Genomic DNA, 230686 nt, shown 5'->3' with positions numbered 1-230686 from the left:
CGGTCGAGAAGGCCAGGCCGCCGATGACTGCCCGGGCCATCGGGAAATACGGCGGACCGCCGCCGCCAATGCGCGTCTGGCCGAGCGCGAGCGGAATCATGGCCAGGATCGTGGTGGCGGCGGTCATCAGGATCGGGCGCAGGCGATCGCGGCCGGCTTGGATGACCGCGTCGTCGCGGGCCATGCCGCGGCGCCTGAGGTTGTTGACATGGTCGATGAGCACGATGCCGTTGTTGACGACGATACCCATCAGCACCAGCATGCCGATCATGGCCATCAGCGACATCTCGGTGCCGGTGATGAGGAAGAACCAGAACACGCCGACAAAGGAGAACACAATCGAGGTGATGATCGAGGCCGGGAACAACGTCGACTCGAACAGTGCCGCCATAACGATGAAGATCAGCGCGACGGCCAGCAGCATGTTGAACACCATCTGGGTCATGGCCTGGTCTTCCTGCTGAAAGGCCTGGCCGAAACTCCAGCCGTAGCCAGGCGGCAGGGCAACTTGCGCCATCATGGCGCTGATGGCCTGGCGCGCCTCGCCCGCCGAGAGCGCGTCGAGGTTCATGTTGACGTTGACGCTGGTGCGCCGGTTGAGCCGGAAGACATTGGTCGGCGCGGAAACCGTCCTGAACTCGGCCAGCGACGCCAATCGGATGCGCTCGCCTTGCGCGTTGACCAGCGGCAGGTTGGCCAGCTGCGCGGCGCTCTGTCGGTCGCCGCCGTGGAAGGCCAGGCGCAGGCTCATTTCGCCGTCGGGACCGCGAAATTCGTTGAGCCGCTCGCCGCGCATGGCCACGGCAACGGCCTGCGCGACCTGCTCACTCGACAGCCCGTGGCGAATGGCGCGCAGGCGATCAATCCGCACCTGCACCTCCTCGGCACCGGCGCTTGCCTCCGAGCGCACATCGACCAGACCCTCGACACTCGCCAGCACGCGTGCGACCTCCTCGGACAGCTCGAACAGGCGCTCGCTGGACTCGCCGTGCACGGTCACGCTGAGCGATTCGCCGCCGCTGCCGCGCTGGGGCTCGAAGCTCGGCCGGCCGATGGCGATCGCCGGCAGGTTCTCGCGAATGCGCTCACGAATGCGCTCGTTGGATACGTCGCGTTCGGGATCGAGGATCAGCGTGGTCTCCGCGCGGTCTTCGCTGTAGTAGCTGTAGAGCGATTCGAAGCCGAAGCGTGCCTGGTTCTCGCGCAGGTAGTCTTCGATGCGATCGACGTCGCGCCGAACCCGCTCGAGCGAGTAGCTGCCAACCACGTTGTAGTGCAGCATCATCCGCTCGCCTTCGGCCTGCTGAAACATGTTGGTCTTGATCTGCCCGATCGGCACCACGGCACTGGCCAGCAGCGCGACCACGGCCAGGGCCGTGATCCAGCGATGGCGCAGGCTGATGTCGAGCAATCCGGCATAGGCATCGGTCAGACGATTGAGCCAGCCGCCGGCCTTTGGCGGCGGTGGCGCAGGCACCTTGAGGGTGAGCAGGGGGATGATGGTCTGCGAGATCAGCAGCGAGGCCAGCAACGCCACCGTGATGGCGTAGGCCACGAAGGACAGGAAGGCCGTGATCTCGTTCTGGGCGCCAAAGATATTGGGCAGGAAGACGATGATGGTCGTCAGCGTGCCGGCGGTCACGGCCATGGCCACTTCGCGCACGCCGATGAGCGTGGCCCGGGCGGGCTGATCGGGAAAGCGCTGCCGGCAGCGGTAGATGCTTTCGGTCACCACGACCGAGTTGTCGACCAGCATGCCGATGGCCAGCATCAGCCCCATCATGGTCAGTATGTTGAGCGTCAGACCCAGGAAGTACATGGCGCCAAGGGTGATCAGAATGGCCGCCGGCACCGACAGCATCACGATCAGCGTGGTGGCCCACTGGCGCAGAAACACGTAGAGCACCACCATCGACATCAGCGCGCCGAGCAGGCCGGCCAGGGCGAGATCCCTGAGCGACTGCACCACACCCTCGGCCTGGCTGAACATCACGAACAGGTTGATGCCTTCCATCTCGGACAGTTCATTGATGGCCTCGACCTCGGCCAGCACGGCGCGGCTGACCGCCACCAGGTTGGCGCCGCTCTCGGAGAACACGCTCACGCCGACCGCGAAGCGGCCATCAAGCAGCCGCTCGTAGCGGCGCGGCGGCGACTCGATGCTGACTTCGGCAACATCGCCGAGCCGCAGGCCACGGTCGTTGATCGGCAGCCGACGGATCTCGTCGATTCCGGAGAAGGTGCCCAGCGGCGTCACGCGAAGCCGTCGGCCGGCGGCGAGGTCGTCGACGTAGCCGGCCGAGACCGAAAAGTTGGCCGCGCGCAGGTGCGCTCGCAGCGCGTTGATGTCCACGCCGTGCGCGGCCACCCGATCGGCGTGCAGCAGGATGCGCAGCTCGCGCGGCTCGACACCGTCGATCACGACGCTGGCCACGCCCTCGATGCGCTCCAGGCGCCGGCGCACGTTGCGGTCGAGCAATTCCCAGGCGTCGCTGAGATCGCTGCTGGCGCTGATCCGCAGGCCCAGGATGGGATCATTGGTGCTGGTGAACCGCCGCACGAAGACGTGATCGACGTCGTCGGGCAGGCGATGGCGAATGCCGTCGACCTTGTCCTTGGCCTCGACGCCGCGCGCGTCCATGTCGGCGTCCCAGTCGAAAAACACGGTCACCACGACACTGTCCGGACCGACGTTGGTCATCATCCGCTGGATGCCGGCCATGGTTGCCAGGGCTTCCTCAACCGGGCGGGCGATCAGCTGCTCGACCTCCTCGGGCGAGCTGCCGGGATAGGGAATCTCGATCATCATGCCGGGAAAATCGACCTCCGGGAAGAACTCCAGCGGCAGCAGCCGCGTGGCCAACAGGCCGAACACGGCCAGGCTGACAAAGACCATGCAGGTGGTCACCGGGCGCCGGATGGCCAGGCGCGGCAGCCGGTTCATGGCGCGCTCGTTGCGACTTCGGTCGCGTGGTCGTCGGCGGCCGTGCGCCGCCGGTCGAGCAGGCTGTAGACGACCGGAATGACAACCAGGGTGAGCGCCGTTGACAGCAGCAGGCCGCCGATGACCGCCACCGCCATCGGCGCGCGCATTTCCGACCCCTCACCCAAGCCAAGCGCCAGGGGCAGCAGCCCGAGCACGGTGGTCAATGTCGTCATCACGATCGGCCGCAGGCGCGCCTGGCCGGCCTCGACGATGGCGCTCTCGCGCACCATGCCTGCCTCGCGCAGCTGGTTGATGCGCGTGACCAGCACGATGGCGTTGTTCACGACGATGCCGGCGAGCATGATCACGCCGATGAAGACCACCACCGAAAGGGTCGTGCCGGTCAGCCACAGCGCGAACACCGCACCGGTCAGCGCCAGCGGAATCGTCAGCAGGATCACGAAGGGGTGCAGCAGCGATTCGAATTGCGAGGCCATGACCAGGTAGACCAGGAACACCGCCAGGGCCAGGGCGAGGACGAGCGAGCCAAAGGCGCGCTGCATCTCATCGCTCTGACCAGCCACGCGCGCGCTGACGCCGCGCGGCATGGGAATGGCGTCAATGATCGCGCGCGCCTCGGCGGCGGCCGAGCCCAGATCGCCGAAGCCGGCCTCGGCCGAAACCACGACCACGCGCTGCTGCCCGACACGGCGAATCTCGCCAGGGCCGATTGCGATGTCGATGTCGGCCACGGCAGCCAGCGTGACGGGGCGCTCGGCGTCGGGATTGACCACCAGCCGGCCGATCGACTCCGGCGAGGCCCGCTGCTCGTCGAGCGCGCGCACCCGCACGTCGATTTCGCGCTCGCGGAAGCTGAAGCGGGTGGGCACGTCGCCGCGCACCTGCCGCACCACCGTGTCGGCGATCTGGTCGGCTCTCAAACCGAGTCGCGCGGCACGCTCGTGATCAAAGCGGATGCGGATTTCCGGGTAACCTTGCTCGGCCGAGGAGCGCACGTCGACAAAGCGCGGCGACTCGTTCATGCTCCGGGCAATGCGGGCAGCCACGCCGGTGAGCTGCTCGAGTTCGTAGCCGGCCACTTCGACTTCCAGCGGCGTGGCCAGGGTAAACAGTTCGGGCTGGCCGATGGTGTAGTCTACGTCTGCTCGCTGGTCCAGGTAGTCGCGCAGGGCGGCCTGGACGGCCGCGCCGTCGGCGCCCGGTTGCAGCACCACGTTGAGCGTGGCGCGGTGCTCGCCGGCTTCCTCCGGGTTGGCGTCCATGCGGTCTCCGGCGCCCACCAGCGCGTCGGTGCGCTCGACCTGCGGCCAGCCGCGGGCCACCTGTGCCAGCCCGGCAACGAGCTCGTCGGTCTGCTCCAGCGGCGTGCCGGGGCCAAGCGAGATCTCCACCCGGAATTCACCCTGCTCAAGCGCCGGTACGAGCTCCATGCCCAGCCTCGGCAACAGGGCCATGGCCAGCGCAAAGAGACCGAGCGCCAGCAGCACCGTGCGGCCGCGGCGCCTCATCGAGGCCTCGAGCACGGCCGGATAGGCCCTCGCAAGCGCATCGTAGCCCCGGTTGAACACGGCCACCACAGGCTTGAGCAACAGCCCGGTCAGCTTGCCGGCACCCCGCAGCAAACTGGCGACCAATCGCACGATCAGAACAGACAGTCCGGTCAGGGCGCCGTGCAGGCGGGCACGCAGACGCGCCATCCAGCCGCCGGGCCGGACAGCATCGTTGACCTCCGGCGGCAGCTGTCCGCCGACGCGATTGCGCGGCGCCTCGCCCAGTGAGGCCAGCATGGGAATCAGCGTCAGCGCCACGGCCAGGGAGACCAGCAGCGCGAAGGTCACCGTCAGGGCCTGGTCGCGGAACAGCTGTCCGGCGATGCCGTCGACAAAGGCCAGCGGCAGGAACACGGCGATGGTGGTCAGGGTGGCGGCCACGACTGCGCCGGAGACTTCCCCCGCCCCTTCCCGGGCGGCCTCGATCAGGCCCTGGCCCTGTTCGCGCTTGGCCGCGATGTTCTCGAGCACGACGATGGCGTTGTCGACCAGCAGGCCGACGGCCAGGGCGATGCCGCCCAGCGACATGATGTTGAGCGTAACGTCTGCACCATACATGGCGGCGAAAGTGGCGACGACCGAGATCGGAATCGCCAGGCCGATGACAATGGTGGCCCGCGCGCTTCTGAGAAACAGATAGAGCACGCCGATGGCCAGCAGACCGCCAATCAGGGCAGCCTGAACGACTTCGTTGATGGCGCTGCGGATGAACACGGACTGGTCGTAGACGCGGGTCAGCGCCAGGTCGGCAGGCAGCTCGGCGCGGATGCGTTCCAGTCGCTGCTCGACCGCTCGAGCCACCGACACGACGTTGGCATCGCCTTCCCGGTACAGCGCCAGCTCGACCATCTCCTGACCGTCCACGCGGGTGATGGCGTCACGCTCGCGCCAGCCCTCGCGAACTTCGGCAATGTCGCGCAGGCGGATCGGTTCGCCATTGCGCGTGGTCACGATCAGGCCCGAAATTTCGTCAACGGTCTGGAATTCGTTGATGGTTCGCACCAGGAACTGCCGGGTGCCCTCTTCCAGCCGGCCGCCGGACAGGTTGACGTTCTCGGCGCGGAGCCGCCCGGCGACTTCGGCCGGGGCGAGATCGAGCTGGGCCAGGCGGTACTGGTCAAGCAGCACCTGGATTTCGTCTTCCAGGCCGCCGGAGACCGTGATCGCAGCCACGCCCTCGATCGACTCCATGGCCTTCTTGAGCCGCTCCTCGGCGTGGCGTCTGATGATGCGCAGCGTCGCGAACTCGTCGGTCTCGTCAGCCGGCAAAATCCGGCTGGCGGCGTCGGCCTCGCGGGCAGCCTCCGAGCTGTCGCGCGAGAGCGCGAAGCGCATCACCGGTTCTGTGGAGGGATCGAAGCGCAGCAGCAGCGGGCGATCGGACTGCAGTGGCAGGGTCAGCCGCTCGATCCGCTCGCGCACGTCGATCGCGGCGCGGTCCATGTCGCTGCCCCAGGCGAATTGCAGGGTCACGTCCGACTGGCCTGTGCGCGAAATCGAATGCACGTGGCGCACGCCCTGGACGACGCCAACGATTTCCTCGATCGGCCGGGTAATCAGATTCTCGATCTCACCCGGGGCTGCGCCGGCAAACTCGGTGCGAACCGTCAGCGTGGGATAGGCCAGATCCGGCAGCAGGCTGACATCGAGCCTGGACAGCGACACCAGCCCGAACAGCAGCACCGCCAGGGTGAACATAGCGATGGTCACCCGCCGGCGCGTGGCGAGACGGATTACTGAGGCATTCATAGGCAGGGACTCATTCAGCGCGCCTTGTGAGCGCACACGTGCGAAGCCCTGAATGCGCCCTTGCTAGTGAATGTCTCAGTGCGTTCATGACGAGGCATCCACCGATTCCATGTGCTCGGCGATCGCTTCGGCGCGAATCGCCTGCGGCGGCTCGCGATGAAGCACCTGTACCCGCGCGCCGCTTCGGAGGCTGGCCTGGCCGGTCACCACAACCGACTCACCCGGCTCAATACCGGCCTCGATCTCGTAGTCGCCGTTGTTGCGATAGCCGACTTCCACGCTGCGGCGTTCGGCGGTGTCGTTGGCGACGACGAACACGGTCGCCTCACCATCTTCCATCAGCACCGACTCGACCGGCACCAGGACCGCCTGTTCGCGCCGGTCGTAGACGATATCGAAACGGCCGAACATGCCGGGACGCAGTCGGCCGGAGTCATCGCGCAACTTCACGGTGACGCGGAAGGTGCCCGAGTCGGCGTCAATCACAGGGCTGATGCGATCAATCACGCCCGTGAAGCGCTCGCCTGGAATGGCGTCGGCGCCAAGCGTCGCCAGCTGGCCGGCGGCCAGTCGGGTCAGCTCCCGCTCGGGCACGTGCAGCGTGGCGATCAGCGGATCGAGCGCGGTGACCCGGAAGACGGGTTCGGTGGTCGAGACCATGTTGCCCACTTTGACCATGCGCTCCGAGACCACTCCGTCGATGGGCGCTGTGATCGTCGTGTAGGAGAGCTCCAAACGGGCCAGCTCGAACGCGGCCTGCTGGGCTTCGAACTCATACTGCAAGCGTTCGAACGCCTCGGTGCTGATCATGTTGCGCTGGTGCATTTCGCGCTGGCGCTCCAAATCCTGGCGCAGCCGCCTGAGATCGGCCTCGGCGCGGGCCAGCTCCAGCTTGAGCCGTTCGTCGTCGATGCGGGCGAGCGCATCGCCGGCACTGACCCGGTCGCCCTCTTCGGCTTCGATGGCGGTAATGCGGCCGCTGACGCGCGGAACCACCGCCGCCTCGCGATCGGCCTCGAGTGTCGCCGTGGCCGAGTAGTAGGCCTCGATCACATCCTGGCGGGCGGCGACCGCCTCGACCGGGACGGTCGTTTCATCCTCCGTGCCCTCATTCGGGGCAGGTGCCTCGTTCGAACCGCACGCCGTCGCAAAGCCCAGACTCGCGACCAGCAACAGTGCCAGCGTCTTGTTCATGATGCGCCTTGCCTTTGGGGAGAGCCAATTAAGTGTGTTGGTGAACTATAACACCAGGATGGTAGGTCGTCATGGGCCAGAAGTCATGGTTGCCGGAGCAGGTCGCCGACCACCCGTCCAAAGCGCGCGATCCATGTCGGGCTCGATAGCGAGATCTCAACCGGCAAGCCGCGCGGCCCGGCAGCAAGCGGCCCGCGTGATGTCCCGCCAGGATCTATAATGAAGCGGTCTGCACTCCCGAATTCCCGGCACCTGCATGGCCCGGCCGGGCCACCCGTGGTTGCCTGAAGCAATTGGCCGCCAGCGCATTGAACACGACACAACGCAAGGCTCTGCTCGACCGGGCTTACGCCGCGCTCGGCCGCGGCGAGATTCGCCATGCCGGCCCCGCGGCCGAGCGCCTGGTGCAGCAGTTCCCCGACTATGCGCCGGGCTGGGGTGTGTTCAGCGAGGTGTGGTTGCGCTGCGGCGAGGCCGCTCGCGCCCTCGATGCGGCGGAAACCGCCCGCCGACTGGCACCCGATTCGGCAGCCCTGTCGGCTCAGCATGCCAAGTGTCTCGTGTTTGACGGTCGCTACCGCGAAGCCGGGGACGCTGCCCGGTCCGCGCTGTCGCTGCAGCCGACCGATCATGCAACGCTCGACACGATCGGCAACGTCTTCAGCCGTCTGGGCGAGCACGAGCGTGCTCTGGAGGTGTTCCAGAGGGCTCTGGAGCGGGCGCCCGACGATCCCGCGGCTCTGTACAACCTGGCCACTTCGCTGATGTTCTTCGGGCGGATCGACGAAGCCGGGCAGCTGATCGAGCGCACACTGGCACTCGACCCCGACGACTGCCTGGCCCTGCACAGCCGCAGTGTGCTGCGCCGGCAGACCGAGACGGACAACCACGTCGACGAACTTCGGGCGAGGCTGGGGGGCAATCTGTCGTGGGTTGCAGCCAGTCATGTGCATTACGCGCTGGGCAAGGAACTCGACGATCTGCGTCGACCGATGGAGGCCTTTGACTCCTATCGGCAAGGCGCCGCGATCATGCGGGAACACATGCCCGACCGAACGCCCGGTGAGTTCGACGACCTGAATACCGTGGCAGACGCGCTAGCAGACGGCCTGCTCGATCGAATCGCGGCCTCCGGGCATGACAGCCAGGAACCGATCTTCATCATCGGCCTGCCGCGGACCGGCTCGACGCTGGTCGAGCGAATCCTCGGTGGTCATCCTGGGGTCTTCGCCGCCGGTGAACTGCACAACTTCCGGTCCGAGGCGCAGCGACTTCTGGGGGTCAAGTCTGCCGCACAGGCCTACCGGCGCCTGATGACGCATTCCACGGCGTTCGATCCCGCCCTGCTCGGGCAGGCCTATATTGAAAGCACGCGTCCGCGCACCGGAAAAACGGAGAGATTCGTCGACAAGATGCCGCGCAACGACCTGTGGGCAGCACTCATTCACCGGTCGCTGCCCGGGGCGCGCTTGATTCTGACGCGCCGCAACCCCATGGATACCGGATATGCACTGTTCCGGACCCGGTTCAATACCGGATACAGCTTCAGCTACGATCTCGAGCAGATCGGTCGTTATCTGGTGGCGCACCGCCGCCTGACGAGGGCGCTGGAGGACCGGCTGCCGCGTGAGTCACTGTTGACGCTCGACTACGAGGCGCTGGTTCGCTCCCCTGAAGCGCAAAGCCGTCGCCTCCTGCAGCATTGCGGCCTGGAATGGCGGCAGGACGTCCTCGATATTCACCGGCTGGACACCGCGGCCGCCACCGCCAGCGCAGTCCAGGTGCGCCAGCCTTTCCACACCGGTTCGATCGGCCGGTGGCGGGCCGTCGCCGAACGGCTCGAGCCGCTTCGGCGCGTGCTCGTCGAGGCAGGCATTGATCCGGAAGGAAACGACCAGGCTTGATCGGCTTGCTCGGCACCGACGGCTGCAACGTATCGGCTCGTGTCGCTGCGCGCCGAATGGCCGGATCGGTTCATTCCCGCTGCTGGCGATCCAGATGCAGCACCATCACCACAGCATCTTCGCGACCATTGCGGGCCGGATAGTAGCCCGGTCGACGACCGATGACGCGAAATCCCCTGCTGCGATACAGCGCGACGGCCGCGGCGTTGCTCGGTCGGACTTCCAGAAACAGGCGACTGGCCCGGTGCAGGAGGGCCTCGTTGATCAGGTGTTCGAGCAGGGTTGCCGCCAGACCTTCGCGGCGGCGATCAGGATGAATGCACAGATTGAGCAAATGTGCCTCTTCAAGGGCAATCGAGACGATGCCGTAACCGCAGCGAGCCTCTCCGTCCAGCAGCACACGGCAGGTATAGCCCACGCGCAGGCAGTCCTGGAAAATCCCGCGACTCCAGGGAAACGGATAGGATGCCGTCTCGATGGCTTCCACGTGGGCCAGATCATCACGCTTCATCGCGCGCACGGTCAGTCGAGGCGACAGAACGGCAACCATCAGTGATCCAGCAAGGAGGACAGAACCTGCCAAAGCCGTTTGCGCGCGCGGCCGCTGCGCGCAAGCTCGTCAAGCGTCGGGACACTGGGAAACGCGCGCTCGCTGCAGCCGCCGGGGAGCGGACCGAACGCCAGCACGTGCCGAATGCCCTGGTCAGGCAGCTCTCCGAGCGCCAGACCGGCTGACGCCGAGCGTGCCCACTGGCCGAAGCGGCAGCGTTCGGTGCCAATCACGGACGTGATGTCGGCCAGCAGCGTGGCGTGACTCCCGTCCCAGGGACGCGACTGGACCAGCAACCATTCACCCGACGCTGAAGCCAGCCGGATACGCAGACCCTGATCGTCGCTCTGGGCGATGCCGTCGGAACCGGCAAGCCGCGATCCGCGCGTTTGATCCCGGCGCACCCAGACCTCGATTCCGAGTGCGTTGAGCCGCTGCAGGGAATCCCCGTCAGTGATCGCCATCGCGCTGCTCCCGGCGCCGTCTGCGACGCTGATGGTAGCGACCGCGCCCGGTCATGACCGGGCCGGACAGTACGTACAACAGCCCGACGGTCAGCAGGACCGCCGGCAGGTCAACGGCCAGCAGAACCAGCAGAACCAGCAGCAAGAAGATCCACGCGAAAGGCACCCGGTCTCCGCGCGGTCCGGCCTTGAAACTGTAATAGCGCACGCGCGAGACCATCAGAGTGCCAAGCAAAATGGTCATGACCAGCAGTGGCCAGGCCAGCAGCGTCGGTGGGATATTGCGGTCAACGGCAAACCAGACCAGAGCCACCAGGGTGCCGGCAGCAGCCGGACTGGCCAGACCCTGAAAATAGCGTTTGTCGGCGACTCCAGCCTGGGTATTGAACCGGGCCAGGCGCAGGGCAGCGCAGGCGCAGTAGAAAAACGCTCCGAGCCAGCCGATCTTGGCGGCCACGGTTTGCGGCTCGCCCAGCGAGTCCAGGGCCCAGGTAAACACCAGCACCGCCGGTGCCATACCGAAGGAAATCATGTCGGAGAGCGAATCGTACTGAACGCCGAACTGCGACTGGGTGCCCGTCAGCCTGGCGACCCGACCGTCGAGTCCGTCGAGCAGGCCGGCAATCATGACCGCGATGCAGGCGGCCACCGGTTGGTCCCCGATCGCCGAAACCACCGCGAAGAATCCGGCCATCAGGGCACCGGTGGTCAGCGCGTTGGGCAGCAGAAATGCCCCGCGCACCGGAATCTGTTCGGATCGATCGTCGTCAGCCATCGAAATGCAGCCGAAAAATGGGAAGGGACAAGAATAGCATCCCGCCCATGACTTGCGCTGGGCGCCCGAGTGGGGCAAAGTCGGTTGCTGACACCCCTGACAAGGACGGTTGAGGATCATGAAAGCGACTACACCCGTGCTGATCGCTGCCTTGCTGCTGGGCCTGCTGACGGCGGCCGCGGCAAGCGCAACCGCAGAAACCATTTACAAGTGGGTGGACGAGGAAGGGGTCGTCCATTACTCGGCGCGTCCGCCTGAGGGGGTGGAATTCGTCGAAATGGGCATCGAACTCGAAGAAGAACAGGCGCCGGCGCCCGCGCCGGACACGCAGGAGGCAGCAGACGCAAACCGTCCAGGCGAGCCGCCCGAGCAGCCCGAAATGACCGAAACCGAGCCGGATCCCGAAATGGTCGCCGAGCGCTGTCGTCAGGCCCGCAGCAACCTGGAGAACCTGCTGCGTCGACCCAACATCACCATTCGCGGCGAGGACGGCGAGCAACGCATCATCGACGATGAAGAACGCGAGCGCATCATCGAGGAGACGCAGGCGTTTATCGACGAGTGGTGCTGAATCGGTACAGGGTTCAAGGGCTCCGGGTTCCGAGAATCGCGCGAGGACCGCACCTGGTGTGCCCTTCGTCCGGTGCCAATCCGGACGCCCGGCTGCTAGAATTCCGCGTTTAGCCACAAGCCGATTGTCATGAAAACCTCCCGTTTCCACCTCGTCACCCAGCGCGAAGTGCCGGCCGACGCAGAGATCGTCAGTCACCAGCTGATGCTGCGCGCGGGCATGATCCGCAAACTGACCTCCGGCATCTACGACTGGACGCCGCTGGGTCTGAAGGTTCTGCGCCAGGTCGAGCAGGTGGTACGCGAGGAAATGGACCGCGCCGGCGCGCTGGAGATGCTGATGCCCGCCATTCAGCCGGCCGAGCTGTGGCAGGAAACCGGCCGCTGGTCTGACTTTGGCCCGCTGCTTTTGAAGATCACCGACCGGGCCGGGCGCGAGTTCGCCTTCGGCCCGACCCACGAGGAAGTCATCACCGAGTTTGCTCGTGCCGAGGTCCGCTCCTACAAGCAGCTGCCGGTGTGCTTCTACCAGATCCAGTGGAAGTTCCGCGACGAGATCCGCCCGCGCTTTGGCGTAATGCGGGCCCGCGAGTTTCTGATGAAGGACGGCTACTCCTTCCATATCAGCGACGAGAGCCTGGCCGAGTACTACCAGGTGATGTTCGACACCTACTCGCGGATCTTCGAGCGTCTGCAGCTGGAGTTCAAGCCCGTCAAAGCCGACTCCGGCGCCATCGGCGGCGCGATCAGTCACGAGTTCCACGTCCTTGCCGACTCCGGCGAGGACGCCATCGCCCATGTGCCGGGCGGAAACTATGCAGCCAACGTGGAGCTGGCCGAGGCGGTGGCGGTGGGCGAGCGCGCCGCACCGACCGTGGACATGCGCCTGGTCGACACGCCCGACGCCAAGACCATTGCCGAGCTGGTCGAGCAGTTCGGCCTGCCGGTACAAAAGACTGTCAAGACACTGGTGGTCGAGGCCAGCGAAGCCTGCGAGGCCGACTTCCTGGCCCTGCTGGTGCGCGGTGATCACGAGCTCAACGCAGTCAAAGCCGAAAAGCATCCGCTGGTGGCCGCGCCGCTGCGCATGGCCACCGAAGCCGAGATCCGCGAGGTTATCGGCGCCGGCCCGGGCAGTCTCGGCCCGGTCGACCTGCCGATCCCCTGCGTGGTCGACCGCCAGGTGGCCGTGATGAGCGATTTCGGCGCCGGCGCCAATATCGACGACAAGCATTATTTCGGCATCAACTGGCAGCGCGATGTGGCCCTGCCCGAGGTGGCCGACCTGCGCAAGGTCGTCGCCGGCGACCCCAGCCCGGAAGGCGACGGTACGCTCGAGATCATCCGCGGCATCGAGGTCGGCCATATCTTCCAGCTCGGCCGCAAGTACTCCGAATCAATGAACGCCGTGGTGATGGACGAGGGCGGCCGCGGCGTGCACCCGACCATGGGCTGTTACGGTATTGGCGTGTCGCGCATCGTCGCCGCCGCCATCGAGCAGAACCACGACGAGGCGGGCATCATCTGGCCTGAACCCATGGCGCCTTTCCAGGTCATCCTGCTGCCGATCAACGGTCACAAGTCGCACCGCGTGCGCGAGCAGGCCGAAGAATACTACGAGGCACTCACCGCCGCCGGCATCGAAGTGCTCTGCGACGACCGCACGCTCAGGCCCGGCGTGATGTTCGCCGATGCCGAACTGATCGGCATCCCGCATCAGATCATCATCGGCGACCGGGGGCTGGACCAGGGCGTAGTGGAATACCGTCGGCGCGGCGGCGCCAAGGATGAGTGGCCTGCGGAGTCAGTTGTCGCCAGTCTGATTGAGCGTCTGCGCGGCAACTGAATCATCCGCTCCGCCACCGCGCATCCACACATCGCGCTGCGGAAACGGAATCTCGATACCGGCCTCGTTGAGTGCCTTGTAGACGGTCATGTAGAGCTCGTGGCTGACCATCCCGCGCTCGGACGGATGACTGACCCAGCACAGCAGCTCGAAGTCCAGACTGGAGTCGCCGAACCCGCGCATGCGCACCCTCGGCGTGGGATCCTTGCACACGGTATCGTGATCGCTGGCGACTCGCTCAAGCAACTCGACGACCGCGTCGACGTCGCTGCCGTAAGCCACGCCCACCTTGATGCGGATTCGGAACTTGACCCACTTTCCTCCCGACTCGTTGTAGATCTGCGAGTTGGCCATCATCGAATTGGGCACCGTGATTTCGACATCGTCGCGCGTAAGGATGCGCGTCGAACGGATGCCGACCTTGGTGATCTCGCCGCGCTCACCGGTATCGAGCACCACATAGTCGCCCAGCTTGTAGGGCGCGTCAGCGATGATGAAGAACCCGGCAAACAGATTGGCCAGGGTGTCGCGCGCGGCGAAGCCCACGGCGATGCCTACCACACCGGCCGAGGCCAGCCAGGCGGCCGGGTTGATGTTCCAGACCAGCAGCAGCGCGTAGGCGGCGGCGCCGATGACCAGCACCGTCATGGCCAGGTCGAACAACGGGATGGTGCGCTCCTCGATGATGGCAAAGCGCTGACGCAGGCGCCCGAGGATTTCCAACCCGACATGGCCGGCGCGCAGGGCCGACATCATCAGGCGCAACGTCAGCAGGCTGAGCAGGATGCGGATGATGATCTGTTCGACGCGATCATTCAGGCCGAGCACCTGCACCGCCAGCGCCACGGCCAGATAGGACAGCACCAGAGCGGCGACATTGGCTATGATGCGCAGCAGGCGCTCATCGAGATCACCCTGGATGCGGGAGGTCAGCTTGCCACCCCAGAACAGCACCAGTCCGCGGCCGACCAGCGCCAGACCGACCCCGGCCACGGCAACCGCCAGCGCCAGCACGGGTGGATAGGCGGCCAGAAAGGCCCAAACGGCTTGCAGAAACTGCGGCAGCCAGTCCGGCGCCTCGGCCAGAGAAATCGCCCGTTCTTCGTCCATAATCGCTCCCTCGTTCCGCACGGCAGGTTGCGGGAATGGTTGCAGGATCCCGCCATCAGCATAGCGCACCCGGCGACGACTGACCCCTGAACCCCTTGATCCCCGGATAAGGATCTCCCTGTAAACGAAGAAGCGCACCAGTTGGAGTGATTACGGCACAATGCCGGGTGACAAAACCACTCACTCCAAAGGTGCGCTTGATGGACAGGATAGCGGGAATGCCGGCCAAGGTCGATGTGGATTTCACGGATGCGCGTTTGACGCATCGAGGGGGCTGGGTTTTTCTGGGGCAGATTTTCAGGCGGCTTGGGCTAGGCCGGCGTTTATCCCGGGCGCTGTCGCTCAAGCGTCGTCGTCGCGGAGCTTCGGATGCGGAGATGGTGTTGAGTCTTGTGGCGTCGCAGGTGGCCGGTGGCGGTGCGCTGTCGGACGTGGACGCGCTGCGCTGTGATGACACCTCGCGGCGCCTGCTGGGCTTGAGTGAGGTGCCTGACAGTCGACGTCTGGGTGAGTATCTGAGCCGGTTTGGCGTGGCCGATGTGGCTTCGCTCGAGCGCCTGGTGGGATCGGTTGCCGCCGAGCTGGGGCCTGAGGTGGTGGCCCATGAGCAGGCCAGTCGGGGTTATGTGCCGGTGTTTGTCGATGGTTCGGCCATCGAGGTCGAAGGCCGGCTGTTCGAGCGTTCAGGCAAAGGCTACGACGGCACCCAGCAGTACTGGCTGCACGGGGTGTTCGTGGGTGGTCTGTGGGCGGCAGGCCGGCTGCATCCCGGCGGTGTGTCGGTCACCGCCGGCTGGCGCGAGCAGCTCGAATCGATCCGTGACTGGTTCGGTCCGGACGAAGCGGTCTGGGTGCATGTCGACAATGCTTACTACGACCGGGCATTCGTGGACTTCTGCCATCAGCAGGGCTGGGACTACTCGGTCAGTGTCACCCACGATGGGTTCCGTGCTCCGGTGCTGCGCATGCTCACCGGCCTGTCGGAGTCGGCCTGGACCGATATCGGCATGGGTGAGCAGGCCACGGTGGTCCATCACCGCCCACAGGGCTGGCGTGAGCACGCCTATGTCGTCATCCGCCGCACCCACGATGGCGCCCAGCAACGCCTGAAACCGGCCTACACCATCATTCTCGTCTCGCGCGATGACTTGCCCGTGGGGGAGCTGGTCGCCCGTCATCGCCAGAAACAGGGTCAGGAGAATGCCTTCAAGGGCCCGCTGATCGACTTGGACCTGCATCATCCCCCTTGCCGGGACTTCCATGCCAATCAGGCCTATTATCTGTGCGGACAACTCGCCCAGATCCTGCTCAGGATGCTGCAGTACACCTTCCTGCCCGCCGATAATCGCAAGCACTCGATCCGGCCCATCATCCGCTACTTGATCCATGCGGCAGCCCGGCTGGTCAGGCGGGCTCGCCAGTGGCGGTTGGACTTCGCCAAGACCGCCTTACGCCTCGACTGGCTCTATCACGCCGCCTGTCAGCTCGAGTAGCCGCCTTCGATCCAAGTGAGCCCGCTGACATTGACCGGTTAGCACCGGTCACGGGCAGGTGTTGTCTGCGCGCCGTACAACGCCAGTGATGCATCCCTCAACCACGCCAGCCAGTCGCTCTACAGCAATCATGTCGCGCTCATTGGGCCCTAAAACAAGCTTCAGGACGCTGACGGCCAACTTCCGAAACACTCGAAGCGCTTATCCGGGGATCGAGGCCCTGAACCCCGAAGCCGTAACCGGAGTTTGCCCTTCTCCCCAACAATCCGCTACAATAGTCCGGATTTGCCAGCCAACCGGCTCGGCAGTCAATAAAACACACGCTGGTCGACACATGCGTCGGGGTTGTCCCGGCCTTCGGGGCCGAGGATCGGCGCATGGGATCAGCGGAGGCCCAAACCCCGGACAAGCCGCTGCCGAGCAACCCCGTCACGGGCTGGTCGCGGCTGTCCAGCGACAAATGGAGTTTTGTCATGCCAAACGTCACGATGCGCCAGATGCTGGAAGCCGGCGTGCATTTCGGTCACCAGACCCGCTACTGGAACCCGAAGATGGAACCCTACATCTTCGGCGCCCGGGGCAAGATCCACATTATCAACCTGGAAGAATCCCTGCCCCTGCTCAAGGAGTCGCTGGACTTCCTCAGCCGGCTGGCCAGCAAGCGCGGTACCATTCTGTTCGTTGGCACCAAGCGCGCCGCCAGCCAGGCCATCGAGGAAGAGGCGCAGCGCTGCGGCATGCCGTATGTCTCGCACCGCTGGCTCGGTGGCATGCTGACCAATTTCCGCACAGTGCGTGGCTCCATCAATCGGCTCAAGGAGCTCGAGGAGATGGAAAACGACGGCACGTTTGCAAAGCTGGTCAAAAAGGAAGTGCTTGAGCTGACCCGCGAGCGCGACAAGCTCCAACGCAGCCTGGGGGGCATCAAGAACATGAATGCCCTGCCCGATGCGCTTTTCGTAATCGACGTCGGACACGAGGATATCGCCGTGGCCGAAGCCCGCAAGCTGCGTATCCCGGTCGTCGCCGTGGTTGACACGAACCACTCGCCCGATCGCATCGACTACGTGATCCCGGGCAACGACGATGCCATTCGCGCCATTCGGCTGTACGCTCAGCTGGCCGCTGACGCCATCCTCGAAGGGCGGGCGTCTGCACCGCTGCCCGAAGACGGCAATGCCGACGAGTTCGTCGAGCTTGATGAGGACGGCAATCCGGTCCAGTCAAGCGGCAAGCCGGCCCGCAAGAAGACCACGCGCAAGGGCGCGCACAAGAAGGTCGCCAGAAAGGCGCCCACCGCTGCGCCAAAGACGCCGGCCAGTGCCGCTGAACCCTCTGTCGAAGCCGGCAAGGCAGACGAGGGCGGTGGCGCAGCCACCACCGAAGCCGCCGAGGCACCGGCCAGTGCCGCTGCACCCTCCGCCGAAGCCGGCAAGGTAGACGAGGGCGACGACGCAGCCACCACCGAAGCCGCCGAGGCACCGGCCAGTGCCGCTGCACCCTCCGCCGAAGCCGGCAAGGTAGACGAGGGCGACGACGCAGCCACCACCGAAGCCGCCGAGAAAGGCGAAGACGAGGCTAGCGCACCCAAGACCGCCAAGAAAAAGGCCAGCAAGAAAACGGCGAAGAAGAAAGCCAGCAAGAAGACCGCCAAGAAAAAGGCGGCCAAGAAGGCCGCCAGCAAGAAGACTGCGGCCAAGGCCGCAGACGACAGCGACGCGTAAGGCAGGCATTTCCCAAGGAGTGACAGGCAATGAGCATTTCTGCAGCACAGGTCAAGGAACTGCGCGACCGCACCGGCGCCGGCATGATGGAATGCAAGAAGGCGCTGGTCGAAACCGGTGGTGACATCGACGCCGCAATTGAGCATTTGCGCAAGAGCGGCCTGGCCAAGGCCGACAAGAAAGCCGGCCGCGTGGCGGCCGAAGGTGCGGTGGTCATGGCCGAGTCGGACCGCGGGGCCGTACTTGTAGAGATCAACTGTGAAACCGACTTCGTGGCCAAGGACGAACACTTTCGCCAGTTTGCCGAGCGGGTCGCCGCAGTGGCGCTGAGCGCCGACAGCGTCGAGGCGCTCAGCGCCGCGCCGCTGGACGATGACCGGAGTGTCGATGATGCACGCCAGCACCTGGTCGCAAAGCTGGGCGAGAACATTCAGGTCCGGCGGATGGCGCGGCTGAGCGTGGACGATGACGGCATTCTCGGTGGCTATATCCACGGTGGCCGCATTGGCGTCCTGGTCGGCGTGGTCGGCGGTGACGAGGCGCTGGCACGAGATATCGCCATGCATATTGCGGCGCTCAACCCGGCCTGGCGCGATGCCGAAGACGTGCCCGAAGCAGTCATAGAGCAGGAAAAGCAGATCCTCGTCGCCCAGGCCGAAGACAGCGGCAAGCCGCCGGAAATCGTCGAGAAGATGGTGAGCGGCCGGCTGCGCAAGCGGTTGTCGGAGCTGACGTTGACCGGTCAGCCGTTCGTCAAGGACAGCGACATGACGGTCGGCCAGCTGCTCAAGTCGCGCGGCGCCAGCGTGAGCCGGTTCGTGCGTCTGGAAGTTGGCGAAGGCATTGAGAAGGATGAGGTGGACTTCGCCACTGAAGTGATGCAGCAGGCGCGCGGCAGCTAGGCCCGGTGCGCACGACCACCTACCAGCGCGTACTGCTCAAGATCAGCGGCGAGGCGCTGCTCGGTGAGCTTGACTATGGTATCGACCCCAAGGTCAGCTCGCGCATTGCCGCAGAAGTGGCGGCTGTCGTCAGCAAGCGGATCCAGATCGGTATCGTGATCGGTGGCGGCAACATCTTTCGCGGCAAGGGGCTGGCGGCATCGGGCATCGACCGGATTACCGGCGATCACATGGGCATGCTGGCCACGGTCATGAATGCGCTCGGGCTGCAGGATGCGCTCGAAGGCAAGGGCGTGACCACCCGGGTGATGTCGGCAATCTCCGTTCGCGAGGTCTGCGAGGACTACATCCGCCGGCGCGCCGTACGTCATCTGGAAAAGGGCCGTGCCGTGATCTTCGCGGCCGGTACAGGCAATCCCTTTTTCACCACCGACACGGCAGCCAGCCTGCGCGCGATCGAAATCGGTGCCGATCTGATGATCAAGGCAACCAAGGTCGACGGCATCTACTCGGCCGACCCGCTAACCGACAGCCAGGCAACGCGCTACAGCCGCATCAGCTATGATGAAGTCATCGAGCGCAAGCTGCAGGTCATGGACACCAACGCCATTGTCCTGTGTCGGGACCAGTCGATGCCCATTCGCATCGTCAACCTCAGCCGACCCGGGGAGCTGGGTCGCGTCATCGACGGTGAGGATGTCGGCACGCTGGTTAGCTGAGGGCTTCGGCAAGGCGTTAGAATCTGCGGTCGATTGCAACACGATCACGGCGTTGAACAACGAGGTGAACCATGCTCAATGAAATCCGTAAAGAGACCGAACAGCGCATGGCAAAAAGCATCGCCGCGCTCAAGGCGGAACTGGCCAAGATCCGCACCGGACGTGCCCACCCCAGCCTGCTCGAACACGTCACGGTCGACTACTACGGTTCGGAAGTGCCGCTGAACCAGGCGGCGAGCATCAGTGCAGAGGACGCCCGGACGCTGAGCGTCGTGCCGTTTGACAAATCGATGGTCGGCAAGATCGAAAAGGCCATCATGACCTCCGACCTCGGACTCAACCCGGCGACCGCCGGAGTGAACATTCGTGTTCCGCTGCCGGCGCTGACCGAAGAGCGACGCGCAGAACTGGCCAAGGTCGTGCATGCCGAAGGCGAGCAGGCCAAGATCGCCATCCGTAATATCCGGCGCGACGCCAATCATCAGCTCAAGGACCTGCTCAAGGACAAGGACCTGACCGAAGATGACGCCCACCGGGGCGAGACGATCATTCAGGAGCTGACCGATCAGTACGTCACCAGGGTCGATGAACTGGTTGCCGTCAAGGAACGGGAGCTGATGGAAATCTGACCTTGGCCGACGCGTTCTCCCTACCACAGCATATCGCCATCGTGATGGATGGCAACGGGCGCTGGGCACGCGGACGCGGCAAGCCCAGAACCCAGGGCCACCAGGCGGGAAGCGAAGCACTCAAGCGCACGATCGAGGCGGTCATGAAACGCGACATCCCGGCGCTGACCGTCTATGCCTTTTCGAGCGAGAACTGGAACCGCCCGCGCAGCGAAGTACGACAGCTGCTCGAACTGTTTTTCAAGGCGCTCAACCGCGAGGTCCGGAAGCTCGACGAGCACGGCGTCAGACTGCGTTTCATCGGTGATCGCAGCGCCTTCAGCAAGCCCCTTCAGGACGGCATGAAGCGCGCCGAAAAGCGCACGGCCGGCAACCAGCGTCTGTTGCTCAACGTGGCCGTGAACTACGGTGGTCAGGCTGATATCACCGCGGCGGCGCGGCGACTGGCCGAACAGGTCCGCGTTGGACGGCTCGCGCCCGGGGACATCACAACCGAGCGTTTTACCCGCACCCTGGCCCTCGGTGATCTGCCGCCGCCGGATTTGCTCATCCGCACCGGCGGCGAGATGCGCCTGTCCAACTTTCTGCTGTGGCAGCTGGCCTACACCGAGCTCTATTTTACTGGCGTGCTGTGGCCCGACTTTGACGATAGCCACCTCGAGGCCGCCCTGGACGCCTTCTCGGCTCGCGAGCGCCGCTTCGGCGGACTCGGCCGGGCCAGACGTGCTTAGAACCCGGATACGCACAGCCGCGATCATGGCCGCTGTCGGCCTGTGCGCCGTTTTCCTGCTGCCGCCGACTGCGTTCGCGCTGCTGGCCGGGCTGCTGCTGGCCGGCCTCGGCGGCTGGGAAGCGGCGCGCCTGGCCGGCCTGGATCGGGCAGCAACGCGCGGCCTCTATGCCGCGCTCCTGCTGGCGGCGGCGTTTGCATTGATGCGCTGGCCGCAGTGGAGCGATCCGGTCTGGCCGATGCTGTCTGCCGCTCTGGTCTGGCTGTTCTGCCTGGCCTGGCTGGCACGGCCTGCCATGGGCGGCTTGGGACGGCCGGCTGCAGTGATCGTCAAATCACTCACCCTGGCCGTCATACTGCTGACCGCATGGCTGGCCCTGAGCTGGCTTCAGGCACGCTCGCCCTGGCTGGTGGTGCTGCTCATCGTCATCATTGCCGCCGCTGATATCGGCGCCTACTTCTTCGGTCGCCACTTCGGCCGAACGCGTCTGGCGCCTCGCATCAGCCCGGGCAAGACCCGAGCCGGCGCATTCGGCGGGCTGGCCAGCGCCGGAGTGCTCACGCCGCCGATCCTCGTGCTGCTGCCGATCGAACCGTTCGGTGTCCTGGCTGCGGCGCCACTGGCCGTGCTGCTGGCGCTGATCTCGATCGGCGGGGATCTGTTTATCAGCCTGCTCAAGCGGCAGCGCAATCTAAAGGACACGTCCGCCTTGCTGCCCGGCCATGGCGGTGTACTGGACCGCTTCGACAGCCTGTCGGCTGCGCTGCCCTTCTACGTGCTCGCCATCATCAGCCTCGGCCCGGCGGTCTGACAACAGCCGGCAGTCACAATCGATACAATAGCGGCTTTGAGCGCCCGGCCGGAACCGGTCAGGCACAACAGGATCGCAAGGAACTTAAGGCGTGGATTTTTTTGGACCGGTCATTTGGCTCATCGTGGCGCTGGGCGTGCTGATCACGTTCCACGAGTTCGGGCATTTCTGGGTGGCCCGGCGCTGCGGCGTGCGCGTCCTGCGCTTTTCCATTGGTTTTGGCCCCCCACTTTACTCGCGTACCGGGCGCAGCGGCACCGAATTCCGGATCGCGGCATTCCCGCTGGGTGGCTACGTCAAGATGCTCGACGAGCACGAGGGTCCGGTGCCGGCCGCCGAGCAGCACGCGGCCTTCAATCGAAAACCGGTCGGCCAGCGTATGGCCATTGTGGCCGCCGGACCGGCCTTCAACCTGATCTTCGCGGTCCTTGCCTTCTGGCTGATGTTCGTTATCGGCGTGCCTGAAACCCGCCCCGTAATCGGCACGACCGAGGGCCTGGCCGCCGAGGCCGGATTGTCACGCGACGACCTGATCGTTCGGATCGGCGAGCGGCGAACGCAGACGTGGACGCATGCGCTTCTCGGCCTGATCCCCCCGGCACTGGATCGCGAACCGGTCGACATTGTGGTCGAGCAGCTCGACGGCCGGCGCCGAACGGTCACGCTCGAGCTTGATCGGTTGGGACCGACGTTCAGCGAGGAACGCGCCCTGTCCGCCATTGGCCTGCAGCCCTGGCGGCCGGAGCTGCCGCCGGAGATCGGCGAGATTACGACCGGGTCGGCGGCCGAGGTCGCCGGTTTGCGCCCGGGTGATCGTATCGTGTCTATCGCCGGCCAGGCCGTTACTGATTGGGATGATGTCGCCGACCTGATCCCCCAATACGGCCTGTCCGAGGACGGTTCGCTGCGGCCGCTTGAGTTGCGCCTGGTGCGCGACGGCGCAGAGCGCATCGTCGAGATCACGCCGCGCCTTGACGAGGGCCGTCCGATTATTGGCATCCGTCCACCGCCACCCGACCCGGCATTGCAGGAGCAGATGGCCCGGGCCTTCACCGTACTCAGGCACGACCCCGCTACGGCGCTCGGCGAAGCCGTCTCCGAGACCGGGCGTCTGACCGCAGCGACTTTCGGCATTCTTGGCCGGATGCTCACCGGCAAGGCGAGTCTGAACAATCTGTCGGGGCCGATCACGATTGCACAGATGGCCCACTCATCAGCAGTGCTGGGTTTTTCCCGCTTCCTGTTCTTTCTGGGCCTGATCAGTCTGTCCCTGGCCATCATCAACCTGCTGCCGATCCCCTTGCTCGATGGTGGTCACCTGATGTATTACCTGGTCGAGATCATCAAGGGATCGCCGGTTTCCGAGCGTACGCTGATGGCCGGCCAGTATGTCGGCATCCTGCTGGTTGCCGGACTGATGGGGCTCGCCCTGTTTAACGATCTCTTACGTCTTTTTACCTAAACTGCGGCAGCGCCAAGACGATTGCCGCAACAAATCCAAAGTGATTCCGAGTTGAAATGAAACGATTGTGCCTGTTGCTCATCCTGCTTGCCGTCGCCGCTCCGGTCCTGGCCAGCGAATTTCGCATCGAAGACATGCGCGTCGATGGCCTGCAAAGAATATCGGAGGGGAACGTCTTCAGCTTCATCCCGGTGGAGGTCGGCGACGTGCTGACGCCGGGCCTGGCGCGAAGCACGATTCGCGACCTGTACCGCACCGGCTTTTTCGATGATGTCCGTCTGGCCCGGGAAGGCAACGTTCTGGTCATCGTGGTCGAGGAGCGGCCGGCGATTGCGTCAATCAGCATTGCCGGCAACCGTCAGATCCAGACCGAGGATCTGATGCCGGCGCTGGCCGATATCGGCATCGCCGAAGGCGAGATCTTCAATCAGCTGGAACTGGACCGGGTTCGCCAGGAACTGATTCGTCAGTACTACAGCCGCGGCTACTACGGCGTCGACGTACAGAGCGGCGTCAACCGACTTGAGCGCAACCGGGTCGGCCTGACCCTGCTGGTCAAGGAAGGGAAGCAGGCACGCATCCGCCACATCAATATCGTCGGCAACGAAAGCTTCAGCGAGAAAGAGCTGCGCTCGGATTTCGAGTCCGATACCAAGCGCGGTCTGTTCTTCTGGCGTGGTCACACCCAGTACACCCGCGAAAAGCTCTCAGGCGACCTCGAAAAGCTGCGTTCGTACTACCTCGACCGCGGCTATCTCGATTTCGCCATCGAATCCACGCAGGTGTCGATCAGCACGGACCGGCGCGATATCTTCATCACCGCCAACATTCGTGAGGGCGAGGTCTATACCGTCAGCGAGGTGCAGCTGACCGGCGAGCTGATTCTGCCCGAGGAATCCATGCGCCAGCTGATCATGGTGGAGCCGAACGACACCTTCTCGCGCAAGGACCTGGAGCAAAGCGTCGACAATATCACCGCGGTACTGGCCAATATCGGCTATGCATTCGCCAACGTCAACCCGGTGCCGCGGATCGACCGCGACAACCTGGAAACGGAGATCAATTTCTTTGTCGACCCCGGAAAAAGGGTCTACGTCAGACGCATCGAGTTCCGGGGCAACACCCAGACCAAAGACGAGGTCCTGCGCCGCGAGATGCGCCAGTTCGAGGGCGCCTGGTTTTCACAGTCGGCCATTGACCGATCGCGACTGCGCATTCAGCGCCTGGGCTACTTTGACAACGTCAATATCGAGACCCCGCAGGTCGAGGGCCGGGATGACCAGGTCGACATTATCGTCAGCGTCGAGGAGCAGCCCTCGGGCAGCTTTCAGATCGGATTCGGCTTTTCCCAGATCCAGGGCCTGATCGCCTCGATTTCGGTGCAGCAGGACAACTTCCTCGGCTCCGGTCGCCGGGTGGGCTTTTCGGTCAGCCACAGCGACATCATCACACAGGCCGCGATCAACTACACCAACCCCTACTACACCGACAATGGCGTCTCGCGCGGTTTCTTCCTGCGCTATACCGAGTTCGACCAGGCCCGCGCCAACATCTCGTCGTTCTCGACCAGCCAGGCCGCCGCCGGCGTCAACTACGGCTTCCCGGTTTCCGAGATCGACTTCATCGGCTTCGGCGTGTCGGCCCAGCAGGTCGACATCAACCTGCCCGCCTCTCTGGTACCGATCGATCCCGATGATCCCGACAGCGAGCTGGTCATCCGGATTCCGGCCTCGCGTCCGCTGGGCATTACCCTGGATGAAAGCGGCGACGGTTTTCTGTCCTCGAGCGAGCGACGCCTGACCACGTTCCAGGTCGACGGCACCTGGTCGCGCGACAGCCGCAATCATTTTCTCAACCCCACTCGTGGCTCTCTGCATCGTCTGCGCGCCGACGTCACCGTGCCGGGCAGCTCGCGCGAGTACTACCGGCTCAACTACCGCTTTCGCAAGTACTGGCCGATTGGTCAGCGCATGGCCTTCAGCCTGCGCGGTGATGTGGCCTACGGCGATGCCTATGACAACTACGATGACGAGATCGCAATCGAGGAAATCGAGCCGGAGCGCATTCGCGGCGACTGTCAGGTCGACGAGATCGTGACCAGCGATACCGGCCTGCCGTTCTATGAGCACTTCTTCGGCGGCGGCGTGCGCGATATTCGCGGATTCGACGACAACACGCTGGGTCCCAAGGACCAGTTCTGTCGTTCCGTGGGCGGGGATTTCAAGGTCATCGGTGGCGTCGAACTGGCCTTCCCGCTGCCGTTTGTCGAAGCAAGTGGCACGCGTCTGGCCTGGTTTCTCGACGTCGGCAACGTCTTCCGCGACTATGACGATTTCGAGACCGACCGGCTGCGCGCCTCGACCGGCCTGTCGCTGACCTGGCAAGCCCCGGTCGGGCCGATTATCATCAACATCGCAGCACCGATCAAGAAACGCGACGGCGACGACACGCAGTCGCTGCAGTTCTCGTTCGGGCAGACATTCTAGGATTGCCGCCGAGTTGGATAGAACATGCCGCTGCCGCAATGCCGACGTATCAAGCTGCCGGTGACCGCCAGCAGGCTTCGATGCGCGCTGGCCATCGTGCTCGCGGCCCTCGTGGCCGTTGCGCCGGCACTGGCCGACGAGATTCGCATCGGCTATGTCGACTGGAAGCGCCTGCTTGAAAGCGCGCCACAGATCACGCGCACGCGCGAAACGCTCGACCGCGAGTTCCGGCCACGCAATGAAGCGCTGATTGCCGATGAGGCCCGGCTGCAGCGCATGGAGGCAGACCTGGCCGAGGCCGGCAGCATCGATTCCGAACAACGATTCGAGATGGAACGCGAGATTCGCAATCTGCGACGCTCCATCGAACGCCGCCGCGAGGATCTCAGGGAGGAACTGCGTTTCCGGACCAACGCCGAGAAGAAGGCGGTCGAGGAAACCATCGAGGTTGCCGTCAGACAGGTTGCCGAGGCCGGTGACTACGACCTGATTCTCAACAGTCCGGTGGCCTATGCCTCCGATTCGATTGACATCACCGACCGGGTCCTTGCATGGCTGGAAGCCGACTTCCAGCAGCAATCCGCCGACGATGAACCGTCAGAGCCCTGAACGAGCGACGCCGCCCATGCAGACCATGACACTGAAGGAACTGGCCGAGCGGGTCTCGCTGTCCTGGCGCGGGGATCCGGATCACCGTATTGGCGGGCTGGCCACAATCAGCAGCGCCGGTCCGGACGACATCAGCTTTCTGGCCAATCCAGCCTATGCCGGCGAGCTCGGGAACTGCCGGGCCGGAGCGATCGTAATCGGCAAGGACATGGCCGAGCGCTGGCCGGGCAACGCCGTGCTGGCCGACAATCCCTACGCCGCCTGGGCACGCATTGCGGGCCTTTTGCACCCATCAAGCCGGCCGGATGCAGGCATTCACCCGTCAGCGGCGATCGATCCGCAGGCCGATGTCGATCCGGGCGCAGCCATCGGCCCGCTGACCAGCGTGGCCGCAGGTTGCCGGATCGGAGCGGGCGCCGTCATCGGTCCCGGATGCGCCATCGAGGCGGGCGTTGTCATCGGGGCCGACACCACCCTGGTCGGCCGCTGTTACATCGGCCGCGACTGTCGCCTGGGCCAGCGCGTGCTGGTTCACCCCGGCGCAGTCATCGGTGCTGACGGCTTCGGCTTGGCCATGGATGCCGGCCGCTGGATCAAGGTGCCGCAGATCGGTCGCGTCGTTATCGGCGATGACTGCGAAATCGGCGCCAACACCACCATCGACCGGGGCGCGATCGACGATACCGTGCTCGAGGACGATGTGCGGCTCGACAACCAGGTTCAGGTCGCACATAACGTGCAAATCGGCGCCCACACCGCCATCGCCGGCTGTGTCGGCATTGCCGGGTCGACACGGATCGGGCGCTACTGCATGATCGCCGGGGCCTGCGGTATCGGCGGGCACCTGACGATCTGTGACCACGTCATTGTGACCGCCATGAGTACGGTACTCGACTCGATTGACCGGCCCGGCGAATACGGGTCCGGCATTCCCGCCCGGCCGCACGCGCGCTGGAAGCGGATTCTGGTCAGGCTGGGACAGCTCGATGAATGGGTCCGACGCCTGCGTCGGCTGGAAAAAAACCAATCAGAATGAACGGACCGAAACCCTGACATGACCACTGCCGATCACATTGATATCGAACGCATTCTCGATCTTCTGCCCCACCGCTACCCGTTCTTGCTGGTCGATCGGGTCCTCGAGTACTCGCTCGACAATCCACCGAGCATTCGTGCGCTCAAGAACGTTACTATCAATGAGCCGTTTTTCCAGGGCCATTTTCCGGGTCACCCGGTCATGCCCGGTGTGCTGCTGCTCGAAGCGATGGCCCAGGCGGCCGGCTGCCTGGCGCACCTGGCCGGTCGGGCCAGCAACGAGCCCAACCGGCTCTACTACCTGGTCAAGATCGACAAGGCGCGCTTCAACCGCGTGGTCGTGCCCGGCGACCAGTTGGTCTTCGAAGTCACACAGAAACGCCTGATGCGCAACATGGGGCTGTACGAGGCGACCGCACGGGTCGACAATCAGGTCGTCGCCAGCGCCGAGCTGTTGTGTGCCGCGCGGCCTGACCCGACCTCATGATTCACCCTACGGCCATCGTCGAGTCCGGCGCTGAACTGGGCCAGGGCGTCAGCATCGGCGCCTACAGCCTGATCGGCCCGGAAGTGAGCATTGCCAATGACTGCTGGATCGGTCCGCATGTGGTCATCAGTGGCCGCACCCGCATCGGAGAGGGATGCCGGATCTACCAGTTCGCCTCGATCGGCGAGGCGCCCCAGGACAAGAAATACACCGGTGAACCCACGGCGCTTGACATCGGCCGCAACAACACCATCCGGGAATACGTCACGATCAACCGCGGCACCCCCGACGGCGGTGGCGTCACCCGACTGGGCAACGACAACTGGCTGATGGCCTACTGCCACGTCGCCCACGACTGCCAGGTCGGCTCACACGTTGTCTTCGCCAACGGCGCGACGCTGGCCGGCCACGTCATTGTCGGTGACTGGGTCGTGTTTGCCGGTTTTTCCGGCGCACATCAGTTCTGCCGAATCGGCGCCCATGCCTTCCTGGGCATGTACGGCGGCGTCAACCAGGACGTTCCGGCCTACGTGATGGTGTCGGGACAGCCGCCGCGCCCGCGCGGCATCAATGCCGAAGGGCTCAAGCGACGCGGCTTTTCCAGTCAACAGATCCGCAATATCCGGGAAGCCTATCGCACGCTGTATCGGCTGGGACTGAGCCGCGATGATGCCATTGACCGTCTGCGCCAGCGCCAGGCCGAGCAGCCCGAGATTGCTCCGATGATCGAATCGGCACTGGCCAGCGAGCGCGGCCTGCTGCGCTGATGCCGTGACTGAGCGCGGCATACGGCTGGTACTGAGTGCCGGTGAGGCGTCCGGGGACCAGCTCGGAGCCGACCTGGCACGTGCCTTGCGCCTGCTCGATCCCGAGATCCGGCTGGCCGGCATTGCCGGGCCCGAAATGCAGGCAGCCGGCGTTGAGGCCTGGTTCGACCTCGATGCCCTCAACGTCATGGGCCTGGCCGAAGTCGTCCGTCACCTGCCCAGGCTGATGCGCCTGAGACGATCGTTTGCGGCGCGAATCGCCGCCTGGCAACCCGACGCCTTTGTCGGCATCGATGCCCCGGACTTCAATCTGCGCCTGGCACGTCAACTGCGCCGCAAGGGGTTGAAAACGGCCCACTACGTCGCCCCGACGGTATGGGCATGGCGGCCCGGGCGCGCAGCCAGAACCGCCCGCGCCGTCGATCTGCTGCTGGCGCTGTTTCCGTTCGAACCGGCGCTGTTCATGCCGCACGGTCTGCCGACCCGATTCGTCGGTCATCCGCTGGCCGACCGTATCGTCGATGCAGAGCTGTCGCCGGGCCGCCGCCAGCGCGACCGGATCGTGCTGCTGCCCGGCAGCCGCCGCGGCGAGATCGACCGTCACCTCGAACTGCTCACCGAAACCGCCGAGTGGCTGCACCGGCGGCAGCCTCAACTGACCATGACCATGCTGCTTGCCCGCCCGGAGCACGCCGATCTGGTCAGCCAGCATGCAGGAGAACGATTGCAGGCTGCAAATGTCGGGCTGGTCGTCGGCGAAACGCGCGACGGCCTGAGTCGCGCGGCAGTCGCCGTCAGCGCGTCGGGAACGGCCACCCTGGAGGCCTTCCTGCTCGAGTGCCCGCTGGTGGTCTTCTATCGGCTGGCGCCGCTCACCTACGGTCTGCTCAAGACGCTGCGATTGGTCCGGTCACGCCATATCGCGCTGCCCAATATCCTGGTCGGAACCGGACTGGTGCCCGAGTTCGTGCAGCGTGAGGCGCGAGCCGACCGTCTTGGCTCCGAGGCGCTGGCCTGGCTCGAGAATCCGGCACGTGTCGAGCACTACCGATCGGCAGCCGCCGAATGCCGCGACCGGCTGGCCGCCGGCGCCGGCGAAAATGCGGCGCGCGCGGTACTCGAGCTGGTCGGGCATGTTGCGGATCGTCCCTGATCCAACGCGCGGCCCGGTGGCCGGCGTTGACGAAGCCGGCCGGGGGCCATTGGCCGGACCGGTCGTGGCCGCCGCTGTCGTGCTCGACCCGGCCCGTCCGGTGGCCGGGCTGGCCGACTCCAAACAGCTGTCCGCGGTGCGACGTGAACAACTGGCCGGACAGATCCGCGCGCGCGCCCTTGCCGTTGGCGTCGCCCGCGTGGAAGCCGACGAAATCGATCGCATCAACATCCTCCAGGCCAGCCTGAAAGCCATGTGCCTGGCCGTGGGCGCGCTCGGGCTCGATCCGGTGCTGGTGCGCGTCGACGGCAATCAGGCCCCGTCAATGCCGTGGCCGGTGCAGACCGTCGTCGGCGGCGATCGCAGTGATCGGAGCATTGCCGCGGCGAGCATCGTGGCCAAGGTTGAACGCGACCGGATCATGGTCGCATTGCACGAGCAGTACCCGGACTACGGTTTCGATCGCCACAAGGGCTACCCGACCCGCGCGCACCGCTCGGCGATCGAACGGCTGGGGCCCTGCCCGGCGCATCGCCGCAGTTTTCGCCCGCTGCGGCAATACCGGCTGTTCTGATGACCGGCTTCAATGCCGCACAATCCACAATCCCGCACGCCAGGTTTGAATCCCGTCACATTTTCTGCTAATTTCAAAAAAGAGGGATCAGACCACCACACACAAAGAGGAGAACCCCGCATGTATCGAACCCTTCGGGCGGCAGTGGCCTTGGTCATGCTGACAACATTCGCGACCGTATGGGGCGCGACCGGCGTGGCGTTTGTCCACGGCACCGGCAAGCAGACCAACGCACTCAACGATTACTGGACCACCGACATGGTCAACTCGGTCCGTCAGGGGCTGGGCAACAGCAGCAACTATGCGGTCATCAACTGTGACTTCGAGCAGTACATGTGGCACAGCGACGCAGCCGGCTGTCTGGCCGGGCAGCTGCACAGCTTCATCACCAGCCGGGGCATCACCGACCTGGTGGTGCTGACCCACTCCAACGGCGGCAACGTGATGCGCTGGATCATGTCCAATCCGACCTGGGACAGCCGTTATCCGCTGATCATTGAACGCATTCGCTGGGTCAATGCCCTGGCGCCGTCAAGCCTTGGAACACCGCTGGCTGACGCAGTCATGCAGGGCAACGTATTCGAAGCATCACTCGGCTGGCTGCTGGGCTACCAGAACGACGCCGTTCGCATGCAGCAAACCAGCTGGATGCAGTACTACAACAGCAACTGGCTGCTTGGCACGGCTGGCCGGCCGGCGCTGCCGAAGGGCTTCTGGAATGTCGTCGGTACCGATGTGCACGCCGCGGTGTGGAAGGCCGCTTCCTACTGCGGCGGTTATCACTACCAGGTCGGCCTGGCGGTCACGCAGTGGTGGCTGGGCAGCTGCTCGGACGGCTTTCTCGAGTGCAGCAGTCAAAACGGGGCGGGTACGCTGTGGTTCAACGACTACCAGCAGACCTACAAGGGCCGCAAGCTCTCGCATCATCAAAGCCGGCGCGACTGCCACAATCTCGACATCATTCTGCGCAACGACCTGTAATCCGGAGGCCGCATGAAACGTTTCTACTGTATTCCAGCACTGATGATGGTCTCGGCCGGCGCCATTGCGGGCAATGCCCAGTGGTATAGCCCGTCGGCTGGCGACCTGCACACCGCCGAGCTGGCCACCGGCCAGGCCGTGCCGCCCAGCCGGCACACCGAATCGACAGCACTCAACTATGCCTGGCCGCTGTCTCGCATGCCGGGCGATGCGGCCATTGCCGACGCCCGCGTCGAGAGCCGGCAATACTGGGTTGACACCACCGGCGAGGCCCTGGCGCGCGGCATCAAGCTGCCACTGAGCGCACCCGGCGCAGTAATCCGCGTATCGGCGCTCGAGCATGGGTCGGCGCTGACGCTCAACCCGCAGGCGCTCGAACTGTCAATCAACGGGCAGTCGGTCGCTGCCACCGAACACAGCGGCGACACTTCGCAGACCGAGCTGGTCACCGGCAGCGAACTGCAGGCACAGGGCATGCCCGTGCCACAGGACAGCCTGGCATTCCGCCTGCCCGAGACCGGCGCGGCCGGAACCTTGCACATGAGGCTCGCCGGCGCACCCGAGCATCTGCCGCTGGTCGTGCACGTGTATGAACCGCTCAGCCCCTGGACGGCGTCTCTTTCTGCACCGCGCCATAATTACCTGTCCGGGCAGTCACTGAACCTGGAACTGGCGCTCAGCGATGGCCAGAACCGCTTGCCCGGAGGCTCGATGCAGGCGCTGCTGGTCAGCCCAGATGCCGATCAGGCATGGCCGCTGGAAGTCGGTCAAGACGGCTTCACCCTGCACGGCCCGATTCCGGCCGAGATTCCTGACGGACCGGGGCTGTTCGAGGTTCATGCCTACGTCAACACGACCTATGGCGATACCGTGATCCGACGCGACCTCAAGCTGGCCCTGGGCATTTCCACCAGCCATGCCCGCTTCAGCGAAAGCGCCGAGGTCAATGACCGTGGCGGGCTGACGATCTCTCTGGGCGTTGAAGCAGCGGTCGCGGGTCGTTATCAGGTCAACGCTGAGGTGCACGGCACCGATGCGCTTGGCCATCTGCAGGGTCTGGCCATGGTTCAGTCTGCCGCGGTACTGAGTGCCGGCGAAGGTCGAATCCGACTCGATGTCCCGGCCGACCTGCTGATCGAATCGGGTCTGCAGCCGCCCTATGAGATCCGCAACCTTGAACTGCTCGACCAGGGGCGCATGCAGGTGCTCGAATCTCGCCAGCGTGCGATGAAGATCGACACTGCCCGAACCATCACCAACCCGCCGTCGGGCAGCGAGCGCTGACGGCACCGCAATAGCCTGTTCCCGGCCGGCAGCAAGCAGCCGGCCGGGACTAACCCGTCACGAATCGGTCGCCGTTGACCTCAGGCGGGGCATCGACTCGCACGACCTGCTCGACCCGCGCCATTCCGGGCCCCTGCGACAGCCAGGCTTCCAGACGATCCAGCGCCAGGCCCTCGCCCCGGGCAGCCACCTCGACGCGTCCGTCAGGCAGATTGACAGCATGCCCGGTCAGGCCCAGCGACTCGGCCTCGCGGCGGGTCGACTCGCGAAAGAACACGCCCTGCACGCGCCCGGATATCAGCCAGCAACGCTGCTCAGTCATGTTGATCGATCGCCGCTTCGATCATGGCACCGGTCACCGGCCCCAGCCAGGTTTCGGCATGAGTGCCTGATGGGTCAACCAGAAAGGTCGTCGGCAGCGCACGCGGCGCGCCCAGCGCTTCCGGCGGTTCATAGACATCGACCGTCAGGATTGGATAGCTTGCCGGATACGCCTCGAGGAACTGCCTGAGTTCGGCCGGATCGGTGTCTTCGAACGCCAGGCCGAGGACCTGCACATCCTCGCGCCGCTGGTCCAGTGCCGATAGATCGGGAATCTCCTTGCGGCAGGGCTTGCACCAGGTCGCCCAGTAGTTGACGACCACCCACTGTCCGCGATAGTCAGACAGCCGAACGGTATCGCCCCCGAGATCCGGCAGGGCGAAGTCGATCTCGGCATGAACGGCCGACCCGGCCAGGAGCAGCCCCAACATGACACCTTTCATGCAGCATCTCCGATATCGTATCTGAGCAGCGCCTTGACCGACTGATCCATCACGCCCCGGCCGCGCTGCTCGAGCGGTCGCAGTGATTCACGCAACGCGCGGTCCCAGTGACTGTCGCAAGGCAGCTCGTCAAGTTCACCGATAGGAAGTATGAACGAGCCGGCACGGTAGAGTTCCCCCAGAGTCAGCGCGTCCAGGTCGGCCGACAGCAGCCAGTTTCCGTGCTCGTCGGCGTGGATGTAGCCGCCACCCTCGAATACGCCGAGCAGGCGATCGAGCTGGCTGCTGGCCGCGGCCGGCTCGCGCGTCATCAGTTCGGCGGTCGACAGCGGCTGACCGCGGCGCTGGGCCTGCCAGAAATGGCCCAGCAGGCGAACCGCAAGCGCCAGCTCATGGCGAGGCGACCACTGCCACTTGCTGCTGCGGTAGCTGAAAGTCGTCAGGGCGGCTGCGACGCTTGCGCCCAGCAGAACGACGACCCAGGAGACGTAGATCCAGACCAGAAAGATCGGCACGGCCGCCAGCGCACCATACAGCCGCTCATAGGTCGGAAAATGGGTCACGTAGAGCACGAAGCCGCGCTTGGCCAGCTCGAACAGCAGTGCCGAGAGCAGCGCGCCGGCCAAGGCGTGACGCAGCAGCACGCGCCGATTCGGCACAACCAGGAACAGGATCGCGAATCCCATCAGGGCGACCACGAACGGCGTCAGGTTGAGTGAGATCTGCTGCAGCGCACCGCGCACCGCTTCGGGTGCCAGCAGCGGAAGTGCGGCAAGGTAGGACGTCAACGCAAGGCTGCCGCCCATCAGCAGCGGTCCGAGCGTCAGCACCGCCCAGTAGGTCACCAGCCGCCCGGACCAACCGCGTGCGCTGCTGACGCGCCAAATCCGGTTGAGGCTGCGCTCGATGGTCGACATCAGTAATATGGCAGTAATGATCAGAAACAGGGTGCCGGCGCCGGTCAGTCCGGCGGTTCGTTCGACAAACTCGTTGAGATGCTGCTGAACGGCATCGCCCGCTGCGGGCACGAAATTTGAGAAAATATAGCTCTCGAGTTCGCCGGCCCAGCGGTCGAATACGGGAAACGCGGAAATGACACCCAGCATTACTGCCATCAGCGGCACCAGCGCCAGCAGGCTGGTATAGCTCAACGCGGCAGCCGCTTCGAAATTGCGATCCTCACGAAAATGGCGCCAAAGATGGCGGCCGAAAGCGCGCAGACGCCCGGGGTCTCGCCAGGTTGGCGCGTCTGTTGACATACCGGCAGCGCTATCTGCGGTACGCTTCGTGTCTTGATTTTTCGGAATATCGGCCATGTCTGTCAAGATTTACCATAATCCACGCTGTTCCAAGAGCCGCGCCGCGCTGGCGATGATCCGTGAACGCGGCATCGAACCCGAAATCATCGACTATTTGCAAGAGCCGCCTTCGGTCGAACAGCTCGAGCATATCACCCAGGCACTGGGCGTCGAGCCGCAGGCGCTGCTTCGGCGCAGCGAACCGGACTTTAGTGAACTCGGCCTCGACCCGCATCTGGACGACGGCCAGCACATTCTGGCCGCAATTCATGACCATCCCAGGCTGCTGCAGCGGCCGATCGTGATGGTCGATGGGCGGGGCCGAATTGGTCGTCCGCCGGAAGTCATTGCCGAGATTCTGCCGTGATCGAGGTGCTCGTTCTCTGCCATTCGGTGCACGGCAACACCCTGGCCATGGCCCGGGAGGTCGCGCGTGGCGTCGAGAGCCAGACCGATTGTGTGGCGCGCCTGCGCAGCGTGGCCCCGATCACCTCGGCCCTGGCACCGAAGCCTGCCGGCCCGCCCGACCGTGGTCCGGCGTTGGTCGAAGCGGACGATCTGCGCGCCTGTCACGGACTGGTGCTCGGCAGTCCAACCCGGTTCGGCAACATGGCCGCAGCGGTCAAGTACTTCCTCGACGGCACCAGCGCCGAGTGGTTTTCCGGGACCCTGGCCGGCAAGCCGGCCGGCGTGTTCACCTCCACCGCCACGCTGCACGGTGGGCAGGAGTCAACCCTGTTGAGCATGATGGTGCCGCTGCTGCACCACGGCATGCTGATCGTCGGCCTGCCCTACACGCTGCCAGAGCTGAGCAGCACCGAAAGCGGCGGCACACCTTACGGCGCGAGCCATCTGGCCGGCAGCGACAGCGCGCGTGAACTCGATTCGACCGAGCGACGACTATGCCGGGCGCTGGGCGTGCGAGTCGCCCGGTTTGCCCGGCAGCTGGCCCCGTTATGACGGCCGCACGCGTTCGCCTGCTCGCCGTTGCCGGTCTGTTGCTGCTCCAGCCGCTCTGGTTTGCGTGGCTGGCGCCGCCGACGGTACTGCCACCAGGGATCGTGACAACAGTCACCGCCACCCCGCTGGCCATCTTGCTGATCGGCCTCTGGCGTGGCGGCCGGTTCGAGACCGTGCTGACCGGCTGCGTGCTCCTGATCTATTTCTGCTACGCGGTCATGGAAGCCTGGGTGGGCGGCCCGGCGCAAGTGCCCGCCATGATCCAGATCGCGCTTGTGGTCGTATTCTTCTCGGCCTTGCCCTGGCGCAGACCACCACCGGCAGGATCGACCCCGGGCCCGTCCTGAGGCCGGATCGTCAGAACGCGTCCAGAAAGACGGATCGAAACCAGTTCAGCCGCTCGATGCCGAAATCGAGTTCCGGTGCGCGCTGTCCCTGTTCACGCAGCAGCGGGGAAAGTGACAGCCAGGCCGACTCCATCTGCCCGGAGCGGTCAAGCCCGATCTGGGGCATCTGGCTGGCCGCCACCCCGCTGTCGCGCAGCGCCCGCACCCGATCCCGGGTCATCAGCCCGGCCTCGCCGGCCACCATGGCGCGAACCGGAGCATGGTGGCGAATGACGCGCGGGTAATGCAGTTCCAGCATCCGCTTGATCAAGGCGGCGCTGTCGGCCACCCGGTCCATCGCAAGGGCCAGCGGGTCATCGTTATCGACGCGCGACGGGTTGATCAGCGGTGCGGTCATCTGGCGTTCGCGGCGCGCCGCCAGCGCAGTCAGTTCGGCCTGCACGATGACTTCCATCTGCGCACCATCGCTGGCCTCGATTTGCTTGACGCGGTCACCGGTAATGAACCAGTCGCGCCATTCCGCAGCCTGGTCCCAGTTGGCCGCCAGTTCGGCCTCGGGCGTCGTCGGCGCACTGGCGAAATAGGTCAGCCGCCGCGGCACCAGGCCCGGATGCTCATCGGGCAGTCGGCTCGACACCGCCGATCCGACCTGATCAAGCGGACAGTCCAGGGCCAGGATTGCCGGATCGGCGGCGGCGAACAGATAGTGTCGCTGAACGTGATCAACAAAGCGATGGCGAAACACGGTTTCGACGCCATCCCGGCCGGCAAAGGTGCCGACCAGGTCAAAGCCCAGTCGGCCACGGTAATTGGCCACCTCGGGATCGTCACCTCGGGCCGGCGCCATGGACCGGTCGCGCCAGCGCACCCGTTCATAGCACAGGTCGATATCACCCAGACCGATCTGGTCGGCCAGCAGATAGGCATTTGGAAACAGGCCAAGCAGCGCGCGACTGACCGGCAGCTGGATCCGGCTTGCGCAGGTATCGGCCTGTGGACATGGACCGATGGCGATGTTCTCCGGGCGGTAGGCCGTGGCCTGACTGGCCGGCCCGTCCAGATCGATATCACCGCCCGGCCGCACGACGGACTGGTAAAACTCTGCCTGCGCCTCGCCGAGCAGATCCGCAACCTCGCGCAGGGCCGTGCGGTGCAACTCAAGCAAGCGCCGGATCGGATCCCGCCGCTGGCTGCCGTGACCGGTCACGCAGTCGACCCACTCGATCCGCTGGCGGGACTGGCGACCGATCTCCTCGAGCATATCGCCCAGTGCGTTCTGCCACCGACCGCCAGAGAAAAACACCGGGCGCTGCGGCACCCAGCGCACCAGGTTCTCCACGGCCAGCGACCATTCCAGTACGTTGGCGCGCGCGGCCGGCGGGCAGGGTGCATCCAGCAGCCAGTTGAGATGCCCGTCCAGGTAAGCTGCCCGCTGCCAGCTGACCAGCCCCATTTCCCGCCGCAGAAAATGCGGTGCAAACGGGCCGTTGACGCCGCCGACCAGTTCCTCACTGTCCAGCCCCTGACCGATCACATCGAGAAGGTGCTTAACACAGCGTTCGAACACTTCGCGCGGCAACGGCCCGACCAGCAGGGGATCCGGGTCACAGTCCGCACTCACGCGACGCATCGCCTGGCGGACCGGCTGATCCAGATAAAACGCCATATCCGGCATGAACAGCGCCAGGCGCGCGTAGGCGTCGGCCAGTTCCGCAATGGCCGGCTGCACGGCCGGTTCCGGCCCGTCAAGGTAGCTGGCCGCGTCAGCAAGCAGTGCCACGGTCACCGGCAGGTCCAGGTCGACGGTCCGCAACTCCCCGATATGGTTGGCATGGAGCCGATCGAGCAGATCCATCCAGCCCCCCGGATCGGCGACTTCGCGGGTTGCGGTCAGTCGGATCAAACCCTCGAACGCGACCCATACCGCGTGCAGCCAGTCGCCGCTGACCATCGCCATTTCCGCCTCGTCCTGCAGCATTTCGTCACGGATCCGGGCGCGCTCGATCAGCTCATCGGTCTGGCTGAAGCGCGTTGAGCGCCCGGCCTGCCTTCGCGCGTAGCTCAGCCAGTCGATACCGTTTTCGGACGACGCCCCGATCATGCGTGTGATCACGGGCTGCCACAGCTGCGCCGGCGTGGTCGCTGTGGCCGGCTCATCGTCTTCAGCCGGATCAAACTCGGCCAGCCGCTCGACGACCCGCGCCCAGACCTGGCTTGCCTCCAGGCCGGACTGTCGGCCGAGCCGGGCCAGGCGACCGGCGGAGCCCGCCCGCCGCAGCATTGGCTCGAGTCGTGCGGCATAGGGTGAGGGAAACCGCGCGGCAGCGGCATCCAGGCTGCCGAGATTGTGCTCGCGTGACTGTGCCAGCCAGGCAAACACACCGTCAGCAGCCAGTGCGCCGTCCCATGCCACTTGCTGACGCGACTCTGCCACCGTCAGCCCCAGTGCGCCAAGCGTTTGAGGCCAGTCCGGACTCAGCGTTTCCTGCTCCAGCCACAGGCGGGCCGCCAGGGTGAGCTCTCGCGCCTCGTCCGCGGTCAGCGGGTGCCAGTGGGCGGCCAGCGCATCATCAGACAGCGCACTGGCGGCAAGTGCCTGCGCGCATGAGCCGGCCACACAGGCAGCGGCGAGCAGCAGCCGGTAAACGCCAATACGTATCATGCCCGCTATACTACCCGCTGCCCGCACCCAATTCACCGGGGAAATCGCCTTGAACAAGCTCAAGATCCTCACCACAGGCGGCACGATTGACAAGATCTACTATGACGACAAGTCCGATTATCAGATCGGGGAACCGGAGATCGGACGCATCCTCAAGGTCATGAACGTCGCCTTTGAATGGGAGATTCATGCACTGCTCAGAAAGGACTCGCTCGATCTGGGCGACGACGACCGGGCACTCATCCGTCAGGCCGTGATGAACAGCGAGGACAAATACTTCCTGATCACCCACGGAACCGACACCATGGTGGAGACGGCCAGAGCCCTGGGCGAAGCCGGCGATCGCGTCATCGTCATGACCGGCGCGCTCAACCCGGCCCGCTTCATCGACTCCGACGCAGTGTTCAACATCGGTTGTGCCGTAGGCGCAGTCCAGGCCATGCCGCCGGGCGTTTGGATCGCCATGAATGGTCGCATCTGGAATCCGGGCACGGTGCGCAAGAATCGCGCTGCCAACCGCTTCGAGGCGGCTGGATAGGCCCGAGACGAGAATCGAAACCCGTGTCGGTCGGCGTTACATCGCCGACGGACGACCTGGCGGACCAGAACACGCGTCGCCATGTGTGTTCAGGGTTTAACTGCTGTCCGTCGGGGATGCGACCCCGACCTACGCGCGCCTCGAAAGACGGTTCAGATCCGCACCTTGCCCTGTCTCACAAAAGGCGGCTTGACCACGCGGGCGGTGAGCTTGCGGCCGCGCAGTTCGACCGCCACCTCGTCGAACTCGCCGGCCGGGATGCGTGCCAGGGCGACCGGACACTGTGTACTCGGCCCGAACACACCGCTGGTCACCTGCCCTTCGCCGGCCGGCGTGAGGACCACGGCGCCGGTTCGCGGAATGCCGCCGTGGCCGAGCACCAGCCCGACGAGCTGACGGGGAACACCGTTTTCTTTCTGCCGCTCGAGCGCCTCGCGGCCGATGAACTCACGCTCTGACGGCTCGAAGGCCACCGTCCAGCCCAGATTGGACTCCAGCGGCGTCGTGGTGGTATCCATGTCCTGCCCGTAGAGATTCAGGCCGGCCTCAAGACGCAGGCTGTCGCGGGCACCCAGTCCACAGGGCTGTACACCGGCCCGCGACAGTGCCCGCCAGAACCCTGCAGCCTCCCCGGCCGGCATCAGCAGCTCGAAACCGTCCTCGCCGGTGTAGCCGGTGCGGGCGATGAAATAGTCGCCGTGGGTCGTGGCGCGGAAGGGCTGGAGTGATGCGGACTCGCGCGCGCCCAGCACCGCAATGACCCTGTCTCGTGCTGCCGGCCCCTGAACAGCCACCATCGCCAGGTCCTCGCGCTCGCTGATCTCGACGTCAGAACCCGCCGCCACGCGGTGCATCCAGTCCAGGTCGTCTTTGCGCGTGGCGGCGTTGACCACCGTGCGATAGAAGTCGTCCTCGATCCAGTAGGTGATCAGGTCGTCGATCACCCCGCCCTGCTCATTGAGCATGCAGCCATAGAGCGCCTGCCCTCTCTCACCCAGCCGGGCCACGTCGTTGGCCAGCAGCCGACGCAGAAACGATCGGGCCTGAGCACCGCGAATGTCGACAACCGTCATGTGCGAAACGTCGAACATGCCGGCCGCCGCGCGCACGACGCGATGCTCGTCGATCTGGGATCCGTAGTGAATGGGCAGCGCCCAGCCAGCAAACTCGACCATCTTGCCGCCGGCTTCGAGGTGCGCGTCATAGAGCGGGGTTCGGGCTGTCATGCTGATCGCCTTTCGGTTGGTGCGACGTCAATCGGTGATTATATCGCCCGAACGCGCCCGGACCGGATCAGTACCGCCACCGGGATCGCGCCCAGCACGACCAGGATCAGCGCCGGCACCGCTGCCATTTCCCACTGACCCTCTGCGGTGAGCTCGTAAATCCGCACCGCCAGCGTTTCCCAGCCAAACGGACGCAGCATCAGGGTGGCCGGCATCTCCTTGGCCACCTCGACCAGGGCGAGCAGGAACGCCGTGACCAGGCCCGGCCACAGCAGCGGCAGATTGACCCGCCACAGGCGATACCAGCGCGACACGCCCAGGCTGCGTGCAACCTCGACATACTCTGGACGTATCCGGCCGGCGACGCTGTCGAGCGGACCCCAGGCCACGCGCACAAAGCGGATCAGATAGGCGATGACCAGAGCCGTCAGGCCGCCGGCCAGCGCCGTGCCGGCCAGCTGATCGAAGCGCAGAAACGCAAACATGATCGCCACTGCCAGCACCGTACCGGGAATGGCATAGCCCAGCGCGGCGATCTCGCCGAGCATCACCTGGCGGGCGGACGTGTGATGGGTGGCCGCCAGCAACATCAGGCCGCCGCAAACCACGGCCACGGCACCGAACAGACCCAGCACCATGCTGTTGCCGACAACTTCGGCCAGGCGCTCGTCAATCGCCACGGACAGATCCGGCCAGGCCCAGACGAGCAGCTGGACGAGAGGCAATAGTACCGCCAGCGCGATGACAGCAAGCTGCAGGGCGGCAGCGGCCCAGCCGCGCGGGCCGTCCAGACGAATGCGGTGGCCACTCGGGCGGCGCGCTGCCCGACCGGCGTGTCGTGCCCGGCTGAAACGCTCTGCGATCAGCAGCAGCAGCACGAAGAGCATCAGGATCGAAGCCAGCTGCACGGCTGCGGTGAGGTTGAACAGGCCCAGCCAGGTCCGGTAGATCGCGGTGGTAAAGGTATCAAAACCGTAAATCGAGACGGCTCCGAAATCGGCCAGGGCTTCCATCAGTGCCAGCGCCAGCCCGGCGACCACGGCCGGTCGTGCCATTGGGAGACTGGTGCGCAGAAAGGTCCGGTACGGGCCTTCTCCGAGGCTGCGTGAAGCCTCGAAGGCGGCCAGCCCGCCGCCGATGAACGCCGCCCGTGCCAGCAGATAGACGTATGGATAGAAAGCCAGCACCAGGATCAGCAGCACGCCCGAGGGCCGGCTGAGCGCCTCGAACAGCCAGGGCGTGGCGCCGCCGAACCAGTCGCGCCAGGATGTCTGCACCGGGCCGGCGTAATCGAGCATGCCGAGATAGATAAACGCCAGCACATAGGTCGGGAAGGCCAGCGGCAGCACCAGCAGCGGATCCAGCCACCGCCGCAGGGGGTAATCGCAGCAGGCCGACAGCCAGGCCAGCCCGATGCCCAGCACGCTCACGCCCACGCCGACCACGGCAAGCATCAGCAAGGTGTGACCAATCAGGCGCGGCAGCAGAAACTGCGACAGATGCGCCCAGATTTCGGCTTGTGGCTGGCTCCAGCTGGCCGCCAGCATCACCAGCGGCACGCCAACCAGAACCAGCAGCGGGCCGATCAGCCAGCGACGATCGGCCCGCACGCGACCGCCAGCGACGGCTACTTCAGCGGTAGCCGGCACGATCCATCAGGCGCACGGCTTCGGCCTGCCGCTGACCGGCGACCGGCAACGGGGTGTCGTCGGCACGAAACTCGCCCCAGTCCCGCACCAGCCCGCGCGGCTCGACCGCAGGATTGGCCGGAAACTCGAGGTTGCTCTCGGCGAATTCGGCCTGCGCTTCACTGGACGCCAGCCACTCAAGCAGCGCAATCGCCGCATCCGGATTCGGCGCATGGCGCGTCACACCGGCTCCGGAGATATTGACATGAACGCCGCTGGTTTCCTGGTTGGCCCAGAACAGCGCGACCGGGTAGTCGGGGTCGTCGGCAATCTTGCGGCCGAGATAGTAGGTGTTGACGATACCCACATCACACTGGCCGGCTTCAACCGCCTCGATCAGGCGCGTATCCGAAGAGAATGGGTCGGTGGCCAGATTGGCGACCCAGCCCGATACGATGGATTCGGTCTTCTGCTCGCCGTGGTGCTCGATCATCATCGCCACCAGCGACTGGTTATAGACCTTCTGCGAGGTCCGCAGGCACAGCCGCCCGGCCCAGCGCTCATCGGCCAGGTCCTCGTAGGTCGACAGCTCGGCCGGATCGACTCGTTCGGGGTGATAGACAATGGTGCGGGCACGCACCGACAGGCCAAACCAGCGATCCCGGGAATCGCGCAGGGCGTCGGGGATCGACTGCTCAAGCTGCGATGAGCGAACCGGGCGCAGCAGCCCCCGCTCGGCGGCGTGCCACAGATTGCCGGCATCGACCGTCATGAAGACATCAGCGCGGGTCGTGGCACCCTCGGTGGCCAGGCGCTCGATCAGCGCCGCCTCACTGTCGTTGATGTAGTCGATATCGATGCCGGTCTTTTCCGAGTAGCGATCAAACAACGGCTCGATCAGATGCGGCTGGCGCGAAGTATAGACAACCAGACGCTCGGGCCCTGATTCCGCCGTATCGGTCTGCGGCTGCGGTTCGGGCTGGTTGCCGCAGGCCGACAGCAACAGGGCAACGGCCATCAGGCCGGCCAGGCTGGAGTGCGTTCGTGACATGGTGACAGCTCTCATGGAGTATGGTGAATGCAACATTCTAACGATAACGATTTGCATTCACAAGAATAGCATGTGCCCGCGTGAGCCAACCGGTCCGGGTCACCTGCCATTCTGATCGAGCACCGCCGGTCCGCGATATTGCGCGCGATCGCCCAGCTGCGCGTGAATGCGCAGCAGCTGATTGTATTTGGCCACGCGGTCGGAGCGACACAGCGAGCCGGTCTTGATCTGACCGGCATCGGTGGCCACGGCCAGGTCGGCGATGGTCACATCCTCGGTTTCGCCCGAGCGATGCGAGATGATGGTGCCGAAGGCGGCATTGCGCGCCATGGCGATGGCATCGAGCGTTTCCGACAGCGTGCCGATCTGATTGGGCTTGATCAGGATGGCGTTGCCGATGCGCTCATCGATGCCGCGCCTGAGGATCTGCGTATTGGTCACGAACAGGTCGTCGCCAACCAGCTGCACGCGTGATCCAATGCGTTCGGTCAGCACCGCCCAGCCTTCCCAGTCGTCCTCGCTCATGCCGTCTTCGATCGATACCACCGGATAGCGTACGACGATGTCCTCAAGATAGTCGACGAAAGCAGCGCTGTCGAAGGCTCGACCTTCGGCATCAAGCACGTATTGACCATCGCGATAGAACTCGCTGGAGGCCACGTCGAGGGCCAGCACGATGTCCCGGCCCGCCGTGTAGCCGGCCTCGGCGATCGCGGTCATCAGCAATTCAAGCGCGGCCTCGTTCGAGGACAGGTCCGGGGCAAACCCGCCCTCATCGCCGACGGCGGTATTCAGGCCGCGCTGGCGCAAAATGGCCCGGAGCGCATGAAACACCTCGACGCCGGCCTGAAGCGCGGTCGGAAAATCCGGCAACCCGACCGGCATGATCATGAACTCCTGGATATCGACCCGGTTATCGGCATGAGCGCCGCCGTTGAGAATGTTCATCATCGGAACCGGCAGGCTCGGCTGCCGTCCGGAGGTCTCCAGCAGATGCTGCCACAGTGCGCGACCTTCGGCGTGCGCGGCGGCGTGGGCTGCGGCCAGCGACACCCCGAGCAGCGCGTTGGCACCCAGCCGCGACTTGTTTTCGGTGCCGTCGAGCTCGATCAGACGCTTGTCAATGGCCGCCTGATCCCTGACCGGCATGCCCCGGAGCGCATCGGCAATTTCGCCGTTGACCGCGGCCACGGCATCGGCAACGCCCCTGCCACCGTAGCGAGGACCGCCGTCGCGCCGCTCGACGGCCTCCCGGGTTCCGGTCGAGGCACCGGACGGGACCGCCGCGCGGCCCAGGCAACCCCCGTCGGTATGAACCTCGGCTTCCAGCGTGGGGTTGCCGCGGGAATCGAGAATTTCGAGCGCTCTGATTTGAGTGATTTTCATCGGGCGTTCCAGTCAGTTCCTTGAATGTGATGCCGATCGATGGATGATTCGGTGTACGGGTTACGGGTTACGGGCGGACTTAGGCGCTTGTTTTCCGTAAACCGTTACCCGTAAACCGTAAACCGCAACCTAAAGGTCCTTGACCACCCGGTCGATGGCGATGAGTTGCTCGAGTAGCCCTTCCATGTCGGACAGCCGCATCGAGTTGGGACCGTCGCACAGTGCCTGGTCAGGCCTGGGGTGTGTCTCGCAGAACACGCCGGCCACTCCAACACCCGCCGCCGCACGGGCCAGCACGGGGATGTGCTCGCGCATGCCGCCGGAAGACTCACCCTGTCCGCCGGGCAGCTGCACCGAGTGGCTGGCGTCAAAGACAACCGGGCAGCCGGTCTCGCGCATGATCGCCAGCGAGCGCATGTCGACAACCAGGTTGTTGTAGCCGAACATGTAGCCGCGCTCACAGACCATGAGCTGGTCGTTGCCGGCCTCGCGGGCCTTGTCGACGACCTGCCTCATTTCCCAGGGCGAGAGAAACTGTCCCTTCTTGATATTGACCGGCTTGCCGCAGCGCGCCACGTTCTGGATGAAATTGGTCTGCCGGCACAGAAAGGCCGGCGTCTGCAGCACATCGACGACCGCGGCAACCGCCTCCAGCGGTGTATCCTCGTGCACGTCGGTGAGCACCGGAACGCCGATCTGCGACCTGACGGCCTCGAGTATTTTCAGGCCCTCGTCGAGCCCCGGTCCGCGGTAGCTCTTGATCGAGGTCCGGTTGGCCTTGTCGAATGATCCCTTGAAGACATAGGGCACGCCGAACCGATCGGTGACGGCCCTGAGGTAACCGGCTACCTCCACACACAGCGCCTCGGATTCCAGCGTATCCGGTCCGGCAATCAGCAGCAGCGGTTGGTCGAGTCCAACCTCGAACCCGGCAATCTTCATGCTTCCGCCACTCGAGCCACCTTGCCGCCACCGGTCTGATGGCGCTCGAGTGCCGCGCGCACGAAACCGGTAAACAGCGGATGCCCCTCGCGCGGCGTCGAAGTAAACTCGGGGTGAAACTGGCAGGCCACGAACCACGGATGATCCGGCAGCTCGATCATCTCGACCAGGGTGCCGTCGCCCGACAAGCCGGCCAGCACCATGCCGTGCCCGGTCAGCACATCACGGTAGGTGTTGTTGAACTCGTAGCGATGGCGATGTCGCTCGAGCACCTCATCACGGCCATAGAGCTTGCGCGACAGCGTCCTGGGCTGCAGCTGACAGCGCTGCGCTCCCAGTCGCATGGTCCCGCCCAGATCGACTTTTTCGTCACGCAGCTCACGCCGCCCCTTCTCGTCAAGCCATTCGGTGATCAGGCCGATGACCGGATGCGGCGTTTCCGGATCGATTTCGGTTGAATTGGCGTTTTCCAGCCCGCAAACGTTGCGCGCGAATTCGACCACCGCCGCCTGCAGCCCGAGGCAGATTCCCAGGTACGGTATGCCGTTGAGGCGCGCATGCCGAATGGCCATGATCTTGCCTTCGAACCCGCGCTCGCCGAATCCACCTGGCACCAGGATGGCATCGACGCCGTCGAGCACGGCCACCCCGTTCGCCTCGATCTCCTCAGATTCAACCGGCCGGATACGGACCCGAACACGGTCAGCCAGACCACCGGAGATCAGCGCCTCGTTCAGCGACTTGTAGGCATCGGCATGCTCGACATACTTGCCCACCATCGCCACGGTGATCTCGTGGGCCGGACGGGTCAGGGCTTCGACAACGTTTTCCCAGTCGCTCAGGTCGGGCACGACAGCCTTGATGCCGAGTCGATCGAGCACGAAACGGTCAAGCCCCTGGCGGTGGTAGAACAGCGGTATCTTGTAGATCGAGTCAACGTCAACCGCCGAGATCACCGCCTCGTGCAGGACGTTGGTAAACAACGCGATCTTGCGTCGCTCATCGTCGGACAGCATCCGCTCACAGCGGCACAGCAGCACGTCGGGCTGAATACCGATGGACCGCAGCTCCTTGACCGAGTGCTGGGTCGGCTTGGTCTTGATCTCGTTGGCCGCCTTCAGGTAGGGCACCAGGGTCAGGTGCATGAAAAGGGCCTGACGCCCGTATTCAGTACCGAGCTGGCGGATGGCCTCGAGAAACGGCAGGGATTCGATATCGCCGACCGTTCCGCCGATCTCGATCAGGGCGACATCGTAACCCTCGACCGCCTGATTGACCGAATCCTTGATCTCGTCGGTGATGTGCGGAATGACCTGCACGGTCGATCCGAGATAGTCCCCGCGGCGCTCCTTGGCGATCACGTTGGCGTAGATCCGCCCGGTGGTGAAATTGTTGCGCTGACTCATGCGGGTGCGCACGAAACGCTCGTAATGCCCCAGGTCCAGGTCGGTCTCGGCGCCGTCTTCGGTAACGAATACTTCGCCGTGCTGGAACGGGCTCATGGTGCCCGGATCGACGTTGATGTAGGGATCAAGCTTGAGCAGGGTCACGCGCAGCCCGCGGGCCTCGAGAATGGACCCGAGCGACGCTGCGGCAATGCCCTTGCCGAGCGACGACACCACACCACCGGTAACGAAAATCAGAGAGGTCATGCCCGGAACTTCCTGCTGCAACGGTCCGGGAGAGCATTGTAACCGATGCTGGCCGCGCACGCCCGCGCAACGTCCCGGCTTGCGCCGCCGTCAGCCCGACGCCGACGAGCTCATCCAGATGCCGCTCAGCAGGCGCTCGCGGTCGCCGCGACGGTGCGACGGGAAGCGCCCCGGCGACTCCAGGGTACACAGCCGGCAGTCGGTCACTGCCACACCGCGGCGGCACAACAGAATCGTGGCCACCCGCTTCAGGTCGGCACGCCAGCGCCGGCCATCCGGCCGAAAAGCGGTCAGCAGGCGCTGGTCGTCGCGGGCCAGCGCCTCGCGCACCTCGTCGCCCACCTGGTAGCACTGACCGCAGATCGCCGGACCGATCCACGCCAGAAGAGACTCGCCCCCGGCCGGCAGGGGCGTCGAGGACCGCGTCGACAACACCGGCCGCCAGTCCGCGCCAGCCGGCGTGGACCGCCGCGACCAGCCGCCCCTTTCGATGCGCGATGAGAATCGGCAGGCAGTCGGCGGTGCGCACCACCAGCGGCTGATCCGGCCGATCGGTCCAGATCGCGTCGGCCTCGATGCCTTCATGCCAGTCATCACGATGAATCACGCCCGCACCATGCACCTGGCGCAGGGTTGCCGGGCAGCCCGACAGCACGGCATCGGCTTGCTGCTCGTGCAGCACGATCGTCTCGATGGTATCGAGGCCCGGCCAGTCAGGACGCATCATGCGCCGGCGCCTCGTGACTCAGGCCGGCCAGCAGACGCGCCAGATCCTCGGGCAGCGGCGCGCGCACCGCCACCGGCCGACCATCCGTCGGGTGCGGGAAGGCCAGCTCACGCGCGTGCAGCGCCTGGCGCGGGAAGGCCTGCCACAGCATGCGCTGCGACGGCGTCAGGCCGGCCGGTGCGCCGCGCCGGCCGTAGACCGGATCGCCGACGATGGGATGCCTGATATGCGCCATATGAACACGAATCTGGTGCGTTCTGCCGGTCTCGAGCATGACCTCCAGCAAGGTGGCACCGGCCAGTTTGCGCGCAATGCGATAGTGGCTGCGTGCCGGACGCCCGTCCAGGCGCACGATCTGGCGACGCCGATCGACAGGGTGGCGGCCGAGCGGCGCATCGACGGTGCCGCCGGCGATCAGATCGCCCCATACCAGCGCCTGGTAGCGCCGGCTGATCTCCCGCCGCTTCAGCGCTGCCACCAGTGCCGCATGACTGGCCGTCGTCCTGGCCACCAGCAGACAGCCGCTGGTGTCCTTGTCGAGCCGGTGCACCAGTCCTGCCCGCGGCAGCGGCGCCAGCGCCGGATCGTGGTGGAGCAGCGCATTGACCAGGGTACCGCTGCGGTTGCCCGAGCCCGGGTGAACGACGAGGCCGGGCGGCTTGTCGATGACCAGGAAGGCCGGATCCGAATGCAGGACCGACAGCGCGATGGCCTCGGGCCGGGTTTGGTCGTGCGGCTGAAGTTCGGCAGACAGGGTAACCCGCTCGCCGCCTTCCAGCCGATGACGCGGCTTGATCGAGCGCCCGTCGAGGCGAATTGCGCCATCGCGAATCCAGCCGGCAATGCGGCTGCGCGAGAACTCCGGCCACAGCTCGGCCAGAGCCGCATCCAGGCGACCACCCGCCGACTCGCAGGCAATCACTGCCCGACGCTCAACGCGATCAGCCGCCATTCGCCCATTGCCCGACCGGCAATGGCATAATGCCGGCTGTTATCTTCGCTTTCCAAGCCATCAAAGCCTTATTATGCAGAATTCTGTCGCCCCCGGCCGCTGTTTTCGCCTGCTTTCCCTGCTGATGCTCGCCGCCGTTCTGGCGCTGTCGGGCTGCAATCGCGAGGAACGCGACGAAGACCTGGGTGCCGAGGAGCTCTACAGCCAGGCCCAGCGCGCGCTGCAGGCACGCAACTACAGCAACGCCATCGACCTGTACAAGCAGCTGACCACGCGTTACCCGTTCGGCCGCCATGCTGAGCAGGCCCAGCTTGATATGGCCTACGCCATGTACAAGGCCAACCAGTCCGAGCAGGCACTGACTGCCCTGGACCGGTTCATGCGCACCTATCCCACCCACCCCAACATCGACTACGCCTGGTATCTCAAGGGGCTGGTGCACTACAACGACGCCATGAGTTTTTTGCGCAAGCTCTTTCCGGGCCAGGTGGTCGACCGTGACCAGACCAGCGCCCGGCAGTCTTTCATCGAGTTTCAGGAGCTGGTCCGCCGCTTCCCGGAAAGCCGCTATGTGGCCGATGCGCGTCAGCGCATGGTGTTCCTGCGCAACGTCATGGCCGAACATGATGTGGTCATCGGCGAGTACTACTTTCGGCGCGGTGCCTACATCGCCGCCATCAATCGCGCCAAGCATGTCATCGAGAACTACCCGCAGGCACCGGCCAACATCGATGCGCTCGATCTCATGGCGCGCGCCTACAGTCGCCTCGAACTGCCAGAGCTGGCCGAAGATACCCGCCGCGTCCTCGAGTACAACTACGGCGATGTCGAGTCGAGCGAGGAAAAGCGGAGCTTCTGGCGCTGGCTGTGGCCGTTCGACTGAACGAAATGCGCCGTCACGCAGCACCGCCAGCCCGCTAGTCCGCCCCAGCCTGGATGAGCAGTAAACGCCGATTCGACCAGCGCGCCGATGGCCTGGTCGAACGCTGCGAGCGCGCGCTGTCACAGCAACTTGACCCCGATGCCTCCGGCGACTCCACGCTCGCCAGAGCCATGCGCTACGCCGTATTCAACGGCGGCAAACGGCTGCGGCCCCTGCTGGTCTATGCCTCGGGCGAGGCGCTGGGGATCGCGGCACCAGCGCTTGATGCGCCCGCCTGCGCAGTTGAGCTGATTCACTGCTACTCGCTGGTGCATGACGATCTGCCGGCCATGGATGATGACCCGCTGCGGCGCGGCCAGCCCACGGTCCACCTGGCGTTTAGCGAAGCGACGGCCATCCTGGCCGGTGACGCACTGCAGGCACTGGCCTTCGAGATGCTGACCGATGTGCCTGACGCCCGCGCGGCACGCCAGATGATCGGCGAGTTGTCCCGTGCCTGCGGCGTGGCGGGCATGGCCGGCGGCCAGGCGCTGGATCTGCTGTTCGAGGGCCAGAGGCCCGACCGCGCGGCCGTCGAGGACATGTTCCGGCGCAAGACTGGCGCCCTGATCCGCGCGGCTGTGCTGATGCCGACCGCGCTGCACGGCGATATCGCGGATGCCGATCGTGCCGCCCTCGCCGGCTTTGCCGAGACCGTTGGTCTGGCCTTCCAGATCCGCGACGACCTGCTCGAGATCGAGGGCGAGACCGAATCAATCGGCAAGGCCAGCACCAGCGACCGCAGCCGCGCCAAGGCCACCTGGCCGGGTCTGTTCGGCATCAAGGCCGCCCACCAGCGCATTAACGAGCTCGGCGACCGGGCACGCGCCTGCCTGGACACCATCGCCGGAGATACACGCGGCCTGCGCTGGCTGGCCGACCGGTTGCTCAACCGCCGATCCTAGCCCGCAGCCGACTTGACCACCCTGCTTTTTTTTGCCTGCCGCGCCTGGACACTGACGCCCGGCCCGTCGGTTGACACAGGAAAACCACCGAGGCGATGCAATGAAACGTTATCGACTGATGCTATTCGCCCTCGCGACCTTTGCCCTGGCAGGGTCGGCAAACCTGAACGCATCCGAACTGCACGAGTCACTGGTCCCGGATGCACCGGCGGTCATCATCGACGACGCAGTTCTCTACGGGGTTTCGGATTCCGCCACCCTGACGGCCGACCTGGTCACCGGGGAACTGATGATTCAGTACGCGGACGGGTCAAGATTCACCAGCCAGCTGGACATCTCGGCCCGGCCCGACGATCCCTTGCTGAGGTCGCAGGAACCGATCAGCATTCACCTCGGCGCCGATCCGGTCCTGATGAGCGGCGCCTGCGCAAGTCAGGCACAGGCACTGACTCTTGCAGTCGGGCTGGTCCAGTCTGCCTGCTCCGGCGGCGATTCCGATGCCTGCCACGACGCGCGGGTTGCACTGGCCTCCGCCTACCACGCCTATACCGAATGCATGCGAGTCTTTCTGGAGGAACGTTAGGGGCGCCTCGATCCGGCGTCAGCCGGCCGGTGTCGGCCAAGGCGGCAGAGGATATCGAAAATGGCGTGACCCTTTCGCTGGCCGCGACGCTCGAAGTGCGTCTGCGGCCGCCAGGCCGGTCTCGGCACGAAAGGATCGCCCTTAAGAACCAGCGCCGGCACCTCTTCGATAGCATCGACCATCCAGTCGGCATACGGCGCCCAGTCGGTGGCCAGGTGTAGTAGGCCACCGGGTTTCATGCGTGAGGCCAGCAGCTCGAGAAACGGCGGCTGGATCAGGCGCCGCTTGTGGTGGCGCTTTTTCGGCCAGGGATCGGGAAAGTAGATCCGGGCCTCGTCGAGGCTGGCCGGAGCCACCTGCTCGGCCAGCACTTCAACGGCATCGCGCATGGCCACGCGCACATTGGTCAGCTCCATCTCGTCCAGGCTTTTGAGCAGGCGGCCCACGCCGGGCTCGTGCACCTCGATGCCGACAAAATTCTTGTCGGCTTCATTGCCCGCCATCCAGGCCAGGGCCTGACCATTGCCGAAGCCGATCTCCACGACCAGCGGCGCATGGCGATCGAAGGCATAGCGCAAATCGACCACATCGCGCCCGATACCATAGCGCGGCAGCAGCTCGTCGAGCGCTCGCCGCTGGCCCGGCGTAAGACGGCCCGGTCGGCGCACGAAGCTGCGGATACGGCGGAGGTACGTTGGTTCGTTCATTCGTTCATCCGTGGTCCGGAAAGCGCGCAAGATCATGTGCGTCGGGCTCGCACCGACGACGAACTTGATTCACAATCGGTGGCCCGGAAACCCCGCGAGATCGCGTAGGTCGGGGTAACATCCCCGAGGGACGACCTGTCCGATCCCCCCACCGACTGGCTACGCGTGTTCATGACCCGGCGAAGGGGGCAGGCATGAGCGCCCCGTGGTGGCCGGCTCGACGTCGTCCGTCGGGGATGCGACCCCGACCTGCCCGGGCCTCGCGCCGATCTTCCTATTGTAATTGGCCCGCACGCCTCACCGGCGCGCGACAGACCCACACGGCCGCGATGATGATCGCCCCGCCGACGAGCAGCCGGGGCCAATCCACATCCCGGCTCCAGAGCAGGACGTTCACCAGGATGCCGGCCGGGATGAGCATATTGTTCATCACCGCCAGCTGGCCGGTGTTGACCCGCTTCGCGCCCAGGTTCCAGCCCAGGTAACCCAGACCCGAAGCGCCCAGACCGAGCCACAGCAGGATGGCCCACTGCAGCGAAGTCTGCGGCCAGCGGCCGTGGTCGGCGAAGATCAGCATCGCCAGGCCGGTGACGATGGCCGCGCCGAAAAAGAAGAAACCGAAGGTCTGCACCTGCGAGACGGTTCCGCCCAGCGCCAGGCGCTTGAAGGCGACCTGGCCGGCGGCAAAGCACAGGTTGGCCCCCTGCACCAGAAGAAAGCCGACGAGATACTCGCCGCCGACCGAACCGAAGCGGATCACCGCCGCCCCGGCCACGGCCAGCGCCGCCCCGGCCCAGAACCGGCCGGGCACGTGCCGGCGCGAGCGCATGACCTCGTCGATCAGGGTCACGTACAGCGGCGTGAAGATGGTAAAGAGCAGCAGCTCGGGCACGCTCAGATAGCCGTAGGCGTGGAACAGAAACAGATACATCAGCCCGATCTGCACCGCGCCGATCGCCATCAGAGACGCGGCCACGTGCCAGCCCGGCCGCGCGCGCAGCAGCAGCGGCGCGAACAGCACCAGCGCCAGCGCCACGCGCACGAACACCGAGACAAAATCATCGACCTGGCCCGACAGATACACACCGATCAGCGAAAAGCTGAAGGCCCAGACCAGCGTCACAACCCAAAGCAGCCACATACCGAAAAAGCCCGATCTGTCAATCAGCGCTCAAGAATAACGGTTTACGGTTCATGGTGTCCGGACGCGAATGGCAGATTTCCTACAGACTTCTACAGCGCTCTGCCATGTCGCGGCACTTACAAGGGGTGGCATCCTGCTTGTCGTTATCCGAATGCAAGGCAAACACGATGGGCCTGGCTACCACAAGATCGCGCGCCGCCGTCGGCATCGAGGCGCCACAGGTCAGCGTCGAGGTCAACCTGGCATCCGGGCTGCCGCTGTTCGGCATTGTCGGCCTGCCTGAAACAGCCGTGCGCGAGAGCAAGGATCGGGTGCGTGCGGCTGTCAAGAACTCCGGGTTCGCCCTGTCTTCGTGGCGCGTGACCGTATCGCTGGCACCGGCCGACCTGCCCAAGGAAGGGGCGCGCTTCGACCTGCCGATCGCCGTCGGCATGCTGGCCGCATCCGACCAGATCCGGCGCGAAGGCCTGGAGCAGTGGGAGTTCCTCGGCGAGCTGTCGATGACCGGGCGACTGCGCGGCGTCAAGGGCGCGCTGCCGGCCATTCTCAAGGCCCGCGATGCCGGCCACAAACTGGTGCTGCCGCGCGCCAATGCCGAAGAAGCCGCACTGGTCGCTGACGCCGAAGTCTACCTGGCCGAGTCCCTGGCCGAGCTGGCTGCTGCACTCAACGGCTGTCAGCGCCTGGCCCGCCCGCAGCCGGCCGTTGAGCAGGCATCCCGGCCCGGCCTGCCCGATCTGAGCGACGTACTGGGCCAGCATCGTGCCCGGCGTGCGCTGGAGATCGCCGCCGCCGGCGGCCACAATCTGCTGCTGATGGGGCCCCCGGGCACCGGCAAGACCCTGCTGGCCTCTCGCCTGCCCGGCATCCTGCCGCCGATGGCCGAGGGCGAGGCGCTCGAGGCGGCGGCGATCGCCTCGGTGGCCGGGCGCGAGCTGGACCCGGCGACCTGGCGGCAGCGCAGGTTTCGCGCACCCCACCACACCGCCTCGGGCGTGGCCCTGGTCGGCGGGGGCTCGAAGCCGCGGCCCGGCGAGATCTCGCTGGCGCACGGCGGCGTGCTGTTCCTTGATGAACTGCCCGAGTTCTCGCGCCACGTGCTGGAGGTGCTGCGCGAGCCGCTCGAATCCGGCCGCGTGGTGATTTCGCGCGCGGCGGTGCAGGCGGAGTTCCCCGCTGCGTTTCAATTGGTCGCGGCGATGAACCCCTGCCCCTGCGGTTACGAGGGCGACCCGTCCGGGCGCTGTGGATGCACGCCCGACCAGATCCGGCGCTACCGCGATCGCATCTCTGGCCCGCTGCTCGACCGCATCGACCTGCATGTGGAAGTGCCGCGCCAGTCGCTCAAGGACCTGCCGCCGGGCGAGTCCTCGGCCGACGTGCGCGAGCGAGTGCTGGCGGCGCGCGAGCGGCAGGCGGCGCGGGAAGTCGTCAACGCCCGCCTGGATGTCGCCGGCATCCGCAGCCACTGCACGATCGACGAGCACTGCGCCAACCTGCTCGAGACCGCCTGCGAGCGGCTGCGCCTGTCGGCCCGAGCGCACCACCGCATCCTGCGCGTGGCCCGCACCATCGCCGATCTCGACGGCAACGAACGGATCGGCGTGCAGCACTTGAGCGAGGCAATCGGCTACCGCCAGCTCGACCGCCGCCAGAACGCGTTTGCCGCCTCCGCCTGAACGTCGCACCGCCGCCACTGTCCGAGCGTTACCATACTCACGGGTATTCGCTGGAGGCACCATGGCACGGGGGACGAGACTGCTGCTGCTTTCGCTGTTGCTCGCCTCCTTTGCCGCGCGGGCGATTACCGTGTCGACCGAGATCTCCGGTCTCGACGGCGAACTGCTGGCCAACGTGCGCGCTTCCGTCTCGCTGGTCCAGGCCGAGCAGTTCGAGGAGGTTTCGCTGTGGCGACTGCGCCAGATGACCGATCAGGCGCGCGAGGAAGTCCGGCAGGCGCTGCGCCCGTTCGGCTACTACGCGCCGCGCGTCCGGGTCCGGCTGATCGAACCCGAAGACGGCGGCGATCAGTGGCGCGCCCGGCTCGAGATCGACGCCGGCGAGCCGGTGCGGGTCGATGCGATCACGATCGAGATCACCGGCGGGAGCGCGGACGACCCCGAACTGCAGGCGTGGCGGCGGGAATGGCCGCTGAAGACCGGCGACCGCCTCGACCATGCCCGCTGGGAAGCCGCCTGGCGCGAACTCGAGCGCCTGGCCGAGGAGCGCGGCTACTTCCGCGCCCGCTTCGACACCCGCCGCGTCACGGTCGACGCCGAACGCCGGCAGGCCGACCTCGAAATCCGCTTCGACACCGGCCCGCGCTATCGCTTCGGCCGCTACGACGCACCCGACCAGCCGTTCAGCGAATCGCTGATGGATCGGCTGCATATCCTGGAGGTCGATGAGCCCTTCGACGTCGAGCGCGTCGACCGGCAGCGCGAAGCCCTGGTGCGCTCGGGCCTGTTCGAGCGCGTGGTCATCGAAACCGAGCGCGATGACGAGCGCGGGCGCGTCGACCTGCACTATCGGCTCGTACCGCGCCCGCCCAACACCTGGCGCGCCACCGTCGGCTTCGGCACCGATACCGGCGCCCGCTTTCATCTGGGCTGGACGCGCCACTACCTGGGCTCTCGCGGCAACCGCTTCGAGGCCGCGCTGGGCGCCCAGCAGCACAACCGCGAATACGTCCTGCAGGCCGAGTACCGCCACCCGCACGGCGACAACCCGTCAGAGTTCCTGACCGCCGGCACCACCCTGCGCAGCGAACGCGACGACTTCCGCTTCTACGAGCAGGATCGCATCGAGCCGGTCTTCGAGGCCTTCGGCGGACGTCGCGAGCAGGCCGAGCTGACCTTCGGCCGGCTGCAGGAACGCCGGCTCTGGCCGAAACGTTTCCAGGGCCTGGAAGAGCGGTTGTTCGTGTCGATCCTCAACGAAAGCTTCGACGCCTTCCGCGAGGCCTCCTTCAGCCCGGAAAACGAGGCCCTGCTCGAAGCCAACCCCGAACTGCGGCCCTACCTCGATACCGACAGCCAGGTGATTGCCTTCGGCGGGCGCTGGCACCTGCCGAGCATCGAAGGCAGCGGCTTCGCCGCCCGCGGTTCGGTCTGGCGCGCCCACCTGATCGGCGCGCACGAGTCGGCCGGCTCCGACGTCAGCTTCGCCCAGGCCTGGGTGAGCGGGCGCTGGCACCTGCTGCTCGGCGACCGCCACAAGCTCCTGCTGCGCGGCGAGGCCGGCTACACGCAAGCCGACACGCAGCGCCTGGATATCGTTTTGGATGATCGCAGCCTGGACCTGACCCTGACCGAGCTGCCCGAACGCTTCCGCTTCAAGACCGGCGGCGACCGCACCGTGCGCGGCTATGGCTTCGAGGATTTGAGCACCAACCGCAATGGCGCCAACCACCTGCTGGTCGGCTCGGTCGAGTATGAATACCGCGTCGGCGAGAACTGGTCGCTGGCGGCCTTTGCCGACATCGGCAACGCCTTCAACGACTTCGACGACCGCAAGCTCAAGCGCGGCGTGGGCGTGGGCTTTCGCTGGTATACGATGATCGGGCCGCTGCGCATCGACATCGCCCAGGCCCTCGACGAAGTCGACGATCCCTGGCGCCTGCATTTCACCATCGGCACACAACTGTTATGAAGAAGTGGTTGATCATCGTCGGCGTCATCCTGCTCGCCCTGCTCGTGCTGGCGGGCTCGGCCTGGCTGTGGCTCACGCGCAGCGAAAGCGGCGCGCGCTGGGCCGTGGCGCGCGCGGCCAGCGCGGTCGAGCGGCTGGAATACGCCGACCTGTCCGGCGGCCTGGCCTCGGGCCTGATGCTCGAGGGGCTGGACTTCGAGCACGCCGGCGTCCGGGTCAGCGCGGGCCATCTGGAGCTGGCCGCCCGCATCGAGCTGTTCGCCGGGCCGCGCTTGGTGGTCCACCACTTGCGCGGTCGCGACATCGGGGTTTTCCTGCCCGAAGGCGAGTCGGCCGAGCCCAAAGCCGGGACTCCGCCCTTCGACCTGGCCTCGATCGCCAGCCCGCTCGAGGTGATCATCGAGGAAGTCGACCTGCGGTCGCTGACCGTTCACGCCGGCGGCGAGCCGGTGCTTGTCGATCGCATCGCCCTGACCGGACGCTACGGCGAGTCCGTCGAGATCGAGCGGCTCAACATCGACGGCCCGGACGGCCGGCTGTCGGCGCAGGGACAGTGGGCGCTAAAAACCCGCGGCAGCGGGCGCGTGCAAGTGGATGCTGGCACGACCCTGTCAGACGGCAGCGAACAGTCCCTGGTCGCGAACATCAGCGGCCGGCTCGACTCGCTCGATTTCGAGCTAAGCAGCCGCGGTCCGGCCGAAGTGCAGGGGAACGCCCGCATCCGCGGTCTGCCCGAATTTCCGCAAATCGAAACGGACCTGAGCGGTCGCATTCGCGACTGGCCGGGACTGCCGCTGGCCATCGACGACCTGGTGCTTCGCCTCGAAGGCCGGCCCGGGGACTGGCGCGCGAGGTCCAGTGCAAGACTCGAGGGGCCCGATATCCCACCGGGACAGTGGCAGCTGGCCCTGTCCGGTGGCACCCAGTCGCTGACGATCGAGTCGCTGGAAGCCGACGTGCTCGACGGGCGCATCAGCGGCAGCGGCGGGCTCGACTGGTCGGCATCGGCGCCGGCATCCAGCGCCAGTCTGCGGCTGGAATCGCTCGACCTCACGCCGCTCTACCCGGACTGGCCCAACCAGGGCCGGGTCTCGGGCGAGCTCACGGCAAGCACCGAAGGCGGCGTGATCGAAATCGAAAGCTTGGCGCTCAGCGCATCACCCGGCGAGCTGAGCGTGACCGGCAGCGGCCGCATCGACCCGGGCGAAGACCGCATCGACGCGATCCTGGAGTGGCGGCAGTTCACCTGGCCGCCGGTCAGCGACGAGCGCGAACCGCTGGTGGCCAGCGAATCCGGCCGGCTGCGCCTGGAAGGCCGCATCAGCGACTGGCGTACCCGGCTCGAGGCCGTAATAGAGGGCCCGCGGTCACCGACAGCGCGCGTCGAGGCGCGCGCCAGCGGATCGGCCGAGGGCGCGCAAATCGAGCATCTGGGAGTCGACGCCGGCGAGGCCGGCTCGCTTTCCGTGCACGGCAGCCTGGCCTGGGCGCCGGGCCTGTCGGCCGATCTCATCGTCGACGTGCAGGGCTTCGACCCCGGCGTGCTGGTCGTGCAGCTCCCGGGCAGCATCAGCGGCAGTGCCCGACTGCGGCTCAGCCGCGACGAGCACCTGCGCGCCGACGTCGACGTCGAGCGCCTCGAAGGCCGGCTGCGCGGGCAGTCGCTGGACGGGACGGGTCGGCTGGCCTGGCTGGACGACCGCCCGGAATCGGCCGCCCTTGAGCTGCGCCTGGGAGAGAACCGCATCAGCCTGGCCAACCTGGAATCAGCCGACTGGCAGTTCGAGCTGGACGCCGTTGCCCTGGACCAGCTCTGGCCGGATCTGGAAGGCCGCGCCAGCCTGCACGGCGGCTTCGACCCCGGGTCCGGCACGGCTGAGCTGGCCGGACAGGTTGAACAACTCCGCTACCGCGACTACAACCTCGACGAGGCCGATATCGAGCTGGCCCTGGGCTGGCTCGAGAAGCCGGAGGTCGACCTGGCCGTCGAAGCGCGCAACCTGGACCTGCGCCCCTGGGACCGGATCGAAACGCTCGAACTCACGCTCGCCGGCGGCTGCGCCGATCACCGCTTCGAGTTGACCGCCGCCGGCGCGCGCGGTCGCATCGGCCTGGCGGCCGGCGGCGAATGGCCCGACTGCCTGCAAGGCGGCGCCGACTGGCGCGGTGAGCTGCTGCGCCTGGACCTGTACGACACCGCCGCCGGCGACTGGCAGCTGACCGGGGCGTTGCCGGTCCGCGTCGCGGGCGGCAGCGTTCGCGCCCAGGCCAGCTGCCTGGCACAGGGCAACGGCAATCCGGGCCGGCTGTGCCTGGACGCGCTCGAAGCCGGCGAAACCGGTCGGGTGGCCGCGCGCATCGAGCAGGTGCCGATGGATCTTCTGCTGCTGCCGCTCAACCCGGTGTTTTCGCTGACCACGCCCCTGTCGGGCCGGATCGAAGCCGGCTGGGACCGGTTCGGCCTGGCGCGTCTTGGCGGATCACTGAGACTCGACGCCGGCGCCCTGCGTGCCATCGGCGAAGACGAAGACCTGCTCAGCATCGAGTCGCTGAATCTCGACCTCGAGCCGGGGGAGAACCGTTCCCTGGCGCTCGAACTCCAGGCAAGACTGGAAGGCGCCACCGAGCTTCGCGGCCAGGCCCGCCTGGCCGACCTGCGCGATCCGGCCGCTACCGAAATCGAGGGAGAAGCCCGGCTCGACCTGCCGGAGATCGCTGCCTTCGCCCACCTGGTGCCGCGCGTCGACCGCATTGGCGGCGCCGCCAGCGGCCGCGTCGAACTGACCGGTTCCGTGACCAGCCCGTCGATCAGCGGACAGCTGGCGATTCAGAACGGCAGCCTGCTGTACGCACCGCTGGGGCTGGACGTGCGCGCCATCGAAATCGAGCTGGCCGGATCGGCCGACCGGGCCACGCTCTCTGCCCGCGCACAATCGGGTGACGGCCAGCTGCGTCTGAACGGCGAAGCCAGCCTGGCCGACGGGGGCTGGCGCCTCGAGAGTCGGATCGACGGCGAGCGCTTCGCCTTCGCCGGCGCCGAATGGCTGGCGATCTCGGCCAGCCCGGCGATTAGCCTGCGCGCCGGCCCGGAAAGCATCGACGTCGACGGACAGGTGCGCATCGATCGCCTGCGCGGCGGACTGCCGCCGGGCGCGGCCGAGCGCGTCCGGCCCTCGCCCGACGTCCGGGTGCTGGGCGAGACCAACGAGGACGAGGCAGCAGTGGCGGCCGAGCGGCGGCAAGTTCACGGACGTGTGGCCATCGACCTGGGTGACGACGCCAGCCTGGCGAGCGAAGGGTTCCAGACCGAGCTGGCCGGCGGCATCGAGCTGGCCTGGAACGGCCCGCCACGCCCGCAGGGCAGCGGCACCATTCGCCTGCCCGAAGGTTCCTACCGCGCCTACGGCCAGAACCTGGAGATCAACGGCGGTGAAGTGATCTTCTCCGGCCAGCCGATCGACGACCCGCGCCTGGACATTCGCGCGGTGCGCGATATCTTCGGCGACCCGGAAGTCGAGGCCGCCGGCGTGCACATCGCCGGCAGCGCGCGCAACCCGGACATCCGCCTCTACACCGATCCGCCGACCAGCGAGGAAAAGGCCCTGGCCTACGTGGTGACCGGTTCGGATTTCGACCATGCCGGCGGCCAGGGCGCGCTCAACGTCGGCCTCTACCTGCTGCCGAACCTGTTCGTCAGCTACGGCGTGGGCCTGTTCGAGACCGGCAACGTGCTGTCGGGCCGCTACGAGTTCTCGCGCCGCTGGGGCGTGCGCGTGGTGTCCGGCGAACGCGACACCGGCGTTGATCTAAGCTATACGGTCAACAACTGAACCGGCCGCAGCGCCCCGGCGATGAACTTGGCATACTAAGCGGCACACACACCCGAAACGCAACCCGATGAACGAACCCTGCTTGCAGGAACGCTACGCCCCGCACAACGCCTGCTTCGGCTGCGGACCAGCCAACGACAAGGGCCTGCGCATCCGTTCCTTTGCGCAAGGCGAACGCGTCGTCGCCGACTGGCAGCCCGAGCCGTATCACGAGGCGTTCCCCGGCGTACTCAATGGCGGCATCATCGGCTCGCTGCTCGACTGCCACATGAACTGGACCGCGGCCTGGCACCTGATGCAGTCGCAGGGCCTCGACAAGCCGCCGTGCACAGTGACGATGGAATACAGCGTCAAGCTGCGCCGCCCGACCCCTTCGGACGGACCCCTGCACCTGGAGGCCTGGGTGACCGACTCCGACGACCGCATCGTGACCGTCGAGGCCGAACTGTCAGCCGGTGGCGAACTCTGCGACCGGGCCACCGGCAGGTTCGTTGCGGTAAAACCCGGGCATCCGGCCTACCATCGCTGGTAACTCGTTGATCCAGGCCCGCGTCGGCCAGGGTCGCATCCCCGACCCACGAGGCTCCGGTTGCCCCACCCGGCTCTCAAGCGCGCCCCGACCTGTGCGAGACCCGCGTAGGTCGGGGTCGCATCCCCGACGGACGAGGCTCCGATCAGGGACCGGTTCCCTCCGCCAGTTCCCGCCACCGGAAACAATCCACCACGTGGTCGTTGACCATGCCGGTCGCCTGCATGTGGGCATACACGATGGTCGGGCCAACGAACCGAAAGCCACGTCGCCGAAGATCTTTACTGATGGTGTTCGACAGCTCGGTCCGGGCGGGAATGTCCGCCTGGCGCCCGAACCGGTTGAGGATCGGTTCGCCGTCGACAAAGCCCCAGATGTAGTCATCAAAACTCCCGAACGCCTTCTGCACTTCCAGGAAGGCCCGGGCATTCGAGATTGCCGCCTCGATCTTGAGGCGATTCCTGACGATCGAGACATCATTCATCAGGCGCTCGACATCGCGCTGGCCGAATCGCGCCACCGCAGCGGGATCGAACTGCGCAAAGGCCTTCCGATACCCCTCTCGCTTGCGCAGGATCGTGATCCAGGCCAGACCTGCCTGGGCGCCTTCCAGCACCAGGAATTCGAACAGACGGCGGTCGTCGTGCACCGGCACGCCCCATTCCCGGTCGTGGTAGCGTCGGTAGAGCGGGTCGTCACCACACCAGTCGCATCGGGTCGCCTTCTGGTCCATGCTGCATCCACCTGCAATGTTGGGCACACAGTGCCATAATCGGGCGAACCAGACCAAATGGAATCAAGCCGATGTCGTCAGAAACCGCGATACGATCGGGCCTGGCAGCGATGCTCATCGTGCTGCTGGCCGGCTGCACGGGACCATCCAATTCGAACCAGGAGGCAGCCACCCCCCCGGTGGAGGAAGCAAGCATGAGTGACGATGCCGACACCTTCAGCCTGGAGCAGGCAGTCGAGGCCGCGCGCAATGAGCTTAGCGAACGCTCGGGCGTCGACCCCGAGAAGATCGACGTGATCGAGGCACGCCCGGTGACCTGGGCTAATGGCGCACTCGGCTGTCCCGAGGAAGGCATGATGTATACCCAGGCACTGGTCGAAGGCTACTTCATTCGCCTGCGCGCCGGCGGCCAGGCCTGGCACTATCACGCCGGCAGTGACGGCCAGCCCTTTTTATGCCCGGCCAAGCGCAGCCAGGCCCCGGCCGGCAATCCGGCGCAGGATTTTTCCTAGGGAGCCTCTGCACACGCACGCGCCTTGCGGGCAAACGCGTCCGTAGCTCTGAGTGAGATTAACCCGGCAGCGACGTTCCGGCGCCGAGCATCAGGCCAAGCACCAGCTGGATGACAATGGCCAGCACGATGAGCAGCACGAAATGGATCACCCGCTTGTTTTCCGGCACTGAAACAGCCAGTGGAATGACCTTGTAGAGAAACACCAGCGCCGTGATCGACCCGACCAGCTGCAACAGCCAGCCGAGAAACGGAATCGGGCTGACCGCCAGCCCGACCCAGGCGGGCACCATGGCCAGCGACGCGCCGGCGAACGCACGGTCGAAGCGGGCCTGACCGCCCAGTGCGCCGGCGAGGAAGCTGATCAGAAAACTGACGACCACAATGCTGATTGCAGCACCAGCCAGACCAACAATCAGCGCCGCAATCGCGCCACGGCCATAGCCATAGTACAAGTAGGTGCCAAACACCAGCGAAAGAATCCAGCCAACCAGCACCGCCAGCACGATCATAGGCACGGTCAATTCCAGGGCGGTGCGCTGCCAGCCCGGGTTTTCTTCCAGATAGGATTGCCAGGTCGCGCGCGGACTGCTCAGGCAGCCGCTGATCAGCGCGAGTGTCTTGCCGGGATTGAACATCTCATTGCTCCTTGTCAGCCAGTTGCCCCCAACAGTCCCACCAGTAGTCATCCACCACCCGGGAAACCCTTGATCAATGATCCAGGGGTGCTCCACGGTTCATCGACCAGAGGCACCCTGAAAGCGGCAGCCTCGCAAGCCAGGCACAAAAAAACCCCGCCGCGGCGGGGTTTTTGCACTATTTCTCCGCAAATGATTCAGGCCGGGACGACGTTGGCCGCCTGCGGGCCCTTGGGGCCTTCCTGGATATCGAAACTGACTTTCTGACCTTCGGCCAGAGTCCTGAAGCCGGATCCCTGGATGGCCGAAAAGTGAACGAAAACGTCCTTGCCACCATCGTCCTGGCTGATGAAACCAAACCCCTTGGCTTCGTTGAACCATTTGACTGAACCTGTTGCCATGATACTTGCTACCTGTATGTAATATGAAACAAAAGCGCTTGCAGCGTATGAATCAGAGGGGTCTCGGAGAACTGCCTTTTCGGAGGGATCTACCTTAACTCACACCGCCATAGACCGCAGGCTTAATCATTGTACGCCGGAATGTCTTTGAATACCAGTTGAGCCATCGCCGGCCGTGATGGTCCGCCAGACCGCGTCGGCGGCTACGCTCAGATACGGCAAAAAAGCAGCAGGCCGGATGGGCCGCATGCGCCAGGAACTGGCGCCTTTTCCGGCACTATCCGGCAAGCGACTTGGCCAACCATCGGACCAAGGCCTCACGCGTGGCCTCGCGGCCGCTATCGGTGGCAAAGCTGCCATTGAGCGTCGACCAGCGCGGGCGATGGCGGGCCCGCCTGAGCGGGCCGGGCAAGCGCGTGAAAGTCCGGCCGGGATCACGCTGCTGGCTGATCGGTGCTGCACTGCCGTGACCGCGTCTCTGGAGCGCCTTCAGAAGCGCCTGATGGCGCGCCGCCAGCAGGCGAAGCGTGGCGTCATCGACGCGAATCTGCTCGCGGCCGCGCGCGCGATCGACGAGCCGGGCGCCTGCACTGCGCACCAGGCCAATCCCGGCACCAATGGCAGCTCCGGCCAGCGTGCCCGCGCCGAGCGACAGCCCACCGGTGCCGACATCCACAACCGCCCCGGCACCAGCCCCGGCCGCGGCATGGCGCGACGTGGACAGGCCGTACTGTCGCAGTGTCTCACTGTCGAACAGATCGGCGCTCCAGCGACCGTCTGTCAGCGGCAGTTCGGCGTCACGATAGTCCTCCGGACCGAATCGGAACAGCTCGAGCAGCAAATTGACGCATGCCTGCTCGCGCTCGCGCACCGCATCTTGCAGCTCGCGCACTGTGACGGCGCGATCGGCGGCATCCGATACGCCGGTTTCCCGCACCACGGCTGCAGCATCGATGAGTAAATCCGCCACGGCCTGACAGGCAGCATGCAAGCGCTGCTGTTCCTCCCGGCGGCGGTAAACCAGCCAGGCCGTCAACACGGACTCGGCCTCATCAAGCAGGCTGCGCAGTTTTTCAAACAGCCGCAGCTCGGTTGCCGGATCACGCACCGCGGCATCAAATGCCAAAACGCTGTGCAGATTGACCCGCGCCAGGGCATCGCGCCACTCGCGCTCTCGGCTGTCGCCAGCAGCGGTGAAATTGAGTACCGCCACCAGCGGCCGGGCACACAGTGCCAGTACTGCCAGTTCATCCTGGTACTTTTCCAGCACCGGCTCACGCGCATCGATGACGTAGAGCCCGACGTCCACCCCAAGCATCAGCTCGAGTACCCGTGACTCCTGGTCGAACTCCCCCCGCGCTTGCTCGTTTTCAAGCAGCGCACGAATGCGCATCGGCCCGTCATGGCGCTGTCCGGGCTGACGTTCCAGCCATTCGATCAACGCCGGCGCACTTTCCAGTCCGGGCGAGTCGAACAGTTCGATCAGCGTGCCCGAATCATCTGCCAGCCGGGCAGCAGCGACCTGGCGGGTCGTACCGCCGCGGTCGGCAATCTCGCCGAAGGCGCGATCATGGGTCAGGGTGCGCACCAGCGAGGTCTTGCCGGTGTTGGTATGGCCGACCACGGCGATGCGCAAGGCCGATCGGTTCATCCTCAGGTCTCCTGCAAGACCAGGCCGCGGTGCAGGCGGGCCAGCTCAGCGGCGTCGGGCCGGTCACGATCGACGAAGACGATCTGCGCGCCGGCGCGCTCGGCCAGCGCCTGCCAGTCAGCCCGCCGCTGTGCGATATCACCGCCGCGCGCTTCGAGCATGCCGCCTTCATCGAGCAGCAGCCATAGCGGGGCAGATGCAGCATCGGCCAGACCGGAGAGAAACCGCTCCGTGCCGGCGTCAGGCGTTCTCAGCATCGAGCACACGCCAAGCACTGCGGCCGCCGGTCGGCGCAGTTCCCGCACCGTCTCCAGCGCTGCCTGGCGGGCGGCCCGATGATCAGCTCGACCCAGGTCGATCAGCTCGATGCCGGGTATTCGCCCTGCAGAGCGCCCGTCGGGATCCTCGAGCTCGATCGCCACGCCCAGGATGCCGCGCGCGTCGGGCCGTGTCCGCCGGCGGTGGCGGCGAGCGACCGGCGGCAGCGGGCGATCGGTTTGCTCACGACGGCCGGTGGCCGGAACCAGGTCGGCGGCCAGTCGCAGGTATCCGGGCTGCGTGGTGTCCAGGCGCATTCGTCGGCCGGCCAGGATTGACAGGCCAGCCGACAACGCCAGCAACAGCGCCCGCGGAACGATGGCCCAGGCGGCAATCATGGCCAGCAGGAAGTGCGCCCAGTCGGCCCGGGCCGGGGCCTTGGCGACCCCCTCCCGGCCTGCAATGATCCAGTCCTCGCTGGCCGGGGGCATGAACCCGAGCCACTCCGGCCACACGGCCAGGTGCTTGACCAGGCCAACCACGGTTTGGTCGCTCAGCAGGGTCGTACCCCAGCTGAGCTCATACTGGACGAATGAAAAGTACACCAGCAAGGTGGCAAGAGCACCCAGCGCGTAAGCCAACCAGAAACCATGCGCGATGGCGCTCAATCGCCAGCGGCCCCAGACCGTCATTGCGGCCTGACCGAACGCCGTCATGACGTCGGCGGCGTACCGTGAGGCCAGCAGGCGTGGGCCCAGCCAGCGCATCCCGGCCAGGATGACCCCGCCGCCGAGCGAGCCCGAACCGCCACGGAATGCAGCGAGCAGCATGGCGCCAATCCAGGCCAGCAGCACCAGAGTCGGCACCAGCAAAAGGGCCGCGGCAGCCAGCAGGATATCGACCTGGCGATCGGCGATGACGGCGCGAGCCGCCAGGCCACCGACCAGCAGGCCGAGCAGGCCGGCCGCACTTCCCAGCCAGGCCAACGCACCCCGCAGGCGGGCGATATCGGCGCGCACCGCAGGAGCTGCCTCCAGCGCCGAGGCGCGTGTGCAGATGCGACCAGGCAGACCGGTTCCACGATCGCGGGCGATGGCCAGTGCCGCCGTGTCGGGCAGTCGCCCCGTGCGCTCCTCGGCATGGCGGATGCACTCGGTCAGCAGCCAGTCATTGATGACGAGACGGCTCATCCCCGGTGTAGTCTGCCTGATTCAAAAAGGTTCACCGGAACCATCATACCGCCTGTGTGCTTTCACCGGCGCTGCCCTCCTGCCGCCGCCAGAACCGCCGGACTCGGTTCCCGGACCGTTGCTCGGTTCCCGGACCGTTGCCCGTCGCGGATGCGACCGCGACCTACCCCCGCAATCGGGTCGGTCGGGGCCGCGTCCCCGACGGTCGAGGTTCGGAACCGGCGCGCGTGTCGTGACAATCGCCGAACCGTCGCGGATGCGACCGCGACCTACCCCCGCAATGCCGCAGGTCGGGGCCGCGTCCCCGACGGACGAGGTTCGGAACCGGCGCGCGTGTCGTGACAATCGCCGAACCGTCGCGGATGCGACCGCGACCTACCCCCGCAATCGGGTCGGTCGGGGCCGCGTCCCCGACGGACGAGGTTCGGAACCGGCGCGCGTGTCGTGACAATCGCCGAACCATCGCGGATGCGACCGCGACCTACCCCCGCAATGCCGTAGGTCGGGGCCGCGTCCCCGACGGACGAGGTTCGGAACCGGCGCGCGTGTCGTGACAATCGCCGAACCGTCGCGGATGCGACCGCGACCTACCCCCGCAATCGGGTCGGTCGGGGCCGCGTCCCCGACGGTCGAGGTTCGAAACCGGCGCGCGTGTCGTGACAATCGCCGAACCATCGCGGATGCGACCGCGACCTACCCCCGCAATGCCGTAGGTCGGGGCCGCGTCCCCGACGGACGAGGTTCGGATTCTGAACACCATCGCTAAGCGCAAGAAAGCCCGACAGGTCGACTCGCGCGATCACTCCGCAGCGATCACCGAGTGATGCTTGATGGCGATGCCCAGTTCGGACTCATAGGGCGGCACCGAGCATTCGATCACCCATCCCTCGCCGACGTCGATACGCCGACCGACGAAATCAGCACGTACCGGCATAAGCTGCGCATCGCGGGCGCACAGCACGGCGATCTGCAGGTGCCGGGCACCGGCCGCCCGCAGAAAACCGGCGGCGCGGAAAATCGATTCGCCGGTATAGAGCACGTCATCGACCAGGATCAGGTGACGCTGCTCGAGCTCGATATCCAGCGTGTTTTCGTCGAGCTCGGGCCGGTCATGCAGCAGCGTGAGATCGTCCCCGTAGCGCTTGAGCTTGAGCTCGCCCACTTCAGGCGCCTGACCGTGGAGCCTGGCAAGGCGTTCGGCGAGCATGTGCGCAAGCGGAGCGCCACGCCTGATGATGCCGATCAGCGCCGAACGGTGCTGCAGACACGGTGCGATCTGCGCCGCCATGCCATCAAGCAGGGACTCGACGCCGGGCGCATCAACCAGGTACAGACTGGTGTTGTTGTTCATTCGCTCTCCATTGGCTTCAGGCCCCGATTGCGGCCGCGACCGCAACCTCCCGCGGGCACGACTTCCATCGCCGGGGTGAACCTGGTCTACGGCTCCGGATACAGATGCTGCCACCACTCCGGCTCGTCCTTGAGCCAGCGGTCGTACCAGGCCAGAATGGTATCCCACCAGACGTAGCGCTGTTCGCGGTCGAGGATCCAGTGATCCTGTCCGGGGAACTCGACCATCTCGACCTCGCGGCCGAGCAGCTTGAGCGCAGTGAACATGTTGTCGCTTTCGCCCGGCGGCACGTTGGTGTCGGAATCACCGGTCAGCAGCAGAAGTGGCGTCGTGATCCGATCGGCGTTGTAGACCGGGCTGTGTTCGACATAGAGTTTGCGGTTGTTCCACGGAAAGCTGCCCTTGCTGGCGATACCGGAATAGGCATAGCCCCACCAGCCCTCGCCCCAGTAACTGGTCAGCGCGCTGATACCGGCATGCGAGATCGAAGCCGCAAAACGGTCGGTCTTGGTGGCCAGGTACAGGGTCATGAACCCCCCGTAGCTGGCGCCGATGTTGCCGATGCGTTCGCCATCGACGAACGCGTGCGCTTCGACGAACTTCTCCGTGCCCTCGATGATGTCGGCAGCGGCATAATCACCCCAGGCATTGACGTGCTTGGCCGAGAAGTCCTGGCCGTAACCGATCGCGCCGCGCGGTTGCAGCACGTAAACGACATAGCCGTGGGCTGCCCACAGGTTGAAGGGATAGCGGCCCGTGAACTGCCGGTTCACCGGGACCGTGCCGCCGTAGTAGTAGACGATCAGCGGGTAGTGGTTGTCGGCATCGAAGTCCGGCGGCAGATAGTAGCGGCCGTCGATCTCGACGCCGTCGGCATTGGTAAACGACCAGTCGCGTACTTCACCGAGGACCACATCGACGTAGGACCTCAGGCGGGTATCGACCAACGCTACGGGATCACCGTCGAGCGCGACGCGATGCACGCGCTGCGGCGCGTCGGCATCGCTGCCGCGCACGACCACCGTCGGCGGTAAGGTGCGCGAGGCGACGAAGGATTCCATCACCTCCAGGCCGGTGTCGACAATCTCAAACTGCCCCGCTTCGACCTCGAAGTGCACCAGCACGGTCTCCTCGCCGCTGACTGCCGACAAGAGCAGGTTGCCGTCAGCCAGGCGCTCGATGCCGCTGAAGGCCGGGCCGAAGTCGCGGCTGAGACTTTCCGCCCGGCTACCGTCGACCGACATTCGGTAGAGCTGCGTGTCATAGTCATTTGGAATCACGTCGCCCGGCGTTGTGTCGCCATCGCCGATCGACAGACTGGGTCCAGCCAGCAGCCAGTAGCCGTCGTCGGCGTAACGGATGTCGTTGAACTGCCGAAGGCGGGCAATCTCGCGCTGCTCGCCGTTTTCCAGGTCGAGTTCGAACACGCGGGTGAGGCCATGCGGCGGTTCGGCATAGTCGATCACGTGGTGCGACGCCAGCACGCGGTCACCGACCGCGTCATGCAGGCTCACCGAGCGCCCTTCAGCGGTCAGGGCACGCACGATGCCGCTGGCGACATCGACCTGATAGAGCTGGGTGAGATCGCGGAAGCCGGCCCAGCGATCCTCAAGGGCGCGCAGGCGCCGCCGCTTGTCGGTTTCGGTCTCGTCCTTCTTTGTCCAGCCGAACAGAATGGACTTCGAATCCGGGTGCCAGCGCCAGTTGCCAATGCCCTCGTGCTCGAGCAGCAGCGCGCTCGCGCGGCCGGTTTCGCGTTCGTGCAGCCACAGGCTGTTGCCGGTCTGGACGCCCAGCATCGAGCCATCGGGACTCCAGGCCAGGGCGGCCGGTCGGTCGGCGGTCCACTGCCGCACGATGCGGTCGGTCTGCAGGTCGCGGATCTCCAGACGGCGAATGTCGGCGTTGGCCGGCTCGTCGCGTCGGTCGAAGGCCAGCGCCAGGTAGCGCCCGTTTGGGGAAATCGCCATGTCGCCGACGGTCTCGGCATTGGTCAGGCGCTGCGCCGAGACGCGACCCTCGGGCCGGGTATGTGCCGTCACCCAGTCGGTGTTCGACTGCCCGTGCCAGGCCAATCCCGGCTCGCCCTGATCGGCTGCGCCTTCGTGCACGATCCAGACGTCGTGACTGCCGTTGCGCAGGTTCAGGGCGTGACCGTCCGCCCCGCCGTCGATTTTGCTTCCGTCAACATAGACCGCCGCATTGCGCAGCCCCTCCAAGCGGAGATGGCCGCGCACGAAACGCTGCGCTTCGAGCTGGAACCACCACAGCCGCAGCTTCCGTTCGGAATCGAGGCGCTCGGGCGAGGCACCAGTCCACTCGAGATCGTGACCGAACGCCCTGATCGGCTGCCCGGCGCGCGGCAGCGCCCCGTCGCGGAGCTGGCCCACCAGCGCGCGGCGCAGGCCGTCGGCGTGGCCGGCCTTATCCATCCGTTCAACATCGCCCGGCAGCGGGCCAAGCGCCAGGACATCACCGATCGGCACCGGCTCGGGCGAATCCGGTTCGGCCGCGACGGCCGTCACCGACACGACAAGGAGCAGAATGGCAAACCGGCGGATTGGATTCACGGGCGGACTCCTGATCAGGGCATGGATGCGTCAGCCGCAGAATGTACCAGATGCCGAACGGATGAGCCGCCATCGGCGTCGATGACCCAGCACCTTCATCCGAGCCCGAGCCGGCGGCCATGGCCAACGCTCGCTCACCGGGCCGGGAGGCCATGACGACCCGCTCGGGGCGCGGCGCCGGCCGGCGCGTTTGACGCTGGTCAAAACCGACACCCCGCAACCGGCGTATCGTTTCCGGGATCGTCAAGTCCGATGCCTGCAAGGCCCTGCCCATGTCCCGACTGATGCAACCCACCTTCGATCTCGAGCGGATCGAAAAGTACGGGGGCGAGGGTCCACGCTACACCTCGTATCCCACCGCCGTCCAGTTCGACGACCGCTTTGGCCCAGAGGATTACCGTTCGGCCATTGTCGAAAGCAACCGATTGCCGCTGCCGGCCGATTTGTCGCTCTATGTGCACGTTCCGTTTTGCGCCAGCCCCTGCTTCTACTGCGCCTGCAATCGCGTCATCACCCGTTCCGCAACGGCCGGACAGGAATTCCTGGGCCATCTCGAACAGGAGCTGACGCTGGTCGCTCCGCTGTTCGACGCAGACCGGCCGGTGCGGCAGCTGCATCTGGGCGGCGGTACGCCGACCTTCCTGTCCCCCGGGCAGATCAATCAGCTCATGGCCCTGCTGCGCACGCATTTCCGGTTTGCTGCCGAGGCCGAGCTGGGCCTGGAAGTCGATCCGCGAACCGTTGATCCGGACGGCATCCGGCAGCTCAGGGAGGCCGGCTTCAATCGTCTGTCAATCGGCATTCAGGATCTGGACCCGGCCGTCCAGCAGGCCGTCAATCGGGTCCACGACACTGCCCTCGTTGCTTCGATCCTGGGCGCCGCGCGCGCCGTCGGCTTTGGCTCGATCAGCGTCGACCTGATCTATGGGCTGCCGCTGCAAACGACCAGCGGCTTTGCCCAGACGGTCGAGTCCATCATCTCGATGAGCCCCGACCGCATTTCGCTGTTCAACTATGCCCACCTGCCACACCTGTTCAAGGCACAGCGCCAGATCGACGAGCAAAAGCTGCCAAACCCGACCACCAAGCTGGCCATCTTCCGTAACACACTGACGCGTCTGCTCGATGCCGGATACGAGTTCATCGGCATGGATCATTTCGCCCGCCCCGGCGATTCACTGGTCGAGGCCAAGCGCAACGGCACCATGGCGCGAAATTTTCAGGGCTACTCGACGCATGGCGGGCTCGACCTGGTCAGCCTGGGGCCAAGCGCCATCAGCCAGATTGGCGACAGCTTTGCCCAGAATCACCGCAAGCTCGATGACTGGGTCATCGATCTCATCGAGGGACGGCTGCCGGTTGCCCGGGGGCTGTCGCGCAATACCGATGACTGCATCCGCGCCGATATCATCGAGCGCATCATGTGCGCCGGCTCGTTGAACTTCAAAGCGGTGGAACGTGACTACGAGCTGTCATTTCGCCGCTATTTCGCCAACGAGATCGAGCGCCTCGGTGCGCTGGCCGACGACGGGCTGATCGAATGGAACGAGGGCGGTTTTTCGGTCACACCCGACGGTTTGCTGTTCCTGCGCGCCATCGCCAGGGTATTCGACGCCTATCTCGCACCTGCCAGTCAGTCGAAGGGGCGGTTCTCGCGCATCGTTTGAACCAGCGCGGGAAACGGTTCAGTCGGTCCCGGGCATCGCGGTGGGCGAAATCAGACGACCGAAGAACAGGGCGTTGGCCAGCAGCTTTTCGCCACCGCGCCAATAGCCGCGAAACAGCGGATCATCGGCGATCCGGATGACCGCACCGGCGCCGTGTCGACTGGCCGTGATGGCCGGCGTACCGGCCAGGCGCGCCCGATTGTCGTCCGACAGATAGCCCGAGTAGAGCGGCTCATCGGCATAGATGCCGACCTGGGTATAGGCATTGTCGATCGCCTCAAGCACGTGCCGGCCGCGCCGGAACAGCACCAGCATCTCGCGTTCATAGCCCCAGGCCAGGGGATGGGTGATATCGAGGCGCACGCTGAGCGCGCTGCCGCCGATCAGCTCACGGGCACGATCGTCGGAATGATCGGCGTAGGGCCGCCGCTCGGGCGCTTCGACCGATTCCGCGTTCTCGCCGGAATCGGCCGCTTCGCTTGAATCGGCCAGCGACCAGTCCAGTTCGAGCCCGACTACCGCATCCGCTGCATTGCGCAGGGCAACAATCACACCGCCGGCGCGCACGAAATCGGCCAGCGCTGCGCGCTGTCCCTCCCTGAGTGATTCGTAGCGACCTTCCGGCAGAATCAGATGGGTATAACGGCTCAGATCAGCGCCGCCGACCCGATCGAGGTCAAGCAGCGTAACCGGCTGCTCGAGGCGGACATCGAACCAGTGCCACACATAACCGGCGCTGTAGCCGCTGATGCCGTCACCGACCAGCAGCGCCGGACGTACGGGCGGGACCACCGGCGCCGACGGCGAGCCGAGGTCGATCCCGTGGGTCTGGCGCCCCCCGGCCGCTGCCAGTATGGCCACGTCGTGACGTGCCGACAGTTCGGCCAGGCGTGGCCCCAGCGCCGGCAAACCCTGATCCTGAATGCCCGGATGCACGATCAGGGATCCGCGCACCAGCTGCCGGCGTCCTGCGGACGTTTCGGCATCGAGTGGCTCGGATATCGCCTGCACGCGGTATCCGTCATCCAGCAGGGCAGCCAGCACGGCGTCGGCGCGATACTGATTCCAGGGAATCAGCCAGGCCGGAGCAGCTTCGGCCGTCACCGGCACCTCGATCCGGGGCGCCTCGATCAGCGCCTCGCCGTGATCGGGCAGTCGTCGGACCGTCGTCAGCGGCAGGTTCCAGGCTGCCGCCAGCGGCCAGGCTGACACATCGTAGAAGGTGTCGACCGGCAGTTCGGTGACCGGCTCGAAGACAGACCGGAGCAGTCGGTAGTGATCCTGCTCTGCCGGAATGACCCAACCCGAGCCGGGCCCGAAGCGCTGGCCATTGATCTCGACGTGCTGGTCGAGCGGATGCACCCGGATGTCGTGTCTGAGCAGCACATCGATCAGCGCGGCAGCGCGTTTCGGATCACCGTCATCACCGAGCAGCCAGCCGGCGCGGCGGTCACGGCGGGCCTGCTCGCGGGCGCTCTCGAAGAACTCGCGCTGGTAGTCAAGCAACTCCTCCGACAGGGCCTGCGCGCCTTCCAGGGTCGACAGGCTGACCCGCACCTGATTGGCCACGCCCTCGGCAAACTTACGAATCCCGTAGTCGCTGTCCTGGACGTGGCCCCGGCTGGAGGCCTGCTCGAACAAGATACCCACACCGCCGGTCAGGTCCGGATAGGTCGACCCCTTGCCGATGTAGAAGTCGTCAAAACTTTCCCCGGCGTAGAACGGCTCACCGGCCCGGTCAAGCCACTCGGCGTGGTACTCGGCCAGCGCGCGGGTCAGCGTCTGGTTGCGCTCCGGCGTGAGCGGATTGGTGCGCTCCGGGATGCCCGGCTGAAAGAAGAACGTGCTGTTGCGCCCCATTTCGTGGTGATCGGTGACCACGTGCGGCCGCCAGCGATGATAGGGGGCCATCCTGGCCCGTGATTCCGGGTGGGTCAGCGGCAGCCAGTCGCGGTTGAGATCGAACCAGTAGTAGTTGGTCCGACCGTTGGGCCAGACTTCATCATGCTCGCGGTCCTCGGAATCGCTCGAGGGATGACGCCCGCGATGGCGATTGACCCAGCTGGCGAATCGATCGATTCCGTCGGGGTTGATCGCCGGTTCCATCACGATGACGAGTTCGTCCAGCCAGCGCAACACCCGCTCGTCGCGGCTGGCTGCCAGGTACCAGGCCACGACCAGCGCCGCGCTTGCCCCGGACGCCTCGTTGCCGTGCACCGAGTAGCCCAGCCACACCACTGGAGGGCCGTCACCGCTGCGCGAGGCCGCGACTCTGCGGGCGCGCAAATCGTTCAGTTCGGCCTGACGGGCCGGACTGGCGAAGATCAGCATCAGCAGCGGACGGCCGCCGTGGGTCCGGCCGATCTCCTCGACCCGCAACCGATCGGAGGCTTCGGCCAGAGCGGTCAGGTAACGGACGATCTGGTCATGGCGGGGATGACGTTCCCCGGGCTCGAAACCAAGCACCGTGGCGGGAGCGGGAATCTCCGGATCGACAGCGACATCGCCCGGAATACCGGGCAGGGCAAGGGCGGCGTAAGCACCGGCGAGCAGCCATCCGGCAAACGCGATTCTGGCAATTGGCATCGGGATGTCATTGGATGATGGGCCTGTTGGCCTTATGCTAACTCAAGCGTGATCAACACGAGCCACTCGACGACGGGAGCTTAAACGATGAAACTCGAATCCAGCGATCTGACCGATGGTGCACCCATTCCACCTCGCTTTGCCTTCGGCAAGCCGGATCCCGCAGCCCACATGGCGCTGTCTGACAACCTCAGCCCGCACCTGAAGTGGTCCGGGGCGCCCGCGGAAACGCGCACCTTTGCACTGCTGTGCAACGACCCGGACGTGCCGGGCCAGGCCGACAACGTCAACCAGGAAGGCAAGTCCCTCCCGGCCGACATGCCGCGGGTCGATTTCTGTCACTGGGTGATGGCCGATATTCCGTCCGGGATCACCGAACTGGCAACCGGCGAGTGCAGCAAGGGCGTCACGCCGCGCGGCAAGAAGCATCCGCCGGGACCGGAAGGCGCGCGTCAGGGACTGAACAACTATACCGAGTTCATGGCCGGGGATCCGGACATGGCCGGCAGCTACTACGGCTATGACGGCCCCTGCCCGCCCTGGAACGACGAGCGCCTGCATCATTATGTGTTTACCGTCTATGCCCTTGACACGGACCGGCTGGACCTGCCCGAACCGTTCACCGCAACGGATTTGCATCAGGCAATGTCCGGTCACATACTCGACCAGGCCAGCCTGACCGGCACCTACACGCTCAACCCGGCCGTTCGCTGATCGCCTCTGCCGGGGCGTGCCCGGTTCGAGCGGGCCGCAAGCCCGGGCAGGCCATGCGCCGGGCCGATTCGCCGGATCCAGCCACACGCGGAGCGATGACCAATATGCCCAGATCCTGAGCATCACCAGGCCGGATCGCTTAAGATTTGAGCAGCTGGCGCCGGTTGCCCGACCAGCCAAAGGCAGGTGCGTGACTGGCACGTTACCTGCATGGTCCGGCTTACCCTGTTTTCTCACAAAGGCAGTTTGACTCCTATGACGCCCAACGAAATTCTCACCCGGATCCGCGATGACGAAATCTGCTTCGTCGACCTGCGCTTTTCCGACACGCTCGGCAAGGAACAGCACGTTACCCTGCCGGCACACGCCATCGACGAGGAACTGCTTGAAGAAGGCAAGATGTTCGACGGCTCCTCGATCATCGGCTGGAAGGGCATCAATGAATCCGACATGGTGCTGATGCCCGATACGGCCACGGCCTATCGGGACCCGTTTTCCGAATACGCCACGCTCAATATCACATGCGACGTACTCGAACCGGAAACCATGCAGGGCTACAATCGCTGCCCGCGGTCGCTGGCGCGTCGAGCCGAAGCCTTTCTGCAGTCAAGCGGCATTGCCGATCAGGCGTTTTTTGGCCCCGAGCCCGAGTTCTTCGTGTTCGATGACGTGCGCTGGAAGAACGACATTTCCGGCTGCTCGTTCTCGGTCGACTCCGAAGAAGCGGCATGGAACACCCATCGTGAATACGAGGACGGCAACTACGGCCACCGACCGCGCGTCAAGGGCGGGTACTTTCCGGTACCCCCGGTTGACGGACTGGCCGATCTGCGCAGTCTGATGTGCCAGACTCTCGAGGCCTGCGGCATCCCGGTCGAGGTGCATCACCACGAAGTCGGCACGGCCGGACAATGCGAAATCGGCACGCGCTTCAACACCCTGGTGCGCAAGGCCGACGAGCTGCTGTTGACCAAGTACGTGATCCACAACGTCGCTCACCGGCACGGCCGCACCGCCACCTTCATGCCCAAGCCGCTGGTCGGCGACAACGGATCAGGCATGCATGTTCACCAGTCGCTGGCGCGTGACGGCCACAATCTGTTTGCCGGTGATGGCTACGGTGGCTTGAGTGAAACCGCGCTGCACTACATTGGCGGCATTTTCAAACATGCCCGCGCCATCAATGCCTTTGCCAACTCGACGACCAACAGCTACAAGCGTCTGGTTCCCGGCTTCGAAGCGCCGGTGCTGCTGGCCTACTCGGCCCGTAACCGCTCGGCCTCCTGCCGCGTGCCCTGGGTGGCCAGCGACAAGGCGCGCCGTATCGAGGTGCGTTTCGGCGATGCCGCCGGCAATCCGTATCTGACTTTCGCGGCGATGATGATGGCCGGCCTGGACGGCATCATCAACAAGATCAACCCGGGCCCGCCAATGGACAAGGACCTATACGACCTGCCGCCGGAAGAAGAGCGTGACATTCCGCGCGTCTGCCACGCGCTCGACCAGGCGCTGGAAGCGCTCGACCGCGACCGCGACTTCCTCAAGGCCGGCGACGTGTTCTCCGATGACCTGATCGACGCCTATATTGCCCTGAAAATGAAGGAAGTGACCCGCTTCCGCATGTCGACCCACCCGGTCGAATTCGACATGTACTATTCGAGCTGAACGCTGCGGCCGGTGGTCGGGTCATCCGGACCGCCGGTCCTGGCGCCGGGTGCAGGTACACCGACATCTCGTACAATATCGACCGGATGGTGACCATCGGGAGTGCTGCCATGTTCCACCGATTGCTGCTGGTCCTGCTGTTGCTGGCCCAGGGCGCTGTGGCTCAGGAAATCTATCGCGTTGTCGACGAGCACGGCAACGTGACCTATACCGACCGCAAGCCGTCCGACGATGCCGAGCCCATGGACCTGCCCGAACTCAACGTCCTCCAGGGCGAGGATGACGAGTTGCCGTTTGACGCAAACAGCCAGGCGGAAACAGACGACAGCATGGATTTTCGAGTCGCCGCACCCGCCGACGGTGCCACACTCGACGGCAGCCTTGGCGGCCTGTCGATCAGGCTCGACAGTGCGCTCGACTTTCCGCCGGCAGCGCAGATCGTGCTGTTTCTCGACGGCCGTCCGCTCGATCCGATCCGCAACATGGAAACGGCCATCGACATGCCCAGGGCGGGGCCACACAGCCTGCGCGCCGAACTGCAGACGCCCAGCGGTCGTGTCCTGGCCGCGACCGAAACGGTTCGCTTCGAGGTGGAGCCGTAGCCCGCGTCCCGACCATGTCTAACCGGCTGGATCCGGATGATCTGGCAACCGGGCTGATTCACCTGGGCCCAAGCAGCGAAATCGTCTGGGCAAATCGTGCCGGCGCTGACCTGCTGGGACTGCCGGCCAACAGCGCAGCAGGTCATGCGCTGGCCGGCGTGGATGCCCAGCTGGGCCGATGGGTTGAACGACTCGGCGACGGCGAACAGGCACTGCACGCGCCCGAGATCACCCTGGCGTGCAGCAGCCAGGTGGTCGACGCTTTTCTGCATCGTAACGGGGATGGGGCCTGGATCGAACTGCACCCGGTCGCCGAGCGCGTGGTGCAGCGGCAGCGGGCCGAGCGCATGGACCGTCAGCAGGCCGTCGCCCTGCTGTCGCGCCATCTGGCCCACGAGCTGCGCAATCCGCTTGCCGGCGTGCGCGGCGCGGCGCAGCTCATCGCCGCGCGCGTCGACGACGCGACCGCCCGCCGACATGCCGAACTGATCCAGCGCGAGGTCGATCGTATCACCCGACTGCTCGAACGATTTGCCACGGACAACGAAAACCGCAGTGGTCCGGTCAACCTGCATCAGGTATTGACCGAGTCGGCCGAACTGATCGCCGCCGAGCAGGGTGGCGCCCTGCGCGTCGACCGCGATTTCGATCCCAGCATTCCGCCGCTGGCCGCCGACGACAGCCAGCTTCATCAGCTGTTCGTCAATCTGTTGCGCAATGCCGCCCAGGCCGGCGCCGATCACATCATCCTGCGCTCACGCATCGAGCATCAGTCAGCGCTGGTCGACCCGCCCAGCCGGCACGCGGTGTGCATCGACATCGATGACAACGGCGGCGGCGTCCCCGATGTTCTGCGCGACAGGCTGTTCTTGCCGCTGGTCTCGGGGCGTGATCATGGCTCCGGTTTCGGTCTGGCCATCGTGCAGCAGATTGCGCGCGCCCACGGCGGCCTGGTCGAGCATGAAGCGCTCGAACGGGGCAGCCGATTCCGGGTGCGTCTACCGCTGGTGCCGGCCGGGGTATTCGGCGATGACTGAATCGGTCTGGATCATCGACGACGATCCGGCGATCCGCTACGTACTGGCCGAATACATGCGCAGCCAGAACCTGGGCGTGCGCACGTTTGCCGACGGCCACAGCCTCAACGTCGCCCTTGAGCAGGACCGGCCCGATCTGGTCATGGCCGACGTGCGGCTACAAAGCGAAAGCGGGCTCGACCTGATGCAGCAGATGCGCTCGCATCGTCCCGAACTGCCGGTCATCATCATGACCGCCTACTCCGACCTCGATTCGGCCGTGCGCGCCTTTCGTGGCGGAGCATTCGAGTTTCTGGCCAAGCCATTCGATCTCGACGAGGTCGGACGGCTGGTGGTCAAGGCACTGCGCTCGGCCCCGGCACGCCCGGCGCGCGACCGACACAACGTCGGCCTGATCGGTTCCTCGGCGGCCTTTCAGCAGCTGGTTCGAACCATCGGCCGCCTGTCGGCCAGCGACGTGCCGGTGCTGATCCGCGGGGAGACCGGCACTGGCAAGGAGCTGGTCGCGCGCGCTCTGCACCGCCACTCGCCGCGCGCCGACGGCCCGTTTGTGGCGATCAATACTGCAGCCATTCCCGAAGACCTGCTCGAATCCGAGCTGTTCGGCCATGAAAAGGGGACATTCACCGGTGCCGAATCGCGGCGCGCCGGACGCTTCGAGCAGGCCGCCGGCGGCACCCTGTTCCTTGACGAAATCGGCGATATGCCACTGGCGCTGCAGTCCCGTCTGCTGCGCGTGCTGGCCGAAGGCGAGTACTACCGGCTTGGCGGACGCGACCTGATTCGCGCCGACGTGCGCGTCATCACGGCCACCCACCGCAACCTGGCCGAACGCGTTCGAACCGGCGGCTTCCGCGATGACCTCTACCACCGCCTCAAGGTGATCGAACTGCACGTGCCAGCGCTGCGAGAGCGCAGCGACGACATCGAGGCCCTGGTGCATCATTTTCTGCGCGAGGCAGCGGCCGAATTCAATCTGCCCGAGCGCAGCGCGGACGAAGCCCTGATCCGGCACCTGGCTCAGCTGCCCTGGCCGGGCAACGTACGCGAGCTCAAACATCTGTGCCAATCGCTGGCCGCCCTGGCGCCGGGCGAGGTGGTCGGCGTCGACGACCTTCCCGACGAGTACCGCGCCGAAGGCGGCGACTCGTTGCGCCCGCCGTCCGGCTGGCAGGACATCCTCGCACGGGAACTGAGAACGCGACTGGACCACCGGCATGGCGATGTGCACCGGGTCTTACTAGACCGCTTCGAAGCCTGTCTGGCCCGAACGGCACTCGAAGTCTGCGCGGGCAACCAGTCAGAAGCGGCCCGCCGGCTTGGCATCAGCCGCAATACCCTTGCGCGCATGCTCAAAGCACCTGACCACTAGCCCGCATTATCCATGAATTCACTCGCGCCCTTGCTTGCGCCTTGTCCGCACAGCGGATGTTCCTCCCTCGGAAATACAGCCTGGTATTCCGCTCGGTCGGAAAATCCGCTGTGCGAACAATCCCCTGCGCAATCATCGCGGCGATTCATGAATAATGCGGGCTAGTCACCCTGTCGATCACATGCAGGGTCGTTCAGTCCACTTCCAGCCAGAACGTGACCGGGCCGTCGTTGACCAGAGCAATCTGCATGTCGGCACCGAACACGCCAGCGCCCGTATCCGGCCACCGGGCGCGCGCGGTCGCCAGCGTCTGGTTAAACAGCGCCCGCCCCTGTTCGGGCGGGGCGGCCGGCGTAAAACTCGGGCGGTTTCCGGAGCCGGTGTCGGCGGCCAGCGTGAATTGAGGCACCAGCAGCAGGCCGCCGCCGGCATCGCGCAGGCTGACATTCATGCGCCCGGCAGAATCTGCAAAGACCCGGTAGTTGAGGCATCGCTCGACGAATCGGTCGATGCGTTCGGGGCGATCGCCGCGCCGATATCCGACCAGCACCAGCAGGCCCGGACCGATCTCGCCGACGATCTTGTCGTCAATGCTCACCGACGCCTCGCGAACCCGCTGCAGCAATCCGATCACGCTGTCCTCCTGCCGGCTGGTTCCGCCGGACTGTCGATCAAGACCCCGGGCAAGAGCGCAAGCGGGCGCGAACATCGACAAGGCCCCGGGGTACCGAAACCGGTATCCTACACTGCCTGACCGTCGCGTCGAACCTCCAAGGCTGAGGGGACAAACCACGCCCGATGAAGTATTGGCTCGCCAGCGTTCTGCTCCGGATACTGGGCCTCTTGCCGCTGCCGCTTGCACATGCACTGGCGGTGCCGCTGGGAAGACTCTGGCGATTCCTGCCCTGGCGGGAACATCCGGTCATCCACACCAACCTCTCGCTGTGTTTCCCCGACCAAACCGCGGCCTGGAGGGAACGCCTGCATCGCCAGCATCTGGTCGAAATGGCGCGACTGGCGCTGGAGGCCGGGGTGGTCTGGTACGGTTCGCTCAGACGAATCAACCGTCTCGTGCGACGGCATCAGGGCTGGCAGGCGGTTGAACAGGCGGCCGAGCGCGGCAAAGGCATACTGCTGGTCGGGGCACACTATGGCAACTGGGAAATCCTGCCGCTGTGGATTTCCGCACGCGTCCCCGTCAGTGCGCTGTATCGCGCACCCGCCAGCGAGGCACTCGACCGCACCATCACCGCCTCTCGCCAGCGCTTCGGCGCGGAACTGATTGCCAGCGGCAGTCCGGCCATGCGGCGAATGCTGGCCCGGCTGAAGCGTGGCGGCCTCATCGGCCTGCTCGCTGACCAGCAGCCCAAACAGGGCGAGGGGGTCTTCGTGCCGTTTTTCGGGGTGCCGGCACTGACCATGACCCTGGTCAATCGCCTGGCCAGGCATACCGGCTGCGCCGTGTTCTTCGCCAGCTGCCGGCGCCTGCCGCGCGGGCGTGGCTGGGAGCTGTCGTTTACGAGCGCCCCGGAGATTGTCTCCGGCAACGATCCGTGCGAGGCCATGCGTGCCTTTCACGGCTGGCTGGAGCAACGCATCGGCGAGACCCCGGCCCAGTACCTGTGGAACTACAAGCGTTTCAGCCTGCGCCCGGGCGGCGCCGAAAGTCCCTACCCGCCGCGCAAGCGACGGCGGCGCAGAACCTGAATCTCACGCCCCGGACTGGCGTTCCAGTCGCCGCAAGAACACGGCCATGACCTTCTCGGCCTGCTTGTCGCCGTTGCTCCGGGCGACCTCCATCCCCTGTTTCCAGGCTGCGCCCGCTGCCTCGGGCCGGCCCAGATCGCTGAACGCCCGGCCCAGTTCCTGCCAGGCCATGGTCTGTTCGGGCCTGTGCTCGGTCGCCTTCTTGAGGTGAGCGACCGCCTCGGCCAGGTCACCCGCCTTCAGCCGTGCCTGGCCGGCCGCCAGCCGCGCTTCGTAGGAGTCGCGCCCCTGGTCGATGAGTCTTTCGATGACTGCCGGATCCATTGCCACAGCATATCGGATCTGACGAACCCGTTGCCCGGATCAAGCCATCCGTCGGGGACGCGGCCCCGACCTACCCGTTCCGCGGCAGTGATGGTCGACGATGTCTCGTCCGTCGGGGACGCGGCCCCGACCGGCCCGATTGCGGGTACCGGGTTCGTAGGTTGCGGTCGCATTCGCGACGGACAGACAGCTGGCGATCAGGCGTAGGTCGCGGTCGCATCCGCGACGGACAGACAGCTGGCGATCAGGCGTAGGTCGCGGTCGCATCCGCGACGGACAGACAGCTGGCGATCAGGCGTAGGTCGCGGTCGCATCCGCGACGGACAGACAGCTGGCGATCAGGCGTAGGTCGCGGTCGCATCCGCGACGGACAGACAGCTGGCGATCAGGCGTAGGTCGCGGTCGCATCCGCGACGGACAGACAGCTGGCGATCAGGCGTAGGTCGCGGTCGCATCCGCGACGGACAGACAGCTGGCGATCAGGCGTAGGTCGCGGTCGCATCCGCGACGGACAGACAGCTGGCGATCAGTGCTTCCAGTAGCTCGGCGTGAGCAACACCAGGATGGTGAAGATCTCGAGTCGGCCCAGCAGCATGGCGAAGCTCATCAGCCACTTGGTGCTGTCAGCCAGCCCACCCCAGTGAGCCCCGGCTTGCCCCAGGGCAGGACCCAGGTTGTTCATCGCCGAGAACACCACCGATACGGCGGTAACCAGGTCAGCCTCGATGCCGGAGACAATCAGCGTCAGAATCACAACGCACAGGATGTAGAGCGAGACAAACCCCCAGACCGCGTTGGCGACTTCCTGGTTGAGGGTGCGGCCGCCGAGCTTGAGGGGCACGACCGAACGCGGATGGATGAGTCGCTTGAGTTCACGAATGCCCTGCTTGGTGAGCAGGTAGACGCGAATGATCTTGAAGCCGCCAGTGGTCGCGCCGGCGCAACCTCCCAGGGCGCTGACAAGCAGCAACAGTAAAGGCAAGGTGCCGGGCCACAGATAGACGGCATCGGTACCATAGCCGGTCGTGGTCATGTATGACACAGCCTGGAAAATGGCGTGCCGCATGGACTCCCAAAAACTCTCAAAGACACTCTGCTGCCATAGCAGAACCGTTGCCGCAGCCCAGACCACCAACAGTAAGCCCACAAACAGCTTCAACTCCGGGTCGCGCAGGTACACCTGCGCCGAAGCGTGACGAAGTGCCAGAAAATGGAGGGTGAAGTTTATGCTGGCGAGGAACATGAATAGCACTACCAACCACTCGATCAGCGGCGATTCGAAAAACCCGATGGAAGCATCATGCGGAGAGAAGCCGGCCGTTGAAACCGTCGTGAACGAGTGCACCACAGCATCGAACAAGCTCATGCCAGCGGCCCAGTAAGCTGCGGCGCAGATCACTGTCAAGCCGATATAGATCAGCCAAAGGGCCTTGGCGGTCTCAGCGATGCGCGGCGTCAACCGCCGCTCCTTGACCGGCCCGGTCACCTCTGCCTTGTACACCTGCATGCCGCCGATGCGCAGCATCGGCAGGATAGCAACCGCCAATACGATAATGCCCAGGCCCCCCAGCCACTGAAGCTGTTGCCGATACCACAGGATAGAGACAGGCATATCGTCCAAACCGACGAAGACGGTGGCGCCGGTCGTGGTGATTCCCGAGGTCGACTCGAACACGGCATCGGCCAGGTCGGCGTCGATTGCCAGCACAAAAGGCAGGGCGCCAGCCAGACACACCGCTCCCCAACAGGCCACCACCACCAAGAACCCGTCCCTGATCCGGAGTTCGCGGCGTGAGCGTCGCACCGGCATGTAGAGTCCAATGCCCAAGAGCGCGATCGTAACCAGGCTGACCAGGAAGGCGGCTGTTGTGCCTTCATCCGCAAAGAAGGCAAACAGCGCCGGCGGCACGAAGCTCAGGCTCAGAAACACCAGCAGCACCCCGACGATGCGCTGGACCGGCGCGTAGGCGCGCAGCTGCATGGCCCGGCTCACACGAACACGACGTCGACGGCGAACAGGCGTTCGACACGGCGGATGGAGCGGGCATCGGCTACGAACAGGATTACGTGATCGTCGGGCTCGATGACCACATCATGGTGGGCGATGATGACCTGTTCGCCACGAACAATACCGCCGATCGTGGTGGCCGGCGGGAGATCCAGTTCCTCGATGCGCTTGCCGACGACCCGGGACTGGCCGGGGCGGCCGTGCGCCACTGCTTCGATCGCTTCGGCCCCGCCTCGCCGAAGCGAATGCACGCGCACCATGTGCCCCTTGCGAATATGGGTCAGCAGCGCGCCGATGGTGACCTGCTGGGGGCTGACGGCGACGTCGATGCGATCGGACTCGACCAGATCGACGTAGGCTGGCCGGTTGATCAGGGTAATGACCTTGTCGGCGCCCATGCGCTTGGCCAGCATGGACGAGAGAATGTTGGCCTCGTCGTCGTTGGTCAGCGCGCAGAATACGTCAATCTCATCGATGCCTTCCTCGTGCAGCAGGTCCTCATCGGCGCAGTCGCCGACCAGAACGATGGCGGTGTCGAGATCCTCTGCAATGCGCTCGGCACGCACCGGGTCGCGTTCGATCAGCTTGACGTGATGGCTGCGCTCGAGGCGACGGGCCAGGCTGGCACCGATATTGCCGCCGCCGGCCAACAGGATGCGATGGCCGGGCTCGGTCATGCGTCTGAGCTCGCGCATGACCACCGGTATATCGTCACGGGCGGCAAGAAAGAACACGATATCGTCGACTTCGATGACGGTATCGCCTTCCGGGATGATCGGCTCGTCGCGCCGGAAAATGGCCGCTACTCGCGCGTCGACACCGGCCGGCAGCTTGTCGCGCAATGACTTCAGCGCGTGCCCGACCAGCGGGCCGTCATGGAATGCCCGGGTGGCAACGAGCTGGGCCCGACCGTCCGCGAAATCAAGCACCTGGAGCGCACCCGGATACTCGATCAGACGCTGGATGTGATCGGTTACCAGCTTTTCGGGACTGATCAGCACATCAATGGGCGTGTGCTCGCGCGTGAACAACTCGGGATAGGCCAGGTAATCGGCCGCGCGCACCCGCGCGACCTTGGTTGGCGTGTTGAACAGCGAATAGGCCACCTGGCAGGCCACCATATTGGTCTCGTCGGAGTTGGTCAAAGCGATCAGCAGGTCGGCGTCTTCGATTCCGGCCTGAATCAGCGTATGCGGATGCGCCGCATGGCCGAGCACCGTTCGGATATCGAGCTTTTCCTGCAGCTCGCGCAACCGCTCGGGATTGGTGTCGACAACCGTGATGTCGAAATCTTCGGCCGACAGGCTGTGCGCCATGCCTGTTCCTACCTGCCCAGCCCCGAGGATGATGATCTGCATGGCGGTCGTTGCCCCTGGTCAGACCTGCTTGGGGTCGATTCCGAGCTGTTTGAGCTTGCGGTAGAGATGGGTGCGCTCCATCTCGACGACTTCGGCCAGCTTGCCGACGCTGCCGTCAACCGACTGCAGCTTGAAAGTCAGATACTGTCGCTCGAACTCCTCGCGCGCCTCCCTGAGCGGCAGATTATAGAGCGCCGGCATCTTGCGGTCGCCAACCGTCTCACCCGTATCGGACTGGGCCAGCGCTTCTTCGACCTCGGCGACCGTCACCTCCTCCCCTCCGCCCAGAATCAGCAGTCGCTGGACCAGATTCCGGAGTTCGCGCAGGTTGCCGGGCCAGTGATACTGGCGCAGGCGATTCTGCGCAGCAACCGAAAAATGCCGGTATGGCATGCCATCCCGGCCCGGAAAATACTCGGCGTAGAAGCGCACCAGATCAGGCACGTCTTCCTGCCGATCGCGCAGCGGCGGAATCTCGAGCGGCAGCACGTTGAGCTGGTAGAACAGCGTCTCGTCGAAACGCCCCTCGCGCACCATCTTTTCCAGCGGCTCACCGGTACCGGCGATCAGGCGCATGTCGAGACCGCTGCTTTCGGAATTGTCCGGGTCAAGGCGGTCGCTTTCGAGCACCTTCAGCAGAACCGACTGTGCCGGGCGATCGAGACGCGAGACATCGTCGATGAACAGCACACCGCCCTGGGCCTCGGCCAGCAGCCCCTGGCGCTGGCTGTTACCGAGCAGCAGGGTCGACCATGAGGCCCCTTCCAGTCGGGTAGCGGCAGCCGCGAACGGCGCTGCACTGCGCCTCGAATGGGCATGAATCCAGCGCGCCGCATCCTGCTTGCCGACACCCGGTTCGCCGGTAATCAGCACCGGCGCATCATGGGCTGCAATTCGCTCGAGCCGCTGCCGCAGCTGCTGCACGGTCGATGAACGACCGATCGGCTCGATGACCGATGGCTGACTGCGCTTGAGGCCCTCGTTCTCGCGCCGCAGCCGCCCGGACTCGATGGCATTCTCGACGGTAACGGTCAGCCGCGCCATGGACACCGGCTTTTCGACGAAGTCAAACGCCCCCAGGCGCGTGGCCTCGACTGCGGTTTCAACCGAGCCGTGGCCGGAAATCATCACCACCGGACAGTCCAGCGTACCGGAATCGCGCCACTCGCGAAGCAGGCTGATGCCGTCGGTATCGGGCATCCAGACGTCGAGCAGGATCAGATCGGGCGGCTGCTGACTGCGCACCTCGCGCGCCTCGGCCGCGTTGGCGGCAAACGCCACTTCGTGTCCCTCGTCGGCCAGGATTTCGCCGACCAGATCCCGGATATCGGGCTCGTCGTCAACAATCAGGATTCGGGCTGCAGACATGGCCGCTATTGTTGCATGACTCACTGTGCCTCGGGCCAAGCATAGCGCACTCGACCCTGACCCTCATGCCGAGGGCAGCCAGATCACGATTTCCGCCCCGCCGCCCGGCGGATTGGCCACCTCGATCATACCGCCGTGATCATCGACGATTCGGCGGACGATGGCCAGTCCCAGCCCCGAACCGCGTGGTTTGGTGGTCACGTAGGGCTCGAAGATCTGATCAACGATGTCCGCGGCAAAACCCGGGCCATTGTCGCCAAGCCGCAGCGTCACACCATCCTGATCGCCATGCCGACCCCCGGCCGCGCTGATCCGAACCTGCGGCTGGCCGTGCGGGTGTGCTTCCTGGGCATTGCGCACGAGGTTAATCAGAAGCTGTCGCAACTGGCCCGGGTCTGCCCGCACCTCGGGCGTGGACGGATCGATATCGACCTGGAAGTCGATTGGCATTTCGCCGCTGGCGTAGAGATCGACAACATCGCCAACCAGCCGCTCAATGGCAACCGGCTCGCTTTTCAGCCGCGCGGGTCGGGCATAATCGCCAAAACTGTCAACCAGCCGCCGCAGCGCGTCGACCTGCCCCCGGATGGTTCCGGTCGCCCGCTGAAGCAGCTCGCGCTCAGGCGGCTCGAGCGCCGGGCCGAGCTTGTGGGCCAGGCGCTCGGCGGCCAGCTGAATGGGGGTCAGCGGATTCTTGACCTCATGCGCCAGTCGCCGCGCCACTTCGGCCCAGGCCGCGTCGCGCTGGGCCTGATCGAGCACGGTGACATCGTCAAATACGACCACATGGCCACCGGTCTCCGAGGGGAGGTCGGAACCACGACACACCAGCACCAGAGGCCGGCTGTCGCGCTCGAGCTTGATCTCCTGGCGCCAGTCGCTTGCGGGCGCGGAACGCCGGTTGCGCACCGCATCGAACAGGGCTGCCAGGCTCGGGTGCGCGTTTTCAATCTCCGACAGCGGACGGTCGCGAATCATGTCCGCATCAAGCCCCAGAATGGCCAGTGCCGAGGCGTTGAATGCGGTGATGCGCTCGCCGGCATCAATGGCGATGACACCGGCCGACAGTCGTCCGAGCACGGTCTCGAGATAGCGCCGCTGCGCTTCAAGCTGCTGTCGGCTACTGTCAAGCTCCCGGGTCATCGTGTTGAATGACTGCACCAGAAAGCCGAGTTCGTCGCGGGTCGTGACCTCCAGATCCTCGGGAAATCGCCCGGCGGCAATCTCCTCGGTGGCCTCGGCCAGTTCGCGAATCGGCTGGGTCAGCCGGCGGGCGGCGTTGAACGCCAGCAGCATGGCCAGCAAGACCGTCAGCAGCAGCACCAGCGAGAGGATCAGCACCAGGCTTTGCTGGAGGCGACCCCGCAGGTAGGTCACGTTCTGGTAACGGTGATAGGCGGTTTCGATCCCTTCGGCCAGCTCGCTGAACTCTTCGGGCAGCGGATAGATGGCCTGCAGCACCAGCGCACCGCCACCGAACACGGCCGGCTCGAGCTGTCTGAGCACCCGGATCTGGATGCCATCCGCGGCCGGCTCGGCCGCGGCATACTCCTCGTCCTGAAGGGCCTGCGCCAGGGCGAAATCCCCGGGGCGGTCGGCCACGATCCGGCCCGGCTCGATGCTTGCGGTGACCCGGGCACGACCGGAGGCATCCAGCACCGACAGCTCGGTCGGACCGGCTGAGCGGACCTGACTGAGCAGCTGTTCGAACAGACGGTCCTCGTCGGCCACATCGAGCCGCGATGACAGCCGGTCGATCTCGTTTCTGACATCCCGGGTTCGCAGGCTCAGGAACATCTGGCCCAGTTCGATGGAGTTGGCCAGCGCATGCTCAGCGTCTGCATCCATCCAGCCGTCGATCGTATCGCTAATGAACTGGATCGAAAACAAGAACAGAATGACAACCGGAGGCAGGGTCAGGCTGACAAACACGATCACCAGGCGGGCGGTCAGCCGACTGCCGGGCTCGCCGCGTTTGAGACGGCTGACCAGGCGCACGATGCGACCGATGATCACGCCCATCAGCACGACCACCGCAGCACCGGCAAGAACCAGAATCCACTGGGCCAGACGACCCAGCTGGGTGGCTTCCTGCTCGACCGTGGAGACGAGATACAGGGCCGTAAGCAACAGCAGCAGCACTGCCGCCAGCGGCAGCGCGCGCAGGATTCGGCGCCGACCGCGCCTACCGAGCATCGGCGCTGTCCAGGACCGCCGGATCAGCCAGCGGAAGCTCGTACCAGGGACTCGACAGGCGCCACTGCCGGTTGAACCAGGTGGGCAGCCGCATCGGTGAGGGCAGCCGTGTGCGGTCAAGCTGGATGCGGGCGTGAACACGCGCCGGGTCATCGCCCCTGTCGACCGGGATCGACCATGATCGCGGTCGCCGCAGCGCGTCAAGCAGCATGCTCAGACGAGGATACGTGCTGCGGCGATCGTTGTGCAGGTCCACCAGCTCGTAATGTCGGCTCAGCGGCAGGTAACTGAGCTCCAGTCGATGACGGCGGCGCTCATCGAGGCCCGGCAGCCAGACCGGGCCCGAGGGCGCACGCAGCGCGACCAGCAACGTCAGGGTCACGCCGCGCTCGAGCGCCTCGAGCATCGCCGGACTGGGCTGAAGTTCAATACCGGCCCTGACCTCGATTTCCCCAGCGGCGCGCTGCACCTGGATCGACTCCAGCGCCACGCGCCAGTCGGGGGTGGAATCAGTCCGGCAGGCGCTCAACGGCAGCATAATAAAAACCATCGCAATCATGGTCGCCCGGCAGCAGCTGACGACCAGGCCCGGCCGGCGGCGGCCGGCCGGGGCAGGCGCAATCTTCCATCGCTCGGGCATCGGCATGGCGCTCCAGAAAGGCTTGGATCTGCCCGGCATTTTCCGCGTGAAGCACCGAGCAGGTGGCGTAGACAAGGATACCTCCAGGGCGCACCAGGGGCCACAGCGCATCGAGCAGACGGCGCTGCGTCCCGACCAGGCGTCCGATATCGTCCGGCCGACGCAGCCAGCGGATGTCGGGGTGCCGCCGCATGACGCCAGTCGCCGAACACGGCGCATCGACCAGGATCCGGTCGAAACGCCGCCCGTCCCACCAGTCCTCTGGCCGGGCCGCATCGCCGACGACCAGATCGGCGCGCAGCCCGAGGCGTTTCAGACCGGCCCGCATCCGGCGCATGCGCCGAACATCGATTTCGACAGCGGTCACTTCGACATCGGCGCGTTCAAGCAGGTGCGCGGTCTTGCCGCCCGGTGCAGCGCATGCGTCGAGAACGGTCCGGGCATCGTCCAGACGAAGATAGTCCACTGCCAGCTGGGCCGCGCCATCCTGCACCGACAGGTGACCTTCGGTGAAGCCGGGCAGGTCGCTGACTGCAGCCCGCCTGGCCAGCAGCAGTGCATCAGAAAAGCCCGCGATCCGGTGCGCGTCATGACCGGCTTCGGCCAGTAAAGCCTGCGCCCGGCCCACCGAAAGCCGGCGCCGATTGACGCGCAGCCAAAGCGGCGGCGGCTGGTTGCCGGCAGCCAGGATGAGCGCTGAGCGCTCGCCCCAGTCCTTCTCGATCGCCTCGACCAGCCAGCGCGGGTAACCCGTGGTCAGCACCACGTCGTCAACCGGCAATTCGAGTTCGGCAGCCTCGCGCAAATAGCGCCGCAACACAGCGTTGACCACACCGGTCACCCGCTCCCCGCACAGCACGCGCGCCCCGGCAACGGCCGCATGCACTACCGCAGGTGCCGGTTCACGCCGATCGCGCAGCTCCTGCAGCGCCACGGCGAGCAGGAAATGGATCACCCGCTGCCGGCCGCGCGGCGGCCGCTTGGACAGCAACCGGATCAGCCGGTCGAGTGCCGGCCAGTCGCGCAGGACACCGTGACACAGACGCCTGACCAGCGACCGATCGCGGCTATCGGCGCACGCGGCGAGCATCTCGCCGAGCACTTCGTCAAGGGCCCGGCCCTGATCGAGCACCGACGCCAGTGCCCTGGCGGCAACGCTTCGCGGCAGCGCTCCGGCGACCGTCACTGCGATCCGGCCGAACGCGCGTTCCACCAGTCGCGGGCCGACACCCGACGACGGCCGGGGGCCTGCAGCTCCCGGATCTCGAGCACACCCTGACCGCAGCCGACAGCGACGACATCCCGGCCAGCGCCGCCGATCAGCACACCGGGTTGCGCGCTCCCATCGGCTGCCCGGGCGCGATGAATCCTGAACGTCGTCTCCTCAATCTCGCCAAACGCGACCGGCCAGGGATGAAACGCCCTCACCCGCCGCGCCAGACTGTCGGCCGGCGCCCGCCAGTCCAGCCACGCATCCTCGCGCCGGATCAGTGGTGCATGCGTGGCCAGGCGGTCATCCTGAGCCGCTCCGACCGGCAGCGTCCCGGCGTCGAGCCGGTCGATGGCCGCCCGCAGCAGACTGGCGGCCAGGGCCGCAAGCCGATCGTGCAGTTCACCGGCCGTCTCCTCGTCTTCGATCGCCAGCGGCGACTGCAGAATCACCGGGCCCGTGTCCAGCCCGGTGTCCATTTTCATCAGCGATATGCCGCCATAGCGGTCACCGGCCAGTATGGCCTGCTGGATCGGGCTGGCGCCGCGCCAGCGCGGCAGCAGCGAAGCATGCAGATTCCAGCAGCCCAGCGCCGGCCAGTCCAGCACCCGGGATGGCAGCAGCAGCCCGTAGGCGGCAGTGACCAGCAGATCAATGTCCCGGGCCAGCAGCGCCGATGGCGCATGTCGGCCGCTCAGTCGCTCGGGCTGGAAAACCGCGATGCCAGCCGCCTCGGCGACCTGCTTGACCGGACCCGGTCGCAGCTTGCGGCCACGACCGGCGCGCCGGTCAGGCTGGGTCAGCACGGCGACCACCTCGCAGCGCGGATGGTCAAGCAATGCAGCCAGCGCCGGCACCGCGAACGCCGGCGTACCGGCAAAGACCACCCGCACCATCAGGCAGTGACTTTATCGCGCTGCTGCTTGCGCAATCGCTTTTCGACCATGCGCCGCTTGAGAGGTGACAAGTAGTCAACGAATACCTTGCCGTCGAGATGGTCGATCTCGTGCTGGATGCAGACCGCCAGCAGACCACTGGCATCCAGCTCGAACACATCACCATCGAGATCGAGCGCCCGCACCCGCACGCTGTCGGCGCGCTCGACCTCGGCATAGACGCCGGGAACGGACAGGCAGCCTTCCTCGCAGCGCTGGCTTCCGGAGGCTTCGGTGATTTCCGGGTTGACGAACACGCGCGGCTCATCGCGAGTGTCGCTGAGGTCCATGACCACCAGCCTGATGCCCTCGTTGACCTGGGTCGCGGCCAGGCCGATGCCGCGCTCGGCGTACATCGTCTCAAGCATATCGGCGGCCAGCTGGCGTTCGCGTTCACCGACCTTTTCGACCGGTTTTGCCACGCGCCGGAGGCGCGGATCGGGGTATTCGAGGATGTCGAGTGTTGACATGAGTTTAGAAATACCGCTTAAGCGTGCGTTTTACAATGATAATGTTTATGATAGTCTTCAGAAAATCAAGCCCGTGGGCATTGCTGGAGGGAGTGACTCCGTGAAACGCTTCGTGTTTTTGACCATCGCCATGCTGCTGGCGTTCAGTCTGCAGGCCCAGGACGTCGAGCTGCGTGAAGACCATCCCAGAGAGTACGTGGTGCAGGAAGGTGACACGCTGTGGGACATTGCCGGACGCTTCCTGACGCGCCCCTGGCAGTGGCCGGCCATCTGGCACGCCAATCCCCAGATCGACAACCCGCACCGGATCTACCCCGGTGACGTCATCTCGCTGGTATTCGTCGGCGGCGAGCCGCGCCTGACCGTCAGCGACGCGGTTGACGATTCGATCCGCCGTCTGTCACCGGAGGTGCGTCGCGAGTCCATTGAGGGACCGATTACGACGATTCCCTTCGACGCCATAGAATCCTTCCTGACGCGGCCGCGCGTCGTGTCGGCCGAGGAATACGAGTCCCTGCCCTACGTGGTGGCCAACAACGAGCAGCGCATCTACGCCGGGCCCGGGGACCGCACCTACGTGCGCGGCATGACCGATGCGCGCGTCGGCGCAGAGGTCATCATTGCCCGCCCGCTGCATCAGTTCGAGGACCGCAGCAAACAGCCCCGACGCGATAACCCGCTGCGGCGAAACATCGTACGGCTCAACAAGGCGCAGGTGCCGTCCTCCGTGCGCCCCTCCGGCGCGGTGTGGAAGACCACGTTCGGTCGCCTCGAACGCTTCGACTATCCAATCGTCGGCTACGAGCTTTGGGAGTCGGCTCGCGCGCGCGTTCTCAAGGCCGGTGATCCGACCATCCTCGAAATCATGGAAGGCGGGCGTGAAGTGGGCGCGGGCGACGTCGTGCTGCCGCTTGACGATCACATCTACGATGCCAGCTTCTTCCCGCGCGCCATGGACCGCGTTCCCGAGCGGGCGCGCGTGCTGGCGGTGGCGCAGAACCGGTTCGGGGCCGGTCACTACCAGATCATTGCCATCAACCTGGGCGAGGTCGACGGCGTGCAGCCCGGACATACCTTCTCGGCGTTTCGTCCCGGCGAGACGATCAGCGACACGCAGCGCTACCGTGCCGTTTATCTGACCCAGAGCGAAGAGCGCGACCGCAGCTTCGTCACCCTGCCCGACGAGTATGCGGGTCAGGTCATGGTCTTTCGCGCATTCGACCGCGTCAGCTACGCCATTGTGCTCGAGGGCAGCACGCACCCGATCAGCGAAGGCGACCGTCTCGATCACCCGGATCGCCGGCTCTGAGTCCGCGATCTCCTGCGCCGGGCGGCGGCATCGCCTCGCCCGGCACGGGCAACGCACCAAGTCAGCACCGTGCCACAACCGGAACGAGCTGAAGCCTGGCTGCGCGTGGTACTGACCGAGGGGCTCGGCCCGCGCCGGCTTGAGCGTCTGCAGGCAATCCTCCCCGATCCACTGGACTGGCCCTCGGCGGGTGACGAAACGCTGCGCTCGGCCGGTCTCGATGATGCACTGATCAGAACGCTGCGCCGACCCGACCCAAACGCCATGCAGCGATGCCTGCGCTGGCTCGAGGCCGACCATCACTGGCTCATCACCCGCGACGATCCGCTGTATCCGCCCCTGCTGCAACGCATTCCCGACCCGCCCCTGGCGCTGTTCGTGGCCGGTCAGCCGGATGTGCTGGTGCGGCCACAGATCGCCATTGTCGGCAGTCGCAGCGCAACGCGCGGCGGTCTCGATCACGCCGGGTCCTTTGCCCATCGGCTGGCCCGCGCCGGCTTCGTGATCACCAGTGGCCTGGCCGCAGGCGTCGACGGCGCAGCCCACCGCGGCTGCCTGGATGCCGGCGGGCAGACGATCGCCGTGGCCGGAACCGGCCCCGACCGCGTCTATCCGGCGCGCCATCGCCGTCTGGCCGAGGACATTCTCGAGGGTGGCGCCCTGATCAGCAGCTTTCCGCCCGGCACGCCGCCCCTGCCGGGCAATTTTCCGGCTCGCAACCGCATCATCAGCGGCGCCAGCCTCGGGGTCGTGGTCATCGAGGCCGGACTGCGCAGCGGCTCTCTGATCACCGCCCGCCTGGCGAACGAGCAGGGCCGGGAGGTATTTGCCATTCCCGGTTCGGTGCACAACCCGCAGGCGCGCGGCTGCCACCGGCTTATTCGCGATGGTGCGCACCTGACCGAGTCGGCCGACGAAGTTATCGAGGCCCTGGCACCGCTGGCACAGGAGCTGGCCGGTGCACTCGAGCATCTGCTTGAGCTCGACGGCGGCCGAAACGACAAAGGCCTTGATGAATCACCCGACTTGCCGCATATCCTCTCAGATCCCGACTATCAGCAACTGCTCGACGTGATCGGCTTTGACCCCACGCCGGTCGACACGATCATCGAGCGTTCCAATTTGACGCCCGCGGCGGTATCCTCCATGCTGCTGATGCTCGAGCTCGACGGCGCAGTCGTCGCTCATGCTGGCGGTCGCTACAGTCGCAATGCCTGAGGAAGGAGTGGATGAAGGAAAACGTACTCGACCTGCTGATGTACCTGTTCGAGAACTATATCTATGACGAGCCCGAGGCAGAACCCGATCGCGAGGAGCTCAGCGACAGCCTTGAGGAAGCCGGCTTTTCCAGCGGCGAGATCGAGCGCGCCTTTGCCTGGCTGGACGGCCTCGCGGAGCAGCGCAGGCTGCCGGAAATCGACGGCCATGAGCGCAATCCGCTGCGGGTATTCACCAACGAGGAGATGCGACGGCTCGATGTCGATGCGCGCGGTTTCCTTCTGTATCTGGAAAACGTTGGCGTTCTGGACCCGCCACGGCGCGAGATGGTCATCGACCGGCTTGCCGCGCTCGACAGCGCCGAGATCGGCATCGGCGACGTCAAGTGGGTGGTATTGATGGTGCTGTTCAATCAGCCCGGCCAGGAGGCCAACTACGCGTGGATGGAGGATCTGATGTTTGACGAGGAAGGAGAATTCCGGCACTGAAGTGCCGGCCACGCGACGACGCCTGGCTGATGCCGGGATCGACTCTGAACGGCCGCGCGGCGGCCACCCGCCGCGGCCGGGCATGCAGCCGAGCAACCAGTTAAGTTTACATGGCAAAAAACCTGCTCATTGTCGAGTCGCCGGCCAAGGCGACGACCATCAACAAGTACCTGGGATCGGAATTCCAGGTGCTGGCCTCCTATGGGCACATCCGTGACCTGGTGCCCAAAGAAGGCGCTGTCGACCCGGACAACAACTTCGCCATGCGCTACGACATCATCGAGCGCAACAAAAAGCACGTCGACCGGATCGTCGCTGCAGCCCGCAAGGCCGATGCGGTCTACCTGGCCACCGACCTTGACCGCGAGGGCGAGGCCATATCCTGGCACATCGCCGAAATCCTGAAAGAGCGCGGCATCAGCAGCGATAAGCCGATTCGCCGGGTCGTGTTTTCGGAAATCACGCAGCGCGCCATCAAGCGGGCCATGAACGAGCCGCGGGATCTGTCGGGTTCACTGGTCGACGCCCAGCAGGCGCGGCGGGCCCTGGACTATCTGGTCGGATTCAATCTCTCGCCGCTGTTGTGGAAGAAGGTGCGGCGCGGCCTGTCGGCGGGCCGCGTGCAGTCGCCGGCACTGCGCATGATCGTCGAGCGCGAGGAGGAAATCGAGCGATTCGAGGCCCGGGAATACTGGACCATTGAAGCGGATCTCGGTACCAACGAGGACGATGCCTTCAGCGCTGGTCTCACGCGCCTCGACGGGCGCAAGCTTGAGCAGTTCGACATTGGCAACGAAGCCGATGCCAACCTCATCCGCCAGCAGGTCGAACGCGATGCCGAAGGGCATTTACGGGTTGCCCGGGTCAAGAAAAGCCAGCGCCAGCGCCGACCGCAACCGCCATTCATCACATCCACGCTGCAGCAGGAAGCGGCGCGCCGTCTGCGTTTCACCACGCAGCGCACGATGCGTATCGCTCAGCAGCTGTATGAAGGCGTCGATATCGGCAGCGGCAACCAGGGTCTGATCACCTACATGCGCACCGACTCGGTCGCTCTGGCCAGCGAGGCAATCAGCGAAATCCGCTCGGTCATCGGGCGCGAATTCGGCAGCCAGCTGGCGCCTGATAAGCCCAACTACTACCAGTCGAAGTCGAAAAACGCGCAGGAGGCGCACGAAGCCATCCGCCCGACATCGGCGGCGCTGACCCCAATCCGACTCAGAAGCCATTTGAGCGACGACCAGTATCGCCTCTACGAGCTGATCTGGAACCGGGCGGTTGCCAGCCAGATGGTTGCCGCCATCTACGATACGGTCAGCGCCGAATTCGACGTCGGCCGGGCCTGCTTTCGCGCATCCGGGTCGACGCTGATCGAACCCGGTTTTCTGCGGGTCTATCGGGATGGGCGCAGCGAGAGCGACACGCGGCTGCCGGAACTCGGCGAGGGCGACGAGATCCCTCTGATTGCGGTCCGGCCAGAGCAGCACTTCACCGAGCCACCGCCACGCTTCTCGGAGGCCAGCCTGGTCAAGGCGCTCGAAGAGTGCGGCATCGGTCGACCGTCGACCTATGCATCCATCATCCAGACCCTCAAGGATCGAGAGTACGTCGAGCTTGAAAAGCGCCGATTTACTCCAACCGCCACCGGTCGCGTCGTTGCCAAATTCCTGGCGCAGCATTTCGAGCGTTATGTCGACTACGACTTCACCGCCCGACTCGAAGACGAACTCGATGCCATTTCGCGCGGCGAGCACGACTGGATACCGCTGCTCGAGGAGTTCTGGAAACCGTTTATCGAACGGGTCCGGGAAAAGGACGAAACAGTGAGCCGCCAGGAGGCTCAGCAAGCTCGCGAGCTCGGTACCGATCCGAAAACCGGCAAGCCGGTCATCGTGCGGCTCGGCCGCTACGGACCGTTCGCCCAGATCGGCAGTGCCGAGGACGAGGAAAAACCGCAGTTCGCCGGCCTGCGACCGGGCCAGAAGATGGAAACCATCACGCTCGACGAAGCACTGGAGCTGTTCAAGCTTCCGCGCAATCTGGGCGAGACACCCGAGGGAGAGCCGGTCCAGGCCAATATCGGCCGCTTCGGCCCCTACATCCGCTACGGCCAGCGCCACTTCGTATCGCTCAAACAGCATGATCCGCACGAAATCACCCTCGAGCAGGCCCTGGAGCTGATCGCCGAGCACAAGCAGCAACTCAAGGAGCGCGTCATTCGGGACTTCGGCGATGACGGGATCCAGGTACTCAAGGGGCGTTATGGTCCGTTTGTAACCGACGGCAAACGCAACGCCAGCGTACCCAAAGACGTCGAGCCGGAAGGGCTGACCCTCGAGGACTGCCGGAAGCTGCTGGCCGAGGCGCCGCCGAAAGGCCGCCGCGGCAAGTTCGGCAAGCGGAAGACCGGCGGCAAGAAAGCAGCGAAGAAAAAAGCATCGAAGAAGAAGGCCTCGAAGAAGAAGAAATCGGCCAGGAAGAAAACCTCTAAAAAGAATGCCGCCTCGGGCTGAAACGCCAATGGCTGGCTCAGCGACGGGTCGGTCGGTTCGCGCCACGCCACCGCTCAGGCAGGAAGGTTTCCAGATGTCTTACTGCGAATCGGACCTCGAGGACATCAGGCACTACCTGCTCGACCTGCAGGATCGTCTGTGTGCCATTTTCGAAACCATTGATGGGCAGGCATCCTTCCATGAAGATACATGGGAGCGCGCCGCAGGCGGCGGCGGACGCACGCGCGTGATCGAAGGCGGCGCAGTGTTCGAGAAGGGCGGTGTCAGCTTCTCCCACGTCCACGGCGCCAGGTTGCCCGCCGCGGCCAGTGACCGCAGACCCGGTCTGGCCGGCCGCCGCTTCCGCGCACTCGGCGTTTCCGTGGTCATGCACCCGGTCAACCCCTACGTGCCCACGAGTCACGCCAACGTGCGCTTTTTCGTCGCCGAAGCCCCAGGTAAACCGCCGATATGGTGGTTTGGCGGCGGCTTCGACCTGACTCCCTGCTATCCCTTCGATGAGGACTGCCGCTTCTGGCACCGAACCGCCCGCGACCTCTGCACGCCATTCGGCGAAGACGTCTACGCCGAGCACAAACGCTGGTGCGACGAGTACTTTTACCTGAAACACCGCAACGAAACCCGAGGCATCGGCGGCCTGTTTTTCGACGACCTCAATGACTGGACGTTCGAGACCTGTTTTGCCTACCTGCGCGCCGTTGGCGAGGGCTACCTCAGCGCCTACCCGCCGATCGTCGAGAAGCGCAAGCAGCACGCCTACGGCCAGCGCGAGATCGATTTCCAGCGCCATCGCCGGAGCCGTTACGCCGAGTTCAACCTGATCTATGACCGCGGCACGCTGTTTGGGCTGCAGTCGGGCGGGCGCCCCGAATCCATACTGATGAGTCTGCCGCCTGTGGCCTGCTGGCGCTATGACTGGCAGCCCGAACCGGGCAGCGCGGAAGCGCTTCTGTGCGACTACCTCAGAGCGCGTGACTGGCTTGCCTACTATTAACCCGGCAGGAATGTAGATCGCATTCGTGCCGGGTTAATACTAGCGCCGACGCCCCTTGCGGCTGCTCCAGTACACGATCAGGGCGAAACCGAACAACATGCCGCCGAGATGGGCGAAATGGGCCACACCGGACATCGTGCCGGTCATCCCGAACAGCAGCGTCAGCAGGCCATAGCCGACCACGAAGTACTTGGCCTTGATCGGTATCGGAGGAATCAAAAGCACGATGGTGCTGTTGGGAAACATCAGACCGTAGGCCAGCAACACGCCGAACACCGCGCCCGATGCACCAATCGTCGGGTAGATCTCACCGGCCATTGCGGCGACCAGCAGCTGCACCAGACCGGCACCGACCAGGCAGACAAAATAATAGATCACGAAGCGTCGCATGCCCCAGACCCGCTCAACCGGCAGGCCGAACATATAGAGCGCAAACATGTTGAAAAACAGGTGCGCAATGCCGCCGTGCAGAAAACCGTAGCTCACCAGCTGCCAGGGAGCGAATCCGACACCGAGGCCGGCCGGCAGCTCGGATGAACTGGCCAGCGGCCACAGCGCAAACAGCCTCAGCGCTTCATTGAGCGCGGTCTGCTGGATAAAATAGGCAACGACCGTCACCCCCAGAATGATCATCGCGGCCGGCAAGGTGGCGCGGCCGGGCTGGATTGGCGGCATGTTCACTGCAGTGACTCCAGTGCGTCTTCGACGCCCGGCCGGCCTTCGAGCGGGCGCATTCCCGACAGTTCGGCACGCGCGCGCGCGACCCCATCCACATCGGGTTCAACCTCGCGGTCGCCCCATTGCGTCTTGATGAAGGCGATGATCGACGCGACATCCGTATCGCTGATATGCGACAGCGGCGGCATGTAACCGCGATAACGCTGCCCGGCGACCTCGATCTCTCCGCGCAGTCCGTAGAGCACGATCGCGGCCAGCGCCTCTTCAGGCAGCTCCATCCACTCCGAGCCGGCCAGCGGCGGAAACGACGGCCCCCGTCCCTCGCCCTGGTTGCCATGGCAGGAGGCACAGTAACGCAGGTACGGCTCCTGGCCAGGCGACAGCTCAACGGCCGCCTCCTCTACACCATCACCGCATCCTGTCAGCAGCAGCACAAGCAACCCCAGCGCAGCCGGAGTACGTTTACAATGAAAGCTCATCTCTTCCTGGTGCTCCGAATCATTCATGCCGGTTCATTGTGTCACGGTATACGCCGCATCAAGCCAGGCGCTCGATGCCACCTACACTGAAGCCGCCAACCGGCTGGGGCATCTGTTGGCCGTTTCCGGTCTGCGCATTGTTTACGGCGGCGGCAGCACCGGACTGATGGGTGCCCTGGCCGACGGCGCGCTGGCCGCGGGCGGCGAAGTGCACGGCATCATTCCGGAGTTTCTCACCCGGGTCGAACGGGGACACGGCGGCCTCACTTGTCTGGAAGTGGTGGCAGACATGCGTACGCGCAAGGCCCGGATGCTGGCCGAAGCCGACGCCGTCATAGCCCTGCCCGGCGGCTGCGGCACCTTTGAAGAACTGTTCGAGGCCATGACGCTCAAGCGCCTCGGCCAGTTCCTTGGTCCCATCATACTGGTCAACGTTAACGGCTACTATGACAGATTGCTCCAGTTCATGCAGTACAGCGTCGAGCAACGCTTCATGAACCGCACCCACCTGGACATGTGGCAGAGGGTCGATCAGCCGGAGGCCGTGCCCGCGGCACTGGAAGGGGCCACGGCCTGGTCCCGAGACAGCGCGCTGGCCTGCGCCGTGCGCCGCGATTCATGAACGGGCAAGGCTATCGCCGCGCCGGCTTCGCGCGCGGGCTGGGATGGCTGCCGGCCGGCGGCGAGTTACTGGCACGCGGCCTGCGGCCGCTGGCCGGCGTCGCCGCAGTCTGGCTGCTTGTCTCCATGCTGGCCCTGATCCCCGTGGCCGGGCAGCTGGTCGTCGCGCTGCTCACTCCGCTGCTGACGGCCGGTGCACTGCTCGCCTTCCACGCCGTGGCTACCGGCAGTCGGCCGCCACCTTCGACCCTTCTGGCTGCGTGGCAGCCAGCGTCGCGACGCACCGCCTTGATATGGATCGGCGCCTTTGGCCTCATCGGCAGCGTGGCTGCCTTTGCTGTTCTGGCCGGCTGGCTGGGGACCCAGGTGACGCCCGATCAGCTCGAGGCCGCGATGCGCTCGCCCGAAGCGCTGGCCGAGCTGCTCGGTGAAGTCTCGCTCGGGGGCGGCCTGGTGCTGGCCGCTGCCGTCCTGGCCGCGGTCATCACGATCATGTATTTCGCCATCCCGCTGGTTGCCTTCGGGCGCCTTTCGGCGCCCAGGGCGCTTGTGACCGGATTGCGCGCCGCGCTGGCCAACTGGGCGGCGTTTCTCGGCCTGGGACTGGCGGTGATCGGGCTGGCAGTCGCCGCGGCGCTGGTGCTGATGGTTCTGCTGCTTTTCCTCAGCCTGGCGCTCGGCACCCTCGGGCAGTACATCGGCCAGGTTGTGCTCATCGTCACCGCGATGTTCATTCAGATGCTCATGGTCGGCACCCAATACGTCGCGTTCCGGGATGTGTTCGGCCCCATCGATTCCTCACCCGTGGCAAAGGATGATCAATTGCTGGCCTGACCCTTTTCGTGCGCCGTCCGGCTGGTCATGATCCGCGCGGCGACAATGCCAAGCTCGTAGAGCGCCAGCACGGGGACGGCCAGCAGGGTCTGTGAGATCATGTCCGGTGGCGTAATCAGCATGGCCACGGTAAACGCACCGACGATCACGTAGCCACGCATCCGGCACAGCGACTGCGGCGTCGTGATACCCAGCGCCACCAGTACGATGATGGCGACCGGCACCTGAAAGGCAATCCCGAAGGCGAGGAACAGGGTGAGCACGAAATCCAGATAGCGGTTGATGTCGGTCATCATCGCCACGCCTTCCGGCGCCATGCCCGCAAAGAACGCGAACACGATTGGAAAGACCACGAAGTAGGCAAACGCGCAGCCCGCATAGAACAGGGCCACCGCCATGAAAAGAAGCGGTCGCGCGAGCCGCTGTTCGTGCCGGTAAAGGCCTGGAGAAACGAATGCCCACAGCTGGTAGAGCACGACCGGCATCGCCACCAGGACCGCCAGGATCAGCACCAGCTTGAACGGGGCCAGAAACGGCGAGGCGACGTCAATGGCAATCATGCTGGCACCCGCCGGCAGATGGCGGACGAGTGGCTCGGCCAGCAAACTGTAAAGAGACCGGGCAAACGGCGCCAGCGCCAGCAGGACCACGGCAACGGCTGCCAGCGCCCGCAGCAGTCGACTGCGCAGCTCCAGCAGATGATCAATCAGCGACAGCTCGGGATCAGTCCGGGGTCGTTCGGTCATGCGAACTCACTGGCGCGTCGGCATCAGTCTGGCCTTCGGCCTCGGCCGCGCGGCGCTCGGCATCGAGCACGCGCTGATTGTGGTCACGATCCAGCTCGACCTGAAACTCCGAGCGCAGACTTTCCCAGGCGCTGCGAGCACGGCGCGACCACTGTCCCGCCAGCCGGGCCATTTCCGGCAGCCGCCGGGGTCCAACAACCAGCAGCGTAACCAGCGCCAGCAGCAGCAGCTCACTGAAGCCGATGCCGCCCACGCCTCAGTCGCTCTTGCCGGATGCAGAGCGCTCGCTTGAATCGGAATCCGTTGTCCGCTGTGATGTGGACTGGTCACCCGGCTCGTCGTCACTCACCCCTTTTCGGAATTCGCGGATCGCGCCACCGAGGTCGCTGCCCAGCGTGCGAATACGCCGGGTACCGAAAATCAGCAGAACGATCAGCAAAATAACGAGAATCTGGAACCAGCCGATATTGCCAATGCCCATAGTCGTTCTCCCGGAAACCGGTCAGCGTGACCAGCCGCCAGTGTATCAGCCCTGCAACCGTCCGAGATGAACCACGCCCAAGGCAGCCAGCAGGATCAGCAGCACCAGGCGCGCCGGGAGAGAGGCGGACGGCACTTCAACCGGCTCGAAAACGGGCGCGCCCTGGCATTGACCCGGTGGTGCAATCGCCAGCGATTCGATTCCGACCAGCGGCTCTCCGGTACCGGCAACCCATGCATCACTGACCGCTTCGGCGGCACCGCTGGCCGGATCAATGCGCACGATACGGCTGGCGATAGAAACAGCCGGGTTACGTGGGTCACGTCGCTCGAGAACGCCCCACAGCACGCCGTCGGCATCAACAGCCAGACCGGCCTTGTTGTAGGTCCCGGCGGCATCACCCAGGCCACCAACCAGCACGTTGTCAGCCGTCTCCGGATCGATCCGGTACAGATTCGGCGCCTCGGTCTGGCCGTCACCGTTGATGCCCCGTCCGATACCGTAGACCGTATCTCCGATACTGGCCAGATCGACGATCGGAATCCCGAGGGAACCAATCAGGGTCAGTTCGCCGGTCTCAAGGTCGGCCTGGTACAGGACCTGTCCCAGGCTCGGCGAGTCCGCAGACACCAGCAGTTCACCGGTGCAGGTAAACGTCGCGCCAAAATCATGGTTGCCGGCAGGCAGGCCCATGTTGTTCTCGAACTGGCCGGCACCGCCCAGCGGCACTGCGTTACCGCTTTGAGTGCCAACCAGAACGATCGAATTGGTGTCGTCGTCGGTGCCGTAAAGCCTGTCATCCGGACCGAAGGCAAGGCCTTCGATGAACAGATAATTGCTGATTCGGCTGCGTCCTTCCAGATCCGCTTCGCCGGTGGACAGGTCGATGGACCAAAGCGCGCCAACCTGGCTGCTGTCGGAAAAATCACCGCGGGTGTTGATCGCGTAGCCTTCCGGTTGCGCCCATGCCACGACGCTGGCCGCGAGGGATACGGACAGCAACACACACCGGATTGTGGTCGTGCGGGGGCGCATGGCAACTTGATTTCTGTGTATCGTTATAGTCTCCGACGCCCCCGATCATACCAGAATCCGCAAATTCTTCATACTGGCCGGCAGCCTGGCTCATTCCTGGCGCTGGCGGCCCCAGGCGACGCTTGCCCTGGCGGTGACCACAGCCAGGTGACAGGCTCGGCGTAGAATGCAGGCTGAACCCGCTGGAAATCGCCTGGCCATGGAGCAGCCCGAACCATTGATCACCACCCTGGCCGACGTCGAGCATGAACCGGCCCACGCCTCGGCTCCCCGGGCCGCCGTGCTGATGGTTAACCTGGGAACCCCGGAGGCGCCAACAGCGCGCGCCCTGCGGCCCTACCTCCGGGAGTTTCTGTCTGATCGGCGCGTCATCGAACTGCCCAGGGCGGTGTGGTGGTGCATACTCAACGGCATCATCCTGCCGTTTCGGGCACCGCGCTCGGCGCGCGCCTATGCACGAATCTGGACTGAGCACGGCTCCCCCTGCTGGTCACCAGTCGGGCCCTCGCCGGCGCGGTCGAGCAGGCCCTGCAGACCACCCTGCCGAAAGTCCGCGTCATGCTGGCCATGAATTACGGCCAGCCGTCGATCGAACGCGCCCTAAGCGGCCTGCGCGCCGCCAACATTCAGCGGCTGCTGGTGCTGCCGCTGTATCCGCAGTATTCCGCAACGACCACCGCGTCGGTCTTCGACCGCGTCAGCCGGACGCTTGAACGGATACGCTGGCTGCCGGAATTCCGCTTCATCACGCACTACCACGACGATCCGGCCTGGCAGGACACCGTGGCCGATTCGATTACCACCTATCAGGACAAGCATGGATCGCCAGAGCGGCTGGTGTTTTCCTTCCATGGCATTCCCCGGCGCAATCTGATGGCCGGCGATCCCTATTACTGCCAGTGCCAGGCCAGCGCACGTCGTATCGCCGAGCGGCTCGAACTGGACAGGCGCGACTGGATCGTCACCTTCCAGTCCCGACTGGGTCGTGCCGAATGGCTCAGGCCCTATACGGACGAGACGCTCCGGGCACTGGCTCGCGAAGGCGTCGGACGGGTCCAGGTGATCTGCCCCGGCTTCGCCGTTGACTGTCTTGAAACCCTCGACGAGATTGCACACGAAAACCGCGAGGCCTTTCTGGCCGCAGGCGGCCGGTCACTGGACTATATTCCGTGCCTCAACGACTCGCCGCATCACGCTCACATGCTGGCCGCGTTGTGTCGTCGGCACGGCCAGGGCTGGCCGGAGTTCGAAGGCCGCAGCGCGATCGGCAGCAGCGAGCTTGACAGTCGCCGCCGCCGTGCGGTCCGGGCCGCCGAGCAGCTGGGGAGCCTCTGAATCACCCTTCGCGGAGCGCGTTTCAGCCGGAAAAGTCGAGAATCCAGGGAGGCGGCCCGAGTGACAGCAAGCGCCCGATGGATGCGGCTCTGCCGGCGAAAACGCGCCCATCCGGCGTGTTCACAAGCCCCTTGAGCCGTCTGCACCTGGCCGGCTTTAATGCGCACATGATCGATCTGGTAGAGTCCATCGCATGTCGCGGCAGGACCGTTCGCTGATCCTCACGCCGGCCCGGGATCGTCCAAGCGATGCCCGGACTCTCCTGCGTGAGGTGTTCGGCTACCCACAATTCCGCGGCCAGCAGGCGCGCATCATTGCCACCGTGGCAGCCGGAGACAATGCGCTGGTGCTGATGCCCACCGGCGGCGGCAAGTCGATGTGCTACCAGATTCCGGCGCTCATGCGGCCCGGCACCGCCGTGGTCGTTTCGCCGCTGATCGCACTGATGCGCGACCAGGTCGAGGCGTTGAGGCACAACGGCGTGGCAGCGGCAGTACTCAATTCATCGCTCGATGCCCGCGCGCTGCAGCGCACTGAGCAACGGCTGGCCGAGGGCGACCTCGAGCTCGTCTACATTGCGCCGGAGCGTCTGCTGCGCGAGTCGACGCTACGGCTGCTCGAACGCACCCGACTGGCCTTGTTCGCGATCGACGAGGCCCATTGCGTGTCCCAGTGGGGACACGATTTCCGGCCCGAGTATCTCAAGCTCGACGCTCTGCGCAAGCGCTTTCCGGACGTTCCCCGGGTGGCGCTGACCGCCACCGCCGACGACCGCACCCGCGACGACATCCGGCGCACCCTGCTGGCCGATGGAGCCGAGACATTCATCGACAGCTTCGATCGCCCCAACCTCCACTACACTGTCGCCCTCAAGCACAACGCCCGCCGTCAGCTGCTTGACTTCATCAACGGCCGGCACCGGGGCGAGTCGGGCATCGTCTATTGCCTGTCCAGGCGGCGGGCCGAACAGGCTGCCGAGTGGCTCAATGCCGCCGGACTGGCGGCACTGCCCTATCACGCCGGACTGGAGAGCACGCGGCGCCAGATCGTTCAGGATCGCTTTCTCAACGAGGACGGTATTGTCATCTGCGCGACCATTGCGTTCGGCATGGGCATTGACAAGCCCGACGTCCGCTTTGTTGCGCACCTCGACTTGCCCAGAAGCATCGAGGCCTACTATCAGGAAACCGGGCGAGCCGGCCGTGACGGACTCGAAGCGGACGCCTGGATGGTCTACAGTCTGGCTGACGTCGTGCGCATTCGCCAGCTGCAGGCCAGCTCGACAGCAGCCGCGGCCCAGCAGCGCCTCGAGCGCGAGCGTCTGGAGGCATTGCTGGCCTACTGCGAACAAGCGGGCTGTCGACGCCCGGCGCTGCTCGGCTATTTTGGCGAGGACCATCCCGGCGGCTGCGAACGCTGCGACAACTGTCTCAACCCGCCCAAGACCTGGGACGCAACCGAAGCCGCGCGCAAGGCACTGTCATGCGTCTTTCGTACCGGCCAGCGATTCGGTGCCGGCCACGTCATCGACGTACTCACCGGCCGGTGCACAGAGCGCGCCGAACAGCTCGGCCACTACCGACTGAGCACCTTTGGTATTGGCAAAGACATCGACAAACGCACCTGGCACTCGGTCTTTCGCCAGCTGCTGGCCGCCGGCCAGCTCGTGCCCGACCCGCAGGGTCACGGCGGCCTGCAGCTGTCCGAGCGCTGTCGGGCGCTGCTGCGCGGAGAGCAGACCATCCGCATGCGCCGCGACCCGAGGCCGGCCCGCTCGGGCCGGTCGGCCGACCAATCATCTGAATCCACCGATACCAGCTCGCCGCTGTGGCAGACGCTGCGGCAGTGGCGACTCGAAACCGCCCGCTCGGAAGGTGTTCCACCCTACGTGATCTTTCACGACGCCACTCTGGCGGCGATCGCCGCCAGGCGACCCCGGACCCTTGACGAGCTCGGCAGGATCAGCGGAATCGGCCAGCACAAGCAGGCCAAGTACGGCCAGGCCGTACTGACCGTCCTGACCGCTGCAAAGGACTGATCAGTGCGCGCCGGCGAGCTCGATCAGCGGCGCAAACAGGACCATCAGCACGAACAGCGACCCGGCCAGAACCAGAACGACGCGCAGCGGATGGCGGCGCGCATAAGACCAGAGCGTGTCGGCATCCCCGCGCAACGCAGCCTCCTGCCGGCGCGCCCGCGCTCGCTCGGTGCGCTCATGCTGGTACTGATCCATGAGTTCGCGCGCACGCGGGTAGTCGGCGGCGCGACGAAGCCAGAGCGCTCCAGCGGTAATCCCGAAGGGACCCCGGGGGGTTTCATAGCATTCGATATCATGCCCGGCCATCAGCGCCAGCACGTCATCGATCTCGTCGTCGGGCACGTCACGCAGATTGAGCAGAAGACGCGGCACTGTCGTGTTTCTCCATCATCGCTATCCCCGCAGCCATACCCATGTGCGTATAATCGTTACCCGTGCCCAAAGGATCGGCATTGCCGGTCACGGGGCGACTACAAGGGAGCCTAGCATGTCCGAACTGACTCGTTTGCTCATGGAGCTTGGCGAAAACGCCAAGCTGCATGACGCATACGTCGCCGATCCGAAGACAGTGATGCAGGAACGCGGTCTCACGGAGGAGGAGATCCGCGCCATGCTCGACAAGGATCTCGACACGATACGCAAACTCAGCGGTCTCGACAAGCTGAAGTCCAACAGCACGATCAAGGCTTGCGACTGACCCGATCACCATGTCTGAGCCAGCCGGCGTCCGCGTGTCGGCCGTTGCTGGTCTGCATGCTTGTGGTCCTGCTCTGGCTGATGTCCGCTGCGGCGCCGGCCGAGGATTCCGTTGGCCGGCTTCTGGAGCAGGCCAGGCAGCGCAGCGTCACCGCCCCGTGGACTGAATCGGAGGCACTGCTTGATGAAATCCAGCCTCGACTCGACGAGGCCACTCCCGCGCAGAAAGCTGAATTCTGGTTGATCAAGGCCCGCAACCAGTCGTTGGCCGGCAAGTTCGATGCCGCGCTCGAGACGCTGGGATCACTGCTCAATCAGCCGCTGACCGACGAGCAACGCCTGCGGGTCTATAGCCTGGCAGCCAATGTGGCGATGCTGCTGCGTCGCTGGGAACAGACTTTTGGCTTCCTCAGTCACGCACTGGAACTGACCGAGGATCTGGAGCCCGGAGAATCACGGCTCGCACCATTCAGCCTGGCAGCCTATGTGTACGCCAAGATCGGGGAGACCGAACAGGCCATAGACTACGGCCAGCGCGGCGTTGAAATGGCCCGTACTCACGGAAACCGGCGCGATCTGTGTATCGATCAGGGCCGCCTTGCCTTCGTCTACAAGACTGCCGGCATGCCCGAGCTGGCAGAGCTGCATTATCGGGAAGCGCTGTCGAGCTGCCTGGCAGTCAACGATCAGCTGGTTGTCGGCACACTCGAGAGCGGGCTGGCTGATCTGCTGCGTGCCAGGGGCGATTACGACCGGGCCGAAGCCCTGTTCGAGCAGGCCATTTCGCGGCTGCGGGAGAGCGACTGGGCATTCGGGCTGGCCGAAGCGCAGTTCTACAAGGCCCGGCTGCACTGGGAACGCGCCGAATGGACGCGTGCGCAGGAACTGCTTCAGGACGCGCTTGGCCCGCTCGAGCACGATGAAGCCTGGGATTACCTGGCCGAAGCCCACGAAATGCTCGGTGCCATGCAGGCTGACCGGGGAAACCATGAACAGGCCCTGAGACACATGAACGAGCGGCTCGAGGCCTACAGGCGCTTTCTTGACCTCGAGCGCGCCCGCCAGCTGGCCCATCTGCAGGTCGCCTTTGACATGCGCTCGCGCGAACAGGAGCTGGCCCTGCTGCGCGAACAGAACCGGGTTGTTTCACTTGAGCGGGAGTCAAGGCGAAACCAGCTGCGGCTGCGCTGGCTGGTTTATGCGTTTACCGCTTTCCTGTTCGTGATCCTGGCCCTGCTGTTGATTCACGTGTTGCGCGAACGTCGGCATTTCCGGCGCCTTTCACGCCAGGATGGCCTGACCGGCCTGAGCAACCATACGCGCTTTTTCGATACTGCAAGGGCAATGATCGATCAGTGTCATCGCCAGGATCAGCCGCTGATTCTGATCCTGGCCGATATCGACTACTTCAAGCAGGTTAACGATGAACATGGCCACCTGGCCGGTGATGAGGCTCTGCGTCTCGTAGCCGACGCACTGCGCCGTGCGTTTCACCCGGCGCCCTGCATCGGGCGAATTGGCGGCGAGGAGTTCGCGGTTTGCCTGAACGGCGCCGACCTTGAACAGGCACTCGACGCCGTCGAGACGTTCAGGCAGCAGCTATCGGAAATCGACTATGGCGCCAAGGGCCGACCGCTGACCATGAGCTTCGGCATTGCCGAACGGACCCGCAACGAACCGCTCGAGGCCCTGCGCGAGCGAGCCGACCAGGCACTCTACGAGGCCAAGCACCGTGGCCGGGATAGCGTTGTGATCGCCGCACGGCCCGGTGCGACATGAGTGCGGTTGGCCGGCTGATCGTCGTCGGCTGCGGGATCCAGATGGCGCGCCACATCAGCCGGCGCGCGCTGTCGGAAATCGAGGCTGCCGACGCGGTGTTTGCGCTGGCCGATCCGCTGGCGCTGCGATCACTGCGCGACCTTCGCCCGGACCTGATCAATCTGGCCGGCTGCTACGCCGACACCAAGGACCGGCGCCAATCCTACTGTGAAATGGAGACGGCGATCATGCAGCCGGTACGGGCCGGCCTGCGCGTATGCGCCGTCTTTTATGGTCATCCCGGCGTATACGCGCAAGTGTCGCACCGCGTCATCGAGGCCACCCGGCAAGCCGGTGGCGTCGCCCGCATGGAACCGGGAATATCGGCAGAGGCCTGCCTGTATGCCGACCTTGGCATCGATCCCGGAGCCTCCGGTGTCCATTCATTCGAGGCGACCCGGTTTCTGGTGTATGAACACAGCATCGATCCCTCGGCGCTGTTGCTCCTGTGGCAGGTTGCCCTGACCGGTAATCTCGAGTGTACGGGATTCGAACCCGACCCCGTCCGCCTGGCCCTGCTGGTCGACAAGCTGCGGCGCTGGTACCACAGTGACACCGAAATCATCCTCTACGAAGCGGCCCAGCTGCCCATCGAGGCGGTTCGAGCAGAGAACATGCCGCTGCGTGACCTGCCCCAGGCCCGCTTTCGCGAACATACCACCCTCGTCATTCCGCCGACTGCAGCGCCACGGCACGACCGGATCTTCTGGCCACGCGCGGCCCGGCTGGCTGGACTGTCGTGATGGCTATCAGCCGTGCAGCACTATCGATCGCGCTGTCGATGCCCCGAATGAAATCTGCCTTACTGCCGGGTTAGGGAATCGCTCGATCAACGAGAGGCGGGGAGTTTTCACTCCAGCAGTGTTTCTCCGGAGCCAAAGTCGACCAGCGACTGGGCGCCAAGCCAGGCCAGCACCGCGTAGGCGGCGGCATTCTGCGCCAGGTCGTCCGAATCGATCTTGTCGAGCGTGTCGTTGATGGTGTGGTGGTAGTCGAAATAATCCGTCCCATCCTGGCGCAGATCGACCGCAGCCACGCCCAGCCGAGCAGCCGGCGAAAAATCAGGCCCACCCGAGGCCTGGCGCCCCCCCAGCTCGATTCCCAATGGCTCGAGCTCACGCTGGATGGCTTCGATCACCGGCCAGGCCGCATCAGAGACGCGCGCATCAATGGCATAGATGCGCCCGGCGCCGAAATCGGACTCGGCGACCAGCTGGTAGTTTTCGATCTGCCCGGCGCGTGCCTGGGCCCAGGCGCGCCCGCCCCACAGCCCGGTTTCCTCTGCCGCAAACAGAATGACCCGTATCGACCGCTCCGGCCGCCGCTCAAGCGCCAGAATCCGGCGCGCGGCCTCGACCACGATGGCCACTCCGGCACCATCATCGAGCGCGCCGGTGCCCACATCCCAGGAATCGAGATGAGCCCCCAGCGCCACGATCTTGTCCGGATGACTGGCGCCGGTGATTTCGGCAATTACATTGTGCGATGTGTAGGCCTCGACCGTTTCGGCATCGACTTCAAGCCTGAGCCGCACTGGCTCGTCAACCCGCATCAGGCGCTCCAGCAGGTCAGCGTCGGGGTTGGAAACGGCCACCGCCGGCAGCAGCCGCACATCGGAATCAAAACGCTGCATCCCGGTGTGGGCAAATCGGTTGTTCGATGTGCCAATTGAGCGAATGACCAGCCCCAGGGCGCCCTTTTCAGCCGCCACCCGGCTGCCGATCGACCGGGCGCCAACCGCACGTCCATAGCCGACACCGCTGCGCGTTCGCTCCATTCGGTTACGGATGAACACGATACGCCCTTCAACCGAATCAGGCGCTGCGGCCTGCAGTGCCGCAAGATCATCAAACATCACGACCTCGGCCTCGATGCCGCCGGCCGGCGTGGCCGGAGAGAAACCCAGCGCGAGAGTGACCAGCTCATGCCGGGCCGGGCTGACAACTTCGGCGCGCTCAGTGCCACGATGCCAGGTGGGAAACGTAACCGGCTCGGTCCAGACACGGTCGAAACCGATCCTCTCGAACAGGCCAACAGCCCACTCAACAGCCCGCGCATCAGCCTCGCTGCCAGCCAGGCGTGGACCAATCCGGGTGGTCAGGTCGGCCACGATCTCGTAGCCGCCATCACCGGCCCGAGTCTGTTCACGCAGCTCGCGCGCAATTTCGAGGTCTGGTGCCGTCAGCACTTCGGCCTGGAGGCTGTCAACCGACAGCATTCCCAGAGCCACCAGCGAAAAGAAGTATCGACTCAATTCAGTCTCCCTGCACGGGTGATCGGACCACTTCGGTCATCAACGTGCCGGACCGAAGGATGGCCCGGTGGACTCCGGACCGGCCTCAAGCAGCGGTTCGAGGTGGCGGAGCGCGCGCGCGTAGACGCGGCGCTTGAACGGGATGACGTGTCTGACCGGATACCAGAAGTCGACCCAGCGGTAGCGGTCGAACTCGGGGTCGTCAACGGCCGCCAGATCGAAGGCGTCGTCATTGGCCAGAAAACGCAGCAGAAACCAGACCTGTTTCTGGCCGATGCAAACCGGCTTCTGATGACGCCGCCGGTACCGACGTGGCAATCGATATCGCAGCCAGCCCGGCGTCGCGCCCAGCACATCGACATGCTGGGGTTTCAATCCCGTCTCTTCTGCCAGTTCACGGTACATTGCCTCGACCGGCGTTTCATCGGTATGCATGCCGCCCTGCGGAAACTGCCAGCCATCCTTGCCGGCGCGTCGCGCCCAGAAGACGCGACCGTCATCCCGGGCCAGCACGATTCCGACGTTCGGCCGGAAACCGTCGGGATCAATCATGTCGGTTATCACCGCGGCCGGCTGTGATACCGTGCCGCCAATTATTTCAACTGCAGATGATAGTAATCAATTCATGCCCCGCACACCAGCCAAAAAACGCATCGCCGTCGGGTCGGGGCTGATTCTGGCCACCCTGCTGGCCTTTCTGCTGGCCATCAGCTGGGGCAGCAGCGGCTGGCACTGGCCCTGGACCAGCGACTCCGGCACCCGCCTCCTGATCGGGGAGCTGCGTCTGCCGCGGGCGATAGCCGCTTTCGTGACCGGCGCATTACTGGCGCAGGCCGGGTGTCTGATGCAGGTATTGCTCAGAAATCCGCTTGCCGACCCCTATATTCTCGGCTTGTCCGGCGGCGCCGCAGCCTTTGCGCTGATTGGCCTGACGCTGGGCATCGGCACGCTGCCGGTCGCGGCTCTGGCCTTCGCCGGTGCCATGTTGAGCATGGTGCTCGTTTTTGTGCTGGCCCGGGGCCGGGGTGCATGGAGCACGACGCGGGTACTGCTGACCGGGGTTGTCGTCGCGGCCGGATGGGGAGCCATCATCTCGTTCATTCTGGCAACCGGGCCCGACGCCAGTCTGCGCAGCATGCTGTACTGGCTGATGGGCGATCTGTCCTACGCCGGCCTGTCGCTGTGGTGGCTGCTGATACCGGCCGGAAGTACCGTGCTGTTGGCGGCCCGGGCGCGCGCACTCAACGTGATGACCGGCGGTCAAGTGCAGGCAATGCTTCTCGGGGAGCCAACCCGTATTCGTTTCTGGGAGATCTACGTGGGTGCTTCGGTGCTAACTGCCGTTGCAGTGTCGATTGCAGGTGCGATCGGCTTTGTCGGTCTGATCGTGCCGCACCTTATGCGCTTGCTGGTCGGTGCCGACCATCGGGCGCTGTTGCCGGCAGCCACGCTGTCCGGCGGCGCTTTTCTTGTCATTGCCGATACCGCGGCCCGCAGCATACTGGCGCCGCGCCACCTGCCTGTCGGAGTGCTGACCGCGCTGATCGGCGTGCCCCTGTTTCTGTTGCTGCTCCATCGCGCCGCCCGCATCCGCTGATGGAAGCCGCCGCCCTGCTCACCGCTCTGGACATGGACGTGCGTATCGGCCGCGTCCAGGTCGTTCGCGATCTCAATGTCAGCATTGGCCGGCGCGAGTTCTGGGGCGTGCTCGGACCCAACGGCGTCGGCAAGTCGACGCTGCTGACCACGCTGGCCGGCGTTCGTCCGCCCGTGCGCGGCGGCATCGAGCTGCAGGGTCGACCGATGGCAACCATGGGCCGACGCCAGATTGCCCAGCGGCTCGGCATGCTCACCCAGCATACCCACTACGCCTTCGATGCCACCTGCCTGCAAACGGCGCTGATTGGACGCCACCCGCATCTGGGTGCCTGGTCGCGGGAACAATCGGGTGATCGAGACCGGGCCCGCGATGCGCTCGATGCCCTGGGCCTGCTCGAACTGGCCGAGCGCAGCTGCATGGACCTGTCCGGTGGCGAATCACGACGCCTGGCCCTGGCCACGGTTCTGGTTCAGGACCCGCGGGTGATGTTGCTCGACGAACCGACCAACCACCTCGATCCGGCCAATCAGGTCAACGTGCTCAACGTGCTCGAGCGCCAGGTCCGCGAGGCCCGCAAGGCAGCGGTCATGGCGCTGCATGAGGTCAATCTGGCTACCTGCTACTGCAGCCACGTGCTCATGCTCTACGGCGACGGTGAATGGGAAGCCGGACCGACCCGCCAAATGCTCACCGAAAGCAATCTCAGTCGCCTGTATCGCTGTCGTGTACGACTGGTCGACGATGGTCAGCAGCAGGTGTTTGCGGTTGCAGCAGGCGGGGCTAAGCAACTCAAGTAGGAATCATTTGCATTTACGAATGATTCCCGTTACGCTTGATGCCGTTTTCGGTCAGAGTGTATGGCGAAACACCAATGGTCACTGACAGCCACCTGCCAGCCCGCACGATCGATCCACGCGTGCGCCGCTATCTGTCCAGCCTGACACCGGGGCGGCATGCCGAACCGGCCAATCCGGCGCACAGTACCCTGTACTGGCTGGTCCGCGCCCGCCGGCCGCGCTCCACTGCCCTGGCCGGTCGACCGCCGGAAACCGCGCTGCTGACGCTGGCCTGCGCCCTGGCCGAGAACCAGCGCGCGCTGTTGGTCTGGCAACCGCGCGATGACTCCGATATCGAAATGCTCGACACCCTGTCCAAGGCCGGCCTGGAATGGCTCATGCGCCGCGAACGCTGCGCCGGTTGTGACGGACACTGCGCCCGGCTTGACTGCCTGGTGGTGTGCCCGGATGCCGGATCGCTTGACGACTATGCGGGCCGACTCACCCGCGGAGCCATGGTGATCGGTATCGTGCCGGGATGCTGGGGGCAGGCTGCTCGGGCGCTGGCCGCACGCCTGGCCGATGCGTTTCCCATCGAAACCCCGACCTGCCTGCAAGCCGGGCCCTGCTGCCTGCTGCTGGGCATGACCCAGGACCGCTGACGATGTGCCAACACCTGCCGGTTCATCTGGTTGTTCTGCACGCCCTTCGCATCTGCGCGCGCGATCGTGCCCATCCGCTCGATTGCCGAGCCTGGCTGAGGCAGCATTGCCTCGAATCCACGGCGGCGCTGCTGTTCGGTCTCGCCCGGCTGATTCGTTCCTCCTTACCCGACGATTTGTGCTTCGCCCCGCCGTGCCACGGTTGCGCTTGGCCGGCCGAGGAAGCACTGCTGCGCGCCATGGGTCTGGCCTGCACGGAGCCCCAGCGCAGCCAGGCCTACCTTGAATTCTTGCCGCCTTCCGCCAGGCGCGCCGCTTATGCGCTGCTGACTGACCTGGCAGCCGAGCTGAAGAACTGTCGCTGCGAACACCAGCGCGCAGCGCGCCGCCATGCGACTCAGAGCACTCGCCATTGACCCGGACTATCGATTGCGCTTGACAATACGCAGCCGGCCGTCGCTCTGGTTCAACTCAAGCTCGCGCAGAAAGCTCATTCCGAGCAGCGCCGTATCATGTCGGCCGGGATTGATCGCCGCGCGCACATCATGATGAACGATATCACCCAGGCGTACCTCATCGAGACGGGTCAACCAGCCTTGCACCGGGCCTGCGGCCGTCTCCAGCCCGATCGGGGCCATGCGCTCCAGGCCGATGCGATCGGCCAGCGCCTCCGGCACCGAGACCAGGGTCGCTCCGGTGTCCACCAGGAAAGTGACGTCTCGACCATTGATCGCGCCGGCGGCCACGAAATGGCCCTGGCGGTCGGCCTCCAGCACGACCTCGACGCCGCCGTCGACGCGCTGGCTCCGGACCTGCTGGTTCGGATTGCGCCGGTCCTGGACCAGGCCGGAAAACACGAAGGTCAGCAGCAGCAGGACGCCGACCGCGGCGACCAGCATCATGCCGAAGCCGGTGCGCTGCGGGTTCAAAGCAGCAGCCGCCGCAAGTCCTCGAGCTGCTCGGCCAGGTAGCGGGTAAAGCGCGCGGCGTCCGCGCCGTCGATGACGCGATGGTCGTAGGACAGCGACAGCGGCAGCATCAGCCTGGGCTGGAACTGCTCGCCGTCCCAGACCGGCTTCATCTGCGAACGCGACACGCCGAGGATGGCCAGCTCGGGCGCATTGATGATCGGCGTGAAGGCCGTGCCGCCAATGCCGCCCAGGCTCGAGATGGAGAAGCAGCCGCCCTTCATCTCGTCGCCCTTGAGCTTGCCTTCGCGTGCGCGCGTCGACAGATCGGTCAGATCCTGCGCCAGCTCGATCAGGCCCTTCCGGTCGGCGTCACGGATCACCGGCACGACCAGGCCGTCGGGCGTATCCACCGCCACGCCGATGTGGAAGTACTTTTTCCTGATCAGCGTCTTGCCGTCGTTGGACAGTGAGGCATTGAAGTGCGGGAATGCCTTCAGGGCGGCCACCAGCGCCTTGATCAGAAACACCAGCGGGGTCATCTTGCTGCCCGCCTCCTCGGCGGTCCGCTTGCTGGCCTTGCGGAAGGCCTCCATCTCGGTGATATCGGCCTCATCGAACTGCGTGACGTGCGGGATCGACACCCAGTTGCGGTGCAGGGCAGGTCCGGAGATCTGCTTGATGCGCGAGAGCTTTTCCTCCTCGACTTCACCGTATTTCGAGAAGTCGACCTGCGGCGGCTCGGCGATGTTCAGTCCGGCACCGCTTGCTGCGGCAGCGCCACCGGATTCCATCAAGCGCTTGACGCGATTCTTGAGGTCGTCCTCGGTGATGCGCCCCTTGCGTCCAGAGCCCTCGACACCGGTCAGGTCGACGCCGAGCTCACGCGCCAGTTTGCGCACCGCCGGCGAGGCATGCGGTAGCTTCGACGGATCCTGGTCCATCGCCTCGAAGGGCACCGGGGGCGCCGGGAGATCGTCGCCGCTGGCGGACGCCTTGCCAGCTGACTGCTTGTCGCCTTCGCCTGACGAGGTGTCCGGTTTCCGGTCTCCGGTTTCCGGGCGGGATGAATCGGATTCCGTTTTACGGTTTCCGGTTTCCGGGCGGGCTTCGTCATTCTTGCCGGAGCCATCGGATTCATCGGCACTCTCCAAGTCATCTGGAGACCCCCCGGAACCCCGAACCCGGAAACCGGAACCCGTCTCATCTTCATCCCCGGAGCCGGCATCGTCCGACGCTTCCCCGTCGCCTTCGGAAATCTCCACGACCCCGATGACATCACCCTCGCCAACCTCGTCGCCCTCGGAGACCTTCAGCTCGATGAGTTTGCCCGCTGCCGTGGACGGCACGTCCATGGTCGCCTTGTCGGATTCGAGCGTGATCAGCGACTGCTCGGTCTCGATCTCGTCGCCCTCGGAGACCAGCACCTCGATGACCGGCACCTTGTCGAAATCGCCGATGTCCGGGACCTTGATTTCCTGCTTCTTGCTCATGGCATGTATCTCATACTGTATCTATTGGCGTCGCGAAGGTCGCGGTCGCATCCGAGATGGTACCGTGCCGAGTAGGTCGCGGTCGCATCCGAGATGGTACCGTGCCGAAGTAGGTCGCGGTCGCATCCGCGACGGTCGACATTCGAGATCCGCGCACCCGTCAGACCCCTCGCCCGTCGGGGATGCGACCCCGACCTACAATACCGACACCCAATCCGCTCATCCCGTCAGGTCGACCCACCTTCCGGTGCCGAGTAGGTCGCGGTCGCATCCGAGATGGTACCGTGCCGAGTAGGTCGCGGTCGCATCCGCGACGGTCGACATTCGAGATCCGCGCACCCGTCAGACCCCTCGCCCGTCGGGGATGCGACCCCGACCTACAATACCGACACCATTCCGCTCATCCCGTCAGGGGCATCGGCTTGTCGGGGTCGATATTCAGCGCGCTTCTGGCCTTGATTAGCTTGTCGTCGTCGAACCTGCCCTGGCGGTTGAGGCCGACCAGCGCGGCCCAGGCGACGTTGTAGCGGTCGACCTCGAAGAAGCGGCGCAGGTTCTCGCGCGTGTCCGAGCGGCCGAAGCCGTCGGTGCCCAGCACGATGTAGTCGTCGGCCGGCACGAACTCGCGCACCTGGTCGGCAAAGCCACGGACGTAGTCGGTGGCCGCCACCACCGGGCCCGTGCGATCCTTGAGCAGGCCGGTGATCCAGGGCGTTTTCGGCGACTCGTCGGGCTTGATCCGGTTGCGCCGGCTGACCTCGTGCGCTTCCTTGCGCAGCTCGTTGAAGCCGGTCACCGACCAGATATCGGACTCGACACCATAGTCGTCTTTCAGAATCTCAGCCGCCGCAATCACCTCACGAAGGATCGCGCCGGAGCCCATCAGCTGAACGCGCGGTGAGTCGTCGCCGTCGCCTTCCCGAAACAGGTACATGCCCTTGCGGATGCCGTCCTCGGCGCCCTCGGGCATGTCCGGGTGCTGGTAGTTCTCGTTGAGCACGGTGATGTAGTAGTAGACGTCCTCGCCGTCGGCGTACATGCGCTTCAGGCCGTCCTGCAGGATCACGGCCAGCTCGTAGGCGAAGGTCGGGTCGTAGGACACGCAGTTGGGAATCAGGCCGGCCTGGACCTGGCTGTGCCCGTCCTCGTGCTGCAGGCCCTCGCCGTTGAGCGTGGTCCGCCCCGAGGTGCCGCCGATCAGGAAACCGCGCGCGCGCATGTCGCCGGCCGCCCAGGCCAGGTCGCCGACGCGCTGGAAACCGAACATCGAGTAGAACAGGAAAAACGGCACCATCGGCACGCCGCTCGAAGCATAGCTGGTCGCCGCGGCGATCCAGGAGCTCATCGAGCCGGCCTCGGTGATGCCTTCCTGCAGCACCTGGCCTTCCTTGGCTTCCTTGTAATAGGCCAGCTGGTCGGAATCGACCGGCTCGTAGAGCTGGCCGAAGGGCGCGTAGATGCCGATCTGCCGGAACAGGCCCTCGACGCCGAAGGTGCGGCCCTCGTCGCAGATGATCGGCACGATGCGGTCCTTGATGTTCTTGTCGCGCAGCAGCACCGTCATGCAGCGCACCAGGGCCATGGTGGTCGAGATCTCGCGCTCGCCGGTCGAGGCCATGATCTTTTCGAAGGCGTCGAGCTCGGGCACTTCCAGGGGCTCGTAGTCGACGCGACGCTGCGGCAGGGGCCCGCCGAGTTGATCGCGTCGCTTTTTCATGTAGCGAACTTCGTCGGAATCCTCGCCGGGGTGGTAGTAGGGCACATCCTTGAGCTTGTCGTCGGACAGCGGCACGTTGAAGCGATCGCGGAAGTACTTCACGCCCTGGTCGTCGAGCTTCTTTTGCTGATGCGAGATGTTCTGGCCCTCGCCCGACTGGCCCAGGCCGTAGCCCTTGATGGTCTTGGCCAGGATCACCGTCGGCTGGCCTTCGTGATGCACGGCCGAATGGTAGGCGGCATGGATCTTGTGCGGATCGTGGCCGCCGCGGTTCAGGCGCCAGATGTCCTCGTCGGACAGGTCGGCGACCATCTCCTTGAGCTCGTCGTAGGCGCCGAAGAAGTGTTCGCGCACATAGGCGCCGTCGCGCGCCTTGTACTTCTGGTAATCACCGTCGAGCGCTTCTTCCATGCGCCGGCGCAAAAGCCCCTTGGTATCGCGCGCCAGCAGCGGATCCCAGTAGGAACCCCAGATGACCTTGATCACGTTCCAGCCCGCGCCGCGGAAGAACCCTTCCAGTTCCTGGATGATCTTGCCGTTGCCGCGCACCGGGCCGTCGAGACGCTGCAGGTTGCAGTTGATCACAAAAGTCAGGTTGTCGAGCTTTTCGCGCCCGGCCAGGGAGATCGCACCCAGCGATTCGGGCTCGTCCATCTCGCCGTCGCCGAGAAAGCTCCAGACCCGGCGCTTGCCGGCATCGGCAATGCCGCGGTTGGTCAGATACTTCAAGAAGCGCGCCTGGTAGATGGACATGATGGGCCCTAAGCCCATCGACACGGTCGGAAACTGCCAGAAATCCGGCATCAGCCAGGGGTGCGGGTAGGAGCTGATGCCCTCACCGTCGACTTCACGGCGGAAGCCGTCGAGATCATCCTCGCTCAGCCGGCCTTCGAGAAAGGCGCGGGCGTAGAAGCCCGGCGAGGAATGCCCCTGGAAGTAGACCAGGTCGGCGCCGTCTTCGTGATCCGGGCCCTTGAAGAAGTGGTTGAAGCCAACGTCGTAGAGCGTCGCCGCCGAAGCGAAGCTGGCGATGTGCCCGCCCAGCTCGCCGCCGCGACGCGAGGCGCGCACCACCATCGCCATGGCGTTCCAGCGGATGATCGAGCGGATGCGGCGCTCCAGCGCCCCATCGCCGGGCATGCTCGGCTCGCGGTGCGGCGGAATGGTGTTGATGTAGGCGGTGGTCAGGTCGAACGGAAGGTGGGCGCCGGAACGGCGCGCCAGCTCGACCAGGCGCTCGAGCAGAAAGTGCGCTCGCTCAGGGCCCTCGCGCTCGACGACGGCGGCCAGCGACTCCAGCCATTCCTGGGTCTCCCGGGAATCGATGTCGTCAGGGTGCGGATACTGTTGAACCATGCCAGTCCTCTTGAGCAAGGGGCGATCGAAGTCTCGATATTCTATTGTACCGACACGTGGTTGACCGTGCCGACCGGCAATCAGCCGGGTCCGGGCGTGGAACCATGCAATGGATGGTGCAACAGGCCTGCGCTGGGCCACGGACCGGTCCGGGGTTCGAGTCGTTTCGCGCAACCAGCATCGCGCGCCGGGCCATGCATGCCCGTCGTTCAGTCCAATTGCTCGTAAAACGCCCGTGTGCGCTCGTACAACGCGGCCAGATCCAGCACGTAGCGATCGTTGCCGAGCGAGTAGATTTCGAATTCGTGGTCGCTGTCCGGTGCCAGGCTACGCCAGTATTCTGGGATGTCGATGTTGCTTAGATTCATCGCCGGGTAGTCCGCGTCGAGGGATCGGAACCGCCCCGCCTCGATGAGCTGATACGAAACGGTCTCGGATGAGCCGGCTGCAAGCACCAGAGCGCGGGCATGGAACGGATGAAACAGCGCCGCGCTCAGCGCACCAAGCAGCAAGGCCAGCGCCATGCGCTCGCGCACGGGTGCCCGGTGGGCGACGAGCGCGGCGACGGCGAACACACCAGCGCCGACCAGCAGCAGCGGACCGGGCTGCGGCGCCCAGAGCGGGCGAATGGGGTCGAGCACCACGAAATGCAACGCGGCAGCGCTGCCCAAAACAACCATCAGGGCAAGGATGGCAACCAGTGAAGGCCAGGCCAGCAAGTCAACCGCACCACCCTGCTCAGGGGTGCGCCAGCCGGCGCGTGCTGCATCGGCCATGCGCCGCCGGTCACGCCATCGGACCCGCTCACGGTGCAGCGGCACACCGGCCTGCTCGAGCAGCGCAGGCAGCGGATGCTCATCAATCAGCACTCTGAGCTGTTTGAATGGCTGCAGCGTTGTCAAAGAGGGCCGCTCGAGTTCCTGTCCCTCCGGCTCCCAGTGCAGCAGGCCCATGCTGACGCTCTGATCGGCGCCTTCCAGCTCGAGCGTCGTCTGCAGCCAGGCCTGCACTGCGCGGCTCTTGCGCGGCGGGTGAAAAAGCGTCGCCTTGCGGATCTGCGACCAGCTCAGCTGCCAGTCGTGGCGCGACCAGAACCGCTGGCCGTGGAGCTTATGCGGAGAACAGCGAATCCCGTCACGATCGACAGTCAGTCTGGCGTTGTCGGCATGGCGCAGCAAGCGGGCCAGCAACACCACCACCATGGCCGAACCTGCTGCCGCCAGCCCCCAGGCCCAGACGGGCATGCGGCCGAGATCCTCAAGCAGTGTTTCAGGCGAATCGCCCCCGACCAGGGCACCGAGAACCGCGAGTCCCAGAACAACGACAACCATCATCCACAGACCGCGTTTCAGGTCGAGCGGGCTGAGACGATAGCGAAAGCGAACGGATGGCAGGCGATGGGCGTCGCCCATTGCGCGTTCATTCATCTCGATGACTCGGCGCCGAAACGCCAGGCGGTCAGCCATTCGACACGGGTCTGTTCGAAGTCGTATTCGCCAACCAGCCGACGGTGGAAGTCAGGCAGGTGGCCGGCACCGTAAAACAGCGCCAGCTCGGTATGACCGGCGCGCAGTTCGGCTTCGAGCACCTCGAGCGCCTTGATATTGCGCTCGGTGATCAGGGTCGAACCGCCATCACCGGATAGCGCCTCGAAAAAAAACTGCTGGTCGACCAGGGATTCGGCCAATACACGCTTGAACGCCTGGCGGCGGTCGCTGGCGAGCAGCACGCGCAGCAGCATGGCGTTGGAAGACTGGGCACCGCTCGCTTCGGCCGCCACCGACATCGCCCACAGCTGCATCATGGTGCCGAACATGGACTCATTGCGCTCGGCCATACGTTGCCCGAACTCGCGCGCGGTCATGTCGGCATGAACGAAATGGGGCTGATCGTAATCGACCTCGTCGAGCTGGAACGTCAGCCCCAGCGCTTCCTTCATGCCGCCCTGCATCAGACCGACCACGGCGAGCGCGGGACTGGCCGGCAGCTCCTCGCCGTCGGGGTCACCGACCAGTTCGTAGAGCACCCGGTCGTAGCCGGCAAAACGTTGATTGAGCGCTTGATAAAAGTCGCGTTCAGCCACGTGGATGGCGCCAACCAGATCGACCCGGCGCCCCTGCCTGTCCTGATATCGCGCGATGGCGACCTCAAGGGCCTGTGGCTTGCCGTCAGCGTTCTCGCTCAGTCGAACGAAGGATTCGGACACCTGGGCCACGGCCGCCAGCGGCCAGACCAGGAGCAGCCAGAGCAGCAGCTGCCGGATTCGGAACGATTTCCTGAACATATCACTCATCGGCAAGACTATAGCCGACTGACCAGGCGTTGGCCATCATCACCTCGACAAGCCGGGCGTTCGCAACTCAACGGCGTCGGGCGGGCGGCGAAACGACACCCGCTCGGCCATTCTCGGGGTCATCCAGACTCTGCCCGCATCGTCGACCAGCAACACCTTGTCGATCCCCATGCGGCGGGCAATGCGCGGCCAGTCATCAACCCCGGCCACGACCAGCGCGGTGGCGGCTGCATCGGCGCTGCTGCCGCGCGGGCCGACGACGGTCACCGAAGTCACCCGTTCGACCGGCCAGCCGGTGCGCGGATCGAGAATATGCGTATAGCGCCGCTCGCCGTCGCTTCGGAACCGCTCGTAGTTGCCGGAGGTGAACACGGCTTCGCCGTCGGCGGCCTGAATCGTGCCGAGAATGCTGCCACGATTGCCTTCGGGATGGCGAACGCCGATCTGCCAGACACGCCCGCCCGCATCACCGATGACCCGCACGTCGCCACCGGCGTTGACCAGCGCATGGCCAATGCCGTGCTCTCGCAGGATGTCGATCGCCCGATCAACCGCCACGCCCTTGGCATAGGCACCAAAATCCAGCTGTACCGCCGGATTGCGGCTGACCAGCACATTGCCGGTTAGGCGCAGATCAGTCATTGATGGGGACTGCTCCAGCCAGCGCCTGATCTGCGCCTTGCTTGGCAACGGACCTTCCGGCATCACGCTGGACTGAAAGCCCCACAGTTCCAGCAAGCCGCCAATGGCTGGATTGAACAGGCCCTCGCTGGCTTGGTAGAGTTGCCGGGACTCGGCAATCAGCGCAGCGATATCATCGGGCACGGCAATGGTCCGCTCGCCACGGGCAATGGCCTGGTTGACCTCGACCAATGGTCCCGGCTCCCAGGCATGCCAGCGGCGGTGCATGGCCTGGAATTCGCGGTCGATGATACGCGCCGCCGCCTCGACCTGCGCCTGCGGCGCCGAGCGCACGACAATCTCGACTACGCTGCCGAATGCCGCAATGCGCAGCTGCTGCGACGATTGTCCGGCCTGGGCCGCAACCGCCAGTACGAGCACCAGCAACACGGCCAGTCGCGGACAGGTCGACGCCTGCGCAAACAGGTCGACAATGGGGTCGCGAACCGATTTCATTCCAGTGACCGAGCCGACCCGATCCAGACCCTAAGACTGTTACCGCCGGCAAATCCCGGCGCATCAACCCGGCCGACAAAGCGCTTTCGCACCTGCCAGGGCACGTCACTGTGTCCATCGATCAGGGGCGCCGATTCGAGCAGTTCACTGGCACGGTGGAACTCGGACGAGTCCGTTCGGACCTGGCCCGCCTGGGCGGGCATCGTCGCCATGACCACCAGGCAGGCGTTCACGAACAGGCGAACTATGGTCTTATGCATGGTCATCGTCGGGGGTCGTGCAGGCGCGTTTCAACTTCACGCTTCAGTCTAACCGACCGCCAACAACCAATGGCAATCCTGCCGGCGGAGCGCTACCATGAGCGCCGACAAGCGCGGGAGGAGAAGTCATGAAAGCCATCGGACGATTCATTCGCACCGTACTGATTCTGCTCGTTATCGTCATCGGCGGGGCCATCGCCTACGCCTTCAGCGGGCACTACGATGTCTCGGTCGGTTCCGGGCACATGCCCTGGACCCAGTGGTATCTGGAAACGGTCCGCAGCCACTCCATCCGCCGGCGGGCGGCCGATATCGACGTGCCGGAGCTGGGCGGCCGGCAGCAAGTCTCCGCCGGCGCGGTTGCCTACAACCAGGCCTGCGCCGGCTGTCACGGGCGGCCGGGGCGGCCGCCCAGCGACAGCTTCGACCCGCCGCCACCGGCGCTCACCCGCGGCCAGCCAGACCCGGCCGGCACGTTCTGGGTGGTCAGAAACGGTATCAAGATGTCCGCCATGCCGGCGGTCGGACGCGAACGCGTCAGCGACGAGGAACTGTGGGCACTGATCGCTTTCCTGCAGACCGCCTCGAGCCTGACCGAGGGCGAGTACCGCGAGCTGGTCGAACCGGCAGAGCCTGAACCAGAACCCGAACCGGAAGCCGAACCGGACGCTGAACCGGCCCTTACACCCGACCAAGCCCCCGATCCGGAGGACGGAACCGAAACCGGTCAACCCTCCGATCATGACGACGATCCGGAAGCCGGGAGCGAAGACGACGATGGCGGCGGCCGGTGACCGGCTCGTCATCGGAGCTTGCCCCGGTGGCCTGATGATCGGCGGGCTCGGCATTGCCGCCGGAGCCGCAGCCTGACCGGCAGCTCTCGTCAGGCTTCGCGCTACGGGCCAGCATGGATTCACGACTGGAACAGGACGACCATCATGAACGGCAGCCTCGTTTTCTACACCAACCCCATGTCGCGCGGCGGCATCGTGCACTGGATGCTCGAGGAGATCGGCCAGCCTTACGACCTGCGGGTCCTCGAATACGGCCCGGCGATGAAGTCCGAGGACTATCTGGCCGTCAACCCGATGGGCAAGGTGCCGACCATCGTCCACGATGGCCACGTCGTGACCGAAGCGGCCGCCATCTGTGCCTACCTGGCCGACGCCTTTCCCGAGGCCGGGCTGGCTCCGCCGCTGCCCGAGCGCGGGGCATACTACCGCTGGCTGTTCTTCGCCGCCGGCCCGCTCGAGGCGGCGGTCGGCACGAAGGCCTGCGGGCTCGAACCCGACGAGAAACAGCGGATGATGCTGGGCTTTGGCTCGCTCGAAACTACCCTGGACACCCTGGCCTCGGCGGTGCGCGACCGCCAGTTCATTGCCGGCGATCGTTTCAGCGCCGCGGATGTCTACGTCGGCTCCCACATCGGTTGGGGCATGCAGTTCGGCACCATCGATCAACGGCCCGAGTTCGCGGCATACTGGGACGGTCTGAAGGACCGCCCGGCCCACCAGAAATCCATGCAGTTCATGCAGGAGGCCATGCGGCAATCGGAATCGACCTGACAAATGTCATGAGCGATTCCTGAGGCGCGTCACTGGGACGAACAGGCCGGTTTGTCCAGACTGTTTCCGACACAGCATCGGAAGCAAAGCAAATGAACCATCCCATCGTCGCCGAGTGTTCGGCACTTCGTCATGACTACGGGTCGACGCTGGCGCTGGCCGGCATCGACCTGACCCTGCGCGGCGGTCTCGTCACCGCCCTGCTCGGCCCCAACGGCGCAGGCAAGACCACGCTGATTCACCTGCTGCTCGGCATCCTGCCCGCGCAGCGCGGCAGGATCCGGCTGTTCGGCGCGCTCGGACCAGGCAACTTCGAGGCGCAGCGGCGCAGCGGCGTCATGCTCCAGGCCAGCGGCGTGCAGGACAACCTGACCGTTGCCGAACTTCTGGCCCTGTTCGCCAGCTTCTACCCAAAGCCGGATTCGCAGATCGGCCTGCTCGATGAACTTGACCTGGTCGATCTGGCCAACCGCCGCTTCGACCGCCTCTCGGGCGGCCAGAAGCAGCGCGTGCTCTTCGCCCTGGCCGTCATCGGCCGGCCCGACTGGCTGATCCTCGACGAGCCGACCACGGGTCTCGACCCCGCCGCCCGCCGGATCCTGTGGCGGGCCATCGAGGCGCGGCGTCGCTTCGGTGTCTCGATCCTGCTGTGCACGCATTTCATGGACGAGGCGCAGCGGCTTGCCGATCACGTCGTCGTGCTCGATCACGGGCGCATCCTGGACCAGGGCACACCCGACACCATCCGCCGCCGCGTGCCCAGCGACCGGATCCGGCTGCGCACCCGGCTGCCGGCCGAGAAGATCGAGACCCTACCGGCGGTACAGTCCGTGCAGGTCGGCGAGGAACGAACCGAAATCCTCAGCCAACGCGGCATCGACACGGTTCGCGCGCTGCTGGCCGCCGACGATTCAATTGAGGATCTCGAAGTCGCCGGCGCCGACCTGGAAACCGCCTTTCTCGCCCTGACCCGACTCGACGCCAATGAAAAGGAGGCCGCATGATCGCCGCCCATCCGTCCATCCAGCTCATCCGCGCGCAGTGGCTCAATCTGCTGCGCACGCCAGCCTACACACTGCCCACGCTGCTCTTCCCGGTGATGTTCTACGGCTTCTTCGGTCTGCTGATGCTCAGAGGCCAGTCGCTGTGGCTGCTGTGCACGTTCGCCACGTTCGGCGTCATGGGGGCCGCGCTGTTTTCCTTCGGCGTGTCGATTGCCACCGAACGTGCCCAGGGCTGGCTGTTGCTTCTGCGGGCATCTCCGGCCCCGGTCTCGGCGGTGATCGCCGGCAAGGCTTTCGGCGCTGTTCTGTTTGCGATCATTATCGTGGTCATGATGAGCGCACTGGCTGCCGCTTTCGGAGGCGTTCGGCTCGAGGCCGGCCAGTGGCTGGCCCTGGCCGGCATTTTGACGCTCGGCGCCCTGCCATTTTGCCTGATGGGTCTGGCGCTGGGCCTGTGGCTCAGCCCCAACGCTGCTCCGGCGGTGCTCAACCTGGTCTACCTACCGCTCGGGTTCCTCTCCGGCCTGTGGATTCCATCCGCGATGTTCCCGGGCTGGCTTCAGGCAATTGCCGAATGGCTGCCGCCCTATCACCTCGCCGCCCTGGCGCTGGATATCACGGGTGCCAAAAGTGCCGACTGGGGCCACTCCCTGGCCGTACTCGGCGTATTCAGCCTGAGCTTTGCCGTGATGACCGCGCTGGGCTGGCGGCGTCTGTCCGGCGTATCCTGACAGGAGCCTTCGGTCATGAAAAACCTCTACGCAATCACCGCCATCGCCGGAATACTGACGATCGCCTCGCTGGCCGCCATGGCAAGCGGCTCGAATCACGCGCCGCCGCAGGACAACCTCAACGCCATCAGCCGCCTGCATCACTGGAGTGGAATCTGGCAGGGAAGCGGCTGGGCCATGTCCGGCCCGGGCCAGCGTCAGACGTTCGAGATCACCGAGCAGGTCACGAAGAGGCTCGGTGGCACCATCTTGCTGGTCGAGGGCCGGGGCACCAGCACCGGTCCCAATGGACGCGAAATCGTGACTCACGAGGCGCTGGGCGTGGTCTACTACGACAGCGCCACACAGCGCTACAATTTCCAGACGCACGATATGCGGGGAGGCGCCCATGAAGTCGAGCTCGAAATCGATGATCAGGACCTGATGCGCTGGTCGTTCCGGGACGAAGGCTCGGGTTCGCTTTTGCGTTTCGAAATCGAAATCTCGGGCGACACCTGGCACGAGACCGGTCAGATCTCACCCGACGGGGGACAGACCTGGTACCCCATGCTCGAGATGACTCTCGACCGACAACAGGCAGGCGTTCGCACCGAATGATCCTGACCAGACGCGTCAAGAAGGTTCACCAGTGGCTGGTTCCGCCCGAAAGCGGCCAGGGCTGGACGGCCTACCTGTGGCTGGTTTATTGCGCATTCTTCTTCGTCGAGTGGTACTTCAGGCCGGTCGGACCGCTCGAACTGGGCCTGGGCCTGGCAACCGTGGCGGTATTCCTGGTGCTCTACTTCAGTGCCTATCGCCGCGCGGGGGCAGCCGCCCTGTGGCACATTTTGGCGATCGCGGCCCTGGGCGCCGCCTGGAGCTTCAGCAACGCCGGCGCGAGCGTCATGTTCATCTATGCGGCCGCCTTCGCCCACCTGGTCGGCCCGCCCCGACGGGCCGTCTGGGTCGTGCTCGGCATTGCCGCGTTTGCCGCGGTGATCGCACCGCTGGCCCGGCCGGAGCCCTTCTACTGGATGCCGGGCGTGTTCATCAGCATCATGATCGGCATGGCCAACATTTTCTTCGCCGAACAGGGACGCAAGAACGCAGAACTCAAGCTGAGCCAGGCCGAGACCAGGCGTCTGGCCCGGGTGGCCGAACGCGAGCGCATCGCCCGTGACCTGCATGACGTGCTCGGCCATACGCTGTCGATGATCGCCGTCAAGAGCGAGCTGGCCGAGCGCCTGGTCCGGCGCGATGGCGACAGGGCCCGCCAGGAAATCCGCGCCATGGGCGATAGCGCCCGCAAGGCCCTGGCCGATGTGCGCGAAGCCATCAGCGGCTACCAGCGACAGACCCTCGGCGAGACCCTTGAACACATGCGCCTGAGCCTGCGCGCGGCCGACATCGACCCGGTCATCGAAGTCGACGAAGGCATCGAGTTGCCCGCGCAGACGCAGGGCATGCTGGCGCTGGTGCTGCGCGAGGCGGTCACCAACGTCATTCGCCACTCCCAGGCCCGTCGTTGCCGGATCCGGATCGAGACGAGCAACGCTGAGCTGAGCATGACCATCGACGACGACGGTGGCGGACGCATCCGCATGGACGGTAACGGCATTCAGGGCATGCGTGCTCGAATCGAATCGCTGGGCGGCCGGCTCGATATCGGCTTGCGCGGTTCGGCCAGCCTGACCGCCCGCGTTCCGCTGGAGGCCGCATGATCCGCCTCGTGCTGGCCGAAGACCAGACCCTGCTGCTCGGTGCCCTCGCCTCGCTGCTCGAGCTCGAAGACGACATCGAAGTGATCGGGCGTGCTGCCGATGGCGACGAAGCCCGATGCCTGGTTGAATCCGGGAAACCCGACCTGCTGTTGACCGACATCGAGATGCCGGGTAGCACCGGCCTGGACCTGGCCGAGTGGGTTCGCGGCCACGCGCCAGACACAGGCGTGGTCATCCTCACCACCTTTGCGCGCCCAGGTTATCTGCGGCGAGCGCTGGAAGCCGGGGTGCGCGGCTACCTGCTCAAGGAAACGCCGGCCGATCAGCTGGCCGAGGCCATCCGCCGCATCCGCGCCGGACAGCGTGTCATCGATCCCGAACTGGCGCTGACCGCCTTCGATAGCAGCGATCCGCTGACCGAGCGCGAGCGCCAGGTGCTCAGGCTCGCGGGCGAGGGTCTCGGCAACGCCGAAATCGGGCGGCGACTGCACCTGGCCGAAGGCACCGTCCGCAACTATTTATCCGAGGCCATCGGCAAACTGCAGGCCGACAACCGCATCGAAGCCTACCGCATCGCGCGCGACCAGGGCTGGCTTTGAGTTTTCAGGTTGTACCGAAGCGCCGCCGGGCCGTGCGCCGCTGCAGGAAGTCGAGTACCGGTCCATGAATCGCCAGGCAGCAATGGATCCAGATGGCCAACGCCAGCCAATCGCTCTGCAGGGTTCAGGCCACCACGATAGACCGCACGCCCCAGGCTGCGACGATCGCACTGGCCAGGCTCAAGGGGTATCTGATCCGGGCCGATGAACCAGCCGGTAGACATCCTCGAGCATCATGTACAGACAGGGCACGACCAGCAGCATGATCGATGTGGCGAAGACGATGCCGAAACCAAGCGATATGGCCATGGGAATGAGATGCACGGCCTGGATCGAGGTTTCGAAGATGATTGGCGCCAGCCCGCCAAACGTGGTCACCGTGGTCAGCACGATCGGCCGGAAGCGGCGGACTCCCGCCGTGAGAATGGCATCATGGGCCGACAGATCACCGCGCTGCCGGTTGGCGAAATGCACCATGATGAGCGCGCCGTTGACGACGACACCCGATACGGCAACAACGCCGAGCATGCTGACCAGCGACAGGTCGTATCCAAGTATGATATGGCCGATGATGCCCCCGACGATGCCGAAGGGAATGGCCATCATCACGATCAGCGGCTGAATGTAACTGCCGAAGGCGATGGCCAGCAGCGCGTAGACGGCAAACATCGCGAGGCCGAACCCCCCCCAGAGCGCCGAGGTGGATTCCCGCATTTCCTGGTTACTGCCTTCATAGGTCCAGGTCAGACCCGGAAAATCGGCCTGGAGCTGCGGCAGCACATCCTGGTCGATTGCGGACTGGACCCGGCCAATGGCGTTTTTCGGCTCGACGTCCATGCCGACGTTGATGATACGGCGACCGTCTCGCCGGTTGATCGAGGTAAACGCCTGGCCGGTCTCGATTCGCGCGATATCCTCGAGCGCCACTTCGACGCCGTCAGGGGTTAAAACGATGAAACGCTCCAGTGTGCGGATATCTTCGCGCTCGTCTTCGGGCAGCTTGACGCGCACCTCGATCTCGTTGGTGCCGCGCAGGTAGCGCAGGGCGATGTCGCCGTAGAAGGCGCCGCGCAGCTGCCGGCCCACGTCCACCGGCGTCAGCCCGAGGGCGCGGCCCTCGGGCAGCAGCGTGAAATCCAGCTGCGACTTACCGGCTTCGTAATTGTCGTTGACGTCACGCGTGTTGGCGAATTCCTGCAGACGTTCAACCAGCGCGACCGAAGCTCGCTCCAGCACTTCGATGTCCGAATGGCTCAGATCGATACTGATGTCATCTCGCCAGCTGCCCGGACCCCGCTCCGCCTCGAAGGTGATCTGGTCGACGCCCTTGATATCTCCGATCTGCTCGCGCCACAGCTCGATGACCTCAAGCGTGGAGATATCGCGTTCCGCCGGGGGCAGCATCACGATCTCGACGTCGATGAACGTGCGACCGCGGACATTGGTCTTGATGCCCTCGGCGGCCTGGTAGAGATCGTGTTCCTCGAACATGCGATGCGTGGCCTCGGTGATCTCGGCTGCCATGTCGGCGGCGACATCGCGAGTGGTTCCGACCGGCAGACGCACGCCGGCCTCGATTTCGTCGGCCGGCTGCTCAGGCATCGTGATCATGCCCAGATGATCGCTGAGCGCGTAGCCGCCGGTTACAGCCAGCAGCATCAGCGCACCGGTCAGGGTCACGTAGCGATGTTTCAGGCACAGTTCAAGAAAGGGCTTGTAACGGGTCTCGACCCAGTCGGAAAACCCGCGCGAAAAACGCCGCTGCAGGCGGTGCAGTCCCTCGCCAACGGTTGCGTGCCTGCGTTCGCGGATATGCGCCAGATGCGCCGGCAGAATGAACAAGGCCTCGAGCAGCGACAGCGCCAGCACCGCGATCACCACCACCGGCAGCGGCCACCAGTACTGGCCCAGAATGCCGGGAATGAACATGACCGGAAGGAATGCGACGATATTGGTCAGGATCGAGAAGGTGACCGGCCAGGCCATTTCTCGCGCACCGACTACGGCCGCGTCGATCATCCCCAGGCCGCGTTCGCGCTGTTCATAGACGTTTTCGCCGACCACGATGGCGTCGTCGACAACGATCCCCAGCGCGACCAGGAAGCCGAACATCGAGATCATGTTGATGCTGATGCCAAAACCCGGCAGAAAACTGATGGCGCCGACAAATGAAATGGTCATGCCCATCATGATCCAGAAGGCCAGGCGGGCCTCCAGAAAAAGCGCCAGAATGGCAACGATGATGACGATCGCCAGCGCGCCGTTTTTCAGCAGCAGGTTGAGACGGTCGCCGAATTCCTCGGCACGATTCGAGTCAATGCGCCAGCTGACCCCCTCGGGCAGACTGTACTCCAGCTCGTCGAGCACGGCCTGGACCGAGTCTGCTACCTGAAGCGGCGACTGGCTGCCGACCCGGAATACCTCGATTTCGATCGATGGCTGGCGATTGAACTGTGAGTGGAAGCCCACTTCCTCGAATCCGTCGCGCAACTGCGCGATATCGCCGAGGCGCAAGGGGGCACCGGAATCGGAGCTGGCAATCACGATGTCAGCCATCTCGCGCGCCCACACCTTGCGCTCGTTCAAGCGCAGCAGGATTTCGCCACGACTGGTATCGATCGCGCCGGCCGGCACGTCACGGCTCGAGCGCGCAATGAGGTCGGCAACTTCGCCCAGCGTCAGACCGTACTCCCGCAGCGCCCGTTGGGGAACCTCGACATGCGTGAGATAGGCCGGCACATTACTGAGCTCTACCTGGGTGATGTTCGGTTCCGTCAGCAGCCGGTCACGCACGCGTTCGCCAATCTGTCGCAAGCTCCAGACATCGACATCACCATACAGCCCGATCTCCATGACATCGCGCTGCCAGGACCGCAGGCGAACCTGCGGTTCCTCGGCGTCGATCGGGAAGGTGCGGATCTGTGCGACCGCCTGATCGACATCCTGGTAGACACGCATGCGGTTGACGCCGGCGACCAGCTCCAGATTGATCGATCCCGATCCCTCGCGCGCCGTCGACGTGATTTCCTTGATGCCCTGAACGCCGCGGATGGCTTCCTCGACCGGCAGCAGGATGCCCTGCTCGACCTCTTCGGGGGCCGCGCCCGGGTAGGAGACGCTGACATCGACGTAGTCCAGCTCATAGCGCGGCTGGACTTCCTTCTGCATGGTAATCGCGGTGTATACCCCGCCGGCCAGAAGGATGATCATGGCCAGGTTGGCGGCGATCGGGTTGGCCACCATCCAGGCGATCGGGCCGTGCGCAGGCCGGCCGGCCCCGGCCGATGGCGCACTCATGGTGCGCTGCCCTCTCCGATATCGTCGCCACCGTCGTCGAGCCGCAGCCGAAGACCGTCCTGCACCGTAGCCAGGCGCGTGATCACGACCCGATCGTCGTCGCTCAGCCCCTGATCGATGTAGGCATAGCGCTCATCCTCGAAAACGATCGAGACGGGCTGAATGACCAGGCGACCCTCGACCATCAGCCAGACCGTATCGTTGGCGCGAATGTAATCGCGCTCGAGACGGACGACATTCTCGATCGCGCGCCCCTCGATCCGGACGGTCAGATACTCGCCAAGGAGCAGACGCGGCAGCGGCTGGCCGGACTGCCTGGCGAGCGGATCGTCGACTGCAATCAGCACGCGCGCCAGCCGGGTATCGCCGTCCAGCTGGCCGATCAGTCGAAACAACTCACCTTCGCGCACCTGACCCGACAGCCAGGACTTGTCGTTTCTCAACTCGACGCGCGCACCCTGCCGGCCACCATCAGGCAGAAGCAGCCACGGCAGGCGGGTCACCGGAACGGTGGCTTCGACCCAGTAGTTGTCGATGCCGACCAGCCGGCCCAGGGCTGCTCCTGGACCGACAATGGAACCGATATTGACCTCACGCGAAATGACGTGGGCATCGAAGGGCGCCTCGAGGCGGGTTCGCTCCAGGTCCAGTTCCGCCTGACGCAGGTCGGCCCGCGCTGACCGGACTTGTGCCTGAGCGGCCTGCCACTGGGGCTCGCGCAGCACCAGGGCACGACGTTCCGGTGGCAGTTCACGGTTGAACTGCCGATAATCGGTCGCCGCCGCGGCACGCTCGCCTCTCTCGATCTCGAGTTCGGCCAGCGCCATATCCAGCGCAGTTCGCCGCTGCTCGGCGGCAACCTGGTAGTCGGCGTCGTCGATGCGGACCAGCAGCTCACCGGCTTCGACGAGACCGCCCGGCACGAAATCCTGACCGAGTTCCAGCACCTCGCCCTCGACGCGGGCACTCAGCGTGATCTCCCGCGCCGCTCGAACCGTGCCCATGGCTTCGACAATCGGCCGGAAGGTGCCGAATTCGCCGCGCGTCACATCAACCAGGGATGCGGTCTGGCGAACCGCACTGTCGCGGCGCGCTGTGGGTTCGGTCGAGAAAATCAGGTAGAGAATCAGCACGCCGACCAGCAGCATCGCCAGACAGATGAGCGCGGTGCGAAGCACGACGCGTTGTTTTTCAGCCTGCACGGTTTGATTTTCAGATGTCAATTCGAAGCCTTCATTGCAGTTCAGCTGAAACCATACACCGGCTTCCCGTGAAGGCATTGAGAAAGCCTATTGGCAAACAACAAGCGATTCATCCCGGCTGGACACGGGTCCAGCTGAATGATCAGTGCCCGGGTCAGCCAAACAATCGCCCGGTGCGTTCGCGCCGACGCTCGTAGTCCTGGGCATCGACCACGGCGATGGCGGTCATATTGACCACCCGGCGAACGGTGGCCGAGGGCGTGAGTACGTGAGCCGGTCGGCCTGCTCCCATCAGCATCGGCCCGATGGTCACGCCCGTACCGATCACCCTGGCCATGGAAAAAGCGATGTGGGCGGCGTCCTGATTCGGCATGATCAGCAGGTTGGCCGAGCCGGCCAGGCGCGAATTGGGAAAGATCCGCTCACGAATCGCCGGCATCAGGGCCGCATCGGCGCGCATTTCACCCTCGACCTCCAGGTCGGGCACCAGCTCGCGCAGCTTGTAAAACACCTGGCGCATCTTCGAAGCCGAGGCGTTGACATGGCTGCCGAAGTTCGAATGCGAGCACAGCGCCACCTTGGGCGTGATACCGAACATGCGCACGCGTTCGGCCGCCATGACGGTCAGCTCGGCGAGCTGATCAGCCGTCGGGTCGGGGTTGACGTGGGTGTCACAGACAAACCAGGTGCCGTTTTCGTTGGTCATGGCCGACAGCGCGCCAAGGGTCTGGCAATTCTCTCGCGTGCCCAGCACCTCGGTCACGTACTGCAGCTTCTTCTGGTAGCGCCCGACCACGCCGCAGATCAGCGCGTCGGCCTCGTTGCGGTAGACCATGATGGCGGCAATGACGGTGTTGCGGGTGCGCACGATCGCCTTGGCCGAGTCCGGCGTGACGCCGCGGCGCTCGGTGATCTTGTGGAACGTCTGCCAGTATTCCTTGTAGCGCGGATCATCATGCGGGTTGACCAGCTCGAAATCCTGACCCGGTTTCAGGCGCAACCCCGCACGTTCGATGCGCATCTCGACCACCTTCGGACGGCCGATCAGGATCGGTTTCGCCAGCCCGTCGTCGACAAGGGTCTGGACGGCGCGCAGCACCGTCTCTTCCTCACCCTCGGCAAAAACAACGCGTTTCGGGTCTTTGCGCGCAGAGTCGAAGACCGGCTTCATCAACAGTCCGGTTCGAAATACGTACTGGCTGAGGCGTTCCCGGTAGGCGTCGAGATCGTCGATCGGGCGTGCGGCCACGCCGGAATCCATCGCCGCCCTGGCCACGGCCGGGGCCAGGTGGACCAGCAGCCGGGGATCGAAGGGTTGCGGAATCAGGTAGTCGCGACCGAACTTGGGGGCCTTGCCGCCATAGGCCTGCGCGGCCACATCGGAGGCTTCCATGCGCGCCAGCTCGGCAATGGCGTGTACGCAGGCCATCTTCATTTCGTCGTTGATGGCCGTCGCCCCGACATCCAGCGCACCGCGAAAGATGTACGGGAAACACAGGACGTTGTTGACCTGATTGGGAAAGTCCGAGCGGCCGGTGGCAATCAGCGCGTCGCCCCGGGCTTCCCGGGCCACATCCGGCATGATCTCCGGGACCGGGTTGGCCAGCGCCAGGATGATCGGGTCATCGGCCATCGCCTTGACCATCTCGGCCTTGAGCACGCCCGGGGCGGAAACGCCAAGAAACACGTCGGCCCCCTCGATGACCTCGCCAAGGCTGCGCGCATCAGTCTCGATCGCATACTGGGCCTTGCGTTCGTCCATGTAGGATTCGCGGCCGGCATAAATCACGCCCTCACGGTCGCAGACCACGATATTCTCGCGCCGCACTCCCAGGGTGACGAGAAGGTCCAGGCAGGCCATGCCCGCCGCGCCGGCGCCGGATGCGACCAGCCGGATGTCTTCCATTTTCTTGCCGACCAGCTCCAGGCCGTTGACCAGTGCGGCTGCGGCAATGATCGCCGTGCCGTGCTGGTCATCGTGGAAGACCGGGATGTTCATCCGGTCCTTGAGCGCCGCCTCGACTCTGAAGCACTCCGGCGCCTTGATGTCTTCGAGGTTGATGCCGCCGAAGCTCGGCTCGAGCCGGGCGATCGTCTCGATCAGCTTGTCGGGGTCCTTTTCGTCGATCTCGATATCGAACACGTCGATATCGGCGAATTTCTTGAACAGGACCCCCTTGCCCTCCATCACCGGCTTGGATGCCAGCGCGCCGATATCGCCCAGGCCAAGCACGGCCGTGCCGTTGGAAATGACCGCCACCAGGTTGCCACGGGCAGTGTAGTCAAGCGCCTTGAGCGGGTCCTGCGCAATCTCTTCGGAAGCCGCCGCCACCCCCGGCGAATAGGCCAGGGCCAGATCCTTCGACGTGGTCAGTGCCTTGGTCGGTGTGATCTTGATCTTGCCCGGCGGATACTGCCGATGGTAGTCAAGGGCTTCTTCACGAAACTTGTCTCGGTCGGTCATTGGGTCAGTGATCCCTACGTCCGTGCATCGGTGGTCGGTGCGTCAGCACTCTGTGCGCCGGTGATCGGCACGGCCGACTGACGCACCGACCACCGGCTACCGATCACCGGCGCGACCTTCAGCCGCGCTCTTCGTCCTCGCTCCACTCACCCAGCGCCGCCAGGCCGTTCATCTTCGCACGATGGGCGAGAACGTGCTGGGCACGCTCGCGGTTGCCCTTCGGATCGGCCGCCCAGGTCTTGAGGCACTCTGCCTGCAGGGCGCGTCCATAGGAAAACGACAGCGGCCAGGGCAGTTCACCCATCTTGTTCATGGCGTCCAGATGCGCGGTGGCTTCCACGTCGCCCTGCCCGCCGGACAGGAAGACGATGCCGGCGGTCGCGGCCGGCACGGCGTTGAGCAGGCAGTCGATGGTCGCCTCAGCCACTTCCTCGACACCGGCACGATCGCGGGCATCGGAGCCGGAAATCACCATGGAGGCCTTGAGCACGGCACCTTCCAGCAGCACGTTCTGCTCGTAGAGCTCGGCAAACAGCGCCTTGAGCGTTGCTTCGGTCACATCGTAGGACGCATCGAGATCGTGATCGCCGTCCATCAGCACCTCGGGCTCGACGATCGGCACGATGCCGGCCTCCTGGCACAGCGCGGCGTAGCGCGCCAGCGCGTGGGCATTGGCCTGCAGGCAGGCGCGAGACGGAATGTCGTCGCCGATGGTGATCACTGCCCGCCACTTGGCAAAGCGTGCGCCCAGTTCGGCATACTCGGCCAGGCGCTCGCGCAGTCCGTCCAGGCCCTCGGTGACCTTCTCGCCCGGGAAACCGGCCAGCGCCTTGGCGCCCTGGTCAACCTTGATGCCGGGCAGGATACCGGCCTCGTTCATCACCTCGACCAGCGGTTTGCCGTCGGCGGTCGATTGGCGAATGGTCTCGTCGAACAGGATCGCGCCGGAGATGTGCTCTCCCAGCCCGGGCGTGGTGAGCATCATCGAACGATAGTCGCGGCGGTTGTCCTCGGTCGACTCCACGCCGACGCCGTCGAAGCGCTTCTTGATGGTGCCGGAGGACTCATCGATGGCCAGAATGCCTTTTCCGGGGGCAACCATCGCCTGGGCGGTTTCTACAAGCTGTTCGAGTAAGTCGGTCATTTCAGATCCCCTGCTACGCGGGTTGGAGGTGGGTGGGAAACCAGTCCGCTATTGTAGCCAGAGCGGGGCCCGAGTTCACCCGGAAAAAGGAGCTTGTCGTCCCGAAAGCCATGCCCTGTCATCCCGGAAAGCGCGGCGCGCCTATCCGGGACCTCGCATGGGCCAGCCGACAAGGCCTTAGTAAAATGCGACCCTTACTCCACCGTCAGGATTTTCATGGTGTTGGTCCCGCCCATCACGCCCTGTTCGTCGCCCAGGGTCATCAGGACGCGGTCGCCGGGCTCGACCAGGCCGGCGCGCCTGACCTGCTCGATGGCCGAGCGGGCCAGCTTGGGCGTGGGCATGTCCTCGGGTACGAACAGCAATGGCCGGACGTGCTGGAACAGGCGCATCCGCCGGAGGCTGAAGCGGTTGGGCGAGAGCGCGATGATCGGCACCGGCGAGCGCACCCGGCTGAGCCACTGCGCGGTCGAGCCCGATTCGGTCAGCGCAATGATCGCCTTGACCGGGAGCGCGTGCACGGTGACCATGGTCGCCATCGCCACGGCCTGGTCAATGCGTTCGGCTCGCACGTTGATCTTGCCCATCGGCACATGAGCCTCGACGTGACGCTCGGCGCCCCGACAGACCCGGCGCATGGCCTCGATGACCGTGACCGGGTGTCGACCGACCGCGGTTTCGGCCGACAGCATCACGGCATCGGTGCCGTCGATGACGGCATTGGCCACATCGAGCACCTCGGCCCGGGTGGGAATGGGGGATTCGACCATCGACTGCATCATCTGCGTGGCCGTGATCACCGGGCGGTTGTGGGCCAGCGAGGCGGCAATGATACGCTTTTGCAGGCCCGGCAGCTCGGCGTCGCCGATCTCGACGCCCAGGTCGCCGCGTGCAACCAGCACCGCGTCGGAGGCCTCGATGATGGCATCCAGATTCTCGATCGCCTCGGCCCGCTCGATCTTGGCGACCAGTCCGGCCTGTCCGCCCGCGGCTTCCAGAAGCTCGCGGGCGCGCTGCATATCCTCCGGACCGCGCGGAAACGAAACCGCCAGGTAGTCGACCTGCCATTCAGCGGCGCGCTCGATATCGCGCGCGTCGGCCTCGGAGATCCCTGGCACCGACAGGCCACCCCCGCGCAGATTCAGGCCCTTTCGATCGGAAAGCGCCCCGCTGGTCAGCACGATGCAGCGGATGGTGTCGCCCTCGATCGATTCGACGCGCATCGCCATCAGTCCGTCGTCGAGCAGCAGCTCCGAACCCGGCGCGACATCGTCAACCAGGCCCAGGTAGGCCACGCCCACGCCGCTCTCATCGCCAACCGGCGGGTTGGCGCGCGCGTGGAGCGCAAAACCCTGGCCGGCCACAAGTTCGACCGAACCTTCCCGAAAGCGGTCGATCCGAATCTTCGGCCCGGCCAGGTCGGCCAGAACGGCGACATCGGTATCGAGCTCGCGCGCGGCGGCACGCACCATCTTGATGCGGCGGGCGTGGGTTTCGGCGTCGCCGTGGGAGAAGTTGACGCGGACCACATCGCAGCCGGCGGTGATGAGCCGCTCGAGCACGTCCGGCTCGTCGGTCGCCGGCCCCAGGGTGGCCACGATCTTGGTTCTGCGAATCATGCCGGCAGTGTATCCAAGTTTGGCCCTGCAGTCCGCGCTGAACGGAATTTGAAGTCCGGTCCGGGGGCGGGACTCGTGCATTCATCTCCGGAAGGCGGGTTTACAAGCCTCGATCCTTGGTGGACACTGGCCACACGGCCAGCCCACCGCGCCGAACATGCTGAATTTGCCGGTCATGACAGTGCCAGACTGACACATGCGCCTTCGAATCCCCAAAAGTGCCTGGCCGATGCGCGCAGGCTGCCCACTGCTGCCGGTTCGGCTCGTTCTGGCCGCCATGCTGGCCGCCTGGCTGCTGGCAGGATGTTCGGACACCCCCTCGGACAGCAAACGCGCCATCTATCACCATGTGCTTCAGGACGCACCGGGAAGCCTGGATCCGGCCCATGCCGGCAACGTCTACGCCGCCACGCTGTCGGTTAATCTCTATGACACGCTCTATCGCTACAAGTATCTCGCCCGGCCCCATGAACTCGCTCCTAACCTGGCCGCAGGAATGCCCGAGATCTCGGACGATGGGCGCGTTTACATCATCCGCTTGCGCGATGACGCCCGATTCATCGACGACCCGGCCTTCCCGGGACAAACGGGGCGAACCGTTGTGGCGGGAGATGTCATCTATTCGCTCAAGAGGCACTTCCACCCGTCGACCCGTTCACAAGGAGCGTGGCTGTGGCGCGACCGGATTGTCGGCCTGGATGACTGGGCGAACGCCGGCGCCGACTTCGCCCGGGCGGTTCCGGGCCTGCGGGCCCTGGACACTCACACCGTACGGGTCGAGCTGCACGAGCCTTATCCGCAGTTTCCCCACACCCTGGCCATGGCGCTGTCGGCCATTGTGCCGAAGGAGGCGGTTGATTTCTACGGTCGTTCCTTTGGCGTCAATCCGGTCGGATCCGGTCCGTTCCGGCTGGTCGACCGTGACGAAACCAAAGTGGTTCTCGAGCCGCATCCCGGGTTCGATCGCGGGCCGCTTGACCTGGCCGGAGAGGGTTTTTCCGAGCACGCACACGCCCGCTACGGGCTGGCCTCCCTGGACGGCCAAGACTACCCCTTCGTCGACCGGATCGTCGTGCATTTCATCAACGAGCCGACGGCCCGCTGGTCGACATTCCTGGCGGGCCAGGTTGACACCGTCATGGTGCCCCCGGATCAGGCCAGAGGGGTCCTGGTGTCGAACGATCCACCGCGATTCTCGCCGCACATTGCCGATCGGTACCACACCTTGATCGAGCCGGAGGCCGGTTTCGTGTTCTACGGCTTCAACATGGACAACCCGGAGATCGGCTACAACGACGATCCGCAGCGTGAGGCCATGAACCATGGGCTGCGCTGCGCAATGCGTGACGCCTTTGACTGGAGCAGCCGCAACAACACCTTCTACCATGGCCTGGGCCAGGTCTTTCCGGGCGTGATACCCCCATTCCTGGCCGAATACGATGCGCGCTTGTCGACGGCCTCGATCGAATTCCGGCCCGAGTCCGGCCGGCAGCGGCTCGCGCGGCATGGATGGAAGGCAGGCTCATTTCCCCGCTTGACCTATGGTCTTGAAGCCAACATACACCAACGACAGATGTTCGAGCAGTTTCGCGCCCAGATGCTTCGGATCGGCATACCCGGTGAGGTGTTCCAGCCAGCGGTCTTCGCGACCTTCGGCGAGATGGTCAGAGCCATCGACAATCGGCAGCTGGATGTCTTTTTCTATGGCTGGACGATGTCCTATCCCGATGCCCAATACGGCCTCCAGCTGTTCTACGGGCCCAACGCCGCGCCCGGTGCAAACAGCTTCAACTATGCCAACCCCGAGTTCGATCGCCTGTTCGAACAGGCGTCCTCCATGTTGCCTGGTCCGGAGCGCACAGCGCTCTACCACAGGCTCAATGAAATGGTCATTGACGACTGCGTGATCATCGGTTCGCTATCCCGCACCCGTGTGCACCTGTGGCGACAGAACATCCTGATGGCGCCAAACGGGGGTATCGGCGCCGGCTATTTCCTGCGTTTCGTGGGCATGGAAACGGCTTCTCGGTAGCCGGAATGCGCGGTTTTCGCGCGGCCTGATCGAATTCTGACGAGCCTGGGGCAGCCCGCTGCCCGCCGGCTTCATTTCACAAACTTCTGTTTTATATCCATTTTTTTTCTCGTCCTGAGCCTGACCTGGAGATTTCTCATTTTCTGTTTGCATTTTTTTTCATTTGCCATTATTGTCATTATCCGAATTTGGACATTATAGGGGTAGGAAACGGTGCTACAGGCCAATTCCCTCGCATTTCGAGCCACTGCATCGCATTGCGCGTTCGCGGTACAGAGGATTCAGGCCCTGATCCCGAACGGGGATCCTTTCGGGCACAAACGCCCATGGTTCGAGGCGCTGGTGCGACCGTATCCCGACTCCGGATACTCGCCAGCCGAATTCATGGACGCGATTTACAGATCCCGCCGATGCGCCGCATCCGACCTCGAAGTCGTTGAGCGCCTGACGGCGTGGCTGGTCCGACAACCTGAATTCACGCGCCTGAGCATCAATATCCATCCCGACTCGTTGACGGATTCAGACTTTGTCGAGGAAGTCATGCGTCATCAGTCACGGCTGGCTGCCGGGGGGCACTCAATCTGCCTGGAGCTGGTCGAGTTCGTCGGGTACTCGAGCCAATCAACGCTTGTCGATCACGCACAGCGACTGCGCGAATCAGGGGTCCTGATCGCACTGGACGACTTTGGCAGTCGGCTGAACTGCTTCGATCTGTGTGCCGCCGGAATTGTCGACCTGCTCAAGATCGATACGCGCGTCGTAGGCGGTCTGGTCAACGACCCCAATCACCATGCCGTCGTTCGGTCAATCCAGGCGCTCGGTGAAGGGCTCGGCGCGAGAGTGGTCGCCGAGGGCATCGAAACGGTCGAGCAGTTGAACGTGTTGACGGCGACGGGGATTGAGTACGGACAGGGCTACTACTTTCACAAACCAGAACTTGTGGAGTGCTGATATGGGTCAAGTCGCACACACGCATGACCAGCACGGGGACATCCAGTGGATGATGGCGGCCATGGCCAGGATGTTTCGGCCACTGATTCGCTTTTCGGTCGGCCGGGTCTCCTGTAGCGCCCTGGTGGACATGATCAAGGAGCTCTACGTGGCCGAGGCCCGGGAGCATCTTCAACAGCAGAATCCCGATCGCAGGGTCACCTACTCGTCGCTCGCCTTGCTGTGCGGAATCGACGGGCGGGCGATTCAGGCCATCGAGCGCAACAGTGGGCGGACATACACCGCATCGGATGTCTGCTCCGAGGCGGCCATTCTGGAAATGTGGAGCCGCGATACGGCATTCACCGACCCGGAAGCGGGAACACCCAACGAGCTTCTGATTCATGGGCCCCAGCGAACATTCCAGCAGCTGGTAACGCGTGCGGCCGGACGAATGGTGACGGTCCAGACTGCGCTGTCGAGGTTGCTCGAAAGCGGAAACGTCGCCCTCAACGAGGATGAAACCAAGGTGCGCATGATCGACTATCGCTACATGCCGCTTGCAGACTCCGACCCCGCGTCAATTGAATCCGGATCTCTGGCGATCAGTCGTCTTGGTCGATCCATCCTCCACAACACCAATCGAGTTCGCCGGACCGGCGCGCCCTGGCTGCAGCAGGATCGCTGGTCGACAGCCATACCTGCGTCCAAGCTGAGACAGGTCAGGGAGGCCGTTCGCCGAATCCTGGAAACCAACATCGGCGAAGTGGAAACGTGTCTAGAACGTGAAGAAATCCAGCCTTATGAGCACGCCCAGTGCTCGGTAGGTGTGGGTTGGTATTACTGGGAGTCCAGCTCAGAAGAATGAGGGGAACAGCCCGGTTTTTCAAAAAACCTTTACTGATCACGACAAGGAGATCACTATGTTTACAGCCAACACCATCTTTAGCGCGCACATCAGGAAAAGCGGTACCGGCATCCGAAAGAGCGGTACCGGAATCCACAAGAGCGGCACCGGCATCGGGAACAGCGGCACGGGCAGTCGGGCCCACGTCATGCTTGCCGCCGTGGCGCTGGCCGCCTGCAGCCTGGTTTCGACCCCGACATTCGCGACCGACAGCCCTGAACTGTTCGTCAGTCAGCGATCCGGCACGGTTCTCATCTCGATTCACAGCAATGGTGACGTCATCGCAGGCGCCGCTTCCCTGGCCTCTGGCGAGAGCAGCTACTCGGTCGTGCCGCTTTTCGCCACGCTCTCGCTGTCGGACGATGGTTCGGTATTCACTCCACTTGTCAAGGCAACAGGCACCGGCGATTCGGGTGAGTCGTGTTCCTGCAACGGCGCACGTATTCTGGTCAAGGCAACGGGCACCGGCGATTCCGGTGAATCATGCTCCGGCAATGGTGCCAGAACCCTGGTCAAGGCAACGGGCACGGGCGATTCCGGCGAGTCATGTTCCGGCAATGGTGCCAGAACCCTGGTCAAGGCAACGGGCACCGGTGATTCCGGCGAGTCGTGTTCCGGCAATGGTGCCAGAACCCTGGTCAAGGCAACGGGTACCGGTGATTCCGGCGAGTCGTGTTCCTGCAATGGTGCACGCACGCTGGTCAAGGCAACCGGCACCGGCGATTCGGGCGAGTCGTGCTCCGGCAATGAGGCGCGTACGCTGGTCAAGGCAACGGGCACCGGCGATTCGGGCGAATCAACCGATCGCTCGTCGGCCTTCTGGGGCTACGCCGAGATCGTCTCCGACCCATCCGGCAGCTACGTCATCGTCTATCGCAATGCAGACAGCCAAGCGGAAGAATTCCTGGTCGCGTTCTTCGAGAGCCACGCCGGCCATGACCGCCCGCGTGATGGCGCGACGCGCAACGCGGACTTCGTGATGACCCCCTGAACCCCCAGGCTGTTGGCTGGCGCATTGACTGCCTGATTCCCCTTCCCATTTCGCAGGCCATCAATGCGCCCGGGTGACCCCGGCCCTCGCGGCCGGGGTTTTTTTGTTCCGAACACCAGATGTCGGATGCCCGGCCCGAGCCGCGCATTGCGGGTCTGAAGAGCGACCGCGCCAGTCCTTCCCGGATATCAGACGGTGGTGGTACCATCGCCCGGGGAAGGAAAGCCACAATGACTGAACGGCGGTTTCGAAGCCTGAACGATCCATCGACGCTGTCGCGCCTGGTACAGCGCCTGCCAGCCGGTGTGTATATCACCAACGAGCAGGGGCGCATTCTGGACGCCAATCCCGCATGTCTCGAACTGTTCGGCGTCGAGTCCCTGGAAACGCTTCAGGGTCTCGATGTGCGCTCGTTGTTCGTCGATCCAGAACAGCGCGGCCAGCAGCTGTCCGTGCTCGAAGCGACACGCGCCCTCCAGCAGTATGAGCTCCGCCTGCAGCGTCCGGACGGGGAGCAGCGGACCGTGATCGATACCTGCTACGCCGTCGAGGATCCCGAAACCGGGCACACGCTGTACCACGGCATCCTGCTTGATATCAGCGAGCGCAAGAGGCTCGAAGAACGGCTACGGGAATTGACCGTCAAGGATCCGCTAACCGGCTGCTACAATCGGCGTCGACTGCCCATGGTCGAATCTCAGGTCGAGGCGAACGATGATGCCGGGCTGCGCCAGTGGGGATGCGTGCTGGTCGATGTCGATCATTTCAAGACCTACAATGATCAGCACGGTCACGATGCCGGTGACCGTGTACTGCAGCGTGTGGCCCATTTCCTGCAGTCGCAGGTCAGCCGCAAAGATGCCGTGGTACGTATCGGAGGTGACGAATTTCTGGTCATCGTCACCGGCCGGTCTGCCTTGAAGACCGCACAGATTGCCGCACGACTGATTTCCACGCACTCGCCGATCCCGATTTCGATCGGATGGGCAGTGCGAGAAGACGATGAGCGGCTGGAGACCACCATCCACCGCGCCGATGAGCAGCTGATCAGCACGCGCCAGGCCGAACGATCGATGATCAGCTGAACGGTCAGTGCGCCGGTGCGCTGCCGGCGCGCCATCAGTGCGGCGAAGCCGTCATCTCCTGATACGCCCGGGCAATCGCCTGATCGATGGACTGACTCAGAAACATGCGGGCCTGGTCATCATGACCGGCCAGATGCGCGATGGCCTCATCCAGATCAACCCGCTGCTGCACTTCCTCCAGCGGCCGATCGACAAGGACGGCCACGGCGTCGATCAGCGCATCGAAAAAGGTCTGCAGGCGCTCGATCAGCTCGCCGTCGGGCTGCACCGCCCCGTGCCCCGGCAGCCAGTACTGCACCGGGTACCCGGACAGCCGTGTCAGTGCATCGCGCCACTCGCCGGGGTATCCATGGCCAATGAATGGCGCTGGATCAAGCAAATCGCCGGCTGCCATTATTTGTTGGTCGGGCAGGTAAACCACCAGATCAGCACGGGTATGCCCCGACAGCGGAATCAGCCGGACATTCAGCCCGCCGTCATCAATCTTCAATGTCGAGTCAATCAGACGATTGGGCACGACAAAGCGGGCATCCCGGTTGGCCGCCAGCCAGGCCTCCGCTCGCTCGAGTGCCGCTTGCTGCGTCAGTCTTTCGGCATCGGTAAGCGGCGTGCCGTCGCGCTTGAGACCGTCAACAAGCTGTTGGCGAACCGGCGGGATCTGTTCCTGCAACAGCGCCACCCGATGAGCCAGGTCAGGTTCGGCGCGTTGTGGAATATCGTCAGCCAGCGTGGCATGGCCGATGATCTGCAACGCATCACCGAAAGCCTCTCGATACAGTGCGTTGCCCTGCACGTGATCGGCATGCCAGTGGGTGTTGACGAGATATCGAACCGGTTGGCCGATTTCCCGGCGAATGAACTCAATAATGGCTTGACAATCCGCCGGACTGGCCTGGGCGTCGACCACGAGCACCCCATCGTCACCGGCCACAATCAGGGAATTGCTGTCATCGGATCGTCGCTCGGCCGGCTGGCTGGCCGCCCATACCGATGGCGCCAGCGGTTCGATATCGATCGCCAGCGCGGGCGACATAACGCCGGCGAGCAGCCACACGATCCATCCAGGCATCACGCTGCCGCTTATCCGGGCTATCTCGCTTCGTCTCGGCATCGGACTTACTCCACTCGCTCGAAATGGATATCGCGGGCACGGCCGTTGCCAGCCTGCATGCCGGTCACCTTGCCTGCATCATCACGCAAAAACTCAAGCCGGGCGACCGGGAAACCTCCGCCGAACTGGTCGCCAACGGCGTGCTGCAAGATAATCGGGTCCAGGCGACGGTGCCTGAGCACCAGCTTGTCGTCTTTCGACTCAACGACATAGAACGTCTCCAGCTCGGCACTGAAGTAGCGCCCCAGGTAGGGCTCCAGGTTCACGGCCCCACCTTCGTCCTCGTCCAGACGAACGGCTCGATGCTCGCCGTTCTGGAACAGGGTCAGCGAACCGGCATGACCGTCATCGTCGATGTCAAAGACGATGCGGGCATCGACGCCAACGAGCTCGAAACCGGTCGCCGAAACCGGCGTGATTTCGACGGCAGGCTGGCCGGTTGCCTGAGTCATGTAGCGCTCACCATCCCGGAAAAAATTGAGGACAAAGCCCGGCGCGATTTCGAGCTCGAAGCGGCCAATGTAGCGGTCGAACAAATCGTCGCTGAACGGTTCATCTGTTGGGGCAGCCGTCTCGCCCGTCCCGGCATCATTCGACTCGGGCGCTTCGAGGTGATCACCCAGAAACGCCTCGGCAAGCGCGCGGGTAAACGCATCGTCAATCTCATGGTGATTGGAGAAAACCATGATGCCGCTGTCGATTTCGGGGTAGTAGTGAAACACCGAACGATGGCCGGCGTCGCCACCGCCATGCTGCCAGCGAACCAGTCCCCGCCACTGGTCGATGAACAGCCCCAGCCCATAGTCCGTAGACTCACCGTTGCCGAGCTCGTACGGGGTGGTCATGAGCGCGCGCACGCGCTCTCCGCCCAGCTCGAATCGACCCAGCTCAATCATCCAGCGGGCCATATCGCCTATGGTGGTATAGAGCGCCCCGGCACCCAGCGCAGCACCAAGATCCCGAACCTCCAGGTAGCCTTCATCATCGGGCAGTCGACCATAGCCGGTGCTGGCACCCGGCACGATGCGGTCGGGCGCCAGCCGGTAGCGGGTCGCGTTCATGCCCAGCGGCTGGAAGATCTCGCCGCGCACCCACTGATCGAACGGCTTGCCGGTCACCTTGGCGATCACTTGCGCTAGCAGGGCATAGCCGGTGTTGTTGTAGTTCCACTCCTCGCCCGGGCGATTCTGCAGCGCCGGCTGATGCTCAACCACGGCCAGGACATCCCGCCGGGTCATCCAGTCACCCTTGTCCAGCCGGATTCCGGCGATCGCCAGGGTATTGAGAAACTCCCGGTAACCGCTGGTGTGGCTGGCCAAATGCCGGAGCGTGACCGTCTCGCCGAAATCCGGCAGCCCGGGCAGATACTTGCGCACATCGTCGTCCAGCGACAGCTCACCACGGACGTGAAGCAGCGCCAGCGCCATGCCTGTGAACTGCTTGGCCGTCGAACCGATATTGGTTGGTGTATCGATCTCGAACGGCACCTCGAAGCGCAGGTCGGCCATCCCGACGGCGCGGGCATAGACCAGCTCGCCGTGGCGCACCACCCCGACCACTACCCCGGGTCTGGAACCATCGAACTCGGCCAGACGCTCGTTGACCGCCGCTTCGTCGGCGGGTGCCGCGGCAAAAAGCGGCGTAGCTGCCCAGGAACCGATCAGGGCAAACAGTATGGCGGACAGGAATCCCGATCGCATGACACTCACTCCGGCGCTTGAATACAGACTGCCCGGAAGGCTACAGCGCTTGGCCCGGCAGCGCATGTGCCAAAGGACATGACTCAGGACAGGTCATGGCAGCCCGCGGCTATTTCTGTCGAGTCCATAATGAGGTTCGATCAGCAGATCAGATCCTACTGAAATCGGAACCACCGGGCCGCCAGCACCGCCAGGATCAGACCCAGTGTCATCAAAGCCAGCACCTCGCCCATCACCGATGACGGTCCATATCCGAAGGTAATCAGCTTGTGCAGGGCATTCATGGTCCAGCCGGTCGGCAACAGCTGCTGCAGGCCCTGCATCCAGGTCGGCGTGATCTCGATCGGCCACCAGCAGCCGCCGAGCGCGGCCAGCAGATTACCGCCGATGACGCCTATGGCGGTTGCCTGGGATTCGGTCGCAACCAGGCAGCCAATCAGCAGGGCCGCCGAGGCGCATACGCCCGCCCATGCCAGCAGCACCACCAACACCATCAGCAGCTGCCCGGTCCAGTCGTAGCTGAAAAGGATGCTGCCGGCAAGCATGGCAAAACCGATCTGCACAACCGCCAGCGCCAGGCGAGCCATCCACTTGCCCAGAACGATACGGCGCCGGTCGATCGGGGCGCTGGCCAGGCGCCGCAACAGACCCTGGCGGCGTTCGTTGACCAGCTGCACGGTCCCGGTGGTCAGTACGACAATGATGGTCAGAAAAACCAGTATGCCGGGGACGGCCTGGGCAAATCCCGAAGGCGGGTCGACGCGCTCACCGGCCAGCTCGGTGCGCAAGGTCACGGCCTGGGCCTGGCCGGCGACCGCCGCCAGCGCAGTCGTGTCGATGACGTCGTGCTCGAGATCGGCCAGGATGACATCTCCCAGTGTCCGATAGACCGCTCGACGCACCCGCACCTCGTCGAACGACCCGCCCAACTGGCTGGCCGAGGGCTCCAGACGCAGCGTGACCTGCTGGCCGGCCAAAACCTGTTCGCCGGCGCCGGCCGGTATCACCAGGCGTCTGGCCAGCGACTCCAGCGCCGGCGCTTGCGTACGCTCGGCCTGCCCCCCGGCATCGTAGACGATCACGTCGAACTCCTCGCCGAGTCGCTCGAGCAACCAGCGCTCAATCGAATCATGCTGCCCTTCGACGACCACGCCCAGGACCGGTTTTTTTGCTTGCGAGGGCCCGGAAAAACCGCCCGTGATGGTACCGATGAAGTACATGAACACGACCGGCATGACAAACAGCCAGACCAGGCTGCTGCGGTCGGCCAGCGCGATTCGCAGATCGTGGACAGCCAGCAGACGGATCATTGCTGCCCTCCCCGACCGCGGGCAAAGGCGGGCATGCGCCATGCAATGATCAGCAGCAGCAGCAGACCAGAAGCCAGCAGCGCGGCGCCGGGCGCCAGCAGATCAGTGACGGTTGCGGAATCGAACATCAGTGCGTTGAGCCGATCGGCTGCAATCCCGTTGGGCAGCCAGCGGCCCAGGGCGGCCATGCCGTCGGGCATCGCGGCGAAGGGGAAGAAACTGCCGCCGAGAATCAGGCCCGGAATCAGGACCACCATGGTCAGCACGTCCGCGGCCCGACGGCTGCCGGCTGACTGGCACAACAGCAGCATGATGGCAAACAGCGGCACGCCGGCTGCCAGCGCCCAGACCAGCGCCGGCGGCAGCAGCCACCAGTTCCAGTCGAACCAGGCGAAGTAAAGCGTGCTGACCAAAAAGGCGATCACGGCAAACAGCACCAGCGCAACCAGCAGCCGGGCCGACAGCCACAGCGGCCAGCTCAGCGGCGCGGCAGCCAGGCGCCTGATGGTGCCGCTTTCGCGCTCGCTCCACAGATCGACGGCCAGGTGCTGCGCGGCAAACACCAGCGCCATGATCAGGATGGCAGGATAGAAGAGCTCGCCCAGTCCGGGGCCATTCGACTCGGCTTCCGCTTCGATCACTTCGACATCGAGCGCCGGCGGAAAAAGCCGTCCCTCGACCCGCTCGACCTGGCGCCGGATATCGACCGACAGGGCTGCCACGAAGGCATCGTCGGGCGATTCATCAAGCCCCCGCAGCAGCTCGATCTGCGGTTCGAGCAGACGGCGCGCGTAATGGGCCAGCTCCAGCAGGCCGGTCGTGACTTCCTCGGCAATGCCCGGCAGGATGCGCTGGGCCGGGTTGGTCAGCAGGATGACCTCGGCCGCGCTGCCATCCAGCAGCGCCTGTCCGAATCCGTCGGGCAGAATCAACGCTGCGCTGGCCTCGCCAGCGGCCAGCCGGGCCCGGGCTGCCGACTCGTCGTCGATGGTGCTCACCTGGAAAATCTCGCCCAGTTCGCCGCCGCTGTAGACATTGGGCATCGCCCTGGACAGGAAGCTTTCGTCATGATCGACGATCAGCAGCTGACCGGTCGGTCGCACATCGCCGCCGACGATCATCGTCATCATTCCGCCGAAAATCAGCGGCAGGGACAGGATAAGCGGGATGCTCCAGCGATCGGCCAGTCGCCTGGATATCTCCATACGAATCAGTGCCAGCAGGCGGCGGATCATGTTGCCCTTCATTCGCGCAGGCCCTTTCCGGTCAGCTGGATGAAAAGCCCTTCGAGACTGGGACGCGCCAGAGCGGTCTCACGAATCCGGGCGCCGGCGGCAGCCAGCTTGTCGAACAACGCCGGCAGCTTGCCGCTGGCCGCTGGCGTGACCAGACGCAGCTGGTCCGAACCGGCATGAGCGACCTCCACCTCCAGCCCGTCATCCAGTACGGCCTGCCAGTCGCGTTCGGGGAAGTGGCCGTCCAGGGTCAGCACGTCGCGCTCGCCAACCTGGGCGGTCAGCTCCGCCACCGTGCCGACAGCAATGATTCGACCGTCGTCAATGATCGCCACGCGGTCGCACAGGGCCTCTGCTTCTTCCATGTAATGCGTGGTGTAGATCACGCAGGCCCCGTCACGAGCCTGTTCGCGCACGCGCGCCAGCAGATGTTCACGGGAATGGGCGTCGACGCCGACGGTGGGTTCGTCGAGCAGCAGTACCCTGGGCTGATGCACAATGGCGCAGGCGAAGTTGAGCCGGCGCTTCATGCCGCCGCTGAATGTTCCGCAGGGCTCGTCGGCGCGATCGGCCAGCCCGACAGCCTCCAGCACCGATTCGACGCGTTCGGCGGCGGTGTTCTTGTCGAGGCCAAACAGACCTGCCCAGAACTTCAGGTTGGCACGCGCCGAAAGCTCTTCGTACAAGGCGAGCTCCTGGGGTACCACGCCGAGGGCTCTCTTGGCCGCCATCGGCTCGCGGCGCACGTCGTGACCGTTGACGCGAATGCGCCCGGCAGTGGGAACAAGCAGTCCGGAAATGGCGTTGATGGTGGTCGACTTGCCGGCACCATTGGGCCCGAGCAGACCGAAAATCTCCCCTGATCGGGCCTGAAAGCTGATGCGCTCGACTGCGGTGAGCTTGCCGTACTGCTTGCGAAAATCATCGACTTCAATCATATTGAAAACCTGCTGGAAACCGTCACCCGACGGACTGTCAAGACCGCTGCCGTTCGGCCTGGATGCCAGTCGTTCGTGAACCGAGGGCTTCAATCTGCCACAAGGCCGGCCGTGTAGTACCTGCCATTGGTCACAAGGTGTAGCCGGTACCGGTACCGCTACCGTTACTATTAACCCGGCACGAATGTAGATCGCATTCAGGCGGGTCGAGTGCGGTCAGGCCTGACGGACTGCCGGATACCACGGAAACAGGGCGGCAACCACAACACAGGCGCACACGAAGCCGCCGAATGTATTGAAGTAGCCGATCTGGTCGACCACGATTCCGGCCAGGCTGGAGCCCAGTGCCTGACCGACGGCGACGGCCAGAAAGGCAACCACCGCCCCCAGGGCAGGACGGCCTGGCGCCAGGCGAATGCCGCTGACCAGATAGACACCCGTCAGGGTCATGTAGGCGAACCCGAACAAACCGGCCGAAAGCAGGGCCACGGGCAGGGCCCCCGGAGCCAGCATCAGCAACCCCATCGCCACGGCGAGGCCGATCAGGGCCGCACTCTGGGTGCAACCGGCGCCGAAACGGTCCATCAGTTCGCTGGCGATGCCGCCAGCCACGCCGACCAGCCCGACCACCAGCCAAAGCCACCCGGTCAACGTCATGGGCATGCCGCCCAGGACCACGACCATGTCCGGCCCGAATACCCAATAGACGGCGCTGACAAAACCCATGCCGGCGGCAAACGCACTCATTCGCAGCAAGTGCCGGCGCTCCTCGCGCGACAGCGGCGGCCGCTGATCGGTCTCCCCGGCACGCCGGCCATTGTCCGGCAGCCACCGCCAGGCCACCACGACGCCTGCTGCTGCCAGGACGGCAAACGACATATAGGCCGTGCGCCAGGCATCGGTGAGCAGCAGGGTCACGGGCACGGAGACCGCCACGCCGATACCGGTTCCGGCGTTCATGATGGCGTTGACGCGACCCTGACGGGCCGGCACAACCGCCGCCTGATTACCCAGGCTCAGTGCCGGCATCATCATGCCGGTCGCGATGCCGCACAGGAATACACCGGCCCCGAGCGTGCCCGGACCGGCACTCTGCGACACCAGACCGAGGCCCGCGACGGCGAAACCACCGGCCAGCATCGCCGCCCGACGTGCACCAAGACGCTCGACCACGGCCGAGGCGAACAAGCTGGTCAGCACGAAACTGACAAACGGCAAGGCGCCGATCAGCCCCATGACGGAAGGGGACAGCCCGAGCGAGTCACGAATCGGCGGAACGAACAGCCCGAACGCGAAGCGGGCAAGCCCGTAGGCGACGGCAATCAGTCCAGCTCCAATGACGGCATAGCGGGTGGCCGAAAGCATCATCAGGCGCTTGCCTCTTGTGCCGGAACAAGCCATGACGACAGCAGCGACTGCATCGAGGAGAGCACGTTTTCCAGACCCAGAACCGGCACCAGCGCGTTGGATCCTTCGAGGACCATCAGCACCTCTTGCGCTGCGCCGCTGCGGGCAATCCCGTCCAGTTCGAGGACCCAATCGATGATTCCGAGCAGGTCGCGTTTCAGGACAAGAGCGTCGGCGGCGATGGCGCTGTCGTGCCGCTGGAACTCGGCAATCGCCTTGATGACCATGCATCCATGTTGAGCGCGGGCGCGAAGCCAATCGGATTGAACCGCGACCAAGGCGCCCAGCGCAGACTCCTGACCGCGGGCCTCGATCGCTTCGCACAGCGCCCGGCGATATCGATCATGGCGCGCCGCCAGGACCCCGCGAATCAGTTCAGTCTTGGAGGCAAAGTGGTTGTAGAGCGTCATGCGCGTGACGCCTGCTTCGGTCACGATCCGGTCGATGCCCGTCGCGTGGAAGCCTTCTTCGTAGAACAGGCGCTCGGCGACGCGCAGCAGGTGCTCGCGCTTGGTCTTTCTCATGCCGGCAATTATACCGATCGTTCTATCTAAATGTCACATCCGTGATGAGCACCCACCCCGTTCCGATAACCGCGGACAATCGGTGTCACCTGCAGCGCCTGTCCGGCAATCCCCCCGCAACCACCGGGCTTTGCACCTGGGCGGTTTTCATCCGACAATGGTCGCTCCGACACCAGAACGCCGGTTGATGCGCTATTTGAGCACGCGAGGACAATCCGAGCCAGTGGCTCTGGACGCTGCGTTGCGCGCCGGTCTGGCGCCAGACGGCGGTTTGTACGTGCCTGAACGCATTCCCCGTCTCGACGGCCTGACACTGCAGCCCGAAGCCGGGCTGCCAGCCACGGCCCGGCAATGGCTGGCGCCCTTTTTTGCCGGCAGCCCGCTGAGCGCCGAGCTGGCCGCGATCACCCGCGAAGCGCTTGATCCGGACCTGCCGGTGACCGGGTTGGAGCCCGGCTGGAGCTGGCTTCTGGAGCTCTTCCACGGACCGACGGCGGCGTTCAAGGATTTTGCCGCGCGCTTTCTGGCTGCCTGCCTGGGCCGCCTGCGCAGCGACGGCGATCCAACGCAGACCGTGCTGGTGGCAACCTCCGGCGATACCGGTGCCGCGGTCGCTGCCGCGTTTCACCGCCGCCCGGGATTCCGCGTTGTCATTCTCTACCCCGATGGCAAGGTCTCGGGACGCCAGGCGCACCAGCTTGGCGCGTTCGGCGACAACGTCGTCGCCTTTCGGGTCCGCGGCGACTTCGACGACTGCCAGCGCCTGGTCAAGCGCGCCCTGAACGACGACCGCCTGGCCGGCCTGGCGCTGACTTCGGCCAACTCGATTTCCATCGGCCGCCTGCTGCCGCAGATCAGCTACTACGCCCACAGCGTGACCGCGCTGCACGAGCAGATCGACACGCCGGTCAACCTGATCGTGCCCACCGGCAATCTCGGCAACGCACTGGCGGCCATCATGGCCCGCGCCATGGGTCTGCCGATCGATGAGATCGTGCTGGCGACCAACGCCAACCGCACCTTGCCCGACTTCTTTTCCGGTCAGGACTATCGCGGCCGACCGGGTCTTGCCACCCTGGCCAACGCCATGGACGTCGGCGACCCGAGCAACTTCGAGCGTCTGGCCTGGCTCTATCGCGACGCCGACCTGCGCGCCAGCAGCATCCGCGCCCTGAGCACCGATGACGATGCCATCCGCTCGACCATCCAGCGCGTCTGGCAGGACTTCAAGCTGGCCGTTTGTCCGCATACGGCCTGCGCGCTCGATGCGCTTGACCGGCTGCGCCGCTCCGGTGACCGGCGTCCCTGGCTGATTGCCGCGACCGCCCATGCGGCCAAGTTCGACAACGTAGTTGAGCCGATCATCCGGTGTCGCATCGAGCCGCCGCCCGCGCTGGCCGAACTGCTTCAGCGCGCCAGTCGCGCCGAGCCCATGGCCGCGGACTACTCGAGCTTGCGCTCGCGTCTCGCAGCCCTGTGAATCCGCGATGGCCAATACCCACCACGATGTGGCATGACGATCTGCGCCACTCAATGCCCGACCGGTCCTCCCGTGCCGCAGACGGCCAGCGAGCCGCCCGCGTCGACCCCTTGCCGACGTGCCGACAGGCGAGCAGGCCGTCAGAAAACCACTCAGACCGAACAGGCCCATATCACCCCGACAGAACGGATGGACCCGGCGCCAGGAAATCCATGAAGGATCCGGCATGAAGCGAGTCGTGATCGATCGGCCCGGTGGTCCGAAAATCCTGAAAGTCGTAAGCGAGGCGGATCCGGTGCCCGGACCTGGCGAAGTGGTCATTCGTTGCAGGGCCTGCGGCGTCAATTACGCCGACAGCATTATTCGCATGGGCCTGTATGCCTCGGCGAGAAAACTGCACGGCTACCCGATCACACCCGGCTTCGAGGTTGCCGGCACCGTCGAGGCCGTCGGCGACAGCGTCTCGGACTGGCAACCGGGCGACGAGGTCATCGGCCTGACCCTGTTCAACGGCTACGCCAGTCACCTGGTCCTGCCGGCCGAAGGCGTGTTCGCCAAACCGGAGCGACTTGATTTCGAACAGGCTGCAACCGTTGCGACCGTTTTTCTGACCGCCTGGTGGATGATTCACCGCCAGGTTCACCCGCAGCCGGGCGAGACCTGGCTGGTCCATTCGGCCGCCGGTGGCGTGGGCACGGCATTGCTCCAGCTGGGTCGCCTGGCCGGCGCGCGCGTCATCGGCGTTGTCGGGGCGTCCCACAAGGTCGAACACGCCCTGTCATTTGGTGCCGATACAGTGATCGACAAGTCCACGCAGGACCTCTGGTCGGTCGCGCGAGAGCGGGCCCCCGGCGGCTTCAATGCGATATTCGACGCCAACGGAGTCGCTACGCTCGGCAACAGCTACGCCCACCTGGCTCCGACCGGCCGCCTGGTGGTCTACGGATTTGCCTCCATGCTGCCGAAAAACGGCCGCCCCAACTGGCTGCGGCTGGCCCGTGACTGGCTGCGCACGCCGCGCTTCAATCCGCTGGACATGACCCAGTCCAACCGCAGCGTGCTGGCCGCCAACCTGAGCTTTCTGCAGTCACACGCGCCGACCATGCGTGCCGGCATGCAGTGGCTGCTCGACCGCTTTGCCGACGGCCGCCTGGCGCCCCTGCCGGTTGAGTCCTGGCCGCTGACCGACGCCGCCACTGCACAGCGCCGGATCGAGTCCGGACAGACCGTCGGAAAGCTCGCGCTCATTCCCCGGCAGCGGCCATAGTTCCGGCTGCGGGCTGGCGGGAAGGCGACTGCGCCGCAGCCGCGTTGTGTGACCCGTCCCACCCACCGCTATACTGTCGCCCCGGAATTCCATGAGGGACACCATGAGACTGCAACCCGTTCTGATGACCTTGCTGGTCGTCCTTGTCGCGGCCACGATTGGCTGCGAACGGCCCCGGTCAATTGATTCCGGGCCGATGAACGAGCCTTCGGCCTGGGACGACGCCCTGGCCGATCGCGCCCGGCTGATCGACGCCTTGCCGGCCGATACCATGGCCTACCTGCGCCTGCCGGGCATCTGGGGAATGTTCAGCGCACCGAAATCCAGCGCCCTGGGCGCGGGGCTGGACACGCCGGCCAACCGCGAAGCGATCAGCGCACTCCAGGCCCGCCTGCCCGAAGTGCTGGCCGCGGATCTTGGCCAGCTCGCGCCGCTATTGACCCTGCTGCTGGAGTCGCTGCGCTCGCCGCTGGAATTCGCGCTGGTCGGCGACGGTCCACAGCCGCTCGAAGCCGACCTCGTCATCGAGGGTCGCTTTGACTTCGACACGGTAGCCGAGCTCGACGCTGCCCTGGCCGAACTGACCGGCCAGGCCGCCCTGCTGCAGCTGCTCGAACCAGCCGAGGGTGACGGACCCGGCCAGATCCTGGCAACGATGTTTCCGATCTTCTATGACTTCGACGCCACGACCCGTCGGGCGCGTTTCCTGACCGGCATGGGCGCCAGCGCCGAACGGCTCGAAGCGTCCTATCAATGGCAGTCGCCCACCGGCACACTGCCAATGCAGGTCTACGAGCAGCAGATTGACGCCTCGCGCTTCGGCTTTTATCTCTGGGCCGATATGGCCAGGCTCGGCCCGCTCATGCGCCAGGGCCTTGACCCGCAGCAGCTGGCGCAGTTCGAGGCCCTGGGCGTGTTCGCGACCCGCCAGCTCGCCCTGGGCTACGGCAGCAGTGACGGCAAGGCCCGTCTGGCGTTGCTGGCCGAAGGACGGCAAGGTCGCGCCTGGGAATTGACGCTTCCGCCAGCGGCACCGATTGGCATCGACAGCAGCGGCGAACCCCGGGTCGTGGCTGGCCTGAGGGTTCCCGACAGCGACTGGCTGCAGCAGCTGGCAGCCATCATGGGCGGCGAGAGCGAAACGGAGCTGTCTGAAATCAGCGCTCATCTGGAAGCCGAAATCGGCCTGGACCTGAACGCTGTGCTCGACAGCTTCGCCGGCCGAATGATCTTTATCGACGACGACAACGGCGGCTATCTTGTTCACGATGCCGCCAGCATCGAGCATTGGACGGCGTTCTGGGACGCCCTGGCACAGCGCTTCGAAATTCGTCAGGCGATCATCCAGGCAGGCGGGACCGACATTCACCATCTCACGATCCCCGGCATCAGCCTTGACGAGGAAATGGGCAGCTTGAGTGCGGCCAATCCGGCGCTGTCGTTTGTCCTCGGGCGCCTCATGCGCATCGGAACCCACCTGTTCTGGATGCGCGAGGATGATCGCATTCTGATCGCCGCCGTACCCCAGGTGCTCATGGCCCGGCTCGACCATCCCGGGAATGTCGCGGTCGGACAGTGGCTGGCCGATGCGGGCATGACCACTGACCGTGCCGCCCTGTTCGGAGCACTTGGCGTGGACGGCGCGCCTCGCCGCAACTATTACGGCTACATCAGCTCGCTGCTGAGCCTTGCCGACATGCTCGATATTCGCATCGATGTGGCCGACTTTCCAACCGCGCGCGAGCTCGCCCTGCCCGAGGCCGGCACAGTCGGATTTGCCATCGACTATGCCGACGGCCAGCTCGGCGTCCGGCTGACCTTCGAGAATCATCCCGGCGACCTGCTCTACGCCGGTGGCGGCAGCCTGGTTGGCGTGGCGGCCGTCGGCATTCTCGCTGCCGTCGCTGTTCCTGCCTACCAGGACTATCAGATGCGCGCAAAGCTGGGCTCCGCGTTTTCCGCCACGGCACAATTCCGACGCCAAATGGCCGCATACCAGTTCGAACACGGTCGCATACCGGAACCGGCACTGGCCGACGAGTGGGTGTCGGCTGTTGCCTTTGGACCCGACGTTGTCAATGCCGTCTGGCAAACGGAACCGGCCGGGCTTGTTCTCATCCTGGATGGCGATTCGGGTCTGGGCGAAAACGCCAAGTTCATGATCAGCCCGCGCATCGAGGACGGCCAGCTTGCCGGATGGCAATGCAGCAGCAGCACCATCGCCGACAAGCATCTGCCGAGCAGTTGTCGCTGAGCGTTGATAACGCTCAGCCAGAGTGGTTTTCGAGTTCTTCCCACCGACCGTAGGCCGCGTCAAGCTCGGCCTGAACGGTCTCGACTTCGGCATGGTGGGCGGTGATCCGCTCGACATCCTGGCGATAGAAGTCAGGCTCGTTCATTTGTCCGGTCAGTCCGGCCAGCCGGGCCTCCAGCGCTTCGACCCGCTCAGGCAGCTGGTCGAGTTCGCGGGCCAGCTTATAGCTGAGCTTGACCGGCTTCGACCTGGCCTTCGGCTTCGCTGCAGCCGGCCTGTCCGAGCATGCGGTCCCTGGCGATGATCCTGCCGGCCGGCGCTGGCGGAGCCAGTCGCTGTACCCGCCGACATACTCGCCCACCCGACCGCCGCCCTCCATGACGAGCGTCGAGGTAACCACGTTGTCAAGGAAGGCCCGGTCGTGGCTGACCAGCAGCAGCGTGCCGGGGTAGTCGGCCACCCGTTCCTCGAGCAGCTCAAGGGTTTCGGCGTCGAGGTCATTGGTCGGCTCGTCCATGACCAGCAGGTTCGACGGACGCGCGAACAGCCGCGCCAGAAGCAGGCGGTTGCGCTCGCCGCCAGACAGCTTTCCGATGGGCGCACGGGCACGCTCCGGCGCAAACAGAAAATCCTGCAGATAGCCGATGATGTGCTTGCGGCTGCCGTTGATCTCGACGAAATCGCGGCCATCGGCCACGTTCTCGGCCGCGCTCCAGTCGTCACGCAGCACGGCGCGATGCTGGTCGAAGTAGGCGACTTCGAGGTTGGTACCGAGGGTCACCGTGCCGGCATCCGGCGCGAGTTCGCCGAGCAACAGCTTCAGCAGGGTCGACTTGCCGCTGCCGTTGGCGCCGATCAGGCCGATGCGGTCCCCCCGGAACACGGTGGCCGAAAAATCCCGGACGATGGGCCGACCCTTCCGGGCGAAGGTCACGCCGTCAGCCTCGATGACCTTGCGACCGGACTGGCCGGCCCGGGCCACCTGCATCTGCACGCGACCCTGGCGCTCGCGCCGTTGTGCCCGCTCGGCGCGCATTTTCTCCAGCGCCCGAACCCGACCCTCATTGCGCGTGCGCCGTGCCTTGATGCCCTGGCGAATCCAGGCTTCCTCCCCGGCCAGTTTACGGTCGAAGCGCTCGCTGTCCAGCGCCTCGGCATGGGCCCGCTCATCAGCCCGCCTGAGGTAGTTCTGCCAGTCGCCCGGCCAGGATGTGAGCCGGCCGCGATCGATCTCGACGATTCGGGTCGCCAGGGTCTGAAGAAAGCGCCGGTCGTGGGTGACGAAAACCAGGCAGCCTGGAAACTCGCCAAGAAAGCCCTCCAGCCATTCGATCGAGTCAATATCGAGATGGTTGGTCGGCTCATCGAGCAGCAGTACATCCGGCTGCTGGACCAGCGCCTGGCCGAGCAGCACTCGCCGCTTCATGCCGCCAGACAGCTGATCAAAGCGCGCCGTGCCATCCAGGCCAAGATGATCCAGCACCCGTTCGACCCGCTGGTCGACGTCCCAGCCACCGCCGGCGTCAAGCCTGGCTTGAACATTCGCGATCGCGGCGGCATCGAATGCGCCCTGGCTGAGCCGGTGAAAACGGGCCAGCAGCTGCCCGACCTCCCCGAGGCCCTGCGCGATCTGGTCAAACACACTGCCAGCGGCATCATCAGGCACGTGCTGCGGCAGCGTGGCGATCCGTACGCCATCAGCAACCACGATCTCGCCGTCGTCTGGATCAATCTCACCACCAATCAGTCGGAGCAGCGTTGATTTTCCGGCGCCGTTGCGCCCGACCAGGGCAACGCGTTCGCCCGAGTCCAGCTCGAGATGGACCCGCTCGAGCAGCAAGGGCCCGCCAATGCTGAAATCCAGTTTTCGTATCGAGACAAGCGACATTGAAGCGCGTTTACGCAGGCGACACAACAGGCCACCATTGTAGGCGAGATGGCTCTGGGTCTCGCTGTCGTGCCCGCCGGATCGGAACCTGACAGCACACCGCGCCACAGCAGTGCATCCCTCACCAGGATCTCGCGCCGGCGACGGTACAATCTGATCTGTTGCAACTACTCAAGGGCCATCATGGGGCTTTTGCTTTTCTATCTGTTGCTGGCCATCGGCGTCTCGTTTCTGTGTTCCATTCTGGAAGCGGCGCTGCTGAGCCTCACACCGGCGCACATCGCAGTGCTCAATGAGCGAGGCTCCGCGATCGGCCGGCGACTGCGCCGGCTCAAGCACGATATCGACCAGCCGCTGTCGGCGATTCTCAGCCTCAACACCATCGCCCACACTTTCGGCGCGGCCGGCGTCGGCGCGCAGGCCCAGGTCGTTTTCGGCAGCGCCTGGCTCAGCCTGACTTCGGCCATTGTCACGCTGCTCATCCTGATTTTCTCTGAGATCATCCCCAAAACCCTGGGCGCAACCCACGCCAGGAAGCTGGCTGGCTTTACCGCATTTGCCTGCGTGGCCCTGATCTATCTGACCTGGCCCCTGGTGCAGCTGTCGAAGCTGATCACGAGATGGCTGGCGCCAAAGGAGCGGAGCCCGACGGTGAGTCGCGAGGAATTCCGGGTACTCGCGCGCGCCGGGGAGCGCGAGGGCGTGTTCCAGGAAGAGGAATCCAACATTTTTTTCAATCTGATCCGTTTCAGCGCCATTCGGGTCGAGGACATCATGACGCCGCGGGTGGCGGTAAGCATGCTGCGCTGTGACCGGACCGTCGGCGAAGTCATGGATTCCACCAGTGCGCTGTCGTTCTCACGCTACCCCGTCTACGCCGACTCCGACGAGGATATTCGCGGCTATGTCCTCCGGACCGACATCATGCTCGCGAAGGCCGAGGGACGCGAAGAGACCCGCATTGATGCGCTTAAACGCGAGGTGTTGTTCGTCCCCGAGTTCATTTCCCTGCAGGCCCTGTTCAGTCAACTGCTCTCGCGCCAGGAGCATTTTGCCGTGGCTGTGGATGAATACGGCGGCATGGCCGGGATCGTGACGATGGAGGATGTGCTCGAGACTTTGCTGGGCATGGAAATCGTCGACGAGAGCGACACCGTTGAAGATCTGCGCCATGCCGCGCGCGAGCGCTGGAAGGAGCGCGCACGCAAGCTCGGCATTGATTTTCACGAAACCCCGGCGAGGCCAGCGGACGAGCCCGCAAACCCCGGTCAGACGGACTGAATCCAGCACCGCCAGGCAGCCCGGATCGGCCATGCCGTATCCGGCCATCCAGCAAGCGCCAGTGCGCCAGGCGCACTCGGGTCGGGCCGGACGTCATGCACAACCAGGACGACTGCCTCATTCAGAAAGCGAGCGTGATGCCGTCGAGCATGCCGTGGCCGGCGTGGATGCCGGCTTCGAGCCGGTCGGCGGGCTTGCTGCGAACGAGATAACCGGCCGGGCGCGCCGGCGGGCCGGCGGTGAACAGGCCGAGTTCGGCCACACGGGGTCCGCTGGTGACGATCCGTTCGCCCGACAGGACCGGTACCGGTTGTTCAAGAATCCGCGCTTCGATCGGCGCCATCAGGATGCTGTCGCCCGCCTGGCCGGCCAGGGCCGCCAGCGCGTCTTCGCCGGCGAGCACGCTGCCGCCGCCCTCGCGCTGGCTCTTGAGCAGCCAGCCGCGCTCGATCAGGCGTTCGGCCCGGCGCGCGCCCAGCGATGCCAGGGCGTGCTGCGGCACCATCAGGCGGCGCAGGCGAACGGTTTCGGCCCGGCTGAAGCCGAGCCGCCGGTAGAGCGCGTCGCCGGCGCGGTAGAGCTGCATCTGCTGCCATTTGCTGCCGGCCAGCTGCAGGTCGACGCCGGGACACAGGGCCAGGTCGTGCGCCTCCAGCGCCAGGCGCCACGCGAGCAGCCGGGGCGTGGCGAAATCGCCGATGTTGTAGCCGGTGCGGAAATACACCAGGTCGACGCAGCCGGCCCCCGGCAGGCACAGCCGCCGGCCGCGGGTTGCGGCGGTGTCGGCCAGTTCGCGCAGGGTCAGGCGAAGCACCGTGGCGCCGGCCGCTTCGACCGCGGCCTGCAGCAGCTTCTGGTCGGAGCGATTGTCCTCGTTTTCCTCGACGGCGAACACGATCAACGGTCGGGGCACCTGGCGCGCGGGCCGGTCGGCGCCGCGCGCGGCCTCGACCAGGCAGCGGGCCTGGCGCGCCGTGGCCGGGTTGGGCGCCGGCCGCCCCGGCCCGCCGAAGCGGTCGCGCCAGGCCCGCTGCAGCCAGCCGGCGCGCTCGCCGAACGGCCCCATGCCGGCGGCGGTGACGTTGGTCTCGACCCAGCGCCACTGGCCCGAGGTGTCGAGCAGCAGGTCGTGGCGCATCAGGGGCGCGGAACGGGCGCGCGGCTGCCGCGGGCGCCGGGCGCCGAGCACCGACGGCAGGCTGGCCGCGCTGCCGGAGGCCGGTGCGGGCGGCGGCGCGAGCAGCCCGGGCCGCGCGGCGAGGCGATGGACGAGCCGGCCGAGCAGGGTCGCGGCTCGCCGGGCCGCTCGCCACTGCGTCCGGTCCAGCAGCCAGGGTGACAGCGCGATGGGCACCGGCCTGAACTGACCCCGGGCGTCGACCAGGCCCAGGCCCAGCCGCCGCGCCTCCCCGGCCAGCTCGGCGGCGATGTCGCCCTGGCGGGCCGGGGCGCTCATGCCCGGCTCCAGTCAAGCGCCATCAGCCCGTAGCCGGTCAGGCAGGCGGTGCCCAGCACCACCACGATGAACGCGGCCAGCAGCGGCCAGCGAAACAGGCGCTTGAGCATGATCATCTCCGGCAGGCTGGCGCCGACGCCGCCCACCGTCAGGGCCAGGACGGGACCGAGGCTGGCGCCTTTCGCGACCAGGCTGGCGGCGACCGGGATCATGGTGCTGGCGCGCAGGTAGAGCAGGACGCCGCTGAGCGCTGCGACCGGCACCAGCCACCAGGCCGGCTCGCCGGCCAGGCGCGCGACCAGGGACTCGGGCACGTAGCCGTGCACCACCGCGCCCACGGCCACGCCCAGCAGCAGGTGCGGCAGGAACTGGCGCAGCTGGCCCAGGGCCTCCGCGCCGAGTTCGCGCCAGGCCGGCCTGCCGCCCGCCGTGCAGCCCCTGGCGGCCGGTTCGGGCAGGGTCACGTAGCGCTCGAATCCCAGCCGGTCGAGCAGCACGCCCGCGCCGATGGCGGTGGCCAGCACGACGAGCGTATAGATGAGCATGACCTGGGCGCCGAACACCAGCCAGAACAGCGCCACCACGTACGGGTTGAGCAGCGGCGAGGTGAGCAGGAAGGCCATCGCCGGCCCGAAGGCGGCGCGCGCCTGCAGCAAGCCGGTGAGCATCGGCAGGGTCGAGCACGAGCAGAACGGGGTGACTGCGCCGAGCCCGACCGCCGCCAGGTAGCCGCTGCGCCCGGCCAGCATCGCCTGGATGCGTTCGGCCGGCAGGCGCTGGCGCAGCCAGGCCACGGTCAGGCTGATGAGCACGAACAGCACCGCCAGTTCGGCGAAGGTGACCACGAAGAAGCTGGCCGCCTCGTGCAGCGGGCCCGGGCCGCTGGCGGCCGCGGCGTTGATTGCGGGGTTGTTTGCCGGCATTTGATTTCCATCATTCTCGAAATGTAGAAATAATATATTTCCGGTAATATCGAATTGTCAAGTCATTTCGACAAAGTTAGAATCGAATCCAATCTGGAGGAAAGCGCAGATGGAACTGGAAACCGCAGCAGCGCAACTGGCCGAGCTCGGCCACCCGACCCGCCTGGCGATCTTCCGCCGCCTGGTGCGCGCCGGCCCAGACGGCGTGGCGGTCGGCGAGATCCAGCAGGCGCTGGCGGTGCCGGGCTCGACGCTGTCGCACCACCTCTCGCGCATGATGGGCGTCGGCCTGGTTCACCAGCTGCGCGACGGCCGGACCCTGTACTGTCGGCTGGACTTCGACGCCATGGAGACCTTGATCGGTTTTCTCCACAGCGAATGCTGCGCTGGCGACCGGCGCTTTGCTGCCGGTCCCCCGGCTTGACTGCGGGGCCATCCGACCGCAGGTGTTGTGCAACGGACAGCGAATCACAGGGAATCACGGCCATGAACGATCAGGATTACGTCCCGCCTGAAATCTGGCGCTGGGAACCGGACGACAACAGTGGACAGTTCGCCAGCATCAACCGGCCGACTGCCGGCGCACAGTACGAGCAGGATCTGCCGGTCGGCGGGCATCCCCATCAGCTCTATTCGCTGGCCACGCCCAACGGGGTGAAGGCGGCCATCATGTTCGAGGAGCTGCTCGAGCGGGGCATCGAGGCGGCCGAATACGATGCCTGGCTGATCAATATCGGCGAAGGCGAGCAGTTTTCCTCGGGTTTTGTCAGGGCCAACCCGAACTCCAAGATCCCGGCGCTGGTCGATCTCAGCGTGACACCGTCCCTGCGCGTGTTCGAATCGGGCGCCATCGTGCTCTACCTGGCCGAAAAGTTCAGCACGCTGCTGCCGAGCGACCGTCACCGGCGCACCGAATGCCTCAATTGGGTGTTCTGGCAGATGGGCGCGACCCCGTACCTGGGCGGGGGCTTCGGTCACTTCTACAACTACGCGCCGGTCAAGATCAGGTACGCCATTGACCGCTACACCATGGAAACCAAGCGTCAGCTGGACGTGCTCGATCGTCAGCTTGCCGAACGTGACTACATCGCCGGCGACGACTACACCATCGCCGACATCGTCATCTGGCCGTGGTACGGACAGCTCGCGCTCGGGCGCGTCTATGATGCCGCTGAGTTCCTGCAGACCCATCAATACGAGAACCTGATGCGCTGGGCCCGAACGATCGATGAGCGCCCGGCGGTGCGGCGCGGCCGGATGGTCAACCGCACCTTCGGCAGGCCCGAGACGCAGCTGCACGAACGCCACGACCCCAGCGACTTCGAGCTGCGCACGCAAGACAAAATCGGGCCACCGGACAATGACGACTGAGCGGCGGCCGCTCAGTCGCAGTCGATCAGGGCCTGCAGCTGCTTTCGCAATTCCCCGGCCGCCGGCCTCGCCTGTTCGAGAATGGCATCGACGCGATCGAAATGCAGCATGCGGATGCCGGTCAGCTCGGGCTTGATGTAAATGTCGACCGAGTGCCTTTGCAGGCTGCCGCGCAGAATGGACTGCTGCATGATTTCGAAGCTGGAAAACAGCAGATCAGTCACATCGGGTCGACCTTCGGTCTCGCGCTGCCGGGCACCGGTCACGTCGATGGCAACGACCAGGTCATGGCCTTCGAGCAGGTCGACCGGCAGCGGGTTCGACGTACCGCCGTCAATCAGCAGCTTGTCGTCCAGCTTGACCGGCGCGAACAGGCCCGGCACGGCCATGCTGGCCTGGACCGCCCTGAGCAGATCGCCCTCTTCGAAGACATGGCTTTGACCGGTCCAGAAGTCGGTGGCGACCAGGTAGAGCGGCAGGCGCAGCTGATCGAAGCTGCGCGCCTCCATGCGTGAGGCAATGAAATCGATGAAGCGATCCGAGTCGATAAAGCTGCCGTTTGCCAGATCGATCTCGACCAGGTCGCTCAGGCCCGGCGGCCCGTTGTCGCCGATCAGCCCGGATAGCGGATCGAGCGCTGATCCACCGAAATCCCGAAAAACCTGCTCGATTTCATCGGCGCTCAGACCCGCCGCATACAGCGCCCCCATGATGGCGCCGATACTCGTTCCGGCGATCGCCTCGGGACGAATCCCGAGCTCGTCGAACACGCCCAGGACGGCGATGTGGGCCAGGCCCGCAGCGCCGCCTGAACCCAAAGCCAGCGCGACGCCCGGCGGCCGGCATTCATCGGCACGCGCCGTCCAGACGGCCAGCAACAGCACCACTGTCAGCAGGCCTTGCCGCCCGATGCCCATGCTCGATCCAATGTCTGGCCCGGACTGCCGGGCCGTCCTTTGGCGGGTCCGCCTGACGACAGCCGCAATCAGGTCTGATCGTCGACGGTGGCCTCTGCCGAAGACCGGGCCACGCTCCCGGTGCCGCTGCGGCAGCCCGACTCCGAAGCATAGGTCTGGCTGGTGCCGATGGTCTGACCGTTGGCGGCCAGCAGCCTGAATGTCCACTTGCCGGTCGGCGTCTTGTTGATTTCGAAACGCTTCGGATTCTGCGAGTTCTTCCTGACCGATTCGACCCCGTTCATGCAGCTTGCCTTCTTGGCGTAACCCTCACTGCCGAGAATATTCTGGCCGTTGGAGGCCTTGAGCCGAAAGCGGAATTCACCGGCCTTGTCTTTGTAGATTTCGAACTTGCCAGCCATGTTGTCACCTATTGCAATAAGTCGGTGCGGTCGGACCACCTCCGTCCGCCGTCGCCATTATGCGCCCAACAACCCGGCCATGGTCAAGCCGGGCCGGCATCTTCCGGCAACGTCGCGGGCCGTTTCTGGAGCGCTCATGCAAGCGGGCTGTGAACAGGGCCTGCACTGCAAGTCACCCAGGGCCTTCCATATCGCTATCGATCCGCACAACTCTTTTCCGGGGCGCAGCGACAAGGGCTCCGGATCCGCCGCAGGCGCAATCAGATGTGCATTTGCGCTGGGAGTTTGCAGTCGCTCGTGGCAGTATCGGTGTGCGGTGCACTGGCTTCGCTGTGCCGATCATCCGCCGATTGCCGCGAGCGGATCAGCCGGCAAGGCAAGCGTGCGTGTGCCGCTTGGGCAAGGGGTCAACGAGATGCGGTGATCAGACAGCACCGCGGGAGGAGACTGAACGCCATGGCCACCTTCAAACCACCCTACTATCCGATCATCTACGTGCGCGGCTTTGCGATGACCCGGAACGAAATCGAATCGACCGCAGCCACTCCGTACATGGGTTTCAATCTCGGCGCAACAAAGGCGCGCCAGCTGTGGACCGGCGAGGTCCGGCGACACTATTTCGAGTCGCCACTGATCCGTCTGATGAAAGACCACCACTACCAGGATGCCTATCTTCAGGGTCAGCTGCGCCAGGATAACCTGCCGGCCCGAACCGTTTTCATCCACCGCTATTACGACGAGGCGGATCATGATTTCGGCAGCGGCCGGCGCCCGTCGATTCTCGAAGCCGCCCACAGCCTGCGCCAGCTGATTGCCGATGCACGTCAGGCGATCTGCGGCAACGACGCGGGTGCCCGCCGCGAGTTTCGGGTTCATCTGGTCGCGCACTCGATGGGCGGACTGATCTGTCGCACGTTGCTGCAGAATGAAGCGCTGCGCGACAGCGCCGAAGCCGGCTGCGTCGACAAGGTGTTCACCTACGCCACGCCGCACAACGGCATCGAAATGGCCGGCTTCAACGTGCCCCGTTTTCTCGGCATCTGGGACATCAACAACTTCAACCGCCGCAACATGGCCGAGGATCTGAGTCTCGGCCGGCACGACAACGTCGCGACGCTGGACGGCCACTTCGACCCGAACCGCTTCTTCTGCCTGATCGGAACCAACCATCGCGACTACGATGTCGCCTTCGGGCTGTCGGCGAAGGGCGCCGGAGAGATGAGCGACGGCCTGGTCCGGATCACCCACGCGGCGGTCCGTCATGCACCGCGCGCCTACGTTCACCGGGCCCACAGCGGTCCGTTCGGCATCGTCAACTCCGAAGAGGGCTACCAGAATCTCACGCGGTTCCTGTTCGGCGACGTGCGCGCCGACGCCATCCTCGAGCTTGACCGCCTCCCCCTGCCACCATCGGTGCAGCGCGCCATGGGCGCCGGCAGGCAGGTGCGCGCCTCTTACTGGTTCGAGGCCAGTGTCGCTCCGCGCCCGGCCGAAGGAGACGACAACAGCTACTACCTGACCGAGCGACGCAAGACAAACTACTCGGCCGTGCTGCGAAGATACGACGAGATGATGCAACCCGACCGGGCCGGGCTCGACGAACCGCGCTGGCCCTACCTGTTCTCGGTCTTTCTCGACACCGGGCGCATCGTGCGCGGCAGCACCCTGGTGTTTACCGTCGAGCTGACCGTCAGCGCCACCGAATACGAAATCGACGGTTTTCTGTTTTTCGACCGGACCATCCCGGGCGAACACCTCTATCGCGACACGCTGTGCATTCGCGCCACCCAGGGCAACGACGGCTGGCGCGTGCGCTGCAACCATACCGACGAGGAATGGGGCGAGAAGCGCGGCAGCGAGGCCGAAGCCGTCGACGGCGGCTACCGCATTGCCCTGTCGAACAGAAAGGGGTTCAGCGGCAGCCTGCTGATCAGGTTACATAACCAGGAACCCCCTCAATGACGTTCTCGAGTTTCGCCCGGCTCAGGCCGATGCCTCCAATGACCCTGTGATGGCCGTTGGGCTCACTGGATGACCGGATGGTCCCGGCCTAATCGTGTCTGGCCGGCGGCTTGTACGCACTGGTCAGTCAGTCCCCTACCCTGGATCTGCCGTTGATCGCCGTTGCGTTCGAACGGATGCAATTGAGCGCGGTAACCGGCGGGCGTCTTTGCTGACCGTAGCGGTCCTGCTGTTGCTGATCTTTCTTGGCTACTACACCCAGGCATACATTGCCGAAACGCTGGGCTGGCCGATCGCCCTGATCGGCTGTGGCAACCGCAAACCGGGCTGTCAGGATTCCGGTTGGTCGAAATCGTCGCCGAAGATGCGGTCGAAGCCGCCATCGATGACGCCAAGCTCGACATCAACATCGCTATCGGCAATCGTCACTTCGCTGCCGTCGGTGCGACCGTCTGCCCGGCGCAGTGTGCCGACATCGGAATCCGTGTCGCCGACCGCCTCCGGTGCGCGTGCGCGGCGTGAGCTGGTGAGCGCGACCGGCACGAACACCGGCGAGACTTCTGGTGCCAGAGTGTAGGTACCGGCCGGCAGTGCGGTGGTCTGGAAGCGCCCGGTGTTGGGGTTGACCCGGTAGCGACCCACGAAATCGCCGCTAGTGGGCCATGCGGCCGCGGATGACCGGACCGGCGGTCACACGCAGTTCGAACGGACCGGCGTCGGCGCTGCCGTCGAGACTGATCAGGCTGCCGGCGGACAGATCGCACAGGGCCTCGGAGCAGTGACCGGCCGCGCCGTAAACGCGGTCGAAATAGGCATGACTGAAGCCGAAATGTCCCGGCCCGAGCTGGGCCGACACGGCGTGCGCAAGCGGTAGTTACCGGACGGAAAGACGCCCAGCTCGAATTCGCCGGCACCGTCGGTCAGTGCGCCGGTCACATACCGGCCCGAGGCATCGAACAGTTTGACGATGGCATGCTCGATCGGATCGCTGGTGGCGTCAACGACCACGCTGCCGGAAATCAACCTGCCGGTCTGCAGCCGCACCGTCACTGACGACGTTGCCCCGGCCGTCACGGAAATCGGCGTGACGGCGCCGAGATTGCAGATGACGCCGCTGCAGGGTTGATCCGGCGCGAGGGCGTCACTGTAGCCGGGCAGATGGAATTCGCCGCCGAAATTGTCCTGACCGATGCCGCGCCCCAACCACTCGTTCCAGGTGCGCAGGTAGTAGTCACCCGGCGGCAGGCCGGAGGACGGGCGGATGACGATGGCGCCGGAATCCTCGATGATTGGGCCGCCGCCGATGACCTGGCCGGAGGCGTCGATGATGTCGTAGATCTGCTGGCCGCCGCCGGCCGCCACCGGCACGGTACCGGTAGCGTCATCGACGATCGTGCCTTCGATCTGGCCGCCGAGCGTCAGCGAAAAGCTGCCAGCGTTCAGCGTGGCACCGGGTGCCACTGTAAGCGCGCTGCCCCGGGCCCGTGCGCAGCCGCCGAACGGGCAGGGCAGGCCGTTGTGCAATTGCCGCACATGGGGGCTGAGTGAGGTGACCGGTCCGAGTTCGACGAAATAGCTGCCGCCGGCCAGGCCCGGGAATGCCCAGCCGGTATCCGACGCGGACAGCAGCACGCGCTGATCGAGCATTAGCCCGGCGGCATCCCAGAGCCGGACGATCCGGTTGACCGGATCGGCCGTCAGCGTGCCGGAAATGGTGGCGCCAGGCTGCAGATCGAAATCGATTCCGGTCGTCACGCCACCGGCGGCGACGCCGACCGTATCGGTATCGAGAATGGGGCAGCGGCGATGCTGGCAGAGCCGGTCGTTCCAGGCCTCGATGACCCAGTTGCCGGCGCTGCTGTCAGGTATGGCGTGGACATGCCAGTTGCCCGGAGCCAGGGCCAGCGGGATCTCGTAGGCGCCAGCAGCATCGCTTATGCCGTGAAAATGAACCGAATAGGCATAGGCGTTCAGCGCCAACGGCTCAATCGTCGCTCCCGGCAGCGGATCACCCGAGCCGGCCTCGGTAATGGTCCCGGCAATGCGGCCGCCGGCTGTCAGCGCCAGATCGATGCCGCTCAGGCTGTCACCGGGAGCGAGGACCTTCTCGCCGCCTGCGCTACCGTGGTAACAGCCGAAGAAACAGTCCGGCGTAGCGATGGCGCCATAGCGCGCGGGCGCGTGATCAGGTCCGGCGGCCTCGATCAGCACGGTGCGCGTGCTGCCCGAATCGACCGGTATGCTGAGGCTGTAGGCGCCCGCGGAATCGGCCAGCGCCTCGTCGACGACCTGGTTTTGGTCAATGTTGAAGGCGACAACCGTGACGCCGCTGATGGCCGTGCCGATTCCGGCCTCGGTGATCGTGCCACTGACGGTGGCCGGGATCGGGCCCGCATTGGCGGGGATTGCCCAGCAGGCCAGTGCCGCGAGGGGGACCAAGAGTTGCAATGACTTCGCGCCGATTAGACTGCGCATGCTCGAACGCCTCTGAATCTTCGATCATGGAAACTTCAATGGGCTCTTTTTCGGTAAACGAAATGCAGGCAGCAATGGTGACATCGAGCGGCTGACCGGACAGGGCGCATGATCACCGTCTACGTCGATCACGGAACGACCAACCTGCGCGGTCGGGGCACTGCCGCCGCTGAACGTCGACGAGCGGACCGTCCAAGGCAATGAACCGCCATTGGCCAGCCGCGAGAGCAGGTACCTGGTCGGTCGCCAGCCGCGTGTCCGGCTGGTAGCCGAGGCTACGCCCAATGTCGCCGTCGAGTCGGGCCATCCCGATCAGTCCGATGCTGCCGGCCGCGCATTGACCCGGCAATTCATGCATTTGGCTGCCGGGTCAATACAACCCGTCAAGCGGCCTCTCGGCCCTGCCGGGCCTGCTTGATCCGGTCGTAGGCGCCGCGCACCTGGCGCACGCGCTCTTTCGCCATCTTGCGCATGCCGTCGGGCAGACCCTGGCTGGCCAGCTTGTCGGGGTGGTATCGGCTCATCAGGCGGCGGTAGGCCTTCTTGACCTCGGCATCACTCGCCGACGGTTTCACGCCCAGGGTTGCGTAGGCATCATCCAGCGAGGATGGGGCGTGACCGCCGGCATCCTGCCCCGGTGCCGCTCCCGCCGCCCCGCTCAGCATCGCTTCCAGGCGATTGACATCTGCCTCGGCAAGCCCCAGGAGTCGCGCCACCCGGCGCAGCAGGCGACGTTCTGCATCGTGCAGCAGGCCGTCGGCGGCGATTGCGGAGAACTGGATCTGCAGGAACAGCTGAAGAAGTGCCGGATTGCTGCGAACGACGCTGCGCAGGCGCTCGATCTCCGCTGCAAGGTCGAAACCAGGCGCCTTGCCGCGATTGAATGCAGCCCGGGCTACCTTGCGCTGGTCCGGCGACAAGCCGAGCTGCCCGAAGAAATGCTCGGCGACGCGGATTTCGTCCCGGGAGACGCGACCGTCGGCCTTGCACAGCGCCCCCATGACCGCAAAAGTCGACACCAGGAACTGCTTCTCGATGACGCCCCGGCCATGCGGCAACAACACCCGCAGCATCAACACGCCGATGCCGTACCCGACCGCGGCACCCGCGAACAAGCCACTGACCCCGCCCGCGAACAACCCGACCAGACCGCCAATGACAACAAACAGTCCCATGCGGCTCATGATACTAGTGGTCCTTCAACCTGATAGTTTAGGGTTCAGCGTTCCTGTAGCGCTCCACTGCAAGGCGCGCCGCGCAGGGAATGGCCGTAGCCCTTGCCAAGCGGCGGAACGCAGCAGCGGAGCGCTACAGGAGCGCCCGAAGGGTTGGCCTGTCAGCGTCCATGGCTGCGTTCCGGCTCTTGTAAAGGGCTATGGCCATTCACTGCGAGCCGCGCCTTGCCCTGAACGCTGACAGACCAACTGAACCCTAAATTATCAGGTTGAAGGACCACTAGGAAAAGGATGAATCCTCATTGCGAGACCCTGAGGCGTGTGCCCCAAAGGCACGAATGCAAGGGCCAGGAACGGGCCCGTGTCGAGCTGGCCAGGCGGCGCGGGCAGGCGTATTCAGGGGCTTGACCCCGGGCCGTGCGGGTGGCTAGTCTCTGAGACATCGCCTCAGGAGCAGGTCATGGTGGCTAAAGACACCATCGCACAGTTGCTCAGGGCCGCCGATATCGAGGTCGACGGCGAGCGGCCCTGGGATCTGCAGGTCCACGACGAGCGCTTGTTCAGGCGCGTGCTGGCTGACGGCTCGCTCGGCGCCGGCGAGTCCTATGTGGATGGCTGGTGGGATGCGAAACGACTCGACCAGTTCTTCGTCCGCATTCAGCGCGCCCGGCTCGACCGCAAGATGCGCGCCCCGTCGACGTTGTTCAGGCTCCTGCCTGGCCGGCTGATCAACCGGCAGAACCCCCGCCGCTCGCGCCGGGTCGCCGACCAGCACTACGACTTGCCCGTCCGGCTCTACGAGGCCATGCTCGGACCGACCATGCAGTACACCTGCGCCTACTACGGCGCCGACGGTCAGCAGGCCGAAACGCTTGACCGGGCCCAGCACAACAAGATGGCGCTGGTGGCCGGCAAACTGCATCTCGAGCCGGGTACGCAGGTGCTCGAACTCGGCGGCGGGTTTGGCGAGCTGGCGCGGTATCTGGCCGCAGAGCACGGCTGCAGGGTGGTCAGCTACAACATCAGCCGCCGCCAGGTCGAGTATGCACGCCGACTGTGCGAGGGCCTGCCCGTCGACGTTCGTCTGGAGGACTACCGGGAAGCGGCGAATCTGTCCGAGCGATTCGACCGCGTTGTCAGCGTCGGGCTCATGGAGCATGTCGGCCCGCTAAACTACCGCGGCTTTTTCGAGATCGTGAAAGCGCGCCTGAGGGCTGGCGGTCTGGCGCTGGTCCATACCATAGGCGGTAACAGGAGCCGCCAGGCGGCGGACCCCTGGATCAGCAAGTACATCTTCCCCGGCGGCGTGATTCCCTCCGAGGCGCAGCTTGCGCAGGCCAGGGAAGGCCTGTTCGTGCTCGAGGACTGGCACAACTTCGGCCCCGACTACGACCGCACGCTGATGGCCTGGGAGAAGAATTTCCTGGCGGCCTGGCCGACGCTGTCGGTGCGTGAAGGTCTTGACGAACGCTTCTGCAGGATGTGGCGCTACTACCTCAACTGTTCAGCCGGCGCCTTTCGCGCGCGCGCACTTAACCTATGGCAGATGGTGCTCAGCCGCGGCGATATAGCACGCTACGTGCCGGTGCGCTGAGACCATGAGCAACGCCGACTGGACCGCACACCGCGCGCGCGTCGACGCGCTGGCTGAAACGCTGACCGATTCCGACGGCCCGGTTCGTCTGAAAAAGGCTACCAGCAACCTGTTCCGCGCACGGGAGCCGGCCCGGCGCGTCGAACTCGATGTGGCATCGCTCGAACATGTCATCGCCATCGACCCGGACGCGCGAGTCGCCGATGTCGAGGGCATGACCCCTTACGCCGGCCTGGTCGACGCTGCCCTGCCGCACGGTCTGGCGCCGGCCATCGTGCCGGAACTGAAAAGCATCACCGTGGGCGGCGCCATGACCGGGCTGGGTATTGAATCGAGCGCCTTTCGCTACGGCCTGGTGCACCACACCATCCGCGAAATGGACGTGCTGGTGGCCGATGGCCGTGTGCTGACCTGCTCGCCGGAACAGCATCCTGAGCTGTTCTTCGGTTTCCCCAACAGTTTCGGCAGCCTGGGCTATGCCATGCGGCTGCGCGTCGGGCTGATTCCTGTCAAGCCGTACGTACGCCTTGAACATCTCGCCTTCACCGATCCGGAAGCGCTGTTTGCCGCCATCGAGCAGGAATGCAGGCGCCCGAACTGCGACTATCTGGATGGCGTGTACTTCGCGCCAGGCGTATTCATACTGACCCGTGCGCACCTGATTGAATCGCTGCCGGCAGGCACCGAGCCGAGCGACTACACCTGGATGAAGCAGTACTGGAAAAGCCTGCGTGAAAGGGACCGGGATCATCTCACGGTCCACGACTATCTCTGGCGCTGGGATACCGACTGGTTCTGGTGCAGCAAGAACCTCGGCATGAATTTCGGACCGCTGCGATGGATCATGGGCCGGGAGCGACTCAACAGCATCACCTATCAGAAGATCATGCGCGCCAGCCACCGCTGGCCGCTGAGTCTGCTGCAATACCTGCGCCCGCGCACCGAATCGGTCATCCAGGACGTTGATATCCCGATCGCCAGCGCCGCGGCCTTCCTGTCCGACTTCGACAAACACATCGGCATCCGCCCGGTCTGGATCTGCCCCTTCACCGTGCCCGACGGGCGCTTTTCCCTGTTCAAGCTGAACACTGGCACGACCTGTATCAACTTCGGCTTCTGGGAGCTGGTTCGCTCAAGCCAGCCCGACGGACATTACAACGCGCTCGTCGAGAACTTGGTGGCCAAACACGGCGGGAAAAAGAGTCTCTATTCCCGCAGCACCTACGATGAGCGGCGCTTCTGGCAGGAATATGATCGCGAAAGCTACGAATCACTCAAGCGCCGCTACGATCCTGGCATGCGATTCCCCGGGCTCTACGAAAAAGCCGTGCGTCAAGGCTAGTGGGCCATGCGGCTAATTAGGTAACACTCAGCCGTCGCACAAGCGTTGTGGGCAAGGCGCGCGAGCGCAGGACTGGCCATCGCCAATTCAAGCGAGTGCAACGCCGCCCACGGCGCTTGTGCGGCGGCCCATCGGGAGCCTCTGAACAACGGCCCGGACACGCCGGGCCGTTTGAATGATCGGCGCGCGGAGCACGCGTGCAACCACCGGTTCGGGGTCAGTCGTCGCCCGGCGTGTAGCTCAGCGAATCGATGCGGCGAAGCGTGAGGGTCCAGTACGGCTCCATTTCCGACAGCGTGTCGCCAAAGCGATCCCACATTTCCTCGGCGCCATCTTCGCCCAGCGCATCGAGCATCACGCCGTTGACGCCCTTGCGATCCTCGTCCAGCGCAGCAAAGTTCTCGAAATGGTCGACGACGAAATAGTCCGCTCCCCAGCGCTGGGTACCAACCGCACCGTACCAGGTGCCCATGTGCTCGTATTCGGCTTCCTTCAGCATCCCTGTGATTTCGCCGACCACCTCGCGAAAAGCGTCGCCGTCTTCGACCCTGAAGTTGTGCAAGCGCACGACGGTATAGTCGTCGGCTTCACCGCTCCAGTCGGACATTTTTTTCCAGAACCGGCGGTTCGCCGATGCAATGTGTGAAGTCAGTTCCGCGCCGTGTTCCGGCCAGCAGGCTTCGTCGCCAGGATCATCCGAGTCCATCTCGGCCCACATGTCCATGCGGGAGACCAGCATCATCCGGTTGGGTTCGCCGTCGACAGCACCCCAGGCCGACCATTGATTGGCGCCATCATTGTCGGCATAGCATTCCATGTAGGCCGACATGGCTTCACGGAACGCCATGCCGTGGCCGTGCTGAATACTGAGATCCATGATGGAAATCATGTAGTCATCAACCGTTTCGTGGTCATCGGCCACAGCCGGCAGACAGAACGCTGCGGCCAAGGCCGAGGCAATCAGACTCTTCTGGATTTTCATGGCGACACTCCCTGGATTAGGCGTACAGCCCGGCACCCCAATGGCGCCAGTACCAGCCCTGTCCGGCACATTCTGTGCTCAGCCAGTCAAAAATGCACTTTTTTCTTGATGGATATCACATTTTGACCGGATGGCCGTCCATGGGAATTTTCACAGACAGCGCTCAAAGGGGGCCGCAAGCGCCTGAACAATTCTGTGCGAACGCGACGAACAGGCGGGAACGCAAAAGCGAATCCTGCAAAGCGCGGCAGGCCTGATGTGGCGCTGCTGCGCGCCGTCGTGCCAGGCTGTCGGGATGCGCAGCGCGGCTGAATGCGATCTGCATGGCTGCCGGGTCAACAATGACTCGACACGCCTCGCCCAGCCCGGACATGGCCGGTTCGGTTCTCAACTTATCCGCCTCAGCGCGCCAGTGCCTGCAGCGCCGGCAAGGGCTTGCCTTCCACGTACTCCAGAAAAGCCCCTCCCGCCGTTGAGATATAGTCGATCCGATCGGCCACGTGAAACTTCTCGATCGCGGCAATCGTGTCGCCGCCGCCGGCCAGGGTGAAACCGTCGCAGGCGGCCACCGCGTGTGCAATTGCCTGGGTCCCGGAGTGGAAGGCTTCAAACTCGAACACGCCGACCGGGCCGTTCCAGATGACGGTGCCCGCGCCGCGCACGATGCCCGCCAGGTTGCCAGCAGTTTCCGGGCCGATATCGAGGATCATCTCGTCTTTGTGGACGCGGCCGACATCGCGCAGCATGGCGTGGGCATCCTGGTGGAAACGCTCGGCGGTCAGTACGTCGGTGGGCAGGGGGATGGTTGCCCCTTTCCGCTCGGCACGCCTGATCAGGTCGAGCGCGGTATCAACCAGATCCGCTTCGTAGAGCGAATTGCCGATGCGATAGCCGGCGGCGGCCAGGAACGTGTTGGCAATGCCGCCGCCAACGATGAGCTGGTCGACCTTGTCAATCAGGGCTTCGAGCACCCTGAGCTTGCCCGACACCTTGGCGCCGCCAACAATGGCAACGAATGGTCGCCTCGGGTCGGCCAGCGCCTTGTCCAGTGCCTGGATTTCTCGGGTCAGCAAGGGACCGGCAACGGCGAGTCGGGCGTGCCGGATCACGCCCTCGGTCGATGCCTGGGCGCGATGAGCGGTGGCGAAGGCGTCAAAGACCAGGACATCGACCAGCGCAGCCATCTTCCGGGCCAGCTCGTCATCGTTGGCTTTTTCGCCCTTGAGAAAGCGGACATTTTCGAGCAGGACGACCTGGCCGGGGTCGACATCCACTCCGTCGATCCAGTCGCGCACCAGATCGACGGGCTTGCCCAGCATTTCGGTGAGCTTGTCGGCCACCGCGGCCAGGGTGAATTCCTCGTCGAACTTGCCCTCTTCCGGACGGCCGAGGTGGGACATGACCATGACCGCCGCGCCGGCATCTACGGCGTGTCGGATGGTGGGCAGCGCTGCCTCGATACGCGCGGCGCTGGTCACCTGGCCGTTTCGGACAGGCACATTGAGGTCGGCACGGATGAGGACGCGTTTGTTCTGGATGTCCACCTGATCGAGGGTTTTCATTCTTGGTTTCCTGTTTGGCTTGTTGGCTTACGGGCTTGTTATGTCAGTTTAGAGAGGGGTGGGGTGTTGCTCAAGGGCGAATCGGCAATTCGACAGATCCCGTCGCGGATACGACCGCGAACTACCAAGCCGGCGCCACCAGGATCGTCCGGCCGGTAGGTCGGGGCCGCGTCCCCGACGAACGACGGTTCGAAAACCCGCATTGGGCGCGATGCGTATTCGTAATCGACCACGGCAAAACCTGTAGGTCGGGGCCGCGTCCCCGACAGACGAGGTGCGAAACCGACACACCTGTCGGAATGACCTCCAAACCGTCTCGGATGCGACCGCGAACCCGGCACGACAAGCGGCATGTCGGTCGGAATTCGGGTAGATTTCGGGTTTCTGTCGTGTTCTTTTTCCGGCCCCGGGGTGAGGATGGGGTCACTTCGAAACCACGGGATCGCCATGATCGTTCGCAAGCTCAGACTTCGTCACGGCTGGTCGCAGGACCAGCTCGCCGAGATGACCGACCTCAGTGTCCGCACCATCCAGCGGCTCGAGCGCGGGCACAAGCCGAGTCTGGAGACGGCCAAGGCATTGGCGGCGGTGTTCGAGGTGGACTGTTCAACTTTCACTTCGGAGGACAACGACATGACAGAAAGAGAAGAAGTTAAACGAGACGAGATCGAGGCCATGGAATACGCCAAGGGGGTCAAGGACTTCTACAGCGGGGTGGTGGTGTACTTCATCCTCGCGGCCTGCTTCTTCGGCATTTCGGGTTTCGGTGAGCCCCTGTTGTACTGGGTGTTCGGCGCCACCGGCTTGGGCCTGGTCGTTCAGGGTCTGATGGTGTTCGAGGTGATTCGCCTGCCCTTCCAGGACACGGAGCGACGGCTGGCGGAAAAGAAGCTGGGGCGGAAGTTGTAGGTCGGGGTTACATCCCCGACGGACGACGGTTCGGTGGCCGCCGTTGGGTGTGATGCGTGGTTGCGATGGAAAGGTGGAGCACGCGTAAGAAACCGTGGGGGTCGGATACACCTCGTCCGTCGGGGACGCGGCCCCGACCTACCCCGTAAGACGTGTGTTGTGGTTCGGTGAACCTCGTTCGTCGGGGATGTAACGCCGACCTACGTTTCCGGGGCGGACATTGGACGTTGGACACGGGCGAGAGGCGAGTGGTGGTTCAGTGGGCGTCGTCCGTCGGGGACGCGGCCCCGACCTACGTCGGATGGGTCCGTGGTCCGGAAACCGGAAACCGGAAACCGGAAACCGCGCAATGATCCCGCGTGCCGTCCCGGCGCGGAGGCCGGGACGGCATGCATTCGGGGCCGCTAGTGGGCCATGCGGCTAATGAGGTAACACTCAGCCGTCGCACAAGCGTTGTGGGCAAGGCGCGCGAGCGCAGGACTGGCCATCGCCAATTCAAGCGAGTGCAACGCAGCCCACAGCGCTTGTGCGGCGGCCCTTCGGGAGCCACTGTGCTGGCGCGACTCGGCGTTGCGTTTCTTGGAAAGGGAACAACCATTCCCTGCGAAACGCGCCTTGATTCGCACACAGCACAGTGGCTCTGAGTGTTACCTCATTAGCCGCATGGCCCACTAGGCCTGGGACAGCACCAGCGCGGTGTCGAGCATGCGGTTGGAGAAGCCCCACTCGTTGTCGTACCAGCTGAAGACCTTGACCAGGCGGCCGGAGGTCTTGGTCAGGGTGGCGTCGAAGATGGACGAGTGCGGGTCGTGGTTGAAGTCGCTCGAGACCAGCGGCTCGGTGTTATAGGCGAGGATGCCTTTCAGCTCGCCTTCACTGGCGGCCTTGAGCGCGGCGTTGATCTCGTCGACTGAAGCTTCGCGGCTGGCGATGAAGCTTAAGTCCACGACCGAGACGTTGATGGTCGGCACGCGGATCGAGTAGCCGTCAAGCTTGCCGTCGAGCTCGGGCATGACCAGGCCAACGGCCGCGGCCGCGCCGGTCTTGGTCGGGATCTGGTTCTGGGCGGCCGCGCGGGCGCGGCGCGGGTCCTTGTGATAGACGTCGGTGAGGACCTGGTCGTTGGTGTAGGAATGGATGGTGGTCATCAGGCCCGATTCGACGCCCACGGCTTCGTGGATCGGCTTGACCAGCGGGGCCAGGCAGTTGGTGGTGCAGGACGCATTCGAGGCGATGTCGTCGTCAGCCGTGAGGATATCGTGGTTGACGCCGTAGACGATCGTCGGCAGGTCCTTGCCGGCCGGGGCGGAGATCAGCACCTTGCGCGCGCCGCCTTCGAGGTGGGCCGCGGCCTTGTCCTTGCTGGCAAAAATGCCGGTGCACTCGAGCACCACGTCGACGCCCATCTCGCCCCAGGGCAGCTTGGCCGGGTCGCGCTCGGCGAGCACGCGGATCTTGTCGCCATTGACGATCATGTGGTTGCCTTCGACCGAGACCTCGCCCGGAAACCGGCCATGGGCGGTATCGCGTCGGGTCAGCAGGGCGTTGGTTTCGGCATCGGCCAGGTCGTTGATGGCGACAATCTGGATTTCGTCGGTGCGCTCGGCTTCGTAGAGCGCGCGCAGCACGTTACGGCCAATGCGGCCATAGCCGTTGATGGCAACCTTGATGGGCATAAGTGGTCTCCAAAAGTCCTGGGTTTCGGGAAATCCGGGAATTGTACTGCTACGGCAGGCGCAGAGCCAGTCGGTCAGGCCGCTGCGGACCGCGTGAAAGAAATACCACGCGCTGCCGCAGAGTCAATGGAGGTTCCGTAACTCCCGCACGGCCGATACGACGGCTTCGGTGGTGAAGCCGAACGCCGCGAACAGCTCGCCGGCCGGCGCAGAAGCGCCGAACCGGTCGATACCGATCACGCGGCCCGACCTGCCCACGATCGGGTACCAGTAGTGACTGACACCCGCCTCGATGGCCACACGGGCACTGGGTACGCGCGGAAGAACGGATTCGCGGTACTCGGCATCCTGGGCCAGGAACAGGCCGGGATTGGGCATCGAGACCACGCGCACCCCGATGTCCTCGGTGGCCAGCGCCTCGGCGGCCGCCACTGCCAGACCCACTTCCGAGCCGGACGCGATGATAACCGCCGTTGGCTGACCTTGTTCGGGATCGCGCAGCACGTAGCCGCCGCGTGCGATATTGGCCAGCTGCTCGCTGCTGCGCGGCTGGTGCGGCAGACCCTGGCGGGACAGCACCAGTGCCGTGGGCGCACGGCGACGGGCCAGCGCTGCCGCCCAGGCAGCCGCGGTTTCAACCTTGTCGGCCGGTCGCCAGACCTCGAGATTCGGAATCAGGCGCAGGCTGGCCAGGTGTTCAACAGGCTGGTGCGTCGGCCCGTCCTCGCCAAGGCCAATGGAGTCGTGTGTGTAGACGTGGATGGCGCCGGTCGGAATCAGGGCCGACATCCGCACGGCGTTGCGCGCATAGTCGGAAAACACCAGAAACGTGCCGGTGTAGGGAATAAAGCCGCCGTGGAGCGCAAGCCCGTTGGCCATCGCAGTCATGCCGAACTCGCGCACGCCGTAGTGCAGGTAGTTGCCGTTGGCCGGCGCTTCCATGACGTCAACACTGCCGGACCACCTGGTGTTGTTCGATCCGGTCAGGTCGGCAGAGCCGCCCAGGAGCTCGGGCAAGTGGCGTCCGAATGCTTCCAGGCTCAGGCCGGAAGCCTTGCGCGTCGCAACCGTGCTGTCATCGTCCTGCATGCGCGCCAGCACCCCGGACACCAGGCGGTCGAAGTGTTCCGGCAAATGATTGTTCATCCGGCGTTCGAATTCAGCGGCCTTGTCCGGGTGCGCCTGGCGGTAGGCATCCCAGACCGCCAGCCAGCTGCGCTCGGCAGCCGCGCCTTGCTCACGCGCGTCCCAACCGGCGCGGATGTTGCCGGGGATCTCGAAGGGCGCATGCGTCCAGCCGAGCCGGGACCGGGCAGCAGCAATTTCCTCGGCGCCCAGCGGCGCGCCGTGCGTATCGGCGGTGCCCTGCTTGTTCGGCGCCCCGTAACCGATGATGGTCTTACAGCAGATCAGGCTGGGTCGATCATCGACGGCTTTTGCCTGATCGATGGCCGCGGAGATCGCGTCGGGGTTGTGGCCGTCAACGTCACGCATAACGTGCCAGCCGTAGGCATCGAAACGCGCGGGCGTGTCGTCGGTGAACCAGCCATCGGTGTTCCCGTCGATCGAAATCCGATTGTCGTCGTAGAACACAACCAGCTTGCCCAGCCCCAGGGTGCCGGCCAGCGAGCAGGCCTCATGCGAGATGCCTTCCATCAGGCAGCCGTCGCCGGCAAACACCCAGGTCCGGTGATCGACCAGACTGAAGTCACCGGTATTGAATCGCGCGGCCAGCAGCTTTTCCGCCAGCGCCATGCCGACGGCATTGGCCAGGCCCTGGCCCAGCGGGCCGGTCGTGGTTTCCACGCCCGGGGCTTCACCGTACTCCGGGTGTCCCGGAGTTGGCGAATTGAGTTGACGGAAGTTCTTGAGATCCTCGATCGACAGCTCGTAGCCGCTCAGGTGCAAGACCGCATAGAGCAACATCGAACCATGGCCGTTCGACACCACGAACCGGTCACGATCCCACCACTGCGGATTGGCCGGATTGTGCTTGAGATAGTCGTTGTAGAGAACCTCGGCAATATCGGCCATGCCCATGGGCATGCCGGGATGGCCACTCTTGGCGCGCTCGACGGCATCCATGGCCAGCACGCGCACGGCGTTGGCAAGTTCGCGACGTTGGGTCATTGAGGGGGCCGTCCGATCGGTGACAGGAGCCGGTCATTTTGCCGTCGCCCACGGCTGCAGTAAAGGCCTGACCGGGCATGAAGCCGGCCATCGTCCGACCGAGTGCCGTAAGTCAACGGCAATAGCGGGAATTAATCACAAAATTTCCAATGACTTGCAGGTTACTTTGCGAGTGCAACCTTCAAAAACTTCTGGTACACTGCCAGCGTCGATAAAACTTTATCGGTTTTTTCGCATCCAAGCTGCCGGGACTGGACTGCCGACGACGCATGAAGCGACTGACACACAGCCTGATGATGAGCATCCTGCTGGCAACTGGCGCGGCGGCCCAGTCGCCGGCCGATCGCGACTGGCTGCGCTCACCGGAAACAGCCGAGCAGGCACCGGCGGTGCTGTCACTCGACGCCGGCCGCGACGAGCTCGGGCTGCCTGGCAACCGCCCACGGCTGGCCGTGAATTTGTCGATGGGCAGTGCTGATCAATCTTCAGCCGAGCGCAGCGCCTTCTCCTGGTCGCTGGAAACCTGGCAGCTCAACACCGCCAGCCTGGCCCACATTCAGTGCAGTCGCGGCACGCTGACGGTTAACGCTTATCTCGCGGAAGACTGCCGCTTCGTTGACCAGCCGCTGCCGCATGACTCGATCAACCTGGTCAAGGTCCGCGGCGACTGGATGCCTCGTCCGGGACTGCAGCTGGGCATCGGGGCATTTCGTTCCGGGGATCCGGACCGATCCAGCCATCTGGCCTGGCAGCCGGATTTTGAAGCCCGTCCGCTCGATCCGGGCCTGACGACCGGCGACTTTCTGTCACAGGCGGTCGAAGGGCTGGACGTCAACGTCAGTTTCGGCATCCGCACCGATCGCGTCGGGGATTTTCTCGTCGGGCTGCAGTTGGCCCGCTACCGGCAGCTGGCCGGTTTGTCCGAACTCGATGGGCTACCGCCCCTGCCCGGTCAGGCGCTGTTGCACGGCGATCGCTACGGCAGCAGCGCCCAGCTCATGCTGGGCTGGCGCCGCGGCAGCTTCAGCGGCGAAATGCTCGGCCGCCATCAGCAAACACCGGTTTGGCTGAGCGGCGAGCCAACCGAAACGACCTTCAACTCCTTTGACCTGGAGTTCTCCTGGCATGCGCCACGCAACGGCTCGCTATCGATCGGTGTGAGCAATATCATGGATGCAGCACCGCGCGCCGACGAACCAGCCGCTGCATCAGGGCTTGAAGATCCGCTCGAAAACGTCTACGGTCGCATTCCTTACGTTCGCTACAAGCAGGATCTGTAGCCGCCCAACCATCATCGGCCTGATTTCAAGCAAGCCTTCGGGGAATGACTGCATGCCCGTCAAGAATCTTTTTTGTGTTCGCGCTGCCGCACTGATCGCCGCCCTCACCGTGTGCGGCGCCCTTTACGCTGACCAGCCGTTCTCCTCGCTCGAGGAGCGCATGACCGCCCGGGAATTTCGTGAAGCCGGGCTCGACAAGCTCAGCCCGGAGGAGCTGGCCGCTCTCAATCGCTGGATCCGGGAGCGATCACTGGCTGAGGGTGAAGCCGTCGAGCTGCGGCGACAGCAAGCCGGTCCGGCCGGCGATCGGCGCGGGTTCGATGACGGCGACCGCAGCACGATTCGCAGCCGCATCAAGGGCCCGTTCACCGGCTGGACCGGGGAAACCGAGTTCCACCTCGAAAACGGCATGGTCTGGCGACAGGCCCAGGGCGGCGTACACGACGTGCCGGAGATGCAGAACCCGGCGGTTGAAATCCGGCCCGGCATGTTTGGCTCCTGGCAGCTGATCGTGGAGGGCTACAATCGTCGCGTGCGCGTTGAACGCATCAAATAGCGACGGCGTCGGGCGCTCACGGCCGCTTCCGGATTCAGCCCGGCCGGTTGCGCCTGAGCCGCAGCCAGAACAGCCAGACGCGCGCGGCGAGATAGACAGCGACACCCAGCGAAACCAGCCCAACGGCGACCGGCGGCGGCGGTAATGCCCAGCCGGCCGGCTCAGCCAGCCACCACCAGATCGCCCCGACGACCAGCAATGTCATGCCAAAGTAGGTGATGTTGGAGGCGCGGTAAACCTGGCGTCGCCAGTAGCGCCGGGCGATTCGGTCGACGTCTTCCTGGCTCAACTCGCCCATGGCCAGGCCGCAGTGAGGGCAGGCCTTGACCTGATTGGAGATGCGGCGGCTGCAGCCCGGGCAGTGGATGATGGCCATGCCCCAAAGGGTAGCGCAAGACGACAGCCGGGTGTAGACGGATTGCTCAGGCGTTCGATTCGGTAGCCCGATCAGGGAAAAAGCGAACCCGCACGACCAGGCCACCGGCCGCCCGATTGGCAAACTCGACCTTCCAGCCGTACAGGTCGCACAAGCGCTTGACGATTGACAGGCCCAGGCCGGAGCCCTTCGTGCCGCTGGCCTGGCGGCCGCGGAAATGACGGTCGAACACGTGCGGCAGCTCTGCCTCGTTAATACCCGGGCCGGTGTCGAGAATGCGGGCTTCGCCGGGGCGCACCTGCAGCCGCACCTCGCCCTGGCTGGTGTAGCGAATCGCGTTGCCGACCAGGTTACCGAGCGTGACTGCGATAACGGCCTCTGGCGCGATGACACTGACCGGCTCGATCTCCTCGAATTTCAGTCGAAGCGAATCATTGTCAACCAGGGGCTCATAGTTGGCCATCACCTGGCGGCCGATTTCGCCAACGTTCTGCGCGCGCGGCTGGTCGTGATTGTCGCGATCGGACCGCACCAGGTGCAGCAGCGCCGTGGTGATGTCGGTCGACTGGCGGGCAGCGCGCGCGATACGCAACAAGCGTTCACGATTGCGCGCCGACTGGTCGGGCTGGGACAGCAGCAGCTCGGTCGCGCCGGTGATGACCGACAAGGGCGTCCTGAGCTCGTGCGAGACATCGGCATTGAAGGCCTTGTCCCGCTCGACCAGGTCCTTGAGCCGGTGGGCATAGTCATCCAGTGCTGCCGCCAGCTGGCCCACTTCATCATCGGGAAAGCGGCGCGCCAGATCGGCCGGCGGCGAATGCTCATCCATCGCCTCGATACGACGCGCCAGCTCGGTTACCGGCGCCATGACCCGGCTCGATGACCAGATACCCAGCGCCAGCGACAGCAGGGCGAACAGAATAACCGCGCCGATCAGCGCATAGACCAGACGCCGGGCCACCTCGCGGTTTTCCGACACGTCGTAGCTCAGAAAGACCCAGAAGTCGTCGTCCTTGCGCACCGCCGCCTTGAAGTGCTCCTTGCCCACGCGCACATCGTGGACCCCGCTGGGCAGGTCACGAAAGGCCTCCGGCACGATGTCGGCCCGGCCGGGCCGGGTCACGTAGCCTTCGATGCGGGTGTAGAAGGGCTCGACCAGGGTCGGGTCCTCGCGCAATTCGCTGATGTACTGATCGATCTCATCGGCCAGCGTGCGCGAAATCAGGGCATCGACCAGCCAGCTTTGCAGCAGCAGCACAGCGGCGGCAAACAGCACGCTGACCAGCGTGCCGAACAACACAAACGACAGGATCAGTCGGCTTCTAAGTCGGCGCCGATACTTCATCCGGCGCTACCAGGCAGTAACCGATGCCGTGCCGTGTGTGGATCAGGGGCTGGTCGAAGGGTTTATCGATCACCGCACGCAGGGTGTGAATATGCACCCTGAGGCTGTCGCTATCGGGCAGCTCCTCACCCCAGACATGATGCTCGAGCTCGCGGCGCGTGACCACCGCCGGCGATGCGCTCATCAGTTTTTCCAGCAGCTTCAGGCCGATCGGATTGAGGTCAATGGACTTCCCGCGACGCTTGACGGTCAGTGTTTCCAGATTGAACTCGAGATCGCCCACCGTCAGCTCCCGCGGCTTGATCCGCTGACCGCGGCGGGCGAGCACAGCCAGCCGGGCATCGACTTCCTTGAGTTCAAACGGCTTGACCAGGTAATCATCGGCGCCGGACTCGAAACCGCTGAGCTTGTCTTCGAGCTGGTCGCGCGCGGTCAACATCAGCACCGGCGTGTCCTTGCGGCCGTCCTCGCGCAGCTTCCGGCACACTTCCAGGCCGTCCATGCCAGGCAGGGCAAGATCGAGCACGATGGCGTCAAACTCATTGACAACCGCCAGATGCAGCCCCGTCACGCCGTCATAGGCATAGTCGACTTCGTGTTCGCGATCAGTCAGGAAATCGCCCAGATTGGCCGCAATATCACGATTGTCTTCAATGATCAGGATTCGCATGCTGTTTCCCAGCGCGTCTTGCGCCAAAAAAATACCCGGGCGGAGAAGGCTGCTCCGCCCGGGCCCACATTGCCCCGTAACCGTCGGTGCAGGAATTCGGCTCGCGTACTGACACCAACAAATCAAATGTTAAGCGCAGCAGGGTTAACCGGGCGTTAATTGCAGTGAAAGAAGCCGTTAGACAGCCCGTCTAGCGCGAGTCGTCGATCAGGTTGAGATCCTGCAGCTTGCCGGACAGTGAATCGGCATCTCCGCCTTCACTGAGCTTGACCGCCAACCGAACCTCATTGGCCGAATCGGCATGCCTCAGCGCATCTTCATAGGAAATCAGGCCCTCCTGGTAGAGCTGAAGCAGACTCTGGTCGAAGGTGATCATGCCGTGATGTCGCGAGTCCTTCATGATCGACTTCAGCTCCGCGATGTCGCCCTTGCGGATCTTTTCCTGAACCAGCGGCGAGGTCAGCAGGATTTCCAGCGCCGGATGACGCCGCGACCCGTCGACCGAGGGGACGAGCTGCTGGGCAACGACACCCTTGAGGTTGAACGACAGATCCAGCAGCACTTGCGGGTGTCGGTCTTCCGGGAAAAAATGCAGGATCCGATCCATGGCCTGGTTGGCGTTGTTGGCGTGCAGCGTTGTCAGGCATAGATGACCGGTCTCGGCGAAGGTGATCGCGTGCTCCATCGACTCTCGGGTCCGGATCTCCCCGATCAGGATCACGTCCGGCGCCTGGCGCAGCGTATTTCTGAGTGCCACTTCAAACGACTCGGTATCGATGCCGACCTCACGCTGGGTGACCAGGCTCTTGCGATGCTTGTGCACGAACTCGATCGGATCCTCGATGGTGATGATGTGGCCCGAAGCGTTCATGTTGCGATAGCCGAGCATGGCCGCCAGGGTGGTCGACTTGCCGGTTCCGGTAGCACCGACCAGGATGACAATACCACGCTTGGCCATGGCCAGTTCGGACAGATGTTCGGGCAGATCCAGCTCCTTGAAGCTGGGAATCTTGGTTTCGATCCGGCGACAGACCATGCCAACGCTGTTGCGCTGATAGAACGCGCTGACGCGAAAACGCGCCACGCCTTCCAGCGACACCGCAAACTGGCACTCCTTGGTTTCGCGAAACTCCTTGCGCTGAGCCGCGGTCATGATCGAATCGATGACGTCGTGGACACTCTCGTGATTGAGGGCCTCGCGGGTCAGAGGCTTGATCCGGCCGTGAACCTTGATGCATGGCGGGGCACCGACCGTAACGAACAGGTCAGATCCCTTGGCATCGTGCAGCTTGTGCAGCCAGTCTTGAATCGTGTTCATGCTTCAAATCCTCCAGCTGGCGCTGACTCAGGCCAGCGCCGACTTGTCCTTTGCCTTGCGCATGGCCTCATTCTTGGCGACCAGCCCGCGCCGGACCAGTTCAATCAGCGACTGATCGAGGGTCGCCATTCCAGCGTTCTGCCCGGTCTGGATGGCCGAGTACATCTGAGCGACCTTGTCCTCCCGAATCAGGTTCTTGATCGCCGAATTGGCCACCATGATCTCGTGGGCGGCCACTCGCCCGCCACTGACGCGCTTGAGCAGCGTCTGGGAAATGACGGCACGCAACGACTCCGACAGCATCGAACGGACCACCGGCTTTTCGTCGCCGGGGAAGACGTCGATGATGCGGTCTATGGTTTTGGGCGCCGACGAGGTATGCAGGGTCGCGAAGACGACGTGGCCGGTCTCGGCGGCAGTCAGTGCCAGCCGGACCGTCTCCATGTCGCGCAGCTCACCGACCAGAATGATATCGGGATCCTCGCGCAGGGCCGAGCGCAAAGCCTGATTGAAGCCGTGGGTATCACGACTGACCTCGCGCTGGTTGATCAGGCAGCGCTGCGGCGTGTGGACGAATTCGATCGGATCTTCAATGGTCAGAATATGCCCCGGCACAGTGCGGTTGAGATAGTCGATCATCGCCGCCAGGGTTGTCGACTTGCCCGAGCCGGTCGGGCCGGTCACCAGGATCAGGCCGCGCGGCACCTCGATGATATCCTTGAATACCGCCGGCGCGTTGATGTCGTCCAGCGTCCAGATCTCGTTGGGAATGACGCGGAAGGCGGCTCCCAGGCCGCGATGATGATGGTAGCAGTTGACGCGAAACCGGGCCAGACCGGGGACGGCATAGGAAAAGTCAACTTCCAGGTTGGCTTCGTAGTCGCGCCGCTGATGGTCATTCATGGTCGAATAGATCAGATCGGCCATCTCCTTGTTTTCGATGGCCGGCGTGTTGATACGATGAATGTCGCCATCGACCCGGATCATTGGCGGCAACCCGGCCGATATATGCAGATCCGAAGCCTTGTTCTTGACAGTAAACGCTAGCAGCTCGGTAATATCCATGACATGCTCCCTGATGCGGTTCGGCCAGGCCAGCGGCTTATGTCAGCCACCGCTGCAGCCCGAACCCTGCCGACGGCCCGCCCTGCGACCCGACGCCTGAATGTCGATCACTGATCTTAGCGTAACTGGACCATGAATCAAATCGTTTCCGAACAACTCGCCGCTTTGCGCCGGCGCATCAATCGCGCCTGCCTCGACAGTGGCCGATCGCCGGAGTCGGTCCAGCTGCTGGCGGTGAGCAAGAAACAGCCGACAGACGCCATACAAGCGGCCGCGGCCCAGGGGCAGTGCCGATTCGGTGAGAACTATGCCGATGAAGGCGTGACCAAGATCACTCGTCTCGGTGATCCCCGCCTTGAGTGGCATTTCATCGGCCCGGTCCAGTCCAACAAGACTCGCCTGATTGCCGAGCACTTCGACTGGGTGCAGTCGGTCGACCGGGCCAAGATCGTCCGACGACTGAACGCTCAACGGCCCGAACACTGTCACCCGCTGCAGGTGCTCATTCAGGTCAACCTCGACGACGAGCCGCAGAAGGCCGGCTGCGCGCCCGAGCACATTCCCGCGCTGGCCGCCGAGATCACGACCGGCCCGCGGCTCAGGCTGCGCGGGCTGATGGCCATTCCGGCGCCGCGCAATGATCCGGCGAGCCAGCACGAAGCCTTTGCGCGACTGCGTGCCCTGTATGAAGGTCTCAAGCGAGAGCAGCCGGACATCGATACCCTGTCGGCAGGCATGAGCAGCGACCTGGAGGCCGCCATCGCGGCAGGGGCAACGATGGTGCGAGTGGGGACGGCGTTGTTCGGGTCGAGGGACTGAGGTGGGGGACTGCATGGTAGCCGAGGAAACCTCGTCGGTCGGGGATGCGACCCCGGCCTGCGGTATCCCCGTGCGAGCGTCTACAATATCGGGCATGGACAACATCATTACCACCTTCATCGGCGGCGGCAATATGGGCCGTGCGCTCATAGGCGGATTGATCGCCGGCGGCACGCAGGCCGAATCCATTCATGTGGCCGATCCCAGCGAGGCGCAGCGCAAGTCGCTGGTCGACGACCTGGGTGTGACGGTGCACGACGACAACGCCGAGGCGGCGCGAACGGCCGACGTGCTGGTCGTGGCGGTCAAGCCGCAGGTTATTGATCAGGTGCTGGCTTCTCTGGCCGGCGCGATCGATGACCACACGCTGGTGATCAGCGTGGCCGCCGGCATTCCGCTCCAGCGTCTCAGCAACGGCCTCGGCGGCCATCGTCGCCTGGTGCGGGCGATGCCGAACACGCCAGCGCTCTACCAAGCGGGCATTTCCGGGTTGTGCGCCGCCGATGGCGTTGATTCGACTGATCGGCGGCACGCCGAACAGATCATGGCTGCGGCCGGCGAGGTGATCTGGGTTGCCGATGAGTCGCTGATGGACGTGGTCACGGCCGTATCCGGCTCCGGTCCGGCGTACTTCTTCGCCCTGACCGAGGCGCTGGCCGCCGCCGGAGAACAGGCGGGGCTGGATCCGCAAACAGCCGGGCAGCTGGCGCGGCAGACAGCCTGCGGCTCAGGGGTCATGCTGGCCCGATCACCCCATCCTGCCGGCGAGCTGCGTCGTCGCGTCACCTCGCCAGGCGGCACGACGGCTGCGGCGCTCGAACAGCTCGAGTCGGCCGGCTTTGCCAAACTGGTCAAGGCAGCGGTTGCCGCTGCCGTGCGTCGCGGCCGGGAACTCGGGAGCAACTGATGGGATCGGGGACCCGGGCCATCGCATTTCTCGTCGAAACGCTCTTTCAGCTCTTCCTGGTTGCGCTAATGCTGCGCCTCCTGCTCGAGGCATACCGAGCCGACTACTACAACCCGGTCTGTCAGGCGCTGATCCGGGTGACCAACCCGGTCATCCGCCCGCTCGAACGGGTCCTGCCGCGCCTTGGGCGCATCAGCCTGGCCGGCATCGTCGTTCTGTATCTGCTCGAACTGCTGCTGCTGGTCATTCTGGCCCAGCTCGGCGGCTGGCGCATGGACCCCGCGGTGCTGGCTCTGCTGGGACTGCTGCGCCTGGTCAGGATGCTGCTGGTGCTCTACCTGGTGCTGATCATCGTCAGCGTCATCCTGTCGTGGGTGGGCCAGGGTTTTCGCCACCCGATCGTGCCGCTGATCTTTCAGCTGACTGAGCCGGTGCTGGCACCCATCCGTCGCATTCTGCCGCCGCTGGGCGGCTTTGATCTGTCGCCGCTGATCGCATTGATCGGAATCCAGTTCCTGATCATCCTGCTTGGCGTCTGATTACGCACAACCCGCAGTTGTCGATACCGGCGCAAGGGGAGTAGCATCGAATCCAGGCGGACTCACCTGGAGGAAAACGCCATGCGCCATGTACACGTTCGAATGTCATTGATCGCGACCGCTGCGCTGCTGCTTGCGATGCTGGGCGGTCCGGCCTTCGCCCAGCAATCCGAGGAATTCGGTGACTGGGTGGTGCACTACAACGCCATCAATACCAATCTGCTGCCGCCGGAAGTCGCGCGAGCCTACGGCATCCAGCGCTCGGGCAGCCGCGCGTTACTCAATATCGCCGTGCTTGAAAAACACCCGGATGCGCTCGACGAGCCGATCCATGCCTCGGTCACGGCCAGCGCCATCAATCTGACCGGACAACGCCGCGACATCGCGCTGCGCGAAATCGAGGACCAGGGCGCCATCTACTACATCGGTACGTTTCGCATTCACGACGAGGAAACCCTGACATTCTCCATTCAGGTCAAACCCGGGCGCAGCGAACAGCCGGCGCGCGAAATCACCTTTCGCCAGCAGTTCTTTACCGGCTAGTGGGCCATGCGGCTAATTAGGTAACACTCAGCCGTCGCACAAGCGTTGTGGGCAAGGCGCGCGAGCGCAGGACTGGCTGTCGCCAATTCAAGCGAGTGCAACGCCGCCCACGGCGCTTGTGCGGCGGCCCTTCGGGAGCCGCTGTGCTGGCGCGACTCGGCGTTGCGTTTCTTGGAAAGGGAACAACCATTCCCTGCGAAACGCGCCTTGATTCGCACCAGCACAGCGGCTCTGAGCGTTACCTAATTAGCCGCATGGCCCACTAGCGGCCTGGTGCTTGCGGCGGATGAATTCCTCGTGCGGCACACCCAATAGGTCGGCCAGCCGCCGCATCAAGTGCTCCTCGTAGCGATCAATACGACCGTCGGCATAGGCCACCCGCCACAGCCACTCGACCAGCTCGGCCCGCTCGGGCGCGGATAGCCCGGTCCGCAGGTCATGCGTGAACTCGTGCAGCGATACCGCCTGGCGCTGCAGCGCGTCAGCCTGTGAGATCAGTTCGGCCAGTTCGGACTCCTCCAGATCGAATGCATCGCGAACGGCTGCGTGCACCAGTTCCAGCTCCTCGCCCGCCTGATCGTCATCAGCGGCAGCCAGGTCAAGCAGAACAACCGCCGCGGCACGCGCCAGCGCCTGGCGGTCTGCAGCGGGTTCATCGCGGCGGTTGACAATCGATTTCAGGTGGCGGAACCAGTCGGTCATGACGAGGCGTGTTGTGCAAAAGTGGTTACCATAATGGCATGACGCCGGAACGCAAAGCCCGAATCGAAGCCACTGCCGCCCGGCGCCAGCCCGATCTGACCGTTTTTCTCGAGCAGGTGCACAAGGCGCACAATGTCGCCGCCATCCTGCGAACCTGCGACGCGGTCGGCGTCATGACCGCGCACGCGGTGCCGCCAGCCGGAGGCATTCCGCCGCTCAACCATACCGCCCAGGGCGCACAGCGTTGGGTGCAGCTCGACCGCCATCGTGATGCGGTCACGGGCCTGCGCCGTCTCAAGTCCGACGGGTTCACGCTGTATGCGGCACACCTGTCGGAACGCGCGGTCGATTTCCGTCAGCCGGACTACACCCGCCCGACTGCGATCATACTGGGCACGGAAAAGTTCGGCGTCAGCACCGAGGCTTTGGGCGAGTGTGACGGCGAGATCATCATTCCAATGCACGGCATGTCCCGGTCGCTCAATGTCTCGGTCGCCGCTGCCCTGATCCTGTTCGAAGCCCAGCGCCAGCGCCAGAAAGCCGGCCTGTACCACCCCCGCTCTTTATCGGAACAACCATGGAAAAACCTGGTTGAGCACTGGCTGCAACGCGAACTCAATCGCCGCTAGTGGTCCTTCAACCTGATAATTTAGGGTTCAGCGTTCCTGTAGCGCTCCACTGCAAGGCGCGCCGCGCAGGGAATGGCCGTAGCCCTTGCCAAGCGGCGGAACGCAGCAGCGGAGCGCTACAGGAGCGCCCGAAGGGTTGGCCTGTCAGCGTCCATGGCTGCGTTCCGGCTCTTGTAAAGGGCTATGGCCATTCACTGCGAGCCGCGCCTTGCCCTGAACGCTGACAGACCAACTGAACCCTAAATTATCAGGTTGAAGGACCACTAGTGGGCCCCGGCACGACCCTGCCAGTAGCCGCTGACCGATTCGGCTGCGGCAACGACATCCTCGCCGGCCAAGGCCGAGCGGAAGCGCGCCACAACCTCTTCAACCGGCTCTTCCTGCGGGTAGATTCTGAGAATATCGACCGGCTCCTCACACAGTTCGCCCACCCAGGGGCTCAGGTCGGTCACCGCCGCGCTCTGGGTCTGGATGCCGTTCATGTTGAGGAAGGGCTGGTCCTCGCGCGTGGCAATCGGCTGGCCGTAAGGGTAGTGGATGCACTCGAACCCGCACTGATCCTTGCCGCGCCCCACCGCCCGGGCGGTGAAGCAGCGCGCCGAATGGGCCAGGGGCACGCGGCCGTAGGCCAGCAGCTCGATTTCAGGTCGCGCCGACTGGGCGTTGTCTTCGGCGCTGCACAGGTTGCGGATATGCTCGCGTCCCAACTCGACCGGCACGGTCATGCGGAACAGACCGGCCTGCTGCAGAATCGCAAGCGCACGATGGTTGTAGATGTTCACACCTGGGCCGGTAGCGAACGGCAGGCCACGCTCACGGCACAGCTCGACGGCCGAGACATCACCGGCCTCGATGGCGAAATCGCCGTTTTCGACGATGCGCTTGCAGGTGGATAGCTCCGAGGCGGCCTCGATCAGGGTCAGGGTTGAAAGCAGCACCTCGTGACCGGCTGACTGGAGATCCCTGGCCAGCGCGATCCAGTCGGGCAACCGCAGTTCGCGGCGCTTGGAGCAGACCGTCTCGCCCAGGTAGATGATGTCGACATCGAGCCCTGCGGCCGATTCGTAGAAGGCCAGCGTCTTGTCGCGCGGCCAGAAATACTGCAACGCGCCCAGGGATAACTTCATTGCCATGCTCTCTGGTACGGGCCGAGGGTGACCTGGCTGCCCTCCGACAGGCGGGTGAGCTCGCGCTGCCACTCGGCCTCGGTGGTGAATGCGTCCGGGTCGCGCTCGACCCGGTCGATGGCCTCGCGCCAGATGCGCGTGACCGTGCCGACGTAGGCCGGCGAGCGCTGGCGGCCCTCGATCTTGACGGCGGAAATGCCGATTTCCCTGAGCCTGGGCAGCAGCTCCAGGGTGTTCAGGCTGGTCGGCTCTTCCAGGGCGTGGAAGGTCTCGTCACCGACCTGGTAGCGGCCCTTGCACACCACCGGGTAGCCAGCTGGCTCGTTGTCGGCGAAGCGGTCGATCAGCACGCCATTGAGGCGCGCGGTCTTGCCTTCGGGCGTCTCGTCCCAGGCCACGTACTCGGCCGGCGAGCACACCCCGGCCAGATTGGGCGACTTGCCGGTGACGTAGCTGGAGAGCTGACAGCGGCCCTCGACCATGATGCACAAGCTGCCGAAGGCGAACACTTCGAGCTCGATCGGGCTCTTCTCGGCCAGGGCCTCGACCTGCTGGATGGCCAGCACGCGCGGCAGCACGGCGCGTGAGATGCCGAACTGCTCGTGGTAGAACTTCAGCGCCGCCGCGGTCGTGGCCGAGCCCTGGACCGACAGGTGACGACGGATTTGGGGATGCTTGCGCGCGGCGTAGTCGAGCACCGCCATCTCGGCAATGATCAGGGTGTCGACGCCGAGGTCGGCCGCGCGATCGACCGCCGAGTACCACTGATCGAGCCTGTCGGAGGTCGGGTAGGTATTGAGCGCCACATAGACCTGGCAGCCGCGCGAGCGCGCGTGGGCCAGGCCCTTGTCGATGTCACGATCCGAGAAATTCAGGCCCGGAAAGGCGCGCGCGTTGGTGGCGTCACGAAAGCCGATGTAGACGGCATCGGCGCCGTTGTTGACGGCTTCGGTCAGGGCCGGCAGCGAGCCGGCCGGGCAGACAAGCTTCATGGTTTCGGTTCCTGTACTCGACAATTTCGCTGCGCCGGGCGCAACCTTCATTATCGCCGATCATCCCAATACATGTTGATCAAATACATGAATGATTCGGATCAATCGCTCTGAAATTGACCGGCAGCAGGATTGCTCCTGCACCATGACCTAGTGTACCCCGTCACTCATCTTGTGACTTATAGCGAGTGCCTCAGGGGCCAGATGCAAGGCGCGATTGCGCCGGCGTAGTGGGGCTACGTCAAGCAATCGCAACGCCGCAGATGGCCCCTGAGGCACTCGCCCGACCGGGAGCGCCGTACAAGCCCGATCGCGGCGTTGACGCTCTTGCAAAGGGCACCACCCTTCCCGGCGAGCGCCGCCTTGCGCTCGGGCTTGTACGGTGCTCTATAAGTTACAAGATGAGTGACGGGGTACACTAGGCTAAGAGCCTGCCCCGAGAGCGCCATCTGGCGCCTGTGCTTGTCCATGCCGCAATCAGCCAATCCTGCACCGGACTGGCACCCGGACCCGGTCACCCATGCTCGCCGACTGGCGCGGACCATGGCAATTTCGGCGAGTGCCCTGGTGATCCTGGTGGTGCCGGCCTACCAGATCGCCGAGCTGTTCGTGTTCGGCGGGATGAACGGGCTATGGTGGCAACACGCGTTGTGGCGAGCGCCGGTGCTCGCGGTTGCCGCTGTTGCGCTGGCCTGGTGCCACATCCGGTCGGACGGGCATGGAGCTGCAGCGCTGCTGCGGCTGATAGCTATCCTGATCATGACCATGATGTTCGGGCTGTTTGTCGCTGACTGGCGTGCCGAAGACGGCAACGTCGAGGTGATGATTCAGGGCCTGATCATGAGCACCTTTGCCGTGTCGCTGATCGCTTTGAGCGGCGCCCGCGAGCTGCTGATCATCTACTTGCTGCCGGCCTCTGGGGCAGTCCTTGCGCTGACCCTGAGCGGCGAAAACCCGTGGTTCGTGATCACCCGCCTGTTCGATTCGCTGATGATGCTGGCAGTCGGGCTGCTGGCCGCCGAACTGCTCTGTCGCACCCGGCTGCAGGCTTTCCAGGCCAACCGCCAGCTGCATGAACACGCAACCACCGACGCGCTGACCGGTCTGGGCAACCGGCGCCTGCTCGAACCACAGCTGACAGCCGAAACCGCACGCGCGCTCAGGCACCGCCGCCCGCTGTCGATCCTGCTGGCTGATATCGATCACTTCAAGCAGGTCAATGATCGGTGGGGCCACGAGGTCGGCGATGGGGTGCTGCGCACCCTGGCCGGCCGACTGCGTGGCGCGCTGCGCCAGGAGGATCTTGCCGCGCGCTGGGGCGGTGAGGAATTCCTGATTCTGCTGCCCGACACGACCGCCGATCAGGCCGGGACGGTCGCCGAAAAGATTCGCCAGGCGGTGGCCGCCACGCCGTTCCCAATCGGCGCGGCGAACATCAATCTGACCATCAGCCTGGGCGTGGCCGCCCACGCCGGTGAGTCAGACCACCGGCAGCTGGTCAAGCGGGCAGATGAAGCGCTCTATCAGGCCAAGTCACAGGGCCGCAACCGGGTTTGCATCGCCCGAACGCCGGGTCATCACGGCCAGCCCGGTCAGTAGTCCAGAGCCACACCGGCGTTCAGGCGCAGCTGCAATCGCCGGGAGCGAAACACCATCCAGGGGCGAGCACCGGCCAGCCCCAGCTGGCGCAACCGCACCGCCATGGGATGCGTGCTGTCGGAAACGCGCAGGCGCAGCGATCCCGGCAGGCCGATGCGTCCTGCGCCACGGGTGTTGACCGCTGTGCGCAGCAGCTGTCCATCGAGAAGTGAATAGAGCAGCGGCTCGATCTGCGGCGCCGGCGAACCAGGCCCGGCACGTCCCTCGAGACTGACCAGGGCCGGCCCATCGATCTGGTCTGGCGCGCTGACGGCCAGCCGCAGCCGGCGACCGTCGATGGCAAAATCGATCGGCGTGACGAATTTCGGAAGCCCCCAGAGCTCGATTCCAGCGGCACAGGCCTGGTCGGTGGTGACCGGCAGGTCGACGATGTGGAAACCCAGCATGCGTCGATCCAGGCTGTGATAGAGGTCGATCAGCGGCCATCGCGGCGGCCTGCTGCCCGCCGGCACAACTGCAATGGCCACGCCCGCTTCCCGGTACGCGGCAATGCTCACCTGCCGGTAGTCGTAGAACGCCACGGCCACCAGTACGCGTCGTCGCGATATGGTGACCGGCTCGAGGCCGGCCGGCGCCACCAGCTCACGAGCAGGTGCCATGGGTACTTTGAACAATGCCACCACGTTGGAGTTGTCGTAGTAGCAAATCGGCAGCTCGACGGGTCCCGCGCTGGTCTGGTGGCGCGTGAGCGGCCGCATGAAAAACGGGTCGTGCCGCCAATCGTTCATGATCAAACCCCGCTGTGTGATGGCCGATCGGTCGGGAGCAGCGCATGCTGCCAGTCCTCGATCAGGGCCAGTCGGTTGATGTCATTGGTGCCCTCGAAAATGCGCGTCAGCCGAATATCACGAAAGATGCGCTCGATCGTCAGCTCGTGTCGACCGCCGTGGTCGCCAAGCAGGGCCATGGCACGCTCGACCACCTGCTGGGCGCGATCGGTGGCGTGGAACTTGACCAGCGCGCTGTGCAACTGGCGCGGGGCGCGGGCATGGCGTGCCTCCTGCCAGAGCAGGCTGCGCATAGCCCGCGTTTCTGCCACCATTTCGGCCAGCTCCAGCTGCACGTCCTGGTAATCGACCAGGGCACGCGGACCAAGGTGATAGGAGCGCGCAAACTCGATGGCGCATTCGGTCGCGGCCCGCGCCAGACCAACGCCCATGGCCGCCACCGGCAGACGCGAGGCATTGAGCACTGCGCGATTGAGCGTCCAGCCCTGTCCGACTGCGCCAACCACGTTGTCGTCGGGCACGAAGACCTCATCGAATTCGAGCTGGGCCGCGCCGGAGGCGCGCATGCCCATCTTCAGCTCGGTCCGCGCCACGCGAAAGCCGGCACTGTCGGCCGGAACAACGAAGCAGGTCCAGGAATCCAGGCCCTGCCCTTCGATTGCGGCAAACACGGTCAGGCGGTCGGCCAGGTCGCCGCCGCTGATATAGCATTTGCTGCCGCACAGTCGCCAGCCGCCTTCGACCCGCCGCGCGACCAGGCCCGGCCGGGCAGAGGCGGCGCCGTGTCCGTCCTCGACGTCCGAACCGGCACCCGGCTCGGTAATGGCGAACGCCATCAGGCGCCAATCCCCGCGGCGGCACCCGCGATAGATCGGCAACAGGTGCCGGCGCAGATCCTTGAGCTGGCCGCTCAGCAGCAGCGGCATGACGCCGAGGTGATGGGCCGACAGCAGTAGCATCAGACCGCCGCAGGCACGGGCAAACTCCTCGATCACCAGACTGGCCTGCCAGACCAGGGGGTAGCGCACTGCCGACCAGGGCATGCTGCCGACCGGCCTGGGCAGCACGTGAGTCAGCCAGCCGGCGCGACCGGCCTCGGCCAGCAAATGATCGATCGCCGGCGGGCGCTCCTGCGGCGACCAGTGCCCCAGGAGATCGAGCTCCGCGGACAGCGGCCGGATACGCGTTTCGGCAAACGCCCGAGCACGGCGCCGCAGCCGGGCCAGCGGTCGGGGCAACCGCCGACAATCCGCTGCCCACAAATCGTCTCGCCTGTAGTTGACAAACGCGCGCACCGGCCAGCGGAATTCGGCCAGCCGGGCCGCCGGGGCCAGCGGATGATCGTCGGGCAAATGCCCATGCAGGTGGTCGCGCATCAGCTCCTCCATTCCGCCATGAACAACGGAATCTCGCGAACGCCGCCGGCGATCGTCGAGAGCATATTGACCTCACGCAGGCGCTTTTCGATGCCGATATCGCGCATGTAGCCGATGCCGCCGTGGACTTGCATGGCTGCGTTGGCCGCCTCGCGCAGCGATGCGTCGAGTCGCACTCTGACCGTCAGGAGCCGGCCGAGATCGATTGCATCAAGCGGCCGTTCCAGCGCCCCGAGTGCGTCGTCGGCCTGGACCAGCGCCGAGTCGATGATCGCCAGCTGCGACTGCACGGCCGGGTAGTGATTGATCGGCACTCCGCCCTGGCGGCGCCGGGCGGCATAATCCAGCGCCAAGTGGCAGGCACCGCGAACCGCACCGCTGGCAATCGCGAGCGCGGCCAGCACCTCCATTTTCAGCGCCCGTCCGAACATGGCGCGCGCCGTTTCCTGCGCAGGTTCGGCCGAGACCGGCTCAGGCAAGCGCAGCCGCCACAAGACCAGTTCATCGAGTCCGTGCTGCGGCCGCTGCCGCTCGGCTGTCAGCGTACCGCGGGCGTGTCGGCACCAGACCAGCCCGTGTGTCGTCCACACCGGCCACAACAGCCACTGCCAGTCAACCGGAGCCAGCGCGAAGGTATCGCGGGCGTGTCGATCCAGCCAGTCGCTCAGCAGCGCCGTGTCGTCCTGCTCCGGCTTCCGGTCAAGCAGCCAGCGCGCCAGCGACGAGCGTCCCAGCCCATAGTGGCCGGTCACGACAACGGCCGTCTCACCTGCCCGCCGGGCCAGCCCCAGGCCGTCAGCCAGATGCGCCGCCAGCGCAGCCCGATGCCAGGCCAGCGCGATCCCGGCATTGACCTCGCCCAGAAGCTGGAGCGCGCGGATCGAAAAGACGCAGGCCGAGCCGCTGTCGTCGGCCGGCCACAGGCCAAACTCGGCCACCTTACCGGCCGCTCCGAGCAAACCGAGCGCGACGGCCCCCTCGCGCAGCCGCGTCAGAACCGGGCCATCAACCGGCGCTTCCGGATGGGTCACTTCGGCAGCCAGCGGGCCGTGTGCGAAACGCCCCAGCTCGGCGAGCATCAGCTCGACATCGCAGGCCTCGAGACTCATTGTTCGCCGGTTCGCCTGTGCCGTGATTGATCATAGCGCATGGCCTGTTTTTAACCGCTCCGGCCACTGTTGTCCATCAAATACCCGGATCGGGCCCGATGCATGACCCGGCCCTTCCTCGCGCTGCCGCCGTCTGCACCTCCCAGGGCCGGCATCCGCTGCGGCTGCGACCGAACGGGGAAGACGGGGCAGGTTGACGGATCGCGCCGGCTTCGGTCAGGCTGAACCCGGTCTTGTCAATGGGCGCCTCGAATCAGCAGACTTTCAGTATTTCACGGCCGGCCGGCGGCTGCTTCGGCACTGCCGGGGTTGTACGCGCAGCTGCTTGCCGCCTATGGCCCACAGGGCTGGTGGCCGGCCCGCCATGCCTTTGAAGTCATGGTCGGCGCTGTACTGACCCAGAACACGGCCTGGGTTAACGCTGAACGCGCGGTGGCGAGACTGCGGTGTGCCGCGGCACTGGATCCAGCCGTGATCGACGCAATGCCGGCCACCGAACTGGCAACACGGATCCGGCCGGCCGGATGTTTCAACGTCAAGGCGACCCGCCTCAAGGCGCTGGTTCGCTGGCTGCTCGAGCAAGGCGGCCTCGACGGCATTGACAGGCAGGCGACCACGGACCTGCGGCAATCGCTCGTCGGCGTGCACGGAATCGGCCCCGAGACGGCCGACGCCATTTTGCTCTATGCGCTCAAGCGGCCGGTGTTCGTTGTCGACACCTATACCTTCCGCATCTTCGCCCGCGCCGGCATCATCCCGACCCGGCTGCGTGACTACGAGGCGGTGCGCGGCCTGGTCGAGGCGACGTTTCCCGGGCAGACCGGGCTGTTCAACGAATTCCACGCGTTGCTGGTGGCGCATGGCAAGCATTGCTGCCGGCCAAGCCCGCGCTGCGATGACTGCTGCCTGGCCGCACACTGCGCGCACTCGACAGGCAGAAACTGCCTGCCGGGAGCCACATGAATCGTGCATCATTCGGACACGGGCGCGTCCAGGGCTCTGGCCAGTTCAGCCATCCGTCGCTCGACCTCGGCGTCCGGCACGATGGGTTCTGGCCAGCAGCGAGCCGTCTCTCCGGGCAGCTTCCGGGTGGCGTCGATGCCCAGTTTCGAGCCCAGGCCGGGCTCCGGGCTGGCGAAGTCGAGCACATCAACCGGGGTGCGCTCGATGACCAGTGAATCGCGCGCCGGATCGACGTGATTGGCCATCGCCCACAACACCTCGTTGTGGTCACGGACATCGATATCGGCATCGACCACGACCACGAACTTGGTATAGGTGAACTGGCGAAGGTAGGACCACACGCCCATCATCACCCGCCGGGCATGTCCCGGGTAGCGTTTGTCGATCGAAACCAGCGCCATTCGATAGGAACAGGCCGCCGGCGGCAGGAAGAAGTCGCGGATTTCGGGAAAGATGCCGCGCAGGATGGGCACGAACAGATCATTGAGCGCCGAGGCCAGCACCGAAGGCTCATCGAAGGGCGACTTGCCCATGAAGCTGCCCTGGTAGATGGGTTTGTCGCGCATCGACAACCGCTCGAGTGTCAGCACCGGATAGATGCCGCGGGCGTTGTAGTGTCCGGTATGGTCGCCGAACGGCCCCTCCTCGGCCGTGTCCCCGGGGTGGATGTGCCCCTCGAGCACCATCTGGGCGCCGGCCGGCACGTCCAGGCCCGTCAGCGGGGCGCTCAGCACCTCGCTGCGCGCCCCGCGCAGCAGGCCGGCAAACTGGAACTCCGAGAGCGTATCAGGCACCGGGGCGACGGCCGCCAGCGTGGTCGCGGGATCGGCGCCAATCACCACGGCCACCGGAAACGGCTCCCCGGGGCGCGTACGCTGCCATTCGGCGAAATCCTGGGCGCCGCCGCGATGGGCCAGCCAGCGCATGATGACGCGGTTGCGACCGATCAGCTGCTGGCGGTAGATGCCGATGTTGGACCGACCCAGGCGCGCGCTGTGGGTGATGACCAGACCGAGCGTGATCAGCCGGCCGGCATCTCCGGGCCAGCAGTGCTGAATCGGCAGGCTGCCAAGATCGATCTCGCTGCCGCTCAACGTGTGTGCCTGAAACGGCGCAGTGCGAACCGCTCGCGGCGCAACCAGGGCCAGCTGGCCGAGCTCCGGCCAGTCACTCAACGCGGCCTTGAGACTGCGCGGCAGGCGTGGCTGCTGGAGACGCGCAAGCAGCGCACCGAGCTCGTGCAGGCGGCGCACCGGACGATCCCCCAGCACCGCCTCGATCCGGCGTCGATGGCCGAACAGGTTCAGCAGCAGCGGCACGTCACTACCGGTCGAGTTGTCGAGCAGCAGCGCCGGCCCGCCGCGTGCCTGCACCTGGCGCGCCAGCGCCGTGGCCTCCAGCACCGGGTCGACGGGCTTGGCAATGCGCGCCAGGTCACCGCGCTGGTCAAGCGCACGCAGGAAGCCGTTAAGGTCCAGAAAGGGCATGGGCGATTCATCGACAAACGGTGCTACAGTTTACGGATGCCGGCGTATCAGCGTCTTTGCCTCAGATCAAGCTGGCCAGCCCGTGGTCACCTTACGATGACCATGCCGCCCGGGGCTGAAACCCGCCGGCCGGCACGGTCATGAACAGGCGCGACACCATGCAAGCAAGGCATCAGCGCTCCCTGTACCCTGGCCCGGCCGCCGATGCCGTTACCGTGCAGGCCGTCGCCACGCGACAATAGATGCAGATACAATACGTTTTTACTGCCCGGACGACACCATGAACCCGTCATCTTCGCCGCAACCACACCCTTCGATCTCCCTGGCCGTGATCGGCAGCGGCGGCGCAGGCGTGATGACGGCCGGACAGACCCTGCTTGATGCGGCCGCCGCCAGCGGGCTGTTCGGCCTGATGACGCGTGCCACCGGCCCGCAAATCCGTGGCGGCGAAGCCGCCGCCATCCTGCGCCTGGCCCCGGCACCCGTCGAGTGCCAGGACGACCGCCTCGATCTGGTGCTGGCGATCGACTGGAACAAGGCCGAGCGATTCGCCGACGAACTCATTCTCGACGCCAGCTCGCGACTGATCGTCGACCCGGGCCAGGGCGACACGCCGGCCTGGATCCAGGAATCCGGTGCCGAACTGATTGAAGTGCCGCTCGGTGCGCTGACGCGCGAACACCGCGGCGCCCGCGCCAACACCATCGCCGTGGGCCTGATCGGCGAGCTGATCGGCCTGCCAGCCATGATCGTGGAAAGGACCGTGCGCCGGATTCTCGACAACAAGGGCGCGAAACTCATCGATGGGGCGCTGGCCGGACTGGCGCTGGGCAGAGCCGCTGCCGGCGGAATGGCGCGTGCCGAACACAGGATCAGCCCGGTCGAAAATCCGGCCCGGCGCTGGCTGATCACCGGAAATGAAGCGGTCGGCCTGGGTGCGATCCGGGCCGGAATACGATTCTGCGCGGCCTATCCGATCACGCCCTCGACCGAGATCCAGGAATGGCTGGCAGCCCACCTGCCCGAGGTCGGCGGCAGCCTGGTTCAGGCCGAAGACGAGCTCGCCTCGATCAACATGTGCCTGGGCGCATCGTTCGGCGGCGTCCCGGCGCTTACGGCGACATCAGGACCCGGTTTCTCGCTGATGGTCGAAGCGCTCGGCCTGGCAACCCAGGCCGAGATTCCAGTGGTGGTTGTCGACGTGATGCGCGGCGGGCCGTCGACCGGCATCCCGACCCGTTCCGAGCAATCCGACCTCAACATCGCCGTTGTCGGGGCGCACGGCGATGCGCCTCGCCTGGTGCTGGCGCCCAACAGCATCGGTGACTGCCTGACCACGACCCAGTGGGCCGTGCAGCTGGCCGAAGCGCTGCAGTCGCCAGCGGTGGTGCTCAGCGACCAACGGCTGGGACAGGCACGCGCCACCATTGCGCCGCCGCCATCCCGGGACAGCCAGGCCAGCCGTCGGCTGGCCGAAACCGATGGCCGGCACTACGCTCGCTTTGCCGACACCGCCGATGGCATCTCGCCCATGGCCCTGCCCGGACAGGCCGGCGGCGAGTACACGGCAACCGGTTTGAGTCACATGGTGTCGGCCCGGCCCTCGGCCAGTGGCCGGGATCACCAGCACCAGCTGGACAAGCGCCAGCGCAAATTCGAGCGCTTCGATTTCGGCGACGACTGGGCCGATGTCGATGGCGAAGGCGATATGGTCGTACTGACCTGGGGCTCGACCACGCTGCCGGCACGCGAAGCGGTGACGCGAGTGCGTGCACGCGGCCAGGCCATCCGTCTGGTCTCGGTCCGGCTGCTCAGCCCGCTGAACGGCGGCGCGCTGAGCGCCCTGCTTCAGCCCGCCTCCCGCGTGCTGATCGTGGAACAAAGCCACGGCGGACAGTTCTACCGCCACCTGCGCGCACACATCGATCTGCCCGGTCACACGCGGCTGTTCAATCGTCCCGGACCGCTCAATATCACGCCGGGACAGATTGCCCAAGCCATCGAATCCGCGGCCCTGGAGGACGCAGCATGAGCAGCAGCGCGGAGCAGGCCATCACGGTCCTGCGTCACAAGGATTTCAAATCCGACTACAAGCCGGTCTGGTGCGCCGGCTGCGGCGACTTCGGCGTGCTCAACGCGCTGACCAAGGCCATGGCCGCACTTGAACTGAAGCCGGAAAACGTTGCCATGATTGCCGGTATCGGCTGCTCGTCCCGTATTCCCGCCTATACCAGCGTCTATGGCTTCCACGGCGTGCACGGGCGCGCCCTGCCGCTGGCCACCGGGCTGGCCATCAGCCGGCCGGACCTCACGGTGATCGCCTCGGGCGGCGATGGCGATGGTTTTTCCATCGGCGGCAACCATTTCCTGCACGCCTGCCGGCGCAACGTCAACATGACCTACCTGGTCATGGACAACTCGGTCTATGGCATGACCAAGGGTCAGGCCTCGCCAACCACCGAGTTCGACTGGACGGGCAGCAGACTGTCGCCGCAAGGCACCGGGCAGCCTCCGCTGCAGCCGCTGGAGATTGCCCTGGCCGCCGGTGCGCCATTCATTGCCCGTGCATTTTCCAACAGCCCCAACGATCTGGCGCGGGTGATCGCCGAAGCCATCGGGTTCGAGGGCTTCGCCTTTGTCCAGATCCTGAGCCCCTGCATCACCTTCCGCCCCGAGCAGCTCGGCTGGAAGAAGCGCGTGCATGACGGCTTCGAGCCAGCCGACAGCCGCGCTGCCGCGTATGCCGCGCTGGCCGCGGACGATGGCTTCACGACCGGTATCCTGTACCACGCTCCGCGGCCCGCCTATCGGCCGCCCGATGCTCCCCGGGCCGACCTCGACCGCATCGAACGTTGCTTCGAGGTGCTCTCATGAGCCCGCTCGATCATCTCGGCTGTTTCCTCGCCCATGCCGTGGTTCTTGAAGACGAGGCCGCCACCCGCTATCGTGAGCTGGCCGACGCCATGGCCGTACACAACAACATCGCGGTCGAGGCCCTGTTTCGCCAGATGGCCGGCTACTCCGACCTGCATCGCGCCGAGGCTGTCGCGCACGCCGATAAGCACGCCGGTGGCCTGCCCGATCTCAAGCCCTGGGAGTTCCAGTGGCCCGACGACGAAAGCCCGGAAAGCGGGCGCCTGGAGTCGGCTCACTATATGATGACGCCCCGTCACGCGCTGGCGCTTGCCCTGCAGGCCGAACAGGGTGCCTTCGCGTTCTATCACAGCATCGCGGAACAAGCCGCGGATGCGGCCATCGGCAGGCTGGCCGCGGCGTTTTCGGACGAAGAAAGCCAGCATGTCAAGGCGCTCAAGCGCTGGATTGAGCAGTATCCCGAACCGCCGGACAACTGGGACGAGGATCTCGATCCCCCGGTCCCGGTCGACTGACCGCCCACGCCTGTCCGATTGCCGCAAGACGGGCGAGCAGTCGGTTATGATGGGGCCGGTTTTCCCGAGCCGTTTCGTTGATGACGCCCTGGCTGCGCCGCCAACCCAAGCTGTCGCTGGTTGTGATCGTCTACAACATGGCGCGCGAAGCGCCGCGCACCCTGTACTCGCTGAGCTGCGACTACCAGCGCGGCATCGATGCCGACGACTACGAGATCATCGTCGTGGACAACGGCTCCGATCAGCCGCTTGACGCCACCCTGTTCAAGACCCTGCGCGGTCAGTTCTTCTATCATCGCCGCGAGCCGGGCGAAGCGTCGCCGGCCAGGGCCATCAACCAGGGGGTGGCCGAGGCGCGCGGTGAGCTGATCGGGGTCAGTATTGACGGCGCGCGACTGTGCTCACCCGGCCTGCTCAGCTGGGCGTTGAGGGCCGCAGAAGCCTTCGCGCAACCGGTTGTCGCTACCCTGAATTGGCATCTTGGCCCGAAGCCGCAGAACGTCTCGATTGCCGAAGGCTACGACCAGACCGTCGAGGACCGGCTGCTCGAATCGATCCGCTGGCCGGCAGACGGCTATGCGCTGCACTCGATCAGCGCGCTCGGCGGGTCCAGCCGACGCGGCTATTTCTGTCCACTCTCGGAGAGCAACGTGATCTTCATGCGACGGGCGCTGTTCACAAGCCTGCGCGGCTACGATCCCGCCTTTACCAGCCCGGGCGGCGGCCTGGTCAATCTGGACTTCTACAAGCGCGCCTGCGAACACCCCGACAGCGAGCTGGTCGTGCTGCTCGGTGAGGGCAGCTTCCATCAGCTCCACGGCGGCATCATCACCAACGCCGGTGAACGCAAGCAGGCCCGCAGGGCGCGTTTCGACGCCGAGTACCGGCAGCTGCGCGGCAGCGACTTTCGCCCACCGCAGCGCGAGGCCGTCTTCATGGGCTCATCGCCGCCAGCGGCTCTGGGCACTCTGGCCTGGTCGGTCGAACAGGCGCAGGCCTATCACGCTACCGCAAGAGCCGATACCGACGCCGGACGACCGTGACCTCCAACCAACACGGCGGTTACGTTGTAGCCATACTGGGCATGCACCGTTCCGGCACTTCGGCCCTGGCCGGCTGGCTGGCCGGACTCGGCCTGACCCTGCCGCGCGGCGATCTGCTGCCGGGACATGCCATCGACAACCCGGACGGTTACTACGAATCACGCGAAGTTGTCAGCCTCAATAACCGCATTCTCAGTCACATCGGCCATCACTGGCAGGACGTCAGGCCGCTGGCGGAGGGGGGGCGGGCACCCTCGCCCCTGCCCGCGGAACTCGATCTTGCCCTGGACCCCATCGTCGACCAGGCGCATACCGCGCCGGCGGCGCTGTTGCTCAAGGACCCGCGGCTGTGCCGCCTGCTGCCGTGGTGGCGGGCAGCCTGCAAGCGCCGCGATGTCAGGCTGGTGGTGGTGCTTCTGGTGCGCAGCGTCGACGCGGTGATCGCCTCACTGGCGCGGCGGGCGAACGATCCGGCGCTGGCGCCGGCAGCCATCACCAGCCATGACCAGGCCGCGGCGCTGTGGTTTCGCTACACGCTTGAGGCCTGGCAGCATGCACGCGACCTGCCGACCCATGCGCTGGCCTACGAGGACTTCGCCGGAGACCGGCATTGCCGGCAGCAGCTGCTTGATTTCCTGCAAGGGCAATTGGCGGACTGGCGGCCGTCGGGGCGTTCGATCGATATCCGGCGCCCCCGCAGGCAGCCGGCTCCATCCGGCTGGACCAGCCCCCGCTGGCGCAACCCGGCCGAACGGGTCTACACGTTGCTCGCCGCCAACCGCAGCGAGGATCCGGGCGGTGTGCTGAGCGGCATCGCACACGCCCTGGACCTGCCCATACCGGACCTCGACCAGCAAGGCGAAGCAGCACCGCTGCCCGATGCGATTGCCGGCGAGGCGCTGCTGGAGTCGGCCTTTGTTACACATCCCGATGCCCCCAGACGCGCACCCGGTCTGATGTTGAGAGCGGATGCAAGAGCGCGGCCGATTGTATTTGTCAGCGGCAATCCGACCACCCGCAGCCACGCCTATCGGGTCGCGCGGGCGGTTGGGGCCCTGCGTGCCAACGATATCGCCAGCGGCTGGCTGACGCCGCAGGCCGCGCTGGCGTCAGCCCGGCTGCTGCGAAGGGCGCGCTGCGTCATCATCCATCGCACCGGCGCTGATTCGCGGGTACAGACCCTGCTCGACTCTCTGGATCGCTGGCGCATCCCGACCGGCTTCGACATTGACGACCTGGTCTTCGCCCCCGATCTGGTCCGCGACGGCTGGTTGCGCTTTGTCGACCCGAGCGACAGCGAGCAGCTGGACCGCTGGATCCGGCGCGCCGCCGACTTGCGCGCCGTCCTCGAGCGCTGCGATTTCGCCGTCACGCCCACCGCTGTCCTGGCCCGGGCAGTCGCGCGGCATGGCGGGCCATTTGCCGGCCCGGTCATGGTGCGACCGAACGGCCATTCGCCGGTCTCACAGCGGCTCTCGGATCACTGGCGCCGGCACCCGCTGCAGCCAGGCGACCGGCGACCGCGGCTGATCTACGCCAGCGGCACGGCCACGCACGAGCGCGACTTTGCCGCTGCAGCCGGCGGTATCGGCGCCTTTCTTGATCGTCATCCCGATTGGCTGCTGACTATCGTGGGTCCGCTCTCCGAGGCCGGTTATGAAGGCCACATTGCGCCGCAGCGGATCGAACGCCGGCGTCGCGTCGACCACGTCAACCTGGCTGCGGAGTTCTCGCGCGCCACCGTCAACCTGGCCCCGCTCGAGTCGGGCAACCCGTTTTGCGACTGCAAGAGCCCGCTGAAGTGGTTCGAACCGGCCCTGGTGGGGCTGCCCACCGTAGCCAGCGCCACGCCAACCTGGCTGGAGGCCATCGAGCCTCAAACGGACGGCCTGCTGGCCGAGGAGCCGGCCGACTGGACCCGGGCACTGACCCGGCTGGCCGACTCACCGGAGCTGCGACAGGGGCTGGCAGACTGCGCTCGCCGGCGCGTGATCCGTACACTGACCGAGGTGGAGCTGATGCGGGCCTTCGAGCGCAGTCTGCAGCAGCACGGGTTCGTCAGGCTGATTGCGTAAACAGCGGATGCCGTCGGCGCGGGGCGGAGTCATCGAGCTGATCATCACCGACGTAGGTCCGGCATTCAGACGCCGACAACAGCCTCACGTCCGCCTCGCTCAGGGCCATGCGGGACTTGTGCCAGCCCTTTCTGACCTCATCGGGATGATAGCGACGACGGATGTATTTCTCGATCACATGCGGCACGCTCAGGAACAGGTAGTGGCGCATCGGGAAGGACTGCGGATACATGCGCAACCCCTCGAAGGCGACCTGGTGACCGGCCAGACCGGCCAGATCAACCCGCGCAGGCTGCTTTTTCCAGGCGTTCAGTCGGTGCGGAAAGCTCGGCAGGAAGCAATAGTAGGAGCGCATCGTGCGCTGGAAGTCCGGATGGTCGTGATCAGGCGCCTCGCACGTCGGCACAAAGCTGAACTCGATGAAGTTGACGGCATTGTAGCCGGCCGCATCGGCCTGCCTGAAAGCATCGATCAGGCGCGGCACGCCGGCTGGCGGCAACCGAATCTCGTCGGCATCGACATGCATGAACCAGTCGGCGTCAAGGGACTCGGCCAGCTCTTCCTTGCGCTTGAGGATCGACCCCCAGTGGTAGGCGCCCGACGGGCGCGGGAAACGCTCGACCTCGATCAGGCCGCGACCCAGGTAATCGCGCGCCAGATCCACTGTGGAATCGGTTGACTCATTGTCGAGCAGATACACCTCCAGCCCCTGGCCAATCAGGTGTTCGAGACAGGCGCGTATGAACCGCCGCTCGTTGTGTACCGCCAGCAGGGCCACTGCGCGAAATCCCACTACGCCCCCTCCACTGCGTTATCCGGCGGGCGGCAGCAGGCCAGATCGGGATCGATGCGCCGCCACAGGCCCGCAGTGGCCGCCCATACCCGGTCGGCGGTGGCGGCGTCGAGCACATCAGGCCACCGGTGCAGGCTGTCGGCATGGACGGTCCGGGTCGAACGGATCTTGCGGTCCTCGAGCCCGCGACCATGCTCAAGCGCGCCAAACTCGAGCTGAGCCGGTTCCGGACGTTCACCGACGGCGCTCATCAGCGCCTGCAGGTGCTCATCCGGCGCGCTGACCAGGCGCTCGTAGACCACCAGATGGCTGCGCTCGGGGTGATCGAGCATCCACTCCAGCCCACGCTCGACAAAGCGTGTATACGTGGCGATCCGGCCTGCCAGCCCTTCAGGCACACTCAGTCGAAACGGTGATTCGGTCAGCGACGCCACGGTGTCGAGCGGATTGCGTACCACCAGCACGAAGTGCCATTCATCACCCAGCAACTGCTGCCACTGCGACAGATAAACCGCGTTCTCCGGCGCCTTGTCCGCCCAGCGCGGCTTGTCGGCACATGCGGCAGCGCGCCGGTGCAGCTCGATCAGGGCGCCACCCAGTACCCCCAGCGCATCCCCGGCCGGCAGCACCTGCCGGGCGGTGGCGGCAAAACGAAGATGGGCGAGCTGATCCTCGACCGCATAGTCGCCAAAAAAATCGGCGAAGAACTTGAGCTCGGCCGGACAATGAATGCGCGAGTGGGCGTTGAGCAAGCGCCGTATGAGACTGGTGCCCGAACGATAGCAGCCGCCGACCACGATCGGCCAGTTTTTGCGCGCGCGGAGACTGCCCGGCACTGCCGCCGTCACTTGACCACCAGCGCAAGTCCGCGCGAGAGTCGAACAACCGGCTTTTGCCGCCGATCGGCGAAGTCCCGAAACGTTGTGTTCCAGTGGGTGTCATCCGACATCAGCACGCCGCCGTCGGCCAGATGCTGCCAGGCATGCCGGTACTCGAAGGCCATGCACTCGGGTGAATGTTCGCTGTCGTGCAGAAACAGATCGATTGCGCCGATGTGCGCGAGCAGATCCGGCAGCACGTCCTGGGAGCGCCCGAGCACCAGGCGCCAGCGCGGTCGCAGGGTTTCGGGCACGATCCAGCCGGGCGGCCGACCCTGCGGCACCGCCGCCCCGCGCTTGCCCGCCCAGAAGAAGTCCTCGGGGTAATCCTGACCCGCCTGTTCGGGCAGGTCGACCGACCACAGCCGCCCTTGCGTCCCGTTGCGCTCCAGCGCCGCAAGGATCATCAGGGTGGACACGCCGTTGCACACGCCCGTCTCGACCACGCGCCGCGGACACAGCGTGCGGATGACGGCATACAGTTCGGTGGCGGTGTCTTCAGTGAATGCGCCAAAACCGTAGCGATGGCCACGCGCCGTGGTGCCGTCGACCGCAGCAGAGAACTCGCAGCGACAGCGTTCGATATGCCGAAACAGACCCGCCTGCTCCAGCTCGTCCCGAAACCGGCCAAGCTGGTGGGCGTCAACGGGGAAGGCAGCGGTCCCGGGACCGGTCGTATTCATCGGCCGGAATGATATAGTACGGCTTCCGGCCCGGCAACCAAGACCATGAACTTCCTGCTGCTGACCTACGACAGCTGCCGCTACGATGTGCTGGTCGAGGCACAGACCCCGGTGCTCGACAGCTACGCCCCGATTCATGCCGCGCAAACGCCGGCCAATTTCACCTACCCGGCCCATCATGCGTTCTTCGCCGGCATCCTCCCGAACACCAGCGACAATCGGCCCTACCACAACCGCTTCTGCAGGCAGCTGCTGGGCCTGACCGAAGTCGGTGAAGGCCGGGTGGTCAAGGATGCGCTGATCCAGGTGAGCTCGGAGTGGAATCTGGTGGCCGGCCTGCGCAACCAGGGTTTCCAGACCGTCGGCTGCGGAGCCATGAACTGGTTTAGGCAGAAAACCCTGCATGCCGGATTTGACCATTTCCAGTGGACCGGGCGCGGCGCGCGGCGACAGGTGCGATTCCTGCTGGACCATCTGCAGCCGAACCGGCCGTTCTTCGGATTCATCAACTTCGGCGAAACGCACTTTCCCTTCAGCTTTGAAGGCAAGATCGACCGCTGTGAGGTCGACGTTCGTGCCCGCGCGATGACCTGGCCGCCGGCCGAGTCCGGCCCGGTTGGACGCGACTGCCCGGGCTATGCCCACCAGGTCGCGGCCGCCGAATTCCTCGATCGCTGTCTGCCTGTCCTGTTTTCGGCCCTGCCCGGCGACACCCTGGTGATTCTGACGGCCGATCACGGTGAGTGCTTCGGCGAGGACGGCTACCTGGGACATGGCTTCAATCACCCGAAAGTCCTCGAGGTGCCCCTGGCGATCTTCCGTCTCGACCGCGTCAGCATCGATGCCTGACGGGTCGACGGCCTTGTCCCGGCAGCATCAGGCCGGACCGGTCGTTGTCGGCGGGGTGGGCGGCAGCGGCACCCGCGTGGTCGCCGAGATGCTGCAGCTTCTGGGCTTCGACATCGGCTGCTGCCTGAACCGGGCGCTCGACAACCTCTGGTTCACGCTGCTGCTCAAGCGGCCGGGCTGGTTGCACCAGCCGCCCGCGACCGACGACATCCTCGAGGCGCTGGAGGTGTTGACTCTGGCAAGCCGGCGCGGCATGGAACAGGCCACTGAGCGCCAGCAGGCCCTGGTCCACCAGGCCATGGCCGAGCATGCCGGACACGGCACGACCATGGGCGTCGACCCGCGCGAGGGGGAGCGACTGCTGGCGCACCGACCGCCCGGGCCGCCCAATCCCAGGTGGGGCTGGAAAGAGCCCAACAGCCAGCTGTTCGTCGACGTGCTGGCTCGCCGGTTCGATGAGCTGCGCTATGTCCACATCATCCGCCACGGTCTGGACATGGCCTTCAGCGGCAACGATCAGCAGGTGCGCAACTGGGGGCACTGGTTCGGCTTGCGCCTGCGCGATCCAGCCGCTGCGGCGCCGGCCGAAAAGCTCGAATACTGGATCCGCAGCAACCGCAGGGTACTCGACCAGGCGCATCGCCTGCTCGCCAGCCGCTTTATCGTGATCGACTTCGACCGGCTCTGGCGAGATCCGGAGCCGAGCGTCGATCTGCTGCTCGGCGGCCTCGGTCTGTCGCCCGAGCCGGAACTGCGCCAGCATCTGTGCACGTTGCCGCAACGTCCTGCCTCAGCCGGGCGCTGGCGGGAGCGCGGTCTTTCCGCTTTCAGTCAGCGGCAAATCGAGGCGGTCCGGGCATTGGGCTACCCGGTTGACTGCTGATCCGTCCTGCCTGAGGGTTCCCGGTCGGGTCGCCCGTGAAATTTTGTGACACATGTCCGATTCTGCTACAGTTTCCCGTTAGGGAAGGCAGGCGAATGGTTCGCCTGGGAATCCCGGTTTCGATATCTTCTAAGGAGGTCGACATGTTTTACCTGAAACGCCAACGGCAGCGCCCTGCGAAATGCAGCACGCTGCTCATACTGCCGCTGGCCCTGATGGCCAGCAGCTGGGCCCTGGCGGAGACGCCCGGACCCGTCACGGTTGAAGCGGGGGCCAACTCGCAGACCGCGCTCGAATACTGGACGGAGGAGCGCATGCGCAACGCCCGCCCGATGGACCGGCAGGCCGTGGTGCGGGACAGCGACTCGCCGATGGTGCTGCGCGGCCCGGGCATGTCCGAGCCGGGCTACGTGCCCGGATGGGCGCCCGGCTCCGGCCCGCAGCCCGATCCGCTCGATCGCGTCACCATCTACGAAGACGATGACCTGTATGACCTGTTCATGGGCGAGATCTCGCCGATGACTTGGGGATCAGCCAGCTTCAATCCGACCGACTGGAGCAGCTACGGACCCTTCCACCGCCACACCCATTTCGGCAAGTATACCACCTACCCGATGTCAACCATCGGCAAGCTGTTCTTCTCGCAGGGCGGCGGCAACTTCGTCTGCTCGGCCTCGGTGATCGGCCGCAGCACCATCGTGACCGCCGGGCACTGCGTATCCGACGGTAACGGGAACTTCAATACCAACTTCCTGTTCTGCCCCTCCTATCGCAAGGGCCCGGGATCGGGCGAGCCGCATCCCGACCGCGGCTGCTGGGGCTGGAGTTCGGCGACCACGTCAACTCAGTACCACAACTCCGCGAACGTCGACTACGACTATGGCTGCATCGTCACGCAAACGACCGGTGACACGGTCAGCAACAAGGTCGGCAACGTCACCGGCTGGACCGGCCGCGCCTGGGGCGGGTCGATCTTCTTCCACCAGATCGCCATGGGCTACCCGGCCGGCTCGCCGTTTCCCGGCTACCACATCGTCGCCTGCAACGGCACGGAATGGTACGAGGTCCAGCGCGCCGGCAGCGCCGACGGACAGAAGTCCAAGTACATCGGCTGCGACATGACCGGCGGCTCGTCCGGCGGGCCCTGGTGGTTCGGGCTGAGACACCCCAACGGCAGCTTCAACTATCCCGACACCGACGGCAGCAACGTGACCGCCCCCTGGGTCGGCTCGGCCATGATTCGCGGGCTCAACAGCCACGCCCGCTGCCAGAACAGCTGCTACACGCCACCCAACGCGAGCGGCGGCACCTACTTCCAGGAAATGGGCTCGCCCTACTTCCAGAGTACAGCCGCACACAACAACTCCTCGGAGAGCGTATTCGAGATCTGTCTGAATCACGCCAACAACGATGCCTAGCCAGTAGCGGCTGCTGATTTCCGGCGGCCAGCCCCGGGCGGGTCGCCGCAGCCTTTGCCCCCGGCCACATTGGCCGGGGTTTTTTTTGGCGCCCGTTCAGGAACCATTGCGCGGATTTCAATACTCTGCTAGCTTGGCCGGCAGTCATCACAGGAAAACGGTTTTTCTGTGATGCGCTTCTTGGCCCAAGGAGGTCGTCATGTCATACCCGAAACCCCACTGTTGCTTTGCCACGGCATCCGCCGTGCTGCTGTTGCTGGCCGGAATCACCGGCAACGCTGCCCAGGCCGCCGATTCCGGCGTCATTACCCAGGACACGACTGTCGATACCCGGGCGGTCATGGCGTACTGGACCGAGGAGCGCATGCGCAACGCCCGCCCGATGGACCGGCAGGCCGCCGTGCGGGACAGCGACTCGCCGATGGTGCTGCGCGGCCCGGGCATGTCCGAGCCGGGCTACGTGCCCGGATGGGCGCCCGGCTCCGGCCCGCAGCCCGATCCGCTCGATCGCGTCACCATCTACGAAGACGATGACCTGTATGACCTGTTCATGGGCGAGATATCGCCGATGACCCACGGCTCGGCCAGCTTCAATCCGACCGACTGGAGCAGCTACGGGCCCTTCCACCGCCACACCCATTTCGGCAAGTACACCACCTACCCGATCTCGACCATCGGCAAGCTGTTCTTCTCGCAGGACGGCGTCGGTTTCGTCTGTTCGGCCTCGGTGATCAGCCGCAGCACCATCGCGACGGCCGGCCACTGCGTCGCCGACGGCAACGGCAACTGGGCCAGCAACTTCCTGTTCTGCCCCTCCTATCGCAAGGGCGCCGGATCGGGCGAGCCGCATCCCGACCGCGGCTGCTGGGCCGGTTTCGCGACCACCAGCACCCCGTGGTTCAACGACGGCAACTGGGACTACGACTACGCCTGCATTGTCACCAACACCACCGGTACCACGGTCAGCAACAAGGTCGGCAACGTCACCGGCTGGACCGGCCGCGCCTGGGGCGGGTCGATCTTCTTCCACCAGATCGCCATGGGCTACCCGGCCGGCTCGCCGTTTCCCGGCTACCACATCGTCGCCTGCAACGGCACGGAATGGTACGAGGTCCAGCGCGCCGGCAGCACTGATGGCCAGAAGTCCAAGTACATCGGCTGCGACATGACCGGCGGCTCGTCCGGCGGGCCCTGGTGGTTCGGGCTGAGACACCCCAACGGCAGCTTCAACTATCCCGACACCGACGGCAGCAACGTGACTGCCCCCTGGGTCGGCTCGGCGATGTTGCGCGGGGTCAACAGCCACGCCCGCTGCCAGAACAGCTGCTACCGGCCCCCCGACGCAAGCGGCGGCACCTACTTCCAGGAAATGGGCTCACCCTACTTTCAGAACAACACGATCTTTGCCAGTTCAGAAAAAGTGTTCGAGGTGTGTCTCAATAACCCCAACAACGACCCTTAGCCGGCAGTCCAGGACTTGGCGGCCGGCCCCGGGCGGGTGCCCAAGCGACTCAGCGCTGCGGCCAGAACGGCCTCAGACTGACTGGCGCCGGACGGTCGGCGATGTGATCGGCCAGGGCCGTGCTCGAACCGCTGGCCATGGTCCAGCCCATCGGACCATGGCCAGCGTTGACCCGGAGCCCCGGCACCGGGGATTGGCCCGGCAGCGGTTTGCCGTCGGGCGTGACCAGAGGCAGTTCGGCCCCTTCGATCGTCAGCTCGCCTGACAGCCCGGGCAGCAAACGGCGGGCAGCGGTGACCCGAAATCCGCATTCGGTCAGCGCCAGCGCTGTGGTCGCGCCGATCACAGCCACGTGCACGCTCAGCCCGCTTCCGGCGCCAGCAGTTTGCCGGGATTGAATAGCCCATCGGGGTCGAGCGCCGCCTTGATCTGGCGCATCGCCTGCAGCTTGCCCGGATCGATATAGCGGCCCAGCTGATCACGCCGCAGCACCCCGATGCCGTGCTCGGCGGCGATCGAGCCGCGATACCGGGCGACCAGATCGAACACGATCCGGTTGCACAGCGGCTCCAGGGCCCGGAAAGCCTCGGCGTCCATCGCCTCGGGCTGACTCAGATTGAAGTGCAGATTGCCATCGCCGAGATGACCGAACACGCAGGGGCGAAGGCCCGGAATGGCCTCCGTCAACGCCCGAACAGCCGCCTCGTAAAATTCCGCCAGGGCGTGGACGGGTAGCGATATGTCATGCTTCAGACTCACGCCGCCCAGCGTCTGGGCCGGGGAAATCGCTTCACGCAGACGCCATAGCGCCACGGACTGGCGTCCTCCGGTCGCCGCGACCAGCGCCAGGATCAGGCCCTGCTGCCGGCTGCGCTCGAACACCTCGAGCGCCGCTGTCTGCAGCCAGTCGCCGCGAATTGCGGTATCGGCCTGGATCAGCACATACCAGTTGTGCCGGCGGTCAAAGGGATCAGAGGCATCCGGCAGGTACGCGAGCACGAAGTCCATGGCCTGACGGGGAATCAGCTCGAAGGCCGACAGGGTCTCACCCAGCCCCGCGCGCAACTCCCCCAGCAGCCCGACTGCAGCCGGCAGCGACTCGACTGCTGCCATGACGGTCACGGACTGGCTGGCTGCCGGCTGCAGGGCGAGGACCGCGGCGGTCACGATGCCCAGCGTGCCTTCGCTGCCGATCAGCAGCTGGTCGATCGCATAGCCGGTATTGTCCTTGCGCAACGCCTTCAGCCCATCGTAGCGCCGACCGTCCGCGAGCACGGCCTCCAGTCCGAGCACCTGACTTCGCATGTTGCCGTAACGCAGCGTCAGATGTCCGCCGGCATTGGTCGCGATGTTGCCGCCGATGGTGGCGCTGCCTTCCGACGCCAGGCTTACCGGAAACACCAGCCCGATCTGCTCGGCTGCACGGCAAAGCGTTGAAAGGCTGCAGCCGGCCTCAACCTCGATGCAGGCACCCGCCCTGTCGACGGCGCGAATGCGATTCATGCGCCCGAGACTGACAATCACCTCGCGTCCGGCACTGGCCGGAACCCCACCCCCCACCGTGCCGGTGCGACCCCCCTGCGGCACCATCGGCACGCCCCGGTCACGGCACAGATGCACCACCTCCTCGACCTGGCCGGTATCGGCCGGTCGGACCACGGCAAGCGGCATCTCGCCGAAGCGCGCGCGCGGTTCACGCAGGTATCGCTCGATCGCCTCGCTGCCGGGCTCCAGAACCGCACCCGCCCCCAGTCGATGCCGAAGGCACCTGAGCAGGTGATCCGTCGAAGACCCGCCTATCGCCATGACTTCGGCCCATACATGCATTCAATATACATGTTATGATTCAGGCACCGCTGTCGACTGTGAGACCCGCTGCCCATGACATTTGTCGTCACCGAAAACTGCATCAAGTGCAAATATACCGATTGTGTGGAAGTCTGTCCGGTCGACTGCTTCCATGAAGGACCGAATTTTCTGGTCATCGACCCGGACGAATGTATCGACTGCACCTTGTGCGAGCCCGAATGCCCGGTACAGGCGATCTACCCTGAAGACGATGTGCCCGATGACCAGCGCCAGTTTCTGGAAATCAATGCCGAACTGGCCCGGCAGTGGCCGGTGATTACCGAGATGAAGCCCCCACCCGACGACGCCGGGCAGTGGGAAGACGTCCCCGGCAAGCTGCAGCATCTTGAACGGTAGGATGCCCCGCGCAACGGCGCGACAACCGCGGGAATCGGGCGTGGCGCATCAATAAAGATGCCAACAGTATATTGCAAAGTTAACTGCGACTCATTATCATTCGTTGTCTAGCTACCATTCATAACCCCGAACGGGTTAAAGAGGCAACGGAAATGAAGACGATTGAGCGCCGCCGACACGGCCTGGCCCTGCTGGCCCTGAGCCTGCCCCTTTTCGCCATGGCCCAAACCGCATCGAACCCTGATGATGCCGCGTCATCGCCTCCGCCTGAAACAACGCCGCTTCTGGTGCTCGATCCGATCCAGGTGTTTCGGATCCGGTCGTCTCTGACCCAGCCCGGCTACAGCGACGACCAGGCGGCGTTACGGCGCATCCCGGGCGGAACCAATCTCATCGATTTGCGCGATCGGTCGCGGCGCACGCAGACGCTCGAAGACGCCTTCAGCTTCCAGCCCGGCCTGGTCGTGCAGTCTTTCTTTGGCGGCAACGACCAGCCGCGACTGAACATTCGCGGCTCCGGCATCCAGTCCAACCCGCAGGCACGCGGCGTGCGTCTCATGCGCGACGGCCTGCCGCTCAACCTGGCCGACGGTTCCTACGTGATCGGGGCGGTGGTGCCGCAAACCGCCCGGCATATCGCCGTGTATCGCGGCGCCAACGCCGTAACCTTAGGCGGGACCACGCTGGGCGGCGCGATCAATTTCGTCTCGCCGACCGGGCATACCGATCCCGGCGGAACCCTGTCGGTGGGCGCGGGCAGCTTCGATGAACTGAGTGCGCGCGTCAGCCATGGCGCTTCATTCGACCGCTCCGATATCCATGTCACCGCGCTGCACAATCGGCGGGACGGTTTTCGCGAGCACAATGAAGGGGAGCAAAGCGCGATCAGTTTCAATGCCGGTCGTCGCCACAGCGACCGTGCAGAAACCCGTTTGTACGTCGATTTCAGCGATGTCGACTTCGACATTCCCGGACCGCTCAACCGGGCTCAGCTTCGGGCTGACCCGCGCCAGGTCAACCGCGGCATTCAGCCGCCGCCCCCAGGCCCCCAGACCGGCACCATCAGCGTCGGGCCCAACGTGGTGCGCGACCAGCCCTGGCGCGCGGCCAGCTTCGCCCGGATCGGCAGCCGATCCACGCTGATCGGCGAGCGCGGTGTCTGGACGCTCGGCCTGTCCTACATGGACGGTGATGATGTCTTCGGGTCACCCAACACGGTCCGTGAAAGCCTCAGTGACGACCTGGCGCTGGCGCTCAGCTACCAGACCGGTGGCGCCGTGCTGCCCGGGCGACTGGAGATTGGCGTCAACGCGGTCTACGGCGAAATCGACCGGCGCTATTTCGCCAATGAACGCGGCCAGCGCGGACTGGAGTTTGCCCGCAATGACCTCACCGCCCAGGACACCATTGCATTCGTTCAATACGACCATCCTGTCGGACAGCGCTGGACGATCAGCGCCGCCGCCCAGGGCATTCACGCCAGGCGCGACATTGACGAGCGTTTCGGTGCGCTCGACAATCGACCACGCTACAATGCGGGACCGGACCAGTACACGCGCTTCGCGACCGGTCCGGTTACGGCCAACCAGACCTACCGCGGTCTCAACGGGCGCCTGGGGGCAGTACTCGATCTCGATGCAACAACGCAAATCTACGCCAATCTCAGTCAGAGCCTCGAGCCGCCCACGTTTCTCGAGCTGCTGCAGCCGACCGGCGGCAACCCCAACCAGGGACCCGACGACTTCGGCATCGCCGTTCTCGACGAGCAGCGTGCCTTGACGGTGGAACTGGGCAGCCGCGGCCGCCGCGACGCGCTTGAGTGGGACCTCAGCGTCTACTGGAGCCGCGTCACCGACGAGCTGCTCACCAGCGCAGCCTTCTTCGGCGGCGTTGGCGTGACCAGCAACTACGAAGACAACACCATTCACCGCGGCGTCGAGCTGGGCCTGAAGCGCCGTCTGGTCAGTGATCTGACCGGCAGCGGCGATCGGCTGGACGTCCAGTTCGTCTACGAGTTTTCGGATTTCTTCTTCGACGGTGGCGAGTTCGACGGCAACCAGATCGCCGGCGTGCCCCGCCACCGGATACAGTCGGAGCTGCGCTACAGTCATCCGTCCGGGCTTTTTTTCGCGCCGAACCTGCGCTGGCTGCCCGAGGACACGCCGACCGATCACGCCAACACGCTGGACCAGGACAGCTACGCGCTGCTCGGGCTGACCGCCGGTTTCCAGCCGGCCAACCGGCCCTGGGCCGTGATCGTCGATGCGCGCAACCTGACCGACCGCGAGTACGCTTCGAGCTACCTGATCCGCGAGCGGGTTCCCGACCCGGCTCCGCCCAACGCCGGTCCGGAGCAGGTCACCAGCTTCCTGCCGGGCACCGGCCGCAGCGTCAGCATCGAGCTGCGCTGGCGCTGGTAGGCCATGGACAGGCGGCGCCGAAGTCACGTTGCGGCACTGATTGCGCTGTGGCTGTGCCTGGCGACGGCCGCCCTCGCTGCCGATGATCAACGACTGGAACGTCTGACCGTTGCCGGCCCGCCGGCCGCGGTCAGCTACCCGCTGATCGAACTGGTCGAGTCCGGCGCGCTCGATGCGCTGGCCCGGCGAGTGGAGTTCGTATCCTGGCGCGACCCCGACCAGGTGCGGGCGCTGATCCTGCGCGATGAGGTCGACCTGGTCGCCCTGCCGAGCAACGTGGCAGCCAACCTCTACAACCGCGGCGTCGAGATCAGGCTGGTCAACATATCGGCCTGGGGCCTGCTGTGGCTACTGTCGCGCGACCCTGACATCGCCCGGCTCGAGGATCTGGCCGGAGCGGAAATCGTGGTGCCCTTCCGTGGCGACATGCCTGACATCATTCTCGGTGAGCTGCTGGCCCGAAACGGGCTGGATGTCCGCAGTGACGTTCGCCTGCGCTACGTCGCCAGCCCGATGGACGCGATGCAGCTGATCATCATGCGCCGCGCCAGCCACGCCGTCCTCAGCGAGCCGGCCGCATCCATGGCGCTGGAAAAAACGGCCAGCGGCATGACCGGACTGATCGCTCCGGATCTGCACCGCGCCATCGATCTGCAGTCGGCCTGGGCGACAGCCTTCGAGCGTGATGCACGCATTCCGCAGGCCGGCATTGTCGCGGTCGGCCCGCTGCCCGAGCCGGTCATCGAGGCCTTTGCAAATGCCTATGCCGACGCACTTGAACGCCTGCTCGCCGACCCGGGACGTGCCGCCGGACAGATCGTTGCAGCGCTGCCCATGCTCACCGAGACCGCCGCGGTCGAGGCCATCACCCACAGCCGGCTCGAAGCGGTGGCCGCGACCGAGGCGCGCGAGGCGCTGGAGTTCTTCTACCGAATCCTCGAACAGCGCAGTCCGGCCCTGATCGGCGGTCGACTGCCCGACAACGGATTCTACTTCACGCCGCGCCCGCCCGAGCCATGACCGCAGGCCCGCGGGCGCGGCTCGCCGCGATCTTTCACTATCTCTGGAGCGGCTGGGGCGCGATCGCCAGCCTGCTGGCGCTGTTTGCGCTCTGGGACGCCGGCAACCGGGTCTACGGGGATCTCATCCTGCCCTCGCCGCTGGCCAGCATCCGGGCGCTCGGCGTACTGTGGCAGGATGCAGTCCTCGGCGAAGCCCTGCTGACCACCGCGCGGCGAGCGCTGAGCGGCTTCGGCCTCGCCATCGTCATCGGCTCGGCCGCCGGCATCGTCGCCGGCCTGTCCGTGACGGCGGCAGTTCTGACCCGGCCGCTGGTCACCGTGCTGATGGGCACTCCGCCGATTGCCTGGGTGGTGCTGGCGCTGATCTGGTTCGGCGCAACCGACGCCTCGCCGATCTTCGTTGTGCTGATCGCCACCGGCCCCCTGGTCTTCATCGGCGCCCTGCAGGGCGCACGCACACTGGACGGTGGCCTGGCGGAAATGGCCCGCGCCTATCGGCTCCCGGCCGCGCGGCGCTTTGTCACCGTCAGCCTGCCGCATATTCTGTCTTACCTGTTTCCGGCCTGGATCAGCGCCCTGGGCATCGCCTGGAAGGTCGTGGTCATGGCCGAACTTCTGACCACACCCGACGGCGTTGGCGCGGGCCTGGCTGTGGCGCGAACCCAGCTCGACATGGCTTCGGCCATGGCCTGGGTCATCAGCGTGGTGGCGCTTCTGCTGATGACGGAATACCTGCTGCTCGAGCCGGTCAAGCGCCGCCTCGAGACCTGGCGCGAGGGCTCGGGAGGTGCCTGAATCCGGGCTGCGTCTGGAGCAGATCGGCCACCGCTTCGGGCCAACGGCCGTGGTTGAAGACATTGATCTGTGCCTGCATGCCGGGCGCTGCGCCGCGCTGGTCGGCCCATCAGGCTGCGGCAAGACAACGCTGCTGCGCATTGCCGCCGGCCTGCTCGAGCCCGAGAGCGGCCGCATGACAAGCCGGTTCGAGCGTCCCGCCTGCGTGTTCCAGGAACCGCGCCTGCTGCCCTGGCGACGCGCTGAAGCCAATATCGCGCTCGGTCTCGAGGCTCGCGGCGTCGGCCGTCACGAGGCAGGCCGCCGCGCCCGTGCACTTGGCCAGCGCGTTGGCCTGAATGAAGATGCCCTGACGCGCTACCCGCATGAACTGTCCGGCGGCATGCGCCAGCGCGTCGCCCTGGCCCGCGCGCTGGCGATCGACCCGGATCTGCTGCTGCTCGATGAACCCTTCAGTGCGCTGGATATCGGCCTGCGCTTCGACCTGCAGAACCTGCTGCTGGCCGAGCTACGCGAGCGCGGCACCGCCGCCCTGCTGGTCACCCACGACCTGCGCGAAGCGCTCCGACTGGCCGATGAACTGGTCGTGCTCACGCCCGAACCCGGCCGGGTAGTGATGCGTATGTGCCCCGACCGCCCGCGGCGGCAGCGTGATGGTGACTGGCTCCAGCGCAACCTGAGCGGGCTGCTGGCCGAGCCGGCCGTGGCCGGTGCCTTCGGTCTGCCGCTCGACGCCCACGCCGTGCTGGCCCCGTGAAAGCCAGCCTCGCAACGCTGATGACCTACGGCTTTCGGCCGTTCTTTCTGCTGGCCGCGCTGCACGCGGTGGGGACCACGCTGGCCTGGGCGCTGATGCTGGCGGGTTATCTGCCCACCGCTGCAGGCAACGCGGTCGGCTGGCATGCCTTCGAGATGATCTTCGGCTTCGTCGGCGCCGGTCTGGCCGGTTTCCTGCTGACCGCCGTCCCCTCGTTTACCGGATCGCAGCCGATCACAGGCAGGCTGCTGATGGCTATGGTCTTGCTCTGGCTCGGCGCCCGCGGTGCTGCCTGGCTGATTGGCGTCTTCGGTCTGCTGCCGACGGTCGTGCTCAATCTCGCCTTTCTGATCGCGCTGATCGGGCTGGTCGCCGGACCGCTCCTATCTGACCGGCATGGCCGTCATCAGATCTTTTTCTATCTGCTGCTGGCCTTGCTCGGCTGCCAGTCGCTTGCGCTGTCGGCCTGGGTCGGCTGGCTGGATATGGCCCCGATGCGCGCGCTCAATCTGAGTGTTGCCGTGCTGATGTTGCTGATCATCGCCGCGGCCAGCCGCGTGTCCATGCAGATCGTCAACGATGCGCTGGCTGCGCGCAACGAGGAACGCCGCTACCTGGCCCGTCCACCGCGCCGCAACCTGGCCATGAGCCTGATTGCCGCTTTCGCCCTGGTCGAGTTCGCAGCGGGACCTGACAGCATCACCGGCTGGCTGGCGCTGGCAGCGGCAGCCGCGGTGCTCAATCTGCTCAACGACTGGCACCTGGGCCGCGTATTGACCGACACCTACGTGGCCGTGCTCTATGGGGCTTACTGGCTGATGGCGCTGGGCCTGGCGCTGATCGGTATCGACTACCTGTTTGGCGGCATCGGTGCGGCCAATGCTCGCCACCTGATCACGGCCGGCACCGTCGGCCTGGCAATGGCCGCAGTGCTGACCATCGCCGGGCAGCGACATACCGGTCGTTTCGATCTGAACTGCCGATGGCCGATCCGCCTGCTGTTTGCCTGCATTGCGGCCGGCGCCGTGCTGCGCGCTTTTGTTCCGGTTGTCTGGCCGGCCGGACTGATGGCGTTTGGCTACAGCGCATCGTCCCTGCTGTGGGCTGCGGGCTTCGGGCTCTATCTGGTCCTGTTCTGGCCTCTGCTGACCCGACCACGGGTCGACGGCCTGCCCGGATAGCGCCAGAATTGCGAATCACCTTGCGCTGGGCGCACCGGGCAACGGGGGCCCGGCGCACCGGGCCCCGTTGATGATTCTTAAGGAACGGCCTGCTCGAAGCGGTCTTCAAACAGCTCGTCGGCTACGACCTGGAAGCCAGCCTCAACGGTGCAGTCAGCGGTGATCGGGTCTGTAATGAACACGATGCCAACCAGTGACCCGCCACAGCTTCCGCCGACGCTGTCCACGCCATAGCCGGAATCGGGGTCGAGGGTGAACTGCGTGGTCTGGCCATGATCAACCGTTTGCGGCACGTTGGGCTGAATGCCGCCCCCACTCGCCGCTGACGGCGTGACCGTGTAGCTGCTGATCTGAAAGCTGGCCGTCACCGCACAGGCCGCCGTGATGTTGGCCGCCGTCCAGCTGCCGCCGCCGGCATCGATCGGGGTGCAGGTATCACCCGTGACCGTGTCCACCGACCAGCCGGGATCCGGCGTCACGGTGAAACTGGCCGAGTTGCCGTGGTCGACCGACTGGCTTGCCGGCGTGATCGTGCCGCTGCCCCCGCCGACCGATGCGGTCACCGTGTAGCTGTTGATCTGGAAGCTGGCCGTCACCGCGCAGGCCGCGGTGATGTTGGCCGCCGTCCAGCTGCCGCCGCCGGCATCGATCGGGGTGCAGGTATCGCCCGTGACCGTGTCCACCGACCAGCCGGGATCCGGCGTCACGGTGAAACTGGCCGAGTTGCCGTGGTCGACCGACTGGCTTGCCGGCGTGATCGTGCCGCTGCCCCCGCCGACCGATGCGGTCACCGTGTAGCTGTTGATCTGGAAGCTGGCCGTCACCGCACAGGCCGCCGTGATGTTGGCCGCCGTCCAGCTGCCCCCGCCGGCATCGATCGGGGTGCAGGTATCACCCGTGACCGTGTCCACCGACCAGCCGGGATCCGGCGTCACGGTAAAACTGGCCGAGTTGCCGTGATCGACCGACTGGCTTGCCGGCGTGATCGTGCCGCTGCCCCCGCCGACCGATGCGGTCACCGTATGCGACAGCGTGCCGCTGCAGCTCAGCGCCACGTCGTCGACCTGCGAGACCCAGTCCCAGCCGTCGCCGAGGTAACGGAAGCGCACCTGGACGTTGTTCGAACCGGTGTAGGCGTCGAGATCGACATTGACGTCGTTCTGTCCGGTCGTGTTGACCGACCAGGCGATATCCCAGCCCGAGCCGTTCCAGACTTCGATGTTGAGCTGCGAGTCGTTGAAGTACTGGAAGTAGGTGCCGACGTCCATCGCCGCGGATGTCACGCCCGACAGGTCAATCGGAGGCGTGACCAGCGACGTATCGTAGGCCGGCGAACCACCTGATCCGGGGAAATCACTGTCGGCACAGGCCGCCACGCCGGACCCGCTGGTCTGGTTGGCGAAACCGCACTCGGTTGCGTCGGTGGTCGTCCAGGTGATGCCGTTGCCGCTCGGCGAATCGTCGGTGACGGTCCAGTCCCCCGGAATCCCCGATTCGAAGTCGGCGATGCCGCCGCAGACCAGCGAGGAGCTGGCGGTGGTGAAGCTGAAGGCCGAAGACAGCGTGCCGGCGCCGCAGGGATTGAGCGGCTGGATCCGCCAGAAGTGCTCGGTATCGGCGGCGAGGGCCGAAGCGACCTGGTGCGAGGTGCCCGGGACGGTCACCGAATAGACAACGTTGACGAAGCCGGCGTCCGTGGCAACCTCGACCAGATAGTCGGAGGCCCCCGCCGCGGTTGTCCAGCTCAGGGTCGGCCGGAACGGCACGCCGCCGGCGCCGTTCGCAGGCGAGCTCGGCGAGGCCCCGGCCGGCGCCTGCTCGAACAGCTCGAGCGACAGCGGGAAGGTCTCGGTGGTCGAACCGTCGGCGGCCTGGACATCGAAGTTGTAGACGCCCGCGGCCTCGCCGCCGGTGCTGCCAATCGTCAGGATCGAGCTGCCGGGCGCCGACACCGGGTTCGGGCTGAAGCTGGCACTGCCGGGGTTGCCGATGGCCGACAGGTTGACCGGCGCCGTCCACGCACCACCCAGGGTCACATCATAGTCCACCGGATCGCCCGCGCAAGCCGTCTGTTCGGGTGGCGTGACGACGCCGAATTCACACGACGCCGGCAGATCAAAGGCCTCGGTGTTGTCGCTGTTGCTGCCCGAACTGCCCTGATCAGCGCTGAAGCCCAGGCCACGCTTGGCAAACCCTTCCCACAGCAGGCACTGGTTGGCACCACCGGTCAGAGCCTGGTCGGCGGCCAGGATGGCATCGCGGGCATCGACGAAACCCGGGCTGCAGGGCTGCAGCTTCAGGCCGTCGTTGACCAGCTGCATGGCCAGCAGGTTGCCGCCCTGGCTCCAGTCAGCGTAGAAATCGGGATTGAAACCGTACTGGTCGACCAGGTTCCAGTACACCTCCCAGATGATGGCGGTCCAGATCGAACCGACGCCATGGGGAACCGCGGCCGTCTGTGTATCGGCATAGGTCCGCGGATCGATGCCCATGTCGGTGCTGTAGGGATAGGCGCGAATGCCGTTGCCGTCGACTGGCTGACCCAGCACGTAGGTTCCCACGCCGCGGCGCGTGGCACCGGTATCACCGCTCTTGGCGGTGTAGATGATGGTCTGCCAGTCACTCCAGCCCTCACCGGCCTGTTCCGAGTTCGAAAGGCACGATGAATTGCCGGGTCCACCGGTCTGGCGGATGGAAATCCCGTGACCGTATTCGTGCAGGACAATGCCGGCATCGAGATCGCCGTCGCGATCGGGGCTGGTCTGGTTCCAGATAAACATCTGCATGCGCGGCCTGGAACCGTCAGTCGGGGTAAAGAAGTTGGCGTTGTTGGTGCCGGCGCCATCCTGCGCCTCGGCCCGCACGTCGTCGCCGCCCGCCCCGCCGTTACCGTAGTTATTGACCTGAAAATTGCCGGCAGCCTCGTCAAAGCCGCGCACGTAGCTCAGATCGTGGTGCAGGCTGTTCCAGTAGAACAGATTGACGACTGCCGCGTCGACATACTGCGATGGGGCCTGGCTGAGATTGAGCGGAAAATCAAAGGTCAGGCTGGCCGTGCCGTCGGGCTCGTCGCCCGACGAGGAGTTGCTGGCGTTGCTGTCCTGATAGGCGTGAACGTTATTGCCGCGCGTAATCGTGTATTCGGCGCCAACAGCGCCATTGATATCGTGCCAGCCGAACGGGGAGGCGGCGGCAAGTGCCGGCTCCGACACCAGAGTGCGCGGACCGTCATCGGGATGCCCTTTCGGCATCTCGAATACGCGGTAACTCGATCCGTCGCTCGGGCTCTGCAACGCACCCCCGCTGACCGGCAGCGGCGCCGACCTCGATCCGGTCTGGCTGTCGTGAGCGTCATGCGTTGTCGGGCTTGCCCCGGTTTCGGAATCATCGCCGTGACTCCAGCGATCGTGCACGACCTGGTCTTCGCTCGAGATGACGCGCCCATCGCGCGCATCAATGAAGGTCATCCAGTAGTGTGTCGCACTCAGCTCATAGATCTCGACCCGCCAGGCCAGGTGAAGCTGCCCGCGCTCGTCGGGGACATACGCCAACCGTGCCGGAATCGGCTCAAGAGCAATACCGCCATCACTAAACACCACCGCGCGATTGTCACCGGCAGGCGCTGTCACGACATCGAGCGGCTCAAGCAGGGTCAGACCGGCTGCTTCAGCGGCCAGTTCGACGGCCTGCCGGGCAGAAACGGTCGGGTCGGCGTCCAGACCATGCTTGGCCAGCATGCCGTAGGCCCGGTTGCCGGAATGCAGAATCGAACCGTCCGGCATGACATTGATGTTGATCAGCGCATTGTGGATTTCGATGCCGTTGGCGTGCTGATGCAGATAGACATGCGTCACGCCATTGTGCTTGCTGGTGTAAAGATCACTGATTCGCAGATCGGCGATATCGTCGGCTGAAAGGCCGAGCTGCGGCAGCTGTTCACGGACATGGTCCATGGCGGCCTGGTAGGCGATCAGTTCGGGGCCCTGGAGTGTATCGGGGTCCTGGGACGCCGATACCGCGCCCGGGACAACGGTAAGCAGCACCACAAACAGTAGTCCACTGACAGCGCTCGCCAGCCGGCATGACATCATGAACATTGAAATTCCCTCATTGTGGATCAACAAGAGCGGACGATACGGTTTGCACAGTCCGCCGCAAACGCAGTGGCCCACCAGAATGCGCTCCCGAACGCCCCCACGCCGGACAGACAGTCAGTAGACCAGGCACAAACCGGGCAAGGATCATAGGAAACGGAAACCATGTCAAGCCAGACCACCCGATCAGACGGCATCAAGGTGCAAGACGGAGCCGATGTCCGGCCCCGCCTGTCACAACGCTGCCCTATGGTCCGCTGAACTCGAACCGGTCTTCGAACACCTCGTCGGTCTGCGGTACAAACCCGGCTTCAACGGCACAGGCCGCGGTGATGTTGGCCGCCGTCCAGCTGCCCCCGCCGGCATCGATCGGGGTGCAGGTATCACCCGTGACCGTGTCCACCGACCAGCCGGGATCCGGCGTGACAGTGAAACTGGCCGAGTTGCCGTGGTCGACCGACTGGCTTGCCGGCGTGATCGTGCCGCTGCCCCCGCCGACCGATGCGGTCACCGTGTAGCTGTTGATCTGGAAGCTGGCCGTCACCGCACAGGCCGCCGTGATGTTGGCCGCCGTCCAGCTGCCGCCGCCGGCATCGCTCGGCGTGCAGGTATCGCCCGTGACCGTGTCCACCGACCAGCCGGGATCCGGCGTCACGGTGAAACTGGCCGAGTTGCCGTGGTCGACCGACTGGCTTGCCGGTGTGATCGTGCCGCTGCCGCCGCCGACCGATGCGGTCACCGTGTAGCTGTTGATCTGGAAGCTGGCCGTCACCGCACAGGCCGCCGTGATGTTGGCCGCCGTCCAGCTGCCCCCGCCGGCATCGATCGGGGTGCAGGTATCACCCGTGACCGTGTCCACCGACCAGCCGGGATCCGGCGTGACAGTGAAACTGGCCGAGTTGCCGTGGTCGACCGACTGGCTTGCCGGCGTGATCGTGCCGCTGCCCCCGCCGACCGATGCGGTCACCGTGTAGCTGTTGATCTGGAAGCTCGCCGTCACCGCGCAGGCCGCGGTGATGTTGGCCGCCGTCCAGCTGCCGCCGCCGGCATCGATCGGCGTGCAGGTATCACCCGTGACCGTGTCCACCGACCAGCCGGGATCCGGCGTCACGGTGAAACTGGCCGAGTTGCCGTGATCGACCGACTGGCTTGCCGGCGTGATCGTGCCGCTGCCCCCGCCGACCGATGCGGTCACCGTATGCGGGCCCGGCGTGGTTACCGCGTGGGTAATCTCCAGGCACCACTCCACCAGCGTTCCGGGATCCGGGGTGACGCTGTCGGATGCGTTCAGCGTCCAGCTGCCGTTGGCCGGAAGCCCGTCAAACACCGACAGCGGATCGTTGGGCGTGGGGTTGCCAAACAGCGCCGGTGGGGAACCCGCGCACTGGTCCTCGACCGGGCCGTCCGTGCCCTCGTCATCAGTCCACAGATCGAAATTGCTGCCGCTGCATCCATAGGTGGACGTCGGCACGCCGGGCCGATCGACCACCATCGCCTGCGCGCTGCCGTTCGGGTGCGTCAGCCTGAAAGCGAGGTCACCAACCCAGCTGTGGGTGCCCTGAATGTAGACATTGACGTCCAGAATGTTCTCACTGACGCCAATCGCCATCGCATCGTCGACGCCGGCCGGATCCCCATCCGGAATCGCCAGATTCGGCGTGTTGCAGACCGTTACCGTGGCCGAAGGAATGACCGCCAGGCTGAAGTTCTGGGTGGTCAGGCCACCATCGGTCACGGTGACTCCGCTGACCGTTTGCGGGCTGTGCCCGCTCAGACTGGCGGTGACGTCATACACCCCCGCCGGCAGCGTCATCGAGTAGTTGCCCGCGCCATCGGTCAGGTCCGACTGGGTAACCGGGCCAACTGCCGTGACGGTCGCGTTGGCCAGCGGATTGCTTCCGTCGTCGACCAGGCCATCCAGCGTGCCAACCGGCCCGGTCTGAATATCGCCGCTGACGACCAGCGCGAACGGCTGCGGGCCCTGCGGCACATTGAAGCCTTCGATGGTCATCGTGTAGGTGCCGGCGATGGGCGCCAGGTCGATGCCTTCGATATTGTTGTTCCTGTCGGCTGAGCCGCCGGTCAGGACCTGATTGCCGCGATGCACGATGCCGTTGGGATCTTCGACAACCAGATCGAGATCGTTGACCAGGACGCCATGGCTCGCCTCGGTACCCTGATAGTCGGTCCAGACCAGG

198 protein-coding genes and 2 pseudogenes (2 of these 200 only partly in view) are annotated in these 230686 nt (G+C 65.2%); 101 read left to right on the top strand and 99 right to left on the bottom strand.

Annotation, left to right across the window (positions count from 1 at the left end):
- From HND55_02680 to HND55_02670, 3 genes are all read right to left on the bottom strand, one after another.
- Positions 1-2944: the 5' portion of an efflux RND transporter permease subunit gene (locus HND55_02680; GenBank protein QKK01653.1), read on the bottom strand. Its footprint begins 116 nt before the window's first position; 2944 of the gene's 3060 nt are visible here — the first part of the coding sequence; it begins with the start codon at positions 2942-2944; its stop codon lies beyond the left edge, outside the window.
- Complete coding sequence (locus HND55_02675) at positions 2941-6246, bottom strand: efflux RND transporter permease subunit (protein QKK01652.1); 3306 nt, start codon at positions 6244-6246, stop codon at positions 2941-2943. The genes HND55_02680 and HND55_02675 overlap by 4 nt, the downstream gene beginning before the upstream one ends.
- An 84-nt stretch (positions 6247-6330) precedes the next feature.
- A complete protein-coding gene (locus tag HND55_02670; GenBank protein QKK01651.1) occupies positions 6331-7440 on the bottom strand; it encodes an efflux RND transporter periplasmic adaptor subunit in 1110 nt (369 codons plus the stop codon).
- A gap of 308 nt (positions 7441-7748) precedes the next feature.
- On the opposite strand from HND55_02670, the gene HND55_02665 reads away from it, so the two are divergent.
- Entirely contained in the window at positions 7749-9344 is a 1596-nt protein-coding gene (locus HND55_02665) for a tetratricopeptide repeat protein (protein ID QKK01650.1), read from the top strand.
- 70 nt (positions 9345-9414) lie between these two features.
- Here the strand turns inward: HND55_02665 and rimI are convergent, their stop codons facing one another.
- From rimI to pssA, 3 genes are read right to left on the bottom strand one after another with little or no spacing between them, the layout of a single operon-like run.
- Entirely contained in the window at positions 9415-9894 is a 480-nt protein-coding gene (rimI, locus tag HND55_02660; GenBank protein ID QKK01649.1) for a ribosomal protein S18-alanine N-acetyltransferase, read from the bottom strand.
- A complete protein-coding gene (locus tag HND55_02655) occupies positions 9894-10358 on the bottom strand; it encodes a hypothetical protein (protein ID QKK01648.1) in 465 nt (154 codons plus the stop codon). Before HND55_02655 ends, rimI begins: the two co-directional genes overlap by 1 nt.
- A complete protein-coding gene (gene pssA, locus HND55_02650; protein QKK01647.1) occupies positions 10345-11133 on the bottom strand; it encodes a CDP-diacylglycerol--serine O-phosphatidyltransferase in 789 nt (262 codons plus the stop codon). Before pssA ends, HND55_02655 begins: the two co-directional genes overlap by 14 nt.
- 118 nt (positions 11134-11251) lie before the next feature.
- Between pssA and HND55_02645 the strand changes: the two genes are divergently transcribed.
- Together HND55_02645 and HND55_02640 are read left to right on the top strand one after the other, a co-directional pair.
- Positions 11252-11704, top strand: a complete 453-nt coding sequence (locus tag HND55_02645; GenBank protein QKK01646.1) for a DUF4124 domain-containing protein — start codon at positions 11252-11254, stop codon at positions 11702-11704.
- A gap of 129 nt (positions 11705-11833) precedes the next feature.
- A complete protein-coding gene (locus tag HND55_02640; protein QKK01645.1) occupies positions 11834-13549 on the top strand; it encodes a proline--tRNA ligase in 1716 nt (571 codons plus the stop codon).
- On the opposite strand, the gene HND55_02635 is transcribed toward HND55_02640, so the two are convergent.
- Positions 13508-14659: a mechanosensitive ion channel family protein gene (locus HND55_02635; GenBank protein ID QKK01644.1), complete on the bottom strand. Its 1152-nt coding sequence runs from the start codon at positions 14657-14659 to the stop codon at positions 13508-13510. The genes HND55_02640 and HND55_02635 overlap by 42 nt on opposite strands.
- Positions 14660-14877: 218 nt before the next feature.
- On the opposite strand from HND55_02635, the gene HND55_02630 reads away from it, so the two are divergent.
- The 17 genes from HND55_02630 to HND55_02550 all read left to right on the top strand — a co-directional run bounded on the left by HND55_02630 (position 14878) and on the right by HND55_02550 (position 32506).
- Positions 14878-16152, top strand: a complete 1275-nt coding sequence (locus HND55_02630; protein QKK01643.1) for an IS1380 family transposase — start codon at positions 14878-14880, stop codon at positions 16150-16152.
- Between the two features lie 473 nt (positions 16153-16625).
- The gene (gene rpsB, locus HND55_02625; GenBank protein ID QKK03962.1) at positions 16626-17876 is read left to right on the top strand and encodes a 30S ribosomal protein S2; all 1251 of its coding nucleotides are present in this window, start codon (positions 16626-16628) and stop codon (positions 17874-17876) included.
- Positions 17877-17905: 29 nt separating this feature from the next.
- On the top strand, positions 17906-18778 hold the full coding sequence (locus HND55_02620) for an elongation factor Ts (GenBank protein ID QKK01642.1): 873 nt from the start codon (positions 17906-17908) through the stop codon (positions 18776-18778).
- Positions 18779-18783: 5 nt separating this feature from the next.
- Entirely contained in the window at positions 18784-19497 is a 714-nt protein-coding gene (locus HND55_02615) for a UMP kinase (protein ID QKK01641.1), read from the top strand.
- A gap of 71 nt (positions 19498-19568) precedes the next feature.
- Positions 19569-20126, top strand: coding sequence for a ribosome recycling factor (gene frr / locus HND55_02610; GenBank protein ID QKK01640.1), 558 nt, complete (start codon positions 19569-19571; stop codon positions 20124-20126).
- A gap of 44 nt (positions 20127-20170) precedes the next feature.
- Positions 20171-20857, top strand: a complete 687-nt coding sequence (uppS, locus tag HND55_02605; GenBank protein ID QKK03961.1) for a di-trans,poly-cis-decaprenylcistransferase — start codon at positions 20171-20173, stop codon at positions 20855-20857.
- A 25-nt stretch (positions 20858-20882) separates the two neighbouring features.
- Positions 20883-21668 carry a phosphatidate cytidylyltransferase gene (locus HND55_02600; protein QKK01639.1) on the top strand — a complete coding sequence of 262 codons (786 nt, stop codon included), beginning with the start codon at positions 20883-20885 and terminating at the stop codon, positions 21666-21668.
- Between the two features lie 91 nt (positions 21669-21759).
- Positions 21760-23130, top strand: a complete 1371-nt coding sequence (gene rseP, locus HND55_02595) for an RIP metalloprotease RseP (GenBank protein QKK01638.1) — start codon at positions 21760-21762, stop codon at positions 23128-23130.
- Positions 23131-23186: 56 nt separating this feature from the next.
- Positions 23187-25616, top strand: coding sequence for an outer membrane protein assembly factor BamA (bamA, locus tag HND55_02590; protein QKK01637.1), 2430 nt, complete (start codon positions 23187-23189; stop codon positions 25614-25616).
- Between the two features lie 24 nt (positions 25617-25640).
- Positions 25641-26225, top strand: a complete 585-nt coding sequence (locus HND55_02585) for an OmpH family outer membrane protein (protein ID QKK01636.1) — start codon at positions 25641-25643, stop codon at positions 26223-26225.
- 16 nt (positions 26226-26241) lie between these two features.
- Positions 26242-27261 (top strand): UDP-3-O-(3-hydroxymyristoyl)glucosamine N-acyltransferase, encoded by a 1020-nt coding sequence (gene lpxD, locus HND55_02580; GenBank protein QKK03960.1) that lies wholly within the window; start codon positions 26242-26244, stop codon positions 27259-27261.
- 18 nt (positions 27262-27279) lie between these two features.
- On the top strand, positions 27280-27747 hold the full coding sequence (gene fabZ, locus HND55_02575) for a 3-hydroxyacyl-ACP dehydratase FabZ (protein QKK01635.1): 468 nt from the start codon (positions 27280-27282) through the stop codon (positions 27745-27747).
- Positions 27744-28514 (top strand): acyl-ACP--UDP-N-acetylglucosamine O-acyltransferase, encoded by a 771-nt coding sequence (gene lpxA / locus HND55_02570; GenBank protein ID QKK01634.1) that lies wholly within the window; start codon positions 27744-27746, stop codon positions 28512-28514. The genes fabZ and lpxA overlap by 4 nt, the downstream gene beginning before the upstream one ends.
- A gap of 4 nt (positions 28515-28518) precedes the next feature.
- Positions 28519-29667, top strand: a complete 1149-nt coding sequence (lpxB, locus tag HND55_02565) for a lipid-A-disaccharide synthase (GenBank protein QKK01633.1) — start codon at positions 28519-28521, stop codon at positions 29665-29667.
- Entirely contained in the window at positions 29615-30241 is a 627-nt protein-coding gene (locus HND55_02560; protein QKK01632.1) for a ribonuclease HII, read from the top strand. The genes lpxB and HND55_02560 overlap by 53 nt, the downstream gene beginning before the upstream one ends.
- 156 nt (positions 30242-30397) lie before the next feature.
- On the top strand, positions 30398-31222 hold the full coding sequence (locus tag HND55_02555; protein QKK03959.1) for a hypothetical protein: 825 nt from the start codon (positions 30398-30400) through the stop codon (positions 31220-31222).
- A gap of 12 nt (positions 31223-31234) precedes the next feature.
- On the top strand, positions 31235-32506 hold the full coding sequence (locus tag HND55_02550) for a DUF4785 family protein (protein ID QKK01631.1): 1272 nt from the start codon (positions 31235-31237) through the stop codon (positions 32504-32506).
- A gap of 49 nt (positions 32507-32555) precedes the next feature.
- On the opposite strand, the gene HND55_02545 is transcribed toward HND55_02550, so the two are convergent.
- From HND55_02545 to HND55_02535, 3 genes are read right to left on the bottom strand one after another with little or no spacing between them, the layout of a single operon-like run.
- On the bottom strand, positions 32556-32828 hold the full coding sequence (locus tag HND55_02545; GenBank protein QKK01630.1) for an acylphosphatase: 273 nt from the start codon (positions 32826-32828) through the stop codon (positions 32556-32558).
- Entirely contained in the window at positions 32821-33258 is a 438-nt protein-coding gene (locus HND55_02540; GenBank protein ID QKK01629.1) for a TlpA family protein disulfide reductase, read from the bottom strand. The genes HND55_02545 and HND55_02540 overlap by 8 nt, the downstream gene beginning before the upstream one ends.
- An 8-nt stretch (positions 33259-33266) precedes the next feature.
- Entirely contained in the window at positions 33267-34529 is a 1263-nt protein-coding gene (locus HND55_02535; protein ID QKK01628.1) for a virulence factor BrkB family protein, read from the bottom strand.
- A 55-nt stretch (positions 34530-34584) separates the two neighbouring features.
- On the opposite strand from HND55_02535, the gene arsC reads away from it, so the two are divergent.
- The 3 genes from arsC to HND55_02520 are packed head-to-tail and all read left to right on the top strand — an operon-like array spanning position 34585 to position 35875.
- Positions 34585-34935, top strand: coding sequence for an arsenate reductase (glutaredoxin) (arsC, locus tag HND55_02530; protein QKK01627.1), 351 nt, complete (start codon positions 34585-34587; stop codon positions 34933-34935).
- Positions 34932-35528 carry an NAD(P)H:quinone oxidoreductase gene (wrbA, locus tag HND55_02525; protein QKK01626.1) on the top strand — a complete coding sequence of 199 codons (597 nt, stop codon included), beginning with the start codon at positions 34932-34934 and terminating at the stop codon, positions 35526-35528. Before arsC ends, wrbA begins: the two co-directional genes overlap by 4 nt.
- Positions 35525-35875 carry a DUF2069 domain-containing protein gene (locus HND55_02520; protein QKK01625.1) on the top strand — a complete coding sequence of 117 codons (351 nt, stop codon included), beginning with the start codon at positions 35525-35527 and terminating at the stop codon, positions 35873-35875. Before wrbA ends, HND55_02520 begins: the two co-directional genes overlap by 4 nt.
- A gap of 10 nt (positions 35876-35885) precedes the next feature.
- On the opposite strand, the gene HND55_02515 is transcribed toward HND55_02520, so the two are convergent.
- A complete protein-coding gene (locus tag HND55_02515) occupies positions 35886-38537 on the bottom strand; it encodes a hypothetical protein (GenBank protein QKK01624.1) in 2652 nt (883 codons plus the stop codon).
- A gap of 49 nt (positions 38538-38586) precedes the next feature.
- Between HND55_02515 and HND55_02510 the strand changes: the two genes are divergently transcribed.
- Positions 38587-39075, top strand: a complete 489-nt coding sequence (locus HND55_02510; GenBank protein QKK01623.1) for an asparaginase — start codon at positions 38587-38589, stop codon at positions 39073-39075.
- Positions 39076-39227: 152 nt separating this feature from the next.
- On the opposite strand, the gene gcvT is transcribed toward HND55_02510, so the two are convergent.
- The 9 genes and pseudogenes from gcvT to HND55_02465 all read right to left on the bottom strand — a co-directional run bounded on the left by gcvT (position 39228) and on the right by HND55_02465 (position 48639).
- A complete protein-coding gene (gene gcvT, locus HND55_02505) occupies positions 39228-40301 on the bottom strand; it encodes a glycine cleavage system aminomethyltransferase GcvT (protein QKK01622.1) in 1074 nt (357 codons plus the stop codon).
- Between the two features lie 38 nt (positions 40302-40339).
- The gene (locus HND55_02500) at positions 40340-41848 is read right to left on the bottom strand and encodes an iron ABC transporter permease (protein ID QKK03958.1); all 1509 of its coding nucleotides are present in this window, start codon (positions 41846-41848) and stop codon (positions 40340-40342) included.
- 85 nt (positions 41849-41933) lie between these two features.
- On the bottom strand, positions 41934-42980 hold the full coding sequence (locus HND55_02495) for a Fe(3+) ABC transporter substrate-binding protein (GenBank protein ID QKK01621.1): 1047 nt from the start codon (positions 42978-42980) through the stop codon (positions 41934-41936).
- Positions 42981-43079: 99 nt separating this feature from the next.
- Positions 43080-44366 carry a phosphopyruvate hydratase gene (gene eno, locus HND55_02490; GenBank protein QKK01620.1) on the bottom strand — a complete coding sequence of 429 codons (1287 nt, stop codon included), beginning with the start codon at positions 44364-44366 and terminating at the stop codon, positions 43080-43082.
- Positions 44367-44495: 129 nt separating this feature from the next.
- Positions 44496-45308 carry a 3-deoxy-8-phosphooctulonate synthase gene (gene kdsA / locus HND55_02485; GenBank protein QKK01619.1) on the bottom strand — a complete coding sequence of 271 codons (813 nt, stop codon included), beginning with the start codon at positions 45306-45308 and terminating at the stop codon, positions 44496-44498.
- Positions 45305-46960 (bottom strand): CTP synthase, encoded by a 1656-nt coding sequence (locus HND55_02480; protein QKK01618.1) that lies wholly within the window; start codon positions 46958-46960, stop codon positions 45305-45307. Before HND55_02480 ends, kdsA begins: the two co-directional genes overlap by 4 nt.
- A gap of 90 nt (positions 46961-47050) precedes the next feature.
- A complete protein-coding gene (locus HND55_02475) occupies positions 47051-47395 on the bottom strand; it encodes a hypothetical protein (protein QKK01617.1) in 345 nt (114 codons plus the stop codon).
- Positions 47370-47687 (bottom strand): annotated as a pseudogene (locus HND55_02470) (polyphenol oxidase family protein). Before HND55_02470 ends, HND55_02475 begins: the two are co-directional and overlap by 26 nt.
- Positions 47674-48639, bottom strand: a complete 966-nt coding sequence (locus tag HND55_02465; protein ID QKK01616.1) for an RluA family pseudouridine synthase — start codon at positions 48637-48639, stop codon at positions 47674-47676. Before HND55_02465 ends, HND55_02470 begins: the two are co-directional and overlap by 14 nt.
- A 73-nt stretch (positions 48640-48712) precedes the next feature.
- Between HND55_02465 and HND55_02460 the strand changes: the two genes are divergently transcribed.
- The 3 genes from HND55_02460 to HND55_02450 all read left to right on the top strand — a co-directional run bounded on the left by HND55_02460 (position 48713) and on the right by HND55_02450 (position 51049).
- On the top strand, positions 48713-49522 hold the full coding sequence (locus HND55_02460; protein QKK01615.1) for an outer membrane protein assembly factor BamD: 810 nt from the start codon (positions 48713-48715) through the stop codon (positions 49520-49522).
- Between the two features lie 53 nt (positions 49523-49575).
- Complete coding sequence (locus tag HND55_02455) at positions 49576-50466, top strand: geranyl transferase (protein ID QKK01614.1); 891 nt, start codon at positions 49576-49578, stop codon at positions 50464-50466.
- A gap of 100 nt (positions 50467-50566) precedes the next feature.
- Entirely contained in the window at positions 50567-51049 is a 483-nt protein-coding gene (locus HND55_02450; GenBank protein ID QKK01613.1) for a hypothetical protein, read from the top strand.
- On the opposite strand, the gene trmB is transcribed toward HND55_02450, so the two are convergent.
- Both trmB and HND55_02440 read right to left on the bottom strand, forming a co-directional pair.
- Entirely contained in the window at positions 51046-51756 is a 711-nt protein-coding gene (trmB, locus tag HND55_02445) for a tRNA (guanosine(46)-N7)-methyltransferase TrmB (protein ID QKK01612.1), read from the bottom strand. The genes HND55_02450 and trmB overlap by 4 nt on opposite strands.
- Before the next feature lie 274 nt (positions 51757-52030).
- Positions 52031-52897 (bottom strand): EamA family transporter, encoded by an 867-nt coding sequence (locus HND55_02440; GenBank protein ID QKK01611.1) that lies wholly within the window; start codon positions 52895-52897, stop codon positions 52031-52033.
- A gap of 170 nt (positions 52898-53067) precedes the next feature.
- Here HND55_02440 and HND55_02435 point away from each other — a divergent pair, with 170 nt between their 5' ends.
- The 4 genes from HND55_02435 (at position 53068) to HND55_02420 (ending at position 60913) form a co-directional block, all read left to right on the top strand.
- Positions 53068-54579, top strand: a complete 1512-nt coding sequence (locus tag HND55_02435) for a YifB family Mg chelatase-like AAA ATPase (protein ID QKK01610.1) — start codon at positions 53068-53070, stop codon at positions 54577-54579.
- Positions 54580-54640: 61 nt separating this feature from the next.
- The gene (locus tag HND55_02430) at positions 54641-56551 is read left to right on the top strand and encodes a BamA/TamA family outer membrane protein (GenBank protein QKK01609.1); all 1911 of its coding nucleotides are present in this window, start codon (positions 54641-54643) and stop codon (positions 56549-56551) included.
- Entirely contained in the window at positions 56548-60381 is a 3834-nt protein-coding gene (locus HND55_02425; protein QKK01608.1) for a hypothetical protein, read from the top strand. The genes HND55_02430 and HND55_02425 overlap by 4 nt, the downstream gene beginning before the upstream one ends.
- Positions 60382-60448: 67 nt before the next feature.
- Complete coding sequence (locus HND55_02420) at positions 60449-60913, top strand: PaaI family thioesterase (protein QKK01607.1); 465 nt, start codon at positions 60449-60451, stop codon at positions 60911-60913.
- Positions 60914-61055: 142 nt separating this feature from the next.
- On the opposite strand, the gene HND55_02415 is transcribed toward HND55_02420, so the two are convergent.
- Complete coding sequence (locus HND55_02415; GenBank protein QKK01606.1) at positions 61056-61643, bottom strand: DNA-3-methyladenine glycosylase I; 588 nt, start codon at positions 61641-61643, stop codon at positions 61056-61058.
- Positions 61644-61714: 71 nt separating this feature from the next.
- Here HND55_02415 and HND55_02410 point away from each other — a divergent pair, with 71 nt between their 5' ends.
- A complete protein-coding gene (locus HND55_02410; GenBank protein QKK01605.1) occupies positions 61715-62155 on the top strand; it encodes a hypothetical protein in 441 nt (146 codons plus the stop codon).
- Between the two features lie 58 nt (positions 62156-62213).
- Here HND55_02410 and HND55_02405 read toward each other — a convergent pair whose 3' ends face one another.
- The 6 genes from HND55_02405 to HND55_02380 all read right to left on the bottom strand — a co-directional run bounded on the left by HND55_02405 (position 62214) and on the right by HND55_02380 (position 70213).
- Complete coding sequence (locus HND55_02405) at positions 62214-62792, bottom strand: hypothetical protein (GenBank protein ID QKK01604.1); 579 nt, start codon at positions 62790-62792, stop codon at positions 62214-62216.
- A 197-nt stretch (positions 62793-62989) separates the two neighbouring features.
- Positions 62990-63193, bottom strand: coding sequence for a cold-shock protein (locus HND55_02400; GenBank protein ID QKK01603.1), 204 nt, complete (start codon positions 63191-63193; stop codon positions 62990-62992).
- 277 nt (positions 63194-63470) lie between these two features.
- Positions 63471-64844, bottom strand: a complete 1374-nt coding sequence (locus HND55_02395; GenBank protein ID QKK01602.1) for a GTPase/DUF3482 domain-containing protein — start codon at positions 64842-64844, stop codon at positions 63471-63473.
- 2 nt (positions 64845-64846) lie between these two features.
- Complete coding sequence (locus HND55_02390) at positions 64847-66292, bottom strand: DUF2868 domain-containing protein (GenBank protein QKK01601.1); 1446 nt, start codon at positions 66290-66292, stop codon at positions 64847-64849.
- Positions 66293-67091: 799 nt separating this feature from the next.
- Complete coding sequence (locus tag HND55_02385) at positions 67092-67643, bottom strand: phosphoribosyltransferase (protein QKK01600.1); 552 nt, start codon at positions 67641-67643, stop codon at positions 67092-67094.
- Between the two features lie 86 nt (positions 67644-67729).
- Complete coding sequence (locus tag HND55_02380) at positions 67730-70213, bottom strand: S9 family peptidase (GenBank protein QKK01599.1); 2484 nt, start codon at positions 70211-70213, stop codon at positions 67730-67732.
- A 272-nt stretch (positions 70214-70485) separates the two neighbouring features.
- Between HND55_02380 and hemN the strand changes: the two genes are divergently transcribed.
- On the top strand, positions 70486-71880 hold the full coding sequence (hemN, locus tag HND55_02375; protein ID QKK01598.1) for an oxygen-independent coproporphyrinogen III oxidase: 1395 nt from the start codon (positions 70486-70488) through the stop codon (positions 71878-71880).
- Positions 71881-71898: 18 nt separating this feature from the next.
- Here hemN and HND55_02370 read toward each other — a convergent pair whose 3' ends face one another.
- Positions 71899-74466 carry a hypothetical protein gene (locus HND55_02370; GenBank protein ID QKK01597.1) on the bottom strand — a complete coding sequence of 856 codons (2568 nt, stop codon included), beginning with the start codon at positions 74464-74466 and terminating at the stop codon, positions 71899-71901.
- A gap of 87 nt (positions 74467-74553) precedes the next feature.
- Between HND55_02370 and HND55_02365 the strand changes: the two genes are divergently transcribed.
- The 5 genes from HND55_02365 (at position 74554) to ntrC (ending at position 79856) form a co-directional block, all read left to right on the top strand.
- Positions 74554-75180, top strand: a complete 627-nt coding sequence (locus HND55_02365) for a YbhB/YbcL family Raf kinase inhibitor-like protein (protein ID QKK01596.1) — start codon at positions 74554-74556, stop codon at positions 75178-75180.
- Positions 75181-75435: 255 nt separating this feature from the next.
- Positions 75436-76845 carry a type I glutamate--ammonia ligase gene (glnA, locus tag HND55_02360; protein ID QKK01595.1) on the top strand — a complete coding sequence of 470 codons (1410 nt, stop codon included), beginning with the start codon at positions 75436-75438 and terminating at the stop codon, positions 76843-76845.
- A gap of 86 nt (positions 76846-76931) precedes the next feature.
- Positions 76932-77447 (top strand): DUF4124 domain-containing protein, encoded by a 516-nt coding sequence (locus HND55_02355; protein QKK01594.1) that lies wholly within the window; start codon positions 76932-76934, stop codon positions 77445-77447.
- A 14-nt stretch (positions 77448-77461) separates the two neighbouring features.
- Positions 77462-78484 carry a hypothetical protein gene (locus HND55_02350; GenBank protein QKK01593.1) on the top strand — a complete coding sequence of 341 codons (1023 nt, stop codon included), beginning with the start codon at positions 77462-77464 and terminating at the stop codon, positions 78482-78484.
- Positions 78477-79856, top strand: coding sequence for a nitrogen regulation protein NR(I) (gene ntrC / locus HND55_02345; GenBank protein ID QKK01592.1), 1380 nt, complete (start codon positions 78477-78479; stop codon positions 79854-79856). The genes HND55_02350 and ntrC overlap by 8 nt, the downstream gene beginning before the upstream one ends.
- Positions 79857-80049: 193 nt before the next feature.
- On the opposite strand, the gene HND55_02340 is transcribed toward ntrC, so the two are convergent.
- Positions 80050-80490 (bottom strand): D-tyrosyl-tRNA(Tyr) deacylase, encoded by a 441-nt coding sequence (locus tag HND55_02340; protein QKK01591.1) that lies wholly within the window; start codon positions 80488-80490, stop codon positions 80050-80052.
- 164 nt (positions 80491-80654) lie between these two features.
- Here HND55_02340 and HND55_02335 point away from each other — a divergent pair, with 164 nt between their 5' ends.
- Complete coding sequence (locus HND55_02335) at positions 80655-81563, top strand: lysophospholipid acyltransferase family protein (protein QKK01590.1); 909 nt, start codon at positions 80655-80657, stop codon at positions 81561-81563.
- 3 nt (positions 81564-81566) lie between these two features.
- Here HND55_02335 and HND55_02330 read toward each other — a convergent pair whose 3' ends face one another.
- The 9 genes from HND55_02330 to HND55_02290 form a co-directional block, all read right to left on the bottom strand.
- Positions 81567-81887: a tetratricopeptide repeat protein gene (locus HND55_02330; protein QKK01589.1), complete on the bottom strand. Its 321-nt coding sequence runs from the start codon at positions 81885-81887 to the stop codon at positions 81567-81569.
- Between the two features lie 526 nt (positions 81888-82413).
- Positions 82414-83868 (bottom strand): potassium transporter, encoded by a 1455-nt coding sequence (locus HND55_02325; GenBank protein ID QKK01588.1) that lies wholly within the window; start codon positions 83866-83868, stop codon positions 82414-82416.
- A gap of 8 nt (positions 83869-83876) precedes the next feature.
- Positions 83877-85253: a Trk system potassium transporter TrkA gene (trkA, locus tag HND55_02320; GenBank protein ID QKK01587.1), complete on the bottom strand. Its 1377-nt coding sequence runs from the start codon at positions 85251-85253 to the stop codon at positions 83877-83879.
- Between the two features lie 18 nt (positions 85254-85271).
- The gene (locus tag HND55_02315) at positions 85272-86621 is read right to left on the bottom strand and encodes a sigma-54-dependent Fis family transcriptional regulator (GenBank protein ID QKK01586.1); all 1350 of its coding nucleotides are present in this window, start codon (positions 86619-86621) and stop codon (positions 85272-85274) included.
- A gap of 63 nt (positions 86622-86684) precedes the next feature.
- On the bottom strand, positions 86685-88817 hold the full coding sequence (locus HND55_02310; protein QKK01585.1) for a HAMP domain-containing protein: 2133 nt from the start codon (positions 88815-88817) through the stop codon (positions 86685-86687).
- Positions 88807-89355: a DUF4390 domain-containing protein gene (locus HND55_02305; GenBank protein ID QKK01584.1), complete on the bottom strand. Its 549-nt coding sequence runs from the start codon at positions 89353-89355 to the stop codon at positions 88807-88809. Before HND55_02305 ends, HND55_02310 begins: the two co-directional genes overlap by 11 nt.
- Positions 89327-90670: a 16S rRNA (cytosine(967)-C(5))-methyltransferase RsmB gene (gene rsmB, locus HND55_02300; protein QKK01583.1), complete on the bottom strand. Its 1344-nt coding sequence runs from the start codon at positions 90668-90670 to the stop codon at positions 89327-89329. The genes HND55_02305 and rsmB overlap by 29 nt, the downstream gene beginning before the upstream one ends.
- A complete protein-coding gene (locus HND55_02295; GenBank protein ID QKK03957.1) occupies positions 90640-91560 on the bottom strand; it encodes a methionyl-tRNA formyltransferase in 921 nt (306 codons plus the stop codon). Before HND55_02295 ends, rsmB begins: the two co-directional genes overlap by 31 nt.
- A gap of 2 nt (positions 91561-91562) precedes the next feature.
- On the bottom strand, positions 91563-92072 hold the full coding sequence (locus HND55_02290) for a peptide deformylase (protein QKK01582.1): 510 nt from the start codon (positions 92070-92072) through the stop codon (positions 91563-91565).
- A gap of 100 nt (positions 92073-92172) precedes the next feature.
- Between HND55_02290 and HND55_02285 the strand changes: the two genes are divergently transcribed.
- The 5 genes from HND55_02285 (at position 92173) to hemF (ending at position 98594) form a co-directional block, all read left to right on the top strand.
- The gene (locus HND55_02285) at positions 92173-93381 is read left to right on the top strand and encodes a LysM peptidoglycan-binding domain-containing protein (GenBank protein ID QKK01581.1); all 1209 of its coding nucleotides are present in this window, start codon (positions 92173-92175) and stop codon (positions 93379-93381) included.
- 69 nt (positions 93382-93450) lie between these two features.
- Positions 93451-94599, top strand: coding sequence for a DNA-protecting protein DprA (gene dprA / locus HND55_02280; GenBank protein QKK01580.1), 1149 nt, complete (start codon positions 93451-93453; stop codon positions 94597-94599).
- Positions 94600-94610: 11 nt separating this feature from the next.
- Complete coding sequence (locus HND55_02275) at positions 94611-95087, top strand: DUF494 domain-containing protein (protein QKK01579.1); 477 nt, start codon at positions 94611-94613, stop codon at positions 95085-95087.
- A 110-nt stretch (positions 95088-95197) separates the two neighbouring features.
- Positions 95198-97600: a DNA topoisomerase I gene (locus tag HND55_02270; GenBank protein QKK01578.1), complete on the top strand. Its 2403-nt coding sequence runs from the start codon at positions 95198-95200 to the stop codon at positions 97598-97600.
- 73 nt (positions 97601-97673) lie between these two features.
- A complete protein-coding gene (gene hemF, locus HND55_02265; GenBank protein ID QKK01577.1) occupies positions 97674-98594 on the top strand; it encodes an oxygen-dependent coproporphyrinogen oxidase in 921 nt (306 codons plus the stop codon).
- A 39-nt stretch (positions 98595-98633) separates the two neighbouring features.
- Here the strand turns inward: hemF and HND55_02260 are convergent, their stop codons facing one another.
- On the bottom strand, positions 98634-99269 hold the full coding sequence (locus tag HND55_02260; GenBank protein ID QKK03956.1) for a rhomboid family intramembrane serine protease: 636 nt from the start codon (positions 99267-99269) through the stop codon (positions 98634-98636).
- A 2-nt stretch (positions 99270-99271) separates the two neighbouring features.
- Positions 99272-99778 carry a cytochrome c gene (locus HND55_02255; GenBank protein ID QKK01576.1) on the bottom strand — a complete coding sequence of 169 codons (507 nt, stop codon included), beginning with the start codon at positions 99776-99778 and terminating at the stop codon, positions 99272-99274.
- Between HND55_02255 and HND55_02250 the strand changes: the two genes are divergently transcribed.
- Entirely contained in the window at positions 99777-100373 is a 597-nt protein-coding gene (locus HND55_02250; GenBank protein ID QKK01575.1) for a TIGR00730 family Rossman fold protein, read from the top strand. The two genes, HND55_02255 and HND55_02250, sit on opposite strands and share 2 nt — an antisense overlap.
- On the top strand, positions 100370-101206 hold the full coding sequence (locus HND55_02245; protein ID QKK01574.1) for a hypothetical protein: 837 nt from the start codon (positions 100370-100372) through the stop codon (positions 101204-101206). The genes HND55_02250 and HND55_02245 overlap by 4 nt, the downstream gene beginning before the upstream one ends.
- Here the strand turns inward: HND55_02245 and tatC are convergent.
- From tatC to HND55_02225, 4 genes are read right to left on the bottom strand one after another with little or no spacing between them, the layout of a single operon-like run.
- Positions 101191-101952, bottom strand: a complete 762-nt coding sequence (gene tatC / locus HND55_02240; GenBank protein ID QKK01573.1) for a twin-arginine translocase subunit TatC — start codon at positions 101950-101952, stop codon at positions 101191-101193. The genes HND55_02245 and tatC overlap by 16 nt on opposite strands.
- Positions 101930-102205, bottom strand: coding sequence for a twin-arginine translocase subunit TatB (tatB, locus tag HND55_02235; protein QKK01572.1), 276 nt, complete (start codon positions 102203-102205; stop codon positions 101930-101932). The genes tatC and tatB overlap by 23 nt, the downstream gene beginning before the upstream one ends.
- A gap of 3 nt (positions 102206-102208) precedes the next feature.
- Positions 102209-102433 (bottom strand): twin-arginine translocase TatA/TatE family subunit, encoded by a 225-nt coding sequence (gene tatA, locus HND55_02230; protein QKK01571.1) that lies wholly within the window; start codon positions 102431-102433, stop codon positions 102209-102211.
- A 45-nt stretch (positions 102434-102478) separates the two neighbouring features.
- Complete coding sequence (locus tag HND55_02225; protein QKK01570.1) at positions 102479-103468, bottom strand: hypothetical protein; 990 nt, start codon at positions 103466-103468, stop codon at positions 102479-102481.
- Positions 103469-103667: 199 nt separating this feature from the next.
- Here HND55_02225 and HND55_02220 point away from each other — a divergent pair.
- Both HND55_02220 and recQ read left to right on the top strand, forming a co-directional pair.
- Positions 103668-104803 (top strand): annotated as a pseudogene (locus tag HND55_02220) (ferrochelatase).
- A 193-nt stretch (positions 104804-104996) separates the two neighbouring features.
- On the top strand, positions 104997-106841 hold the full coding sequence (recQ, locus tag HND55_02215; protein ID QKK01569.1) for a DNA helicase RecQ: 1845 nt from the start codon (positions 104997-104999) through the stop codon (positions 106839-106841).
- Here recQ and HND55_02210 read toward each other — a convergent pair whose 3' ends face one another.
- On the bottom strand, positions 106842-107213 hold the full coding sequence (locus HND55_02210) for a hypothetical protein (protein ID QKK01568.1): 372 nt from the start codon (positions 107211-107213) through the stop codon (positions 106842-106844).
- A 115-nt stretch (positions 107214-107328) separates the two neighbouring features.
- On the opposite strand from HND55_02210, the gene HND55_02205 reads away from it, so the two are divergent.
- The 3 genes from HND55_02205 to HND55_02195 are packed head-to-tail and all read left to right on the top strand — an operon-like array spanning position 107329 to position 110098.
- A complete protein-coding gene (locus HND55_02205; GenBank protein QKK01567.1) occupies positions 107329-107538 on the top strand; it encodes a hypothetical protein in 210 nt (69 codons plus the stop codon).
- Between the two features lie 56 nt (positions 107539-107594).
- Positions 107595-109316 (top strand): diguanylate cyclase, encoded by a 1722-nt coding sequence (locus HND55_02200; GenBank protein ID QKK01566.1) that lies wholly within the window; start codon positions 107595-107597, stop codon positions 109314-109316.
- Complete coding sequence (locus HND55_02195; GenBank protein ID QKK01565.1) at positions 109313-110098, top strand: hypothetical protein; 786 nt, start codon at positions 109313-109315, stop codon at positions 110096-110098. Before HND55_02200 ends, HND55_02195 begins: the two co-directional genes overlap by 4 nt.
- A 107-nt stretch (positions 110099-110205) precedes the next feature.
- On the opposite strand, the gene HND55_02190 is transcribed toward HND55_02195, so the two are convergent.
- Both HND55_02190 and HND55_02185 read right to left on the bottom strand, forming a co-directional pair.
- Entirely contained in the window at positions 110206-111573 is a 1368-nt protein-coding gene (locus tag HND55_02190) for a M20/M25/M40 family metallo-hydrolase (protein ID QKK03955.1), read from the bottom strand.
- 75 nt (positions 111574-111648) lie between these two features.
- Entirely contained in the window at positions 111649-112161 is a 513-nt protein-coding gene (locus tag HND55_02185) for an RNA pyrophosphohydrolase (protein QKK01564.1), read from the bottom strand.
- Positions 112162-112234: 73 nt separating this feature from the next.
- On the opposite strand from HND55_02185, the gene HND55_02180 reads away from it, so the two are divergent.
- From HND55_02180 to HND55_02165, 4 genes are all read left to right on the top strand, one after another.
- Entirely contained in the window at positions 112235-113206 is a 972-nt protein-coding gene (locus tag HND55_02180) for an iron ABC transporter permease (GenBank protein ID QKK01563.1), read from the top strand.
- 32 nt (positions 113207-113238) lie between these two features.
- Positions 113239-114006, top strand: a complete 768-nt coding sequence (locus tag HND55_02175; GenBank protein ID QKK03954.1) for an ABC transporter ATP-binding protein — start codon at positions 113239-113241, stop codon at positions 114004-114006.
- Positions 114007-114080: 74 nt separating this feature from the next.
- The gene (locus tag HND55_02170) at positions 114081-114647 is read left to right on the top strand and encodes a hypothetical protein (protein QKK01562.1); all 567 of its coding nucleotides are present in this window, start codon (positions 114081-114083) and stop codon (positions 114645-114647) included.
- A gap of 2 nt (positions 114648-114649) precedes the next feature.
- Positions 114650-115063 carry a hypothetical protein gene (locus HND55_02165; GenBank protein QKK01561.1) on the top strand — a complete coding sequence of 138 codons (414 nt, stop codon included), beginning with the start codon at positions 114650-114652 and terminating at the stop codon, positions 115061-115063.
- A 6-nt stretch (positions 115064-115069) separates the two neighbouring features.
- Here the strand turns inward: HND55_02165 and HND55_02160 are convergent, their stop codons facing one another.
- The 7 genes from HND55_02160 to HND55_02130 all read right to left on the bottom strand — a co-directional run bounded on the left by HND55_02160 (position 115070) and on the right by HND55_02130 (position 123817).
- Positions 115070-115549, bottom strand: coding sequence for a TIGR02281 family clan AA aspartic protease (locus tag HND55_02160; GenBank protein QKK03953.1), 480 nt, complete (start codon positions 115547-115549; stop codon positions 115070-115072).
- Positions 115550-115572: 23 nt separating this feature from the next.
- Positions 115573-117048 carry a dihydrolipoyllysine-residue acetyltransferase gene (locus tag HND55_02155; GenBank protein ID QKK01560.1) on the bottom strand — a complete coding sequence of 492 codons (1476 nt, stop codon included), beginning with the start codon at positions 117046-117048 and terminating at the stop codon, positions 115573-115575.
- A gap of 400 nt (positions 117049-117448) precedes the next feature.
- Positions 117449-120121: a pyruvate dehydrogenase (acetyl-transferring), homodimeric type gene (gene aceE / locus HND55_02150; protein ID QKK01559.1), complete on the bottom strand. Its 2673-nt coding sequence runs from the start codon at positions 120119-120121 to the stop codon at positions 117449-117451.
- 209 nt (positions 120122-120330) lie between these two features.
- The gene (locus tag HND55_02145; GenBank protein QKK01558.1) at positions 120331-121548 is read right to left on the bottom strand and encodes a hypothetical protein; all 1218 of its coding nucleotides are present in this window, start codon (positions 121546-121548) and stop codon (positions 120331-120333) included.
- On the bottom strand, positions 121545-122405 hold the full coding sequence (locus HND55_02140) for a hypothetical protein (protein QKK01557.1): 861 nt from the start codon (positions 122403-122405) through the stop codon (positions 121545-121547). Before HND55_02140 ends, HND55_02145 begins: the two co-directional genes overlap by 4 nt.
- Positions 122406-122453: 48 nt before the next feature.
- A complete protein-coding gene (locus HND55_02135) occupies positions 122454-123551 on the bottom strand; it encodes an FAD:protein FMN transferase (protein ID QKK01556.1) in 1098 nt (365 codons plus the stop codon).
- Entirely contained in the window at positions 123548-123817 is a 270-nt protein-coding gene (locus HND55_02130) for a hypothetical protein (GenBank protein QKK01555.1), read from the bottom strand. Before HND55_02130 ends, HND55_02135 begins: the two co-directional genes overlap by 4 nt.
- 122 nt (positions 123818-123939) lie before the next feature.
- Here HND55_02130 and HND55_02125 point away from each other — a divergent pair, with 122 nt between their 5' ends.
- The 7 genes from HND55_02125 to HND55_02095 all read left to right on the top strand — a co-directional run bounded on the left by HND55_02125 (position 123940) and on the right by HND55_02095 (position 129410).
- On the top strand, positions 123940-124605 hold the full coding sequence (locus tag HND55_02125; protein QKK01554.1) for a cytochrome c: 666 nt from the start codon (positions 123940-123942) through the stop codon (positions 124603-124605).
- Positions 124606-124749: 144 nt separating this feature from the next.
- On the top strand, positions 124750-125376 hold the full coding sequence (locus HND55_02120) for a glutathione S-transferase family protein (GenBank protein ID QKK01553.1): 627 nt from the start codon (positions 124750-124752) through the stop codon (positions 125374-125376).
- A gap of 92 nt (positions 125377-125468) precedes the next feature.
- Positions 125469-126380, top strand: a complete 912-nt coding sequence (locus HND55_02115; protein ID QKK01552.1) for an ABC transporter ATP-binding protein — start codon at positions 125469-125471, stop codon at positions 126378-126380.
- Positions 126377-127111, top strand: coding sequence for an ABC transporter permease (locus HND55_02110; GenBank protein QKK01551.1), 735 nt, complete (start codon positions 126377-126379; stop codon positions 127109-127111). The genes HND55_02115 and HND55_02110 overlap by 4 nt, the downstream gene beginning before the upstream one ends.
- 15 nt (positions 127112-127126) lie before the next feature.
- Positions 127127-127708 (top strand): hypothetical protein, encoded by a 582-nt coding sequence (locus tag HND55_02105; GenBank protein QKK01550.1) that lies wholly within the window; start codon positions 127127-127129, stop codon positions 127706-127708.
- Entirely contained in the window at positions 127705-128811 is a 1107-nt protein-coding gene (locus HND55_02100) for a sensor histidine kinase (GenBank protein QKK01549.1), read from the top strand. Before HND55_02105 ends, HND55_02100 begins: the two co-directional genes overlap by 4 nt.
- A complete protein-coding gene (locus HND55_02095) occupies positions 128808-129410 on the top strand; it encodes a response regulator transcription factor (GenBank protein ID QKK01548.1) in 603 nt (200 codons plus the stop codon). The genes HND55_02100 and HND55_02095 overlap by 4 nt, the downstream gene beginning before the upstream one ends.
- A gap of 180 nt (positions 129411-129590) precedes the next feature.
- On the opposite strand, the gene HND55_02090 is transcribed toward HND55_02095, so the two are convergent.
- The 5 genes from HND55_02090 to pyk form a co-directional block, all read right to left on the bottom strand.
- Entirely contained in the window at positions 129591-132707 is a 3117-nt protein-coding gene (locus HND55_02090) for an efflux RND transporter permease subunit (protein QKK01547.1), read from the bottom strand.
- On the bottom strand, positions 132704-133909 hold the full coding sequence (locus HND55_02085) for an efflux RND transporter periplasmic adaptor subunit (protein ID QKK01546.1): 1206 nt from the start codon (positions 133907-133909) through the stop codon (positions 132704-132706). The genes HND55_02090 and HND55_02085 overlap by 4 nt, the downstream gene beginning before the upstream one ends.
- A 154-nt stretch (positions 133910-134063) precedes the next feature.
- Positions 134064-136373 (bottom strand): NADP-dependent malic enzyme, encoded by a 2310-nt coding sequence (locus HND55_02080; protein QKK01545.1) that lies wholly within the window; start codon positions 136371-136373, stop codon positions 134064-134066.
- 118 nt (positions 136374-136491) lie between these two features.
- Complete coding sequence (locus HND55_02075; protein ID QKK01544.1) at positions 136492-137517, bottom strand: fructose-bisphosphate aldolase class I; 1026 nt, start codon at positions 137515-137517, stop codon at positions 136492-136494.
- 194 nt (positions 137518-137711) lie between these two features.
- A complete protein-coding gene (gene pyk / locus HND55_02070; GenBank protein ID QKK01543.1) occupies positions 137712-139136 on the bottom strand; it encodes a pyruvate kinase in 1425 nt (474 codons plus the stop codon).
- Between the two features lie 229 nt (positions 139137-139365).
- On the opposite strand from pyk, the gene HND55_02065 reads away from it, so the two are divergent.
- The 5 genes from HND55_02065 to HND55_02045 all read left to right on the top strand — a co-directional run bounded on the left by HND55_02065 (position 139366) and on the right by HND55_02045 (position 145081).
- The gene (locus tag HND55_02065) at positions 139366-141168 is read left to right on the top strand and encodes a hypothetical protein (protein ID QKK01542.1); all 1803 of its coding nucleotides are present in this window, start codon (positions 139366-139368) and stop codon (positions 141166-141168) included.
- 342 nt (positions 141169-141510) lie between these two features.
- Entirely contained in the window at positions 141511-142119 is a 609-nt protein-coding gene (locus tag HND55_02060; GenBank protein ID QKK01541.1) for an EAL domain-containing protein, read from the top strand.
- Position 142120: 1 nt separating this feature from the next.
- On the top strand, positions 142121-142966 hold the full coding sequence (locus HND55_02055; GenBank protein ID QKK01540.1) for a hypothetical protein: 846 nt from the start codon (positions 142121-142123) through the stop codon (positions 142964-142966).
- 55 nt (positions 142967-143021) lie between these two features.
- Positions 143022-143996 carry a hypothetical protein gene (locus tag HND55_02050; GenBank protein QKK01539.1) on the top strand — a complete coding sequence of 325 codons (975 nt, stop codon included), beginning with the start codon at positions 143022-143024 and terminating at the stop codon, positions 143994-143996.
- A gap of 230 nt (positions 143997-144226) precedes the next feature.
- On the top strand, positions 144227-145081 hold the full coding sequence (locus HND55_02045) for a sensor domain-containing diguanylate cyclase (GenBank protein QKK01538.1): 855 nt from the start codon (positions 144227-144229) through the stop codon (positions 145079-145081).
- A 34-nt stretch (positions 145082-145115) separates the two neighbouring features.
- Here the strand turns inward: HND55_02045 and HND55_02040 are convergent, their stop codons facing one another.
- The 7 genes from HND55_02040 to HND55_02010 all read right to left on the bottom strand — a co-directional run bounded on the left by HND55_02040 (position 145116) and on the right by HND55_02010 (position 153306).
- Positions 145116-146192: an MBL fold metallo-hydrolase gene (locus HND55_02040; GenBank protein QKK01537.1), complete on the bottom strand. Its 1077-nt coding sequence runs from the start codon at positions 146190-146192 to the stop codon at positions 145116-145118.
- 5 nt (positions 146193-146197) lie between these two features.
- Complete coding sequence (locus HND55_02035; protein ID QKK01536.1) at positions 146198-147892, bottom strand: beta-lactamase family protein; 1695 nt, start codon at positions 147890-147892, stop codon at positions 146198-146200.
- Positions 147893-148047: 155 nt separating this feature from the next.
- Positions 148048-149202: an ABC transporter permease gene (locus tag HND55_02030; GenBank protein QKK01535.1), complete on the bottom strand. Its 1155-nt coding sequence runs from the start codon at positions 149200-149202 to the stop codon at positions 148048-148050.
- A complete protein-coding gene (locus HND55_02025; GenBank protein ID QKK01534.1) occupies positions 149199-150437 on the bottom strand; it encodes an ABC transporter permease in 1239 nt (412 codons plus the stop codon). The genes HND55_02030 and HND55_02025 overlap by 4 nt, the downstream gene beginning before the upstream one ends.
- Before the next feature lie 8 nt (positions 150438-150445).
- Positions 150446-151375, bottom strand: coding sequence for an ABC transporter ATP-binding protein (locus tag HND55_02020; GenBank protein QKK01533.1), 930 nt, complete (start codon positions 151373-151375; stop codon positions 150446-150448).
- A gap of 216 nt (positions 151376-151591) precedes the next feature.
- A complete protein-coding gene (locus tag HND55_02015; protein ID QKK01532.1) occupies positions 151592-152743 on the bottom strand; it encodes an MFS transporter in 1152 nt (383 codons plus the stop codon).
- Entirely contained in the window at positions 152743-153306 is a 564-nt protein-coding gene (locus HND55_02010) for a TetR/AcrR family transcriptional regulator (GenBank protein ID QKK01531.1), read from the bottom strand. Before HND55_02010 ends, HND55_02015 begins: the two co-directional genes overlap by 1 nt.
- A 187-nt stretch (positions 153307-153493) precedes the next feature.
- On the opposite strand from HND55_02010, the gene thrC reads away from it, so the two are divergent.
- The 3 genes from thrC (at position 153494) to HND55_01995 (ending at position 158307) form a co-directional block, all read left to right on the top strand.
- A complete protein-coding gene (thrC, locus tag HND55_02005) occupies positions 153494-154786 on the top strand; it encodes a threonine synthase (protein QKK01530.1) in 1293 nt (430 codons plus the stop codon).
- 226 nt (positions 154787-155012) lie between these two features.
- On the top strand, positions 155013-156053 hold the full coding sequence (locus HND55_02000; protein QKK01529.1) for a zinc-binding dehydrogenase: 1041 nt from the start codon (positions 155013-155015) through the stop codon (positions 156051-156053).
- A 103-nt stretch (positions 156054-156156) separates the two neighbouring features.
- Complete coding sequence (locus HND55_01995) at positions 156157-158307, top strand: pilin (GenBank protein ID QKK01528.1); 2151 nt, start codon at positions 156157-156159, stop codon at positions 158305-158307.
- A 13-nt stretch (positions 158308-158320) separates the two neighbouring features.
- Here HND55_01995 and HND55_01990 read toward each other — a convergent pair whose 3' ends face one another.
- Positions 158321-160195, bottom strand: coding sequence for an ATP-binding cassette domain-containing protein (locus tag HND55_01990; protein ID QKK01527.1), 1875 nt, complete (start codon positions 160193-160195; stop codon positions 158321-158323).
- A 183-nt stretch (positions 160196-160378) separates the two neighbouring features.
- Here HND55_01990 and HND55_01985 point away from each other — a divergent pair, with 183 nt between their 5' ends.
- Positions 160379-161476: an HlyC/CorC family transporter gene (locus tag HND55_01985; GenBank protein ID QKK01526.1), complete on the top strand. Its 1098-nt coding sequence runs from the start codon at positions 160379-160381 to the stop codon at positions 161474-161476.
- Between the two features lie 121 nt (positions 161477-161597).
- On the opposite strand, the gene HND55_01980 is transcribed toward HND55_01985, so the two are convergent.
- Together HND55_01980 and HND55_01975 are read right to left on the bottom strand one after the other, a co-directional pair.
- On the bottom strand, positions 161598-162932 hold the full coding sequence (locus tag HND55_01980) for a hypothetical protein (protein QKK01525.1): 1335 nt from the start codon (positions 162930-162932) through the stop codon (positions 161598-161600).
- On the bottom strand, positions 162929-163855 hold the full coding sequence (locus tag HND55_01975) for a permease (protein ID QKK01524.1): 927 nt from the start codon (positions 163853-163855) through the stop codon (positions 162929-162931). The genes HND55_01980 and HND55_01975 overlap by 4 nt, the downstream gene beginning before the upstream one ends.
- 109 nt (positions 163856-163964) lie before the next feature.
- On the opposite strand from HND55_01975, the gene HND55_01970 reads away from it, so the two are divergent.
- The gene (locus HND55_01970; protein QKK01523.1) at positions 163965-164279 is read left to right on the top strand and encodes a helix-turn-helix transcriptional regulator; all 315 of its coding nucleotides are present in this window, start codon (positions 163965-163967) and stop codon (positions 164277-164279) included.
- 62 nt (positions 164280-164341) lie between these two features.
- A complete protein-coding gene (yghU, locus tag HND55_01965; GenBank protein QKK01522.1) occupies positions 164342-165226 on the top strand; it encodes a glutathione-dependent disulfide-bond oxidoreductase in 885 nt (294 codons plus the stop codon).
- Between the two features lie 11 nt (positions 165227-165237).
- On the opposite strand, the gene HND55_01960 is transcribed toward yghU, so the two are convergent.
- A complete protein-coding gene (locus HND55_01960) occupies positions 165238-166143 on the bottom strand; it encodes a patatin-like phospholipase family protein (GenBank protein QKK01521.1) in 906 nt (301 codons plus the stop codon).
- A 68-nt stretch (positions 166144-166211) separates the two neighbouring features.
- Positions 166212-166544: a YegP family protein gene (locus HND55_01955; protein QKK01520.1), complete on the bottom strand. Its 333-nt coding sequence runs from the start codon at positions 166542-166544 to the stop codon at positions 166212-166214.
- A 456-nt stretch (positions 166545-167000) separates the two neighbouring features.
- Here HND55_01955 and HND55_01950 point away from each other — a divergent pair, with 456 nt between their 5' ends.
- Entirely contained in the window at positions 167001-168506 is a 1506-nt protein-coding gene (locus HND55_01950) for a hypothetical protein (protein QKK01519.1), read from the top strand.
- Positions 168507-168836: 330 nt separating this feature from the next.
- Here HND55_01950 and HND55_01945 read toward each other — a convergent pair whose 3' ends face one another.
- The 3 genes from HND55_01945 to djlA all read right to left on the bottom strand — a co-directional run bounded on the left by HND55_01945 (position 168837) and on the right by djlA (position 172156).
- On the bottom strand, positions 168837-169148 hold the full coding sequence (locus HND55_01945; protein ID QKK01518.1) for a hypothetical protein: 312 nt from the start codon (positions 169146-169148) through the stop codon (positions 168837-168839).
- 96 nt (positions 169149-169244) lie between these two features.
- The gene (locus tag HND55_01940) at positions 169245-170954 is read right to left on the bottom strand and encodes a carboxypeptidase regulatory-like domain-containing protein (GenBank protein ID QKK01517.1); all 1710 of its coding nucleotides are present in this window, start codon (positions 170952-170954) and stop codon (positions 169245-169247) included.
- 410 nt (positions 170955-171364) lie between these two features.
- Positions 171365-172156, bottom strand: a complete 792-nt coding sequence (gene djlA / locus HND55_01935; protein QKK03952.1) for a co-chaperone DjlA — start codon at positions 172154-172156, stop codon at positions 171365-171367.
- Positions 172157-172616: 460 nt separating this feature from the next.
- On the opposite strand from djlA, the gene cfa reads away from it, so the two are divergent.
- Both cfa and HND55_01925 read left to right on the top strand, forming a co-directional pair.
- Positions 172617-173750, top strand: a complete 1134-nt coding sequence (cfa, locus tag HND55_01930; protein QKK01516.1) for a cyclopropane fatty acyl phospholipid synthase — start codon at positions 172617-172619, stop codon at positions 173748-173750.
- Between the two features lie 4 nt (positions 173751-173754).
- A complete protein-coding gene (locus HND55_01925) occupies positions 173755-175092 on the top strand; it encodes an FAD-binding oxidoreductase (GenBank protein QKK01515.1) in 1338 nt (445 codons plus the stop codon).
- 217 nt (positions 175093-175309) lie between these two features.
- Here the strand turns inward: HND55_01925 and HND55_01920 are convergent, their stop codons facing one another.
- Both HND55_01920 and HND55_01915 read right to left on the bottom strand, forming a co-directional pair.
- Positions 175310-176074: a hypothetical protein gene (locus tag HND55_01920; protein ID QKK01514.1), complete on the bottom strand. Its 765-nt coding sequence runs from the start codon at positions 176072-176074 to the stop codon at positions 175310-175312.
- A gap of 401 nt (positions 176075-176475) precedes the next feature.
- Positions 176476-177636, bottom strand: coding sequence for a phosphoglycerate kinase (locus HND55_01915; protein QKK01513.1), 1161 nt, complete (start codon positions 177634-177636; stop codon positions 176476-176478).
- Between the two features lie 447 nt (positions 177637-178083).
- On the opposite strand from HND55_01915, the gene HND55_01910 reads away from it, so the two are divergent.
- Positions 178084-178545, top strand: a complete 462-nt coding sequence (locus HND55_01910) for a helix-turn-helix domain-containing protein (protein QKK03951.1) — start codon at positions 178084-178086, stop codon at positions 178543-178545.
- 671 nt (positions 178546-179216) lie between these two features.
- Here HND55_01910 and gap read toward each other — a convergent pair.
- Both gap and tkt read right to left on the bottom strand, forming a co-directional pair.
- Positions 179217-180221 (bottom strand): type I glyceraldehyde-3-phosphate dehydrogenase, encoded by a 1005-nt coding sequence (gap, locus tag HND55_01905; protein QKK01512.1) that lies wholly within the window; start codon positions 180219-180221, stop codon positions 179217-179219.
- Positions 180222-180344: 123 nt separating this feature from the next.
- On the bottom strand, positions 180345-182351 hold the full coding sequence (tkt, locus tag HND55_01900; protein QKK01511.1) for a transketolase: 2007 nt from the start codon (positions 182349-182351) through the stop codon (positions 180345-180347).
- Between the two features lie 269 nt (positions 182352-182620).
- Here tkt and HND55_01895 point away from each other — a divergent pair, with 269 nt between their 5' ends.
- The gene (locus HND55_01895) at positions 182621-183631 is read left to right on the top strand and encodes a hypothetical protein (GenBank protein QKK01510.1); all 1011 of its coding nucleotides are present in this window, start codon (positions 182621-182623) and stop codon (positions 183629-183631) included.
- Positions 183632-183683: 52 nt separating this feature from the next.
- Positions 183684-184187, top strand: a complete 504-nt coding sequence (locus tag HND55_01890) for a hypothetical protein (GenBank protein ID QKK01509.1) — start codon at positions 183684-183686, stop codon at positions 184185-184187.
- Between the two features lie 34 nt (positions 184188-184221).
- On the opposite strand, the gene HND55_01885 is transcribed toward HND55_01890, so the two are convergent.
- From HND55_01885 to HND55_01865, 5 genes are all read right to left on the bottom strand, one after another.
- The gene (locus HND55_01885) at positions 184222-184563 is read right to left on the bottom strand and encodes a zinc ribbon domain-containing protein (protein QKK01508.1); all 342 of its coding nucleotides are present in this window, start codon (positions 184561-184563) and stop codon (positions 184222-184224) included.
- Positions 184564-184609: 46 nt separating this feature from the next.
- A complete protein-coding gene (locus HND55_01880; GenBank protein QKK01507.1) occupies positions 184610-185908 on the bottom strand; it encodes a HAMP domain-containing histidine kinase in 1299 nt (432 codons plus the stop codon).
- Positions 185886-186578, bottom strand: coding sequence for a response regulator transcription factor (locus tag HND55_01875; GenBank protein QKK01506.1), 693 nt, complete (start codon positions 186576-186578; stop codon positions 185886-185888). The genes HND55_01880 and HND55_01875 overlap by 23 nt, the downstream gene beginning before the upstream one ends.
- A gap of 190 nt (positions 186579-186768) precedes the next feature.
- Positions 186769-187896: a PilT/PilU family type 4a pilus ATPase gene (locus HND55_01870; GenBank protein ID QKK01505.1), complete on the bottom strand. Its 1128-nt coding sequence runs from the start codon at positions 187894-187896 to the stop codon at positions 186769-186771.
- A 27-nt stretch (positions 187897-187923) separates the two neighbouring features.
- A complete protein-coding gene (locus HND55_01865; GenBank protein ID QKK01504.1) occupies positions 187924-188961 on the bottom strand; it encodes a type IV pilus twitching motility protein PilT in 1038 nt (345 codons plus the stop codon).
- 132 nt (positions 188962-189093) lie between these two features.
- Here HND55_01865 and HND55_01860 point away from each other — a divergent pair, with 132 nt between their 5' ends.
- The 4 genes from HND55_01860 (at position 189094) to HND55_01845 (ending at position 191769) form a co-directional block, all read left to right on the top strand.
- Positions 189094-189780: a YggS family pyridoxal phosphate-dependent enzyme gene (locus HND55_01860; protein ID QKK01503.1), complete on the top strand. Its 687-nt coding sequence runs from the start codon at positions 189094-189096 to the stop codon at positions 189778-189780.
- A gap of 94 nt (positions 189781-189874) precedes the next feature.
- Positions 189875-190687, top strand: a complete 813-nt coding sequence (locus HND55_01855; GenBank protein ID QKK01502.1) for a pyrroline-5-carboxylate reductase — start codon at positions 189875-189877, stop codon at positions 190685-190687.
- On the top strand, positions 190687-191226 hold the full coding sequence (locus tag HND55_01850) for a YggT family protein (protein ID QKK01501.1): 540 nt from the start codon (positions 190687-190689) through the stop codon (positions 191224-191226). The genes HND55_01855 and HND55_01850 overlap by 1 nt, the downstream gene beginning before the upstream one ends.
- 81 nt (positions 191227-191307) lie before the next feature.
- On the top strand, positions 191308-191769 hold the full coding sequence (locus HND55_01845) for a DUF4426 domain-containing protein (protein ID QKK01500.1): 462 nt from the start codon (positions 191308-191310) through the stop codon (positions 191767-191769).
- 246 nt (positions 191770-192015) lie between these two features.
- Here the strand turns inward: HND55_01845 and HND55_01840 are convergent, their stop codons facing one another.
- Positions 192016-192471, bottom strand: coding sequence for a TerB family tellurite resistance protein (locus tag HND55_01840; protein QKK01499.1), 456 nt, complete (start codon positions 192469-192471; stop codon positions 192016-192018).
- A 38-nt stretch (positions 192472-192509) separates the two neighbouring features.
- On the opposite strand from HND55_01840, the gene trmH reads away from it, so the two are divergent.
- Positions 192510-193100 (top strand): tRNA (guanosine(18)-2'-O)-methyltransferase TrmH, encoded by a 591-nt coding sequence (trmH, locus tag HND55_01835; GenBank protein ID QKK01498.1) that lies wholly within the window; start codon positions 192510-192512, stop codon positions 193098-193100.
- Positions 193101-193363: 263 nt separating this feature from the next.
- Here trmH and HND55_01830 read toward each other — a convergent pair whose 3' ends face one another.
- Positions 193364-194227: a U32 family peptidase gene (locus tag HND55_01830; protein QKK01497.1), complete on the bottom strand. Its 864-nt coding sequence runs from the start codon at positions 194225-194227 to the stop codon at positions 193364-193366.
- Positions 194224-195219 (bottom strand): U32 family peptidase, encoded by a 996-nt coding sequence (locus HND55_01825; GenBank protein QKK01496.1) that lies wholly within the window; start codon positions 195217-195219, stop codon positions 194224-194226. Before HND55_01825 ends, HND55_01830 begins: the two co-directional genes overlap by 4 nt.
- A gap of 468 nt (positions 195220-195687) precedes the next feature.
- Here HND55_01825 and HND55_01820 point away from each other — a divergent pair, with 468 nt between their 5' ends.
- Positions 195688-196818, top strand: a complete 1131-nt coding sequence (locus HND55_01820) for a GGDEF domain-containing protein (GenBank protein ID QKK01495.1) — start codon at positions 195688-195690, stop codon at positions 196816-196818.
- On the opposite strand, the gene HND55_01815 is transcribed toward HND55_01820, so the two are convergent.
- Genes HND55_01815 through HND55_01805 form a run of 3 tightly spaced genes read right to left on the bottom strand, consistent with a single transcriptional unit; the run spans position 196812 to position 200091 of the window.
- Positions 196812-197606, bottom strand: coding sequence for a hypothetical protein (locus HND55_01815; protein QKK01494.1), 795 nt, complete (start codon positions 197604-197606; stop codon positions 196812-196814). The genes HND55_01820 and HND55_01815 overlap by 7 nt on opposite strands.
- 2 nt (positions 197607-197608) lie before the next feature.
- Positions 197609-198982 carry an acyl-CoA/acyl-ACP dehydrogenase gene (locus HND55_01810; protein QKK01493.1) on the bottom strand — a complete coding sequence of 458 codons (1374 nt, stop codon included), beginning with the start codon at positions 198980-198982 and terminating at the stop codon, positions 197609-197611.
- The gene (locus HND55_01805) at positions 198982-200091 is read right to left on the bottom strand and encodes an acyl-CoA/acyl-ACP dehydrogenase (GenBank protein ID QKK01492.1); all 1110 of its coding nucleotides are present in this window, start codon (positions 200089-200091) and stop codon (positions 198982-198984) included. Before HND55_01805 ends, HND55_01810 begins: the two co-directional genes overlap by 1 nt.
- A gap of 378 nt (positions 200092-200469) precedes the next feature.
- Between HND55_01805 and HND55_01800 the strand changes: the two genes are divergently transcribed.
- Positions 200470-201054, top strand: a complete 585-nt coding sequence (locus tag HND55_01800) for an endonuclease (protein ID QKK03950.1) — start codon at positions 200470-200472, stop codon at positions 201052-201054.
- Positions 201055-201062: 8 nt separating this feature from the next.
- On the opposite strand, the gene HND55_01795 is transcribed toward HND55_01800, so the two are convergent.
- Positions 201063-202541 carry a UbiD family decarboxylase gene (locus tag HND55_01795; GenBank protein ID QKK01491.1) on the bottom strand — a complete coding sequence of 493 codons (1479 nt, stop codon included), beginning with the start codon at positions 202539-202541 and terminating at the stop codon, positions 201063-201065.
- Positions 202542-202821: 280 nt separating this feature from the next.
- Here HND55_01795 and HND55_01790 point away from each other — a divergent pair, with 280 nt between their 5' ends.
- From HND55_01790 to HND55_01770, 5 genes are all read left to right on the top strand, one after another.
- Positions 202822-204573, top strand: coding sequence for a 2-oxoacid:acceptor oxidoreductase subunit alpha (locus HND55_01790; protein QKK01490.1), 1752 nt, complete (start codon positions 202822-202824; stop codon positions 204571-204573).
- Positions 204570-205415, top strand: coding sequence for a 2-oxoacid:ferredoxin oxidoreductase subunit beta (locus tag HND55_01785; GenBank protein ID QKK01489.1), 846 nt, complete (start codon positions 204570-204572; stop codon positions 205413-205415). The genes HND55_01790 and HND55_01785 overlap by 4 nt, the downstream gene beginning before the upstream one ends.
- Entirely contained in the window at positions 205412-205930 is a 519-nt protein-coding gene (locus HND55_01780; GenBank protein ID QKK01488.1) for a ferritin family protein, read from the top strand. The genes HND55_01785 and HND55_01780 overlap by 4 nt, the downstream gene beginning before the upstream one ends.
- Before the next feature lie 80 nt (positions 205931-206010).
- On the top strand, positions 206011-206973 hold the full coding sequence (locus tag HND55_01775) for a glycosyltransferase (protein QKK01487.1): 963 nt from the start codon (positions 206011-206013) through the stop codon (positions 206971-206973).
- Positions 206970-209048: a glycosyltransferase gene (locus HND55_01770; protein ID QKK01486.1), complete on the top strand. Its 2079-nt coding sequence runs from the start codon at positions 206970-206972 to the stop codon at positions 209046-209048. The genes HND55_01775 and HND55_01770 overlap by 4 nt, the downstream gene beginning before the upstream one ends.
- Here the strand turns inward: HND55_01770 and HND55_01765 are convergent.
- The 3 genes from HND55_01765 to HND55_01755 are packed head-to-tail and all read right to left on the bottom strand — an operon-like array spanning position 209032 to position 211402.
- Positions 209032-209841, bottom strand: a complete 810-nt coding sequence (locus tag HND55_01765; GenBank protein ID QKK01485.1) for a glycosyltransferase — start codon at positions 209839-209841, stop codon at positions 209032-209034. The genes HND55_01770 and HND55_01765 overlap by 17 nt on opposite strands.
- The gene (locus HND55_01760; protein QKK01484.1) at positions 209841-210677 is read right to left on the bottom strand and encodes a sulfotransferase; all 837 of its coding nucleotides are present in this window, start codon (positions 210675-210677) and stop codon (positions 209841-209843) included. Before HND55_01760 ends, HND55_01765 begins: the two co-directional genes overlap by 1 nt.
- Before the next feature lie 8 nt (positions 210678-210685).
- The gene (locus HND55_01755; GenBank protein ID QKK01483.1) at positions 210686-211402 is read right to left on the bottom strand and encodes a class I SAM-dependent methyltransferase; all 717 of its coding nucleotides are present in this window, start codon (positions 211400-211402) and stop codon (positions 210686-210688) included.
- A gap of 45 nt (positions 211403-211447) precedes the next feature.
- Here HND55_01755 and HND55_01750 point away from each other — a divergent pair, with 45 nt between their 5' ends.
- From HND55_01750 to HND55_01735, 4 genes are all read left to right on the top strand, one after another.
- Positions 211448-212251 carry a sulfatase-like hydrolase/transferase gene (locus HND55_01750; GenBank protein ID QKK01482.1) on the top strand — a complete coding sequence of 268 codons (804 nt, stop codon included), beginning with the start codon at positions 211448-211450 and terminating at the stop codon, positions 212249-212251.
- Between the two features lie 13 nt (positions 212252-212264).
- Positions 212265-213134, top strand: a complete 870-nt coding sequence (locus tag HND55_01745; protein QKK01481.1) for a hypothetical protein — start codon at positions 212265-212267, stop codon at positions 213132-213134.
- A gap of 143 nt (positions 213135-213277) precedes the next feature.
- A complete protein-coding gene (locus tag HND55_01740) occupies positions 213278-214552 on the top strand; it encodes a trypsin-like serine protease (protein QKK01480.1) in 1275 nt (424 codons plus the stop codon).
- A 199-nt stretch (positions 214553-214751) separates the two neighbouring features.
- Complete coding sequence (locus HND55_01735) at positions 214752-216014, top strand: hypothetical protein (protein QKK01479.1); 1263 nt, start codon at positions 214752-214754, stop codon at positions 216012-216014.
- Positions 216015-216063: 49 nt separating this feature from the next.
- On the opposite strand, the gene HND55_01730 is transcribed toward HND55_01735, so the two are convergent.
- Both HND55_01730 and HND55_01725 read right to left on the bottom strand, forming a co-directional pair.
- Complete coding sequence (locus tag HND55_01730; GenBank protein ID QKK01478.1) at positions 216064-216366, bottom strand: hypothetical protein; 303 nt, start codon at positions 216364-216366, stop codon at positions 216064-216066.
- 8 nt (positions 216367-216374) lie between these two features.
- The gene (locus tag HND55_01725) at positions 216375-217820 is read right to left on the bottom strand and encodes an FAD-binding oxidoreductase (GenBank protein QKK03949.1); all 1446 of its coding nucleotides are present in this window, start codon (positions 217818-217820) and stop codon (positions 216375-216377) included.
- 75 nt (positions 217821-217895) lie between these two features.
- Between HND55_01725 and HND55_01720 the strand changes: the two genes are divergently transcribed.
- The 6 genes from HND55_01720 to HND55_01695 all read left to right on the top strand — a co-directional run bounded on the left by HND55_01720 (position 217896) and on the right by HND55_01695 (position 224394).
- Positions 217896-218219 (top strand): ferredoxin family protein, encoded by a 324-nt coding sequence (locus tag HND55_01720; protein QKK01477.1) that lies wholly within the window; start codon positions 217896-217898, stop codon positions 218217-218219.
- A 152-nt stretch (positions 218220-218371) separates the two neighbouring features.
- Entirely contained in the window at positions 218372-220639 is a 2268-nt protein-coding gene (locus tag HND55_01715) for a TonB-dependent receptor (GenBank protein QKK01476.1), read from the top strand.
- 36 nt (positions 220640-220675) lie between these two features.
- Positions 220676-221659 (top strand): ABC transporter substrate-binding protein, encoded by a 984-nt coding sequence (locus HND55_01710; GenBank protein QKK03948.1) that lies wholly within the window; start codon positions 220676-220678, stop codon positions 221657-221659.
- On the top strand, positions 221656-222456 hold the full coding sequence (locus HND55_01705) for an ABC transporter permease subunit (GenBank protein QKK01475.1): 801 nt from the start codon (positions 221656-221658) through the stop codon (positions 222454-222456). Before HND55_01710 ends, HND55_01705 begins: the two co-directional genes overlap by 4 nt.
- Complete coding sequence (locus tag HND55_01700) at positions 222449-223213, top strand: ATP-binding cassette domain-containing protein (protein ID QKK01474.1); 765 nt, start codon at positions 222449-222451, stop codon at positions 223211-223213. Before HND55_01705 ends, HND55_01700 begins: the two co-directional genes overlap by 8 nt.
- Positions 223210-224394: an NnrS family protein gene (locus HND55_01695; GenBank protein ID QKK01473.1), complete on the top strand. Its 1185-nt coding sequence runs from the start codon at positions 223210-223212 to the stop codon at positions 224392-224394. Before HND55_01700 ends, HND55_01695 begins: the two co-directional genes overlap by 4 nt.
- 77 nt (positions 224395-224471) lie before the next feature.
- Here the strand turns inward: HND55_01695 and HND55_01690 are convergent, their stop codons facing one another.
- Together HND55_01690 and HND55_01685 are read right to left on the bottom strand one after the other, a co-directional pair.
- A complete protein-coding gene (locus HND55_01690; protein ID QKK01472.1) occupies positions 224472-228491 on the bottom strand; it encodes a hypothetical protein in 4020 nt (1339 codons plus the stop codon).
- 244 nt (positions 228492-228735) lie between these two features.
- On the bottom strand, positions 228736-230686 hold the 3' portion of the coding sequence (locus HND55_01685; GenBank protein ID QKK01471.1) for a S8 family serine peptidase. Its footprint extends 1907 nt past the window's final position; only the last 1951 of its 3858 coding nucleotides appear in the window; its start codon lies beyond the right edge, outside the window; the stop codon is at positions 228736-228738.

The organism is Pseudomonadota bacterium (genome assembly GCA_013285445.1).
Taxonomy (GTDB): Bacteria; Pseudomonadota; Gammaproteobacteria; order Xanthomonadales; family Wenzhouxiangellaceae; genus Wenzhouxiangella.
This window is presented reverse-complemented; position numbering and strand designations above follow the sequence as displayed.

Bases quoted from the DNA above. Each gene is read 5' to 3' on its own strand.
- HND55_01720 (QKK01477.1), top strand. From the start codon at position 217,896: ATGACATTTGTCGTCACCGAAAACTGCATCAAGTGCAAATATACCGAT.
- HND55_02480 (QKK01618.1), bottom strand. From the start codon at position 46,960: ATGACCTCTCTGATTTTCGTTACCGGTGGTGTGGTGTCGTCGCTCGGC.
- cfa (QKK01516.1), top strand. From the start codon at position 172,617: ATGGTGGCTAAAGACACCATCGCACAGTTGCTCAGGGCCGCCGATATC.
- yghU (QKK01522.1), top strand. From the start codon at position 164,342: ATGAACGATCAGGATTACGTCCCGCCTGAAATCTGGCGCTGGGAACCG.
- HND55_02440 (QKK01611.1), bottom strand. From the start codon at position 52,897: ATGTGGCTGCTTTGGGTTGTGACGCTGGTCTGGGCCTTCAGCTTTTCG.
- ntrC (QKK01592.1), top strand. From the start codon at position 78,477: ATGACTGAATCGGTCTGGATCATCGACGACGATCCGGCGATCCGCTAC.
- HND55_02180 (QKK01563.1), top strand. From the start codon at position 112,235: ATGCCCCGCACACCAGCCAAAAAACGCATCGCCGTCGGGTCGGGGCTG.
- HND55_01955 (QKK01520.1), bottom strand. From the start codon at position 166,544: ATGGCTGGCAAGTTCGAAATCTACAAAGACAAGGCCGGTGAATTCCGC.
- HND55_01975 (QKK01524.1), bottom strand. From the start codon at position 163,855: ATGCCGGCAAACAACCCCGCAATCAACGCCGCGGCCGCCAGCGGCCCG.
- HND55_02260 (QKK03956.1), bottom strand. From the start codon at position 99,269: ATGCCGCCAATCCAGCCCGGCCGCGCCACCTTGCCGGCCGCGATGATC.
- HND55_01795 (QKK01491.1), bottom strand. From the start codon at position 202,541: ATGCCCTTTCTGGACCTTAACGGCTTCCTGCGTGCGCTTGACCAGCGC.
- HND55_02415 (QKK01606.1), bottom strand. From the start codon at position 61,643: ATGGACCAGAAGGCGACCCGATGCGACTGGTGTGGTGACGACCCGCTC.
- HND55_02050 (QKK01539.1), top strand. From the start codon at position 143,022: ATGTTTACAGCCAACACCATCTTTAGCGCGCACATCAGGAAAAGCGGT.
- HND55_01995 (QKK01528.1), top strand. From the start codon at position 156,157: ATGAGACTGCAACCCGTTCTGATGACCTTGCTGGTCGTCCTTGTCGCG.
- trmB (QKK01612.1), bottom strand. From the start codon at position 51,756: ATGAACGAACCAACGTACCTCCGCCGTATCCGCAGCTTCGTGCGCCGA.
- HND55_02600 (QKK01639.1), top strand. From the start codon at position 20,883: ATGGCCGCTGTCGGCCTGTGCGCCGTTTTCCTGCTGCCGCCGACTGCG.
- HND55_02035 (QKK01536.1), bottom strand. From the start codon at position 147,892: ATGCGATCGGGATTCCTGTCCGCCATACTGTTTGCCCTGATCGGTTCC.
- thrC (QKK01530.1), top strand. From the start codon at position 153,494: ATGCGCTATTTGAGCACGCGAGGACAATCCGAGCCAGTGGCTCTGGAC.
- HND55_01890 (QKK01509.1), top strand. From the start codon at position 183,684: ATGCCCGTCAAGAATCTTTTTTGTGTTCGCGCTGCCGCACTGATCGCC.
- HND55_02225 (QKK01570.1), bottom strand. From the start codon at position 103,468: ATGCGCCCCCGCACGACCACAATCCGGTGTGTGTTGCTGTCCGTATCC.
- HND55_01875 (QKK01506.1), bottom strand. From the start codon at position 186,578: ATGCGAATCCTGATCATTGAAGACAATCGTGATATTGCGGCCAATCTG.
- HND55_02205 (QKK01567.1), top strand. From the start codon at position 107,329: ATGTCCGAACTGACTCGTTTGCTCATGGAGCTTGGCGAAAACGCCAAG.
- HND55_02640 (QKK01645.1), top strand. From the start codon at position 11,834: ATGAAAACCTCCCGTTTCCACCTCGTCACCCAGCGCGAAGTGCCGGCC.
- HND55_02350 (QKK01593.1), top strand. From the start codon at position 77,462: ATGTCTAACCGGCTGGATCCGGATGATCTGGCAACCGGGCTGATTCAC.
- HND55_01920 (QKK01514.1), bottom strand. From the start codon at position 176,074: ATGAAAATCCAGAAGAGTCTGATTGCCTCGGCCTTGGCCGCAGCGTTC.
- HND55_01910 (QKK03951.1), top strand. From the start codon at position 178,084: ATGATCGTTCGCAAGCTCAGACTTCGTCACGGCTGGTCGCAGGACCAG.
- gap (QKK01512.1), bottom strand. From the start codon at position 180,221: ATGCCCATCAAGGTTGCCATCAACGGCTATGGCCGCATTGGCCGTAAC.
- HND55_02310 (QKK01585.1), bottom strand. From the start codon at position 88,817: ATGCTCGGTAGGCGCGGTCGGCGCCGAATCCTGCGCGCGCTGCCGCTG.
- HND55_02335 (QKK01590.1), top strand. From the start codon at position 80,655: ATGAAGTATTGGCTCGCCAGCGTTCTGCTCCGGATACTGGGCCTCTTG.
- HND55_01880 (QKK01507.1), bottom strand. From the start codon at position 185,908: ATGAAGTATCGGCGCCGACTTAGAAGCCGACTGATCCTGTCGTTTGTG.
- HND55_01865 (QKK01504.1), bottom strand. From the start codon at position 188,961: ATGGATATTACCGAGCTGCTAGCGTTTACTGTCAAGAACAAGGCTTCG.
- HND55_02250 (QKK01575.1), top strand. From the start codon at position 99,777: ATGCCGGTTCATTGTGTCACGGTATACGCCGCATCAAGCCAGGCGCTC.
- HND55_02520 (QKK01625.1), top strand. From the start codon at position 35,525: ATGACGGCCGCACGCGTTCGCCTGCTCGCCGTTGCCGGTCTGTTGCTG.
- tatA (QKK01571.1), bottom strand. From the start codon at position 102,433: ATGGGCATTGGCAATATCGGCTGGTTCCAGATTCTCGTTATTTTGCTG.
- HND55_02330 (QKK01589.1), bottom strand. From the start codon at position 81,887: ATGGATCCGGCAGTCATCGAAAGACTCATCGACCAGGGGCGCGACTCC.
- lpxD (QKK03960.1), top strand. From the start codon at position 26,242: ATGCAGACCATGACACTGAAGGAACTGGCCGAGCGGGTCTCGCTGTCC.
- HND55_02395 (QKK01602.1), bottom strand. From the start codon at position 64,844: ATGAACCGATCGGCCTTGCGCATCGCCGTGGTCGGCCATACCAACACC.
- HND55_02405 (QKK01604.1), bottom strand. From the start codon at position 62,792: ATGTTCAATCCCGGCAAGACACTCGCGCTGATCAGCGGCTGCCTGAGC.
- HND55_01805 (QKK01492.1), bottom strand. From the start codon at position 200,091: ATGAGTCTCGAGGCCTGCGATGTCGAGCTGATGCTCGCCGAGCTGGGG.
- HND55_02025 (QKK01534.1), bottom strand. From the start codon at position 150,437: ATGATCCGCCGCCTGCTGGCACTGATTCGTATGGAGATATCCAGGCGA.
- HND55_02675 (QKK01652.1), bottom strand. From the start codon at position 6,246: ATGAATGCCTCAGTAATCCGTCTCGCCACGCGCCGGCGGGTGACCATC.
- HND55_02020 (QKK01533.1), bottom strand. From the start codon at position 151,375: ATGATTGAAGTCGATGATTTTCGCAAGCAGTACGGCAAGCTCACCGCA.
- HND55_02555 (QKK03959.1), top strand. From the start codon at position 30,398: ATGCTGACAACATTCGCGACCGTATGGGGCGCGACCGGCGTGGCGTTT.
- HND55_02465 (QKK01616.1), bottom strand. From the start codon at position 48,639: ATGGCGGCTGATCGCGTTGAGCGTCGGGCAGTGATTGCCTGCGAGTCG.
- HND55_01810 (QKK01493.1), bottom strand. From the start codon at position 198,982: ATGCGCGACCACCTGCATGGGCATTTGCCCGACGATCATCCGCTGGCC.
- HND55_01980 (QKK01525.1), bottom strand. From the start codon at position 162,932: ATGAGCGCCCCGGCCCGCCAGGGCGACATCGCCGCCGAGCTGGCCGGG.
- HND55_02195 (QKK01565.1), top strand. From the start codon at position 109,313: ATGAGTGCGGTTGGCCGGCTGATCGTCGTCGGCTGCGGGATCCAGATG.
- fabZ (QKK01635.1), top strand. From the start codon at position 27,280: ATGACCACTGCCGATCACATTGATATCGAACGCATTCTCGATCTTCTG.
- HND55_02010 (QKK01531.1), bottom strand. From the start codon at position 153,306: ATGAGAAAGACCAAGCGCGAGCACCTGCTGCGCGTCGCCGAGCGCCTG.
- hemF (QKK01577.1), top strand. From the start codon at position 97,674: ATGTCTTACTGCGAATCGGACCTCGAGGACATCAGGCACTACCTGCTC.
- HND55_02165 (QKK01561.1), top strand. From the start codon at position 114,650: ATGTGCCAACACCTGCCGGTTCATCTGGTTGTTCTGCACGCCCTTCGC.
- HND55_02435 (QKK01610.1), top strand. From the start codon at position 53,068: ATGGGCCTGGCTACCACAAGATCGCGCGCCGCCGTCGGCATCGAGGCG.
- HND55_01750 (QKK01482.1), top strand. From the start codon at position 211,448: ATGAACTTCCTGCTGCTGACCTACGACAGCTGCCGCTACGATGTGCTG.
- HND55_02305 (QKK01584.1), bottom strand. From the start codon at position 89,355: ATGCTGCCGTTGAGCGCCTGCCGGACTGATTCCACCCCCGACTGGCGC.
- HND55_02560 (QKK01632.1), top strand. From the start codon at position 29,615: ATGCGGCGCGCGCGGTACTCGAGCTGGTCGGGCATGTTGCGGATCGTC.
- HND55_01985 (QKK01526.1), top strand. From the start codon at position 160,379: ATGGGGCTTTTGCTTTTCTATCTGTTGCTGGCCATCGGCGTCTCGTTT.
- HND55_01715 (QKK01476.1), top strand. From the start codon at position 218,372: ATGAAGACGATTGAGCGCCGCCGACACGGCCTGGCCCTGCTGGCCCTG.
- uppS (QKK03961.1), top strand. From the start codon at position 20,171: ATGGATGGCAACGGGCGCTGGGCACGCGGACGCGGCAAGCCCAGAACC.
- HND55_02370 (QKK01597.1), bottom strand. From the start codon at position 74,466: ATGCCAATTGCCAGAATCGCGTTTGCCGGATGGCTGCTCGCCGGTGCT.
- HND55_01925 (QKK01515.1), top strand. From the start codon at position 173,755: ATGAGCAACGCCGACTGGACCGCACACCGCGCGCGCGTCGACGCGCTG.
- HND55_02550 (QKK01631.1), top strand. From the start codon at position 31,235: ATGAAACGTTTCTACTGTATTCCAGCACTGATGATGGTCTCGGCCGGC.
- hemN (QKK01598.1), top strand. From the start codon at position 70,486: ATGTCCCGACTGATGCAACCCACCTTCGATCTCGAGCGGATCGAAAAG.
- tatC (QKK01573.1), bottom strand. From the start codon at position 101,952: ATGACCGAACGACCCCGGACTGATCCCGAGCTGTCGCTGATTGATCAT.
- HND55_02090 (QKK01547.1), bottom strand. From the start codon at position 132,707: ATGAGTGCGCCATCGGCCGGGGCCGGCCGGCCTGCGCACGGCCCGATC.
- rpsB (QKK03962.1), top strand. From the start codon at position 16,626: ATGCCAAACGTCACGATGCGCCAGATGCTGGAAGCCGGCGTGCATTTC.
- HND55_01705 (QKK01475.1), top strand. From the start codon at position 221,656: ATGACCGCAGGCCCGCGGGCGCGGCTCGCCGCGATCTTTCACTATCTC.
- HND55_02170 (QKK01562.1), top strand. From the start codon at position 114,081: ATGGTCACTGACAGCCACCTGCCAGCCCGCACGATCGATCCACGCGTG.
- HND55_02585 (QKK01636.1), top strand. From the start codon at position 25,641: ATGCCGCTGCCGCAATGCCGACGTATCAAGCTGCCGGTGACCGCCAGC.
- HND55_01755 (QKK01483.1), bottom strand. From the start codon at position 211,402: ATGAATACGACCGGTCCCGGGACCGCTGCCTTCCCCGTTGACGCCCAC.
- rimI (QKK01649.1), bottom strand. From the start codon at position 9,894: ATGGTTGCCGTTCTGTCGCCTCGACTGACCGTGCGCGCGATGAAGCGT.
- HND55_02540 (QKK01629.1), bottom strand. From the start codon at position 33,258: ATGTTGGGGCTGCTCCTGGCCGGGTCGGCCGTTCATGCCGAGATCGAC.
- HND55_02110 (QKK01551.1), top strand. From the start codon at position 126,377: ATGATCGCCGCCCATCCGTCCATCCAGCTCATCCGCGCGCAGTGGCTC.
- HND55_02030 (QKK01535.1), bottom strand. From the start codon at position 149,202: ATGATCCGTCTGCTGGCTGTCCACGATCTGCGAATCGCGCTGGCCGAC.
- HND55_02000 (QKK01529.1), top strand. From the start codon at position 155,013: ATGAAGCGAGTCGTGATCGATCGGCCCGGTGGTCCGAAAATCCTGAAA.
- HND55_01850 (QKK01501.1), top strand. From the start codon at position 190,687: ATGGGATCGGGGACCCGGGCCATCGCATTTCTCGTCGAAACGCTCTTT.
- HND55_02670 (QKK01651.1), bottom strand. From the start codon at position 7,440: ATGAACAAGACGCTGGCACTGTTGCTGGTCGCGAGTCTGGGCTTTGCG.
- HND55_02200 (QKK01566.1), top strand. From the start codon at position 107,595: ATGCTTGTGGTCCTGCTCTGGCTGATGTCCGCTGCGGCGCCGGCCGAG.
- HND55_02410 (QKK01605.1), top strand. From the start codon at position 61,715: ATGTCGTCAGAAACCGCGATACGATCGGGCCTGGCAGCGATGCTCATC.
- HND55_01800 (QKK03950.1), top strand. From the start codon at position 200,470: ATGGTCGGCGCTGTACTGACCCAGAACACGGCCTGGGTTAACGCTGAA.
- HND55_01815 (QKK01494.1), bottom strand. From the start codon at position 197,606: ATGAACGATTGGCGGCACGACCCGTTTTTCATGCGGCCGCTCACGCGC.
- HND55_02635 (QKK01644.1), bottom strand. From the start codon at position 14,659: ATGGACGAAGAACGGGCGATTTCTCTGGCCGAGGCGCCGGACTGGCTG.
- HND55_02365 (QKK01596.1), top strand. From the start codon at position 74,554: ATGAAACTCGAATCCAGCGATCTGACCGATGGTGCACCCATTCCACCT.
- HND55_02040 (QKK01537.1), bottom strand. From the start codon at position 146,192: ATGCCGAGACGAAGCGAGATAGCCCGGATAAGCGGCAGCGTGATGCCT.
- tkt (QKK01511.1), bottom strand. From the start codon at position 182,351: ATGACCCAACGTCGCGAACTTGCCAACGCCGTGCGCGTGCTGGCCATG.
- HND55_01840 (QKK01499.1), bottom strand. From the start codon at position 192,471: ATGACCGACTGGTTCCGCCACCTGAAATCGATTGTCAACCGCCGCGAT.
- pyk (QKK01543.1), bottom strand. From the start codon at position 139,136: ATGATTCGCAGAACCAAGATCGTGGCCACCCTGGGGCCGGCGACCGAC.
- aceE (QKK01559.1), bottom strand. From the start codon at position 120,121: ATGGTTCAACAGTATCCGCACCCTGACGACATCGATTCCCGGGAGACC.
- HND55_02270 (QKK01578.1), top strand. From the start codon at position 95,198: ATGGCAAAAAACCTGCTCATTGTCGAGTCGCCGGCCAAGGCGACGACC.
- HND55_02125 (QKK01554.1), top strand. From the start codon at position 123,940: ATGAAAGCCATCGGACGATTCATTCGCACCGTACTGATTCTGCTCGTT.
- HND55_02190 (QKK03955.1), bottom strand. From the start codon at position 111,573: ATGCTGTCGGTTGACAGCCTCCAGGCCGAAGTGCTGACGGCACCAGAC.
- HND55_02130 (QKK01555.1), bottom strand. From the start codon at position 123,817: ATGACCATGCATAAGACCATAGTTCGCCTGTTCGTGAACGCCTGCCTG.
- HND55_01740 (QKK01480.1), top strand. From the start codon at position 213,278: ATGTTTTACCTGAAACGCCAACGGCAGCGCCCTGCGAAATGCAGCACG.
- HND55_01825 (QKK01496.1), bottom strand. From the start codon at position 195,219: ATGAAGCTTGTCTGCCCGGCCGGCTCGCTGCCGGCCCTGACCGAAGCC.
- trmH (QKK01498.1), top strand. From the start codon at position 192,510: ATGACGCCGGAACGCAAAGCCCGAATCGAAGCCACTGCCGCCCGGCGC.
- HND55_02400 (QKK01603.1), bottom strand. From the start codon at position 63,193: ATGGCAACAGGTTCAGTCAAATGGTTCAACGAAGCCAAGGGGTTTGGT.
- HND55_02100 (QKK01549.1), top strand. From the start codon at position 127,705: ATGATCCTGACCAGACGCGTCAAGAAGGTTCACCAGTGGCTGGTTCCG.
- HND55_02275 (QKK01579.1), top strand. From the start codon at position 94,611: ATGAAGGAAAACGTACTCGACCTGCTGATGTACCTGTTCGAGAACTAT.
- HND55_01885 (QKK01508.1), bottom strand. From the start codon at position 184,563: ATGGCCATCATCCACTGCCCGGGCTGCAGCCGCCGCATCTCCAATCAG.
- HND55_02015 (QKK01532.1), bottom strand. From the start codon at position 152,743: ATGATGCTTTCGGCCACCCGCTATGCCGTCATTGGAGCTGGACTGATT.
- HND55_02545 (QKK01630.1), bottom strand. From the start codon at position 32,828: ATGACTGAGCAGCGTTGCTGGCTGATATCCGGGCGCGTGCAGGGCGTG.
- HND55_01895 (QKK01510.1), top strand. From the start codon at position 182,621: ATGAAGCGACTGACACACAGCCTGATGATGAGCATCCTGCTGGCAACT.
- glnA (QKK01595.1), top strand. From the start codon at position 75,436: ATGACGCCCAACGAAATTCTCACCCGGATCCGCGATGACGAAATCTGC.
- HND55_01725 (QKK03949.1), bottom strand. From the start codon at position 217,820: ATGGCGATAGGCGGGTCTTCGACGGATCACCTGCTCAGGTGCCTTCGG.
- HND55_02095 (QKK01548.1), top strand. From the start codon at position 128,808: ATGATCCGCCTCGTGCTGGCCGAAGACCAGACCCTGCTGCTCGGTGCC.
- HND55_02065 (QKK01542.1), top strand. From the start codon at position 139,366: ATGCGCGCAGGCTGCCCACTGCTGCCGGTTCGGCTCGTTCTGGCCGCC.
- gcvT (QKK01622.1), bottom strand. From the start codon at position 40,301: ATGACAGCCCGAACCCCGCTCTATGACGCGCACCTCGAAGCCGGCGGC.
- HND55_01950 (QKK01519.1), top strand. From the start codon at position 167,001: ATGGCCACCTTCAAACCACCCTACTATCCGATCATCTACGTGCGCGGC.
- HND55_01845 (QKK01500.1), top strand. From the start codon at position 191,308: ATGCGCCATGTACACGTTCGAATGTCATTGATCGCGACCGCTGCGCTG.
- HND55_01780 (QKK01488.1), top strand. From the start codon at position 205,412: ATGAGCCCGCTCGATCATCTCGGCTGTTTCCTCGCCCATGCCGTGGTT.
- HND55_02655 (QKK01648.1), bottom strand. From the start codon at position 10,358: ATGGCGATCACTGACGGGGATTCCCTGCAGCGGCTCAACGCACTCGGA.
- HND55_02160 (QKK03953.1), bottom strand. From the start codon at position 115,549: ATGATGCTGGTCGCCGCGGTCGGCGTCCTGCTGCTGCTGACCTTCGTG.
- trkA (QKK01587.1), bottom strand. From the start codon at position 85,253: ATGCAGATCATCATCCTCGGGGCTGGGCAGGTAGGAACAGGCATGGCG.
- djlA (QKK03952.1), bottom strand. From the start codon at position 172,156: ATGGGACTGTTTGTTGTCATTGGCGGTCTGGTCGGGTTGTTCGCGGGC.
- HND55_02385 (QKK01600.1), bottom strand. From the start codon at position 67,643: ATGAACAACAACACCAGTCTGTACCTGGTTGATGCGCCCGGCGTCGAG.
- HND55_02120 (QKK01553.1), top strand. From the start codon at position 124,750: ATGAACGGCAGCCTCGTTTTCTACACCAACCCCATGTCGCGCGGCGGC.
- HND55_02535 (QKK01628.1), bottom strand. From the start codon at position 34,529: ATGTCAACAGACGCGCCAACCTGGCGAGACCCCGGGCGTCTGCGCGCT.
- HND55_02055 (QKK01540.1), top strand. From the start codon at position 142,121: ATGGGTCAAGTCGCACACACGCATGACCAGCACGGGGACATCCAGTGG.
- eno (QKK01620.1), bottom strand. From the start codon at position 44,366: ATGAAAATCACTCAAATCAGAGCGCTCGAAATTCTCGATTCCCGCGGC.
- arsC (QKK01627.1), top strand. From the start codon at position 34,585: ATGTCTGTCAAGATTTACCATAATCCACGCTGTTCCAAGAGCCGCGCC.
- HND55_02185 (QKK01564.1), bottom strand. From the start codon at position 112,161: ATGATTGATCCCGACGGTTTCCGGCCGAACGTCGGAATCGTGCTGGCC.
- pssA (QKK01647.1), bottom strand. From the start codon at position 11,133: ATGGCTGACGACGATCGATCCGAACAGATTCCGGTGCGCGGGGCATTT.
- HND55_01860 (QKK01503.1), top strand. From the start codon at position 189,094: ATGAATCAAATCGTTTCCGAACAACTCGCCGCTTTGCGCCGGCGCATC.
- HND55_01870 (QKK01505.1), bottom strand. From the start codon at position 187,896: ATGAACACGATTCAAGACTGGCTGCACAAGCTGCACGATGCCAAGGGA.
- recQ (QKK01569.1), top strand. From the start codon at position 104,997: ATGTCGCGGCAGGACCGTTCGCTGATCCTCACGCCGGCCCGGGATCGT.
- HND55_02255 (QKK01576.1), bottom strand. From the start codon at position 99,778: ATGAATGATTCGGAGCACCAGGAAGAGATGAGCTTTCATTGTAAACGT.
- HND55_01775 (QKK01487.1), top strand. From the start codon at position 206,011: ATGACGCCCTGGCTGCGCCGCCAACCCAAGCTGTCGCTGGTTGTGATC.
- HND55_01915 (QKK01513.1), bottom strand. From the start codon at position 177,636: ATGAAAACCCTCGATCAGGTGGACATCCAGAACAAACGCGTCCTCATC.
- HND55_01970 (QKK01523.1), top strand. From the start codon at position 163,965: ATGGAACTGGAAACCGCAGCAGCGCAACTGGCCGAGCTCGGCCACCCG.
- HND55_02325 (QKK01588.1), bottom strand. From the start codon at position 83,868: ATGCAGCTGCGCGCCTACGCGCCGGTCCAGCGCATCGTCGGGGTGCTG.
- HND55_02155 (QKK01560.1), bottom strand. From the start codon at position 117,048: ATGAGCAAGAAGCAGGAAATCAAGGTCCCGGACATCGGCGATTTCGAC.
- HND55_02390 (QKK01601.1), bottom strand. From the start codon at position 66,292: ATGAGCCGTCTCGTCATCAATGACTGGCTGCTGACCGAGTGCATCCGC.
- HND55_02145 (QKK01558.1), bottom strand. From the start codon at position 121,548: ATGAATGAACGCGCAATGGGCGACGCCCATCGCCTGCCATCCGTTCGC.
- bamA (QKK01637.1), top strand. From the start codon at position 23,187: ATGAAACGATTGTGCCTGTTGCTCATCCTGCTTGCCGTCGCCGCTCCG.
- HND55_02315 (QKK01586.1), bottom strand. From the start codon at position 86,621: ATGTCTGCAGCCCGAATCCTGATTGTTGACGACGAGCCCGATATCCGG.
- HND55_02080 (QKK01545.1), bottom strand. From the start codon at position 136,373: ATGACCGACCGAGACAAGTTTCGTGAAGAAGCCCTTGACTACCATCGG.
- HND55_01690 (QKK01472.1), bottom strand. From the start codon at position 228,491: ATGTTCATGATGTCATGCCGGCTGGCGAGCGCTGTCAGTGGACTACTG.
- HND55_02245 (QKK01574.1), top strand. From the start codon at position 100,370: ATGAACGGGCAAGGCTATCGCCGCGCCGGCTTCGCGCGCGGGCTGGGA.
- kdsA (QKK01619.1), bottom strand. From the start codon at position 45,308: ATGAAGATTGCCGGGTTCGAGGTTGGACTCGACCAACCGCTGCTGCTG.
- HND55_02460 (QKK01615.1), top strand. From the start codon at position 48,713: ATGCAGAATTCTGTCGCCCCCGGCCGCTGTTTTCGCCTGCTTTCCCTG.
- HND55_02515 (QKK01624.1), bottom strand. From the start codon at position 38,537: ATGATACGTATTGGCGTTTACCGGCTGCTGCTCGCCGCTGCCTGTGTG.
- HND55_01790 (QKK01490.1), top strand. From the start codon at position 202,822: ATGAACCCGTCATCTTCGCCGCAACCACACCCTTCGATCTCCCTGGCC.
- HND55_02620 (QKK01642.1), top strand. From the start codon at position 17,906: ATGAGCATTTCTGCAGCACAGGTCAAGGAACTGCGCGACCGCACCGGC.
- frr (QKK01640.1), top strand. From the start codon at position 19,569: ATGCTCAATGAAATCCGTAAAGAGACCGAACAGCGCATGGCAAAAAGC.
- HND55_02645 (QKK01646.1), top strand. From the start codon at position 11,252: ATGAAAGCGACTACACCCGTGCTGATCGCTGCCTTGCTGCTGGGCCTG.
- HND55_02105 (QKK01550.1), top strand. From the start codon at position 127,127: ATGAAAAACCTCTACGCAATCACCGCCATCGCCGGAATACTGACGATC.
- HND55_02140 (QKK01557.1), bottom strand. From the start codon at position 122,405: ATGTTCAGGAAATCGTTCCGAATCCGGCAGCTGCTGCTCTGGCTGCTC.
- HND55_01785 (QKK01489.1), top strand. From the start codon at position 204,570: ATGAGCAGCAGCGCGGAGCAGGCCATCACGGTCCTGCGTCACAAGGAT.
- HND55_02420 (QKK01607.1), top strand. From the start codon at position 60,449: ATGAACGAACCCTGCTTGCAGGAACGCTACGCCCCGCACAACGCCTGC.
- HND55_02455 (QKK01614.1), top strand. From the start codon at position 49,576: ATGAGCAGTAAACGCCGATTCGACCAGCGCGCCGATGGCCTGGTCGAA.
- HND55_01990 (QKK01527.1), bottom strand. From the start codon at position 160,195: ATGTCGCTTGTCTCGATACGAAAACTGGATTTCAGCATTGGCGGGCCC.
- HND55_01735 (QKK01479.1), top strand. From the start codon at position 214,752: ATGTCATACCCGAAACCCCACTGTTGCTTTGCCACGGCATCCGCCGTG.
- HND55_02115 (QKK01552.1), top strand. From the start codon at position 125,469: ATGAACCATCCCATCGTCGCCGAGTGTTCGGCACTTCGTCATGACTAC.
- HND55_02500 (QKK03958.1), bottom strand. From the start codon at position 41,848: ATGCTGGCGGCCAGCTGGAGCCAGCCACAAGCCGAAATCTGGGCGCAT.
- HND55_02495 (QKK01621.1), bottom strand. From the start codon at position 42,980: ATGTCACGAACGCACTCCAGCCTGGCCGGCCTGATGGCCGTTGCCCTG.
- HND55_02630 (QKK01643.1), top strand. From the start codon at position 14,878: ATGCCGGCCAAGGTCGATGTGGATTTCACGGATGCGCGTTTGACGCAT.
- lpxA (QKK01634.1), top strand. From the start codon at position 27,744: ATGATTCACCCTACGGCCATCGTCGAGTCCGGCGCTGAACTGGGCCAG.
- HND55_02135 (QKK01556.1), bottom strand. From the start codon at position 123,551: ATGAAATCGGTTCGCGACCCCATTGTCGACCTGTTTGCGCAGGCGTCG.
- HND55_02450 (QKK01613.1), top strand. From the start codon at position 50,567: ATGAAACGTTATCGACTGATGCTATTCGCCCTCGCGACCTTTGCCCTG.
- HND55_02290 (QKK01582.1), bottom strand. From the start codon at position 92,072: ATGTCAACACTCGACATCCTCGAATACCCCGATCCGCGCCTCCGGCGC.
- HND55_02045 (QKK01538.1), top strand. From the start codon at position 144,227: ATGACTGAACGGCGGTTTCGAAGCCTGAACGATCCATCGACGCTGTCG.
- HND55_02175 (QKK03954.1), top strand. From the start codon at position 113,239: ATGGACGTGCGTATCGGCCGCGTCCAGGTCGTTCGCGATCTCAATGTC.
- HND55_02355 (QKK01594.1), top strand. From the start codon at position 76,932: ATGGTGACCATCGGGAGTGCTGCCATGTTCCACCGATTGCTGCTGGTC.
- HND55_01830 (QKK01497.1), bottom strand. From the start codon at position 194,227: ATGAAGTTATCCCTGGGCGCGTTGCAGTATTTCTGGCCGCGCGACAAG.
- HND55_02075 (QKK01544.1), bottom strand. From the start codon at position 137,517: ATGACCGACTTACTCGAACAGCTTGTAGAAACCGCCCAGGCGATGGTT.
- HND55_01960 (QKK01521.1), bottom strand. From the start codon at position 166,143: ATGGGCATCGGGCGGCAAGGCCTGCTGACAGTGGTGCTGTTGCTGGCC.
- HND55_02425 (QKK01608.1), top strand. From the start codon at position 56,548: ATGAAGAAGTGGTTGATCATCGTCGGCGTCATCCTGCTCGCCCTGCTC.
- HND55_01855 (QKK01502.1), top strand. From the start codon at position 189,875: ATGGACAACATCATTACCACCTTCATCGGCGGCGGCAATATGGGCCGT.
- HND55_01820 (QKK01495.1), top strand. From the start codon at position 195,688: ATGCCGCAATCAGCCAATCCTGCACCGGACTGGCACCCGGACCCGGTC.
- HND55_02430 (QKK01609.1), top strand. From the start codon at position 54,641: ATGGCACGGGGGACGAGACTGCTGCTGCTTTCGCTGTTGCTCGCCTCC.